Annotated in this window: 203 protein-coding genes, 2 tRNA genes, 1 pseudogene and 1 riboswitch (1 of these 207 cut by a window edge); of the genes and pseudogenes, 77 read left to right on the top strand and 129 right to left on the bottom strand. The window is 36.9% G+C overall.

Annotated elements, in window-relative coordinates; all coding sequences use genetic code 11:
- From dinB to lpxK, 5 genes are all read right to left on the bottom strand, one after another.
- Positions 1-632: the 5' portion of a DNA polymerase IV gene (gene dinB, locus BUB03_RS17825; protein ID WP_040997374.1), read on the bottom strand. It extends 463 nt beyond the left edge of the window; the window shows 632 of its 1,095 coding nt (coding positions 1-632); the start codon lies at positions 630-632; its stop codon lies beyond the left edge, outside the window.
- A 43-nt stretch (positions 633-675) separates the two neighbouring features.
- Positions 676-1,131, bottom strand: coding sequence for a GNAT family N-acetyltransferase (locus BUB03_RS17820; protein ID WP_073065716.1), 456 nt, complete (start codon positions 1,129-1,131; stop codon positions 676-678).
- Positions 1,131-1,646 (bottom strand): TlpA family protein disulfide reductase, encoded by a 516-nt coding sequence (locus BUB03_RS17815; protein WP_040997370.1) that lies wholly within the window; start codon positions 1,644-1,646, stop codon positions 1,131-1,133. Before BUB03_RS17815 ends, BUB03_RS17820 begins: the two co-directional genes overlap by 1 nt.
- Positions 1,647-1,748: 102 nt before the next feature.
- Positions 1,749-2,564 (bottom strand): purine-nucleoside phosphorylase, encoded by an 816-nt coding sequence (locus tag BUB03_RS17810; RefSeq protein WP_073065714.1) that lies wholly within the window; start codon positions 2,562-2,564, stop codon positions 1,749-1,751.
- On the bottom strand, positions 2,548-3,573 hold the full coding sequence (lpxK, locus tag BUB03_RS17805) for a tetraacyldisaccharide 4'-kinase (RefSeq protein ID WP_073065711.1): 1,026 nt from the start codon (positions 3,571-3,573) through the stop codon (positions 2,548-2,550). The genes BUB03_RS17810 and lpxK overlap by 17 nt, the downstream gene beginning before the upstream one ends.
- Positions 3,574-3,661: 88 nt before the next feature.
- On the opposite strand from lpxK, the gene truA reads away from it, so the two are divergent.
- From truA to BUB03_RS17790, 3 genes are all read left to right on the top strand, one after another.
- Positions 3,662-4,417 carry a tRNA pseudouridine(38-40) synthase TruA gene (gene truA / locus BUB03_RS17800; RefSeq protein ID WP_228417927.1) on the top strand — a complete coding sequence of 252 codons (756 nt, stop codon included), beginning with the start codon at positions 3,662-3,664 and terminating at the stop codon, positions 4,415-4,417.
- A gap of 152 nt (positions 4,418-4,569) precedes the next feature.
- Positions 4,570-4,911 carry a hypothetical protein gene (locus BUB03_RS17795; RefSeq protein WP_040997362.1) on the top strand — a complete coding sequence of 114 codons (342 nt, stop codon included), beginning with the start codon at positions 4,570-4,572 and terminating at the stop codon, positions 4,909-4,911.
- 260 nt (positions 4,912-5,171) lie between these two features.
- Positions 5,172-6,923, top strand: coding sequence for an ABC transporter ATP-binding protein (locus BUB03_RS17790; RefSeq protein WP_073065706.1), 1,752 nt, complete (start codon positions 5,172-5,174; stop codon positions 6,921-6,923).
- A 69-nt stretch (positions 6,924-6,992) separates the two neighbouring features.
- Here the strand turns inward: BUB03_RS17790 and BUB03_RS17785 are convergent, their stop codons facing one another.
- The 4 genes from BUB03_RS17785 to BUB03_RS17770 are packed head-to-tail and all read right to left on the bottom strand — an operon-like array spanning position 6,993 to position 9,512.
- Entirely contained in the window at positions 6,993-7,604 is a 612-nt protein-coding gene (locus tag BUB03_RS17785) for a class I SAM-dependent methyltransferase (RefSeq protein WP_073065704.1), read from the bottom strand.
- Positions 7,605-7,610: 6 nt separating this feature from the next.
- Positions 7,611-8,201 (bottom strand): hypothetical protein, encoded by a 591-nt coding sequence (locus BUB03_RS17780; protein ID WP_073065701.1) that lies wholly within the window; start codon positions 8,199-8,201, stop codon positions 7,611-7,613.
- Positions 8,191-8,661 (bottom strand): RNA polymerase sigma factor, encoded by a 471-nt coding sequence (locus BUB03_RS17775; RefSeq protein WP_073065698.1) that lies wholly within the window; start codon positions 8,659-8,661, stop codon positions 8,191-8,193. The genes BUB03_RS17780 and BUB03_RS17775 overlap by 11 nt, the downstream gene beginning before the upstream one ends.
- Entirely contained in the window at positions 8,661-9,512 is an 852-nt protein-coding gene (locus BUB03_RS17770) for an alpha/beta fold hydrolase (RefSeq protein WP_073065696.1), read from the bottom strand. Before BUB03_RS17770 ends, BUB03_RS17775 begins: the two co-directional genes overlap by 1 nt.
- A gap of 463 nt (positions 9,513-9,975) precedes the next feature.
- Here BUB03_RS17770 and BUB03_RS17765 point away from each other — a divergent pair, with 463 nt between their 5' ends.
- Positions 9,976-10,188, top strand: coding sequence for a hypothetical protein (locus tag BUB03_RS17765; RefSeq protein WP_073065694.1), 213 nt, complete (start codon positions 9,976-9,978; stop codon positions 10,186-10,188).
- A 57-nt stretch (positions 10,189-10,245) separates the two neighbouring features.
- Here the strand turns inward: BUB03_RS17765 and BUB03_RS17760 are convergent, their stop codons facing one another.
- The gene (locus BUB03_RS17760) at positions 10,246-11,538 is read right to left on the bottom strand and encodes an MFS transporter (RefSeq protein ID WP_040997347.1); all 1,293 of its coding nucleotides are present in this window, start codon (positions 11,536-11,538) and stop codon (positions 10,246-10,248) included.
- Between the two features lie 92 nt (positions 11,539-11,630).
- Positions 11,631-12,383, bottom strand: coding sequence for a DUF3575 domain-containing protein (locus BUB03_RS17755; protein WP_040997345.1), 753 nt, complete (start codon positions 12,381-12,383; stop codon positions 11,631-11,633).
- Between the two features lie 252 nt (positions 12,384-12,635).
- Between BUB03_RS17755 and BUB03_RS17750 the strand changes: the two genes are divergently transcribed.
- Positions 12,636-14,723, top strand: coding sequence for a TonB-dependent receptor plug domain-containing protein (locus tag BUB03_RS17750; protein ID WP_073065779.1), 2,088 nt, complete (start codon positions 12,636-12,638; stop codon positions 14,721-14,723).
- A 64-nt stretch (positions 14,724-14,787) separates the two neighbouring features.
- Here BUB03_RS17750 and BUB03_RS17745 read toward each other — a convergent pair whose 3' ends face one another.
- The 22 genes and pseudogenes from BUB03_RS17745 to BUB03_RS17640 all read right to left on the bottom strand — a co-directional run bounded on the left by BUB03_RS17745 (position 14,788) and on the right by BUB03_RS17640 (position 33,711).
- Positions 14,788-15,789 carry a T9SS type A sorting domain-containing protein gene (locus tag BUB03_RS17745; protein ID WP_073065693.1) on the bottom strand — a complete coding sequence of 334 codons (1,002 nt, stop codon included), beginning with the start codon at positions 15,787-15,789 and terminating at the stop codon, positions 14,788-14,790.
- A gap of 137 nt (positions 15,790-15,926) precedes the next feature.
- Positions 15,927-16,573, bottom strand: a pseudogene (ribB, locus tag BUB03_RS17740) (3,4-dihydroxy-2-butanone-4-phosphate synthase).
- Positions 16,574-16,663: 90 nt separating this feature from the next.
- Positions 16,664-16,789: riboswitch (FMN riboswitch) on the bottom strand.
- A 141-nt stretch (positions 16,790-16,930) separates the two neighbouring features.
- Entirely contained in the window at positions 16,931-17,281 is a 351-nt protein-coding gene (locus BUB03_RS17735) for a DUF2200 domain-containing protein (protein WP_040997339.1), read from the bottom strand.
- Positions 17,282-17,290: 9 nt separating this feature from the next.
- On the bottom strand, positions 17,291-18,076 hold the full coding sequence (locus BUB03_RS17730; RefSeq protein WP_073065690.1) for an alpha/beta fold hydrolase: 786 nt from the start codon (positions 18,074-18,076) through the stop codon (positions 17,291-17,293).
- A gap of 25 nt (positions 18,077-18,101) precedes the next feature.
- A complete protein-coding gene (locus BUB03_RS17725) occupies positions 18,102-18,650 on the bottom strand; it encodes a dihydrofolate reductase family protein (RefSeq protein WP_073065688.1) in 549 nt (182 codons plus the stop codon).
- 62 nt (positions 18,651-18,712) lie between these two features.
- Positions 18,713-19,471 carry a hypothetical protein gene (locus BUB03_RS17720; RefSeq protein WP_040997335.1) on the bottom strand — a complete coding sequence of 253 codons (759 nt, stop codon included), beginning with the start codon at positions 19,469-19,471 and terminating at the stop codon, positions 18,713-18,715.
- Positions 19,472-19,500: 29 nt separating this feature from the next.
- The gene (locus BUB03_RS17715) at positions 19,501-19,995 is read right to left on the bottom strand and encodes a tetratricopeptide repeat protein (RefSeq protein WP_040997334.1); all 495 of its coding nucleotides are present in this window, start codon (positions 19,993-19,995) and stop codon (positions 19,501-19,503) included.
- 109 nt (positions 19,996-20,104) lie between these two features.
- Positions 20,105-20,623 (bottom strand): DinB family protein, encoded by a 519-nt coding sequence (locus tag BUB03_RS17710; RefSeq protein ID WP_040997332.1) that lies wholly within the window; start codon positions 20,621-20,623, stop codon positions 20,105-20,107.
- A 142-nt stretch (positions 20,624-20,765) separates the two neighbouring features.
- Entirely contained in the window at positions 20,766-21,530 is a 765-nt protein-coding gene (locus BUB03_RS17705) for a hypothetical protein (RefSeq protein WP_040997330.1), read from the bottom strand.
- Positions 21,531-21,551: 21 nt separating this feature from the next.
- On the bottom strand, positions 21,552-22,211 hold the full coding sequence (locus tag BUB03_RS17700) for a DUF2461 domain-containing protein (protein WP_073065686.1): 660 nt from the start codon (positions 22,209-22,211) through the stop codon (positions 21,552-21,554).
- An 87-nt stretch (positions 22,212-22,298) separates the two neighbouring features.
- Positions 22,299-24,113 (bottom strand): M48 family metalloprotease, encoded by a 1,815-nt coding sequence (locus BUB03_RS17695; protein WP_073065683.1) that lies wholly within the window; start codon positions 24,111-24,113, stop codon positions 22,299-22,301.
- Complete coding sequence (locus tag BUB03_RS17690; RefSeq protein WP_073065680.1) at positions 24,110-24,421, bottom strand: hypothetical protein; 312 nt, start codon at positions 24,419-24,421, stop codon at positions 24,110-24,112. Before BUB03_RS17690 ends, BUB03_RS17695 begins: the two co-directional genes overlap by 4 nt.
- A 156-nt stretch (positions 24,422-24,577) precedes the next feature.
- Positions 24,578-25,003, bottom strand: coding sequence for an NAD(+)--rifampin ADP-ribosyltransferase (gene arr, locus BUB03_RS17685; protein WP_040997326.1), 426 nt, complete (start codon positions 25,001-25,003; stop codon positions 24,578-24,580).
- Positions 25,004-25,206: 203 nt separating this feature from the next.
- Complete coding sequence (locus tag BUB03_RS17680; RefSeq protein ID WP_073065677.1) at positions 25,207-26,301, bottom strand: hypothetical protein; 1,095 nt, start codon at positions 26,299-26,301, stop codon at positions 25,207-25,209.
- 277 nt (positions 26,302-26,578) lie between these two features.
- Positions 26,579-26,947: a hypothetical protein gene (locus BUB03_RS17675; RefSeq protein WP_073065674.1), complete on the bottom strand. Its 369-nt coding sequence runs from the start codon at positions 26,945-26,947 to the stop codon at positions 26,579-26,581.
- 129 nt (positions 26,948-27,076) lie between these two features.
- A complete protein-coding gene (locus BUB03_RS17670) occupies positions 27,077-27,577 on the bottom strand; it encodes a carboxypeptidase-like regulatory domain-containing protein (protein ID WP_073065671.1) in 501 nt (166 codons plus the stop codon).
- 161 nt (positions 27,578-27,738) lie between these two features.
- Positions 27,739-28,971: a DUF2268 domain-containing putative Zn-dependent protease gene (locus BUB03_RS17665; RefSeq protein ID WP_073065668.1), complete on the bottom strand. Its 1,233-nt coding sequence runs from the start codon at positions 28,969-28,971 to the stop codon at positions 27,739-27,741.
- A 238-nt stretch (positions 28,972-29,209) separates the two neighbouring features.
- Positions 29,210-30,202: a phosphotransferase gene (locus tag BUB03_RS17660; protein WP_073065665.1), complete on the bottom strand. Its 993-nt coding sequence runs from the start codon at positions 30,200-30,202 to the stop codon at positions 29,210-29,212.
- 44 nt (positions 30,203-30,246) lie between these two features.
- Positions 30,247-30,708 carry a hypothetical protein gene (locus BUB03_RS17655; RefSeq protein WP_073065662.1) on the bottom strand — a complete coding sequence of 154 codons (462 nt, stop codon included), beginning with the start codon at positions 30,706-30,708 and terminating at the stop codon, positions 30,247-30,249.
- A gap of 119 nt (positions 30,709-30,827) precedes the next feature.
- The gene (locus BUB03_RS17650) at positions 30,828-31,724 is read right to left on the bottom strand and encodes an alpha/beta hydrolase family protein (RefSeq protein ID WP_073065659.1); all 897 of its coding nucleotides are present in this window, start codon (positions 31,722-31,724) and stop codon (positions 30,828-30,830) included.
- 133 nt (positions 31,725-31,857) lie between these two features.
- Positions 31,858-32,793: a Kelch repeat-containing protein gene (locus BUB03_RS17645; protein ID WP_139258913.1), complete on the bottom strand. Its 936-nt coding sequence runs from the start codon at positions 32,791-32,793 to the stop codon at positions 31,858-31,860.
- Positions 32,794-33,186: 393 nt separating this feature from the next.
- Positions 33,187-33,711, bottom strand: coding sequence for a hypothetical protein (locus BUB03_RS17640; protein ID WP_073065653.1), 525 nt, complete (start codon positions 33,709-33,711; stop codon positions 33,187-33,189).
- Between the two features lie 709 nt (positions 33,712-34,420).
- On the opposite strand from BUB03_RS17640, the gene BUB03_RS17635 reads away from it, so the two are divergent.
- Positions 34,421-34,645, top strand: coding sequence for a helix-turn-helix domain-containing protein (locus BUB03_RS17635; RefSeq protein ID WP_073065650.1), 225 nt, complete (start codon positions 34,421-34,423; stop codon positions 34,643-34,645).
- A 151-nt stretch (positions 34,646-34,796) separates the two neighbouring features.
- Here BUB03_RS17635 and BUB03_RS17630 read toward each other — a convergent pair whose 3' ends face one another.
- The 11 genes from BUB03_RS17630 to BUB03_RS17585 all read right to left on the bottom strand — a co-directional run bounded on the left by BUB03_RS17630 (position 34,797) and on the right by BUB03_RS17585 (position 45,778).
- Positions 34,797-36,179 (bottom strand): ATP-dependent nuclease, encoded by a 1,383-nt coding sequence (locus tag BUB03_RS17630; protein ID WP_073065648.1) that lies wholly within the window; start codon positions 36,177-36,179, stop codon positions 34,797-34,799.
- A 268-nt stretch (positions 36,180-36,447) separates the two neighbouring features.
- Positions 36,448-37,332, bottom strand: a complete 885-nt coding sequence (locus tag BUB03_RS17625; RefSeq protein ID WP_073065646.1) for a restriction endonuclease — start codon at positions 37,330-37,332, stop codon at positions 36,448-36,450.
- 168 nt (positions 37,333-37,500) lie between these two features.
- Positions 37,501-38,649: an ATP-binding protein gene (locus BUB03_RS17620; protein ID WP_073065643.1), complete on the bottom strand. Its 1,149-nt coding sequence runs from the start codon at positions 38,647-38,649 to the stop codon at positions 37,501-37,503.
- 146 nt (positions 38,650-38,795) lie between these two features.
- Entirely contained in the window at positions 38,796-40,421 is a 1,626-nt protein-coding gene (groL, locus tag BUB03_RS17615) for a chaperonin GroEL (RefSeq protein WP_040997297.1), read from the bottom strand.
- 53 nt (positions 40,422-40,474) lie between these two features.
- Entirely contained in the window at positions 40,475-40,834 is a 360-nt protein-coding gene (locus BUB03_RS17610) for a four helix bundle protein (RefSeq protein ID WP_073065641.1), read from the bottom strand.
- Positions 40,835-40,868: 34 nt separating this feature from the next.
- A complete protein-coding gene (locus BUB03_RS17605; protein ID WP_040997294.1) occupies positions 40,869-41,147 on the bottom strand; it encodes a co-chaperone GroES in 279 nt (92 codons plus the stop codon).
- 175 nt (positions 41,148-41,322) lie between these two features.
- Positions 41,323-41,457, bottom strand: coding sequence for a hypothetical protein (locus BUB03_RS22210; RefSeq protein ID WP_262483337.1), 135 nt, complete (start codon positions 41,455-41,457; stop codon positions 41,323-41,325).
- Positions 41,458-41,692: 235 nt separating this feature from the next.
- Positions 41,693-42,412 (bottom strand): DUF3108 domain-containing protein, encoded by a 720-nt coding sequence (locus tag BUB03_RS17600; RefSeq protein WP_073065638.1) that lies wholly within the window; start codon positions 42,410-42,412, stop codon positions 41,693-41,695.
- Positions 42,413-42,482: 70 nt separating this feature from the next.
- Positions 42,483-43,703: a cation:dicarboxylate symporter family transporter gene (locus BUB03_RS17595; RefSeq protein WP_073065635.1), complete on the bottom strand. Its 1,221-nt coding sequence runs from the start codon at positions 43,701-43,703 to the stop codon at positions 42,483-42,485.
- Positions 43,704-43,780: 77 nt separating this feature from the next.
- Positions 43,781-45,067, bottom strand: coding sequence for a CitMHS family transporter (locus BUB03_RS17590; protein WP_073065632.1), 1,287 nt, complete (start codon positions 45,065-45,067; stop codon positions 43,781-43,783).
- An 18-nt stretch (positions 45,068-45,085) separates the two neighbouring features.
- Entirely contained in the window at positions 45,086-45,778 is a 693-nt protein-coding gene (locus BUB03_RS17585; protein WP_073065630.1) for a DUF2490 domain-containing protein, read from the bottom strand.
- Positions 45,779-45,929: 151 nt separating this feature from the next.
- On the opposite strand from BUB03_RS17585, the gene BUB03_RS17580 reads away from it, so the two are divergent.
- Both BUB03_RS17580 and BUB03_RS17575 read left to right on the top strand, forming a co-directional pair.
- Positions 45,930-47,036: a sensor histidine kinase gene (locus tag BUB03_RS17580; RefSeq protein WP_228417925.1), complete on the top strand. Its 1,107-nt coding sequence runs from the start codon at positions 45,930-45,932 to the stop codon at positions 47,034-47,036.
- Positions 47,036-47,734, top strand: a complete 699-nt coding sequence (locus BUB03_RS17575; protein ID WP_040997284.1) for a LytR/AlgR family response regulator transcription factor — start codon at positions 47,036-47,038, stop codon at positions 47,732-47,734. The genes BUB03_RS17580 and BUB03_RS17575 overlap by 1 nt, the downstream gene beginning before the upstream one ends.
- Positions 47,735-48,021: 287 nt before the next feature.
- Here the strand turns inward: BUB03_RS17575 and BUB03_RS17565 are convergent, their stop codons facing one another.
- On the bottom strand, positions 48,022-50,409 hold the full coding sequence (locus tag BUB03_RS17565) for a M1 family metallopeptidase (protein ID WP_073065626.1): 2,388 nt from the start codon (positions 50,407-50,409) through the stop codon (positions 48,022-48,024).
- A 67-nt stretch (positions 50,410-50,476) separates the two neighbouring features.
- Positions 50,477-51,055, bottom strand: coding sequence for a HupE/UreJ family protein (locus BUB03_RS17560; RefSeq protein ID WP_073065774.1), 579 nt, complete (start codon positions 51,053-51,055; stop codon positions 50,477-50,479).
- A gap of 69 nt (positions 51,056-51,124) precedes the next feature.
- On the opposite strand from BUB03_RS17560, the gene BUB03_RS17555 reads away from it, so the two are divergent.
- The gene (locus BUB03_RS17555; protein WP_073065624.1) at positions 51,125-51,625 is read left to right on the top strand and encodes a DUF6702 family protein; all 501 of its coding nucleotides are present in this window, start codon (positions 51,125-51,127) and stop codon (positions 51,623-51,625) included.
- A gap of 549 nt (positions 51,626-52,174) precedes the next feature.
- On the opposite strand, the gene BUB03_RS17550 is transcribed toward BUB03_RS17555, so the two are convergent.
- Both BUB03_RS17550 and radA read right to left on the bottom strand, forming a co-directional pair.
- On the bottom strand, positions 52,175-52,771 hold the full coding sequence (locus tag BUB03_RS17550; RefSeq protein WP_073065623.1) for an acyl carrier protein phosphodiesterase: 597 nt from the start codon (positions 52,769-52,771) through the stop codon (positions 52,175-52,177).
- A 52-nt stretch (positions 52,772-52,823) separates the two neighbouring features.
- Positions 52,824-54,173 (bottom strand): DNA repair protein RadA, encoded by a 1,350-nt coding sequence (radA, locus tag BUB03_RS17545; protein WP_073065620.1) that lies wholly within the window; start codon positions 54,171-54,173, stop codon positions 52,824-52,826.
- A gap of 308 nt (positions 54,174-54,481) precedes the next feature.
- On the opposite strand from radA, the gene BUB03_RS17540 reads away from it, so the two are divergent.
- From BUB03_RS17540 to yidC, 5 genes are all read left to right on the top strand, one after another.
- Positions 54,482-55,273 (top strand): glycosyltransferase family 2 protein, encoded by a 792-nt coding sequence (locus BUB03_RS17540; protein ID WP_073065617.1) that lies wholly within the window; start codon positions 54,482-54,484, stop codon positions 55,271-55,273.
- A complete protein-coding gene (locus BUB03_RS17535; protein ID WP_073065615.1) occupies positions 55,263-56,348 on the top strand; it encodes a radical SAM protein in 1,086 nt (361 codons plus the stop codon). Before BUB03_RS17540 ends, BUB03_RS17535 begins: the two co-directional genes overlap by 11 nt.
- 118 nt (positions 56,349-56,466) lie before the next feature.
- On the top strand, positions 56,467-57,036 hold the full coding sequence (locus BUB03_RS17530) for a YceI family protein (RefSeq protein ID WP_040997272.1): 570 nt from the start codon (positions 56,467-56,469) through the stop codon (positions 57,034-57,036).
- Between the two features lie 168 nt (positions 57,037-57,204).
- Complete coding sequence (locus tag BUB03_RS17525) at positions 57,205-58,812, top strand: CTP synthase (RefSeq protein ID WP_040997270.1); 1,608 nt, start codon at positions 57,205-57,207, stop codon at positions 58,810-58,812.
- A gap of 179 nt (positions 58,813-58,991) precedes the next feature.
- The gene (gene yidC, locus BUB03_RS17520; protein WP_040997268.1) at positions 58,992-60,788 is read left to right on the top strand and encodes a membrane protein insertase YidC; all 1,797 of its coding nucleotides are present in this window, start codon (positions 58,992-58,994) and stop codon (positions 60,786-60,788) included.
- Positions 60,789-60,859: 71 nt separating this feature from the next.
- Here yidC and BUB03_RS17515 read toward each other — a convergent pair whose 3' ends face one another.
- Entirely contained in the window at positions 60,860-61,444 is a 585-nt protein-coding gene (locus BUB03_RS17515; protein ID WP_073065612.1) for a ribonuclease HII, read from the bottom strand.
- 310 nt (positions 61,445-61,754) lie between these two features.
- On the opposite strand from BUB03_RS17515, the gene BUB03_RS17510 reads away from it, so the two are divergent.
- From BUB03_RS17510 to argS, 7 genes are all read left to right on the top strand, one after another.
- Positions 61,755-64,769, top strand: coding sequence for a SusC/RagA family TonB-linked outer membrane protein (locus BUB03_RS17510; RefSeq protein ID WP_073065609.1), 3,015 nt, complete (start codon positions 61,755-61,757; stop codon positions 64,767-64,769).
- Between the two features lie 14 nt (positions 64,770-64,783).
- Positions 64,784-66,376 carry a SusD/RagB family nutrient-binding outer membrane lipoprotein gene (locus BUB03_RS17505; protein ID WP_052352642.1) on the top strand — a complete coding sequence of 531 codons (1,593 nt, stop codon included), beginning with the start codon at positions 64,784-64,786 and terminating at the stop codon, positions 66,374-66,376.
- Positions 66,377-66,791: 415 nt separating this feature from the next.
- The gene (locus tag BUB03_RS17500) at positions 66,792-69,821 is read left to right on the top strand and encodes a SusC/RagA family TonB-linked outer membrane protein (protein WP_073065607.1); all 3,030 of its coding nucleotides are present in this window, start codon (positions 66,792-66,794) and stop codon (positions 69,819-69,821) included.
- A gap of 5 nt (positions 69,822-69,826) precedes the next feature.
- A complete protein-coding gene (locus tag BUB03_RS17495) occupies positions 69,827-71,272 on the top strand; it encodes a SusD/RagB family nutrient-binding outer membrane lipoprotein (protein ID WP_073065604.1) in 1,446 nt (481 codons plus the stop codon).
- Positions 71,273-71,686: 414 nt separating this feature from the next.
- The gene (locus tag BUB03_RS17490) at positions 71,687-74,683 is read left to right on the top strand and encodes a SusC/RagA family TonB-linked outer membrane protein (RefSeq protein WP_073065601.1); all 2,997 of its coding nucleotides are present in this window, start codon (positions 71,687-71,689) and stop codon (positions 74,681-74,683) included.
- 12 nt (positions 74,684-74,695) lie between these two features.
- Complete coding sequence (locus BUB03_RS17485; protein WP_073065598.1) at positions 74,696-76,117, top strand: SusD/RagB family nutrient-binding outer membrane lipoprotein; 1,422 nt, start codon at positions 74,696-74,698, stop codon at positions 76,115-76,117.
- A gap of 129 nt (positions 76,118-76,246) precedes the next feature.
- Positions 76,247-78,007 (top strand): arginine--tRNA ligase, encoded by a 1,761-nt coding sequence (argS, locus tag BUB03_RS17480; RefSeq protein WP_040997728.1) that lies wholly within the window; start codon positions 76,247-76,249, stop codon positions 78,005-78,007.
- 98 nt (positions 78,008-78,105) lie between these two features.
- Here the strand turns inward: argS and BUB03_RS17475 are convergent, their stop codons facing one another.
- The 5 genes from BUB03_RS17475 to ccoN all read right to left on the bottom strand — a co-directional run bounded on the left by BUB03_RS17475 (position 78,106) and on the right by ccoN (position 89,870).
- A complete protein-coding gene (locus BUB03_RS17475) occupies positions 78,106-79,044 on the bottom strand; it encodes a YihY/virulence factor BrkB family protein (RefSeq protein WP_073065595.1) in 939 nt (312 codons plus the stop codon).
- A 1-nt stretch (position 79,045) separates the two neighbouring features.
- A complete protein-coding gene (gene tamL, locus BUB03_RS17470; RefSeq protein ID WP_073065592.1) occupies positions 79,046-81,370 on the bottom strand; it encodes a translocation and assembly module lipoprotein TamL in 2,325 nt (774 codons plus the stop codon).
- Positions 81,370-86,400 (bottom strand): translocation/assembly module TamB, encoded by a 5,031-nt coding sequence (locus BUB03_RS17465; protein ID WP_083538990.1) that lies wholly within the window; start codon positions 86,398-86,400, stop codon positions 81,370-81,372. The genes tamL and BUB03_RS17465 overlap by 1 nt, the downstream gene beginning before the upstream one ends.
- A 283-nt stretch (positions 86,401-86,683) precedes the next feature.
- Positions 86,684-87,571, bottom strand: a complete 888-nt coding sequence (locus tag BUB03_RS17460) for a cbb3-type cytochrome c oxidase N-terminal domain-containing protein (protein ID WP_040997251.1) — start codon at positions 87,569-87,571, stop codon at positions 86,684-86,686.
- Between the two features lie 19 nt (positions 87,572-87,590).
- Complete coding sequence (gene ccoN / locus BUB03_RS17455; RefSeq protein WP_073065589.1) at positions 87,591-89,870, bottom strand: cytochrome-c oxidase, cbb3-type subunit I; 2,280 nt, start codon at positions 89,868-89,870, stop codon at positions 87,591-87,593.
- Between the two features lie 185 nt (positions 89,871-90,055).
- On the opposite strand from ccoN, the gene BUB03_RS17450 reads away from it, so the two are divergent.
- From BUB03_RS17450 to BUB03_RS17440, 3 genes are all read left to right on the top strand, one after another.
- Positions 90,056-90,349, top strand: coding sequence for a helix-turn-helix domain-containing protein (locus BUB03_RS17450; protein WP_073065586.1), 294 nt, complete (start codon positions 90,056-90,058; stop codon positions 90,347-90,349).
- Positions 90,350-90,466: 117 nt separating this feature from the next.
- The gene (locus BUB03_RS17445) at positions 90,467-91,894 is read left to right on the top strand and encodes an amino acid permease (protein WP_073065583.1); all 1,428 of its coding nucleotides are present in this window, start codon (positions 90,467-90,469) and stop codon (positions 91,892-91,894) included.
- A gap of 131 nt (positions 91,895-92,025) precedes the next feature.
- The gene (locus BUB03_RS17440; protein ID WP_073065580.1) at positions 92,026-92,826 is read left to right on the top strand and encodes a GLPGLI family protein; all 801 of its coding nucleotides are present in this window, start codon (positions 92,026-92,028) and stop codon (positions 92,824-92,826) included.
- Between the two features lie 92 nt (positions 92,827-92,918).
- On the opposite strand, the gene BUB03_RS17435 is transcribed toward BUB03_RS17440, so the two are convergent.
- Positions 92,919-92,989: transfer RNA gene (locus tag BUB03_RS17435), tRNA-Gln, on the bottom strand.
- A gap of 100 nt (positions 92,990-93,089) precedes the next feature.
- Between BUB03_RS17435 and BUB03_RS17430 the strand changes: the two genes are divergently transcribed.
- From BUB03_RS17430 to BUB03_RS17415, 4 genes are all read left to right on the top strand, one after another.
- Positions 93,090-94,121, top strand: a complete 1,032-nt coding sequence (locus BUB03_RS17430) for an AMP-binding protein (protein ID WP_073065577.1) — start codon at positions 93,090-93,092, stop codon at positions 94,119-94,121.
- Positions 94,122-94,172: 51 nt separating this feature from the next.
- Positions 94,173-94,565, top strand: coding sequence for an alternative ribosome rescue aminoacyl-tRNA hydrolase ArfB (gene arfB, locus BUB03_RS17425; RefSeq protein ID WP_040997242.1), 393 nt, complete (start codon positions 94,173-94,175; stop codon positions 94,563-94,565).
- A 347-nt stretch (positions 94,566-94,912) separates the two neighbouring features.
- On the top strand, positions 94,913-95,293 hold the full coding sequence (locus BUB03_RS17420) for a GreA/GreB family elongation factor (protein ID WP_073065575.1): 381 nt from the start codon (positions 94,913-94,915) through the stop codon (positions 95,291-95,293).
- A 182-nt stretch (positions 95,294-95,475) separates the two neighbouring features.
- Positions 95,476-96,450, top strand: a complete 975-nt coding sequence (locus tag BUB03_RS17415; protein ID WP_040997240.1) for a deoxyhypusine synthase family protein — start codon at positions 95,476-95,478, stop codon at positions 96,448-96,450.
- A 211-nt stretch (positions 96,451-96,661) separates the two neighbouring features.
- Here BUB03_RS17415 and BUB03_RS21950 read toward each other — a convergent pair whose 3' ends face one another.
- Positions 96,662-96,808, bottom strand: coding sequence for a hypothetical protein (locus BUB03_RS21950; RefSeq protein WP_175547512.1), 147 nt, complete (start codon positions 96,806-96,808; stop codon positions 96,662-96,664).
- A 102-nt stretch (positions 96,809-96,910) separates the two neighbouring features.
- On the opposite strand from BUB03_RS21950, the gene BUB03_RS17410 reads away from it, so the two are divergent.
- Positions 96,911-97,207, top strand: coding sequence for an MGMT family protein (locus BUB03_RS17410; RefSeq protein ID WP_073065572.1), 297 nt, complete (start codon positions 96,911-96,913; stop codon positions 97,205-97,207).
- Positions 97,208-97,422: 215 nt separating this feature from the next.
- On the opposite strand, the gene BUB03_RS17405 is transcribed toward BUB03_RS17410, so the two are convergent.
- From BUB03_RS17405 to BUB03_RS22240, 7 genes are all read right to left on the bottom strand, one after another.
- Positions 97,423-97,800 (bottom strand): helix-turn-helix transcriptional regulator, encoded by a 378-nt coding sequence (locus tag BUB03_RS17405; protein ID WP_040997721.1) that lies wholly within the window; start codon positions 97,798-97,800, stop codon positions 97,423-97,425.
- Positions 97,801-98,211: 411 nt separating this feature from the next.
- The gene (htpG, locus tag BUB03_RS17400) at positions 98,212-100,104 is read right to left on the bottom strand and encodes a molecular chaperone HtpG (RefSeq protein ID WP_073065570.1); all 1,893 of its coding nucleotides are present in this window, start codon (positions 100,102-100,104) and stop codon (positions 98,212-98,214) included.
- Positions 100,105-100,227: 123 nt separating this feature from the next.
- Complete coding sequence (locus BUB03_RS17395; RefSeq protein ID WP_073065568.1) at positions 100,228-100,716, bottom strand: hypothetical protein; 489 nt, start codon at positions 100,714-100,716, stop codon at positions 100,228-100,230.
- A 144-nt stretch (positions 100,717-100,860) separates the two neighbouring features.
- Positions 100,861-101,715, bottom strand: a complete 855-nt coding sequence (locus BUB03_RS17390; protein WP_073065565.1) for a helix-turn-helix domain-containing protein — start codon at positions 101,713-101,715, stop codon at positions 100,861-100,863.
- A gap of 72 nt (positions 101,716-101,787) precedes the next feature.
- A complete protein-coding gene (gene recA / locus BUB03_RS17385; protein WP_040997229.1) occupies positions 101,788-102,792 on the bottom strand; it encodes a recombinase RecA in 1,005 nt (334 codons plus the stop codon).
- Positions 102,793-102,996: 204 nt separating this feature from the next.
- Positions 102,997-104,193 (bottom strand): oxygenase MpaB family protein, encoded by a 1,197-nt coding sequence (locus BUB03_RS17380; RefSeq protein ID WP_073065562.1) that lies wholly within the window; start codon positions 104,191-104,193, stop codon positions 102,997-102,999.
- An 89-nt stretch (positions 104,194-104,282) separates the two neighbouring features.
- Entirely contained in the window at positions 104,283-105,056 is a 774-nt protein-coding gene (locus BUB03_RS22240) for a response regulator transcription factor (RefSeq protein ID WP_073065559.1), read from the bottom strand.
- Positions 105,057-105,501: 445 nt separating this feature from the next.
- On the opposite strand from BUB03_RS22240, the gene BUB03_RS17370 reads away from it, so the two are divergent.
- Positions 105,502-106,791, top strand: coding sequence for a hypothetical protein (locus BUB03_RS17370; protein WP_073065557.1), 1,290 nt, complete (start codon positions 105,502-105,504; stop codon positions 106,789-106,791).
- Between the two features lie 74 nt (positions 106,792-106,865).
- Here the strand turns inward: BUB03_RS17370 and gap are convergent, their stop codons facing one another.
- The 4 genes from gap to BUB03_RS17350 all read right to left on the bottom strand — a co-directional run bounded on the left by gap (position 106,866) and on the right by BUB03_RS17350 (position 111,662).
- Positions 106,866-107,870 carry a type I glyceraldehyde-3-phosphate dehydrogenase gene (gene gap, locus BUB03_RS17365; RefSeq protein ID WP_040997219.1) on the bottom strand — a complete coding sequence of 335 codons (1,005 nt, stop codon included), beginning with the start codon at positions 107,868-107,870 and terminating at the stop codon, positions 106,866-106,868.
- Between the two features lie 29 nt (positions 107,871-107,899).
- Positions 107,900-108,886, bottom strand: a complete 987-nt coding sequence (pfkA, locus tag BUB03_RS17360) for a 6-phosphofructokinase (protein ID WP_040997217.1) — start codon at positions 108,884-108,886, stop codon at positions 107,900-107,902.
- 654 nt (positions 108,887-109,540) lie between these two features.
- Positions 109,541-110,299 (bottom strand): TIGR03915 family putative DNA repair protein, encoded by a 759-nt coding sequence (locus BUB03_RS17355; protein ID WP_073065554.1) that lies wholly within the window; start codon positions 110,297-110,299, stop codon positions 109,541-109,543.
- 97 nt (positions 110,300-110,396) lie between these two features.
- On the bottom strand, positions 110,397-111,662 hold the full coding sequence (locus BUB03_RS17350; protein ID WP_073065551.1) for a putative DNA modification/repair radical SAM protein: 1,266 nt from the start codon (positions 111,660-111,662) through the stop codon (positions 110,397-110,399).
- 143 nt (positions 111,663-111,805) lie between these two features.
- Between BUB03_RS17350 and BUB03_RS17345 the strand changes: the two genes are divergently transcribed.
- From BUB03_RS17345 to sucC, 4 genes are all read left to right on the top strand, one after another.
- Positions 111,806-113,134 (top strand): hydroxymethylglutaryl-CoA reductase, degradative, encoded by a 1,329-nt coding sequence (locus tag BUB03_RS17345; RefSeq protein ID WP_073065549.1) that lies wholly within the window; start codon positions 111,806-111,808, stop codon positions 113,132-113,134.
- A gap of 166 nt (positions 113,135-113,300) precedes the next feature.
- On the top strand, positions 113,301-114,371 hold the full coding sequence (locus tag BUB03_RS17340; RefSeq protein WP_073065546.1) for a hypothetical protein: 1,071 nt from the start codon (positions 113,301-113,303) through the stop codon (positions 114,369-114,371).
- Positions 114,372-114,374: 3 nt separating this feature from the next.
- On the top strand, positions 114,375-114,761 hold the full coding sequence (locus BUB03_RS17335; protein WP_073065543.1) for a DUF423 domain-containing protein: 387 nt from the start codon (positions 114,375-114,377) through the stop codon (positions 114,759-114,761).
- A 339-nt stretch (positions 114,762-115,100) separates the two neighbouring features.
- Entirely contained in the window at positions 115,101-116,291 is a 1,191-nt protein-coding gene (gene sucC / locus BUB03_RS17330; protein ID WP_040997205.1) for an ADP-forming succinate--CoA ligase subunit beta, read from the top strand.
- 162 nt (positions 116,292-116,453) lie between these two features.
- On the opposite strand, the gene BUB03_RS17325 is transcribed toward sucC, so the two are convergent.
- Complete coding sequence (locus tag BUB03_RS17325) at positions 116,454-117,338, bottom strand: mechanosensitive ion channel family protein (RefSeq protein WP_073065541.1); 885 nt, start codon at positions 117,336-117,338, stop codon at positions 116,454-116,456.
- 95 nt (positions 117,339-117,433) lie between these two features.
- On the opposite strand from BUB03_RS17325, the gene BUB03_RS17320 reads away from it, so the two are divergent.
- On the top strand, positions 117,434-118,069 hold the full coding sequence (locus BUB03_RS17320) for a peroxiredoxin (protein ID WP_040997199.1): 636 nt from the start codon (positions 117,434-117,436) through the stop codon (positions 118,067-118,069).
- Between the two features lie 101 nt (positions 118,070-118,170).
- Here BUB03_RS17320 and BUB03_RS17315 read toward each other — a convergent pair whose 3' ends face one another.
- The 3 genes from BUB03_RS17315 to BUB03_RS17305 form a co-directional block, all read right to left on the bottom strand.
- Positions 118,171-118,761 (bottom strand): hypothetical protein, encoded by a 591-nt coding sequence (locus BUB03_RS17315; protein ID WP_040997197.1) that lies wholly within the window; start codon positions 118,759-118,761, stop codon positions 118,171-118,173.
- Between the two features lie 159 nt (positions 118,762-118,920).
- A complete protein-coding gene (locus BUB03_RS17310) occupies positions 118,921-119,436 on the bottom strand; it encodes a hypothetical protein (protein ID WP_073065538.1) in 516 nt (171 codons plus the stop codon).
- A gap of 83 nt (positions 119,437-119,519) precedes the next feature.
- A complete protein-coding gene (locus BUB03_RS17305; RefSeq protein WP_073065535.1) occupies positions 119,520-121,742 on the bottom strand; it encodes a TonB-dependent siderophore receptor in 2,223 nt (740 codons plus the stop codon).
- A gap of 184 nt (positions 121,743-121,926) precedes the next feature.
- Between BUB03_RS17305 and BUB03_RS17300 the strand changes: the two genes are divergently transcribed.
- Positions 121,927-122,982, top strand: a complete 1,056-nt coding sequence (locus BUB03_RS17300; RefSeq protein ID WP_073065532.1) for a Gfo/Idh/MocA family oxidoreductase — start codon at positions 121,927-121,929, stop codon at positions 122,980-122,982.
- A 120-nt stretch (positions 122,983-123,102) separates the two neighbouring features.
- On the opposite strand, the gene BUB03_RS17295 is transcribed toward BUB03_RS17300, so the two are convergent.
- Positions 123,103-124,992, bottom strand: a complete 1,890-nt coding sequence (locus tag BUB03_RS17295; RefSeq protein ID WP_073065530.1) for an ABC-F family ATP-binding cassette domain-containing protein — start codon at positions 124,990-124,992, stop codon at positions 123,103-123,105.
- Positions 124,993-125,220: 228 nt separating this feature from the next.
- Here BUB03_RS17295 and BUB03_RS17290 point away from each other — a divergent pair, with 228 nt between their 5' ends.
- The gene (locus tag BUB03_RS17290) at positions 125,221-125,733 is read left to right on the top strand and encodes a 5' nucleotidase, NT5C type (protein WP_073065528.1); all 513 of its coding nucleotides are present in this window, start codon (positions 125,221-125,223) and stop codon (positions 125,731-125,733) included.
- A gap of 142 nt (positions 125,734-125,875) precedes the next feature.
- On the top strand, positions 125,876-127,522 hold the full coding sequence (locus tag BUB03_RS17285) for an alpha/beta fold hydrolase (RefSeq protein WP_073065525.1): 1,647 nt from the start codon (positions 125,876-125,878) through the stop codon (positions 127,520-127,522).
- A 64-nt stretch (positions 127,523-127,586) separates the two neighbouring features.
- Here BUB03_RS17285 and BUB03_RS17280 read toward each other — a convergent pair whose 3' ends face one another.
- A complete protein-coding gene (locus BUB03_RS17280) occupies positions 127,587-128,450 on the bottom strand; it encodes a glycoside hydrolase family 25 protein (protein WP_073065522.1) in 864 nt (287 codons plus the stop codon).
- Between the two features lie 65 nt (positions 128,451-128,515).
- Between BUB03_RS17280 and BUB03_RS17275 the strand changes: the two genes are divergently transcribed.
- The 5 genes from BUB03_RS17275 (at position 128,516) to deoC (ending at position 132,998) form a co-directional block, all read left to right on the top strand.
- On the top strand, positions 128,516-129,778 hold the full coding sequence (locus tag BUB03_RS17275; RefSeq protein WP_073065520.1) for an NAD(P)/FAD-dependent oxidoreductase: 1,263 nt from the start codon (positions 128,516-128,518) through the stop codon (positions 129,776-129,778).
- Positions 129,775-130,446, top strand: coding sequence for a tRNA (guanosine(37)-N1)-methyltransferase TrmD (trmD, locus tag BUB03_RS17270; protein WP_040997182.1), 672 nt, complete (start codon positions 129,775-129,777; stop codon positions 130,444-130,446). Before BUB03_RS17275 ends, trmD begins: the two co-directional genes overlap by 4 nt.
- Positions 130,447-130,822: 376 nt before the next feature.
- Complete coding sequence (locus BUB03_RS17265; protein ID WP_073065518.1) at positions 130,823-131,764, top strand: endonuclease/exonuclease/phosphatase family protein; 942 nt, start codon at positions 130,823-130,825, stop codon at positions 131,762-131,764.
- A gap of 14 nt (positions 131,765-131,778) precedes the next feature.
- Positions 131,779-132,249, top strand: coding sequence for an Lrp/AsnC ligand binding domain-containing protein (locus tag BUB03_RS17260; RefSeq protein WP_034702324.1), 471 nt, complete (start codon positions 131,779-131,781; stop codon positions 132,247-132,249).
- 2 nt (positions 132,250-132,251) lie between these two features.
- Positions 132,252-132,998 carry a deoxyribose-phosphate aldolase gene (gene deoC, locus BUB03_RS17255; protein WP_073065515.1) on the top strand — a complete coding sequence of 249 codons (747 nt, stop codon included), beginning with the start codon at positions 132,252-132,254 and terminating at the stop codon, positions 132,996-132,998.
- A gap of 38 nt (positions 132,999-133,036) precedes the next feature.
- Here the strand turns inward: deoC and dusB are convergent, their stop codons facing one another.
- Together dusB and BUB03_RS17245 are read right to left on the bottom strand one after the other, a co-directional pair.
- Positions 133,037-134,032 carry a tRNA dihydrouridine synthase DusB gene (dusB, locus tag BUB03_RS17250; RefSeq protein WP_073065512.1) on the bottom strand — a complete coding sequence of 332 codons (996 nt, stop codon included), beginning with the start codon at positions 134,030-134,032 and terminating at the stop codon, positions 133,037-133,039.
- Between the two features lie 173 nt (positions 134,033-134,205).
- Positions 134,206-137,397 carry a hypothetical protein gene (locus BUB03_RS17245; protein ID WP_073065764.1) on the bottom strand — a complete coding sequence of 1,064 codons (3,192 nt, stop codon included), beginning with the start codon at positions 137,395-137,397 and terminating at the stop codon, positions 134,206-134,208.
- A 187-nt stretch (positions 137,398-137,584) separates the two neighbouring features.
- Between BUB03_RS17245 and BUB03_RS17240 the strand changes: the two genes are divergently transcribed.
- On the top strand, positions 137,585-138,358 hold the full coding sequence (locus tag BUB03_RS17240) for a T9SS-dependent surface endonuclease, AS87_RS02955 family (protein WP_073065510.1): 774 nt from the start codon (positions 137,585-137,587) through the stop codon (positions 138,356-138,358).
- A gap of 274 nt (positions 138,359-138,632) precedes the next feature.
- Here BUB03_RS17240 and BUB03_RS17235 read toward each other — a convergent pair whose 3' ends face one another.
- The 8 genes from BUB03_RS17235 to BUB03_RS17200 form a co-directional block, all read right to left on the bottom strand.
- A complete protein-coding gene (locus BUB03_RS17235) occupies positions 138,633-141,455 on the bottom strand; it encodes a gluzincin family metallopeptidase (RefSeq protein ID WP_228417924.1) in 2,823 nt (940 codons plus the stop codon).
- A gap of 53 nt (positions 141,456-141,508) precedes the next feature.
- Positions 141,509-142,888 (bottom strand): orotidine-5'-phosphate decarboxylase, encoded by a 1,380-nt coding sequence (gene pyrF, locus BUB03_RS17230; protein WP_073065505.1) that lies wholly within the window; start codon positions 142,886-142,888, stop codon positions 141,509-141,511.
- A 116-nt stretch (positions 142,889-143,004) separates the two neighbouring features.
- The gene (locus BUB03_RS17225; RefSeq protein WP_040997716.1) at positions 143,005-143,346 is read right to left on the bottom strand and encodes a YkvA family protein; all 342 of its coding nucleotides are present in this window, start codon (positions 143,344-143,346) and stop codon (positions 143,005-143,007) included.
- An 80-nt stretch (positions 143,347-143,426) separates the two neighbouring features.
- Positions 143,427-143,966 carry a TlpA family protein disulfide reductase gene (locus BUB03_RS17220; RefSeq protein WP_073065502.1) on the bottom strand — a complete coding sequence of 180 codons (540 nt, stop codon included), beginning with the start codon at positions 143,964-143,966 and terminating at the stop codon, positions 143,427-143,429.
- A 46-nt stretch (positions 143,967-144,012) separates the two neighbouring features.
- On the bottom strand, positions 144,013-144,576 hold the full coding sequence (locus BUB03_RS17215) for a thioredoxin family protein (protein WP_040997170.1): 564 nt from the start codon (positions 144,574-144,576) through the stop codon (positions 144,013-144,015).
- Positions 144,577-144,593: 17 nt separating this feature from the next.
- Entirely contained in the window at positions 144,594-145,664 is a 1,071-nt protein-coding gene (gene aroC, locus BUB03_RS17210) for a chorismate synthase (protein ID WP_073065499.1), read from the bottom strand.
- Between the two features lie 50 nt (positions 145,665-145,714).
- Complete coding sequence (locus tag BUB03_RS17205) at positions 145,715-147,346, bottom strand: LIC_10190 family membrane protein (RefSeq protein ID WP_073065497.1); 1,632 nt, start codon at positions 147,344-147,346, stop codon at positions 145,715-145,717.
- 52 nt (positions 147,347-147,398) lie between these two features.
- Positions 147,399-147,959, bottom strand: coding sequence for a YMGG-like glycine zipper-containing protein (locus tag BUB03_RS17200; protein ID WP_040997163.1), 561 nt, complete (start codon positions 147,957-147,959; stop codon positions 147,399-147,401).
- A 238-nt stretch (positions 147,960-148,197) separates the two neighbouring features.
- On the opposite strand from BUB03_RS17200, the gene BUB03_RS17195 reads away from it, so the two are divergent.
- A complete protein-coding gene (locus BUB03_RS17195) occupies positions 148,198-148,644 on the top strand; it encodes a hypothetical protein (protein ID WP_073065494.1) in 447 nt (148 codons plus the stop codon).
- Between the two features lie 136 nt (positions 148,645-148,780).
- Here BUB03_RS17195 and BUB03_RS17190 read toward each other — a convergent pair whose 3' ends face one another.
- On the bottom strand, positions 148,781-149,608 hold the full coding sequence (locus tag BUB03_RS17190) for a glycosyltransferase family 2 protein (protein ID WP_073065491.1): 828 nt from the start codon (positions 149,606-149,608) through the stop codon (positions 148,781-148,783).
- Between the two features lie 1,176 nt (positions 149,609-150,784).
- On the opposite strand from BUB03_RS17190, the gene BUB03_RS17185 reads away from it, so the two are divergent.
- The 3 genes from BUB03_RS17185 (at position 150,785) to BUB03_RS17175 (ending at position 154,485) form a co-directional block, all read left to right on the top strand.
- A complete protein-coding gene (locus BUB03_RS17185) occupies positions 150,785-151,093 on the top strand; it encodes a hypothetical protein (protein WP_040997159.1) in 309 nt (102 codons plus the stop codon).
- Positions 151,094-151,168: 75 nt separating this feature from the next.
- Entirely contained in the window at positions 151,169-151,915 is a 747-nt protein-coding gene (locus tag BUB03_RS17180) for a GLPGLI family protein (RefSeq protein ID WP_040997157.1), read from the top strand.
- The gene (locus BUB03_RS17175; protein ID WP_073065488.1) at positions 151,915-154,485 is read left to right on the top strand and encodes a TonB-dependent receptor; all 2,571 of its coding nucleotides are present in this window, start codon (positions 151,915-151,917) and stop codon (positions 154,483-154,485) included. Before BUB03_RS17180 ends, BUB03_RS17175 begins: the two co-directional genes overlap by 1 nt.
- Before the next feature lie 316 nt (positions 154,486-154,801).
- On the opposite strand, the gene BUB03_RS17170 is transcribed toward BUB03_RS17175, so the two are convergent.
- The 7 genes from BUB03_RS17170 to thrA form a co-directional block, all read right to left on the bottom strand.
- Positions 154,802-154,872, bottom strand: a tRNA-Cys gene (locus tag BUB03_RS17170).
- Between the two features lie 58 nt (positions 154,873-154,930).
- Positions 154,931-155,437, bottom strand: a complete 507-nt coding sequence (locus BUB03_RS17165) for an RDD family protein (protein ID WP_073065486.1) — start codon at positions 155,435-155,437, stop codon at positions 154,931-154,933.
- Between the two features lie 28 nt (positions 155,438-155,465).
- Positions 155,466-156,830 carry a DUF4403 family protein gene (locus BUB03_RS17160; RefSeq protein WP_073065484.1) on the bottom strand — a complete coding sequence of 455 codons (1,365 nt, stop codon included), beginning with the start codon at positions 156,828-156,830 and terminating at the stop codon, positions 155,466-155,468.
- A 30-nt stretch (positions 156,831-156,860) separates the two neighbouring features.
- The gene (folB, locus tag BUB03_RS17155) at positions 156,861-157,232 is read right to left on the bottom strand and encodes a dihydroneopterin aldolase (RefSeq protein WP_040998266.1); all 372 of its coding nucleotides are present in this window, start codon (positions 157,230-157,232) and stop codon (positions 156,861-156,863) included.
- An 11-nt stretch (positions 157,233-157,243) separates the two neighbouring features.
- On the bottom strand, positions 157,244-158,542 hold the full coding sequence (thrC, locus tag BUB03_RS17150) for a threonine synthase (protein WP_073065761.1): 1,299 nt from the start codon (positions 158,540-158,542) through the stop codon (positions 157,244-157,246).
- Positions 158,543-158,571: 29 nt separating this feature from the next.
- Positions 158,572-159,495, bottom strand: coding sequence for a homoserine kinase (locus tag BUB03_RS17145; RefSeq protein ID WP_073065481.1), 924 nt, complete (start codon positions 159,493-159,495; stop codon positions 158,572-158,574).
- A 10-nt stretch (positions 159,496-159,505) separates the two neighbouring features.
- Positions 159,506-161,956: a bifunctional aspartate kinase/homoserine dehydrogenase I gene (thrA, locus tag BUB03_RS17140; protein ID WP_073065478.1), complete on the bottom strand. Its 2,451-nt coding sequence runs from the start codon at positions 161,954-161,956 to the stop codon at positions 159,506-159,508.
- Between the two features lie 370 nt (positions 161,957-162,326).
- Between thrA and BUB03_RS21945 the strand changes: the two genes are divergently transcribed.
- Positions 162,327-162,497, top strand: a complete 171-nt coding sequence (locus tag BUB03_RS21945) for a bacteriocin-like protein (RefSeq protein WP_155859162.1) — start codon at positions 162,327-162,329, stop codon at positions 162,495-162,497.
- Positions 162,498-162,574: 77 nt separating this feature from the next.
- Here the strand turns inward: BUB03_RS21945 and BUB03_RS21940 are convergent, their stop codons facing one another.
- The 4 genes from BUB03_RS21940 to BUB03_RS17125 all read right to left on the bottom strand — a co-directional run bounded on the left by BUB03_RS21940 (position 162,575) and on the right by BUB03_RS17125 (position 165,409).
- Complete coding sequence (locus BUB03_RS21940) at positions 162,575-162,721, bottom strand: bacteriocin-like protein (protein ID WP_155859161.1); 147 nt, start codon at positions 162,719-162,721, stop codon at positions 162,575-162,577.
- A gap of 40 nt (positions 162,722-162,761) precedes the next feature.
- Entirely contained in the window at positions 162,762-163,781 is a 1,020-nt protein-coding gene (gene nadA, locus BUB03_RS17135) for a quinolinate synthase NadA (protein ID WP_040998260.1), read from the bottom strand.
- Positions 163,782-163,897: 116 nt separating this feature from the next.
- Positions 163,898-164,464: a guanylate kinase gene (gene gmk / locus BUB03_RS17130; protein ID WP_073065475.1), complete on the bottom strand. Its 567-nt coding sequence runs from the start codon at positions 164,462-164,464 to the stop codon at positions 163,898-163,900.
- An 87-nt stretch (positions 164,465-164,551) separates the two neighbouring features.
- The gene (locus BUB03_RS17125; protein WP_040998256.1) at positions 164,552-165,409 is read right to left on the bottom strand and encodes a YicC family protein; all 858 of its coding nucleotides are present in this window, start codon (positions 165,407-165,409) and stop codon (positions 164,552-164,554) included.
- 43 nt (positions 165,410-165,452) lie between these two features.
- Between BUB03_RS17125 and miaA the strand changes: the two genes are divergently transcribed.
- Positions 165,453-166,367, top strand: a complete 915-nt coding sequence (gene miaA / locus BUB03_RS17120; RefSeq protein WP_073065472.1) for a tRNA (adenosine(37)-N6)-dimethylallyltransferase MiaA — start codon at positions 165,453-165,455, stop codon at positions 166,365-166,367.
- A gap of 264 nt (positions 166,368-166,631) precedes the next feature.
- Here miaA and BUB03_RS17115 read toward each other — a convergent pair whose 3' ends face one another.
- The 4 genes from BUB03_RS17115 to BUB03_RS17100 form a co-directional block, all read right to left on the bottom strand.
- Entirely contained in the window at positions 166,632-168,044 is a 1,413-nt protein-coding gene (locus tag BUB03_RS17115; protein ID WP_073065469.1) for an efflux transporter outer membrane subunit, read from the bottom strand.
- Positions 168,045-168,217: 173 nt separating this feature from the next.
- Positions 168,218-171,397 carry an efflux RND transporter permease subunit gene (locus BUB03_RS17110; RefSeq protein ID WP_073065467.1) on the bottom strand — a complete coding sequence of 1,060 codons (3,180 nt, stop codon included), beginning with the start codon at positions 171,395-171,397 and terminating at the stop codon, positions 168,218-168,220.
- A 39-nt stretch (positions 171,398-171,436) separates the two neighbouring features.
- A complete protein-coding gene (locus BUB03_RS17105) occupies positions 171,437-172,597 on the bottom strand; it encodes an efflux RND transporter periplasmic adaptor subunit (protein WP_073065464.1) in 1,161 nt (386 codons plus the stop codon).
- Positions 172,598-172,956: 359 nt separating this feature from the next.
- Positions 172,957-173,553 (bottom strand): TetR/AcrR family transcriptional regulator, encoded by a 597-nt coding sequence (locus tag BUB03_RS17100; RefSeq protein ID WP_040998246.1) that lies wholly within the window; start codon positions 173,551-173,553, stop codon positions 172,957-172,959.
- A gap of 155 nt (positions 173,554-173,708) precedes the next feature.
- Between BUB03_RS17100 and BUB03_RS17095 the strand changes: the two genes are divergently transcribed.
- Positions 173,709-174,263 carry a thioredoxin family protein gene (locus tag BUB03_RS17095; RefSeq protein WP_040998244.1) on the top strand — a complete coding sequence of 185 codons (555 nt, stop codon included), beginning with the start codon at positions 173,709-173,711 and terminating at the stop codon, positions 174,261-174,263.
- Between the two features lie 351 nt (positions 174,264-174,614).
- Here BUB03_RS17095 and BUB03_RS17090 read toward each other — a convergent pair whose 3' ends face one another.
- The gene (locus BUB03_RS17090; RefSeq protein ID WP_073065461.1) at positions 174,615-175,520 is read right to left on the bottom strand and encodes an AraC family transcriptional regulator; all 906 of its coding nucleotides are present in this window, start codon (positions 175,518-175,520) and stop codon (positions 174,615-174,617) included.
- 123 nt (positions 175,521-175,643) lie between these two features.
- Here BUB03_RS17090 and BUB03_RS17085 point away from each other — a divergent pair, with 123 nt between their 5' ends.
- The 3 genes from BUB03_RS17085 to BUB03_RS17075 are packed head-to-tail and all read left to right on the top strand — an operon-like array spanning position 175,644 to position 180,801.
- Positions 175,644-176,873, top strand: a complete 1,230-nt coding sequence (locus BUB03_RS17085) for an MFS transporter (protein WP_073065458.1) — start codon at positions 175,644-175,646, stop codon at positions 176,871-176,873.
- A 2-nt stretch (positions 176,874-176,875) separates the two neighbouring features.
- Positions 176,876-178,354 carry a trehalase family glycosidase gene (locus tag BUB03_RS17080; protein WP_073065455.1) on the top strand — a complete coding sequence of 493 codons (1,479 nt, stop codon included), beginning with the start codon at positions 176,876-176,878 and terminating at the stop codon, positions 178,352-178,354.
- A gap of 17 nt (positions 178,355-178,371) precedes the next feature.
- Entirely contained in the window at positions 178,372-180,801 is a 2,430-nt protein-coding gene (locus BUB03_RS17075) for a TonB-dependent receptor (protein ID WP_073065453.1), read from the top strand.
- Positions 180,802-180,976: 175 nt separating this feature from the next.
- Here BUB03_RS17075 and BUB03_RS17070 read toward each other — a convergent pair whose 3' ends face one another.
- Positions 180,977-181,615, bottom strand: coding sequence for an MBL fold metallo-hydrolase (locus BUB03_RS17070; RefSeq protein WP_073065450.1), 639 nt, complete (start codon positions 181,613-181,615; stop codon positions 180,977-180,979).
- An 822-nt stretch (positions 181,616-182,437) separates the two neighbouring features.
- Here BUB03_RS17070 and BUB03_RS17055 point away from each other — a divergent pair.
- Positions 182,438-183,649: a type IX secretion system plug protein gene (locus BUB03_RS17055; RefSeq protein ID WP_073065444.1), complete on the top strand. Its 1,212-nt coding sequence runs from the start codon at positions 182,438-182,440 to the stop codon at positions 183,647-183,649.
- Between the two features lie 99 nt (positions 183,650-183,748).
- Here BUB03_RS17055 and BUB03_RS17050 read toward each other — a convergent pair whose 3' ends face one another.
- A complete protein-coding gene (locus tag BUB03_RS17050; RefSeq protein WP_040998231.1) occupies positions 183,749-184,006 on the bottom strand; it encodes a hypothetical protein in 258 nt (85 codons plus the stop codon).
- 3 nt (positions 184,007-184,009) lie between these two features.
- Positions 184,010-184,240, bottom strand: coding sequence for a hypothetical protein (locus BUB03_RS17045; RefSeq protein ID WP_139258911.1), 231 nt, complete (start codon positions 184,238-184,240; stop codon positions 184,010-184,012).
- A 552-nt stretch (positions 184,241-184,792) separates the two neighbouring features.
- Here BUB03_RS17045 and BUB03_RS17040 point away from each other — a divergent pair.
- Positions 184,793-186,757 carry a M4 family metallopeptidase gene (locus tag BUB03_RS17040; RefSeq protein WP_073065441.1) on the top strand — a complete coding sequence of 655 codons (1,965 nt, stop codon included), beginning with the start codon at positions 184,793-184,795 and terminating at the stop codon, positions 186,755-186,757.
- Positions 186,758-186,826: 69 nt separating this feature from the next.
- Here BUB03_RS17040 and hemH read toward each other — a convergent pair whose 3' ends face one another.
- From hemH to BUB03_RS17025, 3 genes are read right to left on the bottom strand one after another with little or no spacing between them, the layout of a single operon-like run.
- Positions 186,827-187,855 carry a ferrochelatase gene (gene hemH / locus BUB03_RS17035; protein WP_073065439.1) on the bottom strand — a complete coding sequence of 343 codons (1,029 nt, stop codon included), beginning with the start codon at positions 187,853-187,855 and terminating at the stop codon, positions 186,827-186,829.
- Positions 187,856-187,870: 15 nt separating this feature from the next.
- Positions 187,871-188,398 carry an NADPH-dependent FMN reductase gene (locus BUB03_RS17030; RefSeq protein WP_073065436.1) on the bottom strand — a complete coding sequence of 176 codons (528 nt, stop codon included), beginning with the start codon at positions 188,396-188,398 and terminating at the stop codon, positions 187,871-187,873.
- Between the two features lie 12 nt (positions 188,399-188,410).
- Entirely contained in the window at positions 188,411-189,289 is an 879-nt protein-coding gene (locus tag BUB03_RS17025; RefSeq protein WP_073065434.1) for a NifU family protein, read from the bottom strand.
- Between the two features lie 174 nt (positions 189,290-189,463).
- On the opposite strand from BUB03_RS17025, the gene BUB03_RS17020 reads away from it, so the two are divergent.
- On the top strand, positions 189,464-189,991 hold the full coding sequence (locus BUB03_RS17020) for a gamma carbonic anhydrase family protein (protein ID WP_040998432.1): 528 nt from the start codon (positions 189,464-189,466) through the stop codon (positions 189,989-189,991).
- A gap of 234 nt (positions 189,992-190,225) precedes the next feature.
- On the opposite strand, the gene BUB03_RS17015 is transcribed toward BUB03_RS17020, so the two are convergent.
- The gene (locus BUB03_RS17015; protein WP_073065431.1) at positions 190,226-190,675 is read right to left on the bottom strand and encodes a hypothetical protein; all 450 of its coding nucleotides are present in this window, start codon (positions 190,673-190,675) and stop codon (positions 190,226-190,228) included.
- A gap of 83 nt (positions 190,676-190,758) precedes the next feature.
- On the opposite strand from BUB03_RS17015, the gene BUB03_RS17010 reads away from it, so the two are divergent.
- Positions 190,759-192,885 (top strand): helix-turn-helix domain-containing protein, encoded by a 2,127-nt coding sequence (locus BUB03_RS17010; protein WP_073065429.1) that lies wholly within the window; start codon positions 190,759-190,761, stop codon positions 192,883-192,885.
- Between the two features lie 24 nt (positions 192,886-192,909).
- Here BUB03_RS17010 and BUB03_RS17005 read toward each other — a convergent pair whose 3' ends face one another.
- On the bottom strand, positions 192,910-193,419 hold the full coding sequence (locus tag BUB03_RS17005) for a hypothetical protein (protein ID WP_073065426.1): 510 nt from the start codon (positions 193,417-193,419) through the stop codon (positions 192,910-192,912).
- A 166-nt stretch (positions 193,420-193,585) separates the two neighbouring features.
- Here BUB03_RS17005 and BUB03_RS17000 point away from each other — a divergent pair, with 166 nt between their 5' ends.
- From BUB03_RS17000 to BUB03_RS16990, 3 genes are all read left to right on the top strand, one after another.
- Positions 193,586-194,590: an LLM class flavin-dependent oxidoreductase gene (locus BUB03_RS17000; protein ID WP_040998220.1), complete on the top strand. Its 1,005-nt coding sequence runs from the start codon at positions 193,586-193,588 to the stop codon at positions 194,588-194,590.
- Positions 194,591-194,657: 67 nt separating this feature from the next.
- The gene (gene ribB / locus BUB03_RS16995) at positions 194,658-195,779 is read left to right on the top strand and encodes a 3,4-dihydroxy-2-butanone-4-phosphate synthase (protein ID WP_073065423.1); all 1,122 of its coding nucleotides are present in this window, start codon (positions 194,658-194,660) and stop codon (positions 195,777-195,779) included.
- Between the two features lie 117 nt (positions 195,780-195,896).
- Positions 195,897-196,478, top strand: coding sequence for a Crp/Fnr family transcriptional regulator (locus tag BUB03_RS16990; RefSeq protein ID WP_073065421.1), 582 nt, complete (start codon positions 195,897-195,899; stop codon positions 196,476-196,478).
- A gap of 143 nt (positions 196,479-196,621) precedes the next feature.
- Here the strand turns inward: BUB03_RS16990 and fmt are convergent, their stop codons facing one another.
- The 7 genes from fmt to folK form a co-directional block, all read right to left on the bottom strand.
- Positions 196,622-197,566, bottom strand: coding sequence for a methionyl-tRNA formyltransferase (gene fmt / locus BUB03_RS16985; protein ID WP_073065418.1), 945 nt, complete (start codon positions 197,564-197,566; stop codon positions 196,622-196,624).
- 86 nt (positions 197,567-197,652) lie between these two features.
- Positions 197,653-198,555: a helix-turn-helix domain-containing protein gene (locus BUB03_RS16980; RefSeq protein WP_073065416.1), complete on the bottom strand. Its 903-nt coding sequence runs from the start codon at positions 198,553-198,555 to the stop codon at positions 197,653-197,655.
- 60 nt (positions 198,556-198,615) lie between these two features.
- Positions 198,616-199,506, bottom strand: coding sequence for an NmrA family NAD(P)-binding protein (locus tag BUB03_RS16975; protein WP_073065413.1), 891 nt, complete (start codon positions 199,504-199,506; stop codon positions 198,616-198,618).
- A 172-nt stretch (positions 199,507-199,678) separates the two neighbouring features.
- Entirely contained in the window at positions 199,679-201,586 is a 1,908-nt protein-coding gene (locus BUB03_RS16970) for a RecQ family ATP-dependent DNA helicase (protein WP_073065411.1), read from the bottom strand.
- A 76-nt stretch (positions 201,587-201,662) separates the two neighbouring features.
- Positions 201,663-203,099 (bottom strand): OmpA family protein, encoded by a 1,437-nt coding sequence (locus BUB03_RS16965; protein WP_073065408.1) that lies wholly within the window; start codon positions 203,097-203,099, stop codon positions 201,663-201,665.
- A gap of 56 nt (positions 203,100-203,155) precedes the next feature.
- Positions 203,156-204,265, bottom strand: coding sequence for a flagellar motor protein MotB (locus BUB03_RS16960; protein WP_040998215.1), 1,110 nt, complete (start codon positions 204,263-204,265; stop codon positions 203,156-203,158).
- 20 nt (positions 204,266-204,285) lie between these two features.
- Positions 204,286-204,702, bottom strand: a complete 417-nt coding sequence (gene folK, locus BUB03_RS16955) for a 2-amino-4-hydroxy-6-hydroxymethyldihydropteridine diphosphokinase (RefSeq protein ID WP_040998213.1) — start codon at positions 204,700-204,702, stop codon at positions 204,286-204,288.
- Between the two features lie 20 nt (positions 204,703-204,722).
- On the opposite strand from folK, the gene sppA reads away from it, so the two are divergent.
- A complete protein-coding gene (gene sppA / locus BUB03_RS16950) occupies positions 204,723-206,477 on the top strand; it encodes a signal peptide peptidase SppA (protein ID WP_073065406.1) in 1,755 nt (584 codons plus the stop codon).
- A gap of 69 nt (positions 206,478-206,546) precedes the next feature.
- Here sppA and BUB03_RS16945 read toward each other — a convergent pair whose 3' ends face one another.
- From BUB03_RS16945 to rpmB, 6 genes are all read right to left on the bottom strand, one after another.
- Positions 206,547-206,801, bottom strand: a complete 255-nt coding sequence (locus BUB03_RS16945; RefSeq protein WP_040998209.1) for a GlsB/YeaQ/YmgE family stress response membrane protein — start codon at positions 206,799-206,801, stop codon at positions 206,547-206,549.
- A 70-nt stretch (positions 206,802-206,871) separates the two neighbouring features.
- Positions 206,872-207,825, bottom strand: coding sequence for a signal recognition particle-docking protein FtsY (gene ftsY / locus BUB03_RS16940; protein ID WP_040998207.1), 954 nt, complete (start codon positions 207,823-207,825; stop codon positions 206,872-206,874).
- 9 nt (positions 207,826-207,834) lie between these two features.
- Positions 207,835-208,302 (bottom strand): RidA family protein, encoded by a 468-nt coding sequence (locus tag BUB03_RS16935; RefSeq protein ID WP_073065404.1) that lies wholly within the window; start codon positions 208,300-208,302, stop codon positions 207,835-207,837.
- Between the two features lie 97 nt (positions 208,303-208,399).
- Entirely contained in the window at positions 208,400-208,549 is a 150-nt protein-coding gene (locus tag BUB03_RS16930) for a DUF4295 family protein (protein ID WP_073065401.1), read from the bottom strand.
- A 19-nt stretch (positions 208,550-208,568) separates the two neighbouring features.
- Positions 208,569-208,751, bottom strand: coding sequence for a 50S ribosomal protein L33 (gene rpmG, locus BUB03_RS16925; RefSeq protein WP_027379950.1), 183 nt, complete (start codon positions 208,749-208,751; stop codon positions 208,569-208,571).
- A gap of 6 nt (positions 208,752-208,757) precedes the next feature.
- Positions 208,758-209,000: a 50S ribosomal protein L28 gene (rpmB, locus tag BUB03_RS16920; RefSeq protein WP_002976757.1), complete on the bottom strand. Its 243-nt coding sequence runs from the start codon at positions 208,998-209,000 to the stop codon at positions 208,758-208,760.
- A 241-nt stretch (positions 209,001-209,241) separates the two neighbouring features.
- On the opposite strand from rpmB, the gene BUB03_RS16915 reads away from it, so the two are divergent.
- Positions 209,242-210,954, top strand: a complete 1,713-nt coding sequence (locus BUB03_RS16915; RefSeq protein WP_073065398.1) for a T9SS type A sorting domain-containing protein — start codon at positions 209,242-209,244, stop codon at positions 210,952-210,954.
- Between the two features lie 231 nt (positions 210,955-211,185).
- Here BUB03_RS16915 and lnt read toward each other — a convergent pair whose 3' ends face one another.
- Entirely contained in the window at positions 211,186-212,820 is a 1,635-nt protein-coding gene (gene lnt / locus BUB03_RS16910) for an apolipoprotein N-acyltransferase (protein WP_073065395.1), read from the bottom strand.
- A 55-nt stretch (positions 212,821-212,875) separates the two neighbouring features.
- Between lnt and BUB03_RS16905 the strand changes: the two genes are divergently transcribed.
- Positions 212,876-213,298 (top strand): VanZ family protein, encoded by a 423-nt coding sequence (locus BUB03_RS16905; protein WP_073065393.1) that lies wholly within the window; start codon positions 212,876-212,878, stop codon positions 213,296-213,298.
- Positions 213,299-213,307: 9 nt separating this feature from the next.
- On the opposite strand, the gene BUB03_RS16900 is transcribed toward BUB03_RS16905, so the two are convergent.
- From BUB03_RS16900 to proC, 3 genes are all read right to left on the bottom strand, one after another.
- Positions 213,308-213,769 (bottom strand): hypothetical protein, encoded by a 462-nt coding sequence (locus BUB03_RS16900; protein WP_073065390.1) that lies wholly within the window; start codon positions 213,767-213,769, stop codon positions 213,308-213,310.
- Complete coding sequence (locus tag BUB03_RS16895; protein WP_139258909.1) at positions 213,766-214,278, bottom strand: hypothetical protein; 513 nt, start codon at positions 214,276-214,278, stop codon at positions 213,766-213,768. Before BUB03_RS16895 ends, BUB03_RS16900 begins: the two co-directional genes overlap by 4 nt.
- A gap of 88 nt (positions 214,279-214,366) precedes the next feature.
- Positions 214,367-215,170, bottom strand: coding sequence for a pyrroline-5-carboxylate reductase (proC, locus tag BUB03_RS16890; protein ID WP_040998194.1), 804 nt, complete (start codon positions 215,168-215,170; stop codon positions 214,367-214,369).
- Between the two features lie 145 nt (positions 215,171-215,315).
- Between proC and BUB03_RS16885 the strand changes: the two genes are divergently transcribed.
- On the top strand, positions 215,316-215,756 hold the full coding sequence (locus tag BUB03_RS16885; RefSeq protein WP_083538988.1) for a type VI secretion system amidase effector protein Tae4: 441 nt from the start codon (positions 215,316-215,318) through the stop codon (positions 215,754-215,756).
- Positions 215,757-215,762: 6 nt separating this feature from the next.
- Positions 215,763-216,236, top strand: a complete 474-nt coding sequence (locus tag BUB03_RS16880) for a hypothetical protein (protein WP_139258907.1) — start codon at positions 215,763-215,765, stop codon at positions 216,234-216,236.
- 95 nt (positions 216,237-216,331) lie between these two features.
- Here the strand turns inward: BUB03_RS16880 and murB are convergent, their stop codons facing one another.
- From murB to BUB03_RS16865, 3 genes are read right to left on the bottom strand one after another with little or no spacing between them, the layout of a single operon-like run.
- Positions 216,332-217,345 carry a UDP-N-acetylmuramate dehydrogenase gene (murB, locus tag BUB03_RS16875; protein ID WP_040998190.1) on the bottom strand — a complete coding sequence of 338 codons (1,014 nt, stop codon included), beginning with the start codon at positions 217,343-217,345 and terminating at the stop codon, positions 216,332-216,334.
- A 3-nt stretch (positions 217,346-217,348) separates the two neighbouring features.
- A complete protein-coding gene (locus BUB03_RS16870; RefSeq protein WP_040998189.1) occupies positions 217,349-217,831 on the bottom strand; it encodes a hypothetical protein in 483 nt (160 codons plus the stop codon).
- Positions 217,832-217,841: 10 nt separating this feature from the next.
- Positions 217,842-219,047 (bottom strand): pyridoxal phosphate-dependent aminotransferase, encoded by a 1,206-nt coding sequence (locus tag BUB03_RS16865; RefSeq protein ID WP_040998188.1) that lies wholly within the window; start codon positions 219,045-219,047, stop codon positions 217,842-217,844.
- Positions 219,048-219,431: 384 nt separating this feature from the next.
- Here BUB03_RS16865 and BUB03_RS16860 point away from each other — a divergent pair, with 384 nt between their 5' ends.
- The 6 genes from BUB03_RS16860 to BUB03_RS16835 all read left to right on the top strand — a co-directional run bounded on the left by BUB03_RS16860 (position 219,432) and on the right by BUB03_RS16835 (position 225,907).
- Complete coding sequence (locus tag BUB03_RS16860; RefSeq protein ID WP_083538986.1) at positions 219,432-221,228, top strand: T9SS type A sorting domain-containing protein; 1,797 nt, start codon at positions 219,432-219,434, stop codon at positions 221,226-221,228.
- A gap of 124 nt (positions 221,229-221,352) precedes the next feature.
- Complete coding sequence (locus tag BUB03_RS16855; RefSeq protein ID WP_040998186.1) at positions 221,353-221,835, top strand: DUF1801 domain-containing protein; 483 nt, start codon at positions 221,353-221,355, stop codon at positions 221,833-221,835.
- Between the two features lie 26 nt (positions 221,836-221,861).
- Positions 221,862-222,533 (top strand): YiiX/YebB-like N1pC/P60 family cysteine hydrolase, encoded by a 672-nt coding sequence (locus tag BUB03_RS16850; protein ID WP_083538984.1) that lies wholly within the window; start codon positions 221,862-221,864, stop codon positions 222,531-222,533.
- 380 nt (positions 222,534-222,913) lie between these two features.
- Entirely contained in the window at positions 222,914-223,225 is a 312-nt protein-coding gene (locus BUB03_RS16845) for an NIL domain-containing protein (RefSeq protein WP_040998184.1), read from the top strand.
- 207 nt (positions 223,226-223,432) lie between these two features.
- Complete coding sequence (locus BUB03_RS16840) at positions 223,433-223,984, top strand: LemA family protein (protein ID WP_073065380.1); 552 nt, start codon at positions 223,433-223,435, stop codon at positions 223,982-223,984.
- A gap of 3 nt (positions 223,985-223,987) precedes the next feature.
- Entirely contained in the window at positions 223,988-225,907 is a 1,920-nt protein-coding gene (locus BUB03_RS16835) for a DUF2207 domain-containing protein (protein WP_083538980.1), read from the top strand.
- A gap of 132 nt (positions 225,908-226,039) precedes the next feature.
- Here the strand turns inward: BUB03_RS16835 and BUB03_RS16830 are convergent, their stop codons facing one another.
- Positions 226,040-226,390, bottom strand: coding sequence for a helix-turn-helix domain-containing protein (locus BUB03_RS16830; protein WP_073065377.1), 351 nt, complete (start codon positions 226,388-226,390; stop codon positions 226,040-226,042).
- Positions 226,391-226,548: 158 nt separating this feature from the next.
- On the opposite strand from BUB03_RS16830, the gene BUB03_RS16825 reads away from it, so the two are divergent.
- From BUB03_RS16825 to BUB03_RS16805, 5 genes are read left to right on the top strand one after another with little or no spacing between them, the layout of a single operon-like run.
- Positions 226,549-227,916, top strand: a complete 1,368-nt coding sequence (locus BUB03_RS16825) for a hypothetical protein (RefSeq protein WP_073065375.1) — start codon at positions 226,549-226,551, stop codon at positions 227,914-227,916.
- Positions 227,917-227,932: 16 nt separating this feature from the next.
- The gene (locus BUB03_RS16820) at positions 227,933-228,520 is read left to right on the top strand and encodes a DUF6705 family protein (protein WP_073065372.1); all 588 of its coding nucleotides are present in this window, start codon (positions 227,933-227,935) and stop codon (positions 228,518-228,520) included.
- Between the two features lie 38 nt (positions 228,521-228,558).
- The gene (locus BUB03_RS16815; protein ID WP_073065369.1) at positions 228,559-229,146 is read left to right on the top strand and encodes a DUF6705 family protein; all 588 of its coding nucleotides are present in this window, start codon (positions 228,559-228,561) and stop codon (positions 229,144-229,146) included.
- A 38-nt stretch (positions 229,147-229,184) separates the two neighbouring features.
- Positions 229,185-229,781 (top strand): DUF6705 family protein, encoded by a 597-nt coding sequence (locus BUB03_RS16810; protein WP_073065366.1) that lies wholly within the window; start codon positions 229,185-229,187, stop codon positions 229,779-229,781.
- A 30-nt stretch (positions 229,782-229,811) separates the two neighbouring features.
- A complete protein-coding gene (locus BUB03_RS16805; RefSeq protein WP_073065363.1) occupies positions 229,812-230,288 on the top strand; it encodes a hypothetical protein in 477 nt (158 codons plus the stop codon).
- Positions 230,289-230,686 lie beyond the last annotated feature (398 nt).

The raw sequence follows: 230,686 nt of genomic DNA, 5'->3' as shown, positions 1-230,686 counted from the left end.
GTTTTTTTCTTTAAATCTTTTCCTTTATAAATCCCTAAACTAAACATTTTGTTCGCAGTAACCCTACCTACACCGTAAAATTTTTCTACCGGCAGCTCCTCAAGAAAACCTTCGATTCTATCCGGATGAATTGTTTTCTGACCATTTGGTTTGTTGATATCTGATGCTACTTTTGCCAGGAACTTATTGACGGAAATTCCTGCAGAAGCGGTCAGCCCTGTTTTTTCAAATATTTTCTGGCGGATTTCCTTCGCAATCTGATTGGCAGATTCTATGTCTTTCTTATTTTCAGTGACATCGAGATAGGCCTCATCCAACGAAAGAGGTTCTACAAGATCGGTATATTCATGAAAAATTTCCCGGATCTGTTTTGATATTTCCTTATACCTTGCAAAACGGGGATGTACAAAAATAATGTGCGGGCATTTTTCTTTAGCTGTTTTGCTGGGCATGGCAGAACGGACTCCATATTTTCTAGCTTCATAACTTGCCGCTGAAACTACGCCCCGGTGTTCTCCTCCTACAGCAATAGGCTTTCCCTTTAAAGAGGGATTGTCATGCTGCTCCACAGAAGCATAAAATGCATCCATATCCACATGAATAATCTTACGGATGGGAAAAGAAGAATCCATACCGCAAAGATATGGATTCATTTATTTTGGAATTGAATTCTGATTATATTTTCATCCTCATCGTAGTGAGTAGTGAGTCAAACCCGGCTTTTTCATAAGCCTTTACAGCGGATTCATTGTGGGAATAAACATCCAGCCTTACTTCTGAAATGTCTTTAGATTTTGCCCAGCTCAACAGTCCGTCAAGAATCAATTTGTTGACTCCTTTTCCCCTATGCTCAGGCTTTACATACATAAATCCAAGGTAAGCATAGCGATCAAAATTTGAATAATTATTATCAGGTGTTTTAATCCGTGCATATCCGGATGCTACGATTTCAGCATTTTCTTCCGCAACGAGTACAAATGCATCTTCAGCCTGTATCAGTTTAAGCAGATCATAGTAATGAATTTCTCCATCAATAAGTGTGCTGTTGAATGGCCTTTCTGCGGTAACAATTCCCTGTTCAAATTCAAGAAGGACCTTCAGATCCTGTTCTGTGGCTTCTCTTGTAATCATTATTGTAGAAGGCGGTTAATGGTTTCCTGTAGTTCCGGATCTTCCGGGGAAATAGCATAATATTTTGCAATAGAGGATTTCTGGTCTATAACCATATATCTTGGGATCCAGTTGAGGTCGATATAATTATTAAAATCATTTTTCCAGCCTGAAGCAAACCAGTAATTGTCTTTGTCTTTCATATTGAATCTGTCGAGGCTTTTGTCAAAACCTTCTTTCGATCTTTCCAGGGAAAGGAATACGAAATCTACATTCGGGTTGTTCTTTTCAAGTTCTTCAGCTTTTGGAAGTGCTTTTAAGCAGTCTCTGCACCATCCGGCCCAGAAATCAATGACTAAAACTTTTCCTTTATGGTGATCAAGAATCTGCTGGATGGTAATGCTTTTTCCTTCCTCATCTTCAAGTTTCTGTACCAGGGCTTCTTTGGTAAAGCTGGTTTTAAGTACTTTCGGCTGCTGTTGTGCGTAGCCCAGCCCGAAAATACTGATCGTAAGAATTAATGCTAACTTTTTCATTCTTTCAATTTCATGTATACAAATCTAAACAATGAAACGCAATTTATAATTGATTTTTTATGAATTAGGAAAAATTTAAGAGATTGAGAATTTCTATAAAATCTATTGGTAGTTTCTGATCAGGCCTTTTACTACAGCAATCACATTTGGCATTGCTTTATTAGCTGCATTCAGAACCTCTTCATGGGAAACAGGAAAGGCAATATCCGGCCCGCCGAGATCTGTAACCACCGAGATGCAGAAAACATCCATGCTCATATGTCTGGCAACAATTACTTCGGGTACGGTGCTCATACCTACCATATCACCACCAATAGCTTTAAGCATGCCATACTCTGCGGGTGTTTCAAAAGTGGGGCCTTGTAAAGCTACATAAACTCCCTGATGAACTTTAATATGATGATCAGCGGCGGCTTTTTCAGCGGTTTCGATCATTTTTTTGTTGTACGGTTCACTCATATCCACAAAACGCGGCCCGAATGATTCGATATTTTTGCCCCGAAGCGGATGTTCAGGCATCATATTGATATGGTCTTTTAAAATAACAAGGTCTGCAATACGATATGCGGGGTTAATACCGCCACAGGCATTGGAAAGGATGAGGTTTTTGATGCCTAACAGATGGAAAACCCTTATGGGAAAAGTTACCGTTTCCATAGAATGGCCTTCATAATAATGGAAGCGCCCGCTCATCATCAGGACTTTTTTGCCTTCCAGGGTTCCGTAAATTAATTTTCCTCCATGCCCGGCAACAGTCGTTTGAGGGAAATTAGGGATTTCAGGATAGTCTAAAATGTGAATAGCTTCTACTTCATCCTGTAGTTTTCCCAGTCCGGATCCCAAAACAATCGCAAAGTCCGGAGTTTCTTTGATAATATTGTGAATGAAATCTGCAGTCTGCTTAATTTTTTCTAACATAATCTAAGATGATTTGGTTGAATTCTTCCTTTTTATCAATAATGACATTGATAGGCCAGTAGTAAACAATTTCTCTAAGATAGTCAAAAGTTTTCAGACGTACATAATCTTTCTCTGTGGTCAGGATCAGTTTGTATTCGCCCAGTTTTTTATATTCTGCAGTAATTTTTTTGATATCATCATCTGTAAAATTATGATGATCCCTGAACTTTAAATGGGTAACTCTTTGGGAAAACTTGGCCAGATGCTCAAGAAGCGGTTTTGGATTGGCAATTCCCGTGATCAGAAGGATGTCATAATAGTTCAGGTTGTTGTCCGGAAGCATTTTGTCTTTTCCGTACACATTTTCGTCATAACCAATGGATGAAAAGAATACTTTTTGGTTATAAGAAGGTTTGATCCTTGAAATATAGTAACGTTTGGTTTCTTCGGTGAGCTCATCGGGACATTTGCTGATCATAATGATATCTGCCCTTTTGGAGCCGTTTCTGGATTCCCTCAGATCTCCTGCCGGAAGAAGGTGGTCTTTAAAATAAGGATCATTAAAATCCGTCATCAGAATGTTGAATCCTGCTTTGATTGCCCTGTGCTGCATGGCATCGTCTAATACAAGGACATCAAGGTCCATATCTTCGATCACTTTTTTGGCTCCGGGAACTCTTTCTTCCGAAACTGCAATAACGAAACGGTTTTTGAAGCGTTCAAAAAGCTGCATGGCCTCATCGCCTACAATTTTATAATTGCTTTCGTAATTTGTTACTTCATAGCCTTTCGTCAGTCTGCCATAGCCACGCGAAAGAACCCCTGTTCTGTAATGTTTGGACAGGAATTGGGCAAGATACATCACCATAGGCGATTTTCCGCTTCCGCCCACAGAAAGGTTGCCGACATTAATTATCGGAGTCTTGAATTTTGTCGTTTTAAAAACGCCCAGATCATACATTGTGTTCCGGATACCCGTTGCCAAATGATAACCGAGGGAAAAAGGATAAAGGTACCATCTTTTCATACGTTTGCAAAAATAGGGAATTTCACAAGGATTTTGAATAATATTCTCGAAGACTTTTCAACAAATATTTCATTAAATTAAAGTATTTTTGTTGAGTTATTATAATACATTGAGATACTTTATTGAATTTTCTTACAACGGAAAAAATTATTTCGGTTATCAGATACAGCCGGACGCCATTTCTGTACAGGAAGAACTGGAAAAAGCACTTTCCACCATATTAAGGGAAGAGATCAAAACCACAGGAGCCGGAAGGACGGATACAGGAGTTCATGCCAAAAAGATATTTGCGCATTTCGATACGGAAAAAGCAGCGGATCAGATGAATCTGCCTTATAAGCTAAATAGTTTTCTGCCACCCGATATTGCCATAAAAAGAGTCTTTCAGGTGAAAGATGATTTTCATGCCCGTTTTGATGCCACCTACAGGACGTATGAATATTATATTTCCCTGGCGAAAAACCCCTTCACCCAGGAATCGGCATGGCAGCACTGGAAAAGACCGCTGGATATTCACAGAATGAATGAGGCATGTAAAATTTTATTTGAATATGAAGATTTTACAAGCTTTGCCAAATTAAAGACCGACAATAAAACCAATATCTGTAAAATATACAAAGCGGAATGGGAGCAGGAGGGAACAGAACTTAAATTTACGGTTTCCGCAAATCGCTTTCTCAGAAATATGGTCCGTGCTATCGTGGGAACGATGGTGGAAATTGGAAGCGGTAAAATAAAACCCGAAGATCTGCGAAAAATTATTGAAGATAAAAACCGTAATGCGGCCGGAACTTCAGCTCCGGGACACGGACTATTCCTTGTAGATGTAGGTTATGAATTTTAGTTCCATCATAAAATTTCCGTGATTTTACGGATGCTCTTTTGTTTTACCGCATTGAAAAAAAAAGTACTTTAGCAACCGATGGTTATTCCGTGAAAAATACTGTATTATTTTCATGCCGGATGGCTGAATGTTAAATATATAAAACACAAATTATGTTATCAATTTTTATTCTTATCGGGGCTTACAGGTACTATGCACAGCTTGCTGAAAGATTCGGGAAAACAAAATGGCATTATGGGCTTCTGGCGATCGGGGTATATCTTGGAACTCAATTGGTCTTTGGTTTTTCTTATGGAATTTATAAAGGACTTACAGACCCAGATGCTGTAGATAATATGAACTATACAGGCTTTTCCCCAATCAGTATTGTCAGCTGGATCATTTCAATTGCGGCCGTATATGGAGTTTATAAGCTTCTTGAAAAGAAATTTGTGAAAGAAAACATCAGTAAACCTTCTCTGGAAATTGAAAAAATCGGAGATAAGGATTTATAATACAGCTTTGTGGCTTCGGGAGCCTCAGCCACCAGTGATATAGGGATACTGGTTTTCTGGCCAACAATTCTAAAATCTCTAAAACTTCAGGAAAAGCGGCTGAAAAGTATTTAAACAGATAGAATACAGCTTACTATATTCATTGTATAAATAATTCTTATCTGAAATTTTCTATGACGATTTGATGAACTTCTACAGGCTTTCAAATTTTAAAGTATTATTTTTGCATAGAATTTTAAATTCTTTCTTCAACTCGTACAATGAAAAAACAAGATACCTGGGGGATTGTTAAGAGGCTGTTCTTTATAGGAATGAAATTCCGGTCCTGGTTCATCCTTACTTTAATCATTTCCGTTTTACTGTCCGTGGTTTCTACCTACAGGCCTTATCTTACTATGGAGGTGGTGGATAACGACATTACCAAGCTGAGGGATAAAGCGATGATGATGAAGCATATCTACATGCTGATAGGTTTGGTGTTTGCAGAAACTATTTTAAACTTTTTCCTGGTTTATTTTTCAAATTATATTTCACAGAACGTTATCCGTGACATCCGTGAAAGGCTTTATGCAAAGCTGATCTATTTCAGGACATCATTTTTTGATAAAACTCCGATCGGGCAGCTTGTGACCCGTGCTGTAGGAGATGTGGAGACCATTGCTACCGTTTATACCGACGGTTTCCTTATGGTGTTCGGGGATATCCTGAGAATTGCCTTTGTTTTGGTTATGATGTTCAGTACGAACGTGCATTTAAGTTATATCACACTTGCAATACTTCCATTAATGGTTGTGATTACCAGATTTTTCCAGAAAAGGCTGAAAAAAGCTTTCGGAGATGAAAGAACATGGACGGCCAATCAGAATTCTTTTGTTCAGGAGCGTTTGGCGGGAATGTCGATTATCCAGGTATTCAACAGGCAGGAAGCTGAATTTAAAAAGTTTGATGACATTAATATTACCCTGAAAAGTGCTTTGCTGAGAACGGTTTTCATTTTTTCATTATTCTTTCCTGTAGTAGAGCTTATTTCTTCTTTATTTATCGGGTTTATCCTGTTTTATGGAGGTTATATTACCATCAGTGCGGGTGTGGTTATTGCATTTATCCAGTATATTTCCATGCTTATCCGTCCGCTAAGGCAGATTGCAGACCGTTTCAACAATATCCAGAGAGGGATTGTAGGAGCGGAAAGGGTATTGGGTGTAATGGATGAAGATTATGCGATGCCAAATACGGGAACGGTAAAAAAAGACCACTTTGACGGTAAAATTGAATTCGAAAAAGTACATTTTGCTTACGATGAGAAGCAGGAGGTATTGAAAGGAATCGATTTTAAAGTAAATCCGGGAGAAACAGTAGCCATTGTAGGAGCAACCGGAGCAGGAAAATCTACGATTATCAGTCTTATTACGAGGCTTTATGATATTAATTCCGGGAACATCAGAATTGATGATGTTGATCTGAAGGACTATGAGCTTTACAATCTGAGAAGCCACATCGGAGTTGTTCTTCAGGATGTATTCCTTTTCCACGGAAGTATTTTTGAAAACCTTGCCTTTGGGGATGAAAGCATTACGCTGGAAAAAATCAAAGCGGGAGCAAAAGAAATTGAAGTAGACCAGTTTATCGAGCAGCTTCCGGGAGGTTATGATTTTGTGGTGAGTGAAAGAGGCTCTTCTATTTCTTTAGGTCAGAGACAGTTGCTATCTTTCCTTAGGGCTTATTTATCAGACCCTAAAATCCTGATTCTGGACGAGGCTACTTCTTCTATAGACCACGAAAGTGAAAAGCTGATCCAGAGAGCTACAGAAAAGATCACCAAAAACAGAACTTCTATCATCATTGCCCACAGGCTTTCCACCATTGAAAAGGCAGATAAAATTATTGTCATGGAGCATGGTAAAATTGTAGAAGAAGGGAAGCATCTTGAACTTCTTGAGAAGAACGGATATTACTCAACCCTTTACAAAGCGCAGCTGAGACATGAAGTGGAGCTGGAAGAAGAGAAATAAAAATAAAAACAACATAATAAAAGAGAGCTTTAGAAATGAAGCTCTCTTTTATGTTTTTTAACCACAGATTTATATCTTTTTAAAGCTACAGAAAATAAAATTCTGAACGGTTCCAAACGGAGTTGTATGATCCTGAGTGAAACATTTTATTTTCGTAAAATCTGATCTGAATCTTTCAGTCAATGCAACTTCATCATATTGCCGGATATCCAGCCCGCTGCATTTTTTCGGTCCGTCTTTTGAAAAAGTTCCCAGGACCATAAATCCTCTTACCCATTTCGCGGCCGTATCGGTGTATTTTGAAACCTGTTCCGCATTTGTCAGAAAATGAAAGGCAGCCCGGTCGTGCCAGATATCGTAAGTTTCCGAAGGTTCAAACATCGTAATGTCTGAATGAATCCATGTCACCTGGTCAGCTTTTTCTCCCAATCTTGTTTTTGCCTTTTCCAAAGCTTTAGCAGAAATATCGAGAACAGTAATGTTTTTGTATCCTTCCTCAAGAAGAAAATCAACCAGATTACTGTCTCCGCCGCCAATATCGATGATTCTGGCTTTTTTTCCCAATCCGAAAGAACGGATAAGATCAAGGGATACTTCCGGTTTTTCCTGTGTCCAGCTTACCTCGTCCGGATTTTTGGTTTCATAGACGTTTTCCCAGTGCTTTCTGCTGCTATCGTTCATTAGTAGTTAATCTTTTAACTGATTGTTTATTTCTTCAAATTTATCAATTAATCCGTTAATTTTTGCCTGCTGCTTCTTTATTGTTTTCGGCCTTAAATAGAACCAGTTAATGGCTATCCATACAAAAGTAACGACATATGTTGTTATTGCGTAGATGAGCTTCATTCTTGATGTATATTCGTACATGTAAAGATAGATTCCTATGAAGAGAAGAATGAAATAAAGGTTCAGCATGGTGGTCTGCATGAACTTCTGCCTGTTTTTCAGCAGATACAGGCTTTGCAGATACTCATTGTTGGTCAGATTATTATCAAGCCTGTAAAAATTCATAAACAATTGATTATAGGCAGTTAAAAAAATAACCATAGCCACGATAACCACTACAATTCCAATTTTAGTTGTCAGCATCTGAGGCTGATAATAATACCATATCAGTCCGATGAATATGCAGGTTATGATCAGTAAAATATTGGTGGCGACAAGTTTTCTTATGTTTTCCTTTTTAAAGCTCTTCAGTTTGCCAAGCAGCTCTTCTATACTGGGTTTCTCAGCAGTCTGCTGTTTCCAGAGGTTTTTAAAATCTATATCAGTAGCCATTTTCTTTGAATCTTTTAGTTAATTTTTCTTTTATCCTGTGGATCTTTACCCGTATGTTTGACTCAGATAATCCTACGATGCCTGCAATTTCTGCCTGCTTTACTTCTTCCAGTTCCAGGGAAATAATAATCCGGTCCGTTTCCGGTAACTCAGAAATATACTTGTAAAGAAGCTGTATCTGTGGCTCCAGGGATTCCTGCTTTTTTTCTTCAAGATTAACAGGAAGGTCTGCTTTACTGAACTTTTTCTCCTTTTCAATCTGCTTTAAACAGTTATTCGAAGCAATTCTGAAGATCCATGTCCCGATACCGGATTCATTCCTGAATTTCGGAAGCTGCTGCCAGACAATGATGAATGTTTCCTGTGCGAGATCCTGTGCGAGCTCGGAATTGTTTACATATCCCATGCATAAACGGAATATTTTCTGCCAGTACAGTTCGTATATATCCTCAAATACCATTATTTGGATAATAAGAAGTTATTTAACTGTTCCAGATACCATTCCTTGTCGTCGTACATAATAAAATGCAGTCCTTTTGAAGCATATCTCATATCAGCATTTTTTAAATTTTTATATTGATTTTCAATTGCCGGTTTAAAATTAACAAAATAAGATTCCAGAAGCACTAGGGCAGGGCACTGTATATGCTGGATTTTTTCCCTGAGATCAGTATTGGAGAAATCACAGTACATTTTTGCGAACGTTGCCCTGTCCGATTTCATACTCCAGTTCACCACCGTTTCCTGCATGGAAGGATCTGCTACAAGTCGTGGAATAGCACCGGTCTGCATTTGTTTAAATTGTTCATCCGTCATAGCCTTTAATGTATTTACGGTCACAGTACAGTCGTTATTCTCTTTAGCTTTAAAGTTTGGATCTGATAATGCGGCGAGACAGGGAAGGGCATCTACAACAACTATTTTTGAGATGAGTTCCGGATAATCTGCGGCCAGTGCCATAGCCAGGCTACCTCCCATGCTGTGACCGATAATAACAAGTTGTTCAATTTTCTGATCTTTGATGTAAGCTGCAATTTCGTTTTCCCAATTTTTAAAGGTGGCATCAGGCTGAGGTTTTACTCCTGCAAATCCTGCCATAGTGAGTGTATAACAGGTAAAATCCTTTTCGAATTTCGCTGTCGTATCATTCCATACTTCTCCTGAAGAGGCAAACCCGGGAATAAAGAGAATAGATTTTTTTCCTTTACCTGACTTTTTTATCTCAAACGGATAGTTCTTGGTTTGACCAAATATATTGCATGCTGCTGCAAAAACTAACATCAGGATAAAGAAGATTCTGTATTTTTTCATTTCTATAAAATTTTAAGGTGAATTTGTCTTTTAGAGGAGTACTTTCTTAAAATGTTACAGGATATTTAAAAATATTTATAAGGATATTTAAATTTTGATGTTATTATAAATCTGCAATCCATTTGTACATAATCCTTTGTATGATTTTCAACAACATTTTCGGGAAAAAATCATCGCCCCTTAAAAATATTTTATACTGTTTATTGGAAATAATTAATTTTCCCTTTATTGATAGTAGTTTCAAGCAATTTTTCAGGGAGAAGTGATGAGTTTAAAGTTATTTGATCATTGTAAAAAAATATAAAATCGCTACAAAATCGTTAATTTGAGTAAAAAAATAGCATTCGCCTTGTGATTATATTGAAAAATTCACTATTTTTATTACAAATTTAGAGTGGCCCCGCTTTACTGAAGGGGCAAAAGTGTAAAGTTGATTTTTTTTAACTAAAATCCAAAAATATAAATGAACAATATACAAGATGAATTTAAAGTCTTTAAAGACGAGCTGAAAAAACTGAATATCGACGTACAGAAAGTAGTGAAAGTAGGGAACGGAAGCATGGATTTTCATGAGGTTTTTTACAAGTCACCCAGATACCAGGAAATAAAAAGTGTATATGTCCAGCGTCATAATCTGGATAGCATGGTGGAGAAATTTAAAAAGGCTTACCATTAAGATATAAAAGATGGCGCCGCAGAGAATCTGCGGCGCTATCTTTTATATGTTTGTTTCCTAGTCCTTATCCAGAGCTGAGGTTTTCTTAGTGTCCTTCATTCCCGCATAAACGATTAACGAGAACAAAATACATCCGGTAATATACCAGTAGAAGTATGGTTCTGTTCCGGACTGCTTGAACCAAAGGGCAATATATTCGGCTGTTCCTCCGAAAATAGCTACTGTAAGAGCGTATGGAAGTCCTACGCCAAGAGCTCTGATCTCTGACGGAAAAAGTTCAGCTTTTACCACTGCATTAATAGAAGTGTAGCCACTGACAATAATCAAGGCGGCCATGATCAGGAAAAATGCAGTCCACATCGATGTTGTGGTGCTTAAAGCAGTGAGAAGCGGAACGGTGAACAGGGTACCCAGAATACCAAAGCCTAGAAGCAACGGCCTTCTTCCGATTTTATCGGAAAGCGCTCCGAAAGCAGGCTGCAGACAGGCAAATATAAATAATGAGACAAACGAGATCAGTGTCGACTGTTCTTTGGTAAGATGAACAGTATTGACTAAAAACTTCTGCATGTAAGTTGTGTAAGTATAGAATGCCAGGGTTCCGCCTAAAGTCAGTCCAACTACTGTAAGCAAGGCTTTAGGATGTTTCAGAAGCTCTGTAACAGTTCCTTTTTTCTTTTCATTAACCTCTTTTTTGTTTTCAAAAGCTTCGGTCTCATGAAGATTAGCTCTCAGGTACAAAGCAATCACCGAAAGCAGTGCCCCAATCACAAATGGAATTCTCCATCCCCATTCTTCGAGCTGAGTTTCCGTTAAAAGTAGTTTTTGCAGAATCAATTGAATTCCTAACGCGATCAGCTGCCCGCCTATAAGCGTTACATACTGAAAGCTTGAATAAAAACCCCTGCGGTTTTCTGAAGCCATTTCGCTCAGATAAGTGGCGGAAACACCATATTCACCACCGACACTTAATCCTTGTAATAGCCTTGCAAGAAGCAACAGGGCAGGTGCTAAAATTCCTATAGTCTTATAAGTGGGGGTAAGTGCAATAAGAAGCGAACCAAAAGACATCAGCAGGACAGAAAGCGTCATCGCTTTTTTTCTTCCGATTTTATCGGCAATACTTCCAAATACCCAGCCGCCGATTGGTCTCATCAGAAAACCTACGGCAAAGATACCTGCTGTATTCATCAGCTGGGCATTAAGATCCGAATCCGGAAAAAACGAATTGGAAAAATAAATGGCAAAAGCAGCATAGGCATACCAGTCATACCACTCAACAAGGTTTCCGATAGATCCGCCTACGATGGCTTTGATTCTTTGAGCGGTAGTTATAGATGATGAATTCATAAATAATAGAGATAATGAGCCAAGATACAAAATTCAGGAAATTATTAAACCGTCCTTAAAAGAACGGTTTTCGGTGCTATTTAATTATCATTTTAAAACCTGTAACCAATAGACAGTCCACTTCTGAAGCCTGCCCACGGCCCGTCCACTTTTACTTTTGCTCCATTGGCATTGGTTTCTACTGTGTAATCTACAAAAGGAATATCAAGGTTTTCAATTTCTTTTTTAAGCTGGGCCTGCATTTCCGGGGTTAATGTATAATTGCTGGTCATGGTGAAATCGCCTTTTCCGCTTCCGTAATGGGCGCCTGCGATCCAGAAATCCAGCACCAGATTCTGGCTTCGGGTAAGAAAGAATTGTACGCCTACCATTAGCCCGCCACTGTTTCCGCTGGTGCTTCCCTGGCCTTTAAGCGGTATCTGATAAGTATTTCCATCAATAGCATCATAATCGTAATAAAAATCAAAGCTGTTGGACGAGACGTCGGAATACCGGTAATAAGGGGCAAAATAAAAACCTTTTCCATATCCTTTTCCAATGTAAAACCTTGGTTCGATAGTGAAGTTTGTGGCCTTAACCCTCAGATTCTGAAATCTTTTTTCATCTTCATCTTTCAAAAAGGCATTAATGAAGGGTACTTTCCCCTGAGTCATTGTTCCAAAACCTATATTGAGAGAAAACCATTGGTTGATCGCTCTTTCGTAAGACAGGTTGATATTTCTGAAGGCATAGGCTGTCACATTCGTTTTGATTATATTCATTTTTTCGGTGGGAACAGCCTGAAGTTCCTGTGCATCTGCTTCTGAAAACAGAAAACAGGGAATTAAGATGAGGAGCTTTTTCATGACTTTATATTTTGTGATGTAAAATAGTATCAGCAAAAAACGGGCAATAAATCAATAATATTTCAATATGATTCAATTTTTTGCTTTAAAGTGTTTAAATGATTATTGTTAGTGCTGTATTATTAATGTGACAGATACAGAGGCTTGAAACCTAGTGGTTTGTCTTTATTTTTCAATAAAAGCTTAAAAGCGATGTAACAAATGCCGGATCTTATATGTCTTATTTTTATCAAAATCATTTTATTTCTGAATATGAAAAAAGTTCTATATCCTGTGTTTTTCCTTTGTGGAGTTTTTGTGTTTTCGCAGAAAGCCGCAAAAAATGATACTATTGGACAGGGAGCCACAAAAGAAATCCAGGAAGTGATCCTGAAATCTCAACGTAAGAAACAGTTTGCGGACAAATCTGTTTACACTTTTGATAAAGAGGCTTTGGAGAAAGCAAGATATGCAAAAGACCTGCTGCAGACTTTGCCGGAACTGCAGCTTGACCCTGTTTCTAATACGATCATAAGCACGAAGGGCGGAACTGCTCTGTTTCTGATCAATGGGATAGAGGCTACAGATCTTCAGATCCGCAGTGTGGCCCCAAGTGAAGTAGTAAGAGTGGAGTATTATGATATTCCGCCTGCGAGATGGGCTTCAAGAGCAGAAACAGTGATCAATATTATTACAAAATCCAATGAAACAGGCTATGTTTTTGGAGTAGATACCATGTCTGGATTAACCACTGGATTTGTGAATGCATCTGCCTACGCTAATTTTACGAAAGGGAAGAATAATTTTGGACTGGAATATTTCTTTAATTTAAGGGATTACGATGACAGACAGGTTCAGAGCATTTATGATTATCAGCTGAATGGCGAGCATTACCGTTCGGATGAGAACAGAAAAGATCATTTCGGATATACTTCTCAGAATATTGCTTTGCGCTATACCCGCATGGTTCCCGATCAATATGCTTTCCAGGCTAAACTGAATATGGATATCCTAAGCAGGTTTTCAAAAGGCACCGGAGAAAGTGTATTTACCAAAGATAGCTTCAGAGAAGAGCATGAAATGTTTAAAAACAGCGGCTCAAGTTATGCTATTCCTAAGCTGGATCTGTATTATTCTAAAAAGATTGGTTCTAAGGATGAACTCAGCTTAAATGCGGTAGGCTCTCATTACAGCACCAATACAACTGAATCTGCCAGAGAGTGGATTGTTCCATCTGAAGTTTCGGTGTACGACAACGATATGATCCTGAAAACCGAGCAGACTAATTTTGTCGGTGAACTTGCCCATACCCATGATTTTAAGGCGGGAAAACTTTCTTCCGGCTACCGAATTTCAAGCACTGCTATTTCTAATGATCTGAATAATCTTGCAGGGCATTCGGAATACAGCGTTAATTATCTGGAGCAGTATTTTTATACAGAATTCTCAGGGAAAGCGGATAAATTCAGCTACAGAGTCGGTGCGGGACTTACGAATATCCATAATAAAAGTGCGGCAAACACTTTCGATGAATGGTCATTTACTCCTAAGGTTATTTTAGGTTATCAGCTTAAAAACAATCAGAGTCTGAGATTGACAAGCAGCTACAGCCCTACAAGTCCTTGGAGCAGCGCACTCAGCAGTAACGTGGTTCAGCTGGCACCGAACATTGTGCAGAAAGGGAATCCTTTTCTCAAGTCCCAGCAGAATTTTTCCAATAATTTAATTTATTCTTTTAATAATAAGAAATTCGATTTTAATGCTTCCCTTTTCTACCGGTATACAGATCGTGTGATCAATCAGTATTATGTTCTGGATGATACTTTCGGAGGTTATGCACTGACTTATGAAAACGGGAAAAATTCCCAGCGGTATGGGATACAGCTGTCCGGCTCCTATAAGCCGTTTGGAAGCAGTCTGCTTGTAATAAAGGCTGTACTGACACCGACTTCAGAAACTTTAAGAACGAGTAAAGGTGCACTGATCAAGAATGATTATCTAGCGAATAATTTTTCGGTTTCTTCAGAATATAAATCGTTCAGTGTGCAGTATATGGTAAACATTCCGGTGTATACGCTTAGCGGAGCTTTCCTTAATACCAATGAGAACCAGAATCACTTCTTTGCCAGTTACAGGCTGAAAAGCTGGAGTTTTACCGCAGGAATGTACTGGATCGGTATGCCTTCAGAATATAAAACAAAAAGTCTACCGGAAAGTCTGGTAGATTATAATGTTCATACCAGGATTATGAATAACAAATCGATGTTTGTTCTGGGAGTTAGCTTTGATTTCTCAAAAGGAAAGAAAACAGAACTACAGAGAAAGTTGAATAATGAAACAGCTCCTGCGGCTACTTTTTAAAAGCTGTTTTTGAATGTTAATAAGAAATCCCCGTTCCTTTGTAGGAGCGGGGATTTTGTTTTTATTATTTCTTGATGAACTTTGTATTCTTTGTGTCTGCAGCATTTTTTCCGCTGATCTCTATGAAATAAGATGCTGGCGGAAGATCTGAGATTTGAATGTTTCCGGATTTTACCTCTGATGTTTTAACCAGTTTCCCATCCAGGCTGTAAATATTTGCTTTGGAGTAATTATCTGTATTTCCTTTGAAACCGATAAAATCCTGTGCAGGGTTAGGATAAACTACTAAATTTTCTTTTTTTACTGTAGTATTGCTGGTTGACAGGAATGCTTCGTTTAAAGCTAATGCAGTGCCTACTGTCTGGTTGATGCTCAACAATGGAACACTGACGTTTCCGCTTGTAGAATTTAGCAGGGCATATCTGTGAGTGGCATCGTAATAAGCATAGGATGTATTGGTAGCCGTTCCGATAGGGTTAGCATAAACAACATCAAAAGATGAATATAGATTAAGGTTCTGCGTATATTTTACTCTAAGAACATTAGTATATGTCCGATTACCTATAATCAGGGTTCCGTAAGCATCAGCCTGTGCACTCATTGTACCGCTGAATAATCCGTTGGCAACAGATGACGAGAAAGTCCCTTTAGCTGTGTCATTTTGTGCCGGTCCATAAGTAGTAGGATAATTGTTATAAGTACCATTGTCTACACTGAAATTTAAGGTAAGCTGTGGATTTATAATTCCTGTAATTTCCAGTTTAGTCGCAGAAGCTTTATAATAAACGGTTGTTGTTCCGTCTATCATTTTAATGGTAGAACCCGGAAATGTTGTTATTTCAGCAGAAGTAGGAGTAGAATAAGTCGTCACTGACGAAATTCCCATGGTAAGGCCTCCGTTTGAAAACGTAGTGTTGGCTCCTGTTGCGGAATTGTTTACGGGTCCGGTTACATGATTGTAGTTGATAACGTTTCCGGAAATAGGGTCGTTGGCTGCTTTTGTAAGCGTGATCTGCGCAGAAAACAGGGCAGATGCTCCTAATAAAAGGAGTAAAGATTTTTTCATGGTTAAGATTTTTTTTGTAAAAATAATTAAAATATAGTATTGAAATGATAATTTTATTTGTTTTTGGTTAAATTTTTAATAAAAACGCCTGCTGATCATATCAGTAGGCGAATTTGTGCGTTAAAAATGTTTAAAGTTTAATTGCTCATTACCATTTTACGGTAAGCATAAATATCTTCAATGGTCACGACGCTCATCTCTTTTTTGACAGCAAAGTCTACAATTTCAGGAAGTCTTGCCATAGAACCGTCTTCATTCGTTAGTTCACAAAGTACGGCATCGTCACCCAGATTGGCCATTTTTACAAGATCTACGCTGCCTTCCGTATGGCCGCGTCTTTCGAAAACGCCGCCTTTTTTAGCAATCAGAGGGAAAACATGCCCCGGACTTGCGATATGATCTGCCACTGCATTTTCTGCTACAGCCGTTCTGATCGTTGTTACACGGTCCTTAGCTGAAACCCCGGATTCAACCCCTTCTTTGGCTTCAATAGAAATGGTAAATGCTGTCTGATTTTTGGAATTGTTGGTTTCCACCATCGGACGGAGGTTCAGGTGCCTGCTTTTTTCCTCTGATATACATAAGCAGACGATTCCGCTGCATTCGCGGATCAGGAGTGCCATGTCCTTTTCTGTAATGGTGGATGCGGGAAAGATGATATCGCCTTCATTTTCGCGGTTTCATCATCTACCAGAAGAATTCCTTTTCCCTGTTGTAATTTTAGAAGTGCATTCTCTACACGTTCTGTGGAGGTTGCTCCAAATTGTTCTAATAATTTTTCCATGTTATTTTACTTTTAAAAGTTAAAATAGTCTTCGGTACATGGAAATGAAATACGGCACAATAAGCCCGTAAGGAATCTTACTGACCGTTTCATTTTCTTCTCCCATCCAGACTTTAACTGTCGGTTCCGGAATTTCACCAGATCAGTCCCTTCCGAAGAAAGGAGTCGCGGACTGTAACCGCCGGTAGGGAATTTCACCCTGCCCCGAAGAAAACTTATACTAAGTTTTACTGTATGTTCTGATTTAAAATTTTTATTTCATTGATTATTTTTAACGCACAGATCCCAAATTTCGGGAAGTTTTTTGAAATAGGGAAGAAATTTACCTGATTTTGCATTTTGATTCCTATTGCTGTATTATTCCCTCAATATTTTTTCCATTTTCTTTCCCTTCGCCAGCTCGTCAATAAGCTTGTCCAGATACCGGATATTTCTCATGAGTTCATCTTCAATATCTTCCACCCGGTATCCGCAAATAACGCCTTTGATCAATACAACATTGGGATTGATCTTTGGGGCCTGTTCAAAAAAGGTTTTAAAATCGGTTTTGTTATCCAATATTTCCTGAAGGCTTTTTTCATCATATCCGGTTAGCCAGAATATAATTTCATCAACTTCGGATTTGGTGCGGCCTTTCTTTTCTGCTTTTTGAATATAATGCGGATAGACACTGGCAAAAGCTGTAGTGTAAATTCTGGTGTTCTGCATGGCATTTAATTAATTGTCATTTAACTCTTTAAGAATATCATCAAGAACTTTGTTGAATTCTTCAGGTTTTTCCAGCATAGGGTAGTGCCCTGTTCCGGACATTTCAATGTAGTTGTAATCTTTTAGATACTTTCGGTTGTTTTCAATATTCGTGGGAAAATTATCCGAGTTGATGGCTCTTACCGGGACCTGGATTTTCGACGCTTCTTTCCTGAAATCTTTTTTATACAAAGGCTTGAGAAGCTCAACGGCAGTTTCTGCAGGGTTTTGAAGAAATTCATCCTGTAATTTCTGTCTTACATCCGGCGGCGTTTTGTCTGTAAAAAGGTATTGTGGAAGGATGTTTTCAACTGCATTTTTAAAATCGGCCCGGTAATGTACATACAGAACCTGCTCAACCTGTTCTTCTGTAAAAGTTTCATCAAGGTTTTTAACGGTATCTATCAGGATAATTGCTTTTGTTTTTGGAATTTTTGAAGCTGCTTCAAGAACATAGGCTCCTGACATCGAATGCCCCACAAGGATAATTTCCTGTGACCTGATCTGGTCGGCTACTGCTTTGATGTCATCTGCATACCGTTCACTGCTCCATTCTGTTCTTGAGGTATCTGATTTCCCGTGTCCTGCAAGATCCATCTGAATGATGTGATAACTGTCTTTGAAATATTCCAGCTGACTGTTCCACCATTCTCCATTGCCGAGCCATCCGTGTACGAATAAGAGGGCAGTATTTCCTTCTCCGCTTTCTTTATAGTGAATGTTCTGTCCGTCCGAAGACCGTGCATATTTTTCCATAATTAATATATTTCTGTAAGTAGTTTTATTTGTTTTTTGATTCGTAGATAAGCTGTACTACACCCGACCGGAAGGTATTTGTTGTAATGAGATTCAGTTCAAGTCTTTCTTTCAGATTTTCAAACAATGGTTTTCCGCTTCCTAAAGCAATGGGGTGAACTGAAATCCTGTAAATATCAATAAGATTAAGATAAATAAAGGTTTTAATGAGACCAGCCCCGCCATAAAGCCAGATATCTTTTCCCGGCTGAGCCCTGATTTCGGTTACTTTTTCAGCAATATCAGAACTGACAAAAACAGCTCCGGAATCTTTTCTGGCCTGACTTGAAAAAACATATTTATTTTTGGAATGAATGGTGTCCCAGAATTCTTTTTCTTCAGGACCTGCATTTTCTTCCGGCTGATACGTCCCCCAGGAATCATAGCTTACCCGTCCGTAGAAAATGGTATCGATACTGTCCAGAAACTCATTAAAGTTCATATCATCATCCATGATGCACCAGTCTGTTTCACCATTAGGGCCTTCGATGAATCCATCTAACGTGACGGCCAGGTCAAGAATTATTTTTCTCATAAATAGTATAATTAATTATTTAATAATATTCTTTCCAGAAGGTATATTGGAGAATGAGTCAGCTATTTGAAGTTTACTCTTTCTTCATGATAGCCTGTTATTTTACTACTGCTGCCTCTTAACAGCTTAGGATTGAGTGTTCCTGTTTTTTCTGCTGTGAATTTAAAGCTCATTATGCCCAGTCTTTCTCCAGGTTTGGAAAATTCTTCTTTTTTTATAGTATAGCTTCCGGACGGACCTATCTTTATGGTATCAGCAGCCTGCTCTATAAACGTCTGTATATTGCTATCTTCTTTATTTTTTACTCTAACACTTTTGGAAAAGTAGAGGACATTCACATCGTGCAGATCAGACCATTGAAGGGTATAATCACTTTTTAAAGATGCTTCTTTGGTATAGATAATGTTTCCGGGGCTGCTTAATTTCAAGGTGGGAATATTGGCCAGAAAGAATTTTTTTCCATTGCCTAGTTGGATGTGTAGTTCGTAAGTGTTGTTTTTCGGAGCTACATGTTCAGCGCGGTAATCGTAATTTTTGCTGTAATACAGCTGTTGCATGATTTTATATTTTGCTTTTTTTTCATTGACAGATATTTTCACTGAATCGTTGCCAAATTCTTTTCCTTTCTTATCATACAAGTTTACGGAAACGCTGTTGTCTTTTTCGTCCGTCAGGCTCTGATAAATTTCAATTTCAGCCTTTATATCGGAAATATCTTTAATCCTGGATGCGGGAGCCGGCTCGGAACAGGAATTGATCAGGAAATACGTACAGAACACCAAAAGAGACGGCTTTGTTATTATATAGCTGTTAGTTTTCATTTGCTTATCTGATTATAAATTGATCATCATTATTTGATAAGTTCCTTCGAATAATTGTAAACAGATTTATTGTATCTCGGTAAATGGGCAGAAAGTGATTCTAAAACTAATGATAATGCTTCTTTATCCTTATCAACAGAAGAAAGCGACAGTGCCAGAAAAGCATTGACGGCATCATCCAGCTCATCAGAATAATTTTCTTTTTCTTCCCTCAGTATTTCTATACTTTCAGAAAATTTTCCATTGTTGCGCAACGTACTTGCCAGCTGAATTCTTGCTCTTCTTCTCCGCAATCCGGTAAGTCCTAACCGTAGAGCAGATCTGTACAGCGGTTCTGCATTTTTTTCAAAGCCGGTGGAATCGTAGGCGCAGGCTCTTTCGAAATCTGCAATAGCATTGGGTTCAGTGGAAGATATTTTGTCTGTATGTACTTTTATTTTGTCAATAAAATCATTGTCGGGAATGGTTCCCAGCTGATTCCATATGGTTTTTAATTCTTCTTCCCAAAGTTCAAAATCTTTCATTTTTTATAGATATTTTTCAGTCTTCTATGGCTTCAATACCCTGATTGGCAGAAAGATAATTTGAATTCATTATTCAGGGTTTTTGGTGATATTGTGAATACTTGGCTACTTATGCTTCAGATTGTACTTCCGTATCTTTATAAATATTCCAGAAGTTGTAGTCGGTCATTGGAGCATCTGTTATTCCCACATTCCGTCCCATGGTTACAATTTGTCCTCTGTGATAGGTTCCATGAATAATTGCATGCTGGATATACTCATATTTGGAAAAGTCGCACTGGAACCATTGGGATTCTATTTTTATATTTTTTGTTAAGTCTTCTTCTGACAGGCTTTCCACATAATCTACCAACTTTTGGGAATTGGTTTTTATGCCGTTGAAAATTTCTTCTTTAGTAACCGCGGCCGAAATTTTTGCAAAATCGAAATCATTATTTTCTGCAATGTAACTCCACCAATATTGCTGGGTCTGCCAGATGTGGTGCAGGGTTGCAAGGATTGTCGGAAAGCTGGAAATCACTTCCCGGTTAAGCTGCTCGTCAGATTTGGTTGAAAGCCAGTCGATATACTTGTTGACTACCCAATTGTTGTACTGAACACTGTGCGTGATTAATGTTTTTAAACTCATGATGATTAATATTTTGTTTAGTGATATTGGTGAGATAAAAATAAGTAAAATATTAACCGGATTTTATAAAAATGAAATATCCTGTAGTAAAATAGGTTGTATGGTAAAACCTCTTCAATAGAATAATATTCTTGTTGATTTTTTATAATGTACTGAAAGGAATTTTATTTTCAGTAATTAGCTTATTTTTTAATTGCTCTGCGTATTTGTGGGCAAATGCTTCTTTCTCACTTTTTGGAAGCGCAAAATATAGATCCATTCTTTTTTCTTTTTCATCATAATCTTCCGTATGATTACATGGTCTTTCTACAACTTCTAAGTAGTGAACATAGTGTCCAAATTCATGTGATAGAGTTCTATAAAGTTGAGTATTTCTTACAAATTCGGGATTAAATTCGGTGATGAAATTTCTTTTAGTTTGTACAAATGTATGTCCATCAGCTTTTAATCTTTCGAATTCCTTTTGATCCTCAATAGTTTGTTTCTTCGTCCATAATAATTTTTTTTCTGTATTAATTGCATCTAGAATAATAGCAGGAAAATATTCATTTTCAAATTCATAACTGTAAATTAATCTTCCCCAAACCGGAGAGAGGATTTCTTCTTTTCTTTTGGGTTGCCTTAGAATGATAAATTTCAGCTCTCCATAATCCTTAGTTGGAATCTCCTCAATGATTTTCTGGATATCATTGATTGAACATGAATGGATAGAATTTTCACGGGTTTCTTCAACTATAAATATAAATTCATGGTTATTTATTATTCTGGTTATTTTCTGATAGTTGGAAAGTCTTTCATAAAAAGATTTCAGATCTCCATATGGCGAGGAAATAGTCAATTTGTTATTTTGACCATAACCTTGATTCTCTGTTCCGATATTTCTGTTTCTCCTTATTGAGTTATACAATTGTACAAGTATTTCTGTTTCTTAAAATAAAAGTTGCCCATTCAAATCCGTAGTAAGCACCTCACTCATGTAATCAAAGAAAGGGCGCATTGCCAGTAAAGTAAGAAGGGCTTCTTTTTGGAATCCGTCTGACAGCACTTCTTTATCTGTAAATTTCCGCCTTACTACATATTGCTTTTTCCTGATAAGATCTATAGAGGGATGATCTTTATCAAAGCCTCTCGGAGCTGTTTTTACAGCATCTCCTTCGATTTGCCCGAAGTATTTCACAAATGTTTCTTCAGAAGTGATCTTTTCAATTTCCGCGGTGCTGATTTCAAATTCTTTGCGTATGCGGAGCAAATCTTTAGCATCGGGACCCCAGAATCCTCCTCCCACGAAACTATTGCCGGGCTCCAGATGAATATAATATCCACCCCTCAGCATCGGCTTTGAACGGGAATATCCAACCCCGAAATTGGTTTTGTACGGAGTAGGATCTTTGGAAAAACGAACATCCCTGTAAATCCTGAAGATATGTATGCCTTTTAAATTATCATGTTCCTGAAGCTCAGTATAAATTTTATTGAAAAACGCCTTGTTTTCTTTTACAACCGAATCATATTCAGATTTGTGCAGGGCAAACCATTCGCGGGTGTTGTTCTTTTCTAATTGCTTAAGGAATTCAAAGGTTTTTTTCATATTACTATTATAAATATATTCAGTTTCATTGTTCAAAAATAGCAAAAACCGCTCTGTCAACAGAACGATTCTAAATATACATAGAAGCTAAACTGTTATTTCATTTGCAGCAGATCCATTTTCCTTTCCTTCTGTATTTACCAATTTCTCTGCTAAAGTTATTTCTGAAACGTCAATTCTGTTTTCAAGATCCTTCATCATGGCGAGAAGCTCTTTTTTCAGAAGGAAATATTTTTTGTGAAGGAAATAGGGCAGAATATTGATCGCAGTCATGAGAAGCTGCAGATTAGTTTCAAGGTATTGGTTGTTATTAAAATAGATAAGGTCTTTTTCGATATAATATTTCAGGTCTTTTATGGTTTGTTCCTCAAGGTCATCAATCATTTGGGGATTGTCTATATAGGGTGTGATCTCACTTTTTAATCTTTCTTCATGAGGTTTAAGATTTTTGATGTTTCTGCTGATTTGTTCAAACGGTGTTTTTGTGTTCAGAAATGCAGTGGCAGCAATGATATCCGTATAAGGTTTAAACCTGTCTTCGTATTCGCTGTCATAGGTTGAGAATTTTCTGTAGATATTTTCAAACTCATCTTTTTTATCAACCTCTTTTGCCAATCTGAGGAAATAAGTGTAGATGTCCGAATCATTCTGATGGATCTGGTTTTTTACCTCTGAAATAGAATTACTGATTTCCGGAACAAGCTTTCCAGCTTCCTTGATGTTGTATTTTTTACCGTCGTAATCAAAGGTTTTTAAAATAATTTCCTTTCTGATAATGGCTTCTATTGTTTTTTTATCATTTTCAAGGGCAATTAATGTGTAAACCATTTCCACTTTTTCCTTACTGAACAGTTGCTCAAAAGAAAGATCTTTTGCTGCTGCGTTTTCCTGAACACTGAAGTCAGGATTTTTATTGTCATAATAACTGTTGAAGATCTTATCAAAGGAATCTTTAATATGCTGTTTTTCGAACTCAGATGCAAAGGTCTCAAAGTCAAGGTTAGTTTTTTCCTTCTGATATTTTACCTTTGAAAAAAGCTTTAATGTCAGTTTTTCTTCTGTTTTTTCAAAATCCCGGAAAAGGTTTTTGGCAGGTTCGTTTTCAGAGTCTTTTATGATATTAAGCTTCCGGAGCCTTGCAATACGGTCTTCATTGGAAGGGTGGGAGGCCCACTGATTTTCAATGGTCAGTTTCGATTTGTTAAAAAGTCCGGATTCGGAAAGCTTTACATTGGGAAGATCGTATTTGGTGTCCAGTTCGCTTTGCTGTGCAAGGAAATTGATGACAAAAAACTGTTCTTTATAAATATTCTGGCTGGCCTGGTTTTTTGAATATCTTGCTTCATAAAAATTAAGTACATTTTGATAGGAATTGTTGGCCAGTTCCATCCTCAGCAGCGATTCTTCCAAAGAAAGTGAACCCGCAATATTAGCAGCTACTTCATCGGCATGAAATTCCATTTCCCTGGAAAGCGCCATATGACGGATGTTGACAAAAGAATACATTTTGGTAAGAACCCACTGGATTTTACCGGTAATAAAAAGCGCCAATGCCGCAAAAATCGAAAAATACCCGCTCCAGCTGGCCCATTGTGAAATAGAATTACGGTACGATTCATCATCATTAACAAGATTGAAAATGATTTGATTAACATTGTATACATAGCTCCCCACTTTCATAGAACGTTGGGAGAAATGTCCGAACTCATGAGCAAGAACAGCCTTCAGTTCCTGTTTTGTGGAGGTGTTGATCAGTCCAAGTCCGATCGTCAGGTTCTTTTTAATAGGGTAGAACATACTCCAGAAGCTGGAATCATAGAATACGCTTGCATTCACATCATAAGACAAATAGACTTTTTTGGGAAAGTCGGTTTCGGCTTCTTTTACAATTTCATCGATCATTCTGAAAAGTTCAGGTTCATCTGATCTTTGATCTCGGTAAGATGGCTTCTGTCGTTGATGTGTTTTTTAAACAGGAATTTAATGATGAAGAAAAATACAAAACCTCCTGTTCCTGCAAGTCCGGCTCCCAGCATTAGGGTCAAAAACATGGGCTTTACCGCAATTAACCATATCCCTCCAATGATGCATCCTACAGCCAGAGCTATGGTCAAAAGAAACATGAGGATATAAACAATAATAAATACAGTTATGGCCAGAACAGCGGATTTGCTTTTCTTTTTGAAGTCATCGGAAACCTGAATATACATGGAAATAATTTTTTTACAATAATACACACATCAGTGTAAAAAGGCAAAAAAAAAAGAATTTTGCTCTGGATTTGGAGCAATTTTATTGTCCTGATTTTTTGTGTGTAAGTGTAGATAAGGAAATGATGGTATAAATTTTTTAAACAGTCAGAGGTCTTAATTGATAATTTCAGCGTCCGGATTTTCCCGAAGCTTCGCGATTCTTTCCCGCCAGTTTTGAAGCTCTTCATCGGTCAGTTTAATCCATTCCGTTATTTCTCCGACAATTTTTAAGGGTTCTGTACTTCGGTAGGAACGGGTAGGGTTTCCCGGAAACTTTTTATCGGTTACATTGGGATCATTTTCAAATTCTCCTGTTGGTTCTACGATATAAATACGTTCCTGGCCATCTCCTTTTGCCAGCGCGGCAGCCAGTCCTGCCCCGTTTTGTAAGGCCGTAAAGTAAATATGATTCATGGTAATCTCAGGATAATAATTCGATTGGAATCCGGCACTGAGCAAATCCCCAATCTTTAAATCAGCTTTTGTACCGTGGTAAAATGGACCTTTGTCAAGAATTTTCCCGTCTTTTTTGTTTTCCATTGTGAAAGTGTTTTTGAAGTTAGAAGAACCTGTAAACTTAAGTAATTGTTTTGAAATGAAAAAATCTCTGTATCATTTCATCAGGGAATCTATCTGGCTGATTTTGTTGGTTTGGGCGGATGAATTATTTGAACAGGTTTGAGAAACTTGGAAAAGTATTTTTTTAATTTACTGTAAATATGGATTCGTTTAAATGTTTATCTTTATTTAATTCTGTTTAATTCTATTGCATTTTGCATTCCCCCAATTGCTTCAAGAGCTTCATCCTGACTTCTTTTGTCAGACCAGCCTTTTTTAGCAAGTTCGTTTCTAATCTCTTTCTCTGATTTTTCTTTTACAACATGATAAAATGCGAAGTCAACAACTTCAGCCGGAACTCGCTCAATAATATAATTGGTGAGGACAGCAACTATTTTTAAATAAAGAAAAATACCTGTGAGTCCTAATTGTAAGATCCAGCTTATTATCCAGCCAATCCAACCTAAATTAATTTTATTTACCGTAAAACCTTGAGTAAATCTTATCTGTAAAAAATTCAAAAATCCAATTCTTTCCAAATTGTTTATATTCAAAATGAGTTCATACTGAAAATATTGGTTTAATATATAAATCAATATAATCATCACTCCCAACAGATATTTTAATTTGTTAAAATCCGTGTAGTTTGAAAATTTAATTAAATATTTCATCACAAAAGCAATAGCAGTTGCCACCAAAAACTCAAACAGTACAATAATGTAAAGTCCTTTTAAAGAAAGGATTGCTAAGGTAAAACCTAGAATTAATGAAAGACATAAGCCTCCAATAATGGGTACTGTGATATTGGGAACTTTTGTTTGTGCTGGCTTTGGTAAAGTTTCAGGAATGATATAATCATCCCAGTTATTTTTCCTTTCTACTTCACTTTCAAGTTCATTGAGTGCCTGTTGGTCAAAAGTTTTTAAGGTTTCCTGATAAGCATAAATAAATAATTTTACTCTTTTAGAGTTTTTTCCCACATCCCACATTTCGTTACCTAAAGATTCACTTTTTACTAAAACAGTTCCATTTTTATAGCTGGCTGTAATGATTTCTGTCCAGCGTTCATTCATCCAGCCTGTTTCTTTACGCTTTGCTTCTATGCTGTTGTTGTCTTTGTAAACGATATCCCAGTCCAATTTTTCAAAAGTTTTCTCTGAAATAGCAATGAATAGTATTTCATTTACAGATGTTTTGAATTCTTCTTTATACTTTGGAGTGAAATTGATGCTGTGTTTTTTCTTGATTGATTCTTCGAAATTTTTAAAATTGTTTTCCATTGCTAGGGTTGAGGTCCGGTTATTTGTGTGATTTTTTTGTTTGTAAATTTAAACAAAATAGTTGCTTAAATTTCCTCACAGTAAACTTAAGAAAGATATCCTCGCTACCGCACGAATCCTTTCGTGTGGCTTGGCTTTTAGATTAATGTATTAAGGAGAGAAATAGTACATTCCGGAAATAAAATAATCAAATTCCTTTATACCATATTCTTTACATATTTTTTAAACCAACAGATTCTACTGAAAACGAAACTCACCTATTGCAAATGTGTTGTTTTCACGCTAGGTTTTGTGGTGGTCCAGCTTGTCCAATAATTTCTCCACCAAATTTTATTAAATCAAATAGCCGAGTTACAGCCCAATTCAATTCGTCTTGATTACAATAGTAACCTTCAATTTGTCCGTAGTTTTTATAGTCAGAAATATTGAATCCCTCTTCAATGTCATTATACCAAATAATTTTTGTTCCGCAAATTGCCACAACCCAAAAACCATCGCCTTCATCTCCATATTCTTTTTCTATCCACTTCGACGGAGTAATTTTTATTAATTGCCAGAAGTTCCAAAGTTCTCCGGTCAGGTCGGTTTCTGTCTTTAGGATTTGGTCATAAAGTTCCGTTATCGATATTGGTTTCCATTCTGCCATTGTCGTCCGTTATAATTTTATATTAAATTTACGTATTGCTTCTAACATAATTTAAAAAACACCTTTAAAATAGAACGGTAGTATATTAAATTGCCTCGCTCGCTGGCCGTTGCCAATATAATGTTGTATTTAAAATTCAGTTTTATCAGTTTTACAATACCATTTTGGATCGCAACTTGAGGTTTCGCATCCAGCAAAATGATATTTTTTTTTGTTTTTTTTCATAAATTTTGTAGTTGTTAATCCATAAAAAATTGGAATTACGTTTTCATCTGATTTACATATTGGGCAAGTCTTACTTTTATTCATTCGATATTTGCAGAATTTTTCTGCGAAAAAAATTTTATTCAGATTTTTATTGAAGTCAATTTGAAATTCATTTTTTTGATATTCTTCGTTTTGAATTGCAAGTCTATACTTTCCATTCTCTAAATTTTGGAATTCAAATTCTCCGTTTTGGTTTGTAGTTGTTGTTAGTTCTTCTTTTGTTTTTTCGTTGATTAATTTAAGATTGAAGATTGGATTTTCAATTTTTCTAAAAATCAGTGAATCTTTTATTTTTCCGCTTAAATTTTGAGCATTGCAACAAGAAAATAGAATTAAATATATTAAAATTTGTATTTGTTTCATTTTCAGTGTTTTGTTGGATGATATTGAGGATAATGGAAAGTATTGGCGATATTATGTGCAGAAAGTTTACGTTCTATAAAATAGAACGGTTAATATATTAATTTGCCTAGGTCACTGACCGTTGCCAATACCATATTTTGCGACGTTCTTTTAATTCAGTTCTAAAACCAATTGATGATCTCATATTTTACTTTTGTATTAGGTTTTACTATTTCTAAAGAAATATTACTGCCTTTTTCTATTCCTGAAACTTCAGCTTGCTTTTCCCAACTTCCTTTCGTGAATTTAAATTTTGCCGGGGTGTGTAATTTTAGTGTTATTGTTCTTTCATAATCACTTTTTTTATTCAGTTTTATCTTATTTGGGACCCATTTTCCTAATTCTTCCTGATTTCCGGTGATATATATATCATCTTCTTTATTGGGAACTTTTACAGTGATTGATACATTATAAACTTCATCTGAAAATATTTTATAGAATGTATCGGGATCTTCATTTTTAGATTTTTGATAACTTTCAATATATGAACTTAAAAAACCACTTTCTTTCAAAAACTGCATGGGGTCTTTTATGTGCAGAATATCATCAATAGCCTTTTTCTTATCTTTCTGTTTATTAAAATAGGCTTCCACAATTTTATATCCCATCCAATATCCTAGATCTTTGGGGCGGTCATCTTTTTTTGACGTTTGATACAGCCAGTCCTGTTGATCTTCTCCTTTTAGTCTGCTCACAAATTCCTTACATAGTTTGTCAAGATTTTTTTCGCCGTATTGGTGGTGTGCAGAATTTATATTTTCCCCCGAAATAAGCTCTCCGATAAAATCTGCTCCTCCTTCTAATAAGGATTGTTTCAGTAAAGTTTGTTCTCCCTCAACATTTTGTTGAAAGTGAATTAATTCGTGAGCAGCAAGTGCCGGAAGACCATCAAGATTTTTTATGACTTCAGTGCCTATGATTAATCCGTCATTTGTAGAGGTTCCTCCTGAATATCCTAAACCATACACCAAATAAATGGGTGGAAACTTAGCTTCAGGATACCAATATTTCAGGGCGCTGTAAATTGCGCGTAACCTTTTTTCTTTTGATGGGATGTCATTTATGATATTCCGTGTAATTTCGTATTCAGATTTTTTTCTTTTAACATTAGCATATAAGGAATCTGCGCTCATTACCCTGTAAGGAAACGCCTTTAAACCCACAGAACCATTTTGTAAATATTCTTTAAACGGGTTTTCTTTTGAAGTTTCCATTTTGTCAAATGCTGTCCAGAAATTCGTAAAATCCCGGGTTTCAAAAACAGCATTTAATGGACTTTCTGAAAAACTGGTTTGTCCGAAAGAAAAATTAGAAATTATTAAGAGGAAAATAGTAGTTAAAAGTTTGGAATTCATGTTTTTTTTGATTTTAAACGCAATTTTAGATAGAATGTTTCACAACGGAAAAGTATTGGCGAAGTGCGGCAGAATCTTTTGTTAAAGTTCTATCAAACAGGTCCGATGCTTTTTCGGGTGACTAAATTACTAAGAAAGTCTAAACGAAAAATAGCAGTGGCAAAAAATTGCAAATATTTCAACTTAGACTTTCGTACAGTATTTTGCCAATGTAATGTTAGCTGTTCATTGTTTTCTGTTATTCTATTTCAATTTTATTGTAAGAAATCCATCGTTTCAGATTTCCCACCATTCTTTTTAAATGATCTCCATTCAGGAAAATATTGGTCCAATAGTCAAATCTGTCGCACTGAACGCTTATGTAATAGGTCATAATTGCTAAACAGGCATAAGGCAAAAATCTTTTTTCTTCGGCGCTGATTACTGTTACTGTTTCGTAGCCTTTTAAAAAACTTTCTGCTTTTTCCTGATACTCTGCTTCGTTCAGATTGGTTGCAAGTAACTGAAACAGGAAATAAGAAATATCGAAACATAAGTAGCCGTTACCGCAAAAGTCAAAGTCAAAAAATGTTATTTCCTTTTCATCGTCAATGTGCAGATTGTCAAACCAAACGTCAAGATGTACGCTTCCATATCTCATTTCTGGTTTGTCGATATTTTGGATTTTTAGCGTTAAAAATGCAGACAGTTTTTCTAAAAATTCAATTTCGCTGATGTTTTTATTGAAGAACTTTTTTATTCTAAAAACAGAGTTGTCCAGCAAATTCTGAGTATTGTAAGACATTCTCTTTAGTTCAAAATTCTCTGTGGATTGATGAACTTTTGCCAATGCCTGCCCGATAAGAAAGCTTGTCTGTGATGAAAATTTTGCTGTCTTTGTACCTTTGGCATACGAAAATAAAACGCCAAACCTTGTTCCTTCCGGAGCTTCAATTTCCTGGATGTATTGGTTCGATTGATCAGCAATTGGAAAAGCAACTTGCCGGTCAGTGTCTTTTAAATGAAGTAAAAGTCTTAATTCTTCCTGGATTTCTGATTTTGTTCGCCAATTATTGGTGTAAACTCTGAAAACGTATCTGTTTTCGCCATCGGAAACAATGTATAAATGGTTCATGGCAAGTCTGAATATGCTGCATTCCGTTTTGCCGCTTAATCCGTATTTTTGCTGAATAAGTTTGCCAAGTTCATTGGGTGAAAGTGTGCTGTTTATTACCGGAAATTTTTCTGTCATTAATTCTTGATGTGTCTGTGGTTATGGCCTCTCTGCTGTTTTTTTTAATTTTTGGATACTTCTGCTTTTTTGGATATTAATTCATAAATTTTTCTTGTAACATCAGAAACTACACTCCAATCTCCAACTGAATTATACTCACAGGTTAATTTTGTGTTTCCTGTATCGTATTTTAGCATCACGTTTCCCACATAATCAGTTGCTAGAACATTTGTAAATTTTGGCTCGGTTACAGACATATAAATATATTTTGCTAAACTATCTTTTTCAGATTTAGTGAAATAAATTTTCTTTTTCACGATTTTTTCCTGTTTGGTTTGTCCATTTTCGGGCGTTATTTTAAATGTAATATTATTTGGATTTTGCTCATATTCTGCAGAATCAGAAAATTTTGAAATCAGTATTTTTTCACTGATAGTATTAATTTCAAGTTTTTCCCAATTACTATTCAGATTTTCTACCTTTTTTTTATTTTGTTTTTCATGACAAGATAAAATTAAGGACATAAGAAACAATGTTAATATTCTAAAATTCAATTTCATACGGGTTTTTGGTAAAATTAACATCCAAATTATATATTACGGTATACACAATATATACAATTGCGCAAATGTTGTTTTGGTTTTTATTTTGAAAGTTTAAATTTTTTAATCGAGGCTTTGTGTTTTATCCATTGGACAGCAATATCGACAGGTGCCGTATCGTTGCCGGAAGAAGTATTGTGTCCCAGTTTAGAAAATAAAGTATATTCAAAAGGTTTGCCCTGGGCTTTAAGGGTATTCAATTGTTCCATACACAGCTTTACCGGAATCTGGATGTCTTTTTCACCAAAAAGCCAAAGCCCGGGAATGGAAAGGGTATTCAGAGAGGTTTTTGGGTCTGTCGCTGTAAATTGATATTTGTCCGGATCATTTTTAGTATGTTCGAGGGCGTCTGCTTCTGTATGGTTTTCCCAGAAATTATTGTTTCCATTCGTATAAAACTGAAACCGGAGCTGCTCCAGCGTCGTAATGGTAGGTCCACTAAATAAGACCATGAATTCAATCTGTGGATTTTTGCTGGCAGCCATCGGGATGATCCATCCTGCCTGGCTGAAACCTACTAATCCAACGGGTGTTTTTTTATCTTTCAAATAGGTTCCGAATGTTTTTACGGCTGCATTGGCATCCTGAGCCAATAAATTAAGATTAGCAGTGTCGATATTATTTGTGCCAACAGATGGACCTACATACACCCCGCCGGATTCTCCCACGCCACGTTTGTCATAGGTGAGTACGGCAATACCTTCTTTGGCAAGGCGTTTGGCGAACTCCATTTCTCTTTTTACCGGATCGGAGCCATGAACAATGACAACTGCTGCCAATGGTTTTTCAGGCTCTAAAATGGAGCCTGCGAGAGTAATGCCCTGACTTTCAAATTTTACATCCTGAATGGTAAAGCCGACCGATTGTGAAAATACAAATTGCGGAAAAGCTATCAATAGCAGTCGGAAATAAAAGCCGGAAAAAGAGTGAATTTTCATAGATCATGGTTAGTCGTCAAATATAATACAAAAAAATCGCCCTGTAAAAATAGAGCGGATGGTATTTCCTTTCGGTAAATGGTTATTGGGGGCGGCCTCCTGCCCGCACTGGCCTTTGTTAAAATATTGGATCTTATTGGCTGACATTTCCAGAAAGTACACTTTCGCTAATATCTGCCACTTGTATGCTTTTAATAGCTGAGCTGGTGAGGGACGCTGTACTTCCACCTATGATGTATAATTTATTGTTGTATACTTCAGCTGCAGCGTCTCTTCTGGGAATCATATTGGATGATAACTGATGTAATTTATTGGTTGTGGTATCAAAATAGGCCAAAAAAGATTGATTATTAAGACCACCTACAATAAAAATTTTATTACCGGATACAGCTAATGAGTGTCCGGATATCCCAACAGGCATCGTGTACTTATCGATCCAACGATTAGTATTGAGGTCGTAAACGTTGATCAGGCGCGATGGCGTCCCGTTAAAACCACCAATTACATAAAGTTTATCATTAACAATTTTGCCTTTTGCTTCTCTGGCTGTGGGCATATCCGGTAATGGGTTCCATGTGTTCAAAGCGATATCATAGTACTGGAATTTATTAGAAAATACGGTGGTGGCAGCTCCATTTAATCCGCTGCCGCCAAATACATATATCCTGCCATTATGGATGGCTGAACCTGCATTTCCTGTGTAGGAACGATTCACAGCCCCCTTCGATAGGGTATTGGTGGCAAGGTCTATAATTTCAAGGTGGCTGTTTCCCCAACCGTTAAAAATATAAATTTTATTATTGTAAGTCTCTGAATTAGCAAATCTTTTGGGAAGCAGGGTAGAATTGAGAATACTCCAGCTGTTGGTGGTAATATTATATTTTTCAACATACCTTGCATCACTTGCTTTTGCCTGATACCCATTGCTCACATAGATATCATCATTCACTATGACACTGGCTGTGGCCCCTCTGCCGGCAGACATATTGGCGATATTTTTAAATTGAAGTGTTTGTGCATGGGCTAACAATGAGCCAAAAAATAAAAGGAGTACTAATTTTATTTTCAATGGTATTAAGATTTAGTGTTTGTTTTCTGTTGAGAATCCGGGATTGTTTTGCCCCCGAATATCACTTGAACATCAAAGTCAAATATAGGGAAAAAGTGTAAGCTAATTTTTTCGGTTAGCTTTTTCAATGCCCTAAATTATCCAGACTTCGGATTTATTTATTTGAACGGCGTAAAGTAGGATAGCTTCGCGTAGCAAAACTCTTCTGATTACAACCACTGGTGTTTGTCATAAAATGAGCTGTATGGAAGTCTTACGCAGTTTGTGGGAAACCAACGGAGTTCTCGGGTAGGGGCAAACAATAGTGGTTGTAATGAAATACTATTCATAAGTCAGGCTGACAGTTAAGTCATTAATTTAAAATGTTCTTTGCAAACCAGGATGGAGTTGTCTTTATTTTTTCTCTTTCCTTTCAAGAATAAGATAGGCCGCATCCAGCATTTTGGTGAGGTGAATGTATGGACTTATAATATTCCTTTCCGGCAGATTGTTATAGATTCCCAGTGAGAGATAGACCATCCCGGAAATAAAATAATCAAACTCCTTGATGCTGTATTCTTTGAATGCTTTTCTAAAGACTAACAGAGGATTTTGGTATTCCTTCTCTGAAAGCAAGCCAAGAACCGACGGGGAAACATCTTCCAACTGAATAGTTGCGGTTCTTTTCTTTTCCTGTAGCGCTATGAGGTAGCCTGCACGGATGAATGACCGCATCGCCTGCTGAAAATGAAGGATAACGGATGGGTGTTCTTTTATCCAGCTGTTTCTTTTTACCGCATAACTTATAATGTCGTTTAGCAGCTCTTTGGATGCTGCAAGGTCATTGAGCTTAAAATAGTTTTCCATTAGCTGTATGCCGCAATGTTTCTTCCGGCTTTTGCCAAGCCGGGATTGAAAGTCTGTTCTGTTTTTTTTCATGAGTTTGTATTTTTGTAATAGTGATTTTCAAAATAATTGATGTACTATTTTCTTAACCATTAAGATTTTTTTAAGTGATTAAGAATTATTAAGCTCATAGCTGAAGCTATGTTTTTAGCGGGTTGCTTCAACCATCTTTGATGGATCTTAACTTATCTTATTCTCTTCATGTTCCTTAATGGTTATAAATTTTTGTCATGTTTTTATGGTACGATTTTACTGGCCGTAAAAGGAGGAAGCCCGCCTGAACTTCCTGCCCATACAATCCCAATGAATATGATAGAATTTGTGTTTTTCTAAAAGCCCTAAAGCCGCAATGGATTGTACACTCCATTGTACCGTATCATGATACTTTATGTTGTAAAGCAGGCTTAGAAAATTATTGTAGAAAAACAGAACTGCATGAAAATAAAAACGGCATGAGACTCTACAATATCCGCTTTTGAGGCACTGGTATACCATTGGAACAGATAAGGAGAGCCCACGCCTAGGTCGTGAGCTTCCTGCTTATCGTCTTGTTCCTATTAAAAATTACCAGTTTTCAAAAGCAAGATTCTAAGCAATAGCTTCTTTTATTCTTTGAAGTATCGCAAAGCTACATTTATTGTAGCTTATTGTACAAATATAAAATAATTTTTTAACTGTAGGTTAATTCAACTACATTTTTTTTATTATAAACTTTCCAAATTGCTTTGATAATGGTATTGCAATGGATAGAATTGAGTTTCGAATAGCTTTTGGAAAAAGAGTTGAAAAATTTAGAAAGAAGTTGGGATTAAGCTATCGTGAGTTAGCTCAGAAATGTGATGTAGACCATAGTAATATCAGCAAAATTGAAAAAGGAGAAGTTGATTTAAGAATTTCAACAATACAGGAACTGTCTAAAGGATTAGAGGTTCATCCTCAAGAATTATTTGATTTTAAAATAGAATAAAAAATAATCTCCGAAGTCTTCAGACTTCGGAGATTATTTTTTTTTATAGATTGGTTTTATTTTATTGGGCTCAAAATCATGAGACTTTGCTGAGCGATAAGTAATTCTAATGATTTCTAACAGATTGATTTTGTTAGCTTATGTTAATTTATTATGCATTATATTCGTTGATATTGTTTATTATTTTTTGTATATCATCTATATATTGTTCCTTTATAATTTTACCTGACTGATCAATTAAACCTTCAACAGCAGATTTTTCTTGAATAGCCTTTTTGTCTCTGATATCATTTGTAGGTATAGCTTGAAATAAATAAGGATAATCTTTTGAGTATTGTTTGATTAAATGTTCCATATTTTTATCTAATATTACACTAACTTTATCGTATCCTAGTTGATTCAAAATATCTAAAATTTTATCTAAATTACCTGCGCCTCCAATTCCCCAACCAAAAAAACTTCCACTAATTTGCAGGTGTAATATATTAAGAATTTGTTGGAAATAAACAACATCTTCTTGACCTTCTACAATTAAAACATTATCTTCTAAGAAAAAAATTTCTTTAGCATCTATTCCCAAAGTGTGCGGATTGAAAAAATTACCTAAAAGTTGTTTAATGGATTGAATTTGTTTCTCTACTAATTGATTAATTTCTGTTCCATTATTTTTTTTGATTATTCTAGCCAGTTTTCCTCCATTTAAAAGAGATTCCCAACTAACAAAGTATGGAGAGTGAGTAGAAATAACAATTTGTCTATCAGCCGAAAATTCTAAAAGAAGCTGACATAGCTTTCTCTGTAAACTTGGGTGCAATGATAGTTCAGGTTCGTCAATAACAATAATATCATCTTTTTGAGAATCATATAAGGCATCAACTATGGTAAAAATACTAAGAAGTCCTTCACCTGCTCCTTCACTGCTATGATAATGGTTATCATAATTAAACTTAATATAATAGTTGCCATTGTCAGATTGGTCTATTGTCCAGTTAGGAAGAGGGCTCAATACTTTGGATAATATTTTATTAAAATCATTTGGATTCTCATTTATATTGAAAAGCCTGTTGCTGAAATTATTGTAAACTGCACTTCTTTGTTCCTCAAATGCATCATGTTGAAAAAAATCATTTCTATTCCATTTACTTTTGCTAAAATAAGGATTAAAAGTCCTTCTTGATTTTATGACAAATATGTTAATATTGCTATCCTCCAATCCATTCGATATAGATTCTGTTTCGCTTCCCCCTTGAGGAGAGGTTCTTAAAGTTATAAAATTATCGTCATCTTTATATAATTTTAATTCAATTCTATCATCTGTATTTTTATTTCTTTTCCCCTCTGTAAAGCTAGGTTTATTATGCCCTTTAATACTATTAAATGCTTTAAATGCTTCAATAATTGTTGATTTTCCTGCATTGTTTGGTCCTACAAGCGTAGTCAAGCCACTGCCGATTTGTCCATTTGGAATACTTAAATTGAGATTTCCTGTTTGCGAAAAACCTCTTAAACCTTTGATTGATAATTTTGAATACATGTTTTAATTTCTTATAAATATATTTGTTCGATAAGGGAGAGACATACTATTTAGTCTATAATTTTATATCATTGAATATACTACTAATTAATAATATTTTCTTACGGGAAACCATAATCAAAAAAAACACACCACCGCTACCGCACGAATCTTTCGTGTGGTTATGTATTATAAATTAAACATTCCAATAATAGTTTAAAAGCTAAAGCCACACGAAAGATTCGTGCGGTAGCGCGGGGAGAATGAATTGTATGGTAATTTTAACTTTTTAAAGACTATTCATAGGATTTTCCCAATTGTAACTAAATAATTTACTATTTAAAGCTAATTCAAGTTTATTTCGAATATTTTCTTTATCAAGTTTAGACTCAGTAGTCAATTTTAAAATATCATAAAATCTTGTAGCGTTTATAAGTTCAATAGGCATACCTTTATTAGAAGATTTTTGAACTACTTTATTGGCTCCACTTTGAAAATCTGATGTAGTTACAAAAATACCACTTGGTATACCAGAAAGAAAGAGAGCACCTGTTAACTCTCTTATTTGATCAACCTTTATTTTATTCTTGTATCTCTTAACTTGGACACCAATTTGTTTACCTTGCTTTTCTAGGATGACATCAATTCCACCATCATTTGAATAACCTGTTACAATTGCATCATATCCAAGGTTTTTAAAAACCTGTCCTGTTACATCTTCAAATAATTTTGGATGTAAACTAAATCTTGCTTCATATTTAGCTAGAAGATATTTTGAAATTTCATTGATTGGAACATCAATATTATGCAAATCTAATTTTTTCGATAGCCCTGCAGTGCCATAGAAAAATTGCCATAACTGCCATACTTTAGCACTAACAGTCACATCCTTTATTATTCTCCACCAACCACATTTATTACAATGATGAAAATATACTTCACAGGAATATGTAGAAAGATCAAGCTCCCACATTTCTTCATCCATCCCTTCTTCATGGACCCAACTCTTTCCTAATTGATGAAAGTTATAAATTTCTTTTAAATCTACATCCCAATAATCATTTATTGAAAAAACTTCTAGTTTATTTTGACAAAAAACACATTTTTTCATGTGAGGATTGTCATCACCAACACTTAATGGACTATCAAAATTATTATATTCAAATATTGACATGGTGTTTAATATCAGTAAGTATAAATTTACAGATTATTCTAAGATAAACTTGGCTACTACGCGAATCATTTCTCCACTACCGCACGAATCCTTTCGTGTGGTTATAATAGTATAATTAAACATTCTAATAATACAATCGTGTGGTAGCGAGGAAATGTTTAAAATAAATTATTGTTTTGAATGTAAGTTTCTTTTGAAATATTTAACATGATTACTTTTGTCATTTATTATTTCAATTAAAGGTTCAATGGCATCTTTAGAAAACACAACCTTTTTTTTATCTTTTATAGTATCTATATTTTCAATCCAAATGAAATTAGAAAATTTTTCATTAAGAATATTTTCTTCAGGATCTTCAATATGAAAATTTTCAATGTTTGTCCATCCAAGTTCTTTAAATGCAAGTTTTAAAAGTGGACTTGTAAAATTATATTTTGCATTTTTTTTAATTTCGGAGTCTAATGTCGATAAAGTTATGTAATCTCTAGGTGTAGAACTTTTTATTTCTCCAACAATTTTATAGAGTGGTTTACCTTCGGTATCTGATATTTTACCAATTTCACCAGCCGAAATAGCATTTAAAATAATATTAAAGACTCCTGATTCCGATTTATCAATTTCAATTTCACTGCTTGATAGATTTTTATCTTTTTGATTATAACCATAAATATTATTTGTTTTAGGATTTATCATCAAAATTTCTTTTGGATTAATGTCAAAAATTTCAGGAAGTAATTTCGACCAGATCTCCATAAATTCTTTACTTTTTTCATTCGCTTTTAATTGCAGAAAACTATTAAGCTTATGTGAATTTTCATTAGCTAATTCGTTTTTCCCTGAAACTCTATAAATTATTTCACCTTTTTTTAATTTGTAATCTATAAAGTCATTGATTGGAATTGTCACATCATTGTTTTTTTCAATAAGAATGTAATAAAATTTTCTTGCGCTTATCTGGAATTGTTGAAGATCAACTTTGATTGTACACTTAGTTATTGAATCAAATTTTTGTGTGACTATATTAAGATCTATCTTAGAAAATATATCTATATCGACTTGATTTAGTCCAATATCATTAATTTGTTTAGTTGTAGAATCTTCATCAAAGCCAATTAAAATAATTCCACCATTGTTATTTGTAAAAGATAAAATATCTTTAGAGAAATTTCTTAAAAATATATCTGTTTCGTCGGTTACTCCGAAGTGATTTAACTTTAGTTTATAATCAATAAAACTATTTTCTTTATTGAAAATTCCATGGTTTTTTATATTATCAATGATTTTCGTTACTTCTGATTTTAATAATTCTAAATTCATAGGTCGAAGGCTTCAATTTTTCCAAACTTTCACGCTAAATTAAAATACTAGTTAAATATTTCCTTACGGGAAACCATAATTCAACAAAAAAACCGCCCTACAAAAAGTAGAACGGTTAGTATATTAAATTGTCTCAGCAACAGCTGTTACATCATTCCCGGCATTCCACCACCCATTGGCATAGCTGGTTCGTCTTTTTTCACTTCAGTGATTACACATTCAGTTGTTAAAAGCATTCCGGAAACAGAAGCTGCGTTTTCAAGGGCAACTCTTGTTACTTTGGTTGGGTCTATGATCCCTGCTTCAAGCATGTTCACATATTCGTCAGTTTTAGCATTGTACCCGAAGTCACCTTGTCCTTCAGCTACTTTAGCTACGATTACAGAACCTTCACCGCCTGCGTTGGCAACGATTTGTCTTAATGGCTCCTCGATCGCTCTTTTCACGATTTTGATACCGGTAGTTTCGTCAAAATTGATCCCTGTAAGGTTTTCCAAAGCAGAGATGGCTCTTACTAAAGCAACACCACCACCAGCAACGATACCTTCTTCTACAGCAGCTCTTGTAGCGTGTAGGGCATCATCTACTCTGTCTTTTTTCTCCTTCATTTCTACTTCAGAAGCAGCACCTACGTAAAGTACAGCAACACCACCGGCTAACTTAGCCAGTCTTTCCTGAAGTTTTTCTCTGTCGTAGTCGGAAGTTGTAGTTTCCATCTGAGCTTTGATCTGAGCTACTCTTCCTTTGATTTTCGCTTCGTCACCACCACCGTTTACGATCGTTGTGTTATCTTTATCAATAGTTACTTTCTCAGCAGTTCCAAGCATATCCAGAGAGATGTTTTCCATAGTGAAACCTTGCTCTTCAGAAATTACCTGACCACCTGTAAGGATCGCGATATCTTCCAGCATTGCTTTTCTTCTGTCTCCAAATCCAGGAGCTTTTACGGCAGCAATTTTAAGAGAACCTCTCAGTTTGTTTACCACCAAAGTAGCTAAAGCTTCACCTTCCACTTCTTCAGAGATAATCAATAGAGATTTTCCACCCTGTGCAATCGGTTCAAGAACCGGAAGCAATTCTTTCATGGAAGAGATTTTCTTCTCTACCAAAAGGATGTATGGGTTTTCTACTTCAGCTACCATTTTCTCAGGGTTAGTCACGAAGTAAGGAGACTGGTATCCTCTGTCGAACTGCATACCTTCTACAACATCTACCGTTGTATCGATACCTTTAGCTTCTTCTACAGTAATCACTCCTTCTTTACCTACTTTTCCGAAAGCTTCAGCGATCAGAGCACCAATAGTTTCGTCGTTGTTGGCAGATACAGAAGCCACCTGCTTCACTTTATCTGTAGAATCTCCCACTTCCTGAGACTGGGATTTTAGGTTTTCAACAACTGCAGTTACAGCTTTGTCGATACCTCTTTTAAGATCCATTGGGTTAGCACCCGCAGCTACATTCTTAAGACCTTCTCTTACGATAGCCTGTGCCAAAACAGTAGCGGTAGTAGTACCGTCTCCTGCAATATCATTGGTTTTGGAAGCCACTTCTTTTACCATCTGGGCTCCCATGTTTTCTACTCTGTCTTCAAGTTCGATTTCTTTTGCTACAGAAACACCATCCTTAGTTACGTGCGGAGCACCGAAAGATTTTTCGATCACTACGTTTCTACCTTTAGGACCTAAAGTCACTTTTACTGCATTAGCCAATGCATCAACTCCTCTCTTCAGAGCGTCTCTTGATTCAATATCGAATTTTATTTCTTTTGCCATAATGTTAAGCTTTAAGCTTTAGGCAGTAAGCAATAAGCTTTGCCTTGAAGCTGTTAATTATTATTTAATAATTTTTTTCTAAGTTGTATAAGTTTTTGTCTGATTAAATTGAGTGTTGCATTAAGCTTTGTTATTGTATCTTCAGAAGTAAAACCTAAATCACAAGACAGTAAAAGAAGATATTCAGTTTCGTTTGTTGAACCTAAACTTATTTCTATAAATCTTGCGAATTCTTTATCTGTGGACCTTCCACAACCTTCTGCGATGTTGGTAGGAATAGAAACAGCCGCTCTTCTTATTTGTGAGGTAAGCCCAAAAAGTTCTGATTTTGGAAAGTTTTCAGAAATAATATAAATTTCTTTTACCAACTCGTGGGAGATTTTCCAAACGTCATATTTTTTGTAGTCTCTCATTGCCTACTGCTTATAGCTTAATGCCTGTTGCATTTTAACCGATGATTCCTAATAAATCTCCTTCTTTTACAATTAAGTAATCTTTCCCTTCCAATTTTAGTTCAGAACCTGAATATTTTCCGTAAAGAACTTTGTCACCTACCTGAACAGTTGTAGGCTCATCTTTCTTACCTGGACCTACTGCTACCACAGTACCTTCCTGCGGTTTTTCTTTCGCAGTATCCGGGATAATAATACCTGAAGCTGTTTTAGTTTCGGCAGCGATAGGCTCGATAAGAACTCTGTCTGCTAATGGTTTAAAGTTTACTGACATAATATATTTATTTTTTAATTAATTCTCCATTATAGCTCTCTAAATGTATGCCATGGGACACCTGTGGATGAAATGGCAGAATTTTATTTAACAGTGTGAAAATTTGGCAGAAAAATAAAAAAAGTAAAGCCGGAAACTTCCGGCTTTTTGTATTTAACTCTAATAATTCTGTGAATTATGGGCAGTACTGTCCCGGCCCGATCCAAAGGATGCATTTTCCCTGGTCGTTCCATTCGCAGCAAACAACTCTGGCCGCACCTCCAATGATGGACTTTTGGGCCTCTCTGCTTAATGATTTTGCATTTTTCATGATTTAATATTTTAATTTGTTTTATACTCCTGAACATTTAATGTCAATCAGGATTTTTGACGATTTGATGTAGGTGTTATTCAAAGATAGAAAAAATATGAATATGTTATTCACTATTTGTAGATTAATTATTGAGTTTTGTATTTTGAAAATCAGTGTTTTAAATATTATTTCAATAATTTAAAATACATATTAAAAGAATAAGCTTATCGTTGTAATAAAATTTTCAGACTCTTTATTTAATTGTTTCCAGTGTCATTTTTCTACCGCCAAGGTCCATATCTTGCCTGAGGATTTTTCTGGTTTCAGAGTCAATATAATAAGTGACGATCGTTGTTTTATCCCTGATGTCATCCGTAGTTTTTACAGTCCAGACTTTTTTACCATCGTATTCAGCTTTCTTGACGTCCAGTATGTAAGCTTTTATAAGTCCTTTCTTAGCATCCGGATTATAATCGAAGATAGAAAGATCAGCAGTATAGTTTTCTTTTAAAGGAAAGAAACGGATAGCCATAGGGTAGCTGCTGCTGTCGAAATAATCTGTGGCCGGAATTTCTATATAGTCCTTTTTCTGGGATTTCTTATCCAGATAATATCCGGTTACCTTAGTTTTACCCGATTTCAGAACCATATCTCTCATCGCATTAAAAGATGAATGATACACAGGCTCAAAGTTCGCTGTATTTACAATGGTGGAATCTGTCCATTGGGCATCAGGTGCCTTTTTCAGCTTTACAGTAGTTTTAATGAGCAGATCGGTCTTGTTTAATTTTTTGAGCTCGGTAATAATGCTGCCTATTTCTATTTTAGATCCTGCATTTTCTGCGTACCAGACTGCTTCCGAAGTTTCGTCTTTGATCAGCTTAGGATCAATATTGCTATTGCCGGGAGTGAGCAGCTTCTGAGAAAATAAATTAATGCTGCTTACCAATAAAAGAACAAGAAATGATTTCATGGTTTTTTATTATGATAAGTAGATTTGATTTTCAAAAAGTTACAGCCTTATTTTTAATTTATACACAGGGTCAGGTAGAATGTATCTTGTCTTTCTGATTCTGACTAATTTTTGAAATCACAGCCCCGGAAATCGCAATACTGATAAAATTTGTTACAGATCTTGCTTCATTCATAAAGCGGTCAACACTATAAAGAAGGGCGATATCCGTAAGAGGAATTTTCCCGAATCTGTTCAGAGTGAAAATAAGGGCAAGAAATCCGGAGCCCGGAACTCCTGATGCTGTTTTTGAAGTGACAGAAATGATCACGAAAAGCCAGAGATAATCACCTAAAGTTAATGAGATATTATAGAATTGGATGAGAAAGCAGCACGTTACCGAAATATAGATACAGGCTCCGGAAAGATTAAAATTATATCCCAAAGGAATAACAAATCTTAAAATTTTTCTGCTGTATCCTTCCGATTCCATTTTATCAAAAATCAGAGGGAATGCGGTCTTTGAGGAAGAGGTAGTGATCACAAGGATGATTTCTTCTTTTAAATCCAGTAAAAATTTCCACAACCGGATTTTAAACAGATAAGCAACAGCGCCTAAAATTCCGAAAATAAAGACAATATCGGCAAGGTAAACCGTTGCCACAACTTTACTGAGAGGAAGAAGCGTATTAATACCATACACGGCAATTCCATAAGCAATATTACAGAAAATAACTGCCGGAAGAATGATATAGAGATATTTGATTACCGTGTAAAATATCTTAAGACCGCGGTCTAATATGTTCAGGAATTTTTCTCTTCCTTTTGAGAGGTTCATTAAAATTCCGGCTATAATTGAAGTGATAAGGAAAATCCCATGCCTGTTGAGGTACAGCCTTCCGGATAGGCTGGTATCATTGATTTCGAAGGTTCTGGGAAGAGACTTACTGATCCTGGAAATATCGATCCCTGTATCGGCTCCCGGTTTTACTGCAATACCAAAAACAATCCCTAAAATAATCGCAATGGAACTTATGACCAGAAAATACAAAATAGTTTTCCATACAATGCTCCTTGCGTTTTTAATCCCGGAAAGCTGGCAGATCCCGTACATGATCGCCATGAAAATTATGGGAAGGATAAGCATTTCCAGAACCATGAAAAAATACCTGCTCACCATTCCCAGTTTAATGCTTGCTTCAGGTGCATAATGTCCCGTAAGCACTCCACCGAGAATGGCGGCAAATACATATAAGGTAAGATTTTTTAAATATCTTCCTGTGAATGTTTTCTTTGTTTCAAAAAGGTTCATCTGAAAAAATATACTGTCTGTGCAAAACCGGGAGTTTATTACATATCCGAAATATAATAATAATTAACGAATTCTGGTTAAATAACTCCTAAAATCAATGCTGCCAGAAGCATCACAATAGAAGAGCCCAATGCCCATTTCAGCGTATATTTCAAATGATCCGAAAATTCCACACCTGCCAGTGAAACCAATAAATAGGTAGACGGAACCAAAGGACTCAGAAGATGCGACCCCTGGCCGATAAGGCTTGCCCTTCCTAATATTTCCGGTGAAATTCCCAGCTGATGCCCGGTAGCAACAATAATAGGAAGTATTCCGAAATAATAGGCATCATTGGAAAGGAAAAAAGTGAGCGGAATACTGAACAGAGCAGTGATGATATTCAGGTAGCCTCCCCAGCTTTTGGGTACTATTTCTATCATACTGTTTCCCATGGCCTGCATAATCCCTGAACCGTTCAGTATTCCGGTGAAAATCCCGGCCCCGAAGATCATTCCGGCCACAGATAAGGCATTCCCGGCATGTTTTGAGATGATTTTCTGCTGGTCTTTCAGCTTTGGATAATTGATAATGGAGGCCAGGCAGAACGCTATCATAAACGCAATGCCTAAAGGAACAATATCAAGAATCATTACTACTAAAAGGGCAATTGTAAGAGCAAGATTGATCAGGATCAGTTTCGGACGGCGGAGTTTAGGATCCACTTCACCAATAATATCATTGCTGTTGTAATTGGTAAATTTTCCATGTTTGGCAATCCTTATTTTCTCTCTTCTTCCCAAAATATAAGCTACAAAAATCACCCATAGGATTCCTATCGCCATAATTGGGATCATAGGAACGAAAATTTCTGTGTGCCCCAGCTTAAGGGAGCTCATTACCCTTGCCGTAGGCCCTCCCCATGGCAGAATATTCATAATCTGGCCGGCAAGCATAATAATACACGTCAGGATTAAAGGATTCATGCCCTGTCTTTTATAAAGTGGAAGCATGGCAGCCACCACAATCAGATAAGTGGAAGAGCCGTCGCCGTCCAGCGATACCAAAGCCGTAAGAACAGCAGTTCCTATGGTGGTTTTGATGGGATTGTCCCCAACAGCTTTTAAAATTATATTTACCAAAGGCTCAAAAAGGCCTGTGTCGATCATTAAGCTGAAATAAAGGATGGCAAAGATCAGCATCACTCCTGTAAGCGCGATTTCTTTTACGCCGTTTTTCATCATATCCCCCAGCTCAGGGCCGAAACCTGCAAAAAGAGCTATGGTTACGGGTACGATGACCAGGGCAGTGAGCGGGGTCATTTTTTTGTTCATGATCAGGACCATGAAGATCAGGATCATGAGAAATCCAAGGAAAGTAAGCATAAATGATTGGTTTTATAGTTATTTATTTTTGTTTTTTCTCCAGTCGAAGCTGTTTCTGTAGCCAATGTAGCCATAGTTGCTGGTAGATCCGGTCTCCAGCTGGTTGATAAAAGCGACTTCAATAGCAGAATTTTTCCCCACTTTAACCCCGATGCCAGCCGTTAAACGGTTGCTGTCAAACGGTTCATCCTTCACGACATTCATTCTTATTTCATTTTTCAGAATGCCGTACAGTTTTTCTTTTTCTCCTGCTCTGTTAAAAGGAATTCTCAGAGAAATCAGATAACGCAGCCTGACGATGAAATCATTGGGGTTACTGATAAACCGTTCTTCCACACGGAAGCGATGCGAAACTGAAGTTCTTCCGATATTACCTCCCAGTGTCACCTGCTGGAAAGGCCTTTTTTCGTACCTCTCTTTCTTTGTATTGTCAGATTTATAGGAATCCAGTACGAGGAACATAAATCCGGCAGCAGGTTTTACCTCATTGGCTATTTCATAATCTACATAGGCCGATACAAGGAAAAGCCTGGTGTCATAAGCGAGATCAAAAGAACGGTACTGGGATAGGGCGGTCAACGTACTTTTATCCGTCAGTCTTGCCGACATCAGATACTGGAACCACATATTGTAGCTGTCCCGGCTTTGGGCATGAACTTGTGAGGTTACAGCCAGCAGTAAAATAATGATTAATTTGAATTTAATTTTCATGTAATATTGAGTTAACATCCTGATGTCTCAAATATATTTATAAGATTCAGCCGCGGATTTATTTTTCAATCAATGACAGTTTTTATCAGTGAACTGCACGGCGGGCTGAAAAAGATGGTATATTTGAAAGATTGAAAATGGAGCTTTTTAGATGTTTCTGATTGTAAATATTGTATTTATATTGCTGGTTTTCAGGATTTTATTTAATCCGAAGGTTTTAAAAAGGCTGATGGAGTATCATTGGGGATTTTTGCTGAAGTTCCAGCATATTTTTTTCCTTTTGATCTTTATTATCATCACTTTTTTTACCGAAAACTACTTTTTGGATACTCCGGAGCTGATCTGGAGTGTTTTATCGGTCATTATTTTTAATGTCGGAATTTACAGTCTTGTCTATTTTTATCTGGTCCCGGAATTTTATCTTTCCAATAAATATCCTGAGTTCATTCTTTTTGCGCTGATCACTTTTCTGGTCTCCAGCCTTTTCAGGATTCTGCTGGAACCGGCAGTTTTCAATATGAGTTTTAATGAAAACCTGTCCAATACCAAATTTTTATATAATGTGTATACGGCACAGGGAATCGTGATACTTGTTGCTTCATTTCTCGGGATTACAAAAGATAAATTCCTGATTGAACAGGATTTTAAAGATCTTGGCGAGGAAAAAGACCAGCTGTACCTGGACCTGCTGAAGTCTAAAATGAATCCCCATTTTCTGCTGAACACCCTTAATAATATTTATTCCAAGAGTTTTCAGCCCTCAGAAAATACCTCGGAATCTATATTGCAGCTCAGCAAACTGCTTCAGTATGTGATTTATGATACCAGTAAAGAGAGAATTTCGATGGCTCAGGAATTTTCATCGATCCATTCTCTTGCAGGGCTGTATCAGCTGAAATATAATAATGTGTTGAATATTGTTTTTACGGTTGAAAACGAAGAAACCTTGGATTTAATAGATATTCCGCCTTCCATATGCCTTACTCTTTTTGAAAATGCCCTGAAACATTCAGCGGTGGGAATAGAAGAGGGGAGCTATATTCATCTGAGCTATAAAATAAAGGATCAGGAACTTTTGTTTGAGATCAGAAATTCTGTATCCAGAAAAAAGAATCTTGTCGGGAATATGAATGACAGCGGTTTGGGGAACGAAGCGGTAATCAACATCCTGGAAAAAAATTATGCGGGAAGATTTACTTTTATCTCCGAACCTGCAGACAACAACAACTATCAGACTATTTTAAAAATAAAATTGTAATGGCTAATCTGACGATCGTAAGCGTAGATGATGAATATCCGGCTCTCCAGCTCATCCAGAAGTACTGTGAGCAGATAGAGGGTGCTGACCTGTTAAAGGTTTTCCAGAACCCGGAAGACGCATTGAACTATCTTAAGCAGAATAAAGTGGATCTGGTGATTCTGGATATCAATATGCCTTATATGAATGGGATTGAACTCCTACGCCAGCTGCCTTACAAACCATTATGTATTTTTCTTACTCTGGAAACCCAATATGCCGTTAAAGCTTTTGAACTGGATGTGGTGCATTATCTTGTCAAGCCTGTAGACTTTGAAACATTCCGGAAAGCCATTAACAAGGCAAAGGATTTCCTTCAGTTTAAAAACTCTGTAGAGCAGCAGAAGAAGGAAGACTTTATCATGTTCAAATCCAATTACGTCATGAATAAGGTTTTACTGGATGATGTGCGGTGGATACAGGGGTTTGGAGAATATATCATCCTGATGACCCATCTTAAAAAGTATATGATCCTTGACCGGATGTCGAATTTTGAAGAGAAATTTCAAAACCTGGGATTCATCAGGATTCACAAGTCATATATTGTCCTGTCTTCCCATATCAGTTCATACGATACCGCCCATGTGTATCTAAAAGATGGAGAGAAGCTTCCCCTAGGGAGAACTTATAAGAATTCTTTAAAAGCTTACCTGAATTAATTTCAACAGCTGCTTCATCAAAATCAATTTGAAAATTGATTCACCCTTTGCAAACTTGAATTTTCGGAATGTAGATGAAACTTTGCGTTTAAAAAAATCGCAGATTAAGTTGATTGAGCAGATCTTTTCGGAATTATATAATTCAATAGGAGCGGGCTTTAGCCCGCTTAACAAATTAGGAGAAAAAATGGCTTTAGCCAAAATGGTTAATAATAGATTCATTTGGCAAGTTCAATAAAAAAGGCTGCCTCAAATATGGGCAACCTTTTATATTATGATTTTTAATATTATGATTTTTTTCCGGCCTGCATCGGGTTTACCTTTCCGCTGGCACCACCTCTTACCGGGCCTTCTCCCTGTTTCTGCTTGAACAGCTGGAATTTTGAAACCGGGGTTTCTGTTCCGCTGCTGCTCCATACATTATTTGATGTATCAATGTCGGCAGTTTCTCTCATTGGATCAAGCTGGATCGACTTAATTTTTTTGTCAAAATAATAAGTTTTTGAAACCTTCTGTTCGTTCTGTCTCCAGATCTGTGCAGATGATTTGTCATACAGTTTTGATCCGTCTTCAAAAGTGAATTCAAGAATGATCGGCATTACCAGTCCGCCTTTGTTAACAAAATCGATCTGATAACCTGTAAGGTTTTTAAATTTCTCCTTATCCTTGGCATCCAGAGGAATTCCTGCGTCTGTTTTTAGAGTGTATTCTTTTTCAGTATCTACCTTTTCCTGGCCTCTGTCATACCTGTAATAGAAGTCCTGCAGGTCCTTATCCTGATCTGCATAGAATTTGATGTTCTTATCCTCCCTGTTTCTGATCTTTGAAATATCTTCAAACGAATTCTGAAGAGGCTTATCCACCTTATATTTTGTTTCTTTGGCTTCTCTTGGAGGTGTATTGAGATCCGGTGCTGCAATAGTCACTTTATCGATGGCAATATCTACAGGATCTGTACCATAGAACCATCCTCTCCAGAACCAATCCAGATCTTCACCACTTGCATCTTCCATCGTGCGGAAGAAATCTGCCGGCTCAGGATGCTTGAATGCCCATCTTTTGGCGTATGTCTTAAAAGCTTTATCAAAAAGTTCCCTTCCCATGATTGTTTCACGCAGGATATTCAAACCGGTAGCCGGTTTTGAATAAGCGTTAGGGCCAAACTGAACAATATTTTCAGAATTACTCATGATCGGCTCCAGTTGATCTTTAGGCAGCTTCATATAATCTGTAATAGTCCATGCCGGGCCTCTTTTTGATGGGAATTTATTGTCCCATCTCTCTTCCGTAAGATATTCCGTGAAGGTATTTAATCCTTCATCCATCCAGCTCCATTGTCTTTCGTCTGAGTTGATGATCATCGGGAAAAAATTATGTCCGACTTCGTGGATCACTACCCCAAGCATTCCATTTTTAGTGGCTTCAGAATAGGTGCCGTCCTTTTCCGTTCTTCCGTAATTGAAACAGATCATCGGATACTCCATTCCGTTGGCGGCTTCTACAGACTGTGCAACGGGATATGGATAAGGAATGGTGAATTCAGAATAGGTTTTAATCGTGTGGGCAACAGCTTTGGTTGAATATTTTCTGTAAAGGGCATAAGATTCTTTTGGATAGAAACTCATTGCCATTACTTTATTATTATTTTCAGGAATCGTAACGCGCATACCGTCCCAGACAAACTTTCGGGATGAGGTCCATGCGAAATCTCTTACATCATGGGCTTCAAAATTCCATGTTTTTCTCTGCTTGGAATGGTTTTTTTCAGCCTTTTTCGCTTCATCGAGGGTTACAATTTCAACAGGTTCGGCAGCACTTTCAGCTTTTCTGTATCTTGACATCTGGTCAGAAGTTAAAACCTGTTCGTAGTTTTTACATTCACCGGTTCCGCCTACAATGTGATCTGCAGGTACATTCATTGAAACTTTGAAGTTTCCGAATACGAGTGCAAATTCACCGCGTCCGGTAAACTGGTGGTTCTGCCATCCGTGGAAGTCGCTGTATACACACATTCTTGGATACCATTGCGTCATAGTATACAGATCATTTCCGTCTTCTGCGAAATTTTCATATCCGCCACGGCCGCCCATTTTAATCCTGTTGGGGATGTTGTAATTCCATTCTATTTTGAAAACCAGTTTTTCTCCTTTTTTTAATACTTTCGGCAGATCAATACGCATCATCGTTTTGTTTACCGTGTATTTCAAAGGATTTCCTGAGGCATCGGTCACTTTTTCCAGGTTAACGCCGTAGCCATTGTCCTTTTCCGGAAGCTCAGTGGCTTTTAGTTGCTGGTCATTGGAAGAAGCCGGTAGGGTGGAAGGAAATGCAAAACCTGCATTTTTAACGTTGGATTGTTCATTCTCATCCAGCTGAAGCCAGATATAATCCAGGTCATCGGGAGAATTGTTGTAGTAGGTAATGGTTTCCGAACCCTTTAGATTTCTTTTGTCTTCATCAAGGTAAGCTGTGATATCATAGTCGGCCTTGTTCTGCCAGTATCCCTGTCCGGGAGCTCCCGAAGCGGTTCTGTAAATATTGGGAGTAGGAAGAATGGTGCCAAGCTGTTCGAACCTGTTGCCGTGGTTACTGCCAGGGTTGTTCTGAATATTTTGTGCGGTGAAGCCTGTATATGCAAATACAGAAAATGAAAATAGGGCTGCTTTTAATTTCATTACCGGATTGATTTTATAGTTATCAAAGATAATAATAAGTAGTTGAAATATTAAAAATGTTTCAAATTTAAAACGGAATTCTTTCCAAAGTCATTTTCAGTGACAATGCAAATACCCCCGAAGATACAAACAGAATCCAGTCTTTTTTATTAACCTTAAAAATACTCAGCAGGATAAATAGAATAATAAGAATGCCTGATACAATAACAATCTGGCCCAATTCCAGCCCGATATTAAAGCCTAACAGCGGTATGGCAATACTCTGGCTTTTGGCGATCATGACTCTTGCGGTATTGGCAAAGCCCATCCCATGAATAAGTCCGAAGATAGCTGCAAGATAATAATTGGCCCGCATCAGCGTCTGTTTTTTATTCTTCATCAGGATATTGTCCAGAGAAGTCAGGACAATGGTAAGCGGAATTAGAAATTCAACCCAGTCGGATGGAACCCTGAAAACATCCAGAATACTCAATGCTAGAGTAATAGAGTGCCCGATTGTGAATGCGGTGACAAGAACCAGGATTTTTTTCCAGTCACTGAAAGAATATACTGCAATCAGGGCAAGTACGAATAGCTGGTGATCAAGGGCATCAAGAGAAATAATATGCTCCCAGCCGAGGTTTAAATAGAATAGAAAATCCTGCATCATAATGTAAAAATATAATGCGTACGAAAATAATGATTAATTTCGAACAAATTTTAAAGATCAGGACCTATGAAGAATTTATGGTTGTTTTTGTTACCGTTATTTTTTTTATTCTCTTTTTCAAAGGCGAAGCATCCTTATCATGTAGGTTCTGTAGAAATTAATTACAATGCCAGGTCGAAGTCCTTTGAGATTACCGGCAGGTTTTTTCTGGATGATCTGGAAAACGGGCTGGGTAAAAAATATGGAAGTTCTTTTCATTTTAATGATGAGAAATACAAAGCTAGACTCAATGAAGCTCTTGAAAAATACTGTGCAGAATATTTAAAATTAAAGGCTGACGGCAAATTCCTGAAAATAAATTATGTGGGGTATGAAGAAGACAGTGAATCAGTCAATATCTACCTTGAATCTGAAACTCTAGCTGCTCCTAAGAAAGTAGAAGCGGCGGTTAGTTTCCTGTATAACCTTTTCGATGATCAGATTAATATTGTTCATTTAATTGTAAATGGAGAAAGGAAAAGCGAGAAGCTTACTTATCCGAACCGATACCTGTACCGCCAGTATTAAAATTCCCGTTTTCTGAACCTTGTTATTTGGATTTACATCTTATTAGAATATTAAATCACTAGTTGTTGATTAATAATTTTAACTTGTATCTCTTTAAGAATTATTTTTGATTGTGAATTTTCAATACTTCGTTTATTTTGTTATTAATAATGTATTTATAGCAATATTTTATTAATTATAGATTATTGTATTTGTTTTTTCTTTAAAATAAATTATATTTGTGTAGAGCTAATCAGGATAATTAATTTTTAATTAATAGTTTATTAAATTATAATTTTCACGAACATTCTAATTTTACGGATGGATCATTTATGATTTCATATTCATTAAAAAGATATTGTCTAAATATCTTTAATTGTTTAAGTAGGGATTAGTATAAGTGTTCTAAAATTTATGATTAAACAGTGATCAAAAAGTAGATAGACCTGATAAAGCCGGCTATCAGATACAAAGCAGGATGTCTTGTGAAAATTCCCATTCACAACATTCAGTACAGCAGATTCTAATAACACAAATTGTTAAAAACACTTACAGGAGCGTAAGTGTTTTTCATTTATTATCCACCTGGATCAGTGAGTTGATTCCTTTGGCGTGCGCAAGGAGATCAGGAAAGAAATGGTTATAACATTCCTGAAGAAACGGCTTGTTTTCCAGAAATGCTTCGAAAACGGGGATATCCGGATTCAGATATTGGGCTTTATTAAGAACATTCCGCATGCTGAATTTGATGCCCCAGTCTTCACGGTAATTGTACAACCAGTCATCCTGTTCCATTTTGGCCAGCATTTTTTTGAAATTCTCAGGAAGCCATTCTTCATGTTCATGAAGCACTCTGTATACCCTTAATGAATGGGCTTTCCATTCTGCAAGAGAGTTTAGGGAAAGGTCTGTGGCTACAAAATAATCCATGGCAACGTCCACAAAAGCTCCGGCATACAGCCTTACCAAAGGAGAAAACACCTTTTTGGATTCGTGAATAGCGGGATGAGAATCGGTAAATGTATCCACTGCCCTGTGCATCGTAATGCCGTCCTGGATATCTTTCGGGAAAGAATAACGATCTTTGTTACGGATAAAATCCTCCAGAAACTGTCCTACGATCTGTCCGTCGGTAAAGGAAAGAAAAGAATGGGCCAAATAATTCATAGATTAAAGGTATAAATTATATGTGAACGACCAATCCTTACATATTAATTCCTTAAAAGATTCTTTCGTGGAAATCCTCAATTTTACTTACCTCCTCGATCTTAATGCCAAATTTCCTTTTCGGGATTTTATTGAGATTTGAAACAAATATTTTTTCGTAACCTAATTTTTCAGCTTCTGTAATTCTTTGTTCAACCTGGGCAATAGGACGGATTTCGCCGCTTAATCCAATCTCTCCAGCAAAACAGAAATGTTCGGAAATGGCAATATCTTCATTGGAAGACAGAATAGAAGCCACAACAGCCAGATCTAAGGCCGGGTCATCCGTTTTTATACCTCCTGTGATATTTAAAAACACGTCTTTGGCTCCAAGCTGGAATCCTGCACGTTTTTCAAGGACAGCCAGAAGCATATTCAGTCGTTTCGCGTCAAATCCGGTAGAACTTCTCTGTGGAGTACCATAAACAGCAGTGCTTACCAAGGCCTGGATTTCCAGCAGCATCGGACGGTTTCCTTCCAGTGTTACGGCAACTGAGTTCCCGGAAAGTTCTTCGAACTTCTTGGTAATAAGAATCTCTGAAGGATTTCTGATTTCTTTTAAACCCTGGGAGATCATTTCGTAAATCCCGATCTCGGAAGTAGATCCGAAACGGTTTTTATTGGCTCTTAACAGTCTGAAAAGATGATTTCTGTCCCCATCGAAATTTAAAACCACATCTACCATATGTTCCAGCACCTTTGGTCCGGCAATCTGGCCGTCTTTTGTGATATGACCTACCAGGAAAACGGGTGTATTGGTCTCCTTGGCAAATTTTATAATTTCATTGGAACATTCCCTGATTTGGGAAACGGTTCCGGGTGAACTTTCAATCAGCTGGGACTGAAGCGTCTGGATAGAGTCGATGATCATGAAGTCCGGTTCCAGTTTTTTAGCTTCATGGAGAATTTTTTCCAATGAAGTCTCAGTAAAAAGAAAACAGTTGGGATTCTGAACGTCAGTCAGTCTGTCCGCTCGCATCTTAATCTGTGAGGCACTTTCTTCCCCGGAAACATAAAAGATCTTTTTCTTCATCTTTAAGGCAAGCTGAAGCAGTAGGGTAGATTTCCCGATGCCGGGTTCCCCACCGATCAACGTTACGGAGCCCAGCACAATGCCGCCGCCCAGAACGCGGTTCAGTTCTTCGGAAGGCGTTTTTATTCTGGGTTCTTCACTGGTTTCAACCTCAATAATGTTGATGACATGCTGTTTTGATTTTGAAAATGGGGGAGCTTTAGATGAGGTTTTCTCAACTACCTCCTCCACAAGGGTATTCCATTCCCCACAGTTTTTGCACTGTCCCATCCATTGGGAGTATTGGGTTCCGCAGTTTTGACAGAAGTATGCTGTTTTCAGTTTTGCCATACTGCGAAGTTCCTGAATTTTTTTTAAACTCAGTTATCCGATAACATTATTTATAGAATGATATTCTTTAAAATAGTTTTTGTTTTGAATGTTTTGTAATTGAATTATATGAAAATGTCTAAAAATTCTTCATTGAATAGTTCCCTTTTTTATTTTATTAATGAGATGATGATGTAAGCTACCCAATTTTGTTTCCATTCTAAATGATAGATTCTTCTTTCATTTATCAACGATCGTTGTAAAAGTTAAAAATAAATATTCATATAAATTTCATTCTGATTGTATTTAAATATAAATATATTTGGTGAATGAACAGTTTTTCAGTTTTAATTTTGACTTACAATGAAGAAACGAATATTGCTGATTGTGTACAGTCAGTTTCTCTATCTAATGATATTGTAATATTGGACTCTTTCAGTAAAGATAAAACTGAAAGAATTTCGGAATCTCTAAATATTCGTTTTTATAAAAAAGAATTTGTTGATTACAGTGATCAAAGAAATTACGGTTTACATGAAATTGAATTCAAAAATGAATATGTTTTGATATTGGATGCAGATGAAAGATTAACTAAAGACTTGTCTGAAGAAATATTTAAAATATGTAATAAGAAAGAGGGGAAGCTAGATGTTTATTTATTAAGGAGAAGAGTTGTTCTTGAAAATAAAATATTGAAATGGAACTATTCTTCATCTTTCTGGATTGAAAGATTAGTTAGACCTAAAAAAGTCAAATTTCAAGGTAATGTTCATGAAAAACTAATTTACAAAGGTGAAAATGGTTTTTTAAAAGGATATATCTTACACTATCAATTTTCAAAAGGAATAGATCATTGGATAATGAGAAGGAAAAAATATGCTCATTTGGAAGCCATATCTCATGAGGAAAATTTGGATATAATAAATGATAACATTATTTCCAAAAGAATTAAAATGAAAAAGTTCTTTGTTACGAAAGTTCCGTTTTTTTATTACATTTATTTTATATATAATTTTTTTATAAAATTTGCTTTTTTAGATGGTTATAAAGGATTAAAATATATCACACTTGAAACTTATTCATTATATTTAATATCAAAACATAAAAATAATGGTAAATAATCTCCGATATCTTAAATATCTTCCAGCTCTAATTAATAAACAAAGGATTTCAGAAGTTACTTTTTTTATTACCGATATCTGTAATATGAAGTGTAAGCATTGCTTTGTTCTGGATGCACTTAATAAAAAACTTCCGGTACTCAGCCCTAATGAAATCCGAGAAATGGGAAAATTTGTAAACCCCATACAGCGAGTTCATGTAGGAGGAGGAGAACCCTTTACAAGAAGAGATTTACATGAAGTCATTGCTGCTATTTCAGAAACATGGAATCCCGGAGTTATATGTATCCCAACCAATGGATGGTTTACAGATAGAATCCTGGAGTTTATTAATTATTATGGCCAGCATTGTAAAAGCAATATAAGACTTCATTTTTCTATTAATTCTCCCAATCCTGAAGATATGGATAGATTTACAGCACTCAAGGGTAGTTTTAGAAAATGGAAAGATTCAATTACAAAATCTATAGAAGCTGCAAAAAAATATAAAAATATTACAATAGTTGCATTGGCAACTTATAATGAATATAATCAGGAAATTTTTAAAGATCTTATAGATTATTTGCATAAGGAAATAAAGGTGCCAGATTTTAGTTTTCAAATTGCTAGAACTCATGAGAATTATAAGCCGAATTTAGATTATGATAAGTTTAAAGAAATAAATAATTATTATTTCAATACTTATAATAAACAAGATGTATTTATATCTTCATTTAGAAAATTGTCACGTGAAAAGAGTGTTGATTATTTCAAAAACCCTATTTTTAAAAAAGAATGTACATCAGGCAAATTAAGAGTAGTGATATCACCCACAGGAGATGTTTATCCATGCGAGAAGCTTGGATATCCAAATTTAAAAGAAATGAATAAATGGCTATTAGGTAATATAAGAGATTTTGAATATAACCTGAATAATCTTGTCATATCATCTCCTGCAAGTACTTGCTATGATAAAATATGTAAGGATAAATGTCACTGTGATCATAATATTGATCAAAGTCTAAGCTTACTTTCTGACAAAGATCATAGAAAAGAGTTGATAAAGGAAACAATTAAAAAAATTATAAAAAAGTAAATTATTTTTTTGATGTAGTCATAAGGTAAGAACGATTGAGAAAGAATAAAAACTATCATACATCAAGACCAAGAGTAGTCAATATATATTACCTTTACTCAACTAAAAATAAGTTATAATGAAAAAAGTATTTTTATCCTTCGTATTCACGCTGCTAAGCGTTTTGGGATTCGCTCAGACAGAATGGTCGGCAGATCCTATGCATTCTTCGGTAAACTTTACGATCAAACATATGGGAATCAGCTTCGTACAGGGGCGCTTTGATACCTTTAAAGGAAGGGTTACTGCTGAAGGTCCGAATTTAGATAATGCTGTTTTTGATTTCGGGGTAGAAGTAAACTCCATCAATACAGGAGTGGATATGAGAGATAAACATCTTAAGAGCCCTGATTTTTTTGATGTGGATAAATATCCGGCAATAAGCTTTCACAGCACCTCTATCACTAAAGACAAGAATAATTTATATACACTGAAAGGAACCCTGAAAATTAAGGAAACTATAAAAGAAATTACAGTTCCGGTAACGTTTGGAGGCGTTACGAAAAACCAGCAGGGAAAAGAAGTAATGGGTTTCCAGACCAAATTTACAGTGAACCGTCTTGACTATGGAATCAAATATGATCCAACCGGAGCTGGTGTAGCCAAAGATGTGGAAGTAAGTTTATTTTTTGAACTGGTAAAGCAATAGTCAATAAATAATTGGGCTAAAAAAGGTTTTTCAAGTAATTGGAAAACCTTTTTTTATTAGTTGATATTATATGCTGATATCAGGACCGTTATCGCTTTTTCCCATTTTCAAAATTTAAAAAATTGCTTTGTATCTCTTTTTCTCATAACTTTGCACAAACCTAATCTAATGAGTAAAAAGAATACAAAGTACATCTTTGTGACAGGAGGTGTAACTTCATCTTTGGGAAAGGGAATCGTTTCTGCTTCTCTGGGACTTCTACTAAAATCACGCGGCTTTAATGTAACAATCCAGAAACTGGATCCTTATATTAACATCGACCCAGGGACACTGAATCCATATGAACACGGAGAATGCTATGTAACCGAAGATGGTGCGGAAACGGATCTGGATTTAGGTCACTACGAGCGTTACCTTGATGCTCCTACTTCCCAGAATAACAACGTTACTACAGGAAAAATTTACCAAACTGTTATTGAAAAAGAAAGAAAAGGAGATTTCCTTGGAAAAACAGTTCAGGTAATTCCTCATATCACCAACGAGATCAAGCGCAGAATCAAAATGCTTTCCAAGCAGAACTACGATATCATCATTACCGAGATCGGAGGAACTGTCGGGGATATTGAATCTCTTCCGTACATTGAAACTGTCCGTCAGCTGAAATGGGAACTTGGTGAGAAAAATTCTATGGTGATCCACCTTACCCTATTGCCTTATCTGGCTTCAAGCGGTGAATTGAAAACAAAACCTTCACAGCATTCAGTCCGTCAATTAATGGAAAGCGGAATCATGGCCGATGTTTTGGTTTGCAGAACAGAACATAAAATTCCAAAGGACCAGAGAGCAAAACTGGCTCAGTTCTGTAATGTTCCTTTAGATAATGTGATTGAATGTAAAGATCTTGAAACAATCTATGAAGTTCCTATCTATCTTCAGAAACAGAATTTTGATGATGTAGTGCTGAAAGGTTTAGACCTTAAAAGTGATAAAGAAGCTGATATCAAGGAATGGAAAAACTTCCTTAAAAAATTCCAGAACCCTAAAAGAACAGTAGAAATAGCCTTGGTAGGAAAATATGTTTCCCTACAGGATTCTTATATTTCCATTGCTGAAGCGTTCAAACATGCCGGAGCCGATCTTGAAACGGAAGTAAAAGTAAGATGGGTGTACAGTGGAGATATTACCGCTGAAAACATTAAAGATACTTTAAAAGGGGTTAATGGTATTCTTGTAGCACCTGGTTTTGGAGACAGAGGAATTGAAGGTAAGGTCCTTACGGCACAATATGCCAGAGAAAATAAAATTCCTATGCTGGGAATCTGTCTGGGAATGCAGATCATGACGGTTGAATTTGCAAGAAATGTTTTAGGACATACCAAAGCAAACTCAATGGAATTTGATACGGCAACACCTGATCCGGTTATTTCATTAATGGAAGAGCAGAAAAACATTGTGGATAAAGGAGGAACCATGCGTCTTGGAGCCTGGAAATGTGCTTTAAAGAACGGTTCCAGATTAAACGAAATCTATGGTACTAAAAATATTACAGAAAGACACCGTCACCGTTATGAATTCAACAGTGATTATCTTCAGGAATTCGAGAAGAATGGCTTCCTGGCGACAGGGACCAATCCTGAAACAGGTCTTGTAGAGGCTCTTGAACTTCCGGATCATCCGTTTTATGTAGGAGTACAGTACCACCCTGAATATAAAAGTACAGTAGCAACGCCGCATCCTCTGTTCAGAGCTTTTATCAAGGCTTGCGAAAAGAAATAAGGTAATTATTGACCATAAACGTCTTATCATAAACTCAGACTGATTATTCTCAGCCTGGGTTTATTATATAGTAACATAGTAATGCATAGAGTTTTGATAAAAAAACAGTATTTTTGTCAGCTCAAAAAGTACATCATGGGTGTGCCGGATAAAATTTAAAATTTTAATATAAAAATAAAATGCAACAAAACAACGGAATCGATAAAAGTCAAATGATCAGTTTTGCGGTTTTATGTTTGGTTCTTTTCGGATTCATGTTCTATTTCCAGAACAAGCAGTCGAAAGAGGAACAGGTAAAAGCTCAGCAGCAGAAGACCGAACAGGCGAAAAATGCTGTAAAACAGACTCAGGCAAGCAATATCAATCCAAATGTAACTCCTGGTGCAATTCAGACAGCCAGTTTGAGCAACAAAGAACTGAATGTAGAATTCTCAAGCCTGGGAGGACAGGTTTCCAAAGTACAACTTGCGGAATATAAAGCATATGATCATAAAACAGATAAAGCAGATCTTCCGCTTTACCTGATTGATAAAAAGAATTCAAATTACGGTTTTCAGTTTAAAGATAAAACTGGAAAAGTTATCAATACAAAAGACCTGGTTTTCACACCGGCTGTAAACGGAAATGCTGTAACGATGACGGCCAACTATAACAATGCTGTTATACAGTTTGTTTACACATTACTTCCAAAATACACACTGGATTTTAAAGTAAGAACAAAAGGGCTTGCTGCTATCACTGCTGATAATAAAGCAGATTTTATCTGGGATTATAGTGTCAGAAATCTTGAAAAGGGTAGAGCACAGGAGCAGTCTCACTCTGAATTCTCATATGCTTTCAATAATTATAAAGATTATGATTATGACGGAAGAACAGAAATGAATGAAGAAAAAGAAACCCTGAACTGGATTGGTGTAAAGCAGCAGTTTTTCTCTTCTGTAATTGAAGCTAAAAACGGTTTCACACAGAGTAAAGGGAATCAGGAAACCATTGAAGAAGGTGAATATCTGAAGAAACTTAATTTTGAAGGATTCGTACAGATGACAGGAAGTGAGCTTAACCAGGACTTTACCTGGTATTTTATGCCGCTTGATTTACCGTTGTTAAAGTCTTATGATAAAAACTTTGATGAAATTCTTCCTTTAGGTTGGTCTTTCATCGGATGGATGAACCGCGGGTTCTTCATGCCAATGTATAACTTTATTGCCAGCTGGGGGCTTACGGCCGGGTGGGTGATTTTCTTAATGACCATCATCGTAAAGCTGATTTTATCCCCAATCATGTACAAACAGCATAAGTTAAGTGCCATGATGAAGGTGATCCGTCCGGAAATTGATGAAGTCAATGCAAAGCTTAAGGATGCAGACCCAATGAAGAAACAGCAGGCTACTATGGAAATCTACCGAAAGGCAGGAGTGAACCAGATGGCAGGATGTCTTCCGGCATTAGTTCAGATCCCTATCTTCTATGCCTTATTCCGTTTCTTCCCGAACTTTATAGATTTAAGAGGACAGGGATTCTGGTTTGCAAAGGATCTTACTGCTTATGATGATCTTATTAAGCTTCCTTTTAAAGTTCCGTTCCTGGGAGACCACTTAAGTGTTTTTGCGTTAGCTTGTACCATTGTGATCTTGATTTATACGGTAATGACATCTGGAAATATGCAGCAGCCTCAGCAGGAAGGAATGCCAAACATGAAAGTGCTGATGTATATCTTCCCGATTACCTTCCTTTTCTTCCTGAATACATCGGCATCAGGTCTTTCATGGTATTATTTTGTATCGAATGCGATTAACATTCTAATAATTCTTGTTATTAAATACGTGATACTTGACGAAAAGAAAATCCATGCACAGATTCAGGCCAATAAGGAAAAGCCAAAAGCTGAAGGTAAGTTCCAGAAAAGAATGAGAGAAATGATGGAGAAAGCTCAGGATCAGCAAAGAATTCAGGAGCAACAGAGAAAAAAGAAATAAAATAATTAAGTTAATATAAAAAGAGAAGCAATTTTGCTTCTCTTTTTGTTTTATATAAAGTTTACAAACCTTTAATCATATTTAAGCCTGAATGATTGTCTGTGATATTTTGTAGGGCCAAACTTTATCAAAGCCTCCTGGTGTGCTTTAGTAGCATATCCGAAGTTAGTATTCCAGCAGTACTCCGGATGCTCTTCATGGAGCTCGATCATCAGTCTGTCTCTGTAGTTTTTTGCCAGAATAGATGCGGCTGCTATAGAAAGAACCTTGGAATCTCCTTTAATGATGCATTGATGAGGAATATAATTATACGGATGGAATTTATTTCCGTCAACCAGAATTAGTTCAGGAATTATGGTTAATTGATCCAAAGCACGATGCATGGCATGGATGCTTGCATTAAGAATGTTGTGTTGATCTATAAATGAAGGAGATAGTTCTGCAATAGCATAATTCTTCACATTGTCTTTTATATAGCTATCCAGTTCCATTCTCGTTTTGAATGTTAGCTTCTTGGAATCATTAACGAGATTTTGTTGAAAACTGTCATCCAGAATCACAGCTGCAGCCACCACTGGTCCGCTAAGACATCCTCTTCCCACTTCGTCACATCCTGCCTCGATGTAATGATCTGTCCATTTTTGCAATAAATCCATCTTATTGTTTATATCCTCCCATTAAATGTTGTAAAATTAGTGAAAATTAAAATTATTCTGATATGTGGTTATTTTAAATATTTAATAATATTAATAAGTATATTGCTTCTATTTGACATACAGCTTGTGAAGTATTTAATAGATTTATTTTGTGTTGTTTTAAATAATTAAGGTTTTTTATTGATGCATTTGTAAATATTTGGTTTATTGATGTTTTGTTGTTGTTAAATTAAATATTTTTAACGAAATATTTGGTAATTTTAAGAAAGTTTCACATATTTGCAATCATAAAAAAATAATCAATTTAAATATGAAGAAATTAACGACAAGTGTTCTACTGGTAGTTTTGTCATCTTCTTTTGCAGTTGTAAAGGCTCAAAGTGGTGATACTATAAGAACTCAAAAAATTGAAGAAGTAGTTGTTACGGGAGCTTTGGGTATTAAAAAGAAAGCTGATGCCGTTACAAATGCTCAGCAAGTAGTTGGTGCAAAGGAATTAAATCAAGCATCAGCAACAAATGCTGTTCAATCACTAACAGGTAAAGTTTCTGGTTTAGTAATTAACCAAACCAACAGCTCTGTGGATTCAAATTACAGAATTGTACTTAGAGGAAATAGATCGGTGACTTCTAATAACCAGGCATTGGTTGTTATTGATAACGTTATCTCATCTTCAAATATTTTAGCGCAATTACCGCCAGAATCTATTGAAAATGTTAACGTTATTAAGGGTATGCAAGGTTCTGCTCTTTATGGTCAGCAAGGAGCAAATGGTGTAATTATCGTTACTACTAAAAAAGGAACAAAAAACGAGAAAATTCAATTCAATTTGACCTCTTCTGTTGAAATTCAACAGGCTTTTATGTTTCCTAAAATTCAAACCAGATATGGAAAAGGAGTTCAGGATCAGAGTTTCAGTAATGTAGACTACGGAGGTACTAATTATGTTCCATGGGAAAATACATCTTGGGGTCCTGCCTATGATAATCCTGCTATTGGGGGTACAATGGTTGCCAGTGGTTTGCCTCAAGCAGATGGTAGCTATATTTATGAAAAATATGCTCCAGTTAAAGATCATTTCTCCAAGTTTTTCAAAAAAGGTATTGTATTCCAAAATGGACTTACAGTTAATGCCGGCGGAAATGATTCTTATGCATTCTTATCATTAAATAGATTGGATAACGAATTCGTTGTAGATGGAGATAATCTAAAGCAAAACAGTATCTTGTTAAAAGCAGGAAAGAAGTTTGGTAATTTAAGAGTGGATGCTCGTTTTAACTATATAAGCAGAATTATAGACCAAACGAATTCAGGTTTATATGATGACTTATTGCAATTACCATCATCCAATGATGTCAGAAAATATAGAAATTCTGGTATTGATGGATATGCAACAATGTACTCAACCAATCCATATTGGACTATTGAACATGAGAGATCTAAAGCCGTTAAAGATTATTTAAATGGAACATTGAGTTTACAGTATGACTTTAGTAAGCATATTAATTTAACTTATACAGGGTCCATTACGATGGGAAGTACCAATTATAATAATTATAATGATGGATACTTTTCAACAACACCATATCAGAATACGGGAACTCCATATTTAGAAGGACATTTGTTAGATGAAATTAATCCTAACTCTCAGGTAACAGCTTATTATTTTAATCATAAATATACTAATAGGGATTATTATGGAGACTTAATGTTAAACTTTGATTATGATTTAACGGATAATCTTAATTTGAAATTTAACTTAGGAAATAACATTCAGGATTATTATAATACAGCAAGTTCTATCGGGGGAACAGGATTACTAGTTCCAGGCTGGTATGACTTTAGAAACGTAGTGAATTCTGTATTACCACAAGATACAGCTACACAGCTTGATGGATATACAATGGATAACTACTTGATAAGAAGTAGAATTATTGCTGGGTTTGCCAACTTAGATTTAGCATGGAAAGATTATTTGTTTTTTAACGGAACTTTCAGAATTGAGAAGAGTTCTGTTTTATCAACAAATTATAATAACGAAAACCATAATAAAGCATATCCATACTATTCTGCTGGTCTTTCATTTATCCCAACCAAAGCTTTCCCTGGATTCGGAGGTAATGTGTTGAACTATATGAAAATTGCACCGAGTTTTACAAGGGTAGGAAACACTTCTGCAGTAGCAGCTTATGCTACATATGACAGAGGAGTTATTCCAACAGGTTATCCTTTTAACAGCTTACAGTCTTATTTATACAATACTCAGCCTACTTCTAGAGATATTAAGCCTGAATTTATGAATACTATAGATTTAAATCTACAAATGGGATTCTTAAATGACAGAATTACTTTAGAAGCATCAGCTTACAAAACTGTAACTAATGACTTGATTACGTTCAGTAATGTTTCCAGTACTTCCGGTTTGTTCAGAATTCAGGATAATATTGGTAAGACAGAATTGAAAGGATATGAAATTGAATTAGGATTGACTCCAATTAAAACCAGCAGTGTTGTTTGGAATTTAAGAGGATCAATTTCTCAATTCAAGAGTAAAGTACTTGAACTAGCTCCAGGTATTGACGAAGTTGTATTAAACTCTCCGTTTACTTCGCCAGGTATCGGTACTATTTATGCTATTAAAGGAACTGATTATCCTGTAATTAAAGGTACTACTTACGTACGTGATCCTAATGGTAATATTGTAGTTGATGAAGATGGAACACCTTTAATCAATTCAGCATTAAGCAACCTGGGAAAAGTTACTCCTGATTATGTTCTTAACTTTAACACTTCTTTGAAAGTTAAAGGATTTACATTATCTGCTTCTATGGATTTCAGAAAAGGAGGACACTTTATTTCTGCAACTAAAAGACAGTTAGGATTTACCGGAGGACTACAGGAGAGTGCTAGTTTTGATAGAACGCAGGGTTATGTTATCCCTAACTCTGTTCAGCTTGTTAATGGACAGTATGTACCAAACAGTACACCTGTAGGAACAGCAGATTACTCGGGAGTAACAAACTTCTTTGCTTCAGGTAACTTCTTAAATGTTGGTGAGAATAACGTGGTTGATGCAACAGCATTTAAAATCAGAGAGATTTCTTTGAGCTACGATGTTCCTAAATCTGTATTAAGTTCTACATTTGTAAACAGTCTTACTTTTGGAGTTTATGCTAGAAACCCATTCTTTAAGTATGCAGATAACAATGCAAATTATGCAGATCCTGAAACAGCTAATACTACAGGAAATGGAGCTGGTATTGCTTTAACCGGCCAATATCCGTCTGTTAAAACTTATGGATTCAATGTTAAAGTAACATTCTAAAAAATTTAAAAAAAATGAAAATATTAAAATTAAAATATCCTTTATTACTTGCAGCTCTTTTATCTTTAGGTTCTTGTAATAATTATTTAGATATTAATGATAGTCCTAATAATATTGGGGCAGAACAAATGACTCCTGTTGTTGTATTGCCAGGAGCAATTACAAATAACTACAGAGTTCAGGCTAGAAGATTGAACTTTGTAACAGGAGTATTTATGAACAGCTATGCTGGTAATTCATATTCTTATGGTACACCATTGGTTGATGAGTATACTCCCAACATTTCTGACTCCTTCTATAATGATATCTGGGATGATTTTTACAGAAACTCTGCAAATTTCCAGGCTATCATAGATTTTAAGGATGACAAGGCAGAATACGTTCAGTATAAAGCTATTGCTAAAGTGATGAAGGCTTACTATATGGGTATAATAACTGACTTATATGGAGATGCTCCTTACTCTGAAGCTTTCAAATTCCAAAATAATACAACTCCAAAATATGATAAAGGAGAAGATATCTATAAAGCATCTATTGCTGATATTGAAAATGCAATTGCAGCTTTTAATTCTGGTCAGGGATTAAATCCATCTTCTGCTGATGTTGTATTTCAAGGAGATGCGACTAAGTGGGTTGCTTTTGCTAACACTTTAAAACTTAGATTCTTGTTAAGAATGTCAAAAGTAACAGGTGATATGGGAACTTACAGAGATCAGAAATTGGCGACTCTTGCAGGTGCACAGTTTTTAACTGCTGATGCGACTGTAAATCCAGGATATTCGTCTAAAACAAATGCTCAACAAAATCCATATACTAACTATTTCTACATTACATCCGCATTAACAAGACCACAAAACTTTGGTATGATTACTGCGTCTGAAAATATAGCAATTGCTCTTAATGGTAACCCTACTAATGATACAAGACCGTTTTATCAAAAATATAATGGCATCGTAGATGGAAGAAGAGGTAGAATGTTTAGCCTTGTTAGCGGAAGAGTTGAGGGAGTTAGACAAGGTGCGACACCAGGACAACCGGGAGCTGAAGCAGGAAGAAGTGTTTCCAGAATACATTATGGTATTGTTATGGGGAATTTAACACCTACAAGTAACCAGCAATTGGTTGATTACTCATCACAAAAATCCGGTGTTTTAATTTCACTTGCAGAAACAAAATTCCTTTTAGCTGAAGCTGCAATAAGATATCCTTCATTGTTTTCCAATGCTACAACTAATTTTAATGCAGGAATAACAGCTTCATTTAACTATTTTGGAGCTTCTGCAACATCTGCAGCATATATTACTGCTATCCAGGCTGTTCCTGGGTTAGGAATCGCTGCAGGTAGTACAGAAAATAAAATTGAAGCTATTATGACTCAAAAGTGGATTGCACTTACAGGTGTTAACCCTGAACAATCTTATTTTGATTATAGTAGAACAGGTTACCCACAATCTCCATTACCAACTATTACTTCGCGTGATAGCAGACCTAACAGATTGATGTATCCGGGATCTGAGTATGCAACTAATACTAATAATGTACCTGCAATGTCAAGTGCTGATGCATTTACTAAAAATAAATTGACTCCTTTCTGGAATAGAAATTAATTACATTCAATTTAATATATTTTATTACCGCCTTCGGGCGGTTTTTTTATTTATTAACTTATTGTGGTCATTTGTTAATAGAAAAATAACTATGCGTCGCATTGTATTTTTATATGTATATATATTAATTTATCATCATAAAGTGATTAATTGATTTGATAGTCAATCTGTTAGTGTTTTATTTTATTAATATCAGAAATAGAAACTATTAATTAAAACTATTTGCATTTTTATGAAAAATAGTAAACGTTAAATATTTTGTTTTTGTTAATTGATTAATATTTAACGTTTTTTAATGAATTAATTCGTGTTAATTTTGTAAAATAATGAAAATTTGATATTTTTTTAAGATTTTGTTTTGTGTTTTTAAGAAAGTTTTACAAATTTGTACAGGATACAAAAATTAATATTTGATATGAAGAAACTAACAACAAGTCTACTTGTTTTGGTATTATCTTCATCTGTTGCTATTGCTAACGCTCAGCAGAAGAACGATACTGTAAAAACAAAAGAAATTGAGGGAGTAGTAGTAACTGCACTCGGAATTAAAAGAGAGAAGAGATCTCTTGGTTATGCTACCCAGGAAGTAAAGGGTGAGGCCGTTAATAAAAACCCTACGACCAACTTCTTAAACAATCTATCCGGTAAAGTAGCTGGCTTGGAAATTAAACAGAGTACAAACTTTGGTGGGTCTATCAACGTAGTTACGAGAGGATATAAATCTCTATTGGGAGATAACCAGGCTCTTTTCGTAGTAGATGGCGTGCCGATTATGAATAAAAATATCAATACGGCCAGCCAGGCTACTGGTGGTGGAGGTTATGACTATGGAAGCTCCGTATCCGATATTAACCCTAATGATATAGAAACCATTAACGTTCTTAAAGGGGCTGCTGCGACTGCGCTATATGGGTCCAGAGCACAAAACGGAGCTATTATTATTACAACAAAAAGAGGAAAGAAAAACAAGGAAGGAATCGGGATGGAGTTTTCCACCTCTATTACTATGTCCACAGTAGATAAATCTACTTTCCCGGAATATCAGACACAATATGGGCAAGGGTATACAGGAAGAAGTTTTGCCAGTGCATTGTATCAGGGGAGTCCAAGAGTGTCTTTCGGTAATGATGCTTCTTATGGTTCACCTTATGATGGTTCAATGGTATGGCAATATGGCGCATTTATTCCTGGTTCTCCAACGGAAGGGCAAAGAACACCTTGGCAAATGGCGAAAAATGGTCCGATTAAATTCTTTAATACTGGAACAAATTATGTAAATAGTTTATCTTTCAGTGGAGGAAATGATCAGGCAACTTACCGTTTGAGCTACACGAATACGGATGCTTCTGATATCATGCCCAATAGTTCATTGATTAAAAATAACTTCAGTGGAAATGCATCATATAAATTGACAGATAAATTGACAGCTAATTTATTTGCAAATTATATTACTCAAAAAACCGTTGGTCGAAATAGTACCGGTTATAATGATAATATAATGACAAATTTCAGACAATGGTGGGCTACAAATACGGATATTAAAGATTTGCAGTATCTCTATAATGCTTTTAAAAAGAATTATACATGGAATATGAGGAGTATGACAGATCTGACACCGGCATTTTGGGATAATCCTTATTTCCAACGGTATGAAAACTATCAGAATGACTCAAGAGACAGATTTGCAGGAAACTTCAGTTTAAGTTATGATGTAACAAAAGATATTAACCTATTAGTAAGAATGGGAAGAGACGGTTACACAATGATTACTGAGGACAGAAAAGCTGTAGGATCATATACCGGAAATTCCTTTGGATTAAATGGCGGGGTTAATCAGCCTTCAGGTTATGCTACAAGTCAATATAAATTTTCCGAAACCAATTATGATTTCATAGGTACATACAAAAAGAATATTACCGATGATTTTAATATTAATGTATTATTAGGAGGTAACGTTAACGTACAAAAAACCTATTCTAATCAACAATCTACATCAGGTGGACTTTACATTCCTGGAATCTATACAATAGCAAATTCAAATTCAGCACCGGTTAGACCTCTGATTTCAGACTTATCAAAATATGTTTATGGTGTATTTGGTCAATTATCACTGGGGTATAAAAATACATATTACTTAGAAGGTACTTACAGAAGAGATCAGTCTACCGCTCTTCCTGAAAATGATGCTGTTTACTGGTATCCTTCATTATCTGCCAGTGTTGTATTCTCAAACCTGATAAAAGCAAACTGGTTGAATTTTGGTAAAATACGTGCAGCTTATGCCGAAGTTGGATCAGATACGGGTGCAGACCAGTTATTGAATAGATACTTCTCTCAGCCTTCTTATGGAGATATTCCAATCTATGCTTACAATACGACTCTTAGAAACTTTGAGCTTAAATCACAGGGACTTAAAAACATAGAATTTGGTATTGAAACAAAAATGTTTAATAATCGTTTGGGTATTGATGTTGCTTGGTTCCAGAATAAAGCATTTGATCAGATATTGCCGTTACCGGTTTCTTTTGCAAATGGAGCGCTGGCTAAAACCCAAAATGCAGGAGAACTTACAACAAAAGGTTTTGAAGTATCCATTAATGCGACACCTATTAAAACAACCAATTTCTCTTGGGATTTAAGTTTAAACTGGTCTAACCCTTGGACAAAAGTTACAGCACTTGCCGAAGGTATTGAAAATATTACAATGGGTAGAGCCCAGGGCGGGGTTAGTATTAATGCCCCTCTTAATGGTGATTATGGTTCAATATGGACATCCGATTATGTTTATGATTCAAACGGACAACGTATCGTTGGAGAAAACGGAGCCTATTTGGTAACAGATACTCCTACATATAACCAAGGAAGTTTCCAGGCTGACTGGACGGCTGGTATGAATAATACATTGAGTTATAAGAACTTGTCGTTAAGCTTCTTAATTGATTGGAGAAAAGGAGGGAAAATATATTCATTAGATCAATTTTATGGATATGGAACAGGGATCTATCCGGATTCAGTTGGATTTAATGATTTAGGAAATCCAATCAGAAATACTTTAGCAACTGGTGGGGGAGTGATACTTCCGGGAGTAATGGAAAACCCTAATAGCCCTGGAACTTATATTCCGAATACAATAAGATTAGATAAATCACAATCAAGCCAGGTGCTTGGAACTGATCTTCCTGGAGCAGCTTATGTATATGATGCAAGTTTCATAAAATTAAGAGAGGTAGCAATAACTTATAGATTTAATAAAGAATTCTTTAATTCTAAATTTATACAGGGCATGTCAGTAAGTTTAATAGGAAATAACTTATGGATTATGCATAAAAACTTACCTTATTCTGATCCGGAAGCAGGACTTTCCTCTGGAAATATTCAAGGATACCAATCCGGACCAATGCCGGCTACTAGAAACATTTCATTTAATGTAAAAATTAATTTCTAAAGAACATGAAAAAATATATAATAACACCAATATTAGCTCTTTTGTTTATAGGATGTTCAACGACTGATGATGTCAATTTGGATGAACATGCCTTCTATAATACCACTCAGGAGTCTTTACTTACTTATGCACAAAAAGAGCTTAGTGATTATATGAACACGCCTAGTGTAAATGAAAACAACTTTAGGCTGACGATGCAGTACTGGACAGAAACTATTTACGTAAATGAAAGTAATTATGACTTTACGAATAGAACCGTATCTAATAATGTATGGACCGACAACTATGTAAACGTATTGAAAAACCTGGATCAGGCAGAAAGAATTATTAATGCTTATACGCCGACTCCTTCAGAACTGACTACATGGCCTGGTAAAAAGAAAAATCAATTGGCAATCATCGATATGATGAAAGTCTACACCTATCAGGTTTTAGTAGATACTTATGGTGATATACCATACACTCAGGCTTTAAATATAGATGTTTATCCACTTCCAAAATATGATAAAGCTGCTGATATATATACTGATTTAATCACTAAACTGAAAAATGATATAACAAGTATTGATACCAGTAAGGAATCTTTTAAAACCGGAGACATTTTTTATTATAATCCTACTATTGGTAAAAGTGATCTTGATAAGTGGAAAAAATTTGGAAACTCATTATTGCTTAAATTAGGAATTGCTTTGGCGGATGTTAATCCAAATTTGGCGCAGAGTACTGTAAATCAAGCTATAACAGGAGGTGTGATGACTTCATCTGGTGATGATTGTAAGTTTACATACCTTGCGGCTTCTCCAAATGAAAATCCAATGTTTCAGGAAACAAGTTCAAGAGATGACTTTATTGCTGGAAAGACTTTAGTAGATTATATGAATGTTAGTAACGATCCGAGGATTAGTGCATATTATACAGATGTTGATGGAGATTATATTGGGCAAGTTATTGGAACACCGGGTGAATTTGCAGATTTCTCAAATGCTGGAGAATTTGCATATACAGAGACTACTCCTGGAATTATTTTAAGTTATACTGAAGTGTCCTTTTATCGTGCTGAAGCTGCTGCAAGATGGGGAATAGGCGGAAGCCCAGCTGCACTATATGCTACTGCAATTACTTCATCTTTTAATGATTGGGGAGCTGGTGATGCAACTGCATATATCGCTGCACATCCATATAATGCTGCAAACTGGAAAAAATCTATTGGAGAACAGGCTTGGGTTGCAATGTATAACCAGGCTGTTACTTCTTGGAATTTCTTCAGAAGATTAGATTATCCTCAATTAGTAGCTCCTTCCACAGCAATTCCGAATGCGGAAGGAAAAGTTCCTGTAAGGCTTCAATATCCTACTGCGGAAGCTACTACGAATGGTAGTAATTATGCTGCTGCAAGTGCTGCAATTGGTGGCGACAAGTTGACTACAAAAATATTCTGGGACATTAATTAAAAAATATCCATTTTTATAAATAACCGCCTTTAAGGCGGTTATTTTTTTATGCATAAGGTTTATGTTTAAGAAGTTTTTTTGATAAAATATGGTATGCTTAGCATTGTTTTGTTTTGTGAATTATTTATTATTAATCATTTTTTAAGGTGGTAATTGTTTTGTAATGAGTTTATTAGTGATATTTTTATAAATATTTCATATAGAAAATATCAATTAAAATTTAGTTATGTTTTTCTAAAAATAACAACCTTTTAAATGTTGTGTTTTTGTTAATTCTATTGTTTTTAACTTAATTTAATGAATTATTTTCATTATTTTTTTAATTTATTAAATATTTGATATTTTTTTTGAATTTTCGCTTTGTATATTTAATAAAGTTTTACAAATTTGTACAGTCTTAAAAAAATAATTGATATGAAGAAACTGACAACAAGTCTGCTTGTTGTGGTATTGACTTCATCTTTTGCTATTGCTCAAGCACAAGAGAAGAATGATACCATTAAAGCAAAAGAAATTGAAGGGGTGGTAGTAACTGCACTTGGGATTAAAAGAGAAAAGAAATCTCTTGGTTACGCTTCCCAGGAAATTAAGGCAAGTGCACTCTCTGATGGTACAACTAACACGGGGAATATTGCATCGCAATTATCAGGAAAGGTAGCCGGCTTAAATGTTACTACAAATAACAACTTTGGGGGCTCATCAAACTTATTGATCAGAGGTATAAAGACTCTTGGAGGAGGAAATCCTTTAATTGTGATTGATGGATCTCCAGTAAACAATACGTATACTCAGGAGAAAAATATTGATTATGGTAATGCTTTATCTGATATCAATCAGGAAGATATTGAATCTATCAACGTTTTAAAAGGTGCTGCGGCATCTGCTCTTTATGGCGAAAGAGGTCTGAATGGAGTAATTGTCATAACAACAAAGAATGGAAAAGGGAAAGATGACGGATCTTGGGGAGTTACGCTTTCTTCCTCAATGCAGGTTGGCTTTATTGATAAATCAACATTTCCTGAATATCAAACAAGTTATGGTGCCGGGTATTCTCAAAAATTTGGAACTCAGGCTAGTGATGGTTTAAATAACGCAAATTTCAATGCAGATGCATCTTGGGGCCCAAAATTCGATCCTAATTTAATGGTTTATCAATGGGACTCTTTTGACCCGACCTCTCCTAACTACAAAAAAGCTACACCATGGGTAGCTGCTAAAAACGGCCCGATTAAATTTTTTGATAATCCGACTACATTTAGTAATAGTGTAACCTTGGAAAAAGGACAAAAAGGGAAGAATATTAGTTTTACCTATGAAAATATGATGTCAGATGGATTGATTCCTAACTCACATCTCAATAAGAATAATTTCTCTTTAAAGATTAATTATGACTTAACTCCAAAATTGCATACCTCCTTTTATTCTACAATGACTTTGCAGGATACCAAAGGACGTGGAATTACGGGCTATTCCAATAATATAGCAACAGGTTTCAGACAATGGTGGCAAACCAATGTAGATCTTAAAGCTCTGGAAAATTCATATTTTGCAAATGTTGATCCTGCTATTGCCAGTGCATCGAACAATTATGGTAACGTTGTATGGAATAGAAAATCAGCAACTAATGGAGCACCGGCATACTGGAATAACCCCTATTTTCAAGCTTACCAAAACTATACCTCAGATAATAGATTCAGAAGTTTTACTTATGCACAAGCAACGTATGATATCATAAATAATATTTCTGTTACTGGAAAAGTTTCTTATGACAGATCAAATCTTATGGCCGAGAGTAGACTGGCTGTAGGGTCTCTGCCACAAGCTTTCGGACAATCAAACAATTCGGTTACTTCCGGATATGCAAGACGAGATGTATTGAGGACTGAAACGAATTATGATTTAATGGTGAATTATAAATTTGACATTACAGATGATATTAATGTATCTGGAGTAGTTGGAGGGAATATTCGTAGAAACTATTTCAATTCTGTTTATGCTTCTACAGAAGGAGGTTTGGTAATTGCAGGAATTTATGCATTGTCAAACTCTAAAAAAGCGCCCTTAGCATCAGATGAGAATCAGTTCACCACACAAACAAACTCGGGATATGTTACTGCTTCATTTGATTTCTTTAAGAAATTCTATATAGATGGAACATGGAGGGTAGATCAAAGCTCAACATTACCAGCGGGAAATAATGTATACAATTATCCTTCCGTAACGGCTTCAGTTATTATGTCTGAAATTTTAAATACCAAAAATTGGATGAATTTTTGGAAATTAAGAGCAAACTATGCGGAAGTTGGTGGAACTGCAGATCCTTATCAGCTGGCTAATAACTATAGATCAGCAGGGATTTTATCAGGTGTAGGAATATATAATTCAATTTTAAATCAGCCTAATCCAGATTTAAAACCACAAAGATCCAAGGAATTTGAGATAGGAACTGAAGCTCATTTCTTAAAAGACAGAATTACCGTTGATTTTGCTTATTATAAAACTAAAACGATAGATCAGATTATCCCTCTTCCAGTTTCCTCAGGAATCGGATTTACCGGTAAAGTAATCAATGCGGGACGAATTGATAATACAGGTTATGAGGTACAGTTAGGTTTAGTTCCTATAAAATCGAAAGACTTTACGTGGAATATTGATGTTAACTGGTCTAAAAATAAAAACGAAGTGGTTAGTCTGTATCCAGGAATCACCAATCTTTTATTAAATAGTTTTCAAGGAGGAGTTTCTTTAAATGCAAGAGTAGGAGAAGCCTGGGGAACATTGGTTGGAGCTGACTACACCTATTTAAACGGTGAGAAAGTAATTGATCCAAAAACCGGAAAATATTTGCAGAATCCTAATCAGATCATTGGTAATACTACCCCTGATTGGATTGGGGGGATAAGAAATAGTCTTAGTTATAAAGGATTCTCTTTAAGCTTCTTAATCGATATGCGTAAAGGAGGTGATATATTCTCAACGGATATGTATTATGGATTATCTTCAGGTTTATACAAAGAAACAGCTGTTGGAGATTACAGAGACAAAAACGTTGTACTTCCGGGAGTTCTTCCGGATGGAACTCCTAATACTATTTCTTTGTCACAGTTTGATAACGGAAGTTCTATGGGATATAAAACTCAGCCGTCGCGTGAATTTGTTTATGATGGTTCCTTTATTAAGCTAAGAGAGGCAAGTATTGGTTATATGCTTCCTAAATCATTATTGGCCGGAACCAAAATTTATGACGCTAAAATTTCGATTGTAGGTAGAAATTTATGGATTATTCATAAAAATTTACCATATGCAGATCCTGAAGCTGTTGTGGGAGGTGGACTAAATTCTTATGGATGGTCTATCGGTTCAATGCCTACGACAAGAGATATTGGAGTCAATGTAACATTTAAATTCTAAATTACTTTAAAAATGAAAAATATTATAAAAATAAGTTTGATATCAGCATGTATTGGGGTAGGGTTAAGTTCGTGTCAAAGTGATTTAACTTCTCTTAATGATGATCCTAAACATCCTTCCATACTTCCTTCCGAAAATTTGTTGGCAACGGCTATGTATCAGTCATCATATTATATGGACAATCCAAGTGTAAATTTTAATAACTACAGATTCTTTACACAACAATGGGCGGAAACTCAATATCCGGATGAAACTCAATATAATCTCGTAACCCGAAACCAGCCTCGTAACCATTTTAACAGAATGTACGTTTACAGTATCAATAACCTGAAACAGGCAAAAATGAATCTGGTTAATGAAGTAGAGACGGATGATATACGTACCAACAAGTTGGCAACCTTAGAAATTGAAGAAATTTTTATTTGGGAAAATATTGTGGATACTTATGGTGATGTTCCTTATTCTGAGGCTTTCAAACCTGATGAGATTTTAACTCCAAAATATGATGATGCCAAAACTATTTATCTTGACTTAATTAAGAGAATCGATGCTGTTACTGCTACTATAAAGCCGGCTGCTACTGGTTATAGTGATTTAGTTTATGGAGGGAATATGACAAAATGGAAAAAATTTGCTAACTCTATTAAATTAAGATTAGGAATCAATTTAGCAGATGTTGATCCAGCATTATCGAAAACTACTGTTGAGTCAGCAATCGCAGCAGGAGTGATCTCTTCTGATTCTGAAGCCTATAAATTTAGTTATGATGGTAACACCTTTTCAAGCCCTGTTTATGACAATTTAGTAGCTTCCGGTAGAAATGACTTTATTCCAAGTCAGTTGACTATTAATACCATGAGTAGCCTGTCAGATCCAAGAATGGATGTATGGTTTACAAAAGTTGGGGGAGTTTATAAAGGGGGAGTTTTCGGAGAATTAAATGATCCTTATACTAATTTCTCTCAATTAAGCTCTTATTTTAGAGGTGCTACTACAGCATCTAACCTGCTAAGTTATGCAGAGGTAGCATTCTTAAAAGCTGAAGCTGCTGCAAGAGGGTATTCAGCAGGGGGGACAGCAGCAGACCTTTATGCTATCGCCGTTAAAGAATCTATGAGGGAGAATGGTGTAAACAGTACTATCGCAGATACATATGTGCTTGCAAACCCTTATAATCCAGTAAACTGGAAACAGTCTATAGGAGTACAAGCTTGGATTGCAATGTTTAACAAAGGATTTGCAAGCTGGAATTTCACTAGACGTCTGGATAACCCGACACTTGTAAACCCTCCTAAATCTAACTTGTCATCTGTACCTTACAGAATGCCATATTCTGATCAGGAGTATGTGTTAAATGGAGCTAATGTAAGTGCTGCAGCTAATAAAATTGGCGGCGACAAGGCAACTACAAAATTATTCTGGGATAAATTTTAATATCCATATATTTTAACATTCATATCAAAGCCGCCTTCGGGCGGTTTTTTTATTTCCGTATATTTGTATTTCAAAATTTGAGATGAGCCAGGCTATTCTATGTGGCCTGTAAAAAGTAATAGTATACACATGAATATTAAAGATAGTATAGAAAAGAAACTTTCAGAGGTTATTTTAAATGTATATCAGTTAAAAGATATCAATCTGGAGGTTCAGGAAAATAAAACCGAATTTGAAGGTGACTTTACCATTGTAACATTTCCATTGGTAAAACAGCTGAAGAAAAATCCGGAAAGTATTGGCGTTGAATTAGGTGAAGCTTTGACGGAGCAGTCTGACCTATTCGAAAGCTTTAATGTAGTAAAAGGCTTCCTTAATGTTAAAGTACAGAACCAGCTGTTTGTGGACAATTTCAAATCCGTTAGCAATGATTTTGATGCTATCGAAAAGAAAAATTCTACGGTTATGGTGGAATATTCTTCTCCAAATACCAACAAACCGCTTCACCTGGGGCACGTAAGAAATAACCTGTTGGGATTTTCTGTGGCTCAGATTTTAAAAGAGGCAGGGTATGATGTGATCAAAACACAGATTATCAATGACAGAGGAATTCATATCTGTAAGTCTATGCTGGCTTGGGAGAAATTCGGGCATGGAGAAACTCCGGAAACAACTAATACAAAAGGAGATAAGTTCGTAGGAAACTATTATGTAGAATTTGATAAAAACTACAAAAAAGAAATTTCTGAGCTTGTAGGACAAGGAGTAGAAGAAGAACAGGCTAAAAAAGATGCTCCGATCATTAAAGAAGCTCAAAAAATGCTTTTAGACTGGGAAAACGGAGACCAGAAAGTAAGAGATCTTTGGAATGAAATGAACTCATGGGTTTATAAAGGTTTCAATGAAACTTATAAAAGACTTGGAGTAGATTTTGATCAGGTACAGTACGAAAGCAATACTTACATTTTAGGAAAAGATCTGATTCAGGAAGGTCTGGATAAAGGAATTCTTTATCAGAAAGAAGACGGTTCGGTATGGTGTGATCTTACTGATGAAGGGCTGGATCAGAAACTTCTGCTTCGTTCAGACGGAACATCTGTTTACATGACTCAGGATTTGGGAACAGCCGTAGAGCGTTTTAAGGACAATAACATTCAAAAGCTGATCTACACGGTTGGAAATGAACAGGATTATCACTTCCAGGTTTTATTTAAAATCATGAAAAAGCTTGGATATTCATGGGCAGATCAATTATTCCACCTTTCTTACGGAATGGTTGAGCTTCCGGAAGGAAAAATGAAATCCCGTGAAGGAACAGTGGTGGATGCAGACGACCTGATGGCAGAAATGCATGAAACGGCAAAATTAAAAGCTATAGAACAAGGAAAACTTGAAGGTCTTTCAGAAGAAACAAAAGTAGCTTCTTATGAAATCATTGGAATGGGGGCACTGAAATACTTCATGCTGAAAGTGGATCCTAAGAAAAAAATGTTGTTCAACCCGGCAGAAAGTATTGAATTTAATGGAAATACAGGACCATTCATCCAATATACTTATGCACGTACTCAATCTTTACTGGCAAAAGCAGATTATCAGTATAAAGAAGTTTCAGACGTTGCTTTAAACCAGTATGAAAAAGAATTGATCATGCTTTTGGCTAACTACAAAACAATTGTAGAAAGAGCGGCAGAAGCATTGAGCCCGGCTTTGGTTGCCAATTATGTTTATGATTTAGCTAAATCTTATAACTCATTTTACCAAAGTAATATCATTCTGAAACTGGAAGACGAAAATTTAAAACAATTCCGTTTAAACCTTTCAGACCTCACCGCGAAAACAGTGAAGAAATCATTAGCGCTTCTCGGTATCGGAACCGTAGACAGAATGTAAAAAATAAAGCCTCCTAAATTGGGAGGCTTTTTTATGATGTACCAAATAAACCGCAATCAATACGTGGAATCTTAAAACCCGAATCCCGTACACGCCTCTCAAATCTCTTTCAGCTCACTCTCGCTATCTTTTCTGCTATCCCTGTAAAGCTTCGCTGCACTCCATTTTGCATGCTTGGAAAGAACAACTTTATAGCCCTTTTTGTAATTATAAACCTTGGTAAATTCAGCTCCGAAAAAAATAAGCATACAGGAATAATTAATCCACATCATTATTAAAATAACGGTTCCCGCCGCTCCGAAAGTAGAAGTAGGTTTAAAATTACCGAAATACAGGCTCAGTAGAAATTTACCCAGTGTAAATAAAATTGTAGTCAGTAAAGCCCCTTTCCATACAGGTTTCCAGCTGATTTTGATATCAGGGAGTACTTTGAACATTAAGGCAAATAAAAGCATTACCAAACCAAAACCGATAGCAAAATTCACGACCTCTACCAGCATATAGGTTTCAAGGCCGAAATAATTGGTGATCCAGTTGTTGAACAGGCTTATCATTGAAGACAAGATCATGGTGATCATCAGCAAAAATCCAAGAATAAGGATCATTCCTAATGAATTTGCCCTGTCCAAAAGGAATTTTACAAATGCTTTTTTAGGTGCTGCTTCTACATCCCAAAGGGTGTTGAGAGTATGCTGCAGCTGAAAAAATAAAGTAGTGGAACCAAAAACCAGAGACCCGATCCCCACTATTTTCATGAAAATATTCTGCTTGTCAATGAGCGCTCCCGCAATCATTCCTTCAATACTCTTAGCAACATCTTTTCCCATTAATCCGCTGATCTGGTTGCTGATCTCGCCACGAATGGCTTCCTCACCGAAGAAATTTCCGGCGATCCAGATAATAATAATTAATAATCCGGGGATAGAAAAAATCGCATAATAGGCAAGGCTTGCCGAATCTTTTGATGCGGAAGAATTGTTCCATTCGGCGAAGGTATCTTTAAGTACCTCCCAGAAAAATTTGATATTATTGATCATATTAGAAAGGATATCCTATGGCTATATTTAAAACTAAATTATCTTTTCTCCAGCTCGAATCTCCGAAGTTGATTTTATCAAATGCCCATCGGTCTCCCTTTTCATAATAAGGAACACGTAAAGGCATGGCCAGATCCAGTCTTAAAATTAAGATAGAGAAATCAAGTCTCAGACCAACTCCGGCTCCCACGGCAATTTCACTTAAAAAATCTTTTGAAAATTTACCTCCCGGTCTGTGCTCATCAGCATTGATCAGCCAAACGTTTCCGGCATCTACAAAAGCAGCAACATTCAGGAATTTATAGATATTGGCACGGTATTCCGCATTCAGCTCCAGCTTGATGTCTCCCGCCTGATCCAGTAGCAGTCCCTTTTCAATCGTCCGCGGATCGAAACTTCCCGGTCCTAAAGTTCTTGCACGGAAAGCACGGATACTGTTGCTTCCCCCTGCAAAAAACTGTTTGGAGAAAGGAATGAACTCTGAGTTTCCATACGGATAAGCAATTCCCCCGATAAATCTGCTGGCGAATGAGCTCTTTTCGGTGAATTTATGATAGAACCTGAAGTCATTCTCAATTTTGGCATATTGGCTGAACGGGATGCCGAAGATCTTTTTCTCCTTATCATTTTTCGCATTGGCCCCTGTTACCAGACCGGTGATGTTTCCTGCAAGATCCAACGTACCTTTATAATAGATCGTATTTGCTTTTGGAAGCATTGTATTGGTATACGTATACGAATAGGTAGGCCCGAAAATTAACTGTTTATCTACTACTCTTCGTGAGGCAGGAGTGGTTGCCTGTTTATAAAATTCCTCTGTTACATTGGCAGGAGAAACCAGGGTAATGTCAATAACCTTCAGATCATGTTCCTTTCTCGCATTTTCCTTCCATACATACCCGAACGAAGCATTAAAATTATTAAGTGTATAAAGCTGGGTACGGTTCTGGAACTCATAGCCTAGAGTAATATTCGTTCTCGGAACAAAGGCACTCGAAGAATTGAAACGGAAAGGCGCAACAATCCTTGGTATCGAAAGCTGGACATTCGTTCCTGCACGGAAAAGATTCTTGGCATCTTCCTGTCCGCCCATCTGGAAATCAAAAGCTCCGTAAACAGCTGCTTTAAACTGCTCGGCTCCTCGGAAGAAATTCCGGTGGGTCCAGTTTAAATTTAATTCGCTACCGGCATAGTTGGCAGAGTTGGTTCGTCCTAAAGCTTCAAGCCTGAGTGACTGAATTTGTCTCGGCGTCAGTAAATAATAGGCATCAAACTGGTGTTTCAATGAATCTGAAACAATGAATTCATTTTTTACAAATTTAAAAACACCCAGACTGATCAGGCGGTTAAGCGTAAGATTATGATTGGAACGGTTATAGAGATCTCCTTTCTTAAAATATAAAGCCCTGTCGAAGATTTTCGGTTTAAACTTATGCTGAGGATCGATCACATATATATCATCATAAGCATATTTAGAAAGGGAGTCCGGGTTCATCGGAACATTATATTTGCCTCTTTTTACATCCTGGATGTTATAATTAGGAAAAACAATAACCTTGTCAATGCTGAACTGTTGCGTGGCAAGATCCGGAGTGTCATCCTTTAATTTTACGTTCAGCTCTACCTTGTGATTTTTGCTTACCGTACTGTCTGCCTGAACAATAATATTGTCAGAATTGAAATAATAGAAACCTCTTTCCTTTAAACCATTATCGATACGTTCTCGTTCATTTTTAATGACATCAAGATCAAAAGGATTTCCCGTTTTAAGTAAGGTTTTTGGAGTTAAAGTCTGAATTTCTCTATTAACAAGGGAAGAATCCTGCTGAAATTTCACATTGCTTATCAGGTATCTTCCGCCAGGTCTTAAAGTATAAATAACTTTTGCTTTTTTATTTTTGGAAACCGTATCATAAGTAGCTTTTGCATTGAAATATCCTTTATTTTCAGAATAATTTTCAATGATATCTTTGTTGAATTCACGGTCTACATCTCCCAGTAAAACAGGTTTTTCACCTACTTTGTATTTCAGCCAGTAATTGAAACCTTTATCCTTTTTAGGCTCCTTGGCAATATTGTAAAAATACAGTTTCGGACGCAGCCCTAATATGGAAGAATTGGGCTTGGGAACCAGATTTTCTTCCAGTGATGCCTTAAGCTCATTTTTTTCCTTTTTCGAGAGACTGTCATTTTGTATTTTTACTTCCCCGCCGGTATACAGCATCTGGCCTTCCTTCAGAAATCTTGTATTGCTGCATGAAAGAGTAACAGCGGCAAATCCTGAAGTGAACAAATATCTGTAATATATACTAAATCTACTTTTCATTATTTAAATTCTACCACCTGGTTATTCTTATTTTCTTTTTTACGTCTGTCTTTTCTTGATTTCTGGAAAATCTCACGGAATTTGTCATAGTCTAATGTGATGATGAATCCTAATCCCGTTTCTATGATCTGCCCCTGAAGAGCTACCTGGTACTCATCCTTACGATAGGCGCGGAGCATATACCTGCCGTCTTTGGAAAGGCTGTAGTCTACCGTAACATTTCCTGCGATGTTCGTCATATTTTCATTCTGGCGGGCTTCACCTTCCAGGGCGAAATTACTTCCCACGGAAACCTTCAGACGGTCATTCAGTAATTTTTTGCTTACCCCAACATTCAGGTCTGTTCTGGTATTTTTTTCTCCACTTGAGTAGTCTTCAGAAGAATCGAGACCTAAATCGATATCAACTCCTTTAATCAGGCCGGAGGCAAGATTGTTCAGTTGCTGCGAAAGAATTTTACTCACACTCTGCCTTGCCAGCATTTCAGCAGATACTCCCGCACCGGATTCGAACGGATTTTCCCCGATAAAGCGGTTCAGTAAAAGAAGGGCAAAAACCTGCTTATTCATTTCAGATTCCTGGGTTCTGAGCTGGGTCAGCTTTTGGTCCACAATATCCGTTACCGTAGAGGAAACCGCATTATTCTTTTCATCTGTAGTAATATCGAAAGTAATCTGAGGCTTCAGAAGTTCACCTTTCATTTTTAATAAAGTATTGAAAGGTATTCTTTGCTTAAACTGGTTCATGATAGAAGCATCCTCTCCGCTTATCTGCTGTTCCACAAGGTCTATAGGCGGGGCTTCTGTTTTATAGACCGCCGTAATATCCATTGTTGCAGCGGTAGGCTCTCCCGTCCAGGTAATGGTACTTCCTTTCTGAATATCGAATTTACGTTTCAGAAGGCTCACAGAAAGTTCATAAGATCCTTTTTCCACTTCATAAACCCCTACAAGAGTGGTTTTTCCTGAAGGGTCAATACCGCCGGTAAGATCAGCCTCGCCCTGGAGTTTTACAAAATCCCCGTTGGCTTTATCAATAACAATTGAGAGTTTGGCTTCCTTGCTTACTTCAATATTCACGCTTACATCCATTCCTTTAAAACGGCTTTGCGCTTTCAAAGAATCGGTTTTGATCGTTTTATTTAGAACTACCTGATCCTGGTCTATAAACTCCACAATTCCGTCTCTTTCCTGAAGGGAAGGGCTGGACTGAGGAAGGACAAAGGTAAAATCCGTATCATCGGAAACAGAAAGCCTTCCGTCTACTTTTGGAAGATCCAGGTTTCCACGAACATGAAGCCCGGCATCAATGGCAAGAATTCCATACATTATGGCATCATTGGACTTCTCAGAATTCACCACTTTGAAATCCTTTGCATTAACGTCGAGATTAAAGGCGAAATCCCTGTACGTCTGCGTAAGAACCTGTCCGTCGATGACGAGTGAATTTCCGTCCTTATCATTGATTTTAAATTTATTAAATTCTATACCACGGCTGGTAAAATCTATTTCGTCATTGAGCTTTCTGAAATCACTGCCGGTTTTGGCAATTTCCAGGCCGGCATCATTGAATTTTACTTTACCTAAAATATTCGGTTGATCTGTATTTCCCGTTATCTTTAAATTCCCTGAAATATAGCCTTCCGTATTCGTTATGGCATTCATGGAGAACCCCTGAATACTTTTCATCTGAAGCTGATTGATGGCCATGTTCAGATCGAATGTACTGGAAGAAGTATTGTAATCCCCAAGAATTTTTACATCATTGTTGTTGCCGGAAAGGGCAACGTCAGCATTTAAAATATTCGGTGAAGTATTGTTCACTTTTATGGCAAGATTTCCAACAGGGCTTCCATAGACGATCAGGTCTGAAACGTTCAGATCGGAAGTGAAGGTCATCTTTTTGGTAACATCTCTAAGCTGTGCAGTTCCATTGATCGTTCCTCTTGCCAGGACCGTATCTTTTTTGATCAGTTCTGTAATGGTTTCAATTTTAAAATCTTTCAGTGCAACATTCAAAGGGCTGCCTGCGCGTTCGGTTTCAGACTGAAGTGAAATCTCACTGGAGCCATTAGTCAGGATAAAGTTATCCGCTAAAATTCCCTGGCTGCTGATCTGGATTTTATTGTTTTCGGCCACATTCCAGTCCGCATAATTAAGTTTCAGTCCATTTGGATTCAAAGAAATTTCAGTGATATCATTCAAAGATTTTGCATTTCCTGCGATAAGGAACTGGGTGGCATCTTTGTCGTCTTTTGTGGTTACGTTGTAATTGATGATATTATCCGCGACATCTCCGGTCACCGCAATTTTTTTCAGGGTGAAGCTGGAACTTTTTAAAGCACCTGCGTTAAGGCTGTACTGGAGCGCCTGGTTTTCATTGGTTACTTTTAACGCAATGTTTTCCAGGGAATTTTCACCGTACAGCAACTGCGGAATCTGTCCGTCCACTTCTATCTTTTGAGAATCGGCATCATAATTCCCAGCCAAATTGATCGTTTCAAAACTCTTCAGCTCCGGAACGAACTTCCTGATCAGGTCATCATTTTTGACCTTTGCATTGAATGTGAAAAACTGTCCCGGATCAACTTTCTGCCCTTTTGCGGGCTTCTGAAACTGATAATATTGATTGATGGTTTGCGTCAGAGCACCGAATATTTGCGTTAGTTTATACTTTCCTATCAGCGAAACATCAGCAATCTGAGAATTGAAAATAATCTTAGTAGAATCCTGGGTGGAAGAAGCTTTCAGATTGACTTCCTGTACAGGATAAACCTCCTTTGTATCTGAAAATGCAAAATCTTTCAGGTTTAAATACCCGTTCAGGGCATCCGGATTAAGGCTTGAAAAATCACCATCAATTTTTCCGGCAATGATCATTGGTTTTTCATAGAATCCAAGCTTATTCACATCAAGTTTGATGACTTCCCCATTGATTTTTACGGTAGGATTTTTTTCATTATAGACTCCGGAAGCGATTAAGTTCAGATTGGCATTCGGGTCTTTTGAATTTAACACGATATTATAAACACCACGGTTTATTTTTCCCGTTAAATCCATATTCTGGTAACGGTAGCCTTTGTAAACGGCCGATGCCACATGACCTTTCAGATTGGCGTTGGCATTTTTGAAATCAAAGCTTTCACCTTTTGCTGAAATTTGTGCTGTAATGGGCCCGATATCCTTATTTTTAATGATCTTTCCTACCTGGACAGCCTGAAGATTGGCTTTTACATCGTACAGCTCCCGGTTTTTCCTGCTCATGTCCACATCTGCAAGGATGGCTGCATTTCCAAGGGTAGAGTAGAGGTTCAGGTCTGTTTTGACGACTTTGGTTGTTCCTTTTGCACTTCCTTTAATGCTGAAATGAGACGGCAGGGAGATATTGGAAGGAATTGTATTTTTCGGCACCAGATTGTAAATTGTTTTAGCTTCCGTGGAAAGTTCTGCAATCCTGAGGTCATAGTACAGGTTTTCAGGTTTCATTGCGTTTTTGATCCTTCCGGATGCATTGACCCTTAACTGATCCAGACCTGATACTTTGAGATCTTTAATCAGGAGGTCATTCACCATTCCCTGAACATTTGCGTTCACATTCAGGATGGCATTCGGGTATTTGCTGAACGGGACCGTATTCCGTAAGGTAGGAACAATATTCAGAATATCTGCGAAACCTATTCTGGAGTTTTTAATGTTGGCAGAGATTTTTACGGCACCGGGATTGGCGGTCAGCTGATCAATCGATTCATAATTTAAGATGACCTCATCGCGGATCAGCGTTTTGGGAGTCTGCAGATAAAGGTCTTTCAGATATGCCTGTTTTTCCTGGTACACAAAATCCGTATTGAATTTCTGAATATCCAGGCCTCTTCCTTCTTTAATTTCGGCTGAATTCACTGTTCCTGCAAAAGTATTGTTCTCCATTTTGAAGCTTCTTACTTCCACATTCATTTTAGAGAAATTCATATGGTTGAAATCCATTCCCTGTTTGGTGGGAGCAATGGCGGTATTGTTGTAAACGGCTTTTACATCATTCAGGACAAGTTTTCCGAGAATCAATTTCATGGCTTTATCCTGATCAGAAACTTTGGACACTTCAGGTTCCTTTTTATCCTTCGGATTGGCATTTTGTGCGGGAAGATAAAGATTGGCATTAATGTCTGCTCCGGAAAGAACAACATTGGAAATATTGTAAGCATTGTTTTCCAGGTCCAGCTTATTAACCTTCGTGCTTAATTCTTTAAACAGGACTTTAGCAAAGGTTTTGGTATTGTCATCTCCGTAATCAATATCGAAATTGGTGAGTTTTATACCTCTGAGGCCAATATTCATCGGCTTTTTATCGTTAAGTGAATCAACCTTTTTCTCTACTTTCTCAGATACTTCTTCAAGAAGATCCTGTTTTAGCTTTAGTTTAAGTCCGTCAAGATTAATGTCATTAACGGCATAGGTATTTTTATTAAGGTCAAAAGTTTTAACCCGGGTATCAAACGATTTGAAATATAACTGAATGTCATTCCTCGACTGCTGATCGTTGAAGGTAACGCCAATATCTTTTAAATTGATTTTATCAAGAGAAATAATAAACGGTTTGGAAGGGCTTTCTTCTTTATCACTGGTCGCAAAAGCGTTGATAATGTAATCGAAATTGAATTTTCCGTCCGGTTTTCTTACCACATTGGCGCGGGCTCCTTCAAGATCTACCGAAGTAATGTCGGCAGTAGAATTGATAAGCTTGAGCATGTTCAAACCTACGTCGAGCTTTTTAACGGCTAGAAGGGTGTCGACATCCTGGCCTTTAAGGTAAAGGTTTTCCATGATCAGGCTGTTCGGAAATCCTATGTAAACCCGTTCCAGGCTTACTTTGGTCTTGATTTTTTTCTCAAGATATACAACCAGTTTGTCTTTGATGAAGTTTTGAACGGCAGGAAGCCTCAGACTAAGGATCAGCAGGGTAAGAAAAACCAATATTGAAATAAAGGTTATTGCAATACGCCTCAGGAGTTTTCTTTTGTTGATTTTCAGTTTCAAATGCGATCAGGTTTCTAACAAAGATAAGAATACTATTTTATAAGCTCTTTGTTGTGGTATCCTATTGCAAGTGCAAAAATCCTGCCTTGGCTGTCTTATTATGGAATTTAGTTTAGTAGTTGTCAAGTGAATTAGTTGATCAAGACAACCAAGGTTTGGATTTTTTGTTTAAAAGCCCCCTTTTTTAATCATTTTTTTAAGTGTTGAAAAGGTTAGCAAAATGAAATTCAAATGTTAGTATTTCAAAAGGGGGCAGAGATATATGGAGATAATAAATTTTTTGTTAATTATTTGCGTTTTCCCATTTCACTTCCTCACCCTGAGGGGCAGCTCCGCCCTGAGCAGGAGTAATAGGAGACGTTTCCTGGTTAATGTGGTAAATGTAGGCTGCAATTTTCTCAGCATCTCTTCCCGTAATGGTTCCTTCCTTGATGAAAGGCCTCATGGTAGGATTATTGGGTGAACCGTTTTCAAGCATCCAGAAAACATTTTTAAACAGGCTTTTTTCTTTAATATTGATCCAGTGAGTGTCCGTAAGGTTCGGACCGATACCTCCTTTTCCTCCGTCACCATGACAGGTTACACAGTTCGTTTTGAAAAGTTCCTGGCCTTCTGCAATATTGTCTGCACTGTATTTTGCTGTTTCCAGATTAACCTGGGGTGCCGTTTTTTCATATTCAGCTATGGATGCCAGCATTGTTTTTACTTCTTTATCATATTCAGCTTCCGGATGGGCATATTCTGTAAAAGCAAAAGCAGTAAGGTAAACAGCGCAGAATATGCATCCGAACCAGAAAAGACCGATCCACCATTTCGGCAGTGAGTTGTCCAGCTCTGTAATTCCATCGAAACCATGATCGATCAGAATATCTTTTTCTTCTGTAGCAGACTGCTTTTTGAATGCCGAATTCCAAAGTTTCTGATAATAGGGAATACTTTTCTCTGCCAAATATTCTTTCTTTTCTTCCTCCGATAATCTGCTGAAGTTTTCATTTTCAACCAGATCTCCTATGGAGTTCATAATCATCAGAAGAATCACGGCAATCACGATAAGCGCCCAGAAAAACGGGGAGGAAAAATAACCTGAATCTCCGGCGAACATTTCAAACGCCATGATCGTTAGTCCTATCGTTGTTGCGATGTATATTGAAATAGGGGTTCTCTTTTTCATTGCGGTATCATTTTAATCATTACTCAGCACTTGCCGTTTGAATCTGTGTTGTTTTAATATCAGTTCCCAATCTTTGAAGATAGGCGATCATTGCTACAATTTCTCTCTGCTCAAGCGGAACAAATGTAGCTCCTCTTGCCGTTCTTTCTTTTTCCATCTGGTCTTTTACATCAGTGGCTTCAGAATAAATTCTCTGTACAATAGCTTTTGACTGGCTGTCTGCCCATTTGCCGGCAGAGTCTATTTCCGCTTTTGAATAAGGAACATCGAAGGTGTTTTTCATCAATCTCATTTTGTCAACCATTTGAGTACGGTCCAGTTTATTGGTGATCAGCCATGGAAAACGTGGCATAATTGAGCCTGCGGAGGTAATTCTCGGATTATACATATGTTTAAAGTGCCATGAATCCGGGTTTCTGCCGCCTTCTCTGTGCAAATCTGGTCCTGTTCTCTTGGATCCCCATAAGAACGGTCTGTCATAAACAAATTCTCCCGCTTTGGAATACTGCCCGTTTTTACCTTCAAATCTTACCACCTCATCACGGAAAGGTCTGATCATCTGCGAGTGGCAGGAGTTACATCCTTCACGGATATACAGGTCTCTTCCTTCCAGTTCCAGCGGTGTATAAGGTTTTACAGCTGTAATCGTAGGAACGCTTTGTTTAAGGGATAATGTGGGAATAATTTCAACCAATCCACCGATAGCTACGGTTATGAATGCCAATATAGATAACAGTTTCGGAGTTCTTTCCAGCCACAGGTGAACGCCTTCGCCTTCTTTTCTTGCGCTGCCGATATCTGCCAGTGCCGGAGCTTCTGCAGGAACGTTTTTCTGGAATGAACCTGATCTTATGGTTTTGATAACATTTACTACCATTAAAATAGCTCCTGAAAGATAAAAGATACCTCCTAAGAATCTCATTTTAAAGTAAGGGATAATGGCAGTCACCGTATCCAGCCAGTTTTTGTACATCAATGTACCATCCGGGTTAAACTGTTTCCACATCAATCCCTGTGTAAATCCTGAGATATACATTGGTACTGCATAGAAAATAATTCCTAAAGTCCCTAACCAGAAATGCCAGTTGGCTAATTTTTTAGACCATAGCGGCGTTCTCCACATAATAGGAATCAGGTAATAAACTACTCCGAAGGCCATGAAACCATTCCATCCAAGAGCTCCCATATGTACGTGCCCGATCACCCAATCCGTGTAGTGTCCGATTTTATTTAAAGATTTTGTTGCCAGCAAAGGTCCCTCAAAAGTGGCCATACCATAGCAGGTAACTGCCACCACAAAGAATTTAAGGATCGGATTTTCTCTTACTTTATCCCAGGCTCCTCTTAGGGTAAGAAGACCGTTCAGCATTCCTCCCCAGGAAGGGGCAATCAGCATGATAGAGAACCCGGTTCCAACGGCCTGAGCCCATGCCGGAAGCGCCGTATACTGAAGGTGGTGAGGCCCGGCCCATAGGTATACGAAAATCAGCGACCAAAAGTGAATAATGGATAATTTGTAGGAGAATACAGGACGCTGTGCCGCTTTCGGCATGAAATAGTACATCAGACCCAATACCGGAGTGGTCAGTACGAATGCTACGGCATTGTGGCCGTACCACCACTGTACAAGAGCATCTTTTACACCGGCATATACGGAATAGGATTTCCAGCTTGTGAATGATAAGGGAACTTCGAGGTTATTAAAGATATGGAGCATGGCTACGGCAATCCATGTTGCGATATAGAACCAGATGGCTACATAAAGGTGTCTTACCCTTCTTTTGGCGATGGTTCCGAACATATTGATACCGAAGATAACCCATGAGAAGGTAATCAGGATATCAATAGGCCATTCGTGTTCAGCATATTCTTTGGAAGTATTGATTCCCATTAAAAATGTGATCACTACGGCAACAATCATCAGCTGCCAGCTCCAGAAATGGATCCATGAAAGCGTATCGCTGTACATTCTTGTTTTTAAAAGCCTCTGCATACTGTAGTAAGCTCCGCAGAAGAAGGAATTACACACAAAAGCAAAAATCACGGCACTCGTATGCAGCATTCTGATCCTTCCGAATCCCATGGCACCCTGTGTATTGATAAGTCCCTGGATATTTCCGCTTCTCAGACTCTGGATAGTGGTATCATCCGTCCCGAATAAAAACTCAGGCAACTCGGGGTAGAAAAGCATCAGCGCAGCCGTAAGTCCCAACAGAAAGCCTACCAGCCCGAATACGATAGTAGCATACAAGAATGCTCTGACAATATTATTGTCATAATTGAATTTTTGCGTCTCCATAATTCCAATAGTGTTGTTCCGAAGTGATATTTATCTTCTGAAATCAAATGATGATACTCTTGATTTGGATGAAAAAATAAATATCATGTAACGTGTATAATGTTTTGCCAAAGGTATTTATTAACTTTGTGTAAGTCTAGTAGGTATCCTTCTAAACTATACCGAAAACTACTAAAACAAAAACGATGAAAGTATGTGGCCAAAATATCAGGAAAATCCGTAGAAGCAAAGACTTTACGCAAGAGTATATGGCTTTTGAAATGGGCATTTCCCAAAAGGCCTATTCGGATATTGAAAATTCTAAGGTGAAGATCAATCTGGAAATACTGACGAAAATTTCAGACATTCTGGAAATTAAACCGTCTGACATCTGCAGTATTTCCCATAAATGTGGAACAGATGGAAATGAGGATAGATATCAGGGGCTTTTGGAGTATATGAAAAAGAATAATATTTCAATTCCTGAAGAGTTTTTATAAACAAATTCTGCTTTTTATTTTTTTAATACTTTAAAACTGAATCTGTTGAATGTTCTTATAGCGTTACAGAAGAGAAATTACTCTAAAGTTTTATATATTTAGAGCATAATTCATTCTATGAACAGTGAGCAGAAAACAGAACCCAAAGACGGTTCTTTAGTCAGAGGATTAACTAACAGACATATTCAATTAATTGCCCTCGGGGGAGCCATAGGAACAGGACTGTTTCTTGGGATAGGGCCGGCAGCTGTTTTGGCGGGACCATCCGTTATTCTGGGATACGCCTTAGCAGGAATCATTGCCTTTTTTATTATGCGCCAGCTTGGTGAAATGGTTGTTCAGGAACCTGTTTCAGGGAGTTTCAGTCATTTTGCTTATAAATATTGGGGAAATTTTCCGGGATTTGCTTCCGGATGGAATTATTGGATCCTCTATATCCTGGTGAGTATGGCGGAGCTTACAGCAATTGGTCATTATATCCATTTCTGGTGGCCGGAAATTCCGCTCTGGGTTTCCAGTTTATTCTTTTTCATTGTTATTAATGCTTTAAACCTTGCTTCCGTAAAAGTGTACGGGGAAACTGAGTTCTGGTTTTCTATTATCAAAGTCGTGGCTATTGTTGCGATGATTCTTTTCGGGATCTATCTCTTGGTAAGCGGTACCGGTGGAGATAAAGCCAGTATTCAGAATTTATGGAACGACGGCGGATTTTTCCCGAAAGGATTGTTCAATAAAACTGAAACCGGATATTCCGGGCTCTTTGCTGCTATGGCCATGATTATGTTTTCTTTCGGAGGTTTGGAACTGATAGGAATTACTGCCGCAGAAGCTAAAAATCCGGAAAAAACAATTCCACAGGCGACCAATCAGGTGATCTACAGAATCCTGATCTTTTATGTGGGGGCATTGGTCATTTTGTTTGCTTTAAGCCCTTGGAGGGAAATTACAGAGGGAACAAGTCCCTTCGTAATGGTTTTTCAGAACTTAAACGGATTTGAATTTAACCTGTTTGGAAAAGTAATACAGTTTAATTCACTCATCGCAAATGTTCTTAACCTGATCGTTTTGACAGCGGCTTTATCCGTATACAACAGTAGTGTTTACAGTAACAGCCGCATGCTTTTCGGGCTGGCACAGCAGGGAAATGCACCAAAGTTTTTAACGAAGCTGAACAAAAGCCATGTTCCTACCAATGCTATCATTGTATCTTCCTGTTTTGCGGGAATATGTATTATTATCAACAAACTGGTTCCTGAAAAGGCATTTGAGTATTTAATGGCCCTGGTGGTTTCCACTCTTATTATCAACTGGCTGATGATTTGTTATACCCATTTGAAATTTAGAAAGGAAAAAGACAAAGAAGGCATGAGGGCCTCTTTTCCCTCTATATTTTATCCGGTTTCAAACTATATCTGTATATTGTTTTTAATTGCAATTTTAGTATTGATGAGTATTACAGGAATGGAAATCCAGGTGATTTTGATTCCGGTGTGGCTTGCTTTCCTGTTTGTCATGTTTAAGCTTTATAAAACTAAAAACCAGTAGTAAACGGAAAGGGAGAATTGGAAGTGCGGGGTGCAAGTTTACGAGATTGAAATTATACAATTTACTTCAATTGGCGAAACCATAAAACTGTTTTGCCTGAACAATGAGTCCAAAACCTGAACCTATATTTTATGAAAATAGCACACAACCTGAAATGTATTTTACTTTTTTCGTTATTATCAGCATTTTGTTTTTCGCAGAAGTTTAGTTTTATCTATGAAGCTAAATATAAAACAAGTAAGGAGAAACCTGAAGATATTAATACTGATAAAATGATTCTGGATTTTGACAATAATGTTTCTATTTTTAGAGAATCCATGTCCAGAGATACCGATTCCCTTAAGCTTATTAATAAAAATGGAGGCTTTAAATTGGGGGTTGAAAATCAATTTTATGTAAAAAAAGATATGAGTAATAATAAGGTAGAGAAAATTATTACTTATTTACATGCAAATTATCTTCTTCCTATTGATGAAGAATTAAACTGGAAAATCTTGCCGGAACAAAAAACAATAGGAAAATATAAAACACAGAAAGCGGAAGTTAACTATGGTGGAAGAAACTGGATTGCGTGGTTTACAACGGAGTTACCTTTTAATGATGGTCCCTATGTTTTCCATGGATTACCCGGTTTAATCATTTCTATTGAAGATACAGAACATGATTACTCCTTCAATTTAATACAAATAAAAAAGGGGAGCAATTGGTTTGATGCAAGAACAAAAACCATTACAATCGATTGGGCAAAATATGATCTTCTTGGAAAATCCTATTATAATGATCCCTGGAATTCCAAAACTGCTAAAAAAGTTATTTTTACTGATCCTCAGGGTAATGAAAAAGATATCAATGAAATGATCAGACAAGCACAAAAATCTATTCTTGAAGACAATAATCCTTTAGAATTGAATCACAAAATCAATTATAAATAAACTTCTGCCGGATGCTAAGCCGGGTTCATTGATGAAATATAAATTGTTTGAAGAAATAAATAAAAAAACCATCCTCAGAAAAGGATGGTTTGTAGACCCACAGGGATTCGAACCCCAGATGACTGAACCAAAATCAGTAGTGTTACCGCTACACCATGGGTCTTTGTTTATTTCAGTGGTGCAAATTTACAGCTTTTTTCTTTAGATACAAGAACTTTTTAAAGTTTTTTTTAAATTTACACTACTTTTTATTTCACAAAATTATGCTGCTAGACTTCAATAATCTCAATATTAATAATTTATCCTTTCACACAGATTTCGGACAAAAAATAATTTTCTTTTTAAAGGAATGGTTTTCTGAAAGTGATACTGTAGAGGTACAAACTTCAGGCTCTACAGGGACCCCGAAAATTTTTGAAATTGAGAAAAGAAAGATGTTGAATTCTGCTGTGATGACCTGTAATTTTCTGGGCTTAAAAGAAGGAGATAAAGCATTGATATGCCTTCCTGTGGAATATATTTCCGGAAAGATGATGGTAGTACGTTCGATAGAAAGAAAATTGAAGCTGGTTGTTGCAGAGCCATCTCTGAAGCCCGTTGAATTTTTAAATGAAGAAATAGATTTCTGTGCCATGACTCCGCTTCAGGTAGAAAACTCTTTAGATAAACTTCATCTGATTAAAAACCTGATTATTGGCGGGGCAGCTGTTTCGGAAAGCCTCAAGCATAAAATTTCCGGTAATCTGAAACTGTCACCTTCAAACCGTATTTTTGAAACTTACGGAATGTCTGAAACCCTTTCCCATATTGCCCTGAAAGAGATTGTACCAAAGCCGGAAGATTATTTCACTATCTTTGAAAATGTTTCTATCAGTGTGGATGATAGGGGCTGTCTCAAAATATCAGCACCAAATCTCAATGCTGAGGTGCTTCAGACTAATGATTTAGTTGAGATTAAAGGTGAAAAACAGTTTAAATTCCTGGGGCGTATAGATAATGTGATCAATTCGGGAGGAGCAAAAATTTTTCCGGAAACTTTGGAAGCTTTAGTAAAAAAAGAGATTCCCAATGAAGCCGTTTTTGTGGGAATAAAAGACGAAAGTTTGGGACAGAAATTGATACTGATTATAGAAGGAAAAGAATCTGAAGATATATCAGCAAAAATATCTGGGTTGCCATTTGAAAAAAGTTTCCATAAGCCGAAAGAAATTATTTTCATGGAAGAGATTCCACGAACCCCGAATGGTAAAGTAAACAGGTTGGAGCTGGAAAGAAAAATAAACGAATACTTATAATCTTTTATCCTGATTCTTGCTTCCTGAATCTTGACTCTCAAAATAAAAAACATGAAAGATTTTTCAAAAGAACTCAGCTTTAAAACTTCCCGGAGCAGTGGAGCAGGAGGCCAGAATGTGAATAAGGTGGAAACTTCTGTTACCGTTCTCTGGCTTGTTGCTGAATCTGAATTTTTCAATGATGATCAAAAGGAACTGATTCAAAGTAAATTGAAAAACAGGATCAATGCTGAAGGATATATGTTTCTGACCGTATCGGAGAGCAGAACCCAACTGATGAACAAGAATAAGGCGATTGAAAAAATTATTGAACTCGTTCATAAAGCTTTAATTGTTCCAAAGAAAAGATTGGCTACAAAACCTTCAAAAGGACAAAAGCAGAAACGTCTGGATACCAAAAAGAAAATTTCTGAAAAAAAGGAGAACAGGAAGTTTAAATTTTAGATTCGGGTTGCAGGGTTCGGGGTTTGAGTTTCACATATCAGTTTTTTTCAGTATCTTAGGAGTATCATTAATCATCAATTAAGTATGACAGCAATTTTTTCTTTATCCGCAGCCTGCCCATCCAATGGCCTTTTGCTGTCGCTGTTATACCTGCATACAGATTCTTTTCTTAAAAGTTCCAAGGACTTTATCAATTAAGCCCTGTCAGGATCCAAAGGCAGGGAATATCTCAACAAATTTTACGTACTATTTTTTGCAGTTTTCTACGGGCAAAAGGCGAACAGGTCTTGCATTCCGCATTGGATCACTGGAATAACTGCATCGTTATTATTTAAAAAATATTAAAAATGTCAAATCCTATTATTGTAACGACCGGAATTTATGATGCTATAAAAGATACGATCAGAAGAAAAAAAGTAAGCATGCCGGAAGAGAAACGGCTTGCTGAGGAACTGAGAAAGGCCAAACAGGTTTTAAGGAGGGAACTTCCTGCTGATGTGGTGACCGTCAACAGAAAAGTAACGATCAAAGATCATACTCAGAATTTTGAACATGAATATATTTTTGTGGCCTCTGCAAAGGCTAAACCGGCAAAAAATAAACATTCCATCTTATCGGATATGGCCCTGGCAACTGTTGGGTATAAAGTAGGAGATATAATCCACTGGCCCTTTAAAGATGGAGAAAGGAAAATAGAGATTCTAAAAGTGGAACCCTGGTATGGGTAGTTCTTCATATCTTGTATTTTGTTAGATGAAAGTACAGCTTCAGGGCTGTACTTTTTATTTAAAAACCTTGATGAGTGAACTATTTTTTATCATTTGTTAAAAAAGAATGCTTATACAAGAGTTTCTTGAAGTACTCATGTTGCATTCCGTTTTTAAGTTTTATCTTTGCAAAAATTTAAAAAATGAGCAAACCGATAACTGAATTCATAGAAAAGTATTACCTGCACTTCAACGCAGCTGCATTGGTGGATGCTTCTAAAGGATATGTTGCACATCTTAAAGATGGCGGAAAAATGATGATTACTTTAGCAGGAGCAATGTCTACTGCTGAATTAGGAAAGATCCTTGCAGAAATGATCCGTCAGGGAAAAGTTGATTTTATTTCTTGTACAGGAGCTAACCTTGAAGAAGATTTAATGAACCTTGTAGCACACTCTCACTATGAAAGAGTTCCTCATTATAGAGATTTAACGGCTCAGGATGAGTGGGATCTTTTAGAAAGAGGTCTGAACAGAGTTACAGATACTTGTATTCCGGAAGAAGAAGCTTTCAGAAGATTACAAAAACATATTGTAGAGATCTGGAAAGATGCAGAAGCTAAAGGAGAAAGATATTTCCCTCACGAATTCATGTACAAAATGATCCTTTCGGGAGTGTTAGAGCAGTACTATGAAATTCCAAGAGAAAACTCATGGATGATCGCTGCCGCGGAAGCTAACTTACCAATTGTAGTTCCGGGATGGGAAGATTCTACAATGGGTAACATTTTCGCTTCTTACTGCATCAAAGGAGAGCTTAAAGCTACTACAATGAAATCAGGTATTGAGTATATGACTTATCTTGCTGACTGGTATACTAAAAACTCAGGAGGAAAAGGAGTAGGATTCTTCCAGATCGGTGGAGGTATCGCGGGAGATTTCCCTATCTGTGTAGTGCCGATGCTTTACCAGGATATGGAAATGCATGACATTCCTTTCTGGTCTTATTTCTGCCAGATTTCAGATTCTACAACATCTTACGGATCTTATTCAGGAGCAGTTCCTAACGAGAAAATCACTTGGGGGAAACTGGATATCACCACACCGAAATTCATCGTTGAAAGTGATGCTACCATCTGTGCACCATTGATGTTCTCTTATATCCTTGAGAATTCTTAAGAATAAAATTCTTATTAAAAATACCAGCGCTTCAATTCATTTTGAAGCGCTTTTTTATTTTCTCACCGTCATTGCGAGCGTAATAAAGCAATCTCTTAATCATCTTAACTACTAAACTTAATGGTTTATTTTGAAACATTAAGGTTGAATAAGGTTTTTAATTTTTAAGATGAGATTGCTTCGTCGCGCTCGCAATGACAGGCTGTAACAATTATTCAAGCGAATTTACCAGTACGAAATAACGGTAAGCCAGAATGCCTTTCTGCAGTTTGGTTAATTTATTAGGATCTTTACCACTCAGCTTCGGAAGCACTTTTTTATTCACTGTATTCAACAGTCTGAAAAATGATTTTTTCATATCTTTAATATTTAAATGAAACATCATTGAGGAGTAAAAGAATTCAAAAATGATGCAGAAATTATTATTCGGAACTATTTATTTACAGGATAACAGATTATTATGGACGAAATTTTCAAACAACAGGTTTACGAAATCACAAGACTGATTCCAAAAGGCAGAGTTTCCTCTTATGGCGCCATAGCCAAAGCTGTAGGTTATCCGAATCATTCCCGGCATGTAGGAAAGGCGATGGGTGGCTGTCCTGCAGATGTTCCTGCTCATCGGGTGATTTCCAGCTCTGGCACGTTATCCGTTCCTGAATTCCAGAAAAGATTGGAAGCAGAAGGGATTACTGTTGAAAATTTTAGAATAAAAAACTTTAAAAAACTCTTCTGGAATCCTTTGGAAGAATTATAATCTTATTAAAACATAAATGGAGTTTCCGGCGGCTTCGCCGCCGGAAACTCCATGAAAAAATATTGATAATGCCACTACCACAAGTCGGATCATCATTCCCCTTCTCCAAAGGGGGGGATTTTTGCCCGCAAAAAGACGGGGGTAGTAAAAAAAACAATAAAAAATGCCACGAAGCCCAACAGCTTCACGGCATTTAAAATTTATAAGTAAAGAATTTACTTTCTGCTTCTCGGACTTTTCAGTTCTTCCTTCAATCTTTCATTCTCTTCTTTCAAAAAAGAAATGTAATCCTGAAGATTCTGAATGATAGACCCCGGAATATTATTAAACTGACTGTTAATTCCGCCCGAAGAACTATCATTAAATACAGGATGATCATTATTGATCACCACCTTTGCTTCCTCATCTTCATAAATGTCCTCTACTGCAACATCCAGAAAACGGGCAATTTTGTTCCATTCGTCTTTTATAATCCTTACATCACCGCTTTCCTTTCTGCTGTAGTTGGATACATCAGTCGCAATAATATCAGCTATCTGTTGTTGGGTGTAGCCTTTCTGTTTTCTGATGGCACGTAGTTTTTCTTTTTGCATATCCGGCATTTTATACAAAAATGGAAAAAAACCTTAAAATGTACAATAAAAAATGGAAAAAATATGGGTCAGGTTCTTTGTATTTAGCAGAAAATATACAGAAAGTTGATTTTATTAAAATATTCACATCAATACATTGATATTTTTCTTTAAAATCATTACACCCCATCACCACAATTTGTCATTGCGAGCGCAACGAAGCAATCTCATCTTAAGAACGAAGTTTAAACTTAATATTCTTAAAACCTTATCTATCCTTAATGTTTCAAAATAAACCATTAAGTTTAGTAATTAAGATGATTTAAGAGATTGCTTTGCTGCGCTCGCAATGACAATAGTGTATAGTTTGGCAGATGCACATAAAAAAATTGCTCCCAAAATGAGAGCAGTCTTATTGTTTATGTAATATTATTATTTCTCCAGTTGCTTGTAGCTTCTCTGGATAAAATCTGTAAGGTCTTTTCCTTTCAATAGATTTTGGGAAAGTTTCGCAAGATCCAGAGCATACCTGATAAGGTTTTCTTTTTCCTCAGCATTTTCTGTCTTCAGAATCTGGTTGGAAAGCTCACTGTTTGAATTCACCACAAGATTATACATCTCCGGGAATCCTCCCATTCCGAACATACCTCCGCCTCCGGTTGCCTGCATCTCCTTCATTCTTCTCATGAATTCAGGCTGAGTGATGGTAAACGGAGCATCACTGCTGTCAAGATCCTCAAGCTGCACAGTGAATTTGGCGTCTTTTACAGCCTCTTCAACGTCTTTCTTTAAAGCTTCTTTTTCAGTTTCATTTAGCTTGGAAATAATCGGCTCATCCTTTTTGATGAGGTTATTGATATGGTCTGCATCCACTCTGGCAAATGATACTTTCTCTTTCGTAGTTTCCAGTTTCTGGATGACATGTGAAATCACAGGAGAATCTAATAGCAGAACTTCATAACCCTTATCGTTTGCTGCCTGAATGTAGCTGTGCTGTTCGTCTGCATTGGTAGCATACAGAATTACTGTGTTACCATCTTTATCGGTCTGCGAAGGCTGAATTTTTTCCAGTAATTCATTCCACAGGAAGTACTTTCCGTCTGTGGTAGGATACAAGGTAAATTTATCTGCCTTTTCTGCAAATTTCTCTTCTGTGATGATTCCATATTCGATAACGATCTTGATATCATTCCATTTTTTCTCATAATCTTCACGGTTTTCGTTGATCAGAGAAGACATCTTATCAGCTACTTTTTTGGTGATATAGGAAGAAATTTTCTTCACCGCACCATCTGCCTGAAGATAAGAACGGGAAACGTTCAACGGAATGTCCGGAGAATCTATTACACCTCTCAGAAGCATAAGGAAATCCGGAACAATGCCTTTCACTTCATCCGTTACGAATACCTGGTTCTGGTATAGCTGGATTTTATCCTTATCAATATTTAAATTGTTGCTTATTTTAGGGAAGAATAAAATTCCGGTAAGATTGAAAGGATAATCAACATTCAGGTGAATATTGAATAAAGGCTCCTCAAACTGCATCGGATACAATTCATGATAGAACTTCATATAATCCTCATTCGTCAGTTCGCTTGGCGCAATAGTCCATGCCGGAGTAGGATTGTTGATGATATTGTCTACTTCTTCCGTTTCAGCCACAGCATCTTCAGGAGCATCTTCCGGTAACGGAAGGGTGTGGGTTTTTGTTCCGAACTTAATAGGAACAGGCATGAATTTATTATATTTTAAAAGCAGTTCACGAATCTTTCCTTCTTCAAGGAATTCCGTAGAATCTTCTGCAATATGAAGAACGATTTCCGTTCCTCTGTCAGTTTTATCCGTTGTTTCTTCAAGGGTGAATTCCGGGCTTCCGTCACAGATCCATCTTACGGCAGGTTCATCTTTGTAAGACTTTGTGATGATTTCCACTTTTTCAGCTACCATAAATGCTGAATAGAAACCAAGACCGAAGTGTCCGATAATTCCTGCATCTTTCGCTGTGTCCTTATATTTCTCAAGGAATTCCTCAGCTCCTGAAAAAGCAACCTGGTTGATGTATTTCTCAACTTCTTCAGCAGTCATCCCGATACCCTGATCGATGATATGAAGTGTTTTGTTTTCCTTGTCAACTTTAACTTCAATCTTCGGATTTCCGTATTCAACTTTTGCTTCCCCGATGCTTGTTAAATGCTTTAGTTTTAAGGTAGCATCCGTTGCATTGGAAATTAGTTCTCTCAGGAATATTTCGTGGTCACTGTAAAGAAATTTTTTAATAAGCGGGAAAATATTTTCCACAGATACATTAATATTTCCTTTAGTCATAATAATTTTTGTTTTTTAATTTTCTATTCCTGACTCAAAAAAAATACCATGCGTCAGAATGTGACAGAATGGCATTGATTTTTGAGGAAATATTTTAAAAACTGAAAATTTAGCTATAAGAATTTATGCCGATTTATTGATTCTTCTTTGTTTCCTGAACTGAAAAAAGAAACCTATAATAAACAGTACAAAAAGAGCAAGAAGTGTTTGTCCAATGATTGCATCTGTAGGAGCTTTAGCTAATGGATGCCCAACCGGAACACGTGTAAAAGTCTCATTAACGGTAGGAACCAATGATAAGAAAAAACTGAAGGAGAGAAGAAAGGTTTCAAAGAAACGGGCTCTGTTGTTTCCTTGCTTTTTACTGTGAAGAAAATAAGCGATCAATATTAAAACAACGATGAAAAGGGCAAAAATATGTCCCGGATTAAATCCTCCATGTTTGGATAATCCTAAAGCAGTAAGTGACGTGATGAGTGTTAAGTAAAAATAAATTTTTCCGGAAGGCGAGCTCAGATCAATTTTCCCTTTTTTTATAAAATCTGTAACAGCTGCCACAATAGCAATAATACCAATAGCGGTATGGAAAATTCCCAAATACGATAGTCCCATAATTTTAATTTTTTGATTGTTGAATTACTGTTGACAAAATTGCAACAGAAACAGAAAAAAAATTTTGTAAAAAAGTTCAATTATCTGTCTGTTTGGTTCAAGAAAAACTTGCTGAACTAACGTGGAAAAGATTTGAATAAAAAATTAATCTTCCTTGTTTACCTTGGATCGATAATGTGTAGGGGAAGTATTGTATTTGTCATGAAAACTTTTGGTAAAATTAGCCAGATCATTGAATCCACACTCAAAAGCGATATTGGAAATGCGTTCGCCGGAAATCAGCAATAATTCTGCCGCTCTTTCCAGTCTTTTGGTTTTAAGGTAACTGGCGGGAGAGTTATCGTATAATTTTTTAAATTCCCTTTTAAACGAAGAAACGCTTAAATTGGTTTTCTGCGCCAGCTCTTCAATGCTTACCGGCGAAAACAAATGGGCTTCTATAATCTGTTTGAACGTATAAGATGTCGGCGAGAAAAGCTGAGATAATATAGCCTGTATGGTCTCTGCCTCTTGTGTTTGGGAAAGCAGAAGGATAATTTCTTTTAGTTTTAAAATCAGGATCTCATCATTGACCAAAGCCGGATTTTCAAAATAGAAGAGAAGACCTTCAATATATTTATGAATCAGGAAATCATTGTTTATTTTTCCGCTCAACTGGTTAGTTGCTTTGCCACCCGGCTGAAGGATCAGGGGAAGTTCTCTTTCATAGATCTTCTTTAATATATCCGGATGGAAGGTTACGATCACAACTTCACCTTTAATGTCAGCATTTGAATTATGGATATGATTTCCGGAATTGATACAGTTGAGTAACAATGAATGTCTGGTAGGAATATCGGTAAGGATATCCTCAGACTGATACTGCATTTCGCCTGTCAGCATATATAAAAAGCACGCCTGCTCGGCAACCGGAAAGGTAAATTCAAAAGGAGATTGTACATCCACTTTCTGAATGAATGTTTTTCCGAACAGATCAATTTTTTTATAATCAGTAATCATTTATCTCGATGTGCTTTGGCGGATATAAAGTTAAAAATAAAAACGGTCTGAATTTCAGACCGTTTTTATTACTTATTTTTTGTTTTTCATTTCTTCCTTGATCTTGTTTTCAAGTTCCTCAGCAAGCTCAGGATTGTCTCTTAAAACATCCTTCACCGCATCACGTCCCTGACCCAATTTTGTTTCCTCATAGCTGAACCAAGAGCCGCTTTTCTTCACAACTCCCATGTCTACGGCAGTATCAAGGATTTCACCTACTTTGGAAACTCCTTCACCGTACATAATGTCAAATTCTGCCTGCTTGAAAGGAGGAGCTACTTTGTTTTTCACGATCTTCACCTTTACACGGCTTCCGATAGCTTCGTCACCGTTTTTGATCGGTGCGCTTGCTTTTCTGATGTCCAGTCTTACAGAAGCATAAAATTTCAGGGCGTTACCACCGGTGGTCGTTTCAGGGTTCCCGAACATTACACCGATTTTCTCCCTCAACTGGTTGATGAAGATCACGGTACATTTTGTTCTTGAAATGGTTGCTGTAAGTTTTCTTAATGCCTGAGACATCAGTCTTGCGTGAAGACCCATTTTGGAATCTCCCATTTCACCTTCAATTTCCGCTTTTGGAGTAAGGGCTGCCACCGAGTCGATAACTACAATGTCAATAGCTCCTGAACGGATAAGGTTATCAGCAATTTCCAAAGCCTGCTCACCGTTGTCCGGCTGTGAAATGATAAGGTTTTCCAGATCAATTCCCAGCTTAGCTGCGTAAGTTCTGTCGAAAGCGTGCTCCGCATCAATGAATGCTGCAATACCGCCTGCTTTCTGTGCTTCAGCAATAGCATGAAGGGTTAATGTTGTTTTACCTGAAGATTCAGGACCGTATATTTCGATGATTCTTCCTCTTGGATAGCCACCAACACCTAGTGCGATGTCAAGTCCCAGAGATCCTGAAGGAATTACCTCTATGGTATTGTCTACAGAATCATCACCCAACGTCATTACAGTCCCTTTTCCGTATGTTTTATCTAGCTTGTCAAGCACTAAAGCAAGTGCTTTCTTCTTATCATCAATGTTACTCATCTCTATTAAAATAATTTCTCAAAAATACATAATTTTAACATCAAAAGCTAATATTATTTGGTTTGAAAAACTATTTTTAGAGTTAAAAAATGATAAATTTTTATAGCGGTTACGATTCATCACAAAAGCAATGCCGGATCTTATGATTGAACGCATAAAAATCACATTTTTACACTTTTACAGAAGGTTTTGCGGGAAATTTTTCTAGTGAAAATTTGAATTTTTGGTGATCCTCAGATAATCTTCCAGTACTTTCATCTGGTCCTTATTTCCTTTTTTTATTCTGGCTTCCCTGCTTACGAATTTATCATATACTTTATTGATGACCATCTTCGTTTTTGGAAACAGATTTTTGGCAGAAACATCAGGGATTTCAAGCCTTTTACAAACTTCATCATCCAAAAGGAACCATGTACAGCAGATATGAAGATATCTGAGATTTTTCCTTTCAAATTTGAATTTTAAAATCGGGTTTTCCAGGGATTCATTCAGTAAGGAATGGGCGAGTAAAATAGAATCTTTATCGGACGGCGGCTGAACGGAAGTCCAGAGATAGAAATATTCCGTTGCCTGTTTTTTATTGTCCGGAAGAAGCTGTTCCGGTATTCCCAGCAAATAGCCTACGTATTTCCAAAGGTGAAAAATTCCTTCCTCTTCTTCAGCAGAAAAAGTATTTCCTAATTTTTGAAGACTATGCAGAAAAACAAGGCTGAAGCCGATATACGTTGCCATCATGTCCCAGGAATTGATAGGTTCGCCCCAGCTTTCCGTATCCCATTCCTTGTAATACTTCTTTATGGAAAGCCTTGCGTAAGAATGGATCAGACGGGTTTTGATAGCAAATTCATAGCCCTTTGCATGAAGTTCCAATGCGTCGTAACGGGTAGCGTTTACCCAGAAATCCAGTGTTTCCGAAAGACGTTTTACAGCACCTTTTTTCAGTGCTTCTGTAGCAACAAGCGGTTTATTCAGATAAGCATAATCGTAACCGCCCATCAGACAGTAATCCCTTAAAGAGATCAGGGAATCCAGATTGCTTCGCATGCAGAGTTCTGCTCCATTCTTCAGGAGATTATAATCAAGCCAATCGGGAATTTTCTGGGTTTGAGTGAAGAGCTTTTTTACACTTTCAGGAACGTTGTCTGCTTCAGAAACGCCGTTACGGATGTAACCTTCAATTTCTCGGGATGCTTCGTGAAATTTTTTAGCCAGATAAACATCTTTTACTACCTGATCACCCATTTCATCAACATGATAAAAATAAGGTGAGAACTGATCAAAGTTGTTAAAGCTCACTTCTGCACCGGAAAAATCAATAAGCTGCTTTCCGTTGCCTTTTTCCCAGAAATTCCTGAAATGAGGGGAATCTTTAAATCGCGGTTGTATAATCGGTTTGTCCATCTTGTATAAAAATACAAGTTTTGCACCGAAATTTTCTGGTGAGATTTATCAGTGTTCCTGCGGGGTTTTATTTAATTACACAAATTATTTTATATAAGTCCTTTTTCAAATGCTTTCTTAACGAGCTCTTTACTGTTCCTTGAATTTGTTTTCCGCAGAATATTTTTCCTGTGTGTCCTTATCGTATGTTCAGACAGGATCAATGCCTGTGCTATTTCCGGTCCGGAATATCCTTTTGCAATGAGGGACAGAATTTCCATTTCTCTTTTTGTTAAATGCTCCGAAAAGTTTTCCGGTTTCGAGAAACAATCCAGCTTTACCTGGTGGAAATCATTTCTCGGGCCTATTCCTGAAACCAGGACAGTATAGGGATTTTCTTTTGTGATATGGTGGATATTGGTGTGAATATTTATAGACTGTATGGGAATTCCGGCTTCGTCTTCCATTGTAATAATGGACTGATGATGGAACAGCTCATAATTTCCGTCTGCTGTTTTCATTCTGAAACAATAGCTGCCTTTTATGTAAAGCTGGCTTTCCAGGCCAATCTCTGTAATTTTGTTGACAAGGACCTGCTCAGCTTTAATCACAAATTCAATATCATCAGGATGCGTAAGATCGATGACCTCTTTTAAGTTTTCAGGGTAAGAGGACAGGCCGTGAAGCTTAAGAATGTTTTCGTGATGATGCGAAAGTGTACTGTTGGTAAGATTCAAAGCATAATAATAAAATTCACCTATGGCAAACATTTCACCAATGATGCGCTCAATGGGTGGCTTATCTAGAATCTTCCTGTCTCTCCTGACGCCTGGATAAGTATTCCAGATTTCAATGAGAGGATGTTTTTGTTCTGAGTTCCCCATGAATAATTAGTTTTAGCTAAAATAACCAAAATACTTACAAAATACCACAAAAGGGGGATTTTTTTACTTTGATAAAATTCCAAACTTTGTAGGAACTAATAACCAGGGAAACTCAATTTATTCTATTCCGTTTTGTTTAATGATTTATTTTTTTCTGTAGTTTGTTATAAATTGAGAAAAAATTATCCGTCATTGAATAAATGGCGACAGTCTGTACAAATGGCTTTAATTATTGAAAGTTATTAAATGATGTTATAAAACAGTTTACTCTTTTCTTTTTTAGTTGTTTGAAAATGATAAACTAATAAGCCTCTCGTTGCTGTGGAGGCTTTTTCTTTTATATCCTGTCATTCTTTTTTCACCTTCTTCCGGGCTTTAAAAATCACCCGAACGGGTACTTTACTTGTCTTCATGAAATTTGAAACTTTGTGGAAAACTAATAGCCATGAAAACTTATTTATTAATGCTGTTCCTGCTTTGGGTAGGAATGATCAAATCTCAACAGATCTCAACAGATGAAAAAAAGAAAATGCTAAAAATATTGGTTACAAAAGATTCAGCTTTTGTTTCACAAAATAATGGTTCTTACTCCCCAATTGTATCAGCTTATACGTACAATAAAATGGTTAAGAAAGATTTTTCTATGCTTGTTACAGGATCTACAGAAACTAATCAAGTAGGAAAATACGCAGCACTTTCTGTTGACAAAAATGAACAGAGCTTTTCATTCAGTCCAATCATTTATATTCCTGAAAAAAAAGACGAAGAAAAATTTAAGCATATTTTTGCAATTAATGCCAGTGGTAAACTTAATAATGATGGTTTTTTTGATTTTTCTAACCGAAAACTTTTGAGAGTAGGAGCAAGCTGGACTGCTCTTCTGGTTTCCAAGTATCGTTACATTGGATTGCCGGAAGAAGCTCGGAAAAAAAATAAAAAGATCTATGAACTGGTAAAAAACAAAGTAGAAGAAAAATTACAACCTAAAGATGAATTGGAAAAAATAGAGTCTGGACAGCTTGATTATAAAGAACTTTATCATCAGGAAGTTGAAAAAGTCGAAAATATTTTATACAAAAATGTGTGGACTGCAAAACTCTTGGCATGGACAAAACTAGATGTAGGGTATTCCGAAGATAAACTCAAGATAATTGACAGCATTAATGTGCAGAATTCAGTTATGGATCCTATAAATAAGCGGATCAGTGGAGGTTATTTTTCATTTTCCGGAAATCTTTTCTATGGGCGAAGTAATGGTTTGGGTGTATATATCAATGCTCAACTTTCATATTCAAAAAAGACCTCTCTTTCCGAAATCTTTTCGACTGTAGACTGGAACAAAATTCAATACGAAAACGGAACAAACAATACTGTTTATTATGATGTGGAGGAACAAAGTGTTTATATTACCAACATGAGTACCCTTAAACAAAAATATAAAAGAGATATATCTGTGCAGGTGCTTGGATTTATACCTCTTGGTCAGAATAATTTGATAGGTATGGATATAAGTTATCAAAACAAAGAATTTATTACACCTGGTACAACTACTTTTACAAGTAACAAAAATATTTTTAGTGTAGGAATTATGTTCCCATTAAGAGATAAGGATGGAAAAACTACTATTAATATAGAGCCTTTCTGGAGAAATACATCTTTTACCAATTATGATGAAGGAAAAGAGGAAAGTTTCTGGGGAGTGAAATTCGGAGTCCCTTTAAACCAACTTTTTTAACTAAAATATCATCAATAAAAAAACCTTCCCGTCGGGAAGGTTTTTATTACTGATTGCTTATCGCTTATTACTCATTATAAAGAAGCAGCGTGTACAAGCATATCTACCAACTTGTTAGAGTAACCCATTTCATTGTCGTACCATGAAACAAGTTTTACGAAGTTTGGAGAAAGCATGATACCGGCATCTTTATCGAAGATAGAAGTTCTCTTATCTCCTACAAAGTCCTGAGAAACTACTGCATCTTCAGTGTATCCTAAGATTCCTTTTAATTCACCTTCAGAAGCAGCTTTGATTACTGAACAGATTTCTTCATAAGAAGCAGCTTTTTCAATTCTCACTGTTAAATCTACTACAGAAACGTCAACTGTTGGTACTCTGAAAGACATACCTGTTAGTTTTCCGTTTAGTGAAGGAATTACTTTTCCTACTGCTTTAGCAGCACCTGTGGAAGAAGGGATAATGTTGTTTAGAGCAGCTCTTCCTCCTCTCCAGTCTTTCATTGAAGGACCGTCTACAGTTTTCTGAGTTGCCGTTGTAGCGTGTACCGTAGTCATAAGACCTTCAACGATCCCGAAGTTATCGTGGATTACTTTAGCTAAAGGAGCTAAACAGTTGGTTGTACAAGAAGCGTTTGATAAAATTTTGATATCATCAGTAAGCTCTTTGTGGTTCACACCCATTACGAACATTGGAGTATCGTCTTTAGATGGAGCAGAAAGGATTACTTTTTTAGCACCGGCATTTAAGTGAGCGGAAGCACTTTCTTTATCTAGGAATAAACCTGTAGATTCTACCACATAATCAGCTCCTACTTCATTCCATTTCAGGTTGTTCGGGTCTCTTTCGGCAGTTACTCTGATTCTTTTTCCGTTGACTACAAGATCATTTCCTTCTACAGAAACTTCTCCAGGGAAAATACCGTGTACAGAATCATATTTTAACATGTAAGCCATGTATTCTGCGTTGATTAGGTCATTGATTCCTACTACTTCAATGTTATCTCTTTCAGTCATTGCTCTGAAAACAAGACGTCCAATTCTACCAAAACCGTTGATACCTACTTTGATTGTTGACATAATAGTTTGTTTTAGATTTATAAAAATAATTAGATTGCTAAAATTTCGGAAATCAGTAAAAGATCTTTATTGATTTCATTATGTTTTTTAATGGCTTCTTCGATCGGTGTGTATACCAGATCGTTGGAACGCATTCCAGCCATTACATTTGTTTTTCCTTCCATTAATCCCACTACGGCACCGTAACCCAGTCTGCTGGCCAGAACGCGGTCTGCACAGCTTGGAGAACCACCTCTCTGGATGTGTCCCAGGATGGTTACACGGATATCATAGTCAGGGAACTCTTCTTTTGTCTGGTTAGCCAGATCATAGATGCTTCCAAGTTTTTCACCTTCAGCTACAACTACAATGCTTGACGCCTTTCCGGTCTTTTCAGCCTTTCTGAAATTGGCAAAAAGATCTTCCATGCTGTCTTTTTTCTCAGGAATAAGAATATCCAGAGCACCTGTTGCCAGTCCGCTGTTTAAAGCGATGAAACCTGCATCACGACCCATTACCTCAACAAAGAAAACCCTGTTGTGGGAAGTTGCCGTATCACGAACTTTGTCAATAGCTTCCATAGCTGTATTCAAAGCGGTGTCATAGCCAATGGTATTATCGGTTCCGAAAATATCATTGTCGATAGTTCCCGGTACACCGATTACTCTGATCCCGAATTCTTCATTGAAAATCTTTGCTCCTGTAAAAGTTCCGTCCCCTCCGATGCATACCAAAGCATCCACACCGTGTTTTACACAGTTGTTGTAAGCTTTCTGACGTCCTTCCGGAGTTCTGAATTCCACAGATCTGGCAGATTTAAGAATTGTTCCGCCCTGGTTGATTATATTTTTTACGGAACGGGGACCCATTTTCAGGAAATCATCATGGATGAGCCCGTTATAGCCTTCCCTTACTCCGTAGCATTCGATATTATAATAGTTGGCGGTCCTTACTACCGCCCTTAATGCCGCATTCATACCCGGAGAGTCACCTCCTGAAGTAAGAACTGCAATTTTTTTTACAGCACTCTCTTTCATCAAGTAAAAAATTTCGAACACAAATTTACAAAAACAAGTTCAGATAATGGCAGTAAGTTGATAAGAGTTTTGAATATAAATAATTAAAAGCTTCTAAAATTTGCAAGCTTAAAAAAATACCTTGCTTTTTTATCTCACAAAAATTTACATAAGCGGGTAGTAAAAATATTCTGAAAGGATTCGAAAAAGTATGGATAGTCAAGATAAGGGCTTATTGATGAGAATAAAATGCAGTGTTATTTTGTAAATATTTCTACCAGTCGGTATCAGTAAAATATTAAACTTCCTTATTTGCAGGAATCAAAAGTTTTCCCCACTCATTCAGCTGCCAAAGGACCTCAGCCAGTTTTTACCCAAGTTCAGTCAGTGTATATTCCATTCTGGGAGAGAGTTTATTAAACGATTGTTTAACCAAAATGCCACTCTCACCATTTTATTAAGCTGTTGGTTCAAAACCCGCGGCCTACTTTTGCAGTACCCTGGAGAAATTCATTGAGATATTTCTTGCCTTCATTGATATGCCATACGATCGGAATTTTTAATTAATGCTATTAACAGCTAACGTCCAGTGGATAAGGAATAAAATTATTTAGTATTCACACCAGTAAAATCTGCTCAATTGCCAGATCTGCCAGAGAAAAAGCTCTCCTCAAATCACCATTTCTCTGTCAGATACTTCCAGTATCTCTTCGGAACATGCTGAACGTGCAGTTTCAGATTCTTTCTTTCCACAATATTGGTTTTTGTAAAATACCTTTGCCACAGCGTCTGGTAATTCTGTTCCTCATCATGAAACTTCTGCTGGTATTTGTGAAGATCCAGTTTTTCTTCAGGATAAAAAAACTCACAGTTTTCCAGATCATATAGAATTCCGTAATTTCTCCTTAGATCATAAATCATCCACTTCTGATCCTGGTAACGGTCTTTAAAATGTTTCCGGATCAGGGGAAGAACATCAAAATCAGGATCTATTTTTGCAAAGAAAACGCCATCCTGCATTTTTTCGAACCTTACAAAAGCAGTCATCCGGTGTCTTTCCCGGCTTACGGATTTGCAGATTTTGGAAATTTTTAGAATATCAGTGTCTGCATAATTCTGTAGGATATTTTTGTCAGGATGCTGTACAGATTGTCTTATAGCTGATAAAATAAGCTGTTCAAGTTCAGGATCTTCAGATAAATATACTTTTAATAACTCATGAATTCCTGATTTTTCAATATTTTGTTCCAATTTATTTAAAACCCGTTCAGCTTTATCATTCTGAGTAATGACTTCATGAATTTCCGCAAAAATATTCTCCTGGTGGAACCTCCCTTTGCTCACAATTTCCACATCTTTATAACGGTATTCGAAAACTTCAAATACTGCGGTTAAAAGGCCGTCAAAACTTCCGTCGTAGAGAAGGGTAGTCATAGTAATGTGTTGATATGTTGATTTGATGATGAGATAACAGTTAAGCGGATGACTTCCGGTTCTTATTTCTAAATCTCTTAATTTCTCAATCTTTAAATTAATCTAAAAACAAACTCAATTGCTGTGAAAACTGGTTGTGGAATTTGGAAGAGCTTCCGCCTACAAGCAAATTTCTGAAGTTTTTATCTGTCAGATACTTTAGATAAGCATTTCCGGCATTAAAATCAATGAAATATTTCGCCCGGTTCACTGCAGCTCCCAGTTTTTTAAGATGGTCCATATTTAAAATCTGAAAACGGCGTGCCTGAACAATTTTCTGTGCTGTTTTTACTCCAATTCCCGGAATTCTTAAAATCATCTGATAATCCGCAGTCTGAAGATTCACAGGGAATTGGTGCAAATGCCTCAATGCCCAGCTCAGCTTCGGATCAACCTCAAGATCCAGGTAGGGCATTTGTGGGTCTAAAATTTCTTCAGCCTTAAATCCATAAAACCTCATCAGCCAGTCGGACTGGTAGAGTCTGTTTTCACGAAGCATGGGAACCGCCGTTGTCAGGGAAGGCAGCCTCTTATCTTCCAGTACCGGAACGTAACCGGAATAATACACTCTTTTCAGACTGAAATTTTTATAAAAATGATCAGCCACTTTGATAATCTGAAGATCATTTTCATTGGTAGCTCCAACAATCATCTGGGTGGACTGTCCCGCGGGGGCAAACTTGGGCACTTTTCTGAAAATTTTCTTTTCATCCTTATACTGGGCAATCCCATTCTGAATATATTTCATAGGACTGAGCATATCCTGACGGTTCTTTTCAGGTGCCAGTAACTTAAGGCCGCTTTCTGTAGGGATTTCAAGGTTAATTGACAGTCTGTCTGCATACAAGGCAGCTTCCTGCATCAGCTCATCACTTGCTCCCGGAATGGATTTCAAATGAATGTATCCATTGAAATTTTCTTCTAAACGAAGTTTCTTGGCCACTCTTACGAGACGCTCCATCGTGGTGTCAGCATTTTTAAAAATTCCGGAGCTTAAAAACAAACCTTCAATATAATTCCTGCGGTAAAAATTAATGGTAAGATCCACAACTTCTTCTACTGTAAACCCGGCTCTTTTAATATCATTGGAACTTCTGGATACACAGTAAGCGCAATCATAAATACAATGATTGGTCAATAAAATTTTGAGAAGGGAGACACATCGCCCGTCTTCCGTATAGGTATGGCAAATCCCGCTTACGGAGCTATCTCCCAAAGCGCCTTTTTTATTTTTTCTTGTTCCACCGCTGGATGAGCAGGAAACATCGTATTTCGCTGCATCAGCAAGGATTTCAAGCTTTTCTTTCAGGCGTTCAAAATTCATATTTTAACAAGATGTTATAATTTGTATCAAAATATTATCCAAAAGTAGTTCCAAAATTGATAAATATCAATTTTTTTCTATAGAAGTTATCCACAACGGGGACTTACAAAAATTACTATCTTTACACATATTAAATTTATACTATGAATCATAAACCGGTAGAGGGTTTCTCTAAACTTACAAAGCAGGGAAAAATCGATTGGCTTGTCAACGAGTATCTTGAAGGAAACGAAGAATATCAAAATATATTAAAACAATACTGGAACGAGAATACTGAGCTTCAGAAACTTCATGAAGAGTTTTCTGAAAATACGATTTCCAATTTCTATATGCCATACGGAATTGCTCCTAATTTCTTAATTGACGGAAAATTATTTGCCCTTCCCATGGCTGTTGAGGAAAGTTCAGTAGTCGCTGCAGCTTCAAAGGCTGCTAAATTCTGGATCGATAAAGGGGGGTTCAAAACGACCATCATCAACAATGAAAAATTAGGTCATACCCACTTTATATTCAATGTAGAACCTCACAAACTTCTGCATTTCTTTAATTTTAAATTGAAGAAAAGATTATTTGAAGCCACAGAAGATATTACTGCCAACATGAGAAAACGCGGCGGTGGAATTTTAGATATCAAACTGGTAGACAAAACATCTGAAATGCCTAATTATTACCAGCTTAAAGCCAGCTTTGACACGGTAGACTCCATGGGCGCGAATTTTATCAATTCATGTCTTGAGCAGTTCGGAAAAACAATGAAGCAGGAAATCGCAACAAGTGAAGATTTCACCCAGGAGGAAAAGAATACGCTTCAGATTGTGATGAATATCCTTTCCAATTTTACGCCTGACTGTATTGTAAGAGCTGAGGTTTCCTGTAAAATTGAAGATCTGAAAGATGACAGCGGAATTTCCAATGAAGAATTTGCTGCCAAATTCAAACAGGCGGTTACCATCGCAGAAATTGAACCTTTCCGGGCTACAACTCACAATAAAGGAGTGATGAATGGAGTGGATGCTGTAGTGATTGCTACAGGAAATGATTTCAGGGCAACGGAAGCATGTGCTCATGCCTATGCCGCAAGAGACGGGCAATACAGATCCCTGACCCATTGTACAACAGATAACGGGATTTTCAGATTCTGGATCGATCTTCCGATTTCTGTAGGAGTTGTAGGAGGCCTTACCAACCTGCATCCATTGGTGAAATTCTCACTGGCACTTCTTGGAAAGCCTTCTGCACAGGAACTGATGAGTATTCTGGCAGTTTCCGGACTGGCCCAGAATTTCGGAGCTCTCCGTTCTTTGGTAACTACCGGTATCCAGAAGGGGCATATGAAAATGCACTTACTGAATATTTTGAACCAAATGGGCGCTACGGAAGAGGAAAAGCAGCATTTCGTGACTTATTTTAAGGATAAAACGGTAAGCCATCACGAAGTGATTAATGAATTTAACAGGCTAAGAGCTCAGTAATGCTGCAGATTATCTTGCCTATCATATTTATCCTGTTCGGAATCTTTTTAAAGAAGACAACATCGCCGGGCTTCAGGAATTCCAAAAAGTTTTCCAATGTCTTTATTATATTGGGAATATCAACTTTGGTGGCGAAAATGATATTAATCTACATTCATTCCAGATCATGAAAAGGATTACAGTATTCTTCTTATTGCTTTCATGCTTAAGTTTTTCACAACAGAAAAATGTAAAGATCAGTGATCTGCAGCCGAAATCAGAAGATACTGTTTTCCCGGTGGTTTCCTATCCGCAAAATCCTTTGGTGGAGAATAAGATCAATACTTTTCTACAGGTCAGTGAACTTGAATATATTCCGGATTCCGGCGGTAACCCTTTTAAAAAAGTTTCTACTGCTTCAAATTCCTATACCAGTTACGTATATTTTTACAGCTGGAAAAAATTAGAAACACCTCAGAATATTCTTAGCATCAATATAGAAGGTGAAGCTTCCGGAGCCTATCCTGAAGAATTTTCAGACTGGAAGAATTTTGATCTGAGGACAGGAAATTATATTAATGCTGAAGATCTGTTTCAAGCCAGCAGTGTAAAAACAGTGAATTGTTTAATTCAGAAAAGAATCAAAAAAAGAGTTGATGATTTTCTGACTGAATTAAAATCTGAAAAAAATATTTCGGAAGAAGTTCAGGAGCAAATCGGTTTGTATGAAAGTTGTTTTATGGATTATACACTGAATGACGTCAAATATTTTTTTGCAAAGGATAAAATTACTTTTATAGCTGGCAGATGCTCCAACCACGCAATGCGGGCATTGGATGATCTGGGAAGCCACGAACTTGAATTTACTTATAAAGAGCTTGAAAAATATTGGAGCCCTTATGCAAAAAAACTGATTTCCGGATCTGAAAAAGTTGACGGAACAAGTCCTGCCAATAAATTATTCAAAGGAAAAATTGATGGAAAATATCCTATTACGGTTTTGTTTAATGGGATCAATGAGGATAATTCCTTTTCAGCCACTTATTGGTATGACAAAAATAAGCAGCCGATCAATTGGAGAGGAAAGTTTGCCCATGATCATTTTTCTATCACAGAGGATGATTATCATAGTGAAGAACTCAAGCAATGGATACCAAGAGCCTTGATCGAAGCCGACTTGAAAGGAAATAAGATCATTGGAACCTGGCAGGATTACAAAACAAAAAAATATTTGAATCTAGAATTAGAAGAATTATAAAAAATGAAAACAATTACTTTAATTTTCGGTGCCGTTTACGGAATGCTTTCAGTGATTCTGGGAGCCTTCGGAGCACATGCTTTAAAAAAAATACTGTCTGTAGAAAGACTGGAAAGTTTTGAGACCGGTGTAAGATATCAGATGTATGCCGCATTCTTTTTACTGATTATCGGATATATTTTGAAATTTGAAACTACATCAGAAAAATGGACCTCCATTCTGATGATTGCCGGAACACTTTTATTTTCAGTAAGTATTTATTTCTTAAGCCTGCAGGATTATTTAGGAGTCAATCTGAAATTCCTGGGCCCGATCACTCCGCTTGGAGGCCTTTTTATGATCCTGAGCTGGGGAATGCTGATCCTTTATTTCGCTAAGAACAGAATTTAAGGCTTTTACGATTAGCTAAATGGTTCTAAATTGTCAGTAATGATGAGGTTGTCATGCCAGGAAAAACAAGATGTTTTCAGCTGATCAATTGAGATTTCTCTACAATGGACATAATGTTGATTATTGTATGTTGTATGCTGCAGGGTATTTCTTTGCTCCTAAAATTCTGTTCATCGGTTCCAAGTCTGAAAAATTGCCCGAAGAATAGAGCCAATTTGGTAAACATGTTAAAAATCAAGTTCGCCGCACTTTAATTTTTAAGTCAATAAACTTGAACTTCCATGTCTTTTTAGTAAATTTGTCAACCTTTAAATTTTAAAATAAAATAATAAAAATAATATGAATCTTCACGAGTATCAATCAAAAGAGATTTTATCAAAGTACGGAGTAGCTATCCAACGCGGTTTCGTTGCAAACAACGTAGAAGAAGCTGTAGCAGCTGCTGAGAAACTGACTGCTGAAACCGGAGCTCAGGCTTGGGTGGTAAAAGCACAGATTCACGCAGGTGGACGTGGTAAAGGTGGTGGTGTAAAGTTCTCTCCAAACATGGATAAGCTTAAAGAAAACGCTCAGAACATCATCGGAATGCAGTTGGTAACTCCACAAACTTCTGCTGAAGGTAAAAAAGTAAACTCTGTTTTGATTGCAGAAGACGTTTATTATCCGGGAGAATCTGAAACTAAAGAATTTTATGTTTCTATTCTTTTAGATAGAGCTGAAGGTAAAAATACAATCGTATATTCTACTGAAGGAGGAATGGATATTGAGCACGTTGCAGAAGTAACACCTCATTTAATCCACAAAGAAATCATTGATCCTGCTTTAGGTCTTCAGGGATTCCAGGCCAGAAAAATTGCTTTCAACCTTGGCCTTGAAGGAAATGCATTTAAAGAATTTGTGAAATTCATTTCATCTCTTTATAATGCTTATACCGGAATTGATGCTTCTCTTTTCGAAATCAACCCTGTATTAAAAACTTCAGATAACAGAATTATCGCTGTAGATGCTAAAGTAACTTTGGATGACAACTCATTGTTCCGTCACAAAGACCTGGCTGAACTTAGAGATACAAGAGAAGAAGATCCAATGGACGTTGAAGCCGGTGAAGCTGGTCTTAACTTCGTGAAACTGGATGGTAACGTTGCTTGTATGGTAAACGGTGCCGGTCTTGCGATGGCAACTATGGATATCATCAAATTATCTGGTGGTAACCCTGCTAACTTCCTTGACGTTGGAGGTACTGCTGATGCTCAGAGAGTTCAGACTGCTTTCGGAATCATCCTTAGAGATCCTAATGTAAAAGCAATTTTGATCAACATCTTCGGAGGTATTGTAAGATGTGACAGAGTAGCCCAGGGAGTTGTAGATGCTTACAGAGCTATGGGAAGCCTTCCGGTTCCATTGATCGTAAGATTACAGGGAACTAACGCTGTAGAAGCTAAACAATTAATTGATGACTCAGGTCTTCCTGTACATTCAGCAATTACTTTGGAAGAAGCAGCAAACAAAGTAAAAGAAGTTTTAGCATAAGCTGAACTTTTAAATAATATAGAAAACCGTTTCAATTTCTGGAACGGTTTTTCTTTTTTTGATTACAAGGACTCAAAAGTTTTTAATGTTAAATACTTTTGAAATTAAAGCATAAGAAATAATTTAAGCAAAAAAAAACCGCTTTACTAAGCGGTTTATATTTTAATGATCCTGATTGTCAACAGGTAAAGATTCTCCATTTGTAATGCTGATACTGGTAGGAGTTACCAGCTGTATATTATCTGCATCCAGACGTTGTTTGATTCTCAGATAGGCTTCACTTTTCACCTGAACCATATTGGCTCCTACTTTCATCCAGAATTTAGCCTGAAGGTTAAAATTGCCTTGTTTTAGGTCGGTGAAAATAACTTCCGAAGTGTCCAGCTTATCCACATTTTCTAAACTTTTAATGACATCCAGCATTCCCTTCTGGGCTTTGGTAATGTCCTCATCCGCCGGGATCTCAAAATTCAAAATAATTCTTCGCTGCGGCGATGCTGTAATATTGTAAAACGGAGCATTGAAAATGACCTGGTTGGGAATGTAAGCTTTCTTCCCATCGTCGGTAATAATCTTTGTCGTTAAAAAACCGATTTCCTGAACTGTTCCGGAGTGAGTTCCTATGGTAATATAATCCCCAACTTTAAAGGCTTTATCGATCCCGATAAGCATTCCTGAAAAAATACTTGATACCAGATCTTTCAGGGCAACCCCTGCAATTACCCCTGCTACTCCCAAACTTCCGATAAATTTCCAGAGGAAACCACTGAAGCCCATGATTTCAAGAGCAATAAAAGTCCCCATCATCATGATCAGGAACCTGAATATGCTTATTAGGGTAACCAGTGAGCTTTCTTTCTGGCTTTTAGGGAAAAATTTGTGAAATAATCTTACGGCCCCTAAACTCAGGTATTTACTGGTAATAAGGAAAAAAGAAAATACTAAAATTCCGACGATAAGTTTGGGTGTAAGCTCGGCAAACTTCATATACCAGCTTTCCAAAACCCTGTAAATGACATCTACGTAGCTGTATCCATTGTTCTGCATGAAAAAAAATTTATTAAAGATATGTAAATTTTCAACAAAAATTTTGCCAGTTTCAAAAAGTCTACTAAATTTGTAGACTAATAAAGCAGAATATTATGTCAATTAAACTCGGAGATACAGCACCGGACTTTCAGGCAGAGACGTCTTTAGGTGATATTAAGTTCCATGAATTTTTAGGTGATTCCTGGGGAATTTTATTCTCCCATCCTGCAGATTATACCCCTGTATGTACGACAGAGCTGGGATATACCTCAAAGTTAAAGTCAGAATTTGATAAAAGAGGAACAAAGGTTATTGCTCTAAGCGTAGATGGGGTAGAGGATCACCAGAACTGGATTAAAGATATTAACGAAACCCAGAATACGGATGTACAGTTTCCTATTATTGCAGATAAAGACAGACGGATTTCGGAGTTGTATGACTTTATTCACCCAAATGCTTCGGCTACAGCCACTGTACGTTCGCTGCTGATTATTGATCCGGATAAAAAAGTAAGACTAATTATTACTTATCCGGCTTCTACAGGAAGGAATTTCAATGAAATTCTGAGAGTCCTGGATTCTCTTCAGCTGGTTGATTCACATAAAGTGGCTACTCCTGTCAATTGGGAAAATGGGGAGGATGTTATTGTACCTCCTGCTATTTCAACCGATGATGCGAGAAAAATATTTCCAAAAGGGGTTACAGAAATAAAACCCTATCTGAGATATACGCCACAACCTAATACGTGATTTATTTGATTTTTTATAGTTTAGTTTTAATTTGTACGAAAATCGCCCCGAAAATATTTCGGGGCGATTTCATTTTTTTATTTAAGCAAAAATGTAAGTGATTATTTTGCGTCTCTGGCAATATCTTTAGCCTTTGAAGTTGGTAAATAAATACTGAATCCTACATTGAATGTAATATTAGAATTTAGACCTTCGCTACCAAAACCAGCTTGTCCTTGATATTTAACCAATCCTTCTAAACCGATGTTCGGAGTAATAAAGTAAGAATAACCAGGACCTACACCGAAGTCAAGACCTGTGGTAGAGTTACCATTTTCAACAGATGATCCTCCGATACCTACGTTACCTTCAAAGAACCAACGTCCGTGATTCAATAAGTTATCTACTCCTTTTTCACCCGGAGAAAGATAATAACGGCCTAAACCTCCTACAGCATAATCAAATCTTGTTGGGCTCCCGTTAGTTACTTTACTAATTCCTAAATTAACATATCCACCAACTGCAACATTATCTTCTATAAAATAAGCACCTTTAGGCTGAATAGCAATACTGTAACCACCACCGGTATTTAAACCGAAATTACTTGTTAAAAGGCTACTTCCTACAAGCCAGTTACCTTTTTGAATCTGAGCGTTAGCAGTTGCTGTTAAACCTGTTGCTGCTAATATTCCTGCAAAAATTAGTTTTTTCATAATTTATTATTTTAATAATTAAATGGTATATTCATTGGATAGAGAAAAGACAATAAATGTGCCAGACTTCTTAATTTTAGATAAAAATTCAGAATAAGTGTTAATTTTAGCGTGATTGAAATGTGAATTATTTGGCCATTTTTTTGCTAATACTGCAATTTAAATGCATAAAAGAATTACTGAAATAATAAGACCTGCAATGGTAAATTTTATTCCACGTTTGAAAGCTTTTGTTTTAGGATTAAACATCCAGAAACTTGAAATTACGAAGAAAAATAAAGCGATCCCGAAAAAGGTGTTCAGCGGTGACAAGGTTTCTTTTGACTGTGATTTATGCAGCTTTACCATTTTATCCAGTACAAAAGGAAGTTCTTTTTTTGAATATTTGGCCTTTCCGGTAGATGCGTCATAGGTTCCCTGCTTAAAATGAAGGATGGTGCCTTCTGTTTTTTCTACCTCAAGACCTTTAATTTTCAGTTCTTTTCCAAGCTCTTTTTCTGAAAGGTTAACGGCAACCGTTTTATCATATTTTTTCTCTTTCTTAAGAAAATCCGTGTCTCTGTAAACAAGTAAAACCCCGCTCAATGCATATACTGCCATTATCCCTGCAAGAAAATAGCCAAGATAACGGTGGGTGATTCTCATGAAACTTCTTGTGTCTTTGATCTTATCCATATTGTATGTTTTGTTTTATAATTCAAAAAGCGGAAGCTGCAGTAATGCGGTTTCCACTTTGAATACTGAAATTATATTTAATTCTAAAGTTTATACGTTAATGTAAAATAGTAGTTTCTTGGGGTGATAGGATTTACAGAATAATTTTCATGTACATTATAGTTCACCACATCAAACAGGTTACCCACCTTTCCCTGGATAGAGAATTTCTTCCATTCGTAACCCACGGATACCGTTACAGTTGTGTAATCTTTTAATTCAAACATTCTGCTTACCCCATTTCTGGCAGCTAAACTGTTACTTCCCTTTTTGGTATCATTCCACCCTGCAATCCTGTCACCGATAAAGTAAGCACCAGCTCCTATTTTTAAACCTTTAGCAAATCTGGTGAATTTATAAAATACTGAAGCGTTGGCAGTGGTAGCCGGAGTTCTTACAAGTCTTTGATTTTCTACATATCCAACATCTTCAGGAGTATCAAGATATACAGAATTATTGTAAGAGAATCCTCCAATAATAGATAAGTTTTCGGTTGGATTTCCTGTAATATCCAGTTCCACACCACGGCTTCTCATTTTTCCGGCGAACTCCTTGATGTTTGTATCACTGTTTGCGCTTCCGTCAGCTTTAAGCAAAGCAGTTTGGTAATAATTGCGATTAAGTATCTGATATAATGATAAATTAACAGCTAATGCATTATTCCATAAGTTCTTTTTCACTCCTACTTCATATTGGTCAATAGTAGTTGGCTTAAGAGGTTCATCAAAAATTGTTATTCCTGTGTTTGCTGAAAACGAATTGGTATAGGTTGCAAAAACAGAAAGATTAGCATTTGGCATATAAACTAAGCCTACTTTTGGAGAAAGTGCTTGATCTGACGTTGCAGAATTTGGGACAAAAATTTTATCCTGAGGTTTCGTTGGAGTTGCATAAGTTGTCTTTATAGAAGGCATGTTTTCTATATAAGACCAACGAAGTCCAGCGATAACTTTAAATTGTTTGGTTAAGCTTATAAAATCCTGGGCATAAAAACCAATTCTTCTGGTATTTACCCTTGTCAGGGTATTTTCGCTCGTATTTGGCATTGCAATATTGCTCCAGGTAGATGGATCATCCAGAAACAGAACATTGGTAGTAGGAGCTACATTAAAAGCATAAGCGTCTGCCTGATTATAGTCAGTATCAGCTCCGATTAATAATTTGTGGCCAATTTTACCGGTATTAAATTCTCCGTTGATATTCACCTGTGCAGAAGCGTAATTGCTTTCATTATAGGTTTTATTGAATGGTCTTGTCCAGGATAGGCGGTTCTCAGAGATTTTTTTATCATAACCCCACTGTACACGTTCAGAAGAGAAATAATCTTTTATGTAATTTTGATAAGAAGCTACAGCATTTAATGTCCAGTTAGCGCTTAATTGGTGATTGAATGTTACAGTCGTTGAGGTCTGTTCTACATTCTGATATTGCCAGTCTGTACCGAAAAATGTATTTCTGTCAACATAATTGTTTAAAGAATAACTTAGATCTTTGTTGGTAATAGAACCGATCCCGAAGTCCGGAGTAAAATTATTCTTAAGATAATCTGCTTCAACAATCAATTGAGATTTCGGACTTAAATTGAATAAAAATGAAGGATTGAAGTAATATTTCTCAGACTGTACCACATCTCTGAAGCTTTCGGCATATTCATATGCACCGTTTACCCTGAAAGCAATATTTTTGGATAGAGGACCGTAAATATCAACGGTAGGCTTATAAGAATTCCAGCTTCCGCCGTTCAATCCTATACTTCCTCCAAAATTGAATTTAGGCTTTTTGGTAATCATATTGATAATTCCCCCTGCAGCTGTATTTCCGTACAGCATGGCATTGGCTCCTTTCAGTACTTCAACTCTTTCCAGTCCGCTTACTTCAGGAAAAACACCACTATTGATTCTGGCGCCGTTTTTAAAAATATTATCGTTTCCTAAAATGAAACCACGGCCTCCGAAACTATCCTGGGAATTCCCTCTGGATGAAGTAATGTACATACCATTTACATTCTGAAGCACATCGCTTAGCTGTTTCGCCTGTTGCTGCTCAATAATTTCGTGGGTTACAATGGAAATGGCCTGAGGATTTTCCATTACCGTAAGGTTGGACTTTGTGGATAAAGTTCTTGCCTGGTTTGGATTTCCGGTTTTATGAAGATTAATATCTTCAATCGTCTGGGTCCTGATGGTATCGGCTTCAATATTTTTCAATTGAGCACTTAAAGATAGGGTACCCAGTAAAAATCCTAAAGTTACAAGCTGTTTATTCATTTTATTTTTATGTAGACTAGTTTTAAATAACGGCAAAAGTAAGAATTTTGTGAAGGATTAATTTAGAATTAATAAAAACAATAAAATGATTTTTATCATATTCCAACCAAATGCTTCACTGATGGTTCACATTCAAAGCTCTTTAACTGCAGATTATTGAATATATTTGTTAAAAATTATACATATGCAATTGGTAAAAGCAGGACTTTGTGCCTTTGGAATGAGCGGTAAAGTATTTCACGCCCCTTTTTTAAAAGAGCATCCCGGATTTTTTATAGCAGCTATAGTGGAAAGAAGTAAAGAAGAATCAAAAGAAAAATATCCGGAAGCTACCATTTACCGTTCGGTAGAAGAGATGCTTCAGAATGCAGATATTGAGCTTGTGATTATCAATACCCCTGTACAGAGTCACTATGAATATGCAAAGATGGCACTGGAGGCAGGAAAAAATATCATTGTTGAAAAACCATTTACCGTCAGTGTTTCAGAAGCGGAAGAGCTGGTTGAGCTTGCAGAACAAAAAGGACTGTTTTTAAGTGTTTATCAAAACAGAAGATTTGACCGCGATTTTCTCCAGGTTCATAAAATATTGAACGAAGGTAAATTAGGTGAAATAAAAGAAGCAGAGATCCGTTTCGACAGGTTCCGTACCACACCCAGCGGTAAACAGCATAAAGAAGATCCGCAGCAGACCGGTTCAGGGTCGCTTCACGATCTTGGAGCACATCTTGTAGATCAGGCGGTACAGTATTTTGGGTATCCTGAGAAGCTTTTTGCCGATGTCTTTTCCATGAAAGGGGAAGAATACGCGAACGATTATTTTGAAATTCTGCTGTACTATAAAAATAACCTTAGAGTGAGACTGAAATCTTCTGTATTCACCAAAGAAGCTCATTACGCATATGCCATTCACGGAGAGAAAGGAAGTTTTCTTCAGGAAAGAACCGATAACCAGGAAAATGAACTGGTTGCAGGAACTATACCGGTTTATGGCACAGAATGGACAGAACCTTTAAAAGGAACAGACGGAATTTTAAACTTCTTAAATGAAAGTTCAGAAACCGAAAGAATCCTGACTTCCAGTGAAGCCGGAAATTATATGAATTACTATCAACAGATTTATGAATATATCGTTTTCGGTTATGCCTTGCCATCGCAGGGAAGAGAAGTGGTTCAGAATATGAAGATCATCGATGCATCCCTTGAGAGCTCGAAAGAAGGAAAAATAGTGTATTTATAAGGTAGGAGAGTTTGAGGGTTTGAGAGTGGGAGAGTTTTGGAGTATGAAATAAAGTATTCTATTCTAAAACACTCTAACACATTAACGCTACAGCACTCCACTCTCAAACTCTTTCACTTGTTATATTTCCTGAAGCTCCAGCCATCTCATCTCATATTCTTCGAGCTTTTCAGAAACAGCTTCCAGTTCGGCAGAAAGTTTAGCCACTTTTTCATAATCTGTTTCATTATTAAGCTGATCCATGATCTTAGAGCGCTGTAGTTCAAGTTCAGGCATTTCTTTTTCTATCGTTTCCAGTTCCCTTTGTTCCTTAAAGGTCATTTTTCTTTTTTTGGGAGAAGTCGGAGAAGGCTCAGGGGCAGCAATAGTTTCTTTAACAGGTTCCGGTTTGGAACCGGTATTTTTTTCCAAAGCACCTTCGCGGCTTTTGGATTCTCTGTATTCTGAAAAATTACCTACAAAATCTTTAATCTTTCCATCTCCTTCAAAAGCTAAAATATGGTCTACAATCCTGTCCATAAAATATCTGTCGTGCGACACAATGATCAGTGAGCCCTGAAATTGCTGAAGGAAATTTTCAAGAACAGTGAGTGTCGGAAGATCAAGATCATTCGTAGGTTCATCAAAGATCAGGAAATTAGGATTCTGGTAAAGGATATACATCAGGTGCAGCCTTCTTTTCTCTCCACCGGATAATTTTGAAATAGGAGAATACTGGGTCTGGTCATCAAACAGGAAGAGTCTTAAAAACTGTGATGCAGAAAGGCTTTTTCCATTGGCAAGAGGATAAAACTCCGCAATTTCCTTGATGAAATCTATAACTCTTTCATCTTCCTTATATTTCAGTCCCTTTTGTGAAAAATATCCGAAAGAAATGGTTTCTCCAGTTTCGATCTCTCCTTTGTCAAATTTTTCGTAGCCCTGAATAATATTGAGTAGTGTAGATTTTCCTGCCCCGTTTTTTCCTACGATTCCCACTTTTTCTCCACGCTGGAACTGATAGCTGAAATCTTTCAGTAACACTTTATCTCCAAAGCTTTTATCAATATGTTTAAGCTCAAGGATCTTGTTCCCCAGGCGTTTCATTTCAAAATCCAGTTCAAGGCCCTGTTTGCGGGTATCGGTTTTCGCTACTTTTTCAGTTTCGTAAAAGGCGTCGATCCTGCTTTTTGATTTTGTAGTACGTGCCTTAGGCTGTCTGCGCATCCATTCAAGCTCTTTTCTGTAAAGATTATTTGCCTTGTCTATGGTGGCACTCATATTATCTTCACGGATCATCTTGTTTTCCAGGTACGTTGCATAAGATCCGTTGTGAAGGTAAAGATTCTGATCTTCCATTTCCCAGATAATATCACAGACGCTGTCCAAGAAATAACGGTCGTGGGTTACCAGCAGCAATGTGATTTTTGCTTTGGTCAGATAATTTTCAAGCCATTCTACCATTTCCACATCCAGGTGGTTGGTAGGCTCATCCATAATGAGAAGTGTATGCTTGTGTTCTGCTCTGGTTTCTGTTAAAAGCTTTGCCAGGGCAACACGCTTTACCTGTCCTCCGGAAAGAGTTCCCATTTTGGCATCAAGATCCGTGATCTTAAGCTGGGAAAGGATCTGCTTCATTTCGTTTTCCAGATCCCAGGCTTTATGGGCTTCCATATCGTTCAGGGCTTTTTCAATAAAAGCATCATCCGTTGAATGAAGGGATTTATGGTAGTTTTTAAGGGCAAGGATCGGTTCCGAATCCAAAGTCATCATGAACTCATCAATCGTTAGCTCCGGGTTGTAGTCGATCTCCTGGTCAAAAAGGACCACCTGGATATCTTTATTAATCACCACGGTACCGCTGTCTGCAATTTCTTTCCCCATTAATATTTTCAGAAGGGTCGATTTTCCGCTTCCGTTTTTGGCAACAATAGCTATTTTGTCCCCTTCATTGATATGGAAAGAGATGTCTTTAAACAAAACTTTGATACCGTAAGATTTAGTAAGATTTTCTGCAGAAACGTAATTCATTGGAATATAAGAGTTTGATATTGATTTTGAATCGAACCGCAAAAATACGAAAATGTAACTAGAAAAGTTTTACAGATTGATGCTCTTTATCATGTCAAATTCATACCGAAGTTGGATTTTAAAATTTATTTAATATGGAGAAGCCCGGTTTCCGAAAACACATTTAGTAAATTTGATAGAGCTTAATGCTTGAAGTTTTGAAAAATAAATATCAAATCAGAATTAATAATGAAAAGAGTAATTGTAGATATGGATGGGGTAATGGCGGATGTCTACCATCAGCTTGTACAGTTTGAAAAAAGAGATTCCGGGAAAGAAATTGAGATCAGGGGTCTTGCGGGAATGCCGGAAATTGATGCATTTCCGAATGGGAAGAAACACATACATGAAGTTGGATTTTTCAGAACACTTCCTGTAATAGAGGGAAGTAAAGCTGCCTTAGAATATATCAACAGCAAATATGACCTGTATGTAGTCTCTGCAGGAATGGAGTTTCCCAACAGTTTAAGAGAAAAATTCGACTGGCTGGCAGAACATTTTCCTTTTATCAGCTGGGAACAGATTGTATTGTGCGGAAGTAAAAAAGTGATTCACGGGGATATTATGATCGATGATTATCCGAAAAACCTGGATCATTTTGCCGGAGAAAAGTTTATTTTCACCCAGCCTCACAATGAGCTGATAGAAAATGCGGCTTACAAAAGAGTACATTCATGGGAAGAAATCATGAGTATCCTCTAATGGAAAGTTTAAATGTTTTTTAGAAATATGGTCACGGACAGGTGAGGTTTTACAATAAATTTAACTAAACAGCTTCAAAATTTAATAACATGTTGGGAGTCTGCAAGGGATGAAATAAAGAATTTTGCATCAAACTAATCCTATGAAAAAACTCAATATTTTATTCTGTGTTTTTGCAGCGTATTCCCTTCATGCACAAATAATTTCCGGAACTGTGATTTCCAAAAATGAAAACCAGCCGATTGCTTATGTAAAGATTGGAGTGGAAAAAGAAAATGCCGGTACGGTTTCTGATGAAAAAGGAAATTTTACCATTGACCTTTCCAGGTTCAATCCTTCACAAAAGATCAGAATTGAAGTTCCAGGCTATGAAGCTTACTCCGAAACAGTACAAGATTTCAGAAAGCAGGACCAGAGGCAGGTATTTTTAAATGAAAAAGTTAAAAATATCAAGGAAGTCAATATCAAAGTAAAAAAACTGGTGGATAAAAACTGGGGAGTGAATACGAAAACAAAAAGTGTTATCTATTCCGTAAACCCCCAATTCAGAAAAGAGGATTTTCTTGGTGAAACAGCACTGGAATTTAGCGCCAGTAAAAGATCCAAAATCAAAAATATTAACCTGAATATTGCAAGCTATGTCTCAGATAAGCCTGTAGTAATGAGGTACAGCGTTTACACAGAAAAAAACGGCTTCCCAGATCAAAATATCCTGGACGATGAAATCACCGTGGAACTTACACAGGATATGATCAAAGATGGAACCTATACACTGGATGTTAATGATCGTAATATCTGGGTACAGGGGAAATTCTTTATTGGAATTCAGTTCCTGAAGGAATTTGATGGTATGGTCAAGATCAGCGCAGCATTGTTCAGGACAGGCTTTATTAGAAAATTTTATGGGGACTGGCAGAAAATGACGCTGGCAGCGCCCGCAATTAACATCGATGTAAAAGTGGATAAATCAGCAAAAAATACCAGGGACGAAACAGCAGCATTAGGAGACGATCTTGAAGGCCTGATTTCTGATGTTTCACAATATAATATAGAATCCGGGAATTCTATTTACGGGAAAAACGACGCTTCAGGTGCTTATCTTCCGTTAAAAGATACCAGACTTTATTATGAAATTTATGGAGAAGGAGAGCCGCTTTTTCTTCTTCATGGGAACTCAGGAAGCATCAAGGATTTTTACCGGCAAATACCGGTTCTGTCAAGGAAATTTAAGATAATTGCTATAGATACAAGAGGACAGGGAAAAAGTATTGATACATCCGAAAAATCTTTTACCTATAAACAATTTGCAGATGATGTAAAAGCGCTTGCAGACAAATTGGAACTTAAGAAAATAAATATTGCCGGATGGAGCGATGGCGGAATTACGGGCCTAGAATTTGCGTTGAAGTATCCTGAAAGCTGTAACAAAGTAATTGCAATCGGGGCCAATGCTTTCCCGGAAGGAGTGGATGAAAGACTTGTTTCGCATATGAAGAATCAGCTTTTAGTTCTGGATATAGAAAATAAACCTGAAAAATTCAATGAAAGAAGGCTGGTGGAAATTATGCTTAATGAGCCTCACCTCAGCAAAAAAGATCTCAGCAAAATTAAAAGCCCTGTCTTGGTGATTGCCGGAGATAGAGATGTGATCAAACAGGAGCATACTGAAATGATTGCCAAGCAAATACCAAAAGCTGAACTTAAGATTTACAAGGATGCAACCCACATGATCCCCTTTGAAAATGCAGATGAGTTGAATAAAGATATAGTGGAATTTTTGGGAAAATAGAAAACTGGGAGAGAGAAGCTGGATCATCTACCATAAATTCAATCTCCATCTTTTGGCTTCCGTTTTAATCCAACGTCAGCCTCTTCAAAGACCAGGAGCTTCCGTTATAAATATCCAGATCCACTTTAGTATTGATCCCGTGAACAATCCCGTTTTCTGTGAACTGCCAGAAATCCCACTGATCATCAGGAGTGGGAGAGGGTACATCGTTATAATTGGCCAGCCATAGGGGATAGTCATCAAATTCCCCTTTCAGGAAATCCTTATAGTAATGATAATAAGTATAGATGATTGGTTTTTCCCCATATGTTTCCTCTACGATCTTGCACCATACTTTCAGATCCTCCACAAGTTTTTTATTTGTTTTCCTTTTGGGGATTTTTTCAATATCGAGGATAGGCGGAAGATCACCGCTTTCCAGTTTTACGTTGGCTAAAAAATTATTGGCCTGGATTACAGGATCCTCATCAGCCCTGTAAAAATGATAGGCTCCGCGGATCAGATTATGCTTTTGGGCTTTCACCCAGAATTCATCAAAATGTTTGTCTGCATTGCGGTTTCCCATCGTAGCACGCATCACCACAAATTCCAGAGGAATGGTTTTATTCCCAATGCTCAGGCTGTCCCATTTTATATCTTCCTTATTCTGATAATGAGACACATCAAAACCATAGGTTTTATCAAGATTTGCTGTAAGGATTTTCTGGATTCTGGCTGTTTCCAATTCAGTGTTATGCAGCTTTTTATGGTTGAATTTGTTAAAGTACAGCGCATAGTAATAGCTTACAGACTGCTTCAGGTAAAATCCCGTCCCTATCAGGGCCAGAATTAAAATACCCAGTATCACTTTCCGGCGGAAAAAATAATTCTTCCGGCGTTTCTCGTGTACTTTTTTGGCAGTTTTTTTGGTATACTTTTTCGGTGTCATAAAGTTTTGCAAAACTAACTTATTTCACTACTAAATGCTAAATAAAATCAGTAATTTTGTGTATTATGGAAACACGCGAAAAGATCATCATTATAGGAGGAGGATTTGCGGGGCTGCAGCTTGCAAAAACATTAAATGGCAAGAACAAAAAGGTAATTGTTCTGGACCGGGTGAACCATCATATGTTTCAGCCGCTTTTTTATCAGGTTGCCTGCGGGAGAATAGAACCTTCCAACATTTCTTTTCCTTTTCGAAAGATTTTTCAGCAATCCAGGAATACACAGTTTCGGCTTACCGAGGTAAAAGAAATTGATTCTGTTAACAATAAAGTTATTACAGACGAAGCCGAGTTTACCTATGATAAACTGGTGATCGCTACAGGATGCAAAACCAATTTCTTTGGAAACAAAGACATGGAGTCAAGAGCTTTCGGGATGAAAAATACCCAGGAAGCAATAAGCATCAGAAATCATGTGCTGATGACCTTTGAAAAACTCATTCTTGAAAAAAGCAGAAGTGATGACGGAAACTGGAATATCGTTATTGTAGGAAGCGGACCTACCGGGGTAGAGCTGGCAGGTGCTTTTGCAGAAATGAAAAAAGAAATTCTTCCAAGGGATTATCCCTATATGAATTTCGACCAGCTTAAGATTATTCTGGTAAGCTCCACAGAAAAACCGCTTGCTGTAATGAGCAGTGAAGCACAGGAGAAATCCGAGAAATACCTTAAAGATCTCGGGGTTACTTTTATGAGTGGAGAGGTCGTTACGGAGTATGATGGTGATAAGGTGCACACCAAAAGCGGGAAAAGTATTCCTTCCAATAACGTGATCTGGGCAGCAGGCGTTACCGGAAATGTAATTGCCGGATTTCCTGCAGAGAAATTGGTTAAAAACAGATATATAGTAGATCGATATAATAAAATAAAAGGCTACGACAATATTTATGCAATAGGAGATATTGCCTATATGGAAACCCCGAAATATCCTCAGGGACATCCTCAGGTAGCAAACGTAGCCATTAATCAAGCAAAAAATTTAGGTAAGAATTTTCTGAAGAAAGATGCCCGTGACTGGGTAGAATATGAATACAAGGATAAAGGCTCACTGGCAACCATTGGAAAGCACAGAGCCGTGGTAGACCTTCCGTTTATCAAGTTTCAGGGATTCCTGGCATGGTATTTCTGGATGTTCCTGCACCTCATGCTGATTCTGAGTGTAAGAAATAAACTTGCAGTTTTTTTCAACTGGATGTGGAGCTATTTTAACAAAGACTCTTCTTTACGATTAATTATTTCGCCTAATAAGAAAAACAGTACTTTACAATGAGAATTGATATTATAAGCGTACTTCCCGAATTAATGGAAAGTCCGTTTAAGACTTCTATTTTAAGAAGGGCAATGGATAAAGGTTTAGTGGAAGTTCATTTCCATCACCTGAGAGACTGGGCTATTAACAAGCACAGGCAGATTGATGATGAGCCGTATGGTGGCGGAGCGGGAATGGTGATGATGATAGAACCGCTCGATAAATGTATCTCTGAACTTAAATCCCAGAGAACATATGATGAAATTATTTATCTGACCCCGGATGGCGTTACCCTGAATCAGAAAATTGCCAATAGCCTTTCCATAAAAAATAACCTGATCTTTCTTTGCGGTCATTATAAAGGTATCGATCAGCGGGTTCGTGACCTTCATATTACTAAAGAGATTTCAATTGGCGATTATGTACTTACGGGAGGAGAACTGGCAGCATGTGTTCTGGCGGATTCTATTATAAGATTGCTTCCGGGAGTTTTAAATGATGAGCAGAGTGCCCTTACAGACAGCTTCCAGGATGATCTGCTTTCACCGCCTATCTATACCAGACCGGAGGTGTATAAAGGATTGGAGGTGCCGAAAGTTTTGTTGAGTGGAAATTTTGCCCAGATTGAGGAATGGCGTCATGATGAAGCGGTGAGAATCACTCAGGAAAAACGTCCCGACCTGCTTTAAAATAATAACCGAAACCTGCTAAAAAAAGTATTCTTTTTTTCATCCTTAAGAGATTTCATAAACGAAAAAGAATAAAAAACAACATTTAGCCGAAATGAGTTAAAGTTATTAACTGTATTTTATTTCGTGTTTATTTTTTTTCTTGTTAATTTGATATGTATATGCTGTTTTGATTTTGTTTTCTGTGATAATAATTTCAATTACTTAATAGTTTTGTTGTATAAAAGGGTTTTTGTTGATATTTTTTGTTAATTTTTACCTATTACTTGCATAATATTAATATGAAAATAGTAGAAATAAATTAATGAAGTTTGAAAAAAAATAATAAATTTACAACGAAAAAGAAATTGATAATTTTAAGATAGCAATTTTGCAGATGGAGATGTTCTCTTTTTATAATGTCGAAAATTTATTTTTGCCAGATCCCAAACCTGTTCACAGATTAGACCCTACAAAGTCAGGCTTGAAAAATTGGGATGAAAAAAGATATAGAAATAAGCTTTTTAAAATTTCACATGTTTTTCAGTTAATGAAGGAGGAAAATGGAACACTTCCATTTTTAATCGGTCTTTCTGAAGTTTCCGGAAGGAAAGTTTTGGAGGATCTGGTAGAAATGGCACCTTTTAATTCCCAATATGGGATTGTACATTACAATTCCATGGACGAAAGAAAGGTAGATGTAGCCATGTTATATCATAAAGATAAAGTGGAAATAATGGATTCAGAAACCATTACCTTCTTCTTTGAAATTATAAATAGAAAAAACACAGAGAATTACGACACAACCAGAGACGTATTGTTTTCTAAAGTTAAATATAAAGGAACTGTTATTAATGTTTTTATCGCCCATCTTCCCTCTAAGCGAGAAAAAGATGTTAATAAGCCCAAAAGAGACTTTATACTTAATGAGATCCACGGAAGGATTCTGAAAATAGTAAGTGACGACAAGGAACATGTAATATTGTGTGGTGATTTTAACGAAAACCCCGATGATGAAAATTTAGTAAAAATTCTCTACGATAACAATCATGAGAAGGTATTGGTAAACCCTTTTCAGGAACTGTTTCAAACAAGAAATTATTCTACTTTTCATTATAAGTCCGGACTGTTGTATGATCAAATAATCATGTCAAAATCCCTTTTTGCCCATGATGGTTTGAGTTTTCAGAGCGCACACATCTTTAACTCTGAAAAAATAAGCAGCCAGATGAGAAATTTTGAAGGGCGCCCCTTCCGAACCTATGCCGGTACACGGTATTTAGGCGGATACAGCGACCACTTTCCGGTTTTTGTGAAATTTGAAGAGACAAAAACATAAATATAAAGTAGAAAATGAAAAATTCAAGTAACACAAGTTATCATTTAGACTCGATTGACAAGGAAATCATTTACATGCTGATGGATAATGCTAAAACATCCTTAGCCCACATCTCCAAAAATGTTGGAATATCCACAACAGCAGTACACCAAAGGATTAAAAAGCTCGAGCATGCGGGAGTTATCGAAAACTCAATTTCATTTCTTAACCCTAAAAAAATAGGCTATAAAGTAATTTCGTATATCGGAATGTTTTTAGATCAGCCAAGTCATTATCCGGATGTGGTAAAATCTCTCAAGGATGTTAATGAGGTAGTAGAAGCTCATTACACAACAGGGAATTATACCATATTCTTAAAAGTACTATGCAAAGATAATGACCATCTGATGCAGATTCTGAGCAAACTTCAGAAGCTGAAAGGGGTGACAAGAACAGAAACTTTCATATCTTTGGAACAAGGTATTTACAGACAACTGAAAGTATAAAGATTATGAACATTGCCCGATATTTGGATTCAACCTATTTGAAAACGCCTGCACAGTCAGGTATTTCAGACGAAGAAACATTACAATTTGATAAAAAACTTGCGCAGGAAGCCATAGATCATGGAATTTTTGCTGTAATGATCCGTCCGGACTATGTAGCGGATATCAAAAAGTATATTCAGGAAAGGCATTCAGATGTTGTGGTAGGAACCGTAATAGGCTTTCACGAAGGGACCTATTCTATTGAAGAAAAACTAGCCGAAGCTTCAAAAGCAATTGAAGACGGAGCAGATGAACTTGATTTTGTAATTAATTACAACGCGTATCTTAATGGAAACCTTGAGCTGGTAAAAAACGAGTTTGTACAGTGTACACAACTTGCTCTACAGCATCACAAGGTGGCCAAATGGATTATTGAGATTGCTGCGCTGACGGATGATCAGATTGCGGATCTCACCAAAAATATCTCAAACTGGTCACTGGAACATTTCTCCGAAAATGACCTCCCGAATATTTTTGTTAAATCTTCCACAGGATTTTATCAGACAGAAGGCGGTAAACCGAATGGTGCTACTTTTGAAGGCATACAAATTATGCTGGATAATGCCGGGAAGCTTCCCGTAAAAGCAGCCGGAGGAGTAAGAACACCTGAAGATGCTGAGAAAATGATCAAGATGGGAGTAAAAAGAATCGGAACTTCTTCAGCCTTAGGTTTGATAAGGAACGAATCTTCATCAGAAGGATATTAAAAGCAAAAAAACCATCAGATCTGATGGTTTTTATATTTTTATACCTGTGCCTGGTATTCTTCGTAAAACTGTTGAGTTTCTTTGATCAGCACATCCATTTCTTCTAAAGTAAAGACCTCAAGGAATTTTTTTCTGAATTCTTTAAAATGAGGAACACCACGGAAATAATTACTATAATGCTGTCTCATTTCAATAAGACCTAGTTTCTCTCCCTTCCACTCCGCGCTCCATTCCGCATGCTGGCGTACAGCAAGTAAACGGTCTGCAATAGCAGGTTCAGGAAGATGTTCTCCTGTTTTGAAAAAATGTTTGATCTCATTAAAGATCCATGGATATCCAATGGCTGCACGGCCGATCATGATACCGTCGCACGCATACTTTTGTTTGTATTCAAGAGCTTTTTCCGGAGAATCAATATCACCGTTTCCGAAGATAGGAATCTCAATATTTGGATTTTGCTTAATTCTGGAAATATGTTCCCAGTCTGCTTCCCCCTTGTACATCTGTGCACGTGTTCTTGCATGGATCGTTAAGGCCTTGATGCCTGTCTCCTGTAAACGTTCTGCTACTTCATCTATATTGATGCTGGTGCTGTCCCATCCTAAACGGGTTTTAACGGTCACCGGCAGATGGGTAGAGCTCACGACGGCTTTAGTAAGGCGTACCATAAGGTCAATATCCTTAAGAACCCCTGCGCCTGCACCTTTACATACTACCTTTTTTACAGGGCATCCGAAATTAATGTCAACCAGATCAGGGTTCACAGTCTCTACAATTCTTGCGGACATTGCCATTGCTTCTTCATCGCCACCGAAAATCTGGATACCGACCGGTCTTTCATAATCGAAAATATCCAGCTTCTTACGGCTTTTTATCGCATCACGAATCAAGCCCTCAGAAGAAATAAATTCTGAGTACATCAGATCTGCTCCATGCATTTTGCACAGGCGTCTGAATGGAGGATCACTTACATCTTCCATCGGAGCCAGCAAAAGCGGAAATTCCGGCAGTTCTATATTGCCTATTTTTACCATGCGGCAAATTTACGAAATTATAAACATTTGGGGATATGATAATTTCTATGGTGAAGATAGAGTGATAGGAATTAATATTAGACATCCGATTTCAGAGATCAGATTTTTAAAGGAGTAAATTTTGTTGTTCCTACTCCGCTATATTACTCCGCCTCTGTAACGCTCTCATTCTACTAGAAGCTTGCTTTCACCTGCATACTTCCGATATGAATGGTTCGGTCTCCGGAATTTCTTCCCTCATAATTTAAGTTAAGCTGAAGGAAAGAATTGATCGCCTGCTGGATAAAAACACTCCATACCTGGTTTTTGCCAGGTTTAAGGCCGTCCAGCATCTGGTTTCCTACAATGCTGAAATTGTTTCCTGTAAAATCGTTATTGATGAAAGAGAAATTCCCTCTGATTGATGTTTTTTTGCGTTCCCATTGTATGGTTCCGGTAATATCAAATGCTTTTAACAGCTCTTCGCCATCTATTCTTTTTTTCTGGCGGTATGCGGAAGAAAGCTCTGCCTGGATAGCATCTGTAAATTTGTAGGTTGCTTTCGGTTTCGTTTCAATATTGTTCAGACGGTAATCTCTTGTGGCAAATAACTGGGATGAATTTTTAAGATCATGGATCGAATTTTCCCAGTCGACCCTGAATTCTTTATTAAACCAATATCCGATATTGATGAAATGTGAAACCTGCTCACGCTCTTCGTTACTGAAATTGGCATTGATGAGGTTGTCATTAGTGATAAAACGGTAATTCCCGTTCCAGCCGGATTTTTCAGTGGGATTAAACTGTACGGAAGCTAAGATATTCTGGTTTTTTAAGATCTGGTCACTGTTTTTTTCAAAAGGGTTCAGGACGAGAACTTTATCTTTTTTGTAAAATGAGTTTTGTGAATTTAATGAAACATTGAAATTCCAGCGCTTTAAAAATGCATTTTCGGAATTGAAAACGATCGACGGATTAACGAATAAGGCGAGCTGGATTTTATTTTTGTTTGAAGGAATGTACCGAACGGAATTCGTATAAATTCTGATGTACTGAGCCAGATCAGAATATTCTGCAATTTCAAATTCGTCGAGCTGCTGGACCCCATCTCCGTTATAATCTGTCCATTTATAAACACCCTGTCCGTCCGTTACCTTAAGATACTGGAATTCCCTTTGGGCTTCCTGTCCGTTTCCAAGTTCGTAAAATGCCTGGAGGCGCATCCCGTTTCTGAATAACTGTTGGTTGTACAGGATATTTCCGACCACGAAATCATTATTTCGGGTCATATCCGCTTCATCATTCTGGTAAAAGAATTTTCTGTAGTGCACCAAAGCATTTAAAGTGGTTCTTTCCGTTTTAATAAGCTGGCTTTCTGCCATGATTCCCAGAATATTGTTCATGCTTTCAAGCCTGTTATTCCGTACGGAGTCGTTATCTCTCATATACACTTTTGCAAGAAGCTTGGTACGTGTGCTGTCGCCAATTTTTTTCTGAACAAAAATCTCTTTCCAGCTGAAACTGGTGACATCCATGAGCTGCGTATCATTGTACTTTTTCTCATTGTGTTCCATGCTTCCTCCAACGGCCCAGCTTCCTTTTTTACCGGTAAATTCCGTAGAAACGCCACCCCTGATAAATTTGGTGTCCTGCAGCGTAGCATTGGTATTAAGATATGATAAGTTTCCTTTTGTAAAAAACTTTCCTGTGATCCAGCTGAAATCAAGATCGTTTTTCATCCCTTTATAGCTGTCTTGTTCATCCAGATAATTGATGCGGTAATTCAGTGTAGATTTATTGTTCCATTTATTTAAAAAACTAAAGATGAACCTGTTTTGAGTTCTCTGGCTGAATTCCTGAACCAGGTTGAAATCTCTCGAGAATTCCACATCATTGATGCGGTCCAGAATGTGAAACTGTTTGTCGATATATTGATATTCGAAGCTTGGAGTTCCTTTCCAGTTGTTTTTTGTAAAGCTTTTATTTCCGAAAATACGCCATGCATATCCAATATTTTGAGCTGCATCTTTTGATGAAAATAAATTCAGGTCATAATTGCTCAGGGAGAAATCAGCCCCTATTTTTCCATCTTTTAAAAGATATTCGGAATTTACAGAATACACCTGAGATTTTTGAGGTGAAGGGAGTTTTCTCACGGCCTTATAGTCCCCCATATTGTTTCCGACGTACTCAAATACACGGCCGTTATTGGTCGTTTGTGTAATTTTATAATCCCCCTGATTGACCCCAAAATAGGTGAAGGAAACCTGGTAAAGTGTTTCATTCTGATCTGTTGAAAATTCATAGAAGTTTCCAGCCGGATTCAAACGATACAGGATTTTATTGACATCATAAGGAGTTACCACGCCTGAAGGGGCATACATTAAATTCGGATCGTTACCTGCATCGGCAAGGATTTGTTCGTCTTCTTTGGAAAGGTTTAAGGAAAGTGGAGCATTTTTATTGTCATTTTCCATGAACCAGTTCAGTCCAACTTTAAACTTTTCCCTTTGATGCTCTAATTTTCCGGTAAACAGATATCTGGAATAATTTCTATTGGTATAATTGTATGAAATAGTAATGAAATTCTGCTGGAAGATCGGTCGGAAACTGGTAAATGTTACTTCTCCGGTATTATAGTTAATGGTGTAATCCTGGTTTTCTCCACGCTTCATCAGGATACCGTCGATAAATACCTGCTCGGAACCTGAAATAAGGGTGATAAACTGTTCGCCGTTCTTACCCGTTAGACGGTAAGGTCCCTGGTTTCCTTCAACCCCCTGGAAACGAACCCTGTGAAATTCACTTCGTGCCACACCCATGGAAACATCTACAAAAGTTTTATTATCCTTCCCGAATTCAGTCTGGAATTCAAGTCCCATGCTTCGTCTCTGGAATTTTGCAAAGTAATTTTTGGATTCTACAAGATCCAGATGTCCAGCCCGGAGGATCGATTTGTCCTTAATATTCAGCTGCATATAGATCTTATCAAACTCTTCCAGGGTTTGGGTATAACCGTCAGCCTGAATAGGAAGGTTATGATCTGAAATACTTGCCAGAATAGTCACATCTTTCGAAAGCCGGCCAGAGATCTGAAGATCCATAGAACTCTGTACAGACTGCCCCTGATTGTTACCAAATGTAATTCCACGGATAATGGAACCTTTAGAGTTCAGCTCTCCCAGAAATCTTTTTTTGTCATTCTTTACCAGTACGGCCTCGTCCACGATTATTTTGTTATTGGTTTTCACAAAATCCATCGTATCCTTAGCAAAAATATCCTGCTCAAATCTGGCAGCAAGGATGCTGTCCTTTTTAATGCTATCTTCCGGAATATTTGGGTTTTTCCACGAAAATATCTGCGCATGGGCCGAAAATATGCCCATGACAAACAAACCGATCAGAAGAAAAAAATTCCGCAAGCCTTTCAAAATAATTCGTAAAAATAACTAAAAATTGTTAATGCAAAGGGGTTAATCATTATTAACAAAAAATTAACCCTATTATTGTCCCAAATGAAAAAAATGATTTATTTTTGGAAGACAAATTATTAGTAATCAAATTCTTTAAATCATGAAAAAACTTTATTCGTTTATCGCTACAGTTATGGTAGCATCAAGTATTTTTGCACAAACAGTTTTTAATGCTACGTTTGATGATGTTACAGGAACCGGAGGAAATGACGGTGGCTGGAGTGGAAGTGTGGCAGGCTCAGGTTTTACTGACGGGTCTACTTCATATACCACAGGCGGAGCATGGACTTTTGCTAAAGTTTATAGAGGAAGTGGATGTCTGAAAGCAGGAACTTCATCATTAAAAGGAACTGTAACTACACCAGGAATTGCATTAACAGGAAATGCTACTTTAACTTTTAGAGCAGGTGCCTGGAATGGAGCAAATGAAGTTACAACTTTAAATGTCTCTGCTACTGGAGCTACTTTAAGTCAAGCTAGTGTAACTCTGGTGAAAGGTGCTTTCTCAAACTATACTGTAAATATTACAGGGGCTACAGGAACCGTGGTTCTTACATTTGAAGGTTCTGTAGCAGCTAATAACAGATTCTTTATCGATGATATAAAAGTAACGACCGGATCACTGGCTGTTGCAGATATCAAGAACGCAAAAGCAGGAAACTTTGTAAAAAATACTTTCGTAAAAAGCGATGAGATCACTTTCGGAGCTGATGTGAAAGATGTAAAAGTATACAACATGTTCGGGCAGGTAGTAAAATCCGCTTCTGTAAAAGAAAACGGAACTGTAAACGTAGCTGAATTATCAAAAGGTAATTACATCGTTACAGGAACTGTAAATAACAAGCCTGTATCTCAGAAAATTTTAAAAGACTAATTTTATAGTTTCTTTATAAATAATTCCGGGCCATTTCGAAGAAATGGCCCGGAATTATTTTATGATTTTAATACTGACTCTCTACCTGTTTAATATATCTATTTTTAGAATTATTTTTTATTTGTGTGGTATTATTTTTGATGTTTATAAAGTATAAATGAAAAATTTTATATTTAATTCTGAATCAAACGAATATAATTCATTTGTAAAGATGAAAGTTAGTTTTCAATATAACATGTTAAAAGAAGCAACTGCAATACAGTTGCTTCTTTTATTAATACCATCCCCTTCTGGCAGCATTAATGACAGCCCCAAGATTAAGAACCAGGGTATATCTGATGCGTTTTGCATAATCCTTGAAAGAAGGTTCAAAGCCTAAGGATGATTGTATCGGGAAGTAAATTTCAAGAAAATCAGGGATAAGCCTTACCTTAATTCCGCTGTCCCAGATAAACTCTGCAGGGCGGTTTTTGTTTTTATAGATTCCTGCATCCGCATATACATGGAAAATTTTCCATACACTTGAGTCTACATTAAAAGAAGTGATCCACTGATTCACAGAGCCCGGGATAAAAGACTTGAAGCCCCCGTCAGCCAGGATAAACTGTTGTGAAAGAAACCCACTGTTGGCACTTTCACCCAACAAATTATAAGAGAAAGAATAATTCGATACCCTCGAAATCCCATAGTTGAAAGTATTGTTCCGGGTTTCATTTCTAATAAAATAGCCGGCAAATAAGCGGACACTTAGTTTTTGCTTGGGAGCAAATTCCCATCTGTAAAATCCTTCAGCAGTTATCTTATTGAAATCTTCCATCCCCTGAGTGCTCAGGCTTAAACTTTTTTCATGGATCATTTGGCTGTCGCTGTATCCATATCCTGCACTCCAGAGATTATACTTGTCATAATCCTTATTCGCAATCATTGCCGGACTAAGATCTCTCTCTAAATAATTGTAAGAAAATCCTAAACTTCTGCTTACCGTACTCCGCGGGTTTTTCCTGAAATTGAAATTGGAGAATACTGAACCTTTTCTGTAGGCCAGTCCGTAATCATAATGAAAATAAGATCCGGACACCCCGAAAGTGATGCTTCTGAAAATACTCTCAGCAGGAAGAAAAGAGTAGGAGATGGCTCCTGATCCGGTCAGTTTACCGGTTCCCGTACTGTAAGTTGGAGTAAATGAATACAGGAATTTCTGATCAAAAAATGACTGGTTTTTCAAATTCACTCCCAGAAGGAACTTATCATACGTATTATTAAAACGTACTCTTGGAGTGACGTATATTTCGTTATATTCAGGATTTGGAATGTCCTTAATAAGCTTGAATTTTATTTTTTTTGTATTTGAAAACAGGCCTTTTGCATATAAAAAATTGTCCCGGTATTTAGATTCCGGAAAAATATAATCTGAATTCAGCGTTACCTTGTGAATATCTTCTGAAGAGGGAAGGGCGAAGTTGGTAGCCCTTTCTTTTTCTTCTGTTTCTACCCAATAGGATTTTGTTTCGCCTTCGCTGGTCTGGGTTTCCAGCCTTACTGGAATAGGTGAGGCTGTATTTTTACCGATTTTGATATTTAGAGAATCTTCCTGTTTTTTAATATTTTTCAGCTTGAAGTTAACTCTGTTTTTTTGTTTAAAAAAATCACTCAGGTAGGCAGATGTTTTTTCTTTTTCAGCTAACTCTTTAAGGAAATCTTCCGGATCGATTTTTTGATCTGTGTTTTTGGCAATATAATCCTTAACAATATCATTGAAACGATCATAGCCCATTTTTTCTGCCGTATAATTAAAAAGACTTCCGGTTTCAAAGCTGCTGATTGCCATATCATTAAAATTGCTCAAAACGGTGAAGTTCTCGCTGATCTTTTGATCCAGATTCTGGGACATGATATACTGATAAGCCAGTCCGTAACGGTCAATCAACTTTACTTTGGATGCATGGAACAGCTTTAAAGGTTTGACACCGAAAATACGGGTCTCCGGCAGCGTACCCAATAGTTTGGTGTCCTTATAGAACTTCTGGAGATACTGTATTTCCAGATAGGATTTCAAGCCGTTCTTAAACCAGTGATGTTTCTGTTTGTCTGCAATAACGCTTTCGTCCAGAATTTTTTTTGCAATAATTCCGAAATAATCAAGATCCGTTTTTTCCGAATCGGTGAACAGCTGAAACTTGAATTTCCAGAATGTAATATCATTATTTCCGAAAAAATCTTCTGAAGATCTGAATTTTTCGGAAATAAAGAGATTTTTGGGAAGGAAACCTATTCTTTCTTTAATGAACTTCAAATGCAAAGGCAGGTAAAATTCAAGGTTTTGTTTTTCTTCCGGTTTCAGATTATACCCGAACTTAATTTCGGTATCTGTATCATCCACATTTACTTTTATGGAAGGAAGCCCGTTCGATGAAATCACAAATTCAGGATCGGAATCAAGATAGCCTTTAAAGGAGTTCATCTGAACCTGTGGAAGGTTGCTTTCTATAAAACTATTGGGAGGCAGATCAAAATTGACGGTCCAGAAAGTATTGAAACTTACGGATTCCTCAATATCGTGATAATTTCTTTTGGAAATATTGTCCGGATCAAAATGATCCGGAACAATAAAGAAATATTTTAATGCTGTAATCTGATCAGAAGTTCCGTAGCCCGTAAATTTTTTATCGGGAAGGAGCATTCTGTACTGAAGCTGTAATTTGATGCTTTCTCCAGGTTTTAAAGCCTCTGTGAGAGGTAGAAAAAGGTTTTCATCCGTACTGGAGTTTACTGATACAGGCTGCTGTGCAGAATCTCTAATCTGAAGATCAAGGAGCTTGCCCAGCTGACCGGTTTTTGCAAAATGAAGATCACTGTTTCTGTCCTCCAGCTTTCTGTAAACTAAGGACGTTCCTTTCTTATTGTAAGCAGAAACCCAGTTGAGAAGTTTTACCGAATGAAGGTCTTTTCCGGAATGATTGTAGTACACAATTTCCTGATTAACTTCCAGCGTTTTTCTGTCGGAAGATAGTTTGGCTTCAATATATATACTGTCTTTCTGCCCGGAAACCTGTACAATTCCCCAAAACAAAACAAGGCAAGTGGTAATCTTTTTCAATATCCTGTGATAAAGCCCAAATATAAACTTATTTTGAATATTTTCAGCAGAATTTAGCCCTGGATCATGTTTTTTTGCAAAGAATTAACATATGCATTCCAGCCTTCGTTTTTATAAGTAACGGCGGCGGTTTCAGGGTCATCAGATTTATAAATTCCTCTTCCTACAATGATAAAATCGGAGTGGAGCATTTTGAAAACATGTTCAGGTGTATTGTACTGCTGTCCTTTTCCGTCTCCTGAGTCTGCAAGATTAACACCCGGAGTAAATAACAGCAGCTCTTCAGGGATCTGATTCTGAGATACACCTCCTATTACGTTAGGATGGGATAACGCTACTTTTAAAGCTTCTTCGCGATAGCTGGCTGTAGTAAGGGTACCTTTGGAAGACATTCCCACAATAGCCACAACTCCTACATTTTTGAAGCAGTCTAAAGATTCAAATCCTCCTATCACCTGTGAAGTAACAAAATCTGCCCAGTCTGTAATTTTAAATACACCGCTGGTAAACTGCAGTTCCTGGGTATTGCCGATATCTGCAAATTTTCTGTCCTCCATCAGTAAGAACCGGTGTTTTTCCGCCAATGCTTTTAAAGGGACAATTGTTTTTTCGTATTCAAAATCTGAAATGATATCTATGTGAGTCTTTAAGGCAACAATATGAGGTCCTACTTTTTCAGCAAGAGCAAGAAGTTCCTGGGTTGTGGTAACGTCAGCAGATGCAATAAGGTTGGATTTTTTTGCCAGAGCAGTTTCCAGTAGTTTTTTAGAAACGGAATGTTGCGCATGCTCCAGCTTCTGCTCGTAAGAGCTTCTGGTCTTTTCCTCAAACTGAATATGGTTTCCCTGAAGGAAGTCCTGGATTCTTTTTACTTCTTCATCAGACAGTTCTCCGGTTTCCTGAAGAATAGTACAAACTTCGGAAATATTGAAAAGGGTATGAACTCTGTAGCCTTTGCTTTCCAATAATTGTTTCCCGCCCTGTTCCCTGTCGAGAACAACAACGATATCCGCTACTTTAAGATCTTCCTGTTCTACTTCTGCAATAGTTTCTATAAGAGATTTTCCGGAAGTGATGACGTCTTCCACCAAAAGACAGTTCTGCCCTTTCTGGTAAATTCCTTCGATCAGCTTCTTTGTTCCGTAATTTTTTGCTTCTTTTCTTTTGATAATTAATGGAATATAGCTTTCCAGAGACATGGCAGTAGCCATCGGAAGGGCTGCATAAGGCACCCCGCAGATGAGATCAAAATTATCCAGCGGAAGCATTTCCAATAAATAATTTGCCAGATTCTTTAAGATTTTAGGGTCTGATGCCAAAGGCCTGAGGTCTACATAGAACGGACTTTCAATACCGCTTTTTAAGGTAAACCTCCCGAATTTGATGATGCCCAGTTTGTAACACTCTAAGAAAAACTCTTTTTTACTTTCCATTATTTTTTATTAGATAGTGCAAATTTAATCATTTGAAATAAGGCTTAAAAATTTTGTCAAATAAAAAACCATCCTGAAATAGTTAAGGATGGTTTTAAAAATATTTTCTGTAAATATTATTTTATAATTTCTGCGTCAATAATTTTAGTGCCTTTCAGCCTCTGTTCTGCTTCCCACAGTAAAAATTTATCCACTTCTTTAATTAGTTTTGGAATCGTCAGCGACAATACGGCAAGATCATCCATCACTCCCAAAACGGGTACTGCAAACTCAGGAAGTAAGTCAATAGGGGAGATTACATATAAAATCCCAAGAAGAGGAAGGATAATATCAATGGATTTCATTGGATATTCGCCTTTTCTCCATAATTTGACCATCCTGAAAATGTCAGGGATTTTTTTAACGAAGCCTTTGTGGCTGATGGCTTCTTTTGCAAGATTCAATTTTGAATATTTCATTTTTGTGTTTAGTTTTATCATTTCAACGTAGTAAATTTCGCAAATTCTATACCAATTAATTATAAAATTTAGTTAAAAAACTATTTGATAATATTGTCAATGAACTGATGCACAGTCTCTGTATTCCAATCTCTGTAGGCATCTTCCTTGATGATGATCCTTCCGTGCTTATCAATAAGAAAAGTGGTAGGGAATACTTTGGGAAGGATTTTTTCAGAAATAGGACTCTGTGCAATATAGACGGGAACTGAATAGTTATTATCTTTTAAAAACTTTTTTACATCTTCTTCCTTATCGTTCATCGCAATAAGAATAAAATCTACATTTCCTTTCCTGGAATCGTATAATTTCTGGATGGTAGGCCATTCTTTTCTGCATGGAGGGCACCATGTTCCCCAGAAATTAAGGAAAACCGGCTTATTTTTAAAGGCTTTAAGATTGGTGCTTGGCACATTAATTCCTTTCAGTTCGATGTCATAATCTTCTTCGCTTACGTGTACGGCATTTTCGATCGTTGCGATGGGGAAAAACTGATCTCTGAGATATTCTTTTACACCCGGGACGAAGGCTATCACACCGATAATAATGATGAGGACAATATAAATGATGTTCTTTTTCATAGCTGATCTTTACTGTTTATTGTTGCCTTCTGGAATACTATATATATTATAGTAATTCCAGGATCTCCTGAACTGCATCTTTTCCTCTGTTTTTGGCATAATACAGCTGCAGGTCATTGTAAAAATTATCTTTCGGATATGCTTCCGGATCTGCTTTGTGCTTCATGAGCAGCTCGTATCCGTATTTTGGGCGAGGCCCCCAGGAATTTTTCACATTGAAATCTTTATCAAGGATAATTACTTTGGGAATAGATTCTGTACCGTTGGTCAGATATTGGCTGATCAGGCTTTTATCACTGTCTCTGAGGAAGATTTTTACCTCATTGTGTCCTTTGAAAAAAGTAACAAGGGCAGGAACTGTAGCGCTGGCATCACCACACCAGGCTTCCGAAATAATGAGTATTTTCCCGTCAAAATTTTTAGAAGCCAGTTCTTTTAACTGTTCTTCGTCCGGAACATACTTTTTCAGGGTTCTGTCCATTCTCTGAAGCCCAAGCTCATAGTATTGTTTATAATCAGCTTCCTGTTGGTTGGAAGGATTTTCTAATCTTTCTTTTCCGATGCGGATATATTCTTCAAAAGATATTCCCTGATCCCAGTAATTTTTCATTACCAAAAATATTTATATTAAAAATTATTGATGTTTCTTGTCTTGTTGATCAAAAACAAATCAGCCAGTACAAATGCAGCGAGACTTTCCACAACGGGAACGGCTCTTGGTACTACACATGGGTCATGACGTCCTTTTCCTTCTACAATTACAGGGTTTCCGTATTTGTCTACGCTGTCCTGTGGTCTTAAAATCGTAGCTACAGGTTTGAATGCTGCACGGAAATAAATATCCATACCATTCGAGATTCCTCCCTGAATTCCTCCGGAAAGATTAGATTTAGTGGTGAAATCTGTATTAAAAGCATCATTATGCTCTTTTCCGGTCATTTTAGCTCCGCAGAAACCACTTCCGTATTCAAATCCTTTACAGGCGTTGATATTCAGCATGGCTTTTCCCAATTCGGCCTGGAGCTTGGAAAATATAGGTTCTCCAATACCTACGGGAACGTTTTTGATCACGCAGGTAACAGTTCCACCAATGGTATTGCCTTCTTTTTTGATCTCTTTGATTCTCTCGATCATTCTCTCAGCAGTTTCGGCATCCGGACAGCGTACATCATTACTTTCTGTTTTTGAAAAGTCCAGATCCTGGTAGGGTTTTTCACAGAAAATATCGCCTACGGAAGATACATAGGCATTGATTTCGATACCGGATAAAAGTTGTTTGGCCAAAGCTCCTGCAACCACCCAGTTGATGGTTTCCCTTGCTGAGGATTTTCCGCCGCCGCGATAGTCTCTGATCCCGAATTTCTGGTCATAAGTAAAATCTGCATGACTCGGGCGATACGAATCTGCTATATGATCATAGTCTTTCGACTTCTGATTTTCGTTTTCGATAATAAAACCTATTGGAGTACCTGTAGTTTTTCCCTCGAAGATCCCTGAAAGGAACTTTACCGTGTCACTTTCTTTCCTTTGAGTGACAATTGCGGACTGGCCGGGCTTCCTGCGATCCAATTCATATTGAATTTTATCGAAATCTACCGTTAAACCTGCCGGGAAATTATTGATGATACCGCCGTAAGCCACGCCGTGACTTTCTCCAAATGTTGTAAGACTGAGAAGATTACCTAATGTGTTGAACATAGTACAAAATTACCTATTTTTCTTCAGATAATAAAGTTTCTGGATTTGTTCTATTTATCGGTGTTTTTGATATTATTGATAACGTTCTCTGCTTCCTTTTTTTGTTCTGAAGTGAGTTTTTTCCAGATAAATCCTTTTTTAATATTTTTTGGGTCGATGTATTGCGGGAAAATTCCGGCATTGACATCATCAATAATGTAACTCTCTGAAATTGCGGGAACAGGAGTGTCAAAATTAAAAGGATAATCTTTTGATACATTGAATTTTAAGTTTCCTATCCGGAAAGTTTCAAATTTATTGTAGTGATAGGCTGAAGGCTTATACATCTGTTCTTTTTTTACTCCTGCCATAAAATTCCCAGGCCTGAAACTTGGAATACATTGGCGGATGAAGTCAGGAAAGCTTAAAATTCCTATGACGAATATGCTTGCTGCTGAGAAAAAAATAAGAGCGTTTCTTTTGTTAAGATGAATAAGCAGAATAAAAAATATAACAAAAAAAACATCTATAAAAAACCGATATTGTGCTGAAAAGGCTAAAACAAATGCACTTTTTATCAGGATTGAAATGCAGATCAGGCTGATGATCTTTTTCTTTTTAACAAAAGCAAAAACTGAAAACAAAATCAGGCTTAAAATGAAAAATATGTTGATTTTTGATTTAATTCCTTCCAATGTAAGCCAGTTCATTACTGCTTCAAAATAAGAGAATTTTTGAATTTCTTCATACGTGTATTGCATGTCGTAAGTTTTCTGAACAGCATATTGTGAAGAAATTTTTAATACTTCCGGGTTAGGTTTCCAGCTAAGATCAAAGTCACCTGCTGAAACAGGAAATACAGGATATCCAAACGTCCATATATTTTTAATAAAGAATAAAATAAGAATTCCTGTTCCTAAGATCCAGCTTTTATAATTAGGCTTTACCATAAATATGGAATATAAAAATACAAGTAATGGAAGCCATATCATTGTGGGTTTGATGGAAAAAACAAAAACGGCAAAAGCAAAGAGAAGATTGATATCTCTGTTCTTTTGAAGGATTTCATTTAACAGGATGAGTGATAAGACAATTACAGGGAGATCCGGGCTGGGGGACTGTGAGAAAAGCAGTAAAACAGGAATGAAGCACAGTTGGATCCAGGTTTTATTTTTAAAAATATAAAGAGTATAAACAATAAGTAAAATGGCATTGATTCTTAAAAAGGGGTCAGAAAAACCCGAAAATCCTGCCTGGAAAATATGCCACACAGACATTTGTCCCAATGTAAGGTCGAGATTGGAAATCCCTTTTACCAGTCCAAACTCTGTAATCCATTTGATGGAAGGAACATAATACCCAAAATGATCCAGTATATAAGGGTGGAAAGAACTGCAGTATAAAATAATTAATGATATACCGCTGATCAAAAAAGTGTCTTTCTTTGAAAACTGATTAATCTCCTTATAAATTTTCTTTTGAAAAAAGAAGAAAACTCCGGTGAGTACAAATGGAATTTCCACATATATATTAATAGGTACGAAAAAAGACAATACAGTCCATGCCATACTGATTCCCAGTATGCCTGTCAGAATACTACCGGCAACTTCTCCGGAAAGAGTTCCCAGGAAGCTTTCTATTACTTTTCCCCAGCCCGCAAGCACTGAAAGGATAAGAACTGAAGAAAGGAGAAGTAGAATCATAAAAAAAGATTGCCTAAAAATAAGCAATCTTTTAAATGTTATCGTAAAAATATTAGTTACGTGGTTGAACTCTTCCGTCTTTTCTGTCTCCGGCCCTACCGATCGTATAACCGGTTGCACCCCCAACGACACCGCCTATCACGGCTCCAAGACCTCTGTTTTTCTTAGCAACAATGGCTCCCAAAGCAGCACCACCTACAGCACCGATCGCTGTTCCTTTGGCTGCCTTACTCCATCCTTTCTTCTGGGTAGCGGTGGTACCGGTACCTTGTGAAGAGCTGTTGCCATTATTTGCATAGGTTCCACTTCCCGAGTTAGAATTGGATCCTCTGTCTCTATATACTGTTCTCGTCTCTCTTATGATCTGAGGCTTTGAATTGGCTGCAGCCGCTGCCTGAGATCTTTTGCTTTCAGAGATACTGTCTGCTTTTTTCTGTGCTTCGTACACTATTTTTTCTTTCTCGATGGCCAGCTTTTGTTTTTCTATTTCAAGCTGTCTTGCCTGAAATTCAAGTTTTTGCTCTTCAAGAGATTTTTCAGCTGTCCTTTCGTCTTTTTTACAGGCTGTCAGTAAAAAAACTGATAAAAACCCTGCTAATACTATCTTTCTCATAATTCAAATTTTTAATAAGTAGTCTCAACCGAAACGGTGGCAACTTTCTTTTTATTTTCAATTATGAAGCCAAAATTTAGTTAATAAATGTTAAAGTGGTACATTCGATAAAAAAGTGACAAGAAAAATCACGAGGTTTTAGCTTATAGTGCGGTTCGGGATGTAATTTTTAATTAATTAAAAGTTTTTATTCAATTCATATGAATTGGTTACTTTTGAAATACCAAATTACTTTATTATGAAAATAACAATCTTTAAAACAATGGCTTTTGTGGCCTTGGCAACTGCAATTTTATCATGTTCAAACGATGATATGATATCAGATGTTCAAACCCAGACGCAACCTGAAACCTCTAAACTGGCTTCAAAGACTCAGACTTACAAGCTAAGATTCGGTATTGTGAATCTGGATGGAACAAAGTCTCTTTCAGGAAACTATGATGTAGGAAGCTTCCTGGCTGAAAATACGGCTACGGGAGAAGTTTATGATACTTATTATGGGGGAGGTTTCCAGGCTCTTCCGGCATATAATGAGGGAATTCCAGCGGGAACGTATACTTTTTCTGCTATGCAGGGGCAAGGCGGCTGGGCCGGTTATGGTTCTGTAACAGGAACGGTATCAGATGCCCAGGTAGATGCAGACGGGTATGTGACTGTGTATATTCCTATGACGTGGGCTGAGTAGTTCCGGATAAGATTAAATCTACTTTAAATTCTCATAAGAGAATTTTAATTTGTGTTTTTGAGCCTCCTGAACCTGGAGGCTATTTTTATATTTAATGATATTCAATAAAAAGCTCCTCTTTTCCGGGAAGCTGTCATTACATATTGAAAGTTACTTTTACTTTATTGATGAGCCTGTGAAGCTTATAGGTCTGATAATTCAGAAGGTCATAGATTTCCTGTGAATTGGGATATATTTCAGGAACTATTTTATTGTTAATGGTTCGGATTCCTCTTCTTTTCATCGTGTCATGAATTACTTTGGCAAAGGATTCTTTTGCTCCCTGCTTGAAACTCTGCTGAGAAATGCCGTTAGAGTGCAGACGGTAAAGATAAAGAGGTTCCTTAATGTATTTTACACTCCCATGTTCCAGAATCTTCAGATATAGATCCTGGTCTACAGCGCTTTTCAGATTGGGGTTGATGCCTGAAGTTTTCAGATAAGTTTCTTTTTTAAAAGTGAAGAGATGGGCAAACTGGGTAGGGCAATTGAAAAAATATCTGCTGTTGTAGATTTGTTTTGTTCCTCCAAATATTTTGTCAGGAACAAGGTTTTCATTACAAAGCATCATTTGAGAATAAGCTGCTACAATATCATCTTTAGAAAATTCATGTACGGCTTTTTCTAAAGCGTCCGTATATAGGGCGTCATCAGGGTCCAGATAGGCACATAGGTCTCCTGATGCATATTTCATGCATTCTCTTTTAGTATAACCGCATCCCCGATTGGTGGCATTCCGGTACAATCTAAACCGGGGATCGTTTTTTATAATACTTTCGATAGTTTCCACGGAACAATCGGTAGAAGCATCGTCAACAATTATAACTTCCCAGTTTTTGTAGGTTTGACTCATCAGTGAGTTATAGCAGTCTCTGAAGTACTTACCATTATTATAATTAGCGATGAGTATAGAGAATTTTGTCACTTTTAATTGAATTAATAAGTTGTAAAACTAAAAATTAAAATGTATAAAAAATATGACCTGAATCATGGTGGATATCGTATTTTTTTACTACTTTATGGAATTATGTGTTTTTATAATTATTTATTGATATGAATATGTTAATTATTAAAAGTGCGGTTATTTATCTGTTATAAAAAATTAAGTGCTTAAGTTCAATTGTTTAGGTGACTTTTACACTCATTATTTGAAAATAATTTTGTTAAAAATTATGTTTATGACTGTACTCATAAAATGTAAAAAGTAAAACAGGTATTTTTGAAATGTAGAATTATAATGAATAGTTTATTATTTAAATTATAAAAATTTTTTTTTCATCATTTGTGTTTTTGAGGCCTCCGCTATGGAGGCTTTTTATTTATATAAAAGGAAAGTTTTATTTAAATAAGTTTCTTAATATTTATTTATACTTTTCTGGCAGAAATATCGTTTTAGTTTTAGTAAAGCTCTTATTAAAAAGAGAAGAATCAGTTCATTATAATAGTGTCAAAATATGATATTCGTCATGTAAATGTATGGGGTGGATAGCGGAATTATCCCCTAAATGCTTTATTTATAATCAATTCAAGGAGGTAGTAGACTATAATATGGTGTTATTCTATTTAAAAAGTATTTTTTTGTAATTGAAACTTTGGCACGATTTTTCAATATATGAAGCAACTCATGTTTAATTTGAGTTTTCATGGTTATTAGTTTTTATCCCCGAAGCAATTCGGGGATTTTTGTTATATGCTATTAAGATTGGTGGTAGTATTCAGGACGGAAAATAAGATTCAGAATGAGTTTTTATACTAGATATTTTATTACAAAGGGGGAAGTTTAAAAAAAGTAAAACAATCGTAGGTACTAATTTCTGTCTGTTTTAAAGAAAGTCATAAAGGATAAGTTTAAGTTCTATTGGAAATAGTAATATTCTTATATTCAATGGTTTAATGGTGGTGTATTTATAAAATTAGGCACATGGATTTATAAATCTATAAGCTATGTACTTGCACCATCGTTTGATCTTGATCATCTTTGCTGTGGGGGTAAAAATTAATATTTATTTTTTGTATGTGTACAGTATAAAGAATAATTATAAAGCTGATCAGCGAAAGACCATGTAAAACAATTTACTCAATTCAAAAATTAAACAAAAAAATGAAAACATTCTTATTCACAGCGATGTTATTCGCGGGAACCACTTTAGGATTTGCTAAAAGCAATGCACCAGCTCAAAATTTTTCCAATGACAACAAAGAAGCTGTATCTTTGAAATCTACAACTGTTAAAGTGAACTCTTTGGATGACGTGAAAACAAGTGAAAAAGCAGTAGATGTAAAAAATATCTGCCATCACACTGTTTTTACTACTGAGGTTACTTATACTTATTTTGATGATGGTATGGGAAATCTTATTGTAACAAAATCAACTGATTTAGTGATGACCACCTATTGGTATGGTTGCTAAACAATACTTACAGAAAGTATAATAATAAGAGCGTCTGATGATTTAGACGCTCTTGTAAATACAATTTTATTAGATATGAAATATACTCTTTTTATCTCTTTATTTTTTGTAAATCTTATTCATGCTCAAAATTTAAAAGTAGAATATGAATATGTAAATAAGCAGAATCTTAATGAATATTCTTCTGAATCTTCAAGTGCATTTAAAAATCAGGCTGAAGAAAAGCTTAAAAAACCTCAAAAGCAAATCCTTTATTTCAATGAAGGGAATACGTTTTATAAAAATATTACTACTGAAGGGTTTGTAAATGAAAAAGAAAGAAAAAAAGTTGATGAAAGGACAACGAATATAGCAAAGGAATCTTTTGTTATAAAACCTATTAAAATTTTTCATAAAAAAAATGATCCGGGTTTCTACCAATATCAAAATTTTGGAGATGATGAATTTTATAAATATTATACTCCTAAATTCTCTAAGGTAGAATATAAAGATGATGTAGAGCAGATTGAAAAATATACCTGTAAATTAGCAGAGGTTACATTAGATAATGGAGGTTTGGTAAAAGTATGGTATGCAGAAGAATTTCCGGTAAGCGCAGGTCCTTATGTATATAACAGTTTTCCCGGTCTTGTATTGAAAGTGGAGTCTGCCAATTTTATTGTCTATGCCACCAAGATAAGTAATGATGGAAAAGCAACCGATTTTGAAGCGATGAATCCGAAACTTAAAGTTTTTGATCAGGAAAAAGACAGGGATAAAATTCAGGAGATTATGAAAAATGCATCAAAAGTAAAAGAAACGCATACAGACATCAGGTTATAATGAATTTTAAATATTCAGTTATTGTTTTTTTACTCTTTTTCAGCTATTCTTTTTCACAAAACATCAATATTGAAGTTAAAGAAGCAAGCGGAATTCCTATCTCTGAAGTAAATGTTCAGATTCTTAAAAATGGAAAAACCTTAAATTTTCAAAAAACAAACGATAAAGGCGTTTGTACTTTCGTGCTTTCCGAAAAAGGAATTTTTTCCCTGAAATTTACCTCTTTATTATACAAAACAAAAGTAGTAGAGGTTAATACCAACGAAAAAAATGATTTTGGGGTGGTATTGGAATCCCAGGTTAAAACAATTCCTACGGTAGAAATAAAAGCACGTCCCAAAATAGCAAGTGCCAAAGAGGATACAATAGCTTTTAATCTGAAGGCTGTAAGAGACGGTACGGAAAGAACAATCGAAGATCTCATTAAAAAACTTCCGGGACTGAATATTAATGAAAACGGAAAAGTAACCTACAAAGGGAAATCTATAGGTCAGGTTTTAATAGAAGGAAACGAGTTTTTCGGAAAAAACCATAAAATGGCTACTCAGAATATTTCAGCTGATATGGTTGAAAGCATTGATCTCTGGCAAAACTATACAACCATTAACGGGAACCGTTCTACAGCACTTAATTTAAAGTTGAAAGAAGAGTATAAAGGAAAGGTTACCGGAAACATAGAGGCTAATTACGGGACTAAAAATTCATACCTGGGACATACCAATTTATTCAGACTCGGAAAGCTTGGTAACCTAGCTTTGATTGCCGATGCCAATAATATTGCCAAAGATCCTATCAGCTTTATGGACTTTTACGAGATGAATACACAGGAGGATATAGATAATGCGGATAATAATTCAAATATAGACATTCCTACTTTTCTTAATAATGACGGGAAAGTAAAATCTAAAGATAATCAGTTTGGAGCCCTGCAATATTCAAAGTCGAAAAATAATTTTAGTATTACAGCTTTTTCTATTTTGAATAATGCTCAGCTGGACAAATTTTCAACTTCTACAAGGACTGTATTTGAAGGACAGTCAAAAGATTTTAACTTTTATGAGCAAAGAACAGAAAACAATAAAGGTTTTTTAGGGACTACTCAGATTAAGGTGAAAAAGAGCTTTGCAGATGAGAGTTTTCTGTATTATAATTTCGGCTATAATCCTACTCAGGATAATTTTAACCAAAACATAGATCGTTATGCTCCTGTCAATGCTAATTTTTATACGATTAGTAATACGGTAAAAAATAATGGTATAAGTAATTTTTTTTCGTGGAATAAGCAGTTGAATAATTCAAAAATAATCTTTGCCTTCAGCCAGCTGAATGAGGACTATTCGGGAGGTTTAAATATACTTTCAAATAATAATCTTTTTCTGACCGGTAATAATTCACTATTTCAGCAGTATGATGTTAATTCAAACAGATATGGGCTGGACTTTTACTTAAAGAATAAAAACAATTTTGTTAACGTCAATTTTCATTCCGGATTTTCTTATAAAAATGAAAAATCAGAACTTACTGAATCTGTATCACAGACCAGCGAGAACAGAATACTAAAAACTTATCACTACATTAATGATCTGAATATTTACAGACAGGTAGGGAAATTCGATTTATCAGCTTCCTTAAGTTCTCATTTTCTAAATGTAAATGAATATGAGAAACATTATTTTGAGAAAAGACTGAGATTGCAGTACAGTCCTACATCTAAGGCGAATACAGAAATCAGTTTTGAATATAACTCAAAGTACAAACTTCCTACTTTGAAACTCCTTCAATATAACCCTTTGTATACCAGAGATTTATATTTTAATCAAAATGTGAACCTTACACCTGATTTATTAAGCAATACAGATAGTTATAAATTAACATTTCACCGTGCTTATTTAGAAAAAGGAAGCAGTATGTTTCTTATGCTGATGTATGATAAAACCCAGCCAAGCTATACGACCAATACAACCAATTATGGTACATTTTCAGGGATGGAAAATACAATCGGGAAATATAATGACCGATTCGTATTGCTATTTGCAGGCGACCGGCGAATTAGTAAGAATTATATTTTAAAAACAAAATTTACGAGTGCTTTAAGCAGAAATGTAAATTTTATCAGTGACAATGAAAACATTTCTTCTGTTAAGAATTTTGAGTTGTCTCAAAAACTCTCTACGAATTTTAAAAATAAGCCGCTACAGTTCGATTTGGGCTATACTCTTACTAAAAGCATTTTTGAACAGAGTTTTTATGACACCACATCTAAGCAGGATAATATAAAACTGTCTTTTGGGGTAAGAGCCAATATTAAGAAAGAATGGTTAGGAAATATTTTAGGTGAATATTTAGTACAGAAGACAGGAGAAACCACACTCAGGAATTTTTTAATCGGCGGCCAGGTTTCCTACAGGAAAGAGAAATCAAACTTTGAATACAATCTGCAGTTTAACAATATCCTCAATTTAAACTCTTTTCAGTACATCAATAGCTACACAAGCCAGCTTGGTATAGATGAAATTTCTACAACAGCTCTTCGGGGTTACATTATGGCCGGATTGAAATTCAATTTTTGATTAATTTAAATTGATCATTTTTTAACGATAATTTAAACAGGTAAAATTTTTTGTGTTGTTTTTGTGGTTTTCTTTCCTGAAAATTATATTTTTCAAGAAAAGATACCACAAAAATCACGATTCTTGGATTTATGTGTACTCATGGCATATGGTTTGGTTAAAAACTATTACCATCACTAATAATATATCTTTCATTTCTAAAAATTACACTTTTGCCTCTCGTGCCCCGGGAGGCTTTTTTTGTAGTTTTCAAAATAAAGATGATTGTAAATAAAAAACCTCTAAAAATCTTTTAGATAATTAGAGGTTTTTGAAGAGGTACCTAGCGGATTCGAACCGCTGTAGATGGTGTTGCAGACCACTGCCTAGCCACTCGGCCAAAGTACCATTTTTACCATTTTTGAGGTGTGCAAATATAGCATTTTTTTTTAATGAACAAAAATTTTTAAGTCATTTCTTTCGTTCCGATGCTGCTTATCTCTTCTTTTAATTGTTTTTCAGCAACATAGTTTTTACCATTGATCACTCTGGTATCACTCCAGCTGTCATGCCAGCCGTTATACCCTAAAAAAGAAAGTGTGTCAAAAGGTACGGCACGGGAAAATGTACGAGTAATAATCTGTTGGACTGTTGGTTTATTTCCATCTATGCTGATTACTTCTGTTCCTGTAATATATTTAGCGATAGTCTTACCCAGATAATATTCCATAAAAAAGAAATAGGAAAAAGACAGAGCCAGATAAATGAAGAGCGAGATTATAGTAAAAGTAAAACTTTGATCCTCATTTTCAGCATAAAATTCCTCTCCATATATTATAGAATATCCTATTCCAAATATAAAAAAGAATGCATAGTTAATAGCCTGTATAAAAAGTCTGTCTAAAAAGTAATTAAGAAAGCGATTACCTGATGTGGCCTTATGTCTGTCGACAGCTGCCAGATATTTCCTCATTGTGTATTAGTTTTTTTTGATCTATAATTTAAATTCCGTTAAGTATTAATTTTAAAGTGGCATTGGTTTCAATAACGGCAGTAATTCCCGATTCGTTTAATAAAACGCGGCCTGGTTTCAGATTAAAAACTCTCCCATTCATTTTTAAACCTTTATAATATTCTTTATTAAATGCTTCTTCTATACTTTTCTTTGAAGCCAGCTCCAGTTCCTGAGTTGGGATTCCATATTCCTCTTCAATCATCTTTACAATTTTCCCCTTAAAAAGAAGGGTAGCTGTTTTCTGCAGAATATTGGCGGTTCTCAGATTAAATTTGGTGTTGGAGAGTACAATTTTCTTTTTCGTTTCATCGTATACGGGAATTCCGGAAATAATGGCTTTACCATTTACATAACCTTCCGTTTCGGCTTCAATGATCACTCTTCCTTCTGAACCGTAAACCCGGATATCTTTGATCTTTACTTTAGAGCCTCTTACATCATATTCTTTATTCATAAACATATTGCGGGCGATATTCGTTGCTTCGGAAAAAGGGACATTCGCTGTGGTCTGCAGAAGGAATTTATCTGCCAAAGCAGGAACAACGTTAAAATTGCTTACCGACTTTACTGTTGGGGTAGCTGCAGGTTTACTCCCCGTAAATGTTTCCGAATAAATGTCCATTCCTATATTGGTAGTAATCTCATTTCCGTAGAATTTCAGAGGAGTAATGTTCACACCAATCGGGCTTATTTTCAGCCAGGTATTATATTCTTCAGAAATATTAAAAGGCTGGGCAAAAACATTCCAGGCCATTACCGCATACTGTTGGAAATTCAGCTGGGTAGCCATTTGCTGATCAATGGTTTTAGCGAATTTTCCCTGCTGTTCTTTCAGGCTTTTCTCTACCAGTGAAGTGATAGGGATCTGTATTTTGCCATAATCCAGGACCGGTTTTGTTACCCATCTGAAACCGTTGGGCTGCGTATTGGTAGAAATTGTCCAGTTATTCCGGAAATTGATAGCTGTATTGAAAGACATAACTGTTTCAAAAGTTGTATTCTGATACGAATATACTCCCAATGTGCCGATGCCTTTCTCTGCCCATATTTTTATAGGAACCTCAATCAGCAGGTTCTGGTTTGTTCCGCCGACCAGGCGGATAGGGCGGGTTTTCCATACTTTTACCTTAAACTGGTCGTTATTGTTATCCGTATAGGAATCATCCTGAAATATCAGATCCTTTACCGAGGCGTTAATCATATTACTGATTTCGGAAAGCGGAATAGTGACCGGCATTGTAATATTGGACTGTATTTTCGGGAAATTATAAACAGCCAGCTGATTATCGGCGGCAGTCTGGCCAAAAACCATGGCGAAGCTTAATAAAAATAATAATTTGATGGATTTCAATTCTTTATATTTTTTGTTAAGATAAAAATTTTAAAAATCGTCAGGTTTAAAGCTTTTTTCCAATTCAATACTTGCCCCCTTCATTTCACCTTCCATCGGTGGTGAAGTCTTCGTGATCTTCAGCTTGATATATGAAATCTGGGGAAAACTTTGGTGAATCTTCGTGATGATCCTTCCCGCCACATGTTCCAGTAATTTAGACTTGGTGGTCATTTCCCGATGAATGATCCCATTGATATCAGCATAGCTTATCGTATCGTTCAGGTCATCCGTTTCTGCGGCTTTCCAAAGATCCGTGTGCAGTTCTGCATTCAAAATATAATAGGTCCCGATGATATTTTCTTCGGGAAGTACGCCGTGATAGGCATATATTTTTACATCTTCAAGAAAGATCTTGCTCATTGCTTCTGATTTTATTTCAGCAAAAATCGTTTTAATTCTTCAAAATCTGCATGTATTTCTACAGTTTTTTTCTCCTTTTTCATGAGGGAATACAAAGCCTCAGGCACCTCAATAGTGATATGGGCTGCTTTTTCCGCGGCTTCAGGGAATTTTACGGGATGTGCGGTTCCAAGTATCAGTCCTTTTTTACCCGGATTTTCATTCAGGTATTGTTCCAGGGAAGCAAATGCAACTGCGCTGTGAGGATCTAGGATATATTCATATTTTTCATAAACTTCTTTTATAGTTTCTAATGTTGATGCATCATCGATGGAATATCCCGAAATCATCTTTTTTAATGAATCAAACTGATGCCCGAAAAGCTCCAGAATCCTTGTGAAATTACTTGGATCACCCACATCCATGGCATTGGATAAGGTGGGCACAGCTTTTTTAGGATGGTACTGACGGTTTTTCAGATAATCGGGGACCACATCATTCTCATTGCAGGCAGCAATAAAATGTTCTGCAGGAAGTCCCCGGAAATAGGTAAGGAGTCCTGCACAGATATTTCCGAAATTTCCGCTTGGGACACCAATCACCGGATCCTGGCTTTCGTGTTGTTTCCATTGCTTTAAAGCTAGTAAATAATAAATCTGCTGTGGGAGCCATCTTGCGACATTAATAGAGTTCGCCGAAGTTAAAAACAGTTCGGTATTAATACTTTCATCCGAAAATGCCTGTTTCACAAGGTTCTGGCAGTCGTCAAAATTACCATCCACTTCCAGCGCAGAAATGTTTCCTCCTAATGCAGTAAGCTGTTTTTCCTGAACGACACTTACCCTGTTTTTAGGATAAAGAATCACAACATTGATTCCCGGTACATTGTAAAAACCATGAGCAACAGCTCCTCCGGTATCTCCGGAAGTGGCAACAAGCACCGTTACCTTTTTATCCTGATCCTTCAGGAAATAGGAAAGGCATCGGCTCATAAAGCGGGCTCCCACATCTTTAAAGGCTAAAGTAGGCCCATGGAAAAGCTCAAGAATAGAGATTCGCTCATTGATTTTCTTCAAAGGAATATCAAAGCTGATGGTCTCTGCTGCAATATTTTTCAATACATCTGCAGGAATTTCATCACCGATAAAATCTTTCATACATCTGAAAGCAATTTCTTCATCAGAATACAAATGCAGATTTTTAATAAATTCTTCATCAAACTGAGGAATAATTTCCGGGAAGAAAAGTCCTTTCTGGCTTCCCTGGCTTTTTATAGTGGCTGTTTTAAAATCAACGGTTTCCTGCCTGTTTTTTAAATTATAATATTTCATTGTTTTTAATTTGTTGGGTTCATCATTGATCATTCTTCAACGATTTCAATTCCGGAAGGGTTTATTTTTGATACGTATACAAAGCTCATGATTCCAATTTCATTATATACGGATTTCATCAGCTGTGCAATTTTTTCTGCTGTTTCTTTTTCTTCCGCAAGCATGAAAATGGAAGGGCCTGAACCGGAAATTCCGCCTCCAAGTGCTCCGGCTTCCATACTTTTCGTTTTGATCTCTTCAAATTTCGGAATCAGAATGCTCCTTACAGGTTCTATGATCACATCATTAAGGCTTCTCCCGATCAGGGAAATGTCATTTTTAAGGATTCCGGCTACCAGTCCGGCAATGTTTCCCCATTGTTCAACAGCATCTTTTAATAAGATATTTTTCTTTAGAATCTGCCGGGCATCGGAAGTCTTAACTTCTACCTGCGGATGTACTGCAGCAGCATACAGATCCGGGCTTCTCAGTGGAATAATATCAACAGGAGAGGAGGATTTTACCAAAGTGATCCCTCCATAAATGCATGGAGCAATATTATCCGCATGGCGGACTCCCGAAGCAAGTTCTTCCCCGAACATGGCAAAGTGCACCAATTCCTCATCAGATAAAATATTGCCCAATAAGGCATTGGCTCCAAAAGCGGCTCCGGCGGCGCTAGCCGCGCTGGAGCCGAGCCCGCTGCCCGGCTTGATATGCTTACGGATCGTTACTTCAAAACCTGTCGTCAGGTTTAATTCCTGCACGATATTTTGCAGTACAACACCCGCTACATTTTCTGACGGATTTTCCGGAAGTCCGAACTGGTCTTCATGCCTGATTATGATCTCCGGCTTATCCAGCAGTTTCAGTTCCATTTCATCATAAGGTTCATGAATGGCCATTCCAAGGATGTCAAACCCGCAGACAAGATTGGCAACGGTAGCGGGAACCTTTATTTTTATTTTTTTCATATTATTTATTTTAAACTGAACGTATAATATCTGCAAAAACACCGCTTGCTGTTACTTCAGCACCTGCCCCTGCACCTTTTACAACCAGAGGCTGTTCGGAATACCTTAAAGTTTTGAAGATAACAATATTGTCTTTGCCATACAGGTGATACAGGTCACTTTCCGGAGCTACATGCTGAAGGCCTACTTTAGCTTTTCCATCCTTAAATTCAGCAGTATATTTTAAAATTTTGCCCTTGTTTTGTGCATCATTCACCAGATTTTTGAAGTGATCTTCATATTCAGTAAGTTTTTCATAAAAATTCTCTACGCTTCCCTGAAGACATACCTCCGGCAGAAAACTTTCATTCTCAATATCTTCGAACTGAAGCTGATAGCCTGCTTCTCTTGCCAGAATTAAAATTTTCCGTGCTACATCTGTTCCTGTGAGATCCAGACGGGGATCCGGTTCTGTAAAGCCTTCCTTCTGTGCCTGGGCAACAACTTCTGAAAAGGTTCTGTTCCCGTCATAATTGTTGAAAACAAAATTCAGGGTTCCGCTTAAAACAGCCTGGATAGATGTAATTCTGTCCCCGCTTTTGATGAGGTCATTAATGGTACCGATAACCGGAAGTCCTGCGCCTACATTGGTTTCAAAATAGAAACGGCAGCTATGGTTCCGGGCTGTATTTTTTAAATTTTTATACACTGCAAAATCTGAGGAAGCTGCGATTTTATTGCAGGCAACGATATTAATGCTTCTTTTTAAGAGGCTTTCATATACTGCCGGAACTTCTGAACTGGCTGTAATGTCAATAAAAACAGAATTCCGCAGATTCCTTGAAATGATTTCTTCTGCAAAACCATGAATGGATGCTTCAACCCCTCTTTCACTCCAATTATTATAATCATTTTCGGAGATTCCCTGGTCTGAAAAAATCATTTTCCGGCTGTTGGAAAGTCCTGCTATTCTTAAATTGATCAAATTGTTTTCGCGGAGGTAAGCATTCTGCTCAAAGATCTGTTCTACAAGTTTTGAACCTACATTTCCGGTGCCGCACAGATATAGATGTACCTGCTTGATTTCGGATTCAAAAAATTCTTCATGAAGGACATTAACTGCTTTTTTAGTGTCTTTTTCTGAAATTACAATACTGATATTTCTTTCTGAAGATCCCTGGGCGATAGCTCTGATGTTAATGCCGTTGTTACCCAGGCATCCGAACATTTTGGCGCTGATCCCGCTTCTGTTTTTCATATTTTCTCCTACCAGCGCAACAATTGAAAGCCCGGTTTCTATTTTTACAGGAGCAGTTCGCTGAAGTTTTATATCGTCGGCAAATGATGAATTGACCGCATTTTCTGCATGATAAATATCTTTTTCATTAACGGCTATTGTGATAGAATGCTCCGAGGATCCCTGGGTAATGAGAATAACGTTGATTTTTTCAAAGCTGAGACACTGGAAGAGTCTGGCAGAAATTCCGGGAATTCCAACCATTCCGCTGCCTTCCAAAGTAAGAAGAGCAATATGACTCATATTAGAAACCCCTGCAGCAGCTTCTTTGATTTCATCTGACGACATTTTCAGATTATGTGAAACCAGAGTACCGTGGGCATCCGGCTCAAAAGTATTTTTAATCTTAAGGTCAATATTCTTTGCCATTACCGGCTGTATGGATGGCGGATAAAGCACTTTAGCTCCAAAATGGGAGAGTTCCATCGCTTCATGATACGAGATTTCCGGGATTGGTTTTGCATTGGAAACTAATCTTGGATCTGCGGTCATCATGCCATTCACATCGGTCCAGATCTGAAGTTCTTCAGCTGAAACTGCTGCTGCAATGATGGCTGCGGTATAATCTGAACCACCTCTTCCTAAGGTCGTAGCATTTCCGTTCTGGTCGCTGGCAATAAAGCCCGGAGCAACGATAATCTGATTTTTATGATTGGCTGCAAAATTCTTTAAATTGTGATCTGTCATTTCAAAATCTACTTTTGCATGGCTGAAGTTACTGTCTGTTTTAATCTGATCAGCCGAATTCATCCACAGACAATCCAGCCCTTGATACTGAAGTCTCGCCGCGATAATGTTAGATGACAAAAATTCACCATATGAAGTGATTCTGTCTTTGATTTTATCTGTGAATTCACCCAGAACGAAGATACCGTTATAAATATCTTCCATATCGTTAAAATGTTTTTTTACGAAACTGAGCCATGAACTTTGCTCCAAAACAGGAATCAGTTCTTTAACGAGCTGTAGGTGGTTTTCTTCAAGATCTTTGATGACCGGGATATAGTTTTCATTTTTAGCAGAAGCATACTCAGCTGCTTTTATCAGTTTGTCGGTAACACTGTGAAGTGCTGAAACTACAACAATAACTTTGCTTTGTAAAGCTTCTTTTTTAATAATATTTTCTGCCAGAATAATATTCCGGGCATTGGCAACTGATGTACCGCCGAATTTTAAGACTTTCATCTGATGGGTATTTGAAGTTGGGTAAAATAAGAGAGGTTACTCTTTAAAAAAAGAGTACGGGTACAGGAAATAATATGTGAAAATTTACCCCGCTACGGGGTAGTTGTTGTAGTTGTGAATGTAGAAACAGATGATAATGCCGAAAGTAATTCCGGTACAGAAATATCTGATATGTTTCTTAGAAAATTCATTCTTTACCGAACAAATGTACAAATTATTTGGAGATAACAAAATTATTTATGAGAAATGATCATACATAAATCAATTCAAGCGTATCATTTTCTGAGAATTTGGATACCTGTTTGTTTAGGCTTTGTTTTAAAAAGTATATTATTGATATTTGTATAACCTAACAATCAAATCTTAAAATATGAAAAATTTGAAAAAACTTTCGAGAGAAGAAAAAAGCAGAATCAGTGGCGGTTTTACCGAGTTTCAGATTGAAACATGCGGGGGTGCGGCCTATGTATGTTTCCGTGGTGGCGGCGCATGGGGCTGCTGGAGAACTCCCGGAGGAACCTGTTACCCTCCGATGGTGTAATATTTCCTCAGTAAATTAAAAAAGGTTGCCTCAAAGAGGCAACCTTATACTATTAAAATTGATGAGTTCACCAATTTTTAAGAAGTGGCTAAACATTTTGGGGCGCTGCCACATACTCCGGGAATGCATACTTCACCGGGTTTACAATAAGTGTCACACTCGCTTGCTGTTCCGCCATTGATGCTTTTCAGACATTCTTTGTCTAATTTTTTTAAATTTTTCATAAGTAAGGATTTTGTTTGGTTCCTTAAATATATGAAAAAATTATTTTATGCTTTTTGAAAGATCCAGCATCGCTTCAATCGGCTTCAAAGCTCTTAAACGAAGCTCTTCGTCGATAAGGATTTCCGGAAGCTCGTATTTCATACACAGGTAAAGTTTCTCCATGGTATTGCGTTTCATGTAGAAACATTCTGAACAGTTGCAGCTCTCGTCAAAAACAAGAGCAGGGATAAGTTCTTTATGCGGTGCACGTTTTTTCATTTCGTGAAGAATTCCTTCTTCTGTGGCGATAATGAATTTCTGGCAGTCGTCTTTCTCTACAAAATTCAATAGGGCAGAAGTAGACCCAATGAAGTGCGCAAGTTTCAGTACGGCTTCCTCACTTTCCGGATGGGCAATTAATTTTGCATCAGGATTGTCTGCAAGCTGCTGGGCAATTCTTTCCATCGAAAATGCTTCATGCACGATGCAGCTTCCATCCCAAAGGATCATATCACGGCCGGTTTTTTTAGATAGATATCTTCCCAGGTTTTTATCCGGCGCGAAGATGATCGGACGGTCTTTTGGAAGTGCTTCGATCACGGTTTCCGCATTGGAACTGGTTACAATAATATCACTTTCAGCTTTGGTCTCTGCATTACAGTTGATATATGTCGCAATCAGGGCATTCGGGTGTTGCTCGCGCATTTTTCTCAGGCCTTCACCTGAACATCCGTCTGCCAGGGAGCATCCAGCCATAGTGTCGGGAAGAACTACTTTTTTAGTTGGATTCAGGATTTTCGCAGCTTCCGCCATGAAATGGACTCCGCAGAATACGATCATGTCTGCATTGGTTTCTTTAGCCTGTCTTGCCAGCTGCAGGGAATCACCCAGGAAATCAGCGATATCCTGAATTTCTCCCGGCTGGTAATAATGGGCCAGGATCACTGCATTTTTTTCTTCTTTAAGTTTCAGAATGGCTTTCACCAATTCTTCTCCTTGAGGGATTGCTATATCTTTTATATCCAAAAATCCTCTTACAGGAATGGCAGATTTAGCTTTTTCTAATGTTTCGGTACTCATATCAACCTCAATGTTTTTTGATTATAGAAGTTAGAGATTAGAAATTAGAGGTTAGAATATCAGGTATGACTTAAAATAAGTAATTTAATGTCATGCTGACTTCTAATTTATAGTTTCTAGTTTCTTTCTATAAATTTTTTTATTAAACTTTCTATTTCTTTTTTTGCTTCATCAAGATCGGTATTGATAACGATCTCGTCAAACTCTTTCGCAAAGGTCATTTCTTCTCCTGCCTTTGCTACACGGGTTTTGATGGTTTCTGCATCATCTGTGTTTCTGGAGATCAATCTTCGTTCCAATTCTTCTATGGAAGGCGGCTCAATGAAAATGGAAAGAGCTTTTTCTCCAAAATATTTTTTTAAAGAAATTCCACCTTTCACATCCACATCAAAGATGACCACTTTTCCCTGATTCCAGATTTTTTCCACTTCAGATTTTAAAGTACCGTAATATTTGTCAGTATACACTTCTTCATATTCTACAAAAGCATCTTCCGCTATTTTCTGTCTGAATTCGTCCGGACTCAAAAAATGATAATCCACGGCGTGCATTTCGCTTCCTCTGGGCTGTCTTGTAGTGCATGAGATTGAAAATGCAAGTTCCGGAAATGTTTCCAGAGAATGTTTTACTAATGTAGTTTTTCCGCTCCCCGACGGTGCTGAAAATATGATAACTTTATTCATTTTGTTCCGGGTTCCGGGTTTTGAGTTCCGGGTTTAATTCCGCTTTATTGTTAACTCGAAATCATCCCGCATCTCGTACCCCGTAACTTATAATACGTTTAACGTCTGCTCTTTAATTTTTTCCAGATCATCTTTCATCATAACCACCAGTTTCTGGATCTCTGCATGGTTGGCTTTTGAACCTAAAGTATTGATCTCTCTTCCGATTTCCTGAGAAATAAAACCAAGTTTTTTTCCGTTGAAATCTTCATTATCCATTACTTCTTTATAGTATTTAAGATGCTGGGTGAGTCGTACTTTTTCTTCTGCAATATCAAGTTTCTCCGTAAAATAGGCCATTTCCTGGTAGAAACGTGTTTCATCTACATTTTCAAATTCTTTTAAAGACTTCTGGTAGCGTTCTTTCACAGCAATGATTCTTTCTTCTTCAAAAGGAATGACTTCGGAAAGATACTGATCAATATTCTGGATATTTCTTTCAAGTTCTTCATGTAAAATAGCGCCCTCTGCTTTTCTGAATTCCATAAAACGGTCTACTGCGGCGTGAACGATTTTGGCCAAAGCCTCCCATTCACCTTCCGTAAGCTCGTCGGGTCTTGATGTAATGGCGTCAGGAAGCCTTACAGCCATTTTCAGGTATTCAAAGTCCGGACCGTCAGAAGCGATGTTACGAAGTTCATTGATATAAGCATCTATTAAACTCTTATTAATTTTCACATCGTTGGATTCTTCCAGATTTTCCAGATTGATGTAGCAGTCTACCTTTCCACGGATAATTCTGTCGTTAAGGATTTTTCTGATTTCGAATTCTTTCTCTTTATAACGCAAAGGAACTTTGATATTTAAATCAAAGCTTTTGCTGTTCAGTGATTTAATATCGATCGAAATCTTTTTACCTTCAAAAACACCTTCGGCTCTGCCGAATCCCGTCATTGATAAAATCATAGTTTTTTATTGTTGTACAAAGATAAACATTTAAATTAGCACTGTGAAAAATTTGATTTCTGTTGTAGGCCCCACTGGAATAGGCAAAACAAGACTGGCAATTGATCTGGCAAAGCATTTCAATACCGAAATTGTTTCCTGTGATTCACGCCAGTTTTTTAAAGAAATGAAAATAGGGACGGCATCACCTTCTGAAGAAGAGCTTGCAGAGGCTCCCCATCATTTTATAGGTAATCTTTCGGTTCAGGACTATTATTCTATCGGGCAGTACGAGGAAGATGCCCTGAAAAAGCTCAACGAACTTTTTACTGATCATGACACCGTTATTTTAGTCGGTGGAAGCATGATGTATGAAAAAGCTGTCATTGAAGGTCTGAATGATCTGCCTGAAGCTGATGAAGCCAACCAGAAGAAATTACAGGAAATTTTTGATCATGAAGGGATAGAAAAGCTTCAGGAAATTTTACAGGATCTGGACCCCGAATATTTTGAAGTGGTGGATGTATACAACCACCGGAGACTTTTACGGGCTATTGATGTAATCTGGCAGACGGATAAAAAATATTCCGAGCAGATTGCTGTTTCCCAGGATTCAAGGGATTTCAATGTAATTCGCATTGGTATTGAAGCTCCGCGAGAAGAGCTTTATGACCGGATCAACAGGAGAGTGGATATAATGATGGAGAAGGGTTTACTGGCAGAGGCGGAAAGCCTTGAACCCTATAAAGATCTTACAGCATTGAAAACCGTGGGTTATTCTGAATTATTTAAATATTTTGACGGTGAATGGGACCTGGATTTTGCCGTTTCCGAGATCAAAAAAAACAGCCGCAGGTATGCAAAACGTCAGCTAACTTGGTACCGAAAGGCAGATGATATTCATTATTTACCTTTAGGATATTCTCAGAAGGATTTTGAAGACCTTTTGGGATGGATTTCTGTACAATTTCAAAAATAAATATTTCATATTTAACCATTAAGAATCATTGAGTTATTTAAGATAAGCTTTGCTTTCAATTGCATAAGCTTTAAAAACTATTTGGTTTTCTTAATTAGACATAATTTCTCCAATAATCTTAATGATTAAAGAAGCTTCAAAATTTAGATCGAGCAGATGTTTGTGTTATTTTGTGAGCTTTATTTTTATTGGCTGGGGTTACGATAAATAAAAGCGGCCCCTGAAAATCAGAGACCGCACTAAAAACAATATAATAATAATTTACTACTTCCAACCGCCGCCAAGAGCTCTGTAAAGATCTACAATGCTGCTCAGTCTTTGTCTTTTTATGGAAGCAAAATTCAGTTCAGCCTGCAGAGAATTTCCCTGAGCTGTAATCACTTCTAAATAATTGGCCATACCGCCTTTGTAAAGCATTTCGGCACTTTTTATTCCGTTTTTCAATGTGGTTACCTGTTCCGCAGCTTTTTGTTCCTGAACTTTCAGGCTTTCGTTGGAGACTAATGCATCAGAAACTTCACCTACTGCATTTAATACAGATTGACGGAAAGCCAGAACATTTTTCTCTCTCTGGATTTTAGCTACATTAAGGTCTGTTTTCAACTGTCTTTTCTGGAAAATAGGCTGGGTAATACCTCCTAATACAGATCCAAACAGAGAGGCCGGGATCTGGAACCAGTTATCGAATTTGAAGGAATTCACTCCTCCGTTAGCTGTAATTTTCAAAGCAGGATACATATTTGCCTGAGCTATTCCCACCATAGAATTGGATTCCAGTAAAACCAGTTCCTGCTGGCGCACATCCGGACGGCGGCTCACCACAGCTGCTGGAAGCCCTGCTGAAATATTCTGTGGTAAAGAAGTATCGGACATTTCAATTGTTCTGTTAATTTTAGTCGGATTTTCGCCTACAAGAATACTTAATGCATTTTCCTGAATGGCAATATTCTGTTCCAGCTGAGTGATCAGAAGTTCTGTAGACTGTTTCTGAGCAGTTGCCTGCTGAACGCCTAAAGAAGTTGTATCACCGCTTTGCCACATCTTTTCAGTGATGGAAAGGGTATTGGTGCTGAGTTCCAGGTTTGCTTTTGCAATCTGAATCTGTTTATCAAGCATCAATAAATTATAATATCCCTGGGCAATAGCTGCTACCACCTGGGTTTGTACTGCTTTTGTTGCTTCGTAAGTCTGCAGATACTGCATTCTTGAAACTTCCTGCTGGTTTTTGATCTTACCCCAGATATCGGCTTCCCATGAAAGGTTGAATGCCGCATTATAATCTTCAACGTGATTTTGACCTAAGAATGAGTTTAAGCTCTTCCCGTTCATACTGTTTTCTGATGGTTTGGAAATCTGCGCCGACACTCCGAAACCTACATCAGGATACTGAAGGTATTTGGCCTGTTTCAGTTTCTCCTGTGAAGAAGCTACCTGTTTTAAAGCAATCTGAAGATCGTAGTTGTTTTTGATTCCTTTCTCAATCAATTCCTGTAGAATAGGATCGCTGAAAAACTGTTTCCATTCCAGGTTGGCGATGCTTGCCGTATCAGCGGTAGCTGTGTACTGGAATTTTTCCGGAAGCTGAAGATCTGGTTCCGAGTACGCCAGTTTGGACACACACGAAACCGAGGCTACAGCCAATATAAAAGCTAGAAAAATATTCTTTATTCTTTTCATAATTTTTTAAATAAATTTTTAATTGAGTACAAAAACTTTGAGAAGTAGTGTCGCAAATTGTCTTTAGTAGGAGAGTGGTTTGCTTTATGGACTATTAAGGATATTGAAGAAACCTCAAAAGTTCACCGAAAACTTAATTTTAATATCTCAAAGTTTTGTACATCATTTATTTATTAATGAGCCGCTGCTAAAAGTTCCTCCTGCTGTTTTTTCAGAAGTCTTCTCTTTTTTCTGCTTGGCATTTTTTCATGCAGATACTGGAAGATCACATACATCACCGGAATAATGAAAATCCCGAATACCACTCCTGTAAACATTCCTCCTACGGTACTGATCCCGATAGAATGGTTACCTTTTGCCGCTGCACCCTGCGTCCAAACTAAAGGAAGCATACCAATGATAAAGGCAAATGAGGTCATAAGGATTGGTCTCAGACGTAATCTTGAAGCCTGAAGTGCAGATTCCACCAACGTTTTTCCGGCTTTTCTTCTCTGAACGGCAAATTCTACAATAAGGATCGCATTTTTGGCGAGTAGCCCTACCAGCATGATCAGTCCTACCTGAACGTAAATATTATTATCGATTCCGGCTAATCCCGTGAACGCAAATACTCCGAAAATTCCTGTAGGAACTGTAAGTATAACAGCAAACGGAAGAATATAGCTTTCATACTGTGCCGCCAATAGGAAATACACGAACAATATACTTAAAAGGAATACGAATGCTGTCTGACCACCTGTTTTAATCTCTTCACGGGTAATTCCGGTCCATTCATATCCGAAACCTCTCGGAAGTGATTTCTGGGCCACTTCTTCTACTGCTTTAATGGCATCACCTGTACTGTAACCCGGTTTTGGAGTTCCATTAATGGTAACAGCAGTAAACAGGTTATTTCTTGTCACCGTTTCAGGTCCGAAAGTTCTTTTCAGAGTTACTAAAGTCTTTACAGGAACCATTTCTCCTGCATTGTTTTTCACATAGATTCCTTCCAGGGAATTAGCATCCGTACGGTAAGGAATATCTGCCTGAGCCATTACTCTGTAGTATTTTCCGAATCTGTTGAAATCCGAAACGAAGCTACTTCCGTAATAGATCTGCATAGTCTGCATCAGTTCCGTTACGGATACTCCAAGTTGGTTGGCTTTATCCGTATCTACATCAATCGTGTACTGTGGATTTCCGGCAGCATATGTCGTAAATGCAAAGGCAATTTCCGGACGTTTCATCAGTTCCCCGATGAAGGCCTGTGTGGTTGCTCCCAATTGTTCATAAGAACCGTTGGTTTTATCCTGAAGCATGAATTCAAAACCGGAAACGTTACCGAAACCTTGTACAGTAGGGAAGTTGAAGAAGAATGCGTTGGCATCTTTTACCTGGGCAACCTTTCCTGTCAGCGTAGCTGCAATCTGATCCGGATCTTTCATTTCGCCGCGGTCTTTATAATCTTTAAGTTTAATAAACCCTGCAGAATAAGGGGAGGCGTTTGCATTACTGATGAAGTTCATCCCATCTGCTACCCAAAGGTGGTTCATGGCTTTTTCGCTCTTTACGATCTTATCAATCTGTTCCGTAGCTCTGTTGGTTCTTTCAAGTGAACTTCCCGGAGGAGTATTCACAGCGTACAGAACGAATCCCTGGTCTTCCGTCGGGATAAATCCTGTAGGAGCTTTTTTGATCAAGAAAACACTTCCTGCAATGATCAGTGCTAAACCTCCCACAGCAACCCACTTGTTTTTGATTAAAAATTTAAGACTGTAGATATATTTTCTCGTCATATTATTAAAGGCCACATTGAACGCGTTGAAAAACTTCGCTCCAAAACCTTTTTTCTGACTGTGTTCTCCATGTTCTCCCTGAGGATCATTCAGGAACAGGGCGCATAAAGCAGGACTCAATGTCAATGCATTCACTGCTGAAATCATAATGGCAATAACCAATGTGAAAGCAAACTGTCTGTAGAAAACTCCCGCAGGTCCCTGCATGAACCCAACCGGAATAAATACAGCACACATCACCAAAGTAATTGAGATAATGGCTCCGGAAATTTCACTCATGGAATTCGTGGTTGCCTGCTCTACCGGCATTCCGGTATGCTCCATTTTAGAATGGACGGCCTCTACCACCACAATGGCATCATCCACTACAATACCAATGGCGAGTACCAAGGCAAACAGCGTCAACATGTTGATACTGAAACCAAACAACTGCAGGAAGAAGAAAGTACCGATAATAGCAACCGGAACTGCAATTGCCGGAATCAATGTAGATCTGAAATCCTGAAGGAAAATATATACTACAATAAATACCAGGATAAATGCAATAACCAATGTTTCAACTACCTGGTGAATAGACGCATCCAAAAAGTCTTTGGAATTGTACATAATGATCGGTTTTACTCCTTTCGGAAGTGTAGTTGAAAACTGATCTACCTGTTTTTCAATCTCAGAAAGAATGTCATTGGCATTGGAACCTGCTGTTTGCAGAATAGCGAATCCTGCTACCGGTTTTCCGTCAACTCTGTTGGTTGCCGTGTATGTATAGGAACCAAATTCTACTCTGGCTACATCTTTTAATCTTAAGAATGAACCATCATTATTGGCTTTGATGGCAATATTTTCGTAGTCGCCGTTCTGGTTTAGTTTCCCTTTATACTTTAAGATGTATTCGTAAGTTTCCTTACTTCCCTGTCCAAGACGTCCTGGTGCAGCTTCAAGGTTGTGGTCTTTGATGGCTGCCATTACTTCCTGTGGAGAAAGGTTATTGGCCGCCAGACGGTCCGGCTTCAGCCAGATTCTCATGGAGTAATCCATTGTTCCGAAAACCTGGGCCTGGGCAACACCCGGGATACGCTGTATCTGAGGGATGATGTTGATTTTAAGATAGTTTTGCAGAAACAGCTCGTCATATTGTTTGGGGTCTTCACTGGTTAATCCCATGAACATGATCATACTGTTCTGAACTTTCTGTGTGGAAATTCCAGCCTGAACTACCTCCTGAGGAAGCTGGCTCATGGCTTTGGACACACGGTTCTGAACGTTTACCGCAGCATTGTCAGGATCTGACCCCTGCTTGAAGAATACGCTCAGTGTCATAGTACCGTCGTTACTGGAGTTGGATGTCATGTAGGTCATGTTCTCAACCCCGTTTACAGCCTCTTCAATAGGCGTGGCTACTGATCTTGCTACCACTTCTGCGTTCGCTCCCGGATAAAAGGCGGTTACCTGAACACTTGGTGGCGCAATGTCCGGGAACAGGGTAATCGGCAGATTGAAAACCGAAAGTGCTCCCAGCAATAGCAATATGATGGAGATGACCGTTGAAAGTACCGGTCTTTCTATAAATTGTTTTAACATAAGAAGTTTATTTTTTTAAGTCTTCTGTATCAGGATGGATTACAAAGGTTTAGCTCTCAACAGGCTGTCGGATGAAATGGTTTTCGGCTTGATAGAAACACCGTCTTTTAAATTTCCGATTCCTGTGTATACGATTTTTTCTCCTGGGGTAACTCCTTCAGATATAAAGTAATAGCCTGATGTTTTTCCTGAGATCTTAACCGGTTTGCTGGTTACCTTGTTGTCTTTTCCTAAAATATACACATAGGTTTTATCCTGAATTTCAAAGGTAGATTCCTGTGGAATTATGACAGCGTTGGAAAGCATCTGAGGCATACGCACTCTTCCTGTATTTCCGGTTCTCAAAGTTCCCTGTGCATTCGGGAAAACAGCGCGGACACTTATGGCTCCGGTTGTTTTGTCAAACTGGCCGTCTACAATGCTCATCTTTCCTTTTTCAGGGTAAATGCTGTTGTCGGCGATAACGAGTTCTACCATCGGCATGTTTTTCAGTTTTTCTTCCAGGCTTGCTCCCGGATATTTATTCTGAAATGCAATAAAATCGAGTTCACTTAAAGAGAAATACGCGTAGATTTCGCTGATATCCGATAGTAAGGTCAATGGATTAGGATCTGTTCTTGAGATCAGGCTTCCTTTTTTGTAAGGAATTCTTCCGATGTATCCGCTTACCGGTGCTGTGATCGTTGTAAATCCTACGTTGATTCTTGCACTTCCTACCGATGCTTTAGCTTGTGATGCTGCGGCAACGGCTGCGGCATAGTTAGCTTTTGCCGTTTTTAACTGTACGTCAGAAACGACTTTTGCGGCTACCAGAGGCTGAAGTCTGTCTACTTCCACTCTGGCTTTTTCAATATTGGCATTGGCAGCCTGGAGATTGGCCTGAGCCATATTCACCTGCTCGCCATAGCTTCTTGAATCTATTTTAAACAGAGGCTGTCCGGCTCTTACGTAAGAACCTTCCTCCACGTAGATCCTGTCCAGGTATCCGTCTACCTGAGATCTGATCTCTACGTTATTTTTACCCTCCAGTGCGGTAGGAAATTCCTGATATGTTGTAGCTGGAGATGTAATCACGGTATAAACCGGAAGCTCCGGTGCAGGCGGCGCTGCATTGGAACCTTCTGCTGCTTTGGTGCAGTTCTGCAAAAGGATAATACTAGATATAAGTACAATAAACCTTATTTTTCCAGGTATTTTCATTGTTGGTTTAATTTTTTTAATGAAGTGTTAGATTTAAGTAAAAGTTGTTCGTTTAATAAATTATGTTATTTTTTCTAACAGTGTTAATGATTGATTTAAAAAAAATTTCAGAATTTTTAATAAAGGAGTCAGATCGTCATTTTCATAATAGTTTCCTTGTTTAATGTTGAGTATGTATATATAATGAGGTGTATTAATTAAGTGTTAATTTATCTAACAGTGTTAAGTGGAAGATCGAAGTTTTCCGGAAATTGGTGAATGATAGTTTTCATGCTATTTTTTTAGTTTTTTAATTGAATATTGTAATGATATTCGATGTTATTTTTCCTAACGGTGTTAATTATAAATTCAAAAAAAATTTACAAAGACTTAACGAAAGCAGAAACAGTTTCGTCTAAAGTTGTTTTATTCATTGTAGAAGGGATATCTGCATTTCGCATCATCATAATAGAGATCAGTCCATGTACCGCTGAAAACAATGCGTGAGACATATGACAGGCATTCTCTGTATTGTTTCCGTTCTTCTTGATAATGTTGTAGGTACATTCATAGATCAGGTCCTGGAATGAAGAAAATTCTTCTTTCATCTGGCCTTTACCGCTGCACTGCATTCCCAAACCAAACATCAGCTGATAATATTCCTTATTCTTAAAAGCAAAGTCCCAGTAAGCATCCACTATAGCAATAAGCTGCTCTTCCGGAGTGTCAAATTTTCTCTGTGCTTTTAATAATTCTATGTGAAGACAATGGAAACCATTAATGGAAATTTCATATAAAATAGCTTCCTTGTTTTCAAAATAATCATATACTACAGGAGCGCTGTATTCAATAGCATCTGCTATTTTCCGCATCGAGAGTGATGCCCAGCCCTCCGTTTTAGCCAATCCGAAAGCAGCCTGCAAAATGTTTGCACGGATGGATTCTTTCTCTCGTTGACGGCGTTCGTGTAAGCCCATGATTTTTATTTACTAACAGTGTTAGCAAAACTACAAACTTTTAAACATATCTTCCAAATGAAATTTAATATTTAACATTTAACGCAAGTTTATAAATTCCTGAATTGGCTTGTATTAAAAGAAACTTTATCTTTGTGGGCAAAGAAATAAAGGATATGAATACTCCCTCAAATATGCTGGCTCTAGGAACAAAAGCTCCTTTTTTTGAGCTTCCGAACCCATCGAAAAATAACGAAATTCAGTCTCTGGATGAGCTGAAAGGAGAAAAAGGAACGCTGGTGATCTTTATGTGCAACCATTGCCCGTTTGTACTTCACGTGATCGATAAGATCAATGAGCTGTATGAAGATTATAATGATAAAGGAATTGAATTCATCGCAATCAACGCCAACGACGTAGAAAAATATCCGGCAGATTCTCCGGAAAAGATGATCGAGTTCCAGATTGAGAGAAAGTTTGATTTTCCTTATTTATATGACGAAAGCCAGGCTGTAGCAAAAGCTTATGATGCTGCATGCACACCGGACTTCTATTTCTTTGATGATAAACTTGACCTGATCTACAGAGGACAGATGGATGATTCAAGACCGGGAAACAATAAAGATGTAACCGGGGAGGATCTCATCATTGCTTTTGAAAATCTTTTATTGGGTGAACCGCAGGAAGAGATCCAAAGACCAAGCATGGGATGCAATATTAAGTGGAAGTAATAGAGTTTAAAGTTCAAGGTTTAAAGCTTAAAGTTTAAAGTTTTGAATATACTTATCATATAGCTGTTCTTTTTTAAGAGCAGCTTTTTATTTAGTATGGTGGATTCTTATAGTATTAGCGGTGTCATGCTGAGCGGAGTCGAAGCATTTTCATATATGGTATTATTCCGCAGATAGCGCAGATGTTTGAGAATAAAAATCCGCATAATCTGAAAATCTGCGAGAGATAAAATAATACGTTACTTATTTTGTACTGAAAAAATCCCAGCAGATTATAGATTATTGTTTTTAAGAATAGTAAGATGCTTCGACTCCGCTCAGCATGACAATGGCAAATTGAAAACGTATTTTCTAAAAACCAGCCGTAACTTTCACCTCATTTTCAACCTTCAGATCTACATTCACTTTATTGTGGGAGAAATTCTTTATAAACTCAGAAGGCGTCTTTTCCGTGTACTTTTTAAACATCCGGTTAAAATAGGTTACATTATTAAACCCGCAGCTGTAACTGCACTCTGAAATACTCTTATCCTGCGACATCAGCAGGCAGGCTTTATTGATGCGGTACCGGTTCACAAATTCTGTAAAAGTGATCTGAGTCGCCTTTTTAAAAAAGTTGCAGAAAGCAGGGAGGGTAAGATTGGCAATTCTGGCTACATCTTCAATGTTGATTTCCTTGTCATAATGATGTTCTACATAAGTGAAAATATTCTCCAGCCGGGTTTTATTTTTTGAGATAATGGTATACGGCATAATTTCTTTGTTCAAAAGATCATAATCTTCACATTTAGAAAGTTCAAATAAAATCTCAAGTAAAAGCAGATACCTTTTGTAGCCTTCCGATTCCAGCATCAGTTTTAGTTTGGGAAGCATTATTTTTTTGATTTTGTGGTGAAAGTGGATTCCGTATTTGGAAAGTTCCAGCAGGTTTTTGATAGATCTTGCTTCCACTTCCTGTTGGGGAAACTGAAGAATCTCTTCCCTGAACTGAAGTACGATCTCCTCATGCGGGTCCGTAGAATTCAATCCAAAACCCGAGTGCGGAATATTGGAACCGATCAGTACAAGATCACCGTTCGTATAATTACTCTTATGATAGCCCACGTGGCGAGTCCCGTTTCCTGATATAACGCATACCAGCTCAATTTCGGGATGGTAATGATACTCCCATTTGAATTCTGAGATCGGCGAATTGTTATGAAGCGTGCGGAACGAGCTTTTTGCATTGGGAATAATTCTTTCAAAACTGACTTTCATTTCATTAATCGTATTTATTCAATAAAAATACGAATTATATTAATATAGTTCAAATATTGATTTATTGTGTTAAATTAATGTTAAGCGAAATGCCTCTATCTTAGCCGACAAGAAATGATCTCCATGAAAAATTTCAATATTAAAGCTGTATTATTTTTAAATTATTTCGTTTTCGCTATTCTTTTGAATTCCGTGGGAACTGTGATTCTGCAGGTACAGCAAAACTTCGGAATTTCAAAATCTTCAGCCAGTGTTCTGGAAGGTTTTAAAGATCTTCCGATTGCCATATGTTCCTTTATTCTGGCATCGTTTCTGCCCAAAATAGGGATCAAAAATTCCATGCTCATTGCCCTTTTCCTAGTGAGCTGCATGTGTTTTGTAATGCCGTTTGCAAATGATTTCTGGTTTTTCAAGCTTTTATTTGCTATCGTAGGAATTTCTTTTGCTTTAATAAAAATATCGGTTTTTACTTCCATAGGTCTTGTGACGGAAACGGATAAGGAGCATTCAAGTTTTATGGGTTTTCTGGAAGGCTTTTTCATGATTGGGGTGCTGGCGGGAAATGTACTTTTCAGCTTATTTATAGATGATCATAACCCGAAATCTACCCAATGGATGAATGTATACTGGGTGTTGGGATCGCTTTCAGCATTGTCGTTCGTGTTTTTATTCTTTTCAAAATTAAATGAGAGTGAAGCCAGAAGTGAGAAAACGGATTTGCTGGGTGACCTTAAAAACAGCATCAGCTTATTCAGCTATAAAAAAGTACTGTTTTTTCTTCTGTGCGCTTTCCTTTTCGTATTGGTAGAGCAGAGTTTTCAGACCTGGACGCCTACTTTTTATAAAGAAATTTTAAAGCTGCCTACTTCCATGAGCATCCAGGCCGGAGCGGTTTTAGCCGGAGCTTTTGCTCTGGGGAGATTTTTATCCGGATTTTTCTCCAAGAAATTCAGCTGGATCTATGTGGTTTCTTTCTGTGTAATTGGTTTTGCCGTAAGTATACTTTTGGTATTGCCTTTAACCCACAATATTAAGATCAGTGAAGGAACTGGCTGGTTCAATGCTCCTTTGGTAGTGTACTTATTTCCGTTGATGGGTGGCCTGCTGGCACCTATTTATCCGAGTATCAATTCTGTGATTCTGGCATCCATTCCAAAATATCTGCACAGTGCCATGTCCGGACTCATCGTTGTTTTTTCTGCCATAGGAGGTACAATAGGGTCTATGATCACAGGTTTTGTGTTTCAGGAATTCAGCGGGCAACAGGCATTTTATCTTTCACTGATACCGCTTTCCCTGCTGATTATTTCAGCCATTTTCATGAATAAATTAAAAATAAATCCTAAGAAATAATAATGAATAAACAGCTTTACATAAACGAAATTCAGGTTCTTTTTGATGATGTTCAGAGAGCCAGAATCTTTGAAGATCAGAAGATGATGACGGATGCAGTTCCTATGTTTCCTGTTTCGGAGATCAATGCGGAATATGAAAAGGAAAAAGGAAATGCAGAATTTAATCTCAAAGATTTTGTGATGAAAAATTTCGATTTTCTCGGAGCCAGAGTTTCAATTCAAAGAGAAGATCAGCTGCCGATTGATCAGCACATTGAAAAGCTCTGGGACGAATTGACCCGTACAGCCTATGAAGAAAAAGGAACACTGTTGAAACTTCCAAAGCCATACATCGTTCCGGGAGGCCGTTTTAATGAATTTTTCTACTGGGACAGCTATTTCATTATGCTGGGATTACAGGTTTCCGGAAGAATAGAAATGATGGAAAATATTGTGGAAAACTGTTCTTATCTAATCCAGAATGTAGGTTTTGTTCCGAATGCAAGCAGAACCCACTTCCTGAGCCGTTCCCAGCCGCCTTACTTTTCGCTCATGCTGGATCTGATTTTTGAAACGACAAATGATCAGAGCATTTACATTAAATATCATGACACTTTGGAGAAAGAATATGCTTTCTGGATGAACGGGGAAGAGTGGCTTGAAAACGATTCCACCGTGAAAAGAGTGGCAAAAACGAAAAACGGGGATATTCTGAACCGGTATTATGATGCGGAAAATACACCACGCCCTGAAAGTTACCTGATTGATATTGAAGACAGTGAAAATACGGGTGAGGAATTTTACAGAAATATAAGAAGCGCCTGTGAATCCGGCTGGGATTTTTCCAGCAGATGGTTTGCAGACGGAGAACATATACAGACCATAGAAACGCTGAACATAGCAGAAGTAGACCTGAATAGCCTTTTATGGCATTTGGAGAAGACTTTAGCCCAATCTTCAGCGCTTCAGAACCTGGCAGATAAAGAAAATTATTTTACTGAAAGAGCAGCAAGACGCAGACAGATGATCAATACCTACTTTTGGGATGAAAACACTGAATGTTATAAAGATTATCACTTAAAAAAACACAAAAACACACCGTCTGAACATATTGCTGCTCTTTACCCTTTATTTCTCGGACTGGCAGATCAGGCGCAGGCTGAAGCTGTTGCTAAAATCATTTCAGGTAAATTTCTTTATCAGGGAGGACTGGTAACGACTACAAAGAAAAGCGGCCAGCAATGGGATCTTCCGAATGCCTGGGCCCCTTATCAATGGTTAGGATTTAAAGCAATGAAAAATTACGGCTTCGATAAGCTGGCTGAGGAAATAAAAAACAACTGGTGCGGAAATGTGGAAAGGGTTTACAGCAACACCGGTAAATTAATGGAAAAATATAATGCACTGGACACTGAAACCATTGCAGGTGGTGGGGAATATCCGAATCAGGATGGATTCGGGTGGACCAATGGGGTTTATCTCAAATTAAAACAAAACTAACTATATAAAATCATGCTATGAAAAAAAGATCGATATTTTTAATGGCTGCCACCGCTACGCTTTATTTTAACAATGCGTATGCCCAGGAAACGCCCCAGGACTCTATCAAGACGTCTTCCATAGATCAGATCGTTATTACCGGAAACTCGGGCCCGAAGAAGAAAATAGAATCCAGTACGGCTATTTCCACTTTTACAGCAAAGGAGATTCAAAAGCAGAATCCGATCAGTGCTGCAGCGCTTTTGCAGAGAGTTCCGGGTTTTGCCGTGGAGACTTCAGGAGGTGAAGTAGGAAACAACCTTTTTGCAAGAGGTATTCCTTCTGCCGGAGCTTACGAATTCGTACAGGTTCAGGAAGATGGCCTTCCGGTTTTTGAAGACGGGGCGCTTCAGTTTGCCAATGCAGATAACTTCTTCCGTGTAGATAATTCAGTAAGCCGTTTAGAGGCTTTGCGAGGAGGCTCAGGTTCCATTTATGCCACTAATTCTCCGGGTGGTTTGATTAACTTTATTACTAAAGAAGGGAGTAATGATTTTAAAGGAACAGCTAAGCTTGAAACCAGTACTTACGGCCTTATGCGTACCGATCTGAACGTAGGCGGTGCTTTGGTTCAGGATAAACTGTTCTTTAATGTTGGCGGATTCTACCGTACAGATAACGGAATCAGAAAGACGGGCTTCAGAGCCAATAACGGCGGACAGATCAGAATGAACCTTAAATATGTCTTCGATAAAGGCTATGCTAAAGTATATTACAAAAAACTGGATGACAGAAACACTTTCTTCTTACCAATTCCTTTGACGCAAAACGGAAATGATTTAAAAGAATTTCCCGGTTTCGATCCGAACTACGGAACTTACAGCTACAGGACAATCAGTCAGTTGAATATTCCTCAGGCAGGAGGCGGTTTTTTCAGCAGGAACCTGGAAGACGGAATTCATCCGAAAGTTGATGTTTTAGGAGCTGAATTTAAATATGATCTTGGGAATAACTTCTCTGTTTTAAACAAAACAAGGTATACCAATATCAATATGAATTATACAGGGATTTTCCCGGCAGGAGGCCCTCAAACCGGGGCAGGCTTTGCAAATGCCAATGGAATAACCGGAAATAATTATCAGTATTCATTAGTAGGCAGCGGAGCAGTTGTAAATCCGGCTTTTGTTCAGGAACTGGGCTTCTGGGCTATTGATAAGCAGATGAATAATTTTGTGAATGATCTTCAGTTCAATTATAAATTTGATAAAGGAAATGTAACGGCAGGCTTCTATAAATCTAACTGGAAATCTCATCAGTACTGGAACTGGAGTAATATTCTGACAACAGCAACAGATAAGCCACAGCTTCTTAATTTAGTTGATACTTCTCTTACTCCAAATTCTACAGGTTATTCTAAAACCTATAACGGAGTTACGGATATGTCTTTCCTGTTAAGAGATTCCCAGGTTCAGGGAAGTTTGAATGATCTTTATGCAAATCTGGATTATAACGTTACAGATAATTTAAGTATCAATGCAGGTCTTCGTTACAGCCGTGATTTCTACAAAGGTTATTCTGTAAATACCACAACTGCCAATCTCAATAATTCCGGACTGACCACTGATGGAACACATAGCTTCGCTACTACAACAGCAGATGATAATATGAGTGTTCTGGGAAATAAATATAACTACTGGAGTTATGATATTGATAAGGTTTCTTATACCTTAGCTACCAATTATAAAATTAATAAGGAAAATGCTGTTTACGCCCGTTTTTCTCACGGATTCAGATCACCAAATGAAGAGGCATATTATAATTATTTTACCACCCCTAATCCTGATCAGCCGTTAAAACCTGTATTAACCAATCAGGTGGAAGTTGGGTATAAATATTATTCGAGAACGTTTGATGTTGCGGTGATTCCTTTTTATTCAACACTTAAAAACCTTTCATTTACAGATGTATTCTCTAATGGAACCTCTGAAAATACGTTTGCCAATACCAAAAATTATGGAGTTGAACTTGAAGGGTATGCGAGATTGTTTAACAATATATTGGAGCTTACTTTCAACGGAACCATTCAGAATCCAAAATACAGCGGATTGGAAGAAGGAAGCCTTTTGGAAGGGAATGTGGTCAGAAGAATGCCAAAACTGTATTTTAATATTTCACCAGCTGTGAATATTACAAAACAGTGGAGAACCTATGTGAGCTATAATTACTATGGAAAGCGTTTCCAGGATCAGTTGAATGTTCAGACTTTACCGTCATTCAGTGAATTTGGAGCGGGAATGTCTTATCAGCTTGGAAAAATCCGTTTTGCAGTTGATGGAACAAATATCTTCAATACAATCGGTATTACAGAAGGTGATCCAAGAGCAGGTTCTCCAACCGGAGACGGAACTATTATGGCGAGACCAATTATGGGTGCTGCCGTAAGAGCTTCCATCGCATTAGATTTTTAATACTTATATTTTCTTCATAAAAAACCGTCAGAATATTTTTTTCTGGCGGTTTTATTTTGGATTGTAAATTTTTTTAGAGCCAAGAGCCAAGAACCAAGATGTCAGATTTCAGACATCAGACTTTCACCCGCAACAATTAACCTCGCATCCCGCACCCCGAACCTCGTATCGCCCTTTATTTAAAAAACGGATTATACTGCTTCTCGAACCCAATCGTTGTAGGATTTCCATGGCCTGAGAAAACCTGGGTCTCATCATCCAAAATGAATAATTTATTCGTGATACCGGTGATCAGCTGGTCATAATTTCCCTTATAAAGATCTGTTCTTCCGATGCTGCCTTCAAACAGGACATCACCTGAGATCACGAATTTCTGACCTTCATTATGATATACGACGCTGCCCGGAGAGTGCCCCGGAACGTGATAAATTTTAAATTTTTCTCTGTCCAGTTCAAGTTCTTCACCTTCTTTAACGTATACGATATCTGCTTTTACAGGATCTACAGAGAATCCGAATCTCATTCCGCTTGCCTGAAGCATATCCAGTACTTCTTGATCATCCTGGTGCATATAAACGGGAACCTTAAAGGTGTCAAAAGCCCATTGTAATCCTAAAACATGGTCAATATGGGCATGGGTAAGAAGAATCTTTTCAATTTTCAGCCCGTTTTCAGAAATGAAGCTTTCAATAGCTCTGGTTTCCTGTTCGTTCATATTTCCCGGGTCAATCAGCCATGCATTTTTATTTCCGTTGTAAAGGATATAGGTATTTTCGCTGGCAAAATTGAATACGAAACCTTGAATCTGAAGCATATTGTAATATTTTATGGAGACAAATTTAGTTACAAAAGTTCTGTATTAAAATATTTGAGCTGATTTTTAATTGAAATATTTAATAAGATTCTTTGACTTTGCTCAGAATGATATAGTATAAAACTATTTTATTTCTTGTCATTCTGCTGTTTAGAATATATAATTAAATAAATTTTCTAAAACTGATTGGTGTACCCATAAATTATACATAGATAATAACTCCAGTAATAAAATTGCCCCAAACGCAGAAACAGATCCTGATGTAGTTTTATTTTTAAATAAATATCTAAGATAAAACACACAACATGTTTGGACAATAATAAATTCTATAATATACATTTCTTTATTTTTAAGTTTTTTTGGAAGAATTCCTATATTATTAAAGCAATTTATTAAAAAGATCATAAATTGTTTTGATTGTAAATATGCCAATTAATACTATTAGAGTATACATTCCTGCTTTAGGTTTTATCCATACATTTTCTTTAAAATATTTACTTTTTGAGACATAATTTATACAGATAAATAGGACTGCAAAATTATAAATCAACTCTAATATTAATAATGTAATTATATTAGGTATAATATCTGAGAAGATATATTCAAAAAGATACGCTAGAATTAATAGTAAACAAACGACAGGAAAGAAATAACTGCTATCAAATATTTTTCTCATAAAATTAATTACTTAATGTTGTGTCTCTTCAGTACTGAAAGGTATAATAAATCCTTATTTGGTCTTTATTTTTGAAGTTACTTATTTATACTAAAACTTTCACATCCTCTATGGTTTAAAATTGATTTTTCGCTATCTTCGTCATAATGAAAACTTTGCGAATACTTTTACTTTCTTTAAGCGGACTGGTTTTTGGACAGAACATCCAGAGTATACAATTATTCAATCCGCAGACGAACGATGAAACACCTGTTATCAAATTCGGTGAACAGCTGGTTTTAAGCTTTGATGACCTTACGAATGCCAGTGAAATCTACAGATATACCATCAAGCATTACGACAGAAACTGGAATGATGACAACCTGTTTTTTACCCAGTTTGCAACAGGAAGTCTGAACGGGCTTCTGGATCAGTTCCAGTATTCATTCAATACCCTGCAGGCTTATACTCATTATAAGCTTACCTTTCCCAATGATAAAATACAGCCGAAAATATCAGGAAATTTTGAGCTGATTGTGTATAAAGATTCGGCGGACAGACCTCTTTTCAAGAGACGCTTTTATCTTGTGGAAGATGCGGCAACCGTTGCTTTGAATATTTCAAGAATAGCAGATGCCAAGAATCCCAATATTAACCAAAGGGTAGAGGTAAAAGCCACTTCAAAGGGAGGAGACCTTTCTTCCAATGTTAATTCAATGACTTTGAATGTCATGCAGAACAACAATCCCAATGTGGTGGTTAATAATTTGAAACCAAGTGCTACCTTAGGAAATCAGCTGCTTTTTCAGCAAATGAACCTGACATTTCCGGGCAACAACGAATTCTATTATTTTGATAATAAGAATATGAATATGGCTGCAGATATGGTAAGCGCTACAGAGCTGAAGGATGGAGTAAACCAGACTTATCTTCATCCTGTCTGGGCTTTTCCACTTAATTATCAGTATCAGCCTGATGTGAACGGTGCATGGTACTACAGAAGAAATGATCTGGGGCTGGAAAGAAATGCTGAAAGGGAAGCAGATTATTCATGGGTTTATTTTTCTTTGGATTCCGATCCTGTAGATAAGGAAATTTATGTACTGGGAGGTTTCAATGATTTTAAGCCAAGCAAAGAAAATCAAATGCAGTACGATGCTGCCAATAAGAAATATGTAGCCAAAATATTTCTGAAACAGGGGTTTTATAATTATATCCTTGCTACAAAAGAAAGTAACGGATCCCTGAACTTTGGAGAGATAAACGGCAACTTCTGGCAGACTGAAAACCTGTATCAGGCATTTTTGTATTATGCACCTTTCGGACGTAATTATGACGGATTGATGGGATACGGTGAATTCAGAACACCCGTAAGATAATTAAGATAATATTTACAAAATAAAAAAACCTTATAGAAATTATAAGGTTTTTTTGCCAATGGCATATAAATATAATAATAGTTTTCAGGTTGTTTTTTGTTAATTTAATTCTTTAAAAATAGCTGTTATAAATAAATTTTCTTCGTTTTCGAAAACGTAATGAATAATTACAGGAAAGTTTTCCATTTTATTTACTGCAATTTCACTTGACTTTATTGTGGAAGTTGTCAGGATATTATTGATGGATACTTGAAGTTCTTCAAGAAAATCTATCCCTTTGTTTTCTTTTTCCGTATTAAAAACTCGCATAAGCAGCCTTATGTCATTTTTGGCAATCGAAGAGAGCAGAACGTTCATTTTCTAAGCACAGTTCATTTTCAGGTCAGAAATATTTTCATAAAAGTCAAGTTTTGTTTTTGGATTTTCCTGATGAAACTGAATTCTGTACAAAACTTCGTCAATCTGAAACTGGGGAACAGATAGCCTGTTTTGGATTTCTAAATTCTCAACCACTTTTGCTAAGGTTTCCAGCAATTCGGGTGTAAAGTTTTCAATCTTATGTACTAAAATTTTGGCTGTTGCATTCATCATTTCTAATTTTTGGCGTTAAAGATATTGTTTTGTTGGGGTAAAGGTAAGAAAAAATATTAAATATTATATATTTTATTAAAATTTATAGGGGTATGTTTGTTTATTTTTAATTTTTTCTTTGATTGTAGTATTTTTTTATGGGGGGTATTGTTATTTTTTTAATCAATATTCTTTTTAATCAAATTTTGTAGAAGATTATTTCTTTTTAATTGGATAAGGAAGCATGGTTATTTTAATCAATATCCCTTTAGAGAGAGATATTTTTAAACTATGATGTATAAATGATTGGACAATACCTTTATTGATAGGATAATCGATATTATGCAATACATATCGAAAAAAATATTTCATAAAATGTAGAATTATATAAAAAATATTAGTCTATAATTTTTGTAGAGATAAAAATATTTTGAATTAATTGTAATGTTTTTAAAAAATAGTTAAATTAAAAATAGTTATTATGTTTATTTTTTAAATTTTATTTATTGGTATCATTGTTTCTTTACGAAAAATATATAAATTCGTTCTCACGTTCAAACAAAATAATATTTTATGAAAACAAAATTTATCTTTGCATTCAGTATTGCAGCCTCTGCCTTTGTTTTTGGGCAGGAAAATCCATCAAAATTAATCTCTGGTAAAAACGGACTTCATCCGGAACTGATCAGGTTCGATAAAAACGGACCAGATTTTAAGGGGAAACCAGTGTTATTTGATGAAACATCTAAAAGAGTTTCACAGGGACAAGGTTTAAGACTAGGCTCGGAGAAAGATGCGCTTGGTTTTGAAACCCACAGATTCCAGCAGACTATTAATGATATTCCTGTAGAATACGGAATGATGGCAGTGCAAACAAAAGGAGGCAAAGTTGTGGGAGAAACCGGAAAATGGATCCTTAAAGAACCTGCATCTGCAGAAAAAAAGCCGGCTATTTCTGAAAGCATTGCATTACAGAGTGCTCTATCCTTTGTAGGAGCCGAATCTTATAAATGGCAGAATAAAGAAGAAGAGGAATTCCTTAAAAACGAATCCAAAAATCCTAATGCAACCTTTGCTCCAAAAGGAGAACTGGTGTACTATTCAGATCCTTCTGATGAAAAGATGGCAGATCTTAAGCTTGCTTACAAATTTGATATCTATGCAGAAAAACCGTTAAGCAGACAATACGTTTTCGTAGATGCTAAAAATGGTTCAGTTTTAGGGGCAGATGCATTAATTCATGAAACCAATGCTCCGGGAACTGCTACGACAGCTTATAGTGGAAACAGAGCCATCGTTGCCGATTCCTATAATGGAAGCTACAGATTAAGAGAAGCGGGAAGAAATGCCGGAACTGCTGTAGAAACATACAATCTGAAAAAAGGAACCAATTATTCATCAGCTGTAGATTTTACAGATACGGATAACAACTGGAACAATGTAAACACCAATAAGGATCAGTATGCCACTGATGCACATTGGGGAGCTGAAATGACTCTGGATTACTACTACACGAAATTTGGAAGAAAAAGTATAGACAATAATAATTTTGCTATAAAATCTTATGTTCATTACTCTACCAATTATTTTAATGCATTTTGGGATGGTTCAAGAATGACCTATGGAGATGGAAGTTCTACGACAAACGGAGGTAAGCCGCTAACTGCTCTTGATGTTTGTGGTCACGAGATTACCCATGGTTTAACTACCAAAACAGCCAACCTTGCTTATCAGAGAGAGTCGGGAGCTTTAAATGAAGGTTTTTCTGATATCTTTGGGAATACTATTGAGCTTTGGGCGAGACCAACACAGGCAAGCTGGAAATTAGGAGAAGACTTCAGTTATGTGATCAGAGATATGGCGAATCCTAATGCTTACAGCCAGCCTGATACCTATAAAGGAACCTATTGGAAAGATGCGAGCAGTACTTGTACTCCTCAGGGAAATCCAAATTTGCCGGGATATAATGACTATTGTGGTGTTCATACCAACTCTGGGGTGCTTAATTTCTGGTATTATTTATTGGTAAACGGTGGAACCGGAACTAATGACAAAGGTTTTGCTTATAATGTTACAGGAATCGGATTAGATAAGGCAGCCGCAATTGCTTACAGAACACTGACGACCTATCTTACTTCTTCTTCTACTTATGCCAACGCAAGAACTGCTTCTCTTCAGGCAGCAGCAGATCTATACGGAGCCGGCGGAGTTGAAGTTACTCAGGTTACCAATGCGTGGAATGCAGTAGGTGTTGGCGGAGGAACTTCTGCAGCTGGAAAAGTGGCAGCAACGCAGGCTATACTTTACACCATCAGCCCGAACCCGGCTACCGACAAATTTACTGTTGAATTTGAAGGAAAAGAAGGAAACGGAATTGTAGAATTAGTTGGTTTAACAGGGAAAAAAGAAATTTCTGAGAAAATCAAAATTATAGAAGGTAAAAATAAAGTAGATATCCAGCTTCCGTCTAATATGCTTTCCGGAGTATATGTAGTAACAGTTAATGGACAGAAAGCAGGAAACCTTATTAAAAAATAAATTTTAATATATTTCTAAAAAAAGGGCCACAAAATTTATTTTGTGGCCTTTTTATTATTTATGGATTCACTATACCAGGTAGAAATCATTCAGCTTTTCTTCACACAGAATCTTTACTACCTCTATCCAGCGGTCTTCATCATTAAGACACGGAATGTAATGGAAATTTTCCCCACCTGCGTGCTGAAACTGTTCCTTACCTTCCACTGAAATTTCTTCCAGAGTTTCAAGACAGTCGGAAACAAAAGCAGGGCAGACAATAGCCAGGTTTTTTACTCCTTTTTTAGGAATCGTTTCTAATGTTTCATCCGTATAAGGCTCTATCCATTTATCTTTTCCCAATCTTGACTGGAAAGAAACAATTGTCTTTTCTTTTGGAAGCCCTATTTTGGCAATTACCGCTTCTGTAGTTTTATAACACTGATGGCGGTAGCAGAACTGATGGCTTGGATTGTTGTCTCTTGAACAGCAATCGTTAAGATTACATGTTTTTGTAGGATCTGTCTTATAAATATGTCTTTCAGGAACCCCATGATAAGAGAACTGCAGGACATCAAAATTTTCAGGAAGTTTTTCCTTGATGCTTTCTGCCAGACAGTTAATATAAATATCCCTGTTGTAAAAAGGCTGTATATAATTGATCTTTACCTTAGGAAACTTCTTTTTTCGTACTTCCTCTGCTTTTTCAATCACGGTTTCCGTTGTACTCATCGCATATTGCGGATACAAGGGAAATAATACGATCTCTGAAACTCCCTGATCAACTAATTTCTGAATTCCTGCTTCAATACTTGGCTGGGCATATCTCATCCCGATTTCTACAGGGACATCCACTAGTTTCTGTAGTTTCTTCCGGATTTTTTCAGTGATGACAATTAAAGGAGAACCTTCATCCGTCCATACTGTTTTATAGGCTTCTGCAGATTTAGCGGGTCTTGTTTTAAGAATGATTCCCTGTACCAATAGTGCGCGGAAGAACCAGCGGTAATCAATTACCCTTTCATCCATCAAAAATTCATCAAGATATTCCTTTACATCATTTACAGCCGTAGATTTTGGAGAACCAAGATTGACCAGTAAAATTCCTTTTTTATCCAATATTTTTAATTTTTATTAAGAAACAGTGTTTTCGAAATCTGTTATCATTGTTGATACTTCGGCAAAGATATTACTTTCAGCCAAGCCGTTAGCGTTAAATTTTCCCTTTATGCCTTTTATTAAAAGCTGATGACGATCTTCTGCCCGGGCTCCGAGTGTTTTCAAAATCATGATGAGTTCTTCATGTCCCTTTTCCCCGTTGGCAGAAGCTGTTACTACAGCAACCGGCTTTTCAGAAAAAACAGTGGTGGAAACACACCATTCCAGCAAGTTTTTCAACCTGCTCGGGATACTTAAGATATACTCCGGAGTAGAAAATAAAATACCGTCAGCATTTTCAATTTCATTCCTGATTTTAATTACTTCATCAGGGGTATCGTTGTCCGTTAATGAAGTCTCAAAATGGGGAAGAACCGAAAGATCATCCCGGATTTTAAAATCAGTGTCCGGATGTTGATCCAGAATCTGTTCCATTAACTTCTGATTGCTGGAATGTTTTGTAGCACTTCCGATAATGACCAGAATATTTTTCCGGGGTGACATGGTAAAACTCGATTATCCGTTTACAGCTTCTACTTTTTCCACTAAATCCGGAACAAATTGTTTTAAGATATTCTCAATTCCGTTTTTCAGGGTAGCAGTAGAGCTTGGACATCCTGAACAGGCTCCCTGTAAAAGCATTTTGGCTGTTTTATTTTCCTGATCATATTCCATCAGAGAAATTTTTCCACCGTCATTTTCCACTGCAGGAGCTACATATTCATTTAAAATATCTGAGATTTTCTGCTCGTCATCCGTATATTCTCTGTTGATGATCTTTTCAACAGGGTTTTCGTGCTTCTGAGGTTCAATATTTGAAATTTCTCCTCCGTTCTGAAGATATTCTGCGATGAAACCGCGTACAGCCATCATTACCTGATGCCATTCCACAGAATCATCCCTTGTTACCGCCACAAAATTGTCGGAAATAAAAACTTCCTTTGCAAAATCGAATTCATTAAAAATAGCTTCTGCCAAAGGAACACCTTGCACTCCATCTTTTGATTTTACTTCCACAAATCCTTCAATAAGCAGTTTGTTGGAAATAAACTTCATCGCATTAGGATTAGGGGTCATTTCGGCATAGATCTGATAAAGCTCCTTTCTTTTCTGAAGGTAAATTCTTGGATTGGCCAGTAATTCATCCTCGATAACATTTTTCAGGCTTTCAGCTACATGTTCCCATTCCACCGTATCCTGTTTCGCTATAGCTACAAAATTAGCTGTAATGAAAATTCTTTCCACAAAAGGATAATTGAAAAGTTCCTGGGCTAAAGGAATTTCTGAAATATCTGAACTTCTGTCCAACTCTAAAGATCCCGGGATCAGGTTATAATCCGCGACAAATTTCATCACTTTCGTGTTTTCAGTTGGTTCTATAAGTATCGTACGCATTTTTTCGTTAAATTTGAGATACAAAAATACGCAATTAGAAATTAGAAGTCGGAGATTGGAAATTAGATTTTTGCTATCACGGTTATTTAAAAATAGAACTTGGAAGTTAAAAGAGGCTGTTGCAGAAATTATTATTTTCAAATTGGCTCATTTTCAAATTATCAAATCAAAATTATGGCAATTGTAAAAGAACTTTTAGGAAAAACACCTCAGATAGGAGAGGGTACATTTTTGGCAGAAACGGCTACCATTATTGGAGACGTTACAATGGGAAAAGACTGCAGTATCTGGTATAATGCAGTGATCAGAGGGGATGTGCATTACATCAGGATGGGGGATAAAGTAAATGTTCAGGACAATGCCATGCTGCACTGCACTTATCAGAAACATCCTCTGGAGATTGGAAATAATGTTTCCATCGGACACAATGCTATTGTTCATGGCTGTACTATTAAAGATAATGTACTGATCGGTATGGGAGCTATCGTTATGGATGACTGCCTGGTAGAAGAAAATTCTATTGTAGGGGCGGGTTCTGTGGTAACGCAGGGAACCCATATCAAGTCAGGAGAAGTCTGGGGCGGTGTGCCGGCAAGAAAAATTAAAGATATTTCTGCCCAGTTACTGGAAGGAGAAGTAAACAGGATTGCAGATAATTATGTGAAATATTCTTCGTGGTATAAGGAGAATCTGGAAGTTTAAGGCTTGGAAGGCAAAGAAGTTACGGGTTACTCGTTACGGGTTTTCAAATTTACATTAAAAGGCTGATGTCTTGACTCTTGATATTCTTGTCTCTCGACTCAGAAATTCACTATTGACCTTACAAAAAAGCTCTATCATAACGACAGAGCTTTTTTTGATCCTTAGTATTAACTCCTGAATGAGTTTATTGTGTTGAAGATTCAACAGGATATCAAACCTTTGCTTTGATTTTATTTATTGTTCCGCTGTTATCAGCTGTGCTTTTCCGTTAATACATTTCACAGATGTAGGAGGCATCACCATCATACAATCCGAAGTGATATTATATTTTTCATTGAAGGTTTTTACCTTCTGCGTATACTCCTCAATTCTTGGAAGAATGGTGGTTTCTATCTTTTTAGGATAGGCAATATATTGCTGAGGTCCTCCGCAGGCTTTGGCTCCCATCGGCGCAAACGTCCATTCGGAGGCATTGGTGCATTTTTCTCTGGATACTTCAGATTCAATGGATGCTTTTAATTTATCCAGCTGAGCCTGTTCATATTTCTGACTGTCCTCATCTGCGGGTCTTTCCGAAATATCTTTAGGAAGATTGGTATTGGCGTTCTTGGAGGTATTGCATGAAACCAAGGCAAACAGAGTGCATAATACTAATAGTGGAGTATATATGAAATTTTTTTTCATTATAATTTCTTTTCTGTTAAAGAATTTTCAAAAGTTATGCCAAGGTAAGAAAATCAAATTCATTTCCGTAATTTTGAAGCACAATGAACAATCATTTTTTTGACTTAATAGAGCATACGAACAGAAGCGTTTTTCTTACAGGGAAGGCCGGAACCGGGAAAACTACTTTTCTTAATGAATTTGTAAAGAAAACAAGGAAAAAGTATATTGTGGTGGCTCCTACAGGAATTGCTGCAATTAATGCAGGAGGGGTTACCATCCATTCCATGTTTGGATTGCCTTTAAGGACCTTTTTACCTACTACCGATCGTATCGATGGAAGCTTGGCGAATAATATTGCCGACCTGATGCCTCATTTCAAATACAGAAAAGATAAGCTTAAACTTTTAAGGGAAGTGGAAGTTCTTATTATTGATGAGGTATCTATGCTCCGGGCTGATGTTCTTGATATGATGGATTTCTCACTGAGATTCATCAGAAGAAACAACCAGCGTTTCGGTGGGGTGCAGATGCTGTTCATTGGAGATCTTTATCAGCTTCCTCCTGTAGTTCGGGACGAGCATATTTTAAAGATATGCTATGATTCACCGTTTTTCTTTGATAGCCATGCGATTAAAGATATTCCGTTACTGACGATCGAGCTGACTAAAGTTTACAGACAATCGGACGAGAAGTTCCTGGATATTTTGAACGCTATCCGCGACGGAGATGTAGCCAATATAAATTTTGACGAGCTTAACAAAAGATACGATCCTGATTTTAAAGCAGGAACAGAATCTTACGTTTATCTGTGCTCGCACAATAAGATGGCAGACGAAATCAACCAGGAAAAACTGGAAGAAATTGATCTTGCGGTAAAAACCTATGAAGCTAAACTTTTCGGTGATTTTAAGGAAAACCAGTTTCCAAATGATCAGTTTTTAGAATTAAAAGTCGGCGCACAGGTGATGTTCATCAGAAATGATATTACCGGTGAGAAGAAATATTTCAATGGAAAGCTTGGTGAAATTTCTGCTTTGGATGATAATGAGATCAAAGTGGTTCTCGATGGCAGCGAAAGAGAAATAACGGTTAAACGAGAAGTCTGGGAACAGAAAAAATATTTCCTCGATACGGAAAAAAACATTAAAGAAGAAGTTTTGGGAAGTTTCGAACAGTTTCCCATCAAGCTGGCATGGGCGGTTACCATCCATAAAAGCCAGGGATTGACGTTTGATAATGTGATCATTGATGCCGGGAAAAGCTTTACAGCAGGACAGGTTTATGTGGCTTTGTCGAGATGCAGAACGTTGGAGGGGATTGTTTTAAAATCTAAAATCACACCTGAAGTTATTTTCAAGGACAACAGGATACTGCAGTTCCAGGGAAGTACTTTAGCCAATGACAATGTAGAAGCTATCCTGAACCGTGAAAAATATGATTACAGCATCAAAAAAGTACTTCGTACGGTAAACTGCCTGTGGTTTTTAAATGAAGTGGAAGAGTGGAATAAACTGTCAGTAACCACAAAAAATATCGATCATGTAAAGACCAACCAGCTTTACCTTCAGCTGAAACATGAAACCACCAACCTTGGGAAGATTTTCGAAAAGCTGGAAAGGGTAATTTCCCAGAAGGTTAATAATTTCATTGAAAACAAGGAAGAATGGTCTGATATTGAAAGTAAGACCAAAGGAGCGGTTAATTTCTTTTTTACAGAAATCAGGGACAAGGTTTTTAATCCGCTGAAAGAATTTTATGCAGAAATTAAAGGCGCAAAAGGTCTGAAACAGTACAACGAGGAATTCAGGAACTGGCTGGAAGATACCGAAGAATATCTGAACAGTCTGAAAGAAATCCATTTACTGGAAACGAAACTTTTAGATGAAAAAAATGATAAAGAAATCAGTTTAAAGATTGCAAAAGTACCTTCACAGGTTCTTACTTTCCAGTTATTTGAGCAGGGGAAAACCATCGGAGAAATTGCTTTGGAAAGAGGTCTTGTGAAAGAAACCGTGATCGGCCATCTGGCCAAATTTGCAGAACAGGGGCTGCTTGATATTTCAAGAGTGATTACCTCGGATAAGATCAAAGCTTTTGAAAATGAATTCTATAAAAATCCCCATGAAACTTTAACCGAGTGGAAGAATGCTTTGCCGAATGATTTTGAGTTTAATGAGATCAGGATTTTGATTAATCACTATAATTATAAGAAGGAGAAAAACAAATAAATAGAGTTGATATAATAACTTTTTCTATTTTTTCAGTTGTTCAAAATTGTAGAGTGTGATAAAATCGATCTTATGCTGCCAAATTTCATTTGTAGAGGTTGTTGGGAATGCTCCCGATATTGAGGTATTCTCAAATTCATCCTTAAAATAATATTTTATATCTGCTTTATAACTTAACGGAATCTTTAAATTGTTTCTTAGATTAAGTAAAGTTTTCCAATCCTTATCTTCCTTTCCATCATTATAATAGGCTCCCATAAAAAAGATTTCAATTGTATTGTCTTTAGGGTTCTTAGAAAATAGCTTTGGGGATTTAGTTAATGAATAATATTCTTTATATGGCTCAATATTTAATACACGATATTCATATTTACCATCTTTAATTTCTTTAAGCTCAAGAGTTATTTTGGAACCGATTGGAAAAGTAAAAATACCATAATCAGTTGGAAATTTAGTTGGAATGTTTTTATGGTCCTGAGAAATTAATTTACTTCCAAAAATGAAAATTGTAAAAATTAGTAATATTTTCTTCATGTATTAATTATGTTGAATAGTCTATAAACAAAAGTAAGCAACATAAACACAATTTCCAATAGTTTTTTCCTGAACTCCTCTATCTAACCTATCAATTACAAAAAGTAACTAATGTAATTTATAAGGTTTAAATTTGTTTGGTTTTTCAAACCTAAAATTTAACTATATGAAAAATTTTGAAATATCAGTGCTTGATCTTGCTCCCGTAAAGCAGGGAAAAAGTATTCATGATACGTTTCAGGACAGTTTGTCTTTAGCTAACCATACTGAAAATTTAAACTATAAAAGATTCTGGCTCGCTGAGCATCACAATATGGAAAGTATTGCCAGCTCTGCCACCACCGTTCTGATCGGGTTTATTGCCAACGGAACCAAAACCATAAGAGTAGGCTCCGGCGGCATTATGCTTCCCAACCACAGTTCACTGATCATTGCAGAACAATTCGGAACACTGGAATCCCTTTTCCCTGGAAGAATAGACCTCGGTCTGGGAAGAGCTCCCGGAACCGATGGACTTACGGCTCAGGCCTTGGGAAGAAACCCTGCCATCATCAACCAACAGTTCCCGAGACAGATCCTGGAACTTCAGAAATATTTTTCAAAAGAAAACTCTGATGCCTTAGTTCGCGCCATTCCCGGTGAAGGACTGGATATCCCGCTTTACATTCTTGGATCCAGTACTGACAGTGCCTGGCTGGCTGCAGAACTTGGACTTCCCTATGCTTTTGCAGGGCATTTTGCTCCGGAGCAGATGGAAATGGCATTTAACATCTACAGAGAACATTTTGAGCCTTCTGAACAGCTGGATAAGCCTTATGTGATGGCTTGTGTCAATGGGGTAGCCGCAGAAACTTCAGAAGAAGCGCATAAGATTTCCACCACCTTGTTTCAGGCATTTATCAATATCATAAGAAACGACAGGAAACCTTTTGCCCCGCCGGTAGATGATATGGATGATATCTGGTCGCCCATGGAAAAAACAATGGTGCTTCAGAAACTGAAATATACATTGATCGGAGATCAGGCAGAAATAGAAGAAAAACTAAAGGATTTTCAGGAAAAGTTCAATGTGGATGAACTGATTATCAATTCACATATCTACGATCATCAGAAAAGATTAAGGTCTTATGAGATTTTCAGGGATGCAGTAAACTCTTTATCCAAAGCCTAACAAACCCTTCATATTAATTGGCAGATGCTTATTTTTATAAGTATCTTTGCACAAATAAAAAGTAAACATGTCTGATATTAAATTGAATACTATTCCAGAGGCTATTGAAGACCTCAAAAATGGTAAAATAATCATAGTAGTGGATGATGAAGACAGAGAAAATGAAGGTGATTTTCTTTGTGCTGCGGAACTGACAACGCCGGAAATTATCAATTTTATGGCTCTTCACGGAAGAGGGCTGATCTGTATGCCGCTTCCTGAAAAAAGATGCGACGAGCTTGGTCTTGAAGTGATGGTAAGCAGAAGCAGCGATCCTAAGGAAACAGCTTTTACCGTTTCAGTAGACCTTCTTGGTAACGGGACTTCTACCGGAATTTCTGCCAGCGACAGGGCAAAAACCATTTTAGCTTTGATGGATGAAAAATCCAAGCCGACAGATTTCATGAGACCCGGCCATATTTTCCCGCTTCGTGCAAGAAAAGGAGGAGTTTTAAAAAGAGCAGGACATACTGAAGCAGCGATTGACCTTACGAATCTGGCAGGTTTAAAAGAAGGAGGGGTAATCTGTGAAATTATGAATGAGGATGGCAGCATGTCCCGTTTACCGGAACTTCATGCTTTTGCCCAGAAACACGATATGAAGATCGTTTCCATCGAAGATCTGATCCATTATCAGCTTAAGAAAGGAAACCTTATTGAAAGACTGGAAGAAAGAAAAGTGAAAACGGCTTATGGTGAGTTTGACTTTTTTGCTTTCAGGGAAACTTCAAATGATCAGATCCACTTTGCCCTGACCAAAGGTTCATGGACTGTTGATGAGCCTGTTTTGGTAAGAGTTCAGTCTTCAGATTCTTATTTTGATGTATTGACAAGGCTGAATAATGGTGAAAAACCGCTGTTGGAAAAAGTCACCAACATGATCAATGAAACAGGAAAAGGCGCTGTAATTTTCATTAATAATGTTTCCAATTCGGAAAATACGCTGAGAAAGCTTCAGCAGTTCCTGAATTATCAGGACGGACAGGTGCAGCATCCTACGTTAGCATATAATTACAGAGATTACGGTATCGGAACGCAGATCCTGAAAAATCTTGGTATCAATAAATTTAAAGTAATCACACAGAACCCTAATATCAAGCCACAGGTTGGCGGATATGATGTAGAGGTTACAGAAATGGTTCAGCTGTAAAGGTGAATTGCGACCAGTGAATTAACTTCATTGCCAATTTTGTCAGAAAGCGAAATTTAAAATAAATTCAATATAAAAGGTTTAGGATTTTTCTAAACCTTTTTTTATTTTTAAACCATGACAGAGTCTTTAAAAAAACACATCAGGCAATACATTGAAATCCCGGACGAAAAGCTGGAAAGATATTGCAGTGCTTTTAAGGTTAAGAAATTAAAGAAAAAAGATTTTCTTCTGAAAGAGGGAGACATCTGTGAAGCTGAAGGATTTGTACTAAACGGATGCTTTAAAGTTTTCCGTACAGATAAGAATGCAGACGAACAGATCCTGTATTTTGGAGTGGAAGACTGGTGGGTGTCGGATATTGACAGCTTTATCAATCAGATTCCTTCCCAACTCAATATTCAGGCTCTTGAGGATAGTGAGATTCTTTTAATTTCAAAAAAAGATAAAGATAGATTCTATCGGGAGATCCATGAAATAGAAAGCCTGATGAGGTTGAAATTTCAGATGTCAATCATTGCTCTGCAGCGTAGGATTATCGATAATCTAAGCAAGCCTTCCGACGAACGTTATCAGGACTTTTTGAAAGAATATCCCCAAATAGCTCACCGTCTTACCAATATCCAGATTGCAGCTTATCTGGGCGTCACCCCTGAATTTATCAGCAGGATCCGCAGGAAAATTGTGAGCAGGGACTAGAAAATGCTGAAAATTATTGTCAATGGTGAATTTTTTTTAGAACCAAGAGCCAAGAATCAAGAGCCAAGACTTTAGATATCAGATTTCAGACTTTTACTATAAGTTTGGAAACTCGTAGCTCGGAACCCGCAACCTGAAACTGACTACAAACTGATCTCATCAAAATTTCTGAATCCGTTCAGAAAATCTTTTACTGTCATTCTTTTTTTCCCTTCAAGCTGAAGTTCCTGTGGAAAATAAAGGCCGTCTTCAGTATAAATTTTGAATTCATTCTTGGAAATATCTAATGTTCCGGAAGTTTTCCCATGATCTGTAATTTCGAATTTTCCTGCGAAAATCTTTAATCCTTTTTCCTCTTCTCCAATTTTTAGGGTTGTGAAAGCAGCCGGATAAGGTGACATGCCGAGAATAAACTGATGAACGGTTTTTGAAGGGGCTTTCCAGTTGATTCTGGTGTCCTCTTTAAATATTTTATAGGCATTTTTAGGATGCTCTACATGAGGCTGAGGTCTTTCAGTAATGGTGTTTTCTGCCAAGCCGTTAAGAGTTTTTACCACCAGTTTTGAACCCATTACCATGAGTCTGTCGTGCAGGCTTCCTGCATTTTCATCCGGCAAAATTGCCAGTTCTTCCTGAAGCAGAATATTGCCTTCGTCTATTTTTTCATTGATGAAGAATGTTGTAGCACCTGTTTTTTCTTCACCATTGATTACGGCATAATTAATAGGGGCCGCTCCTCTGTAATCCGGAAGCAATGAAGCATGAAGATTGAAAGTTCCCATTTTAGGCATTTCAAAAAGAACTTTAGGCATCATTCTGAAGGCCACTACCACAAAAACATCGGCATCCAGTTTTCTAAGTTCTTCCAGAAATTCAGGATTTCTCAGTTTTTCAGGCTGAAAAACAGGAATGTTGTTTTCTGAAGCATACACCTTCACCGGGGACTGACTGATCTTCTGCCCACGGCCGCTGGCTTTATCGGCAACAGTTACCACTCCAACCACTTGATGCTCTGACTGATGAATAGCCTCCAAAGAAGTTTTTGCAAATTCCGGAGTTCCTAAAAAAACGACTTTCAATGATTTCATGGTGCAAAGATAAGTTTTTGATCTGAGAGTCGGAAGGCATTACCGTTTAGAGCCGGAGAGTTGTAGAAATGATAAGTATATTGTGACTAATGAAATCCGGCTCTAAACTCTAATGGGGTCTGATTGGTTTTGTTTTTAAAGAGTTTGCTGAACGATTGGGGATGCTCAAACCCGAGCTCATAAGCTATTTCGGTGACAGATAATTCTGTAGTGGATAACTTTATTTTAGCTTTTTCAATCAGCTTCTCATGAATATGCTGTTGAGTAGATAATCCCGTAATGGTCTTCAGCACAGTATTCAGATAGCCAGAAGACAGATTGAGCTGCCCGGCAACAAACTGTACCGTAGGAAGTGAACTAACCTCACCTTCAAAATAAAATTCCAATACCTCTTCGAATTTACCTAAAATTTGATGATTGGCTTTTTTACGGGTAATGAACTGACGCTGGTAAAATCTTTCCGAATAGTTCAATAAAGTTTCTATCTGGGAAATGATAATCTGTTGACTAAATATATCGGTATTAGTATTGTATTCATTATCAATATTTTCTAAAATACTGACAATAGTAGCTTCTTCTTTTTCAGAAATAAATAATGATTCGTTTACTTTATAATCAAAGAATTCATATTTTTTAATTCCTTTTGCCAAAGGGGTATTCCAGAAAAAATCCGGGTGTATCAATAATGTCCAGCCTGCATGTTTCGCGTTTGTCACAGTGCCTAGCTCAATGCTAAAGACCTGGCCGGGTGCAATAAAAAACATTACACCATCGTCAAAATCATGTTCTAGCTGCCCGTATTTCATCTTTGCATCAAAATCCCGTTTTACAGAAACTGCATAAAAATCGTAGAATAGATGCAAAGGCTTATCATGATTTAAATCGGGATAGGTCTTGAAATTGATCAGGCTAATCAAAGGATGTTGTGGCCCAGGAAGGCCCATCAGTTTATGATAATCGCTAATTGTTTTAATTCGTTGATACTGCATTCCTATAAAATTAAAAAATTTATCACCTCTAAATACCAGGCCTTATCTTATATTTTGATGCTAAACATTCTTATAATAAGCTGCAAATTCCTTTGCAAAATCTTCTAATCCTACTTTTCCTGTAACGGTTGACTTCTTTGCGTCATAATCTTCTCTCATTTTACCGTTATGGATACTTGTATTCAAATCAATGGTATTGAATATAATATCTTCGGAAAGCCCCTGCTTTTCCATATTTTTTCTGACTTCTTCATTAGTAAAGGTTTTCCATTCTAAATCCGGGATACCGATTTCTTTTCCTAGTGTTTCGGCAATCTCGCTGGCAGTGCGGTCATCACTTGCAATATATCTTACATTTATACCAACGCCTGAGCTATCTATCAATTCCTCAAACGACACATCTGCAATATCTCTGGTTGACGTGAGTACAATTTTATCATTACCTCCGTAATTGGAGCCTATGAAGCCAAGATTTTTGATCATCCCTGCAAAATGGAAGAGGTTATAATAAATATATCCTGAACGTATATGGGTAATTTTAACGGCAGGCAGTTTGTTAAGGATTTGTTCTACATCGTGAGCACCTGTAATGAAACCTGTTTCTTCCGGCAAATGGGCACCCCAGCTGCTTATATTGACTATTTTTTTTACCCCGGCTTTTTTGATGGCTTCTGCATAAGCATTTCCGATAAGGTTATAATATTCTCTCGAATTGGCAATTGAATAATTGGGGGGAACCATAGTGAATACAGCATCTGCACCATTAAAAGTTTCTGTTAAAAACTCTGCATCATCTACTGAACCAATGGCCGGAATTGCTCCGATCGATTCGATTTCTGATGCATTTTCCGGACTGCGGATAATGCCAATTACTTCATGACCGTTTTTTACTAACTGCCGGGTTAAATTTTTTCCGATATTTCCCAAAGAACCTGTGACTACAATTTTCATTTTTTTGATTTTTTTGTTAATAAAATGATGGTACAAAGGTCAAATATCGTCCCGACTCTTATGTAGCCAAATCAATCTTTATTGTAGTCAAAAAATGGTTGATTTAAAATTTTAATCAATTTTGTAAATTGTTGATTTACAGTTTAAACAATATTTAGTTTTGGTATTGATCTCACTCATGATTCAGCGCATAGGTTCTGAAGTTCAGCATTTTCACTTTTCCTGAATCTAAGAGAAAGATAAGATTTTCTAAAATATTGTTTTTAGAGTGGTAATTAAGCTGTACGGAAAGGTCCTCAATAGTAGAAGGTCTTTTAGCCAGCAGATTAATGATCTGCTGGGAAATATTTTTTCCGAAAATAGATTGTTTATTCTTTTCACATACAGAACACTGTCCACAATTTTTTGTATTTTTTTCTCCAAAATAAGAGAGAATAAGCTTCATTTTACAGTAATCATTATTTTCTATAAAAAACTTGATCTCTTCCCACTTCTGAATTTTATTCTTTTGGATGTGTTCAAAAAGTTTCCAGTAGGCCGCATTCATTGCTCTTTCATCACGGGGTTTCAGAAATTTAATACTTGATAAAGCCCCGTCTACATATTCCAGATAGTTTTTTTGCTGAAGTTCTTTCAACCGCTCTTTAATGAGTGGAACACTCACTCCAAGCTTATTGCTCACCTGCTGTTCACTGAACATAACTTTATGAGTGGTAATACCTGACACCGTACGAAGCAAGAGCTCTATGAAATAAGCATCCTTTTGTGGCAGCTGATCTAATTCCTCGGCGTTAAAGAGAAGCTCAAGGGAAGAAAGGCTTTTGTTGTCATTGTGATAAATAATTTCCTGATTATGTAGAAAATTAAGGACATTACTAATTTTCGCCTTCGATAAACGGGTGAAGTTTTGGATTCCCTGGATATTAAGTTGGAAAACTTTTTCCGGCAGTTCGTATTCCGCCACCTGAAAAATAGAGTAGAGGTAAGTAATGATCTTTAAGAATTCTGCTTTATTGGGAGTCTGATTTTTCAGGATTTCATCAAAATTGAGCAATTCCTGCTTGTTCCAAAGAAGGAATGCAAAGCTGTCTTTACTGTCTCTTCCAGCTCTTCCGATTTCCTGATAGTAATTTTCCAGGGAAGGGGCAGGTGAGAAGTGAATGACAAAGCGAACATTATCCTTGTCTATTCCCATACCGAAAGCATTGGTTGAAATCAAAACATGATTGTCACTTTTATTCCATATGGCCTGTTTTGTATTTTTTTCTTTTGTAGTTAATCCCGCATGGAAATAATCTACATTTTTAACCTGGTTTTTGTTAAGAAATTCTGCCAGCATTTCTGCATCCTTCCGGGTTCTTACATAAACAATCCCGGAGTCATTATTATGTTTTAAAATATCAAAGACACGTTGAAACTTATCAGAGACTTCATCCATAAAGATCCGGATATTTTCTCTTTTAAAGCTTTTCTGGAAAACAAACGGTTTTTTAAGTTCGAGTTTGTTTTTAATTTCTTCAAGGACCTTGGGAGTCGCCGTTGCTGTTAAAGCAAGGCAGGGGATCTTTGGATGATTTTTTCTGAAGTCTTTAATATTCTGGTAACTTGGGCGGAAGTCCTGCCCCCATTCTGAAATACAATGGGCTTCATCTACAGCAATAAATGACAACTGGATCTCTTCAATATTCTGAAGGAACTGTATATTGGTTAATCTTTCAGGGGATACATACAGCAGTTTGGTGAGGCCGTCTTTACAACGGTCGTATACAGCTTCTGCGTCATATTCATCAAGCTCGGAGGACAGATATTCTGCTTCAATACCTCGAAGTTTAAGCTGGCTTACCTGGTCTTTCATCAGGGCAAGAAGAGGTGAAATGACGAGGCAGGTTCCTTCTTTCAGCAAGGCCGGGAGCTGATAGCAAAGAGATTTTCCGGCACCGGTTGGCAGAAGGACGAGACTGTCGTTTTCTTTAATGACGGCATCGATGATTTCTTCCTGAGAATCTCTGAATGTATCATAACCCCAAAAATATTTTAGGGTATCATATTTTAATTTTTGAAAATCCTGCTGAGAAATCATAAGGTAAAAATAATAAAAGTATTACAACAAAAAAAGCCGTGCATTGCACGGCTTTGATATATTTCTAAAAAGTTTATTATTTAGCTTCGAAATATACTCTTCTGTTAGCTCTGTTTTTCCATTCAGGACATTTAGTAGCCGGATCACACTCAGGGTATTTAAGATCTTTTTCACCTCTACCGATTGCGTTTAATTTAGAAGATTCTACTCCGTTTTTGATCAGATAGTTTTTAACGCTATTTGCTCTTCTTTCAGATAGTTTTTGGTTGTAAGCATCAGAAGCTCTTGTATCTGTAGCTCCGATTACATTATAAGCTCCGTTTGAAGAGTTGATGTAAGAAACAGCATTATTCAGGATTGGAGTGTTTGAAGGTAAAATTCTGTCAGAATTTAAATCAAACTCAATTCCTTCAAGTTTTGTTTCTGTTTCTACTACAGGTCCTGCAGTAGTTGTAGGACATCCGTTGTTTTCAACTGGTCCAGGAACAGTTACACACTTATCGTAAAGGTCAATTACACCGTCAAGGTCAGTATCAAGAGCAACACCAGCACCATCCACTCTTGCACCGGCAGGAGTATCAAGCTGTCTGTCCCAATCGTCACAAACTCCGTCATTATCAGCATCTCCTTTTTTACATACTTCGATATCTTGGTTTTTGTTAGCCAAAACATCCAGCTTGTAATAGATTTCCTGAAGCGGATCATGCCACATTAGGTGAGATTCGTGTTTTCCTAATTTCAATGTAAGACCTAAAGTTGCATTAAAGAAGTTGTCAGATACCTGCTCTTCACGCTTGTTGATTGCGCTGTATTTGTCACCTCCACCGTCGAACTCATCATCACCTGTTACTACATACATTAATCTACCTTCAAGATCTAATCTTCTGTTGATTTTGTATTTTAAACCGGCACCAGCCTGCATAAACATTGAACCTAGTTTGAAAGGTTTAATTTCCGTAGCCAGTCTTTGTCCGTTGATATCTTTCTGATAAGCTCTGTAAGCGATAGTACCTATACCTGCATATCCGTGAAGTGCCCATCTGAAAGGAGAATGATTGTCAACTCTTCTTAATAGATTAGAGAAGTTGATATCTCCTAATAAAGAGATCGCATCATACTGAGTTCTTGCACCTACAGCTGTTGCATCAGGAGCAGCATCTTTAGTGTTGAACCATCCTTGTCTCGTTTCACCTCTGTCGTATTGTAATTTTAAACCGAACGCATGAGTGATCGCTTTATCAATACTTACATAAGCTGAGTATCCGAAAAGGTTTTTACCGTTACCATTTTTAATAGATGTTAAATCTGCAGACTGTACCAATGGCACACCTGCACCAACTGAAATAGACCAGTCGTTAAATCTTTTTGATTGATTGGTAAACGGAGATACATTGGCAGAACCAGAAGAAAATGTATTTGGATATTCTCCATTTGAAACTGCTGTTGAGTCTTGTGCGTAGCTTACGGCTGGAATTGCCATTGCTAAGGCTACAATTGCTAAACTTAATTTCATAGTGTATTTTTTTATTTAGTTAATTAAATGATTTTATTGTATAAAAACAGTTTGTTTTATTTTGTAGGGCATCCGTTGTTTTCAACAGGTCCCGGAACTGTTACACACTTATCGTATAGATCTATCACTCCGTCAAGGTCCATATCCAAAGCTACACCGGCACCATCAACTCTTGCTCCTGCCGGAGTATCAAGCTGTCTGTCCCAGTCATCGCATACGCCGTCATTATCTGCGTCACCTTTTTCACATACTACAAGATCTGTAGCTGCATTTTCCAGTACGCTGGTTCTGTAGTATGCTTCCTGAAGAGGATCATGCCATGCCAGGTGAGATAGTTTGTTTCCTAATTTGAAAGAAACTCCTAAAGTTACCGACAATGCATTATCTGATCTGGAATCACTGATCATATTATACTTTGAACCTGGAGTTGCAGGATCATAGTCATTAGGGCCAGCCCATCCGCCTCCGTCAAATTCATCATCTCCACTTATGATGTACATTGCTCTTGCTTCGATATCAATAAGTTTTGATACTTTGTATTTCAATCCGGTACCGAACTGATAGTAGATTGAGTTAATATCAAATTTCTGATCGATGAATAGAGGAACTCTCTTTGGGTTATCACTCCATCTGTATTCGTTCCCATCATGCAGAGAAGTGTTATAGTTCTGAATCCCGATACCTGCATAACCATGTAATGCCCATCTGTAAGGAGAATGATTATCTACTCTTCTTAATAAATTAGAAAAGTTAATATCTCCCATCAAAGCAAGTTGGTTAAATTTAGTAGTTGCTGTACCTACACCAGCCGCAGCACCAGCTGCACCTCCTAACATCGCTTTCTGCTTTGTTTCACCTCTCTGGTAGATAAGGCTTAATCCAAAAGTATGCGTGATCTGCTTATCAACACTCACGTAAGCATTATATCCCCAATTTACTTTTTTGTCATAAAAAGATCTCAGATCAGAGTGCACCATGAATGCAGCACCTCCACCAACGGAAATAGACCAGTCGTTAAAACGTCTGGCTTTGTTGTCGAAACGCTGTACATTAGCAGAACCTGAAGAAAAGGTATTAGGGTACTCGCTAGAAGAGTTTACTGTGGTACTATCCTGGGCATAAGCCGCGATAGGTAGTGTGGCCAATAATAATAAACCTAATTTCATATATGTTTTTTATGTTTTACTTAGATAAAATCTTTCAATAATATTTTAGAAAACTCTCTTTCAAACAAATGTTTATAATGAGGTATTTCTAATCTTTCTGATCTGAACTGCAGATCGTTATATTTAATGATATCTATATCTATTATTCTGTCACTATAGCCGCCCGATGCAGTTGAATCCTTGGTTCTTCCCATCTCCACTTCTATATTTTTAATAAAATCAAGGAGTTGAATAGGCGATAAATGAGTGAATATTTCTGATGCAATATTACAAAAAATATTGGAACTGACAAATTCTACAGGTTCGGTAATTAAAAATTCGCTTATTTGTGAAATGTGATTCCCGCCCTCACTGATTTTCTGTAAGGCTACTTCTATATTTTTTTTTTGATCTCCCAGGTTACTTCCTAGTAACAAAACTACCTTATGTTGCGACATATTGGAAAATTGATTGATTTATGAGAAGTTTCTTCAAAAACGTCTTGGCAAATATAGTGGCAATTGTCCTATTATGTGCCTTATTTTTCGTCTTTTTCATTATGATGCTTGTGTTCAGTTCTATGGGAAATGACAAATCTGTTGTGGTGAAAAATAATTCTGTTCTTACGATTAACTTAAAAACCAATATAATAGATAGCCCTACCGAAGAGGAGATGGGATTGTTCAACATCAGCGAGAAACAAAAAAGTGTTTTGCTGTATGATGTACTGGAAGCTATTAAAAAAGCTAAAACGGATGATCATATTAAAGGTATAAGTATTGAAGCGGATGACTTCCATGCAGGAATGACCCAGATTGATGATATCAGAAATGCAATTGAAGATTTTAAAAAGAGCGGGAAATTTGTATATGCTTATGGAAATGCTGTTTCGCAGGCTTCCTATTATTTGGGATCTGTTGCCGATCAGTATTATCTTAACCCTTCAGGAATGATAGAACTAAAAGGGTTGGCTACTGAAGTGGCATTCTTTAAAGATTTTGCTGATAAATATGGCATAGGTATCGAAGTGATCCGCCACGGGAAGTTTAAATCGGCTGTTGAGCCTTTTTTAAGGAATGATATTTCTCCGGAAAATAAAGAACAGCTGAGCACTCTTTTAAACGATATCTGGAAAAATACTTCAACGAAAATGGCTGTTTCAAGAAAAATTGATACAGCACAGTTTAAAATGGTTGTCGACAGCCTGTACGGAATGATTCCTGAATTAGGACTGAAATATAAGCTTGCCGATAAGCTGATCCAGAAAACAGAGTACGATCAGATGTTAAAGACTAAACTTAGCCTTAAAGAAAAAGAAAAGCTGAATAAAGTATCTTTAGCAGGATATATCAAATCCTATGCGGACGAAGATAAGTCAGGGGAAAAAGTAGCCGTATTGTATGCTTCAGGCGGAATTAATAATGGTGATGGTTACAATGAGATCTATTCTGAAAAATATATTAAATATATCAAGGATCTTCAGAATGATGATAAAGTGAAAGCTGTTGTTTTCAGGATTAATTCTCCGGGGGGAAGTGCCAATGCTTCAGATGAAATTTTATTTGAATTACAGCAGTTGAAAAAGAAAAAGCCTTTGGTTGTTTCTTTCGGTGACTATGCAGCTTCAGGAGGTTATTATATTGCTATGGCTGCTGACAAAATTTACTCTGAGCCTAATACGCTGACAGGATCTATCGGGGTTTTCGGAGTAATTCCTTATTATAAAGATCTTGCAAACAAAAACGGTATCCGTTCCGATATTGTTGCAACCAATGCTAATTCGCAATATTATTCTGCCTTGAATGGTGTTACCCCTTACGGAGTAAACCTGATTACCAGAAGCGTGGAAGGAACCTATAAAAGATTTGTGCATTTCGTTACCCAGAACAGAAAACAGACTTTCGAGCAGATCGACAGTGTAGGAGGGGGAAGAGTATGGAGTGGAGTTCGTGCCAAACAGATCGGTCTCGTAGATGAGTTGGGAACGTTGAATGATGCTGTTAAATTTGCAGCTCAGAAAGCAGGATTAAAATCTTATCATGTATCTTCTTATCCAAAAAGAATGACTCAGTTTGAGCAGATTTTCAAAGATCTGAACGAAGATGATATCTCTGCAAGAATCATTAAAAACAAAATAGGCAAAGCCAACTATGATATCCTTCAGCAGATTACAGATCAGAAGCTGCAGTCTGAGGTGAAAATGGAAATGCCTTACCAGATCAAGATCAACTAAACTAAATTATATTGTACAAAAAACCCCGGAACTGAATTTCAGTTCCGGGGTTTTATTTTTTATCTGCTTTTAGCCTTTCCTTGTGGCCATTCCGTAGATCCAGAGAACGATTAACGATCCTCCGACAGCTAACAGCATACTTCTGAAATCGAAACTATCTGTAGTTCCCCATCCCAAAAAGCTGCCTATAAATCCTCCTACGAATGCTCCAACAATACCTAAAATAATAGTCATTAACCATCCGCCGCCTTGTGTTCCCGGCATAATAAGTTTTGCAATTGCCCCTGCGATAAGACCAAATATGATCCAAGTTAAAATTCCCATAGTCCTAAATTTTTAATTGTTAATAATGTGTGAATTTGATATACTAATTTAAAGATAAATATGATAAAAATCATCTTTTCTTGAAAAAAGAGTCTACAAATTCTGTACCATTAAACAATTGAAGGTCCTGCATCTTTTCGCCTACCCCTATATATTTTACCGGAATCTGGAACTGATCGGATATACCTATAACGACACCGCCTTTGGCTGTTCCGTCAAGTTTTGTTACTGCCAATGCGTTTACTTCTGTGGCTGCTGTGAACTGTTTGGCCTGCTCAAATGCATTCTGTCCGGTAGATCCGTCAAGAACCAAAAGGATTTCATGAGGGGCATCAGGAATTACCTTCTGCATTACTCTTTTGATCTTGGAAAGCTCATTCATCAGGTTGATCTTATTGTGAAGCCTTCCCGCAGTGTCAATGATCACCACATCTGCACCTTGCGCCACGGCACTCTGTACCGTATCAAAAGCTACAGAGGCAGGATCTGATCCCATATCCTGTTTAACGATAGGAACACCCACTCTTTGGCTCCAGATCGTCAGCTGGTCTACTGCAGCTGCTCTGAAGGTATCTGCAGCGCCAAGGACAACTTTTTTGCCTTCGGATTTAAACTGATGAGCCAGCTTCCCGATTGTGGTCGTTTTTCCTACACCGTTCACTCCAACTACCATGATGACATACGGCTTTTTAGAAGTATCTATATTTCCTGTTCCGGCATGAGGGTTTTCCAGGAGTAGTCCTGAAATTTCTTCACGCAGAATAGCATCAAGTTCACCTACGCCTACATATTTATCGCGGGCAACACGTTCTTCAATCCTTTCTATGATTTTAATGGTTGTGGAAGCTCCTACATCAGACGCAATCAGTATTTCTTCAAGATCATCCAGAACTTCATCATCTACTTTGCTTTTACCGACTACGGCCTTCGTCATTTTTTCAAAGAAACCCTGGCTGGATTTTTCCAGGCCCTTGTCTAAAGTTTCTTTTTCTTCTTTTTTGAAAATATTTTTAAACCAACTCATAGTTTATTCTTATTTGTTTTTTATAACTGCCGTGGCCTCTACTTCTATAAGTACGTCATCTCTGAAAAGACGGCTCACTTCCACAAGTGTGCTCACAGGAGGATTTTGAAGGTTGATATATAAGTCACGGATTTTTCTAAAGTCTGGTGTTTTGGAAATATCGGTGATGAAAATTCCAAGCTTTACGATGTCTTTTCCTGTAGCTCCATATTCTTTCAGGATGTACTCGATGTTTTTAAAAACCTGCTGAGTTTGTTTCTCAACATCGTTTCCTATAAGATTACCTGCAGCATCCAATGGAACCTGTCCGGAGAGAAGGATCATTCTGGAAGTTCCGCAGTCAATGCTTGTCGATTGCGAAAGTCCTTTAATGGTAAAAACTTCTGCGGAGCTTTTATATTCTACATTGTTCATCTTTTTCTGACCGAATGAAAATAGAAAAATTTCTGTGAAAACCAGAATAAAAATCTTTTTCATAGGATATTATTTAATTGATTAATAATCTGGTGAACAAAGATAACAAAAAAACTACCCAAAATCTGAGTAGTTTTTTATATTGTAAATAAAGTGGAGATTATTTCTTCAAATAACCTTCTACTTCGTCTGCATTCATTACTTTTTCTTCGAAAACGTAAGCACCTGACTTGGATGACTTAACCATTTTCACAACTTTGGTCATTTTTTTTGACCCGGTTTGTAGGGTTGCTACTACTTTCTTTGCCATGGTAAATTATATTTATAAATTACTTGATTTCTTTGTGAACTGTAACTTTCTTAAGAACAGGATTGTATTTTTTCAATTCCAATCTTTCAGTAGTGTTCTTTTTATTTTTAGTAGAAATGTATCTTGACATTCCTGGCATACCGCTCTCTTTGTGCTCTGTACATTCAAGGATTACTTGAACTCTGTTTCCTTTTTTTGCCATGATTTATTAATTCTTTTTAATCAATCCGTTTCTAGTAGCTCTTTCAATAGCTTCCTCGATTCCAATCTTGTTAATCACTCTCAATCCATGAGCTGATACTTTCAGTGTAACGTGCTTATCTTGCTCCGGAAGGTAAAACTTCTTCTCTAATAAGTTAATTTCAAAACGACGCTTCGTTTTGTTATTAGCGTGAGAAACGTTGTTACCAACCATTGCACGCTTTCCTGTTATTTGGCAAATTCTTGACATATCTCGATGTTCTTATTTGTATAAATATTTGAGAGTGCAAAATAACGAAGAAATTTTTAGATAGACAAATCTTTTGGAAAATATTTACAAATAACTGGCTGATTAATAATCATGATTTTTAAAATAAAATTATCCCCAATACAGCCTAAACCAAGTGACTGATATATTTCATGTCAGCTTTCCGGAAAAAGCAAATCCGAATACCCTATCTTTGTTTTTAATTAATCTAAATAAAAATAATATGAAGAGGATCTGTATTTTTTTATCTATGCTTCCCGTTGGGCTTATGGCACAGGACTACATTGAAATCCAGACAGGTATGAAAAATTACTATTACGGAGCCGCGGATACAGCAGATATGGACGGGGATGGAAAGCCGGATATAGTGATTAACGGAGCTATTGATAGTGATCATGACGGAAACGTAGATACATCTTTCAACGAAGTGTACAAAAATAATGGAGTTTCACTGATGCCGTATGGCGATCTTGGAGTGGATGCAACACATCTTGGAGATATAAAATTCATGGATTTTGATAATGACGGGCTTCTTGATATTATTTCTACAGGATTGAGTTATAATGATGTAGTCAATTACAAACATTACAGGTTCCGTAATACAGGAACGGCTTTTACGAAAGAAGCAGAACTGGAAGGGAAAGTCTATGGTTCTCTGGAAGCTTTTGATTTCAATAATGACGGTAAAATGGATTATTCCATCAACGGAACTCAGTATGTGGAAGGTGCCGGTTTTCTGAATCATCTGGATTTTTACAGGAATACCGGAACTGATTTTGAAATTTTCAAAGCCTGGCAGCCGGGAACGCAGAATGGAAGTTTTAAATTCATCGATCTTAATAACGATCATCTTCTTGATCTTGTGATTTTAGGAATGGAACAAGGGGATAATCCCTCCTTTAAGGTTTATCTGAACCAGTCAGGAGCCCTTGTGTTTTCCCAGGACTTTACAGCTCTTGCAGGTGGTAAAATGGATTTTGCAGATTTCAATGCTGATGGTTTCCAGGATGTGGTAATTTCCGGTCAGGATGCTGATTATAATGGCTATCTGGCAGTGCTGATGAATGACGGAACAGGAAATCTAACCGAACAAAAAATAAATATTCCTGAGATTGCAGATTCATCTGTAGTGACAGGTGATGTGAATAATGACGGATACTATGATTTTATGGTTTCCGGGAATGATGAAAATACCAATGCTGTTGTAAAGGCTTTTCTGTACAGTCCTTCAGCACAGGGTTTTATTGAAAGCATACCTACAGGACTGCATGCTTTAGGAGGTCCGGGCTTCGTGAATTTACTTGACTTTGACAATGACAACCGTCTGGATGTTCTATTGTCCGGATTTGATTGGGCAGATCCGGGCATGCCTTCACTTACCAAAATCTTCAAAAATACTTCAACTGAAGTTAATCTGAAGCCTTTGCCTCCTGCAGTCCTTAATTTAACAAAGACCGGAAACCGCTTTAATTTCTCATGGAGCGGGGCATCGGACGATAAAACCCCGACAAATGCTCTCCGGTACGAAATCAAAGTAGGGTCTACACCCGGAGCTGCCAATATTGCAAAATATATAGTGACCGCCCCTTCCTGGTTCCTGGATCTGGATCCTTCTGTTCAGAATGTATATTGGAGCGTAAGATCAATAGATGCTTCAAAAGTTTTTTCTGATGCCTCTGCTCAATGTTCATTGGGAACGCGTGATGCAGTTAAAAGTAATCCAATTTCGGTATATCCGAATCCTGCATCAGATAAGGTATTTATCGGAGGGGAAAGAGTTTCTGATGTTGAACTGTATTCTATGGATGGCAGGAAGCAGAATGTGGTTTTAAATAATGACCAGTCCATCAATATATCTCATCTTATAAGAGGAGCTTATCTTTTAAAACTGAAAATAAAAAACGAAATAACCATCCGGAAGCTCATCATTAAATAAAACTGAAGAGTTCTATTAGTAAGAAAAGCCAGACGTCCAGCTGGCTTTTCCTTTTTATTGTGGTTTTTTTAATGAGAATTGTTTTGAGCTAACCCGTCAAAAATTCTTTGAATTTTCGCAATCTCTCCAGGGAAGGGGTTTCCGCCGTTTAATCAGTCATACAGCTTTTTGCTCAAGTACATTTGTTGTGTTTATTTGTGCAAATGATTAGTGGCATTTGTGTTAAAAAAACTAAGCCTTTTTCGTCCTGTTCTTAAATTTTTCAATAAGGAAATAAAACAGCAGGAAGCCCAGTGAAAAAATGGAAAACCTTGATAGTAAATCCCCGGCTCTCGTGTAGAAAGTCTTGGTTTCGTAAAGATTCACTTTAGCAAATAAGGTTGTTTTATCACCATAGAAGGTATCGGCTACCACTTCTCCTTTTGCATTAATATGAGCCGAGATTCCGCTGTTGGCAGCCCGTGCAATTTCTCTCCTCGTTTCAATAGCCCTTAGTTTTGCATAAGAAAGAAGCTGCTTGTGTCCTTCCGTGACGCCCCACCATGAATCATTCGTCATAATGCCTAAGAAATTGGCTCCTTTTTTTACATAATCCGTTGTGAATTCTCCATAAATGCTTTCATAGCAGATGATAGGTGCCATTCTGCCTTTGTTGTAAGGGTTGGCAAAGGATTTTCTTTCCTTGTCTATTCCTAACGAGGCAACGGTTCCGCCCAGATTCAGCATGGCATCACCTAAAAGGGGTTTCAGGACGCTCATGTATGGGAAGATCTCAACTCCGGGAACAAGTTTTCCTTTGTGATACACCTGTACCTGTTGCTGTGGTGTAATCTGAATGGCTGTATTGTAGCTTTCCACCCAGAGGCCCGGATTAATCTCATAAGCTTCTTTAGGAATATTTTCCTGGTTTTTATAGAAACGGTGTGAAGAAATTCCTGTTGCAAAAACGGCTCCGGGATGTTTGGACAAAAATCCTTTCACATTATTTAAAAGCAGGCTCTTTTCAAAAGCGGTTTCGGAGATAGATCCTCTTCCGGGAAGGGCAGTTTCCGGAGCAATAAAATAATCGATTTTTCCCTTTGAATTGTTTTCAGCTAACGTTAAAAGATCATTTTCAATCGTAAGACTGTCTTTTGAATACTTTTCTGCGTAGGGATCAAGATCTGGCTGCAGCATCAGGACATTAACCTGTCCGGAAGGTTTTTCATCGAAACTGTTGTATTTGATTAATGAAATGATCATCGGAAGAATGATCAAGGCTGCAACAATTGATGTATTCCTGATCAGGTCTTTTCGTTTCCTGCCTGCTTCCCATGTTCTTATAGTGTAGAAAATCAAAACATTCACTACTAAAATCCAGAAGCTTCCGCCGGTAGCTCCAAGAGTATCGTACCACTGGATCAGTTTTGGATATTCTGAGAATACGTTTCCTAAATTCAGCCATGGCCATGTCAGTTCCCAGTTCAGGTGGAATTTTTCAAAGCTCATCCATATGGCGATCAGAAATCCCAATCCCCAATACGTTCCCTGTGCATTCTTGTACCAATGATAGCATTGGAAAACAAGGGAATATAAAAAAGAATTGACCAGGACCGGAAATACCACAGCCATCATGGAGTGGCTGCCGTCCGGGTTTTTAGAGCCGTACAGCCATCCTGTAGTGACGATGTTCCAGATCACAAAACAAAGGTAGGACAGCCCGAAAACCATCCAGCTCTTTCTGTTGTAAGAGGAAAATTTTGAGATTCCATGCTCCATCATAAGTAAAGGAACAAGGGCAAAAAATATAAAAAACGGAACTCCGTAAGTAGGCCACGAGATGGACAGCAGCATCGCTGAAATGAGCGTAAGTAAAACGTATTTCATTAATTTGATTTAACATACAAATTTAATGTTTTTTAAATGAATAAATTTGCACTTCATGTTAAAGAAATTTTATAAAATCATTATTGTTCCCTATACGCTGTTTTTGCTTTATCTGATGTTTTTTGGGATGGACAGGTCTCAGTATGAAGACAACCAGATCACTGTGGAACCTGTTTTATCCACTATAAAATTTATCCATAATACCATTGAACTGAAATACATTGTAACCATTGTTTTTGGTAATATCATAATGTTCATGCCCTTTGGATTTCTGGGATGGATATTGCCCGGCCTCAAAGATCTCAAAGCATTACTCTATACCTTTGTTTCATCCATTATTATCGTTGAGGCGCTCCAGTATTTTACCAGAATGGGGATGTTTGAGGTAGATGATATTATCCTTAATACTTTTGGGGTTTATCTTGGATGGCTGCTTCGTGGGTTTATTGAAAAAAGATTTAAGAGTCTGCTTATTTAGACCAGTACATTAATGATTATTTTTGCCAAAATATTCCTTTTCAAAAGCTTTATTTATTTTGTCTGCATCAGTAATATAACTTGTGAAGGATTTCCATACTTCTTTTTTTGTATTGGCATCTATTAAACTCCATTGAAGATAAGAAGTAGAATAATGTTTGATTTCCAGTATATAATCCGAATGAAATGAGGTTAGTGCTTTTGCCAGTACATATTCTCTTTCTTTATCCATGTCAGAATAGATGATACTCGAAGAAGTAACATTATGCTTTTTAAAAGTACCATCTAATTGCTGTTTTAATTGATTAATTGTTTTGTCCGGAAATGTAATATTTTGAAAGATAATCAGAACGTTATCAGCATTTTTTACATTAAAGGATGTATCAGTAACAGCATGGGACATATTATTTGTTGAGCAGCCGGTAGTTAAAGCTAAAATACAAAAAGCTAAAAATAAATTTTTTAAAATCATTTTTGTGCTGTTGGAATTAGATTATTTTTTGCTAAATCATCGATTATTTTAATAGCCAGCTTTTCGCCTCCGCTTTTTTCTGTAAACATGTTGATTCCTAATGTTACAGTTGCTTTATATATGGAATAATCATTTTTTTTATCAGTGATGTTCACATCATAGGTGGCGAAGGCTGTTCCGTCAGACCATGTAGTGACTTGCATATAATTAATATACATAATGTAGTTGGGATTGTATTTTTCTTCAGCTTCCTTTAATGCGGTTTCATAGTTCAGCATAGCAGGTCTTATAGCTAATGACTTATTTTCTACTGTACGTTTATTTAATTCTGCGCTGATTGTTGAAATAAAAGTGTCCTCAATTTTTCTTGATTGCCCGCCATTAAAAATAACAAGTACTTTGTTTAATTTCGAGTCTTTAAAATCAGAGGATACATTGCTGTTCATCTTTACGGTACTACAATTGAAGAATAGTATTACCACGGCAAGTAGTAAAAATTTTAGTTTCATTTTTTTGTGTTTTTTGAAGGGTAAATATATAAAAAAATAGATATTTTTTTTCTGTTATTTAATTGAGGGAAAAAAATAATTTATCTGATTATCCATTCAGCTCTTTAGCCCGCTTTTCCGCATTCAGAATTCCGCCTTTTAAAATTTCTTTTAAATGCTGCTCTTCAAATGTCTTTAAGGCTGCTTCGGTGGTTCCCCCTTTGGATGCTACGTCTTTAATAAGTTCTTCAAGGCTTTTTTCAGAATTATTGATCAGGTGATAGGCGCCCAGCATCGTTTGTTTTACGAAAAGTTGAGAAAGATTTTCTTCTATGCCCATTTCCACGCCTGCTTTTATCATGGCGTCAATAATATAATAGAAATAAGCCGGCCCGCTTCCCGAGAGTGCTGTAACCCCATCCAGAAGATCCTCATTTTCAAGGTATACTGATCTTCCTGTGCTGTTCAGAAGTCTCTCAATATTGATCAGCTGGCTGAATGAAATGCCGTTTGCTGCCGTGTAGCCTGTGATTCCCATCCCCAAAAGGGTAGGAGAGTTCGGCATGGCTCTCACAACGAGGGGATGATTTAATAATTTCTGAATTTTTTCAATCTTGATTCCGGCCATAATAGAAAGAACCATTTGGTTTTCCTTCAATGTAAACCTGAAATTCTGGGCAACATGCTGGAAATCCTGAGGCTTTACTGCTACAATAATTAGATCCGCATCCAGGTCGCTGGTTTCTTCAAAAGTAGAAATTATGGATTTGGGAAACTCTTCTGCTATTTTGGAAATTTTAGACTGGTTACGGGTAATCAGATGGAGATTCTCAGGTTTGATCAGTTCGTATTTTAAAAATGATTTGGAAAAAGAAAGGCCCATATTGCCGGCTCCAAGAATAACGATTTTCATGTTTTATGTTCTTTTTTTAGCTAAAATAATGTTTTTATTTTTTCCGGATGTATTCCGGTAATTTTTATTTTTGAATATACTAAAAAACATTCTCGTGGTTGTGAATAATGTAATATTTGCTAATTTAGAGAAAAACTATTTTGATATGGTAAGGTTTGATATTTTATGGAAAAATCACCCGGGTAATGGGGTTTTTCCTTGTGACAGATCGAAGCATATTAATCAATGTGCAATTCGTATGAGCGTAGCTCTCGAAAAATCAGGAGTAGATTTGATGTCTTTCGGCGGTGTGAAATGCTGGGAAAAGCATGAAGATGGCTTCAGGCATATTTTACGTGCACAGGAGCTTGCTAACTGGATCAATATACATTCTGAAATTTTTGGGAACCGATTATTGTTGGAAAGGAAAAAATATCCAACGATGAGCCATAAAAGCTTTAGAAATGCAAAAGGAATTATCTTCATTAAAGATGGATGGGGCGCTACAGATCATATCGATGTATGGAACGGTATGGAGCTGAAAGGCGGTGATGCTTACGATTATTTGTCCAGAGGTACTGAGATCTGGTTTTGGCCTTTAATTTAAATGATCATGAAAAATATATTATTGGTAGTTTCAATTTTATTTCTCGTTCTTTCATGCAAAAAAGATAAAGAGAATTTACGTCAGCCGGTTACTGAAAATAATGCTGCAATTGTTACTGATACCACATTGATTAATGGGGTATTATTGGAATTAATAGATAATAATGGAAAGGCGGAATTAAAGATTAATTCAAAAATATCCGGGTCAGGCAATATAAAAATTTCTCCGCCATGCTATTTTCTTAGACGGGAAGGGAATAAGGTTGAAAATTTTCCCTATCCGGATGCAGGAGTGGATCATACTTTGGTAATTCTGGGGAATATAGATAAAAGGTCCGGCAGAATTTGCGGGAAAGGATTACAGGGATTATTATTTAAAAAAGACAGCATTATTATTACTCCGAGAACATTAACTCATTCCTTAACCTGTGCAGATAGTGGTGCTGATGAGAAAATTTTTTGGGGCTTTGCCCATGATTAAAAATAACATTCGTTATCGGATCTTCCTGGTGCAGTCTTGAAAACTGCTTAAAACTTTAGATCTACTTTGTCCTTAAGCTCTTCCTGATGATTTTATTATAAAATATTAACTTCCCGTTCGAGCTCTATCCCGAATTTCTCTTTTACGGAATTGATAATCTCCGTCGAAAAATCAAAGATTTCTTTTCCTGTAGCATTTCCTGTAGCATTCACAATAACCAGTGCCTGTAGCTTATGTGAGGCTGCATTTCCGATGTGTTTTCCTTTCCAGCCGCACTGCTCAATCAGCCATCCGGCGGGAACTTTTACAAAGTCACCGTTTGGATAGCCTGGAATATTTTCAAATTGCTGCTTCAGGTTTTCAAACTGGGCTAAGGGAATGGTAGGGTTTTTAAAGAAACTTCCTGCATTTCCCGTTTCTTTTGGGTCAGGCAGTTTACTCTGTCTGATATTAATGACCGCCCGGGAAACATCCTGGATAGTGGGATGAGTAATTCCCATATTTTCCAATTCGGTTTTTATTGCACCATATTCTGTTTTGATGTGATGGTCTTTCTTTGTTAATTTAAAAGTGACTTCCAGGATTACATACCTGTCTTTTCCCTCCTGCTTGAAAACAGAATCTCTGTAGCCGAAATGACATTCTTCAAGGCTGAATGTTTTAAGCTCAAGATTTTTAATGTCCAAAACCGTACAGCTTACAAAAACATCCTTTATTTCTGTTCCGTAAGCTCCGATATTCTGCATTGGTGACGTTCCTACGTTTCCGGGGATCAGGGAAAGATTTTCCAGTCCGCCATAGTTCTTTTCAAGCGTGTACATTACGAATTCATGCCAGTTTTCGCCGGCCTTAGCCGTTACCAGGACTTCATTTTCATTAAGGTCTTCCTCGGAAATTCCTTTTAAGCTGAGTTTGATAGCAAGTCCGTCAAAATCCTTTGTTAAAAGAATATTGCTTCCTCCTCCTAAAAATAAGGATTGAAGATGGTGGTCCCGGGAATATCTTACTGCCTCCCTGAGCTCTTCAAGGGTCTGTACTTCGGTAAAATATTTTGCTTTGGCATCAACACCAAAAGTATTGTAGGGCTTTAAGGAAAAATTTTCTTGCATATTTTATCGGTATTCTGTGGGAAGAATGAGGTTGAGTTGTTCTTTAAACAGTTTCAGCTGCCTGTAGTGCAGGGTGTCTGCATAAGAATTAACATAGATATGTGATTTTTTCGGAGTCCTGATCTGAAAAGTTTCATCAATGCCGTCTACAGACTGTTTGCTTGGAGAGCTTTGTATTACATCCAGATCTTTGGTATTAATCGGGGAAATAAGATTGTTCCAGGCCTGCATGCTGATGGCAGAATCCCACTCTTTGTGGATTCGACGGGCAGTGATGCCCTGTTCTGCATGGATGGAATCTTTTGTGATCCTGATGATCTTGTAATCTCCCTGATCGCCGCCAATATTGGATAAGCTGATGAAAGTTATTTCATTCGGGTTTTTAGCGATGGAAGTTTGTTCCTTGCTTTTGTCACAGGAAAAAAATGCCGGCAGCAAAAACATTGAAAACAGGAGTTTCAGGTAAGTATTTTTTATTGCCGGCATAATGTATGTTTTAGAGACTGAATTCTTCTCTGTATTTCTTTAAAGCGTCTTTAAGGATCTCAGCACTTCTCTTAAGATCTTCCTCTTTCAGAACGTAAGCAATTCTTACCTGTTTTTTTCCTAATTCAGGATTGCTGTAGAAGCCTCCTGCAGGAGCTACCATAATGGTTTCCTTATTAAGAGAGTATTTTTCTAAAAGCCATTGTGCAAATTTCTCAGTATCATCTACCGGAAGCTCTGCTACACAATAGAAAGCTCCTTTTGGTTTAGGGCAGATCACTCCGGGAATGGCATTCAGAAGATCTACCAATATGTTTCTTCTGTGGGTATATTCTTCTCTTACCGCACGGATGTAGGCGCCATCATTTTGGTGGGCAGCCGTAGCAGCAATTTGTCCCAACAGAACCGGGCTCAGTCTTGCCTGTGCAAAAAGCATTGCTGCATCATGAATTTTTTTGGAGCGGGTAATCATGCATCCGATTCTTACTCCACACATAGAATAGCGCTTGGATTCTGAATCGATGATGATGCAATTGTCGCTAAGTTCAGGGAAATCCAGCATGGATATCTGCTGTTTGCCGTCATATACGTATTCTCTGTAAACTTCGTCGGAGATAACGACGATATCATATTTCAATGCAATTTCTGCAAGCTTCTGAAGCTCTTCACGGGTGTAAAGGTATCCTGTAGGGTTGCCCGGGTTGCAGATAACGATTGCTCTTGTTTTCTCTGTGATTTTTTTCTCAAATTCTTCAATCGGAGGAAGGGCGAAGCCTGTGTCGATCGTAGACGGAACCGCTACTACATTCACATTGAATGCACTGGTAAAGCCATTGTAATTGGCGTAATAAGGCTCAGGGATAATCACTTCATCACCATCATCACATAAAGTGGAAATGGCAAAGTTTAATGCTTCAGACCCTCCGTTGGTCACAATGAAATTGTCTGGTGTAAGATCTGTAAAGCCTAGGGTGTGATAATATTCTGTAAGGGCTCTTCTGTACTCTATATTCCCTTCAGAAAGTGCATATTCCAATACTTTAAGATCAATATTCTTTAAAGCATTTAAAGCGGTTTCCGGTGTTTCAATATCTGGCTGTCCGATATTGAGATGATATACTTTTATCCCCTTTTGTTTGGCTTGTAAAGCGTAAGGAACCAGTTTTCTTACCGGTGAGGCAGGCATATGCTGTGCTCTGTTTGAAATATTTGGCATTGTTCAAAAAATTTGTATGGCAAAAATAAGATTTAATTTCTCAATAATAAAATAACCTGATATTCATTTTGATTGCTTTTTAATTATTTTGAAAATCAGTGAATTATAGTTAAATGTAGCCCTGATTCTTCTTATTTTATGTTATGTACTCATCAGCAGTTGCTGAAAAAGGATTGGATTTGAAAATGAATTATAGGCAGAAATGATCGGAATTGTCAAAATAATATAACAAAATGTGAATAAAGCATTTGGTCATAAAATAATGTTTTCATATGTATTAAATATCAATACTATAATATTATTGTTAAATACTTGAATATTTTGTAAAAATATATCATTTGTATTGATTTTTTTATTAAATTTCGATGCTAATAAAAAATAATTATGAAAATACATTTACCATTTAGAGTCTTACCTGCTCTGGCTCTTTTTGCGGCAGCTACAATGAATGCCCAAAACTTTCAACCAATGCCTGTCCAGTCCGGATATACGGCAGATGTAATTGCTAACGGAATAGGTTCTGCCATGACCTCCACAACAGAAGATGTAGACGGGGTATCTTTTGCTTTTGTAGCAAGAGATTTTCAGCTTACTTCAAGCAGTACGGCACTTACGTATGGGCTTCCTGTTAATGGAATTATTAATTCTGCTGTGGCTTCCACTCCGGGGCTGAGTTTTAAGCTTGGTGATCTTTCCGGAAATAATTCTTTAAAGATTTCAAGCAATGCATCCGGCAGTAACAGCGGAACACTGTCGTTTGTGACACCTGTTCCCGCTTTTAAATTATATATGCTTTCTACGGGTGGAAGTGGTGCATGTACAGTGAATGTAACGGTTAATTTTACGGATAATACTTCTCAGGTATTTTCAGGGGTGAGTGTTTCCGACTGGTATGGCGGGTCAAGCTATGCCATTCAGGGAATCGGAAGGATCAACAGGAGCAACAATGTTCTGGAACCGAATTCCACGAATCCAAGACTATATCAGGCTGCTTTGACTATTGATGCCGCGAACCAGACCAAGCCTATCCAGAGTGTTACTGTAACCAAAGTAAGCGGAACGGGAATTGCCAACATTTTTGCTTTTTCAGCAGATGTTTATACAGATTGTGTAGCTCCTACACTTCAGCCTGTGGGAACCCTTACTTCAAGTTCTGCCCAGGTTTCATGGACGGTACCGGCCAGTGTTCAGGCAGTAAGTTATGATATTTACTACAGTACATCCTCTACGGCTCCTACAGCGGCAGCAACACCTAATCATCCTGGTGTTACCGGAACTTCATTTACCATTCCTTCTCTGTCACCAAGTACAACCTACTATTATTGGGTAAGAACCAATTGCAGCACTGCAACTTCCCAGAGTGGATGGTCGTTCTCAGGAACGTTTACCACTTTATGCGGATCTATGGTTCCGACGTATACGAATAATTTCAGCACTTTCCCTGGAACATGCTGGGCAAACGGTCTTTCCGGAGGCACACCGGCTACAGGTCCTACAGGAACAAGTTCTTATTGGGTGTCCGGAGGTTTCTTAGGTACCGGCTCCAGCGGATCAGCAACCATCAATCTATACTCGGCAGGCAGAACGGGCTGGCTTAAAACAGTGCCTTTCAATCTTTCTGGCGGTACTTATAAAGTTAAATTTGATTACGGAATAGCAGCATATCTGAGTACCAGTGCTTCACCAATGGGATCTGATGATGTTGTTCAGTTCCTGGCATCCAATGACGGCGGAACGACATGGACTGTCCTTGAGACATGGAATCAGGCTAATGCCCCTACCAATGTTTCAACTCCATATGTTTACACCTTGACAGGATACAACAGTGCCAATACGGTCTTTGCTTTTTACGGAACGGACGGGACAGTGAATGATGACCCTGATTATAATTTCTATGTCGATAACTTTACAGTTGAAAGTGCACAATTGAGCACTTCGGAAGTAAAAGATGCGGCGAAGAAGGCATCCGTTCATCCGAACCCTTTCAGAGATATTCTTTACATCTCAGACAATAGAGAAGTGAAATCTGTAAATGTAGGCGATGCTTCCGGCAGAGCTTTGAAAACTTTTACAGGAAATGTAAAAGAGCTGGATCTGAGTACCCTGAATGCAGGCCTGTATTTTGTAACCATCTATTTCAAAGACGGATCGCAGTCTACTGTGAAAACGGTTAAAAAATAAATTTTTTAATGTCAATAAAGTTGAACGGCGGCGCAGTAATGCACTGCCGTTTTTTTTGTAATTAAAATCAATTATTGATATCTATAAATTTCGTTATTTTGGGAAAAATTAAAAACTCACTGACATGCAAATTCCGGCAGACTCCGTAACTGATTATATTTCAAAAATTCCTGAGGATAGACAGGAAGTATTTAAAAAATTATTTGATACCATAAATGATAATCTTCCTGAAGGCTTCAAAGAAGGAGTCAGTTATGGAATGGTAGGGTGGGGAGTTCCTCTGGAGACTTATCCTGCAGGATACCATTGTGCACCCGGTACTCCTTTACCGTTTATGGCGCTGGCTTCGCAGAAAAACTTTATTGCATTCTATCATATGGGAATTTATGCTGACCCTGAATTATTAGAATGGTTTGTAGCTGAATATCCAAAGTATTCCAAAAGAAAGCTGGATATGGGAAAATCCTGTGTAAGGTTCAAAAAAATGGATGATATTCCTTTTGAACTCATTGCTGAGGTCAGCAAAAAAATGACCGTTGAAAACTGGATCAATATGTATGAAAGCCAGTTTAAAAAATCAAAAGAATCTGCCTCAAAAGGTAAGTAGAACTTATATTCAACCATAACAGCATTATGATCAACCTCAAAGAAGGACTGTTTCAGAAAAGTCATAAAATCCTCTCCCGTATTATTTTCTTTGTTACTATTCTGCTGTTGCAGTATTGTGCACCTCAAAGCCAATACGGTAAGCTGAGGAATGGAGATCTGCTTTTTGTTACGGCTAAAGAAACCGGGCTTTCCGGTGCCATCAATAATGTAACTCAAAAGCAGAAAGAAGCATCTTTTGATCATATCGGAATTGTAGAAATAGCAAATAATCACTGGTATGTCCTCCATGCAGCTCCCAAAGGAGGCTCGCAAAAGCAGGAACTCAAATCTTTTCTTACCGATCAGTCTGATGACGGTCAGAAAGTAATGATCTACCGTCTTAAACCGGAATATCAGAAATCTATCCCGGCTGCTCTCAAAAAGGCAGAATCCATGCTGGGAAAGCCTTATAATTTCAATTATATCCTTGATGAAAGTTCTTACTACTGTTCAGATTATATTGAGAGGTCATTCAGGGAAGATCATATATTCAAACTGGAACCTATGACGTTCATTGATCCAAAAACCGGAAAAACCAATGAATTCTGGACAGAATTTTATAAAAAGAAGAATTTAAAAGTTCCGCAAGGAGAGCTGGGGTGCAATCCCAACGGATTGGCTGCTTCGGATAAATTGGACAAAATAGGAGAGCTGTAAATATACTTTACAATAAATATGATCCCTGAAGATTTAAGTCTTTGGGGATTTTTTTAGACAAAAAATGAAAGAATAATTTAACGCAAAGGTTTATTTTTAGTGTAAACAGTTTAAGTAAGCAAAGGAAAATCAACTCAGTTGATTCGATAAAGGTCCTCATTACTACCTTTTATAAAAAAGTCTGCTTTATTTATCTGCTCAATCAGCGAGAGGTTACAAATAAAGCCAACATATTTTAGTGTTTAAGAAGAAAAATTGTTAAAATTCAAAAATATTAGTCTACTAATTTGGTAGACTAGTGTTTTTTTATATTTTTGTCAAAGATTTAACGCAAGAAGCAACCATGATCTAGAAAATGTTTAACTAAAAAATTGTTAGTGATGATTACACCTAATCCTACGCTGCAGGTATTACCAAAAAAAATAAGCCTGCCTAAAAAAGAACTGATACTGGAAATAGAATTGAATGGCAAAATGAAATTTGAGCATTTAATGAATACCATCTATAATCAGTTCGGGATCTGTCACAGGGTGCTGTCTGCTAATGTAGAATATGTTAACGGATATAGTTTTGGTTCGGTACAGTTATATATTAATGTAAGTTCAGAAGATTACCAGCAGCTGGAATTCTATCTGAATAAAAATAAACTCTTGAATACCATGGTAGAGTATAACTGCCGTAAGTATTTTTAAGGGGAGATTCATATAGTTTTAATTACAGAAAGTATCCGGTTTTTATCGGGTACTTTTTTTATGGGTTTATAGGAGCTTGAGGTAGAAACTTAATTCAATATTTAACGTTTCAAAAAAGACTGCTCTGAAAATAAGTTTGTTCTGTTATTGATCTAAATTTCAGATTCAAAAAAAACACTACTTTTAGAGATTATAAAACCAAAAATTATGACCATAATAATTATTATTGCTTTAATTGCAATTTGTCTTTTGTATGCAGTATCTATCTACAACCGTCTTGTTAAACTGAAAAATCTGGTTCAGGAGGCATGGAGCAGTATTGATGTGATGCTAAAAAAACGACATGACCTTATTCCCAACCTTGTAGAAACCGTAAAAGGCTATGCTACCCATGAGCGTGAAACTCTGGACAGTGTGATAAGAGCCAGGACCCAGGCTGTAGGTGCAGATTCCGTTCAGACCAAAGAAGCGGCGGAGAAAAACCTGAACCAGGCCATGATGAATCTTTTTGCCGTAGCGGAACAATATCCTGATCTGAAAGCCAATACTAATTTTCAACAGCTTCAGAGTGAACTTACCTCTATAGAAAACGATGTGGAAAAATCAAGAAGATATTATAACGGGACTGTCCGTGAAAATAATACCCTTGTAGAGTCTTTCCCAAGCAACATCATCGCCAATATGTACAAGTTTGAGAAATCGCCTTTCTTCGAACTGGAAAATATTGCAGAAAGAGAAGTTCCCACCGTAAAATTTTAAGAAATGAGAAAGTTGCTGCAGCTTTTCCTTCTTCAGTTTTTTTGTATAGCCTTTGCACAGACTGATCCGGACAGGATGGATCAGCTGGCTATTATCGGAACTGAGAAAATCATTTCTTTCCATTCTGACATTGATATTGATAAAAATTCGGGTGCTACCGTTACTGAAAATATAAAAGTATACAGCCTGGGAAATAATATCAAAAGAGGAATCTTCCGTGCGCTTCCCTTATCCAGAAATCTGAATAACAAAAGTCAGAAGGTGAGGTATCATATCATTTCCGTGAAAAAAAACGGTGAGGATGAAGATTATCATGAAGAAACAGAAGATGGCTACTTAAAAATTTATGCAGGAAATAAAGATGTGCTTCTGGATCCCGGAACCTACGACTATGAAATAAAATACAAAACGGAGAACCAGATCGGCTTTTTTCCTCAGTATGATGAATTTTACTGGAACGTCAACGGAACATACTGGGATTTTGATGTTGATACTATTTCCGCAAGGGTAAATCTTCCTGCCGGAGCAGCTATTATCCAGAATTCCTGTTATACCGGGGCTTATGGCAGTAACAGCCAGAATTGTACTTCCCAAGTACTTTCGGATAACTCTATAGAATGGGGTGCTTCCGGCCTTAAACCGAATGAGGGTCTTACCATAGCGGTAGGTTTCCAAAAAGGAATTATGTTTCCGCCTCCGCCGCCTACTTTCCTTGAAAAATATGGTATTTTAATAGCCGGATGTATCATCTTTCCGGGATTGCTACTGTATCTTTATTCTACATGGGTGAAATATGGGATAGATCCTGAAACTCCAACGGTTTATCCGCAATTTAATGTCCCTGAAAATCTTTCGCCGGCCTCTCTGGGGTATATCAATTCGGAAAGTTTCAAAAACAAATACCTGACGGCTGCTATCGTCAGTCTCGCTGTAAAAGGATATGTAAAGATCATAGAAGGTGAAGATTCAGGTTTGTTAGGCTTTTTCAATACAAAAACTTTTACACTGAAAAAGTTGAAAGAAGCAGATGAGAGTCTTCCGAAAGAAGAAATTAACCTGATGAACAGCCTTTTTTCAGCATCTGCAGATTCTGTAAAATTTGATGGAAAATACAATTCGAAAATTGAAACTGCGGTTCAGAATTTTAAAGGAGCGCTGAGCTTTCAGCATGATAATTTCCTGAATGAAGGAAACAACACAAAAAAACTTGTAATGCCTTGGCTGGTGATTAGTATTGTTTACGGTCTGGGATTATTTATAAGTTATAGCCTGTTGCCTGAATTTGAAAGAGTTTTGGCCGGAGCGTTTTTGTATGTTATTCTTTTTGTGATATTTATATTAGTATCATTGCTGCTCAAAAATGCTTCCTGGAAATTTTTGATTCCGCTTCCTGTTGCTGTTATTTTAGGAGTTGGTGGAATTATTTCTGCTGGCGGAGGGGGTATTGAAAATATTAATTTCAACGTTTGCTATATTTTCTATGTTCTTGCATTTTCAGTAATGGTAATTTTTCAATACCTGATCAAGCAGCCATCTAAAGAAAAGCTGAGAAAAAAATCATTGATAGACGGCTTCAAAATGTATATGGGAGCAGCTGAAAACGAACAGCTGAAATTTCACAATCCTCCTCAGATGACCCCGCAGGTTTTTGAAACTCTCCTTCCCTTTGCCATGGTAATGGGAGTTGACCAGATCTGGGGACAGAAATTTGATGAATTGCTGAAAAGAACTGCCATGGAATATCAGAATACCTGGTACTACGGTGGTGTAATGAACCATTATGCATTTGCTAATACGTTGAACTCAAGCCTTACCCAATCTATACAATCGGCATCTACGAAGCCATCCAGTTCCAGCAGTGGGTCAGGTGGTGGTGGATTCTCCGGTGGCGGCGGAGGCGGTGGTGGAGGCGGAGGCTGGTAGCTGATGTCTTATAGAAATAAAAAAGTCCGTTTTACAACCAGTGAAACGGACTTTTTTTATGCTTTTATGAACTTACTGTTGGAGAGTAATCGTCATTTAGTAAGATTCTCAAACATATTACTTAGTGTAAGGCTAAATCTTCTTTTTATCGAGAAGCTGTTTGAGATAGGCAATCTCTGTGTCTTTATCTTTTAACCTTTGTTCATACTGTTCTATTAATTTTTCAGGAAGTTGATTCTGGTAAATAAAACCACTATGATCTCCATTAGTACTATTTATAGTAATATTATCACCACTCAGAAAATCCAGAACACTTACCTCCAAAACTTTTGCAATATCTTCCACCTGATGGAAATCCGGTTTACTTTTATCATTCTCAAAATTGGAATAGGTTTTCTGGGAAACATTAAGAACTTCGGCCAGGTATTCCTGAGTAAAGTTTTTGTTGATTCTCGCTTTTTTCAGTTTTTCACCTAGAGTCATAATATAAAAGTATTTTTATCAAAATTACATATTTTTTTCTTTTAGAAAAATAATACGGAAACCAGTATTTTTTTACTGCATTGCATATTATATTTTTTCACATCTTTGGGATGTAGAAAAAAGTATTATATTTAACAACTTAAAACACAAAACAACCTATGAAGAAAAATTTATTTGTCAGGCTGCTTTTTGGTGCAGCACTGGTTGCTTCTCTGGCTTCCTGCCGTTCGGAAGACTTTCTTAACAGCCATGAAGAGGCGCCGCCTTCTAAATTTAGGGTATTTACTGCTCAGAAAGATGAGACCATTAATTATGGAAAAGGCTTTAAAACACTGCTTGAACATTATGATGATATCCATAAAGTTCAGCATACAGCACAGGCGGTTAGAAATGCATTGAAAAATTCGTTGGAAACCACAGACGAATATGTAGAAATGAATATTCGTTCGCAGGATTTTACAACAAAAACCAATGAAAAGTTTACACTTTTCCCATTAATTAAAAATCAGCAGGTTGACGGTATTATTATTGCCGTGCTAAAGGAGAATGAAACCCAGGTAGAATTTTTGAAAATGTATCCTGAGGCAGAAAACTACAGTGAAATGCTGAAATTGTTCAGGGAAGCCTATCTGAAAAACACTTTACCACAAAGACTTGCTGCTAAAGCAAACGGATCATGCAGTTCTGACGGAACGCCTTGTGATACCGGAGAAGTTATTATTACGATGCCGGGAGCGGGAGGGGGATATACTGGCGGAACCTGGAATGGAGATACTCTTCCCGCTGGTGGTTGCCTGCCTTATGATAATTGCTTAAATCCCGAAGGCGGAGGAGGTAGTGGAGGTGGGGAAACTAATCCTACAAACAATAGTGCTCCGGTGAATCCTTGTGATAAGCTGAAAACTCAGAATCTGTCTGCAGACTATAAGGCAAAAATAGAAGAATTGGATAAGCCGTCAGTTTTCAGCCTAAAGAAAGAAACAGGCTTTCTGGAAAGTAAAAGCGGAGTTTTTACACAGCTTCAGCCTGCGGCATCTACATCGAGCTCAGATGGAATGACAGTTCCTGTAACCTCTAATACCAAAGGATATATACATACCCATTTGAATGATTATGATACAGGAAAATTTAATGATGAAGGGTTACCTTTAATTAACCAACCTATCAGGATGTTTTCTCCGGCAGATGTAAATACACTGATGATAATGGCTGGTTTTGTGACTGATGGAGATTATAGCCAGCTATATGGAACAATGGTTTCCAGCTACGGAAATTATACTATCATGTTTACAGGGACAGCTTCGGATATTAAAACAGGATTTGATACTGAACAATGGCGTAAGGATTATATGAAATATAAAGAAGATCACGATTTTTGGACTTTTGAAAAACTATTTCTTAATTTTCTGAAAGATAAAATGAATGTACAGGGTGTGGAATTATACAAAATAAAAGACAATGGCACCATACAGAAAAAGACACTAAACGCAAACAATAATGTACAATCTGATGATTGTCCTCAATAATTTTAAAATTAACAAAATGAAAAATAAAATAATTTATATCTTATTATTTTTAGGAATAATCTCTTGTAAGGCACAAGTAATAGGAACATTAGAACAATTTGAAGAATGTAAAAAAAGGGCTAATAGGGATGAAGTTGGATGTCCAGACTTAGAAAATATCACTTATGTGAAAGACACTAATAATAGATTGAATCAATTTATTGGTGTATGGAAAGGAAATTTTGCAGGAAAGGAATATGAAATACATTTTGAGAAAAAAATTCAATTTGGGGAGGATATAAAATGGGATCGAATTTTTGGAAGAATGGTCATTAAAAATAATTCGGGTAATATTATTTATAATTCATTAAATGAATTAGATCAGAATATATCTTTTTTTGGAAGTAATTTCCAAGGTAGGGCTTATGTTATGCATTTTGTTGGGAACTATGACTGTTTAGAATCTGGTAATGTTTTTATAGAAACAAGAATAAGTAACCCCAATGAAATGACATTGTTTTACTCTCAGGATAAAGACGGTATTCTAGATCCTGCAAAATGTCCTAATTTTTCAACTTTTGTACCGTTGCTTCCAACTGATAAAATGACACTGATAAAGCAGTAATTAAAGCCTCTTCGGAGGCTTATTTTAAATTGCAAATAATGAAAAATAAAATAGTTTATATCTTATTACTTTTAGGAATAATCTCTTTTAAGGCACAAGTAATAGGAACATTAGAACAATTTGAAGAGTGTCAAAAAAGACCTAATCGAGATGAAGGTTGTCCGGATCTTGATAATATTACTTATGTTAAAGATACTAATAACAGGCTTAATCAGTTTGTAGGAATTTGGAAAGGAACATATAATGGTAAACAATATGAAATACATTTTGAAAAGCAACTGCAATGGGGGGAGGATATCAAATGGGATCGGATTTTTGGAAGAATAATTATAAAAGATAATTCTGGAAATATTATTTATAATTCACTAAATAAATCATTAACTGAGGCTGGTTTACTAAGAGGAGGTAATTTTCAAAATAGAGTGTATGTTATGCATTTTGTTGGGAACTATGACTGTTTAGAATCCGGTAATGTTTTTATAGAAACAAGAATTAATAACCCCAATGAAATGACATTGTTTTACTCTCAGGATAAAGACGGTCTTCTAAACCCAGCAAAGTGCCCTAATTTTTCAACTTTTGTACCGTTGCTTCCAACGGATAAAATCACACTGATAAAGCAGTAATTAAAGCCTCTTCGGAGGCTTATTTTAAATTGCAAATAATGAAAAATAAAATAGTTTATATCTTATTACTTTTAGGAATAATCTCTTTTAAGGCACAAGTAATAGGAACATTAGAACAATTTGAAGAATGTAGAAATAGACCAAATCATGATGACGGCTGTCCTGATTTGGAAAATATCACGTATGTAAAAGATACCAACAATAGACTTAACCAGTTTGTGGGAACCTGGAAAGGAAATTACGGAGGAAAGCAATATGAAATTAAATTAGAAAAAAAGATCAATTATAAGGATAAACCTAGTGATGCTCTTTCTTGGGATATGATAATTGGTAGGATATTAGTAAAAGATAGTTCCGGAAACATCATTTATAATTCTATGAATAAGGCTGATAATGATACACATTTTTTTGGCTATAATTTTCAAAAAAGAGTCTATAATATGCATTTTGTAGGAAATTATAATTGTTTGGAAGCCGGTGATGTTTATATTGAAACAAAATTTAATAATCCCAATGAAATGATGTTATTTTATTATCAAGATAAAGATGGTATACTAGACCCTGCAAAATGTCCTAATTTTTCAACTTTTGTACCGTTGCTTCCAACTGATAAAATGACACTGATAAAGCAGTAAATTGATGATTTTATCTATCTTAGAAATTCAATGATGAAAATTATTATATCTACTTATATTGTTTTTTGTTCTTTACTAATTTCTTGTGTGTCCAAAAAAAATACAGAAGAATATATTCAGTTTAAGCATGAAAATGTAATGGTGATAAAAGGAGATAAGCTTATAATCACTTTAATTCCTACAATAAGTAAAAGGAAAAAGTCAGTGATTGTAAAAACTTTAAAAAACAACGAACCATATGATAATAAGAGAATAACGTACGCTGAGTATGAGAAAATGTATGAACTGGTGCTAAAAACCAGTCAAAAAGATATAGAGTTACCTCAAAGTCCCAACAAATTAGTTTCTATTGTGGATGGTGGAAATAATTCAATCATTATCAAAAAAGATTCAATTGAAAAAAAATTAAGTACACATGGTATTTCTAAGGAGTATCATAGAAATTTTTTTGAAGCAGTTGAGCTTATTCTAAAGTCAGCAAAACTTACAGTTAATGATATTAATTAAATATTGAAAAGTATTAACCTAAAAGAAAATAGGCTGTCTAACTAGACAGCCTATTTTCTTTTAAATAATAATATTTTCTGAATCCTTTCATTTGTTATGTAATAAAAATTTTAATGACTGTACTTGATGCATCGTTTTTTATAAATTCTAAAGAGAAAGCTTCCGGGCTTTCTTTTTTTATGATCCGGGAGTCTATAAATCTTTTTATTCGACAGATGATGAATTAATTTATTTTTTAAATGATTTGATATCCAGCAGGCTATGGTATTTTATTATATGTGCTTTAAAATTTTATATTTCTTTTCACTACTAACCGACAAAAAAAATATAAGGAGCCATCTGTTCAGGTAGCTCCTTTTTTCATATTTTAGTTTTACTACACACTAAAAATATGAGCC

Origin of the sequence: Chryseobacterium oranimense, from assembly GCF_900129755.1 — a bacterium.
Classification (GTDB): domain Bacteria; phylum Bacteroidota; class Bacteroidia; order Flavobacteriales; family Weeksellaceae; genus Chryseobacterium; species Chryseobacterium oranimense.
Note: the sequence above shows the minus strand (reverse complement) of the source record. Positions and strands in the feature narration are given on the sequence as shown.

Bases quoted from the DNA above. Each gene is read 5' to 3' on its own strand.
- BUB03_RS17295 (WP_073065530.1), bottom strand. From the start codon at position 124,992: ATGAATTACGTTTCTGCAGAAAATCTTACTAAATCTTACGGTATCAAA.
- ribB (WP_073065423.1), top strand. From the start codon at position 194,658: ATGTCTGATATTAAATTGAATACTATTCCAGAGGCTATTGAAGACCTC.
- BUB03_RS17625 (WP_073065646.1), bottom strand. From the start codon at position 37,332: ATGTCAATATTTGAATATAATAATTTTGATAGTCCATTAAGTGTTGGT.
- BUB03_RS17290 (WP_073065528.1), top strand. From the start codon at position 125,221: ATGAAAAGAGTAATTGTAGATATGGATGGGGTAATGGCGGATGTCTAC.
- BUB03_RS16945 (WP_040998209.1), bottom strand. From the start codon at position 206,801: ATGGGAATTTTAACTTGGATCATATTTGGTCTTATCGCAGGGGCAATT.
- BUB03_RS17755 (WP_040997345.1), bottom strand. From the start codon at position 12,383: ATGAAAAAGCTCCTCATCTTAATTCCCTGTTTTCTGTTTTCAGAAGCA.
- BUB03_RS17410 (WP_073065572.1), top strand. From the start codon at position 96,911: ATGGACGAAATTTTCAAACAACAGGTTTACGAAATCACAAGACTGATT.
- BUB03_RS16935 (WP_073065404.1), bottom strand. From the start codon at position 208,302: ATGAAAAAGATTTTTATTCTGGTTTTCACAGAAATTTTTCTATTTTCA.
- BUB03_RS16835 (WP_083538980.1), top strand. From the start codon at position 223,988: ATGAGAAAGTTGCTGCAGCTTTTCCTTCTTCAGTTTTTTTGTATAGCC.
- BUB03_RS17175 (WP_073065488.1), top strand. From the start codon at position 151,915: ATGAATTTTAAATATTCAGTTATTGTTTTTTTACTCTTTTTCAGCTAT.
- BUB03_RS17070 (WP_073065450.1), bottom strand. From the start codon at position 181,615: ATGCTTCAGATTCAAGGTTTCGTATTCAATTTTGCCAGCGAAAATACC.
- BUB03_RS17780 (WP_073065701.1), bottom strand. From the start codon at position 8,201: ATGGCTACTGATATAGATTTTAAAAACCTCTGGAAACAGCAGACTGCT.
- BUB03_RS17555 (WP_073065624.1), top strand. From the start codon at position 51,125: ATGAAGAATTTATGGTTGTTTTTGTTACCGTTATTTTTTTTATTCTCT.
- BUB03_RS17080 (WP_073065455.1), top strand. From the start codon at position 176,876: ATGAATAAACAGCTTTACATAAACGAAATTCAGGTTCTTTTTGATGAT.
- BUB03_RS17420 (WP_073065575.1), top strand. From the start codon at position 94,913: ATGTCAAATCCTATTATTGTAACGACCGGAATTTATGATGCTATAAAA.
- BUB03_RS16870 (WP_040998189.1), bottom strand. From the start codon at position 217,831: ATGCCGGCAATAAAAAATACTTACCTGAAACTCCTGTTTTCAATGTTT.
- BUB03_RS17560 (WP_073065774.1), bottom strand. From the start codon at position 51,055: ATGCAGGATTTTCTATTCTATTTAAACCTCGGCTGGGAGCATATTATT.
- groL (WP_040997297.1), bottom strand. From the start codon at position 40,421: ATGGCAAAAGAAATAAAATTCGATATTGAATCAAGAGACGCTCTGAAG.
- BUB03_RS16815 (WP_073065369.1), top strand. From the start codon at position 228,559: ATGAAAAATAAAATAGTTTATATCTTATTACTTTTAGGAATAATCTCT.
- BUB03_RS17240 (WP_073065510.1), top strand. From the start codon at position 137,585: ATGAAAAAACTTTATTCGTTTATCGCTACAGTTATGGTAGCATCAAGT.
- BUB03_RS17215 (WP_040997170.1), bottom strand. From the start codon at position 144,576: ATGAAAAATTACTGGGATCAGGGAATATCTTTTGAAGAATATATCCGC.
- BUB03_RS17280 (WP_073065522.1), bottom strand. From the start codon at position 128,450: ATGACACCGAAAAAGTATACCAAAAAAACTGCCAAAAAAGTACACGAG.
- BUB03_RS17220 (WP_073065502.1), bottom strand. From the start codon at position 143,966: ATGAAAAAGAACATCATTTATATTGTCCTCATCATTATTATCGGTGTG.
- BUB03_RS22210 (WP_262483337.1), bottom strand. From the start codon at position 41,457: ATGAAAAATGCAAAATCATTAAGCAGAGAGGCCCAAAAGTCCATCATT.
- radA (WP_073065620.1), bottom strand. From the start codon at position 54,173: ATGGCAAAACTGAAAACAGCATACTTCTGTCAAAACTGCGGAACCCAA.
- BUB03_RS17630 (WP_073065648.1), bottom strand. From the start codon at position 36,179: ATGTATTCAAAATTATCAATCAAAGGTTTAAGAGGTTTTTCGCAAACA.
- BUB03_RS22240 (WP_073065559.1), bottom strand. From the start codon at position 105,056: ATGGGGAACTCAGAACAAAAACATCCTCTCATTGAAATCTGGAATACT.
- BUB03_RS16865 (WP_040998188.1), bottom strand. From the start codon at position 219,047: ATGCCAAATATTTCAAACAGAGCACAGCATATGCCTGCCTCACCGGTA.
- BUB03_RS17405 (WP_040997721.1), bottom strand. From the start codon at position 97,800: ATGCAAAAAGAAAAACTACGTGCCATCAGAAAACAGAAAGGCTACACC.
- BUB03_RS21945 (WP_155859162.1), top strand. From the start codon at position 162,327: ATGAAAAATTTGAAAAAACTTTCGAGAGAAGAAAAAAGCAGAATCAGT.
- BUB03_RS16855 (WP_040998186.1), top strand. From the start codon at position 221,353: ATGCAAATTCCGGCAGACTCCGTAACTGATTATATTTCAAAAATTCCT.
- BUB03_RS17050 (WP_040998231.1), bottom strand. From the start codon at position 184,006: ATGAACGTTCTGCTCTCTTCGATTGCCAAAAATGACATAAGGCTGCTT.
- trmD (WP_040997182.1), top strand. From the start codon at position 129,775: ATGAGAATTGATATTATAAGCGTACTTCCCGAATTAATGGAAAGTCCG.
- htpG (WP_073065570.1), bottom strand. From the start codon at position 100,104: ATGACTAAAGGAAATATTAATGTATCTGTGGAAAATATTTTCCCGCTT.
- BUB03_RS17165 (WP_073065486.1), bottom strand. From the start codon at position 155,437: ATGAGGAAATATCTGGCAGCTGTCGACAGACATAAGGCCACATCAGGT.
- BUB03_RS17185 (WP_040997159.1), top strand. From the start codon at position 150,785: ATGAAAACATTCTTATTCACAGCGATGTTATTCGCGGGAACCACTTTA.
- BUB03_RS17485 (WP_073065598.1), top strand. From the start codon at position 74,696: ATGAAAAATATTATAAAAATAAGTTTGATATCAGCATGTATTGGGGTA.
- BUB03_RS17785 (WP_073065704.1), bottom strand. From the start codon at position 7,604: ATGAACGATAGCAGCAGAAAGCACTGGGAAAACGTCTATGAAACCAAA.
- BUB03_RS17795 (WP_040997362.1), top strand. From the start codon at position 4,570: ATGTTATCAATTTTTATTCTTATCGGGGCTTACAGGTACTATGCACAG.
- rpmG (WP_027379950.1), bottom strand. From the start codon at position 208,751: ATGGCAAAAAAAGGAAACAGAGTTCAAGTAATCCTTGAATGTACAGAG.
- BUB03_RS16915 (WP_073065398.1), top strand. From the start codon at position 209,242: ATGAAGAGGATCTGTATTTTTTTATCTATGCTTCCCGTTGGGCTTATG.
- BUB03_RS17370 (WP_073065557.1), top strand. From the start codon at position 105,502: ATGAAAACTTATTTATTAATGCTGTTCCTGCTTTGGGTAGGAATGATC.
- BUB03_RS17445 (WP_073065583.1), top strand. From the start codon at position 90,467: ATGAACAGTGAGCAGAAAACAGAACCCAAAGACGGTTCTTTAGTCAGA.
- BUB03_RS17730 (WP_073065690.1), bottom strand. From the start codon at position 18,076: ATGGAAAAATATGCACGGTCTTCGGACGGACAGAACATTCACTATAAA.
- BUB03_RS17415 (WP_040997240.1), top strand. From the start codon at position 95,476: ATGAGCAAACCGATAACTGAATTCATAGAAAAGTATTACCTGCACTTC.
- BUB03_RS16860 (WP_083538986.1), top strand. From the start codon at position 219,432: ATGAAAATACATTTACCATTTAGAGTCTTACCTGCTCTGGCTCTTTTT.
- BUB03_RS17735 (WP_040997339.1), bottom strand. From the start codon at position 17,281: ATGCAGAACACCAGAATTTACACTACAGCTTTTGCCAGTGTCTATCCG.
- BUB03_RS17260 (WP_034702324.1), top strand. From the start codon at position 131,779: ATGAAAAATTCAAGTAACACAAGTTATCATTTAGACTCGATTGACAAG.
- BUB03_RS17810 (WP_073065714.1), bottom strand. From the start codon at position 2,564: ATGTTAGAAAAAATTAAGCAGACTGCAGATTTCATTCACAATATTATC.
- BUB03_RS17695 (WP_073065683.1), bottom strand. From the start codon at position 24,113: ATGATCGATGAAATTGTAAAAGAAGCCGAAACCGACTTTCCCAAAAAA.
- BUB03_RS17495 (WP_073065604.1), top strand. From the start codon at position 69,827: ATGAAAAAATATATAATAACACCAATATTAGCTCTTTTGTTTATAGGA.
- BUB03_RS17595 (WP_073065635.1), bottom strand. From the start codon at position 43,703: ATGAACCTTTTTGAAACAAAGAAAACATTCACAGGAAGATATTTAAAA.
- BUB03_RS16840 (WP_073065380.1), top strand. From the start codon at position 223,433: ATGACCATAATAATTATTATTGCTTTAATTGCAATTTGTCTTTTGTAT.
- BUB03_RS17020 (WP_040998432.1), top strand. From the start codon at position 189,464: ATGGCAATTGTAAAAGAACTTTTAGGAAAAACACCTCAGATAGGAGAG.
- BUB03_RS17715 (WP_040997334.1), bottom strand. From the start codon at position 19,995: ATGAAAGATTTTGAACTTTGGGAAGAAGAATTAAAAACCATATGGAAT.
- BUB03_RS16960 (WP_040998215.1), bottom strand. From the start codon at position 204,265: ATGAAATTAGGTTTATTATTATTGGCCACACTACCTATCGCGGCTTAT.
- BUB03_RS17505 (WP_052352642.1), top strand. From the start codon at position 64,784: ATGAAAATATTAAAATTAAAATATCCTTTATTACTTGCAGCTCTTTTA.
- BUB03_RS17820 (WP_073065716.1), bottom strand. From the start codon at position 1,131: ATGATTACAAGAGAAGCCACAGAACAGGATCTGAAGGTCCTTCTTGAA.
- yidC (WP_040997268.1), top strand. From the start codon at position 58,992: ATGCAACAAAACAACGGAATCGATAAAAGTCAAATGATCAGTTTTGCG.
- BUB03_RS16845 (WP_040998184.1), top strand. From the start codon at position 222,914: ATGATTACACCTAATCCTACGCTGCAGGTATTACCAAAAAAAATAAGC.
- BUB03_RS17525 (WP_040997270.1), top strand. From the start codon at position 57,205: ATGAGTAAAAAGAATACAAAGTACATCTTTGTGACAGGAGGTGTAACT.
- BUB03_RS17110 (WP_073065467.1), bottom strand. From the start codon at position 171,397: ATGTTAAAACAATTTATAGAAAGACCGGTACTTTCAACGGTCATCTCC.
- BUB03_RS17660 (WP_073065665.1), bottom strand. From the start codon at position 30,202: ATGACAGAAAAATTTCCGGTAATAAACAGCACACTTTCACCCAATGAA.
- BUB03_RS17125 (WP_040998256.1), bottom strand. From the start codon at position 165,409: ATGATTTTATCAATGACGGGATTCGGCAGAGCCGAAGGTGTTTTTGAA.
- BUB03_RS17770 (WP_073065696.1), bottom strand. From the start codon at position 9,512: ATGAAAAAATACAGAATCTTCTTTATCCTGATGTTAGTTTTTGCAGCA.
- BUB03_RS17390 (WP_073065565.1), bottom strand. From the start codon at position 101,715: ATGATTACTGATTATAAAAAAATTGATCTGTTCGGAAAAACATTCATT.
- BUB03_RS17345 (WP_073065549.1), top strand. From the start codon at position 111,806: ATGAATCATAAACCGGTAGAGGGTTTCTCTAAACTTACAAAGCAGGGA.
- proC (WP_040998194.1), bottom strand. From the start codon at position 215,170: ATGAAAATCGTTATTCTTGGAGCCGGCAATATGGGCCTTTCTTTTTCC.
- arfB (WP_040997242.1), top strand. From the start codon at position 94,173: ATGAAAGATTTTTCAAAAGAACTCAGCTTTAAAACTTCCCGGAGCAGT.
- dusB (WP_073065512.1), bottom strand. From the start codon at position 134,032: ATGGTAAAAATAGGCAATATAGAACTGCCGGAATTTCCGCTTTTGCTG.
- folK (WP_040998213.1), bottom strand. From the start codon at position 204,702: ATGTCGCAACATAAGGTAGTTTTGTTACTAGGAAGTAACCTGGGAGAT.
- BUB03_RS17775 (WP_073065698.1), bottom strand. From the start codon at position 8,661: ATGGTATTTGAGGATATATACGAACTGTACTGGCAGAAAATATTCCGT.
- BUB03_RS17510 (WP_073065609.1), top strand. From the start codon at position 61,755: ATGAAGAAATTAACGACAAGTGTTCTACTGGTAGTTTTGTCATCTTCT.
- BUB03_RS17430 (WP_073065577.1), top strand. From the start codon at position 93,090: ATGCTGCTAGACTTCAATAATCTCAATATTAATAATTTATCCTTTCAC.
- BUB03_RS17440 (WP_073065580.1), top strand. From the start codon at position 92,026: ATGAAAATAGCACACAACCTGAAATGTATTTTACTTTTTTCGTTATTA.
- fmt (WP_073065418.1), bottom strand. From the start codon at position 197,566: ATGAAATCATTGAAAGTCGTTTTTTTAGGAACTCCGGAATTTGCAAAA.
- BUB03_RS16885 (WP_083538988.1), top strand. From the start codon at position 215,316: ATGGTAAGGTTTGATATTTTATGGAAAAATCACCCGGGTAATGGGGTT.
- BUB03_RS17790 (WP_073065706.1), top strand. From the start codon at position 5,172: ATGAAAAAACAAGATACCTGGGGGATTGTTAAGAGGCTGTTCTTTATA.
- ftsY (WP_040998207.1), bottom strand. From the start codon at position 207,825: ATGAGTTGGTTTAAAAATATTTTCAAAAAAGAAGAAAAAGAAACTTTA.
- rpmB (WP_002976757.1), bottom strand. From the start codon at position 209,000: ATGTCAAGAATTTGCCAAATAACAGGAAAGCGTGCAATGGTTGGTAAC.
- BUB03_RS17335 (WP_073065543.1), top strand. From the start codon at position 114,375: ATGAAAACAATTACTTTAATTTTCGGTGCCGTTTACGGAATGCTTTCA.
- BUB03_RS16980 (WP_073065416.1), bottom strand. From the start codon at position 198,555: ATGCAGTATCAACGAATTAAAACAATTAGCGATTATCATAAACTGATG.
- ccoN (WP_073065589.1), bottom strand. From the start codon at position 89,870: ATGGAGACGCAAAAATTCAATTATGACAATAATATTGTCAGAGCATTC.
- BUB03_RS16825 (WP_073065375.1), top strand. From the start codon at position 226,549: ATGAAGAAAAATTTATTTGTCAGGCTGCTTTTTGGTGCAGCACTGGTT.
- BUB03_RS17760 (WP_040997347.1), bottom strand. From the start codon at position 11,538: ATGAATTCATCATCTATAACTACCGCTCAAAGAATCAAAGCCATCGTA.
- BUB03_RS17195 (WP_073065494.1), top strand. From the start codon at position 148,198: ATGAAAATAACAATCTTTAAAACAATGGCTTTTGTGGCCTTGGCAACT.
- BUB03_RS17490 (WP_073065601.1), top strand. From the start codon at position 71,687: ATGAAGAAACTGACAACAAGTCTGCTTGTTGTGGTATTGACTTCATCT.
- BUB03_RS17355 (WP_073065554.1), bottom strand. From the start codon at position 110,299: ATGACTACCCTTCTCTACGACGGAAGTTTTGACGGCCTTTTAACCGCA.
- BUB03_RS16810 (WP_073065366.1), top strand. From the start codon at position 229,185: ATGAAAAATAAAATAGTTTATATCTTATTACTTTTAGGAATAATCTCT.
- BUB03_RS17635 (WP_073065650.1), top strand. From the start codon at position 34,421: ATGGATAGAATTGAGTTTCGAATAGCTTTTGGAAAAAGAGTTGAAAAA.
- BUB03_RS17815 (WP_040997370.1), bottom strand. From the start codon at position 1,646: ATGAAAAAGTTAGCATTAATTCTTACGATCAGTATTTTCGGGCTGGGC.
- sppA (WP_073065406.1), top strand. From the start codon at position 204,723: ATGAGAAGTTTCTTCAAAAACGTCTTGGCAAATATAGTGGCAATTGTC.
- BUB03_RS17665 (WP_073065668.1), bottom strand. From the start codon at position 28,971: ATGAATTCCAAACTTTTAACTACTATTTTCCTCTTAATAATTTCTAAT.
- BUB03_RS17340 (WP_073065546.1), top strand. From the start codon at position 113,301: ATGAAAAGGATTACAGTATTCTTCTTATTGCTTTCATGCTTAAGTTTT.
- BUB03_RS17300 (WP_073065532.1), top strand. From the start codon at position 121,927: ATGCAATTGGTAAAAGCAGGACTTTGTGCCTTTGGAATGAGCGGTAAA.
- BUB03_RS17650 (WP_073065659.1), bottom strand. From the start codon at position 31,724: ATGAAAATTCACTCTTTTTCCGGCTTTTATTTCCGACTGCTATTGATA.
- BUB03_RS17725 (WP_073065688.1), bottom strand. From the start codon at position 18,650: ATGAGAAAAATAATTCTTGACCTGGCCGTCACGTTAGATGGATTCATC.
- BUB03_RS17000 (WP_040998220.1), top strand. From the start codon at position 193,586: ATGAAAAATTTTGAAATATCAGTGCTTGATCTTGCTCCCGTAAAGCAG.
- BUB03_RS16895 (WP_139258909.1), bottom strand. From the start codon at position 214,278: ATGAAACTAAAATTTTTACTACTTGCCGTGGTAATACTATTCTTCAAT.
- lpxK (WP_073065711.1), bottom strand. From the start codon at position 3,573: ATGAAAAGATGGTACCTTTATCCTTTTTCCCTCGGTTATCATTTGGCA.
- BUB03_RS16905 (WP_073065393.1), top strand. From the start codon at position 212,876: ATGTTAAAGAAATTTTATAAAATCATTATTGTTCCCTATACGCTGTTT.
- BUB03_RS17535 (WP_073065615.1), top strand. From the start codon at position 55,263: ATGGTAAATAATCTCCGATATCTTAAATATCTTCCAGCTCTAATTAAT.
- BUB03_RS17575 (WP_040997284.1), top strand. From the start codon at position 47,036: ATGGCTAATCTGACGATCGTAAGCGTAGATGATGAATATCCGGCTCTC.
- BUB03_RS17025 (WP_073065434.1), bottom strand. From the start codon at position 189,289: ATGCGTACGATACTTATAGAACCAACTGAAAACACGAAAGTGATGAAA.
- BUB03_RS17710 (WP_040997332.1), bottom strand. From the start codon at position 20,623: ATGAGTTTAAAAACATTAATCACGCACAGTGTTCAGTACAACAATTGG.
- gap (WP_040997219.1), bottom strand. From the start codon at position 107,870: ATGTCAACAATCAAAGTAGGTATCAACGGTTTTGGTAGAATTGGACGT.
- BUB03_RS17005 (WP_073065426.1), bottom strand. From the start codon at position 193,419: ATGAAGAAAATATTACTAATTTTTACAATTTTCATTTTTGGAAGTAAA.
- thrC (WP_073065761.1), bottom strand. From the start codon at position 158,542: ATGAAATATTATAATTTAAAAAACAGGCAGGAAACCGTTGATTTTAAA.
- aroC (WP_073065499.1), bottom strand. From the start codon at position 145,664: ATGTTCAACACATTAGGTAATCTTCTCAGTCTTACAACATTTGGAGAA.
- BUB03_RS17245 (WP_073065764.1), bottom strand. From the start codon at position 137,397: ATGGGCATATTTTCGGCCCATGCGCAGATATTTTCGTGGAAAAACCCA.
- BUB03_RS17285 (WP_073065525.1), top strand. From the start codon at position 125,876: ATGAAAAAACTCAATATTTTATTCTGTGTTTTTGCAGCGTATTCCCTT.
- lnt (WP_073065395.1), bottom strand. From the start codon at position 212,820: ATGAAATACGTTTTACTTACGCTCATTTCAGCGATGCTGCTGTCCATC.
- BUB03_RS17115 (WP_073065469.1), bottom strand. From the start codon at position 168,044: ATGAAAAGAATAAAGAATATTTTTCTAGCTTTTATATTGGCTGTAGCC.
- BUB03_RS17100 (WP_040998246.1), bottom strand. From the start codon at position 173,553: ATGGGCTTACACGAACGCCGTCAACGAGAGAAAGAATCCATCCGTGCA.
- BUB03_RS17010 (WP_073065429.1), top strand. From the start codon at position 190,759: ATGAACAATCATTTTTTTGACTTAATAGAGCATACGAACAGAAGCGTT.
- BUB03_RS21950 (WP_175547512.1), bottom strand. From the start codon at position 96,808: ATGAAAAAATCATTTTTCAGACTGTTGAATACAGTGAATAAAAAAGTG.
- BUB03_RS17745 (WP_073065693.1), bottom strand. From the start codon at position 15,789: ATGAAAAAATCTTTACTCCTTTTATTAGGAGCATCTGCCCTGTTTTCT.
- BUB03_RS17075 (WP_073065453.1), top strand. From the start codon at position 178,372: ATGAAAAAAAGATCGATATTTTTAATGGCTGCCACCGCTACGCTTTAT.
- gmk (WP_073065475.1), bottom strand. From the start codon at position 164,464: ATGAATAAAGTTATCATATTTTCAGCACCGTCGGGGAGCGGAAAAACT.
- folB (WP_040998266.1), bottom strand. From the start codon at position 157,232: ATGAGCAAGATCTTTCTTGAAGATGTAAAAATATATGCCTATCACGGC.
- BUB03_RS17350 (WP_073065551.1), bottom strand. From the start codon at position 111,662: ATGAATTTTGAACGCCTGAAAGAAAAGCTTGAAATCCTTGCTGATGCA.
- BUB03_RS17265 (WP_073065518.1), top strand. From the start codon at position 130,823: ATGGAGATGTTCTCTTTTTATAATGTCGAAAATTTATTTTTGCCAGAT.
- BUB03_RS17040 (WP_073065441.1), top strand. From the start codon at position 184,793: ATGAAAACAAAATTTATCTTTGCATTCAGTATTGCAGCCTCTGCCTTT.
- BUB03_RS16805 (WP_073065363.1), top strand. From the start codon at position 229,812: ATGATGAAAATTATTATATCTACTTATATTGTTTTTTGTTCTTTACTA.
- BUB03_RS17640 (WP_073065653.1), bottom strand. From the start codon at position 33,711: ATGAAAAAAAACAGAACAGACTTTCAATCCCGGCTTGGCAAAAGCCGG.
- BUB03_RS17620 (WP_073065643.1), bottom strand. From the start codon at position 38,649: ATGAATTTAGAATTATTAAAATCAGAAGTAACGAAAATCATTGATAAT.
- recA (WP_040997229.1), bottom strand. From the start codon at position 102,792: ATGAGTAACATTGATGATAAGAAGAAAGCACTTGCTTTAGTGCTTGAC.
- BUB03_RS17765 (WP_073065694.1), top strand. From the start codon at position 9,976: ATGAACAATATACAAGATGAATTTAAAGTCTTTAAAGACGAGCTGAAA.
- BUB03_RS17320 (WP_040997199.1), top strand. From the start codon at position 117,434: ATGTCAATTAAACTCGGAGATACAGCACCGGACTTTCAGGCAGAGACG.
- BUB03_RS17750 (WP_073065779.1), top strand. From the start codon at position 12,636: ATGAAAAAAGTTCTATATCCTGTGTTTTTCCTTTGTGGAGTTTTTGTG.
- BUB03_RS17095 (WP_040998244.1), top strand. From the start codon at position 173,709: ATGAATACTCCCTCAAATATGCTGGCTCTAGGAACAAAAGCTCCTTTT.
- BUB03_RS17030 (WP_073065436.1), bottom strand. From the start codon at position 188,398: ATGTCACCCCGGAAAAATATTCTGGTCATTATCGGAAGTGCTACAAAA.
- BUB03_RS17515 (WP_073065612.1), bottom strand. From the start codon at position 61,444: ATGGATTTATTGCAAAAATGGACAGATCATTACATCGAGGCAGGATGT.
- BUB03_RS16990 (WP_073065421.1), top strand. From the start codon at position 195,897: ATGACAGAGTCTTTAAAAAAACACATCAGGCAATACATTGAAATCCCG.
- BUB03_RS16850 (WP_083538984.1), top strand. From the start codon at position 221,862: ATGATCAACCTCAAAGAAGGACTGTTTCAGAAAAGTCATAAAATCCTC.
- thrA (WP_073065478.1), bottom strand. From the start codon at position 161,956: ATGAAAGTCTTAAAATTCGGCGGTACATCAGTTGCCAATGCCCGGAAT.
- BUB03_RS17565 (WP_073065626.1), bottom strand. From the start codon at position 50,409: ATGAAATTAAAAGCAGCCCTATTTTCATTTTCTGTATTTGCATATACA.
- BUB03_RS17015 (WP_073065431.1), bottom strand. From the start codon at position 190,675: ATGAAAAAAAATTTCATATATACTCCACTATTAGTATTATGCACTCTG.
- BUB03_RS17720 (WP_040997335.1), bottom strand. From the start codon at position 19,471: ATGAAAACTAACAGCTATATAATAACAAAGCCGTCTCTTTTGGTGTTC.
- BUB03_RS17460 (WP_040997251.1), bottom strand. From the start codon at position 87,571: ATGAAAAAGAGAACCCCTATTTCAATATACATCGCAACAACGATAGGA.
- BUB03_RS17225 (WP_040997716.1), bottom strand. From the start codon at position 143,346: ATGAAATATTCAAAATTGAATCTTGCAAAAGAAGCCATCAGCCACAAA.
- BUB03_RS17315 (WP_040997197.1), bottom strand. From the start codon at position 118,761: ATGAAAAAACTAATTTTTGCAGGAATATTAGCAGCAACAGGTTTAACA.
- BUB03_RS16930 (WP_073065401.1), bottom strand. From the start codon at position 208,549: ATGGCAAAGAAAGTAGTAGCAACCCTACAAACCGGGTCAAAAAAAATG.
- sucC (WP_040997205.1), top strand. From the start codon at position 115,101: ATGAATCTTCACGAGTATCAATCAAAAGAGATTTTATCAAAGTACGGA.
- BUB03_RS17305 (WP_073065535.1), bottom strand. From the start codon at position 121,742: ATGAATAAACAGCTTGTAACTTTAGGATTTTTACTGGGTACCCTATCT.
- BUB03_RS17605 (WP_040997294.1), bottom strand. From the start codon at position 41,147: ATGTCAGTAAACTTTAAACCATTAGCAGACAGAGTTCTTATCGAGCCT.
- BUB03_RS17145 (WP_073065481.1), bottom strand. From the start codon at position 159,495: ATGAAAAAAATAAAAATAAAGGTTCCCGCTACCGTTGCCAATCTTGTC.
- BUB03_RS16965 (WP_073065408.1), bottom strand. From the start codon at position 203,099: ATGAAATTAAGTTTAGCAATTGTAGCCTTAGCAATGGCAATTCCAGCC.
- BUB03_RS16820 (WP_073065372.1), top strand. From the start codon at position 227,933: ATGAAAAATAAAATAATTTATATCTTATTATTTTTAGGAATAATCTCT.
- BUB03_RS17585 (WP_073065630.1), bottom strand. From the start codon at position 45,778: ATGAAAATTAAATTCAAATTAATCATTATTTTACTGCTGGCTGTAACC.
- BUB03_RS17475 (WP_073065595.1), bottom strand. From the start codon at position 79,044: ATGATCAATAATATCAAATTTTTCTGGGAGGTACTTAAAGATACCTTC.
- BUB03_RS17325 (WP_073065541.1), bottom strand. From the start codon at position 117,338: ATGCAGAACAATGGATACAGCTACGTAGATGTCATTTACAGGGTTTTG.
- BUB03_RS17580 (WP_228417925.1), top strand. From the start codon at position 45,930: ATGTTTCTGATTGTAAATATTGTATTTATATTGCTGGTTTTCAGGATT.
- nadA (WP_040998260.1), bottom strand. From the start codon at position 163,781: ATGAGTACCGAAACATTAGAAAAAGCTAAATCTGCCATTCCTGTAAGA.
- BUB03_RS16830 (WP_073065377.1), bottom strand. From the start codon at position 226,390: ATGACTCTAGGTGAAAAACTGAAAAAAGCGAGAATCAACAAAAACTTT.
- BUB03_RS17655 (WP_073065662.1), bottom strand. From the start codon at position 30,708: ATGTCCTTAATTTTATCTTGTCATGAAAAACAAAATAAAAAAAAGGTA.
- BUB03_RS17045 (WP_139258911.1), bottom strand. From the start codon at position 184,240: ATGATGAATGCAACAGCCAAAATTTTAGTACATAAGATTGAAAACTTT.
- BUB03_RS17690 (WP_073065680.1), bottom strand. From the start codon at position 24,421: ATGTATATTCAGGTTTCCGATGACTTCAAAAAGAAAAGCAAATCCGCT.
- BUB03_RS17055 (WP_073065444.1), top strand. From the start codon at position 182,438: ATGAAAACTTTGCGAATACTTTTACTTTCTTTAAGCGGACTGGTTTTT.
- tamL (WP_073065592.1), bottom strand. From the start codon at position 81,370: ATGAAAAGTAGATTTAGTATATATTACAGATATTTGTTCACTTCAGGA.
- BUB03_RS21940 (WP_155859161.1), bottom strand. From the start codon at position 162,721: ATGAAAAATTTAAAAAAATTAGACAAAGAATGTCTGAAAAGCATCAAT.
- BUB03_RS17610 (WP_073065641.1), bottom strand. From the start codon at position 40,834: ATGAGAGACTACAAAAAATATGACGTTTGGAAAATCTCCCACGAGTTG.
- BUB03_RS17395 (WP_073065568.1), bottom strand. From the start codon at position 100,716: ATGGGACTATCGTATTTGGGAATTTTCCATACCGCTATTGGTATTATT.
- BUB03_RS17205 (WP_073065497.1), bottom strand. From the start codon at position 147,346: ATGATTCTACTTCTCCTTTCTTCAGTTCTTATCCTTTCAGTGCTTGCG.
- BUB03_RS17085 (WP_073065458.1), top strand. From the start codon at position 175,644: ATGAAAAATTTCAATATTAAAGCTGTATTATTTTTAAATTATTTCGTT.
- murB (WP_040998190.1), bottom strand. From the start codon at position 217,345: ATGCAAGAAAATTTTTCCTTAAAGCCCTACAATACTTTTGGTGTTGAT.
- BUB03_RS17090 (WP_073065461.1), bottom strand. From the start codon at position 175,520: ATGAAAGTCAGTTTTGAAAGAATTATTCCCAATGCAAAAAGCTCGTTC.
- BUB03_RS17680 (WP_073065677.1), bottom strand. From the start codon at position 26,301: ATGGAAAACAATTTTAAAAATTTCGAAGAATCAATCAAGAAAAAACAC.
- arr (WP_040997326.1), bottom strand. From the start codon at position 25,003: ATGGAAAACAAAAAAGACGGGAAAATTCTTGACAAAGGTCCATTTTAC.
- BUB03_RS17380 (WP_073065562.1), bottom strand. From the start codon at position 104,193: ATGGACAAACCGATTATACAACCGCGATTTAAAGATTCCCCTCATTTC.
- BUB03_RS17675 (WP_073065674.1), bottom strand. From the start codon at position 26,947: ATGGCAGAATGGAAACCAATATCGATAACGGAACTTTATGACCAAATC.
- BUB03_RS17530 (WP_040997272.1), top strand. From the start codon at position 56,467: ATGAAAAAAGTATTTTTATCCTTCGTATTCACGCTGCTAAGCGTTTTG.
- BUB03_RS16900 (WP_073065390.1), bottom strand. From the start codon at position 213,769: ATGATTTTAAAAAATTTATTTTTAGCTTTTTGTATTTTAGCTTTAACT.
- BUB03_RS17310 (WP_073065538.1), bottom strand. From the start codon at position 119,436: ATGGATAAGATCAAAGACACAAGAAGTTTCATGAGAATCACCCACCGT.
- BUB03_RS17600 (WP_073065638.1), bottom strand. From the start codon at position 42,412: ATGAAATCATTTCTTGTTCTTTTATTGGTAAGCAGCATTAATTTATTT.
- BUB03_RS16880 (WP_139258907.1), top strand. From the start codon at position 215,763: ATGAAAAATATATTATTGGTAGTTTCAATTTTATTTCTCGTTCTTTCA.
- BUB03_RS17670 (WP_073065671.1), bottom strand. From the start codon at position 27,577: ATGAAACAAATACAAATTTTAATATATTTAATTCTATTTTCTTGTTGC.
- pyrF (WP_073065505.1), bottom strand. From the start codon at position 142,888: ATGGAAAGTAAAAAAGAGTTTTTCTTAGAGTGTTACAAACTGGGCATC.
- BUB03_RS17450 (WP_073065586.1), top strand. From the start codon at position 90,056: ATGAAAGTATGTGGCCAAAATATCAGGAAAATCCGTAGAAGCAAAGAC.
- BUB03_RS17275 (WP_073065520.1), top strand. From the start codon at position 128,516: ATGGAAACACGCGAAAAGATCATCATTATAGGAGGAGGATTTGCGGGG.
- BUB03_RS17590 (WP_073065632.1), bottom strand. From the start codon at position 45,067: ATGCTTACTTTCCTTGGATTTCTCATGATCCTGATCTTCATGGTCCTG.
- argS (WP_040997728.1), top strand. From the start codon at position 76,247: ATGAATATTAAAGATAGTATAGAAAAGAAACTTTCAGAGGTTATTTTA.
- pfkA (WP_040997217.1), bottom strand. From the start codon at position 108,886: ATGAAAGAGAGTGCTGTAAAAAAAATTGCAGTTCTTACTTCAGGAGGT.
- BUB03_RS17540 (WP_073065617.1), top strand. From the start codon at position 54,482: ATGAACAGTTTTTCAGTTTTAATTTTGACTTACAATGAAGAAACGAAT.
- BUB03_RS17105 (WP_073065464.1), bottom strand. From the start codon at position 172,597: ATGAAAATACCTGGAAAAATAAGGTTTATTGTACTTATATCTAGTATT.
- BUB03_RS16975 (WP_073065413.1), bottom strand. From the start codon at position 199,506: ATGAAAATTGTAGTCACAGGTTCTTTGGGAAATATCGGAAAAAATTTA.
- BUB03_RS16970 (WP_073065411.1), bottom strand. From the start codon at position 201,586: ATGATTTCTCAGCAGGATTTTCAAAAATTAAAATATGATACCCTAAAA.
- BUB03_RS17180 (WP_040997157.1), top strand. From the start codon at position 151,169: ATGAAATATACTCTTTTTATCTCTTTATTTTTTGTAAATCTTATTCAT.
- BUB03_RS17200 (WP_040997163.1), bottom strand. From the start codon at position 147,959: ATGAGAAAGATAGTATTAGCAGGGTTTTTATCAGTTTTTTTACTGACA.
- BUB03_RS17550 (WP_073065623.1), bottom strand. From the start codon at position 52,771: ATGAATTATTTGGCCCATTCTTTTCTTTCCTTTACCGACGGACAGATC.
- BUB03_RS17500 (WP_073065607.1), top strand. From the start codon at position 66,792: ATGAAGAAACTAACAACAAGTCTACTTGTTTTGGTATTATCTTCATCT.
- BUB03_RS17700 (WP_073065686.1), bottom strand. From the start codon at position 22,211: ATGAAAAAAACCTTTGAATTCCTTAAGCAATTAGAAAAGAACAACACC.